Raw genomic sequence first — 230,686 nt, 5'->3', positions numbered from 1 at the left:
TGCTTGAAGAAGTACAGCAAAAATATCCGGATGCTCAGGTTTTCTTCCTTCACGGTTCCTTAAGTGCCGAACAGCGCCAGAAAATGATCGATAAATTTCAGAATCCCGATCATAAGAAGACACTTTTTATCCTTTCACTCAAGGCTGGCGGAGTAGGAATTAATTTGACAGAAGCAGGATATGTGATCCACTATGATCGTTGGTGGAATCCGGCTGTTGAAGAACAGGCTACCGACAGAGCCTACCGGATTGGTCAAGAACGCAATGTCTATGTCTATAAACTAATTTGTGAAGGAACGCTTGAAGAACGAATTGATCAGTTGATCGAGCGAAAGAAGAGCTTGCAAAAACAGATTCTCAGCGGCGGGGAGTCCTGGCTGACTGAAATGAGCGATCAGGAACTGTTAAATCTGATTCAATTACATGAAGGAGTGGTGTAATCATGGCACGCAGACTTACGTTTCGTAATGCCAGACTGGCCGGATGGCTGGCTGATTATGCAGCAAGAGCACAGCAAAGCGCATTCGAACGCGGTCTGATGTTGTATGACAAGCATCGGGTATGGGATTATCATGCGTCGGATCAAGGATTGCACGCAAGTGTTGAAGATGTTCACAGCACTTTTTTTCAGGTCAATATTCACTGGAATAGCAAACAATCTAAGACGCCACTTCCCCCAAAAATCAGCACAATGACTGCCGATTGCGGCTGCACGTCAACCGCTCCCTTTTGCGAACACATAACGGCGGCCATTATTTATTGGGTCATGCGCCTTGATAAAACAAATGAAGTCGATAAGGCTGAATCGGCGGTCGACCAGGGAGATAGTCCTGCCTACCGTGCGCTCGTTGCGCGTTTAAAGAAACGAGTGGCAAAGGAAACGCCAAGCTATAAGCATTTCGACACAAGCAAACTAATCATGCGTCCGGATCTTCAAAACAACGCCGAGGAAATTGTTAAAACGGTTATGGCCCAAGCGGCAAAAAAAAGAAAATAAGTACATCGATCAGCAGCCGGATCTGATCACACGCGCCAAAGCTTTGTAGTTCTCATGCTGCTCATTCTTTAAGGACATAGGAGCATCAATATCTTGTTCAATGACTGTTCTGGACATTGCTGTCATTCCATAAGGGAGCAGTTCACAAATCAATGCATCAACTTGTTTCGCGGATGCATCAGCCGTCGCGGTGTAGGTTAAGTCTCTGTTGTCAATGATTGTACCTCTATACTTTGAGATCAAATGGTTAACATGGCAAAACTCTTTTTCCGATAGGAGCGGCAAACATATTGTCACCAGCTCTCTCTCGCCAATCTGCGGACCGTTTTGTACCCATTCATGACCAATGCCTGATGCTTTTGTCTCCGCAAATTCGTAAGTCACAGCCTTTTCCTCTCCGTGACGCGTCACGGAGACGTTTTTTGCGCGTGATCTCTTGCCTCCCAACACATTCGAGAGACAGTCATACAGCTGTTCCTGATCCATTAATTCAACGTTCATGCTCTGTTTCATTCGTTCAGACACCCATTTCGTATATGCATCGCACAGATTTGAAGTTCAATAACTATTAACTCTGAAACAAAAAACCTTTCCGCCCCGCACAAATAAATGTGCAGGGGCGAAAAGGTTTGGCTTTTCACGTTCCACCCAGCTTCCCGATGTTTTCACAAACACCGGCTTAGCAACTGTAAACTCAATCTTGAGATCAGTCATTTTTGTAACAAGTGACCGGCACTCGTTCTGTCCTACTCTCTTCAGACAGACATTCAAGGGCGGTATGTTCATGTGCCGGTTACCGGGTTTTCACCATTCCCGATTCTCTGAAAACCATTTCCCACATGACAAGTCCCCATCATCACTTTAATTCATTAAACTATTGACGATTGGCATTTATACTAACGTATTTTTCACGGATGGTCAACCCCCATAGCTTCATTCTCATCTGATTTACATGATAATCTTTTTTTCGCTGCTCAAGAGAATTAAATCTATTCAAAACACCATGGCGTTTTCTCTTTCCACTCATACGCATTTGTCAAGAAAAATTGTCTTGTTGTTGCTCAATCTTCGGGTTATAATGCAAGATACATAACGTCGTTCGTTATTTGACTGAAAAATAGAAAAGTGCGGACAGTTGCGTTAACATACTGCCTGCGCCTTAATCTGTGATCACGTATACTTTTAGTAGCGTGTGCATACGAGGAGTGGTGAGAATTGAAGAAGGTGTCCATAGGCTTGCTTGGTTTCGGAACGGTCGGAACTGGCGTCGTCAGGCTGCTTACAAAAGACAGAGAACGACTTGAGGAACGTACCGGTTGTGAAATCCACCTGGAAAAAGTGCTCGTCCGCAACAAAAACAGACCGAGAAAAGTACTCATTGATAACCGAAATTTAACCACAGATGTCTATGAAATTCTTGACAATCCCGAAATAAATGTAATTATTGAATTGATCGGCGGCGTGGATCAAGCGTATCGTTATATTCTGCGAGCGCTTAAAAATAAGAAAAACGTAATCACTGCCAATAAAGACCTCATGGCTTCCTACGGCGAAGAATTACTTTTAGAAGCAAGAACCAATCATTGCGATCTCTATTACGAAGCGAGTGTTGCCGGCGGAATTCCTATTCTCAGGACACTTACCGACAGTCTGGCAGCTGATCGGATTCAGAAAATGATCGGTATTGTGAATGGAACGACCAACTATATTTTGAGCAAGATGAGTGGCGAAGGCTTGTCGTATGAAAAAGCACTCGCTTCTGCCCAAAAGTTGGGGTTTGCCGAAGCCGATCCTACATCGGATGTCGAGGGACTTGATGCCGCGCGAAAAATGGTCATTTTAAGTCATCTTGCCTATTCTATTCCTGTGAAACTGGACGATGTAAAAATTAAGGGTATCACTGATGTGACGCGTGAAGATATCGTTTTTGCTAAGAAGCTTGGATACACGATCAAACTGGTTGGCATCTCGGAGGTCAACAATGGCGACATTGATGTACGCGTCGAACCGACACTGCTTCCTAACGGCCATCCGCTCGCTTCGGTGGAAAATGAAAACAACGCCATCTATGTTTATAGTTCTGCATTAGGAGAAACCATGTATTATGGTGCAGGCGCCGGAGAAGGCCCGACTGCGGTATCCGTCGTTTCCGACCTTCTCTCAGTTGTCCGCAATATCTCGCTTGGCGTAACCGGCAATCATATTTTTCTACCAAAAAAAGAATTGCATGCCCGCAAGGATAATCTTGTCGAGAGCCAGTTCTTTGTTCGGATGCATATGAAGGATGAACCCGGCTCATTCTCAAAACTGACCGATCTCTTTAGGGAGCAGCAGATTAACCTCGGAAAACTATATCAGGAACCGATTCCGGGACGCGATGTTGCCGAAGTTGCCATTGTCACTCACGTCACGAACAAAGTACTTTTTGAAAAATCATTTGAAATGCTGAAACAGTTGGATGCCATTGTGAATGCTAAATACTTCCGTGTTGAAAGGGGCTAAAATCATGGCTTGGAAAGGTTTAATGGAACAATATAAGGATGTCTTGCCGGTTACGGATAAAACACCGCGATTGACGCTGCTTGAAGGAAACACACCGCTCATTCCCCTTGAAAAGCTGTCTGAAAAATTAGGCTGCGAGATTTATGGAAAATTCGAAGGTCTGAATCCAACAGGTAGTTTTAAAGACCGCGGCATGTTTCTCGCCGTTGCTAAGGCAAAGGAAAGCGGAAGCACAGGTGTAATCTGCGCTTCCACCGGCAACACGTCAGCATCGGCAGCTGCTTACAGCGCACGTGCAGGTATGGATTGCATCATCGTCATTCCGAAAGGAAAAATTGCATTGGGCAAATTAGCTCAGTCCGTCATGTACGGAGCAAAGATCTTTGAAGTCAACGGAAACTTTGACCAAGCTTTGGATATTGTTCGCTATACAGGAGCACATTCAGATTTTACCATTGTCAACTCAATCAATCCGTTCAGACTTGAAGGACAGAAAACAGGTGCTTACGAAATCGTTGATCAGCTCGGCAGCGCGCCGGACGTGCTTTGTATCCCCGTCGGCAACGCCGGAAATATCTCTGCCTATTGGAAAGGGTTCAAAGAACTCCGCGACAACAAGCAGATCGCTCCGCCGGAAATTCACGGATTCGAGGCAGAAGGATCCGCGGCCATTGTCAAAAATAAAGTTATTGAAAATCCCGAAACGATTGCTACCGCGATTCGAATCGGCAACCCCGCCAGCTGGAAGCTTGCGGTCGCTGCTGAAAAGGAATCAGGCGGAGAAATTGATTCCGTAACCGATGAAGAAATTATTGCTGCTTACAAGCTGATCGCTCGAACAGAAGGCGTCTTTGCTGAACCTGCTTCCTGCGCATCCGTTGCGGGCCTGATGAAACATGTGGCTGCAGGCAAAATCAAAAAAGGTTCGAAGATCGTGTGTATTCTGACTGGAAACGGTCTGAAGGATCCAACCACAGCAATGGATACGTTGACGATTGAACCGACAATTATCGGTGCCGAAGCTTCTGCTGTTGTCGATCATCTTCAACAGGTGACCAAATGAGCAAGCCGCTGGCATTTCAAATAAAAGTGCCGGGAAGCACGGCTAATCTTGGGCCAGGATTCGATTCTATTGGTTTGGCAGTCGGCCGTTATCTGCGTTTAGAAGCAGTCAAAGCAGACTCATGGTCCTTCCACTATGTGAATCAGCCTGCATTTCGCCCTGCTCTTGAAAACAATCTGATTTATGTTACAGCCAGGAAAATTGCCGATGAACATGGGAAAACACTGCCTGCCTACTCTGTGGATGTGTTTAACGATATTCCGCTCTCACGCGGTCTGGGCAGCAGCGGATCCGCCATTATTGCAGGTATTGAACTTGCCAATGTTCTGCTCGATCTTAATCTCTCCCTGGAGGATAAATCATGGATGGCTTGCCGTACCGAAGGCCATCCTGATAATGTCACGGCTTCGCTCTACGGAGGACTGGTTATCTCTACACAATCGAAAACGAGGGTAACAAGTGTACGGTTGCCCGCACCGAAATTTGATTTGGTGACAACCATTCCCAACTTTGAACTAAAGACAAGTGAAGCGCGCAAAGCCTTGCCTACAACAATGCCCTTCAAGCAAGCCATTGAAGCAAGCAGTATTGGCAATGTGCTCGTCGCGGCTCTGCTGAGTGAGGACGGCGTGTCTGCGGGCAAAATGATGGAGAGCGACAAATTTCACCAGCCGTACCGCGCAAAGCTGATCCCTGATATGGATGAGATCACTCACATAGCGCGTGAAAATGGAGCATTTGGTACCTTTTTAAGCGGTGCAGGTCCAACAGTCATGTCACTGGTCAGCAAGGATAAAAGTGCGAATTTGTGCAGTCTCCTGCAAAAGCGTTTCAAAGACTACGAATGTATCGTGCTGGAGCCGGTGAACGTTGGTGTGCAAACACGCATCGCATCCGCCAAATAATTTCCAAGTATAGGCATCTGACACTCAGTTTTCTTTTTAATAGAAACCTCCTGATCTGCTCAAACTAAGAGCAAATGAGGAGGTTTTTTGATGAAAGTTAAGATTGCCTGGGGCTTTATATTTTTATTTGCCGCAATTCTTGGCGGTTTATATATTTTATTTCTTGTCCTGCGTTCCCAATGATCGATAATCAAATGTCGTCTATTGTTTGCAGCGCCAACTCTGTAATCGTTTGCAATACAATTCAGAATCATCCCTGTAAAAGCGCATCCTGCTCGTGATTGTCAATTAACTGCAGCTTTTGGCGTTGCTCCATGACACTCACAAAAAGCGCGTCAATTAAAGTCACCTGGGCGGCACGTGCCACATAGGATTCTGATCTGAAATCAGTCGGAACAGAAACTGTGTGCAGTGAGACATCCATCAGTTCCGCAAGCAGCGATTTCATAAATCCTGTGATCCCAATCGCCGGACAGCGTTTCTGCTTCACCGTTTTAGCAACTTGAACTAGATGCTTATCTGAAGCCGAGTATGAAATAAATACCGAGGCATCACGCTCAGTCAATTGTGAAGCCGACAGCATTTGAAACTCACCATCACTCGGCGCGTAGGTCATGATTCCCGCGCGTACAAACTTTCGATGTGCTTCCTGAGCAATCAAGGCAGAACCACTGCTTCCGAAAAATGCAATGCGCTCTGAGTGTGCCAAAATAGAAACAGCTTTTTTAAAACCTTCGCTATTTAAAATCTGATACGTGTTTTCCAATGTGCGGATGTTGTCTTGAAACACTTGTTCCGCTAGACTTAAGACATCGTCTTCACTTGTCTTCGTCGTTTCTCCAAAGCGTTTATTTCGCGCAATGTCAGAAGCAAGTACTATTTTCATTTCTTGAAATCCTTTAAAATCTAATCGGCGGCAGAAACGAAAAACAGTTGCATCCGCCACCTTGATCCTCGCGGAGACTTGGTTAATACTGCTGTGAATTGTTTCCTTCGGATTATTTAAAATATAATCAGCAATTCTGCGTTCTTTTTCACTCAAGTGCGGATAGGCTGACTGAATACGAACAATACATTGACTCTCTGCCATTCATAGTCCCTCCTTCATTTATAATTCCATTGTACATCAAACGCTTACATTTGAAAATAATTTTCTGCAAACGTTTTCTATTTTTGCTTTTTGTTCAATTTTCACGTGTATTCATGCAAATTTTTAATAAAATGACGCATGACACTATTCTAGTCATCAAGTCATTTATCTTATTTTACCGCCTATTTTTCAGCTGTTAACTCTATTGACATTCTCTTTACATTTATACTTTTCCATGATTAAATGTAATGGATAAAGAGACCCCAGTATCTGCCGCATTTAAAATTTCTTGAAAATGAGACCGGACATACCTAGGTGGCAAAAGCCCTGTGTCCGAATAATGTGGTAGGAGAAATAATTCAAACTGGAACAGAAGGAGTGATCACAATGTTTAAAAAAACACTTGAAAATTTAAGAGCTTATGATCCCGGCCCATCCGTGGATGAAATAAAAGACATGTACGGCTTGAAGCGCATGATAAAGTTAGACTCCAATGAAAATGTATACGGTGCATCGCCAAATGTACGTAATGCAATCATAGAGGATGCTCTGCTTCCTGAGCTTTATCCGGACTGCCAGAATTCTGATCTGAGGCGTGAACTTTCGCGACGATTAGGTATCAGGGAGGATCGTTTTCTCTTTGGCGCTGGTTTGGATGAAATTATTGTTTTAATCAGCCGCGCATTTCTTGAACCGGGCACAAGCATGGTCATGGCCTGGCCGACTTTTTATGAATATTATTGTCATGCTCAAATTGAAGGTGCAGCAACAAAGAAAATACCTTGTGACCAAAATGGAAAACATGACTGGAAAGCGATGCTTGAGGCTATCGATGAAACAACTAAGGTCGTTTGGATTTGCAATCCGAACAATCCGACTGGGACCTATTTAACGAAAACCGAACTGGATCAATTTGTTCAAGCAGTCCCTGAAAATGTGCTAATTGTCATTGACGAAGCTTATATTGATTTTGTTACAGCAAAGGATTTTCCAAATGGATTAAACTACCTTGAGAGCAAGGAAAATGTCCTTGTGCTCCGGACGTTCTCCAAATCGTATGGACTTGCCTCTTTCCGAATCGGTTATGCCATTGGAAGTCTGCCCGTCATTGAAGAAATTGGAAAGGTCCGTCCCCCTTTCAACAACCCGAGATTGAGTCAAGTTGCCGCTCTTGCCGGTCTCAAGGATGATACGTTTAAAGAAGCATGTGTGCTCAAAAATCGCGAGGTCCTTTCAATGACCACTGCTTTTCTTGATAAAAAGGGCATTTCCTACTTTGATACTCAAGCAAATTTCATTTACATTAAAGTTGCCGAGCCGAAACAGGTGGCGTTGTATTGCAAACAAAAAGGATTCTTAATAAACCCCTTTCAAGATGGCGTGCGAGTCACCATTGGCACCATGGAAGATATGAAACTCTTTCTTCAGATTCTTGAACAGGCGATTCTCGAAACTTCGGCGGAACCGAGTAAATAATTAGGTCTTCCGATATTTCTGAAGAAATCAAAATATTTTTCTTTACAAACAATCAGATAGCTGTTACAATTTGGACACAATAAGTTAAGCATTTAAATCATGACAATTGTGATGATGGAGACAGCATTGATTGCGGGATTTGTTCACAGAGAGCCGGTATTACGCTGGAAGCCGGTACAATTCACAATTAGTTGAGCACTCCGAAACAGATCGGCAGAAAATTGCTGTTGTGAAATCATGTGCAGCAATGTGTATGCGGGTCCGGCTTAAAGCCGTTATCGATTCAATGAAGACCGACATTTATATTTTATTGTCGGTAAATGAGGGTGGCACCACGAATATCAACGTCCCTCGCAGCATGAAACCATGCTGCGAGGGACGTTTTTATTTTTTCAGGGAGCAAAAGCCGCTTCCGCAAATCAAAGAGAAACAGGAAGGATGAGTTCATTGTTTTTAGATCAGACGTATTTGTTTACACCCGGCCCGACCCCTATTCCAAATCAAGTCAATGCCGCAATGGCACGCCCGATGATCGGGCATCGGAGTCCAGATTTTTCCGTACTGATTGAAGATGTCGCAACACGGCTCCAGCCTGTTTTCGGAACTAAGCATCCTGTCATGATTTTAACCAGCAGCGGTACATCGGCACTTGAGGCAGCAGTTGTGAATACAATTCACGAAGGCGACCACGCAGTCGTGATCGTTGCCGGATCGTTCGGCGACCGCCTGGCTTCGATTGCGGAAAATTATGGAGCAACCGTTCACCGCTTAAATATCGAGTGGGGCAAATCTTGTTCTCCTGAACAGCTTGAGGCATTTATCGATACCCTTGAAGGAACACCCATTAAGGCGGTGTTTGGAACATTCAATGAAACCTCAACCGGGGTTCTGAATCCGATCCACGCACTTGGAAAAGTTGTCAAAGAAAAAACCGATGCTCTATTTATCGTAGACGGTGTCAGCTGCATCGGCGCCGTCCCTGTTGACATGGAGAGCGATCATATTGATATTCTCGTCACCAGTTCACAAAAAGCACTGATGCTTCCTCCGGGTCTTGCATTTGCCGCATTCAGCGATCGAGGATTGAAAGCAATTCGCGAATGTCCGGAAAAGCGTTTTTATCTCGACCTGAAACGCTACGTCGACACTTATGAAAAACAAAAATCAACGCCGTTTACTCCGGCTGTCTCACTCATTCAGGGTGCGCAGGCTGTTTGCGACATGATCGAAGAAGAAGGCTGGGAAAACGTGATCAAGCGTCATGTGCTCCTGCGCGATATGATGCGAGCCGGGCTCCGTGAACTGGGGCTGCCGCTGCTGACAACCGAAGAAGACGCTTCGCCAACCGTTACAGCCGTTAAGCCGGAAGGTATCGCTGCTCCGGATATTCAAAAAGCATTGAAAAAAGATTTCTCAATTACTATTGCCGGCGGTCAAAAAGATCTTAAAGGAAAAATATTCCGTATCGGACATATGGGTTATTGCACGCCATTCGATATTCTTAAAGTATTGAGCGCACTCGAATTGACACTTGCAAAATTCGGACAGGCGCCTCGTTTCGGCGCAGCAGTTAAAAAGGCTGAGGAGGTCTACGCAAAAAATGTATAAGGTTATTGTTACCGATCCAATCAGCGAGAGCGGTTTGAAAGCTTTAACAAGCAATCAAGAATTTCAAGTTGATCAACACACCGGCCTTGAACCGACAGTTCTCACAGAAATGATTAAGGATTACGACGCACTGATCGTGCGCAGTCAAACACAAGTAACTCGCGACATTATACAAGCTGCGGACCGGCTGAAGGTGATCGCCCGCGCCGGTGTCGGCGTCGATAATATTGACATTGAGGCAGCTACTGAAAAAGGCATTATTGTCATTAACGCGCCGGCCGGCAATACGATCGCTGCAACGGAACACACGATGGCAATGATGTTGTCACTCGCCCGCAGCATTCCTCAGGCATACGGTTCGCTTACCTCCGGAAAATGGGAACGCAAACTTTTCAAAGGCGTCGAGCTCTATCAAAAGACCTTAGGCATTGTCGGCATGGGCAGAATCGGCACCGAAGTTGCCAAACGGGCGAAAGGTTTCCAAATGAACATTCTCGGCTATGATCCGTTTCTAACCGAAGATCGTGCGAAGAAATTGGGAATTATTAAAGCAAGCTTGGATGAAATTGCGGAACAAGCCGATTTCATCACGGTTCATACCCCGTTGACTGCTGAAACACGCGGATTAATCAACGCAGACTATTTTGCCAAAACCAAAAAGGGCGTTCGTATCATTAATTGTGCGCGTGGCGGCATTATTGATGAGCAAGCACTTGTCGACGCTGTAAACAGCGGTCAAGTCGCCGGAGCAGCGATTGACGTATTCGAACACGAACCCCCTGAAAACACCGGACTGACTCAGAATCCGCACATTATTGTTACACCGCATCTCGGTGCATCAACTGCCGAAGCACAGGAAAAGGTTGCTGAATCGGTCAGTGAAGAAATTGTCGGTATCTTTACATCGGGAAGTGTGCAGCACGCCATTAACCTGCCGCATATTTCGGCATCGGTACAGCAGAAGATCCGTCCATATCTCACATTAAGCGAACAAATGGCCGAATTTTTAATGCAAGTCTTCAAAAAAGCACCGAAAAAAATAAATATTAATTATTATGGTGAACTCTTTTTAGAAGACACAGGGCTGCTCACACGGCAAATGATTAAGGCACTGCTTTCCTATTACTTGGATTCTTCGATCAATATCGTAAACGTCATGCAAGTACTTAAGGCACACAGTCTCTCATACAGTGTACAAAAAAATGCAGCTCATAAAGGATTCACCAATTTTATCGAACTGGAAATCGTGAATGGCGACGACAAAGCGACGATTGCCTGCACCTATTTAACCGGGTTTGGCGGCCGTATTGTTTCAATTAACGGCTATCGCCTTGATATGGAACCAGAAAAATACTTGCTCTATATTGATCACATGGACGTTCCCGGCATGATCGGAAACGTCGGATCAATTCTTGGAAAAGGCAGCATCAACATTGGCAGTATGTACGTCGGACGCCAAACAATCGGCGGTAAAGCGGTCATGGTCCTCACTGTTGACAAACCTGTACCGGACAGCGTTCGTGATGAATTACTCAGTATTGAAGATCTTAATGATGTTCAGTTTGTTGAAATCAACATCCCGGAAGATGAAAATTAATCATAGCCAAAGTAAAGCAGCCGCCAATTCCGCTTTTCAGCGATTGGCGGCTGTTTTATTTTGTAAGAGCTGCACCTACAGCTCCGCAAAAGGATCCATACTGCGGAATAATTGGAACGAACCCCCATTGCCCACTGTAGCGAGTAACAATTTTTCGCAGCAAGGAATTATTGACGAAGGAGCTCCCGATATAAACGATCGTCTTTACGTCGGCTTTCTGCGCTGCCAAGACACTAAGCGAGGTGACCGTCTCTGCGACAAGTCCAATTACTGACGCAATCTGATCTGCCGAAGATGGCGATGCCGCTTCATCTGACACAGCGCCAAAATTACTTGCGGTCAAATCACCGGGAATCGGCGGTTTCTCACCTTCATAGATACGTGCAACTGTCAGATCGATCAAATCTCTTTTTCCATGCTCAGCGTACTGAATCAATGTCGAATAATTATAAACGCCTGTAAGCAGTCCGGACAGACCTAATATCGTACCTCCTCCAACTCCCGTTCCACCCATCCATTCCTGTGTCATTCCTTTAACATGATTTATCGACGTTCCGGTTCCGACATTAGTAAGGATAAAATCTGAGAGATCTGCATGTCCTTCTGCGGCGAGCAGCTCTCGGGCACCGGCGCATGATGCAGAGAACTCAGGTATGAGCGTATAATCAGACCGTTTCAGTTTTTCCCGAATCATGCTCGCTTTGCCGCCGGTAATGCAAAGGCAGCGGTGTGCACAATACGTATCCAGCCATGAAATACACTTCTGGATCTGCTTTGTGGGAAATGATTGATATACCCATCCCTTTTCAGTCTGCATAGCAATCTTGCATAGCGTTCCACCTGCGTCTATGCCTGCCGTTACACCATTCACCATCAATTCTCCTTCTTCCCTCATTAAGTCCGGATAAAAAAGAGGCAGGCCCGCATCGCCCGCCTAAAAAAATTTATTTTTTTTATTCTCCCAGAAGATGAAGCACCAAGTCCTTTACATCTGCAATGGAATCGAGAATAAAATCAGCACCATGTTCCTCTAATTCACTTCGAGCTTTCTGACCGGAAAGGCCGGTGAGGACCCCGGCAAATCGGCAGCCCAATTGCTTTGCGCAGAGCAGGTCAGCGAGTGAGTCACCGACAATCAAGGTTTGTTCTCCATCAGGCAGCTGCTCAGGGCGACGAGCGCTCCAGCGTTTTAGATCACTGTCCTTACCATGAAAGGAAGCGAGATACGTAAAAGGATGCGGCTTAGCAAGCGGTGCCGCATCGTATTTCTTTTCTGCGGCAAGTACATCGTCTGCGGTTACAATATGATTCGGATCAAGCTCGCCGATCCAGTTTAAATAGGTAAATGGTTTGAATGTCTCCAATCGCGGTCTGCCTGTAGCAATACCCACGCGCACACCATAATCATGAAATGCGTGAAACATTCCACGAATATACTCCGGATCAGCCAAAGTTACTTCTTCGTTCATAAAACCTTTCTTACCTGTTTGAACCGAGGGCAAGCCTGTTGCTGCCAGAACATTTTCATCACCAATATACCATTCCTGGGATGCGTGCTCGCCAATATGCCAAAAAGCACTTTTCGGCTGGAATGCTGAGGTTTCAATGCCAAGCCGCTTCAAAGCAATCTCATTAAGATAAACGATTAATTCCTGTTTTACTGCTTTGGTATCTTTATAATCATCCATAAAGCGCTTGAAATCAGGTTTTATCTGGTAATTCTTAAACAATGAGCGAAACGTATTCAATGTGGTTTGATCAATCGGTTTCTTCAGCAATTCTGCTGCCTGCGTCTTCACATCTTCAGGAAGCTGAGTCGTTAAATGAATCAGCTGTTCGGAAATCGTTATATAAATCATGTCCCAATTGGCATTCATTCCACGGGATTTTAAGAAGTTCAGTACATCATCATTAAGAAATATGTCTGATCGGATTTCAGCAATCTCTCCGTCTCTGTATTCCGTTTGGAAAGGTTTGCCGTTTCCGAGCCCTAAATAGTTCTCGCTGTACAGTAATTCGCGCACAGTAAGTGCCGAGGCGTCAAAATAGCGTTCTTCGCTAAGAAATACACCATCGACATCAAATAAAACCGTTTGAATCATCTCTTCACCGACCTTCACGTTATTTATATCAGTTTATCATAGGAAACCCTTTGTCCGCATTTAATTTCCATTTAATCCGCGACCTTTTTTCGCAATGATTGTCCAGTTTTGTCCGCTGTTCTCCGTTCGATACAAGTCACCGTGCTTAGTCATCATGACAGCTTCTCCGGAATTCGCCGGATTTTGAAGGATTTGAGTCACTGTGTCATTTTCCACTGTACCCATATCAAGATTTATTGATTTTTCTTGTTGAGGAATGATTTGGTAAAGTGCAGTTTCTTTTCCCGCAACAGCAACGAGCAGTGCATTTTGTTTGCTAAAACCGAATGCAGCGCTCGTAACCGAGTAGCCCTTCAAGTATCGATGAAAATGAGCGCCCAGATCCGTGCTGACATATAGACCTCTTGTAGTCCCAATCGCTAGTACACGTTTATCGACCGGTGAAGCTTCAAGAATCTGGGCATTCGCATCCAGATGTTTTATCTTCACGACTTTCCATGTAGCGCCGCCGTCATCCGAATAACGTAATGCAGATCCTTCACCTGCTATTGTTTGAAGGTGATACATACGTCCTGTCTTATAGCCGAAGGCCCACAGCCCTCCAAGAGGTTCATTCAGCTTTCGGTGGCCCAGCGGCTCTTGTTTCAATGTCTTCCACTGCAGATAGCCCGTCTCATTCATCTGAATAAAACCGGAACTGATGGCTAGAAACATGTCGTCATGCGCGCGGTTCTTAAGCTTTTCGGAGTGCCAAATACCCTTTTTATAGGTAAGCAGCCGCTTGTTCGTCCCAAGCCAAAGCGTCTTACCATCCTTGCTGTATCCCGCACCGAGCACGTGAGTAAATCGAACGCCTCCTGTTGAATTCGACGCATGAACCGCATAGATAATCCATACCGTCAGCCCCGCCAGCAAGAGAATAAAAATAATTTTGGCAATGAGCAGCCAAAAAACCCACGACACACTTTTCGTACCGGATGCTTCATTTTTTTTCTTCACTTCGTACCACTCCGTTATCTATCATTGCCTATAGTTTAAAGAATTTCTTGCCGAAAACCTAGAAAAATGCCCACAGATGAATCAAAACAGCGCTGTCGCCCACTTGAGCGCCAGCGCTGTCCAAAAAACTCATTTGCATTTAGTCGCCATTGAACAAGTTAAAAAGCCCTCCGGTGATGCTGCCTTCATCTTTGCTGCGGCCGGCAGGATTGCCTGGCATTGCACTGAATACGCGACTTGCAAGTCTGCTGAACGGAAGCGATTGTACGAGCACCTTTCCAGGGCCCCGCAAAGTCGCAAAAAAGAGACCTTCGCCGCCGAACAAAGCGGTTTTCACACCTCTGACAAACTCAATGTCATAATCAACACTGCTCGTCATGGCCACGAGGCAACCCGTATCGACCTTCAGGGTTTCACCCGGAGCAAGCTCAAGCTCTTTAATCATTCCGCCTGCATGGACAAACGCAAGTCCGTCGCCTTCAAGCTTCTGCATGATAAAGCCTTCGCCGCCGAAAAATCCGGCTCCTAACTTCTTTTGAAAAGCGATACCAACTGAAACCCCTTTTGCAGCACACAGGAAGGAATCCTTCTGACAAATCATCTGCCCGCCATACAGACTCAGATCAAGAGGAATGATCTTCCCTGGATAAGGCGAAGCAAAGGATACATGCCTCTTTCCTGCTCCTTCATTGGTAAATGCGGTCATGAACAGACTTTCGCCGGTCAGCAGACGTTTCCCCGCGCCGAACAGTTTCCCCATCACACCGCCGTTTTGACCGCTTCCATCGCCGAAAATCGTCTCCATACCGATGCCGTCTTCCATCATCATAAAACTTCCCGCTTCAGCAATCACCGTTTCGCGAGGATCTAATTCAATTTCCACGTATTGCATTTCCTGACCTTCGATTTTGTAGTCAATATCATGGTTGTTCACGTGTTCGTTCCTCCCGTTCATGGCTGCAAATGACTATTAAAAATACATTTTCTATTTCACTACAAAAATAGCCTGCCTGTTTTATTTAAACGCAATGATATAGTAATCCGTAACGGGTTCTTTAAAAGTCCCGGACGAGTCGATTGATTTGAGTTCATCATACAATTCTTTTTCAAAATTTGCTGCATCTTTGCCAAGCGTTGTTTTGCGGCAGGTGGATGTGGAATAAAGGTAGCCGATAATTGATGGAATATCACGCTCACGTTCAGAGTGTATCTGTCCTGTAAGCAGGGAATGAAACGAAGATTGAGCCACGAGCTGCTCATGTCGAACACTATGTTTCAAACGTTTGCTGTTAGGAAACCATTTATCGACAATGCGCTGAACAGCCTTCTGCCAATCAAGAGAGCGATCGCCGAGCATATGCCCCTGTCCGACAAGCGCAAGTGCACCGCCCGGTTCAAGTCGATCATAACTGAGCTTCAGTACAAGCTCGCGATCCATCCAATGAAATGCATCCCCGGCTGTAATCATCCGAAAGGAACCGAGTTCCGGATTCATTTGTTCAGAAGCCATCTTTAACCATTTCATCGTATGAATATCGAGTAATTCACATTGACTGCGGGCAGATTGGAGCATATCCGTACTGACATCAATGCCAATCGTTTCATCAAAATAGTTAGCCATCGGAAAAGTCAGTTTACCCGTTCCACAGCCCAAATCGAGCAGCCGTCCCTTTCCATCAAGTCCGCACTTCAAAGCTAAGGTCTGAATCAGTCGATCGCTATACTGACCGCGGTACTTCAGATAATAGTAAGCAGCGCCGTCATAAAGTCCATGAGTTTGTATCATCTGTTTCACTTGATCACCTGTTTCTCATCCTATTCGTTTCTTACATTCCGTTATCACACGAAAACTGATGATAGTTCGGTTAAAAAGATAGGGTATTCGTCTTTTAGCAATGAACACCTTTTCTATTTTAACATACTATACCTTCCGACCGAGTATTTTTAAAGCACAACAATTGAATTGCCGGTCTCAATTTTTTGATAGGTAAGGGGATGAGAAGATGCATTGGTTCATGATACTCCTAATCGGCATTGCGGCTAGCATCGATAATTTTGCGGTGGGCATGTCCTTTGGAATCAAGGGGAAGAAAATTACGTGGATCGCCAATTTGTTTATGGCTGTCGTTGCTTTGGCAACCTCACTTATTACAATCATTGCCGGTTCGCTTCTCGGCTTCACAATTCCAGAGTTTCTTGCAAATCTGATGAGCGGTGCAATCATACTTGGTATCGGTCTATGGTCGCTTGTCAGCACTTGTACACACCGAATGACGCCTTCAAAGACAATTCCTCAGGCAGACCAAATTGACCGCGACCAGAATAACCTGATTTCCTTTAATGAAACGTTCTGGCTGAGCTTCGCACTCTCGTTCAACGCAATGGGTACTGCATTCGGTGCAGGCATTGGCGGATTAAATCCGGTCGGTGTGGCACTGACCGTCGGCATTCTTTCGTTCTTCTCAATAGATGCAGGGCAGCGATTAGGATTAAAGAAGCTTCGTTCGCGAATGGGCACATTATCCGAATATGCGGCTTCAATTCTGCTGATCTGTATCGGCATCTATACAATTTTCACATCAATGTAACCCTCTCTTAAGCAAATGATTGTCTCCTGTCTTGGTGGTCACGTAACGCCTGCACATGGAACATCTTGTCCGAGACCATTCGATTTAATCCATGGTTCGGACTAGCGGGCATTCTGATCTTGGACGAGTCCTTTGATGAGCAAATTGATAGCAAGAAATGATTTATAACGTGTTTCTCATCAATTTCTTAATGGAACGGTCCATCCTTAGAGTGACGGTACAGTTTAGACAGTTTCTTTACAAGCATGTATAAACCATACGCAGCAAGTGCATATATGGCCCCTATAATCGCGCCTTCAAGGAGTTCTGTTCGTCTTTCAATAAAGGCGGTATAAAACAATCCGAAAGCAAAAGCAGCCGGGAACAGCATCACATCATGGGCATGAAAAAAAAGCTTTACGAATACCAGCAGCAGCATGATCGCTCCAAACGCTGCAAATGCTTGGATAATGATCATTTGAACCATCAGTTTCACCTGCTTTCATTGTTTCTGAAACGCTACCTACTCATTTTTATGCAGAAGCCTGTTTTGAAATTCATTGGAGCATTGCTCTATGTGAAACTGCTCATGAATGATGCGCAGTACCGCTGATTAAAAGAAAAAATAATGCGGAGAAACGAAAAAAAATCCAAAGGGATGGCTCCTTCAGATTTTTTCTCTTATTTTTTATATTAATCAGCCTTCAGTAACCTTGATCTCTTTTTCAAGGTCCTTACGGGATAGATTTGCGTTCAGAAAACCTGCCGTTTCAGGAGTGTACAGGCTCATGTGCGATTTTTTATCAACAAGAACCGTTCCATGATCCAACGTATAATCAAAGACATGGCCGCCTCCCTTGCGCTCTTCATCAATAAAGTGAAGATGGAAACCGGAAACCGCAATGCCTTGTGTAAATGCCGGCGACCAGAAGCCTACGATCGTTCCTTTTACATTCTTAAAGTGGAAGATCGGCTGTGTTTTAACTGCCTCAGTCATCGGGATCGGCTTTTCTTGATAAGCAACGGTTCGTGTGCTTACTTCTTTAAACACCCCGTCAATTCGAAAGGCGTAAAATAAGTTCTCACTTTTCATTATTTTCTTCAGTTCATTTTCAAAAGCTGCCTTGTCGAGCGGCTGATCAAATTCTTTTTTGATCGTCGGCTGGAAATAAGTCAGCGAGCAAAATGGAGTCCTGTCTTCGCTTTTGAGCGGTGTAGCCGTACCGTCACCACGCAAACGATAGAATGCATCATCAAAAGCAATCATTTCTCCATCCAGATGTTCGAACGTGCCAATACCGAAATCTCCATAATTCTTGAATTCATCGTAGTTCATTGCCCCTTCAAAGACACCGTCAAGCAATGACGACATCGTTGAAAGCTGAAACAACTGACCGCTATTTTTTTCACTTGCCATAGTGGAAAAACCTTCTTTCCTGAATAAATAAGTTCACTGCGCCATTTTAAAAGTATGCATTACTGTATTGATTAGTTTAATTGGTTTGGAATCAGACTCTTGCCAAGAGCGATATTATCACTGTAATCAACCGGCACATCAATGATCACCGGTCCTTCGTTGTAGGCGAGGCCTTCTTTCAGAACGCTTTCGAGTTCTTCAGGTTTATTCACTCGCAGTCCCTTCGCACCAAACGCCTCAGCATATTTGACAATGTCAATTTTCCCGAAATCTATACCGGATGTCCGATCATATTTCATTTTTTGCTGAAAGGCAACCATGTCATACGTACCATCGCGCCACACGATATGAACAATCGGCAGCTTCAAGCGCACTGCTGTTTCCAATTCCATTGCCGAGAAAAGGAAACCTCCATCTCCAGACATAGAAATCGTCTTTGCGTGATTATTGACCAAGGATGCGGCCATTGCCCATGGAAGTGCAACACCGAGCGTCTGCATGCCATTGCTGAACAACAGGGTCTTTGGCTCATAGGAACGGAAGTGACGTGCCATCCAAATATAGTGCGAACCCACATCGCAAGTAACCGTGGTATCATCGCTGATCAAATGACGCAGTGTATGAATCAGGCTCAATGGATGTACAAGATTACCATTTGCTTTCTTTGGCGGTTCATCGCGTGCATCGAGCTTGTGCCGCATGCCTTCTAGATAAGAAATACTTTCTTGTGTCATATTTAGGTTTGTCAATTTATCCTTAATTCGCTGAACGGTCGATGGAATATCTCCTACGAGTTCAATCGAAGGCTGGTAGTAATGATCAATATCCGCGCGCACTTCATCCAAATGAATGATTGTACGTGCACCGACGTTGTTCCAGAATTTCGGATCGTATTCAACAGAATCGTAACCGATCGTTACCACAACATCCGCCTTTTCAAGCACCAAGTCGCCGGGCTGGTTGCGGAACAAACCGATACGTCCGAAGAAGTGTTCCTCCATGTCGCGTGGAATCAGACCGGCCGCTTGGAACGTTTCCACAACAGGAAAGGCAATTTTCCCAAGCAATGAGCGTACAGCAGAAACTACTGAAAAACGATTCGCACGCATACCCGCAAGTATAACCGGCATCTTCGCATTCTTGATTGCTTCTACTGCCTTGTCGATCGCTTCTTCAGAAGCAGTTCCCAGTTTTGGGCTTTCGAGCGGTCCCAGTGCATTCACAGTTGTTTTTGAAACGAGAACATCCTGTGGAAAACTGACAACACTGGCACCTGCCGATGTTGATTCAGCAGCACGAAAAGCATTGGTGACGACTTCCGGTACGTTCTTTGGATCAACAACTTCAGCGCTGTATTTGGAAATTGGTTGAAACAGAGCGGCGTTGTCCATCGATTGATGGGTACGTTTCAGTCGATCTGCTCTCGGAACCGCACCAACCAATGCGACAATGGGATCGTTTTCGACATTGGCTGTAACAATGCCGGTCGCAAGGTTAGATGCACCTGGTCCGGAGGTGACCAGACAAACGCCAGGTTTGCAGGTGATTCGTCCGATCGCCGCAGCCATAAATGCAGCATTCTGTTCATGACGACATACAATCAATTCCGGTCCGCGATCCTTTAGAACATCGTACACCGCATCAATTTTTGCTCCCGGTATCCCGAATACGTATTTCACGCCTTGTTTGATCAGACAGTCAACGACAAGCTCAGCACCGGTCGCCAGTTTCTGTTCTTCTTTTTCCTTTTTTAAATCGCTCACGATTTTTTTCCTCCCTAGTTATGTGTGAGTGTTCTTCTATCTGCTGGCACTTTTTTTGAATGGTGCAACAGCAAATAGTCCGCGCTTTTTTTCATGTTTTCTGTGACTAATATCATTTTACCGCGTCTATTAACCAATGTGAAATATATTATTGAACGTCATGTAATACATAGTGTATATTAATCAAAAGATCATTTTTAGATCATTATTATTGAAAACTGTACGTCGAGGAGTGTTATGAACATTATGGAACTTCGCCATTTTATTTATTTCATCACGGTTGCAGAAGAACTTCATTTTGGACGAGCCGCCGCACGGCTGCAAATGACACAGCCTCCATTAAGTAAACAGATTCAGCAATTCGAAGAAGAGATCGGTGTCGCTCTTTTTAAACGAAATAAGCGCCATGTTGAACTGACAACCGCAGGAGAACTCTTCCTACCTGAAGCACGTGAAGTTGTTGCACAGGTGAATCAAGCCGTAGATACGGCTCAGCGTGCGCATCGCGGCGAATTCGGACGCTTAGTGATTGGATTCGTCGGATCGGCAACCTATGACATACTTCCGCAGATCATCAGAGAATACAGGAGTATTTTCCCACATGTCTCGATACGTCTTCACGAATTTTCCACACCGGATCAAGTGAACGCACTAATCGGTGATCGAATTGATGTCGGGTTACTGCACCCTCCGGTGAGCAGTTCTTTGATTGATACCATTCCGATCAAGCGTGGATTTGCCGCACTCTCACTTCCGAAGAATCATCCACTGGCGAAAAAAGAACGAATTCGGATTGAGGATCTGAAAGATGTTCCATTTATCTTAGTTTCACGTGACATTTGGCCCGGTCTGTACGATGAATTTCTATCTCTATTTCAACATGTCGATTTCACACCGAAAATTGTTCAAGAAGCAACGGAATATCAGATGGTCGTCGGTCTCGTCTCCGCCGGAATTGGAATTGGTGTCGTACCGGCTTCTGCAGAAAAGCTGTTCAATTTGGAGGTCGTGTATCGTAAAATCGATGATTATCCGCTTAAGGCCGTGCTCTCACTTGCCTATTTGAAAAAAAATACGAATCCGGCCCTGAAGCAGTTTGTCTCACTGACCAGGCGGATCCGTATTGAAGAATCATAATCATTTTATCAAACTGTCATCCTTGCTTTTGCGGCGCAATCGCACCAGACGAATCATGTGCGCAATAAATGTCTTGATCATTGCATAAGTCGGCACGGCAAGAATCATACCGATCGGGCCGATCCATTTGCCGGAGACAAGCAACAGTACGATGATTGTCAGCGGATGAGTGTTCAGTCGTTTGCCCATAACAAGCGGTGAAATCAGATGGCCGTCAAGCTGCTGAACAATGACGATGACAGCGAGAACGAGCAGCGCTTTCGCTGGTGAATCCATCAATGCGATGACCAGTGCCGGAGTTGCACCTAAGATCGGTCCAAGATACGGAATGATGTTGGTTACGCCCACAATCAATCCGAGAAGCAGGCTGTACGGCAATCCGATCACGGCAAACCCGATACTTGATGTAATGCCGACAAATGACGCGACAATAATCAATCCATGAATATACGAAGATAATGTATCATTCAGATCACTGAGAATGCGATTAACCTCTTCGTGATATTTGTGCGGAAAAAAACGAGTGACCGCACTAGGCAGACGGTTACCATCCTTAAGCATGTAGAAGAGAATAAACGGCACCGTTACCACGGTCAGCGTCACATTAACTAATACATTAAAAAACGTTGACAGCCCTGAACCTGCATTGTCCGTAAACGCTTTAAGCATCTTCTCAAGGCTGCTCTGAATTTTATCAATAGAATAATAATCTTGGTGGATCAGCCATTTAAATCCTTGAGAATCAGCCAAGTGTTCGATGCTTTTTCTCCAGCTTGTCATATAATCCGGAAGCTGACTAAATAACGATTTGACCTGCGACGTCAGCGGCGGACCGACAATCACCACAAGTAAAGCGATCAAGCCGGTCAATATAATGTAAATAATTAAAATGCTGAGCGTTCTTGGAATCTTCATTCGCTGGAAGATATCCACGAAGGGACTAATCAAAAAGAAAAGGAATCCGGCCACAATAATTGGGAAAAACAGCGTTGTGATCAGAGTGACAACCGGAACAAAAATAAACGATATTTTTGTCAGTATGAAAATAAGCAGAGCTATTCCCAAGAGTTCGATCGTCCAGAAAATCAAGTTCGAATGTTTTTTTAGCACAGTTTCACACCTTTTCACAAGTCCGTGAAGGACCTATCTTCCACAAGTTATTATTCTAATTATAGCTTGATAATAAGAGACGAAGCAATGAAAATCATGCGAGGACAACTTTTGATACTGATTTTCAAAACACTGCAACGGCCAAACTCTAGCATGATTGGATTGTTTAGGGGTATAATCAACTATCATGTACTCGGCAGGAAAAAGGATGTGGCATAATGAGCATCACTTCAATCTTACTGACGATTTTACTTGGAACCAATATTCTGCTCGGTGCGACCGTCGTCTTTCTTGAACGCAAAAGCATCAGCTCTACTTGGGCGTGGTTGATGATTCTCAACTTTCTCCCAATCGTCGGATTCATTTTATATATTATCTTCGGACAAAATTTGAGCAGGCGCAAGATCTTTAAGTGGGATCATACGGTTCATCAACGAACAAAAGAAACGGTTGGCCGACAAATGCTCAAGATTGTCAATCATGAGCCCCCCTTCTCGGAACCGATTCTTCGTGATTATCACGGTCTTATTTATATGAATCTCAATAATGATGAGGCACCGCTTACCTTGAATAATAAGCTGTCTATTTTCACAAGCGGAGAATCCAAGTTTCAAAGTCTCCTGCAGGATATCCGTTCTGCAACACATCACATTCATATTGAGTACTATATTTTTCGTGGCGATTTTTTAGGAAATGAATTAATCGATACACTCATCCAAAAGGCTGAACAAGGTGTGATTGTCCGCCTGCTTGTCGATGATGAAGGTTCAAGACGACTGCCCAAGAAGCTTGTCCGTCGCCTGATTCATGCTGGCGGCAAGTTTTACACATTTTTTCCCGGTCGTCTGCCGCTTTTAAATTTACGTATTAATTATCGCAATCATCGTAAACTTGTTATTATTGACAGTTCAATCGGTTATATCGGCGGATTCAATGTTGGCGATGAATATCTTGGTCTCAGCAAAAAATTCGGCTTTTGGCGTGACACGCATTTGCGTATTGTCGGTGAAGCCGTGAACAGCATCCAATCGCGATTCTTTCTCGACTGGAACCAGGCGTCAGGAGAACAAGTACCCTTTCAATCCTATTATTCAATGAATGATCAGACGCAGTATGGGGAAGTTGGCATTCAAGTCGTCTCAAGCGGTCCTGATCAGAAATGGGAACAAATTAAAAATGCATTTATAAAAATGATCCTGTCGGCAAAAGAAACGGTTTATATCCAAACACCCTATTTAATCCCGGACGAAAGTCTGATGAACGCTATATTCATTGCATCACTCTCACATGTCGATGTTCGTATCATGATTCCAAACAAACCGGATCATCCATTTGTTTATTGGGCCACCTATTCCAATGTCGGACTGCTGCTTGAAGCGGGAGCACGTGTCTATCTTTATCAGAACGGATTTTTGCATGCGAAAACGATCATCGTTGACGATCGCATTGCAACCGTTGGTACATCGAATCTTGATTTTCGTAGTTTCAGTCTAAATTTTGAAGTCAATGCATTTATCTACCATCAAGAAACTGCTAAAGAGCTGTCTCAGATCTTTAAGCAGGATATCCGATTGTCAAAAGAACTGACTATGTCCGATTACCGCAATCGTTCCTTTATTATCAAGTTCAAAGAAAGTATTTCACGCCTGCTGTCCCCTGTTTTGTAATCAATGAAAGAGCCGAGCGGAAAATCCATCGCTCGGCTCTTTTTATTTTATTGCATTTCATTTATTCTTTCGTCTATTCGTTAATACGAATCTGTCTTAACGCAGGAACACCTTCAGGAGCATCTTGATGCTGCTTCAGAATTCCCTTGATCGCCTCGGTCAGCGGGACAACTTGCTTGGTTTTATAATCATAACCGATGAGCGTTACGCGGCCTCGTGCGTGCCAATTACCGCTTGGTCCCGCAATTGCATGTTCCACATCAAAACTAGATCGGGAAATCGTGCTGATCCATGTGTAAACGGTTATTTCTTCGTCATAGTTGATTTCTTGAATGTAATCACAGTGTGTCGAAGCAACAATCACGCGCCAGTCACTCAAATCCATGCTCGGCGTAAACCAGCGGAAGATTTCACGTTTCCCCTCTTCAAAGTAAGTATAGTAGACTGCATTGTTAACATGACCCATAGCGTCGCAGTCGACAAAACGTACCGGAAGTTTTGTAGTAATCATTCATAAGCCCCCATGATTTCCGATTAATCATTCTCTGGGAACTAGTGTACCACAACTGAGCTTGCCTGAGCGTCCGATCCGTCTTTCCAAATCTCGATTTGGCCTTAAGAAAGCTTCTCCGCACGATACTCCGAAGGAGAGCACCGTTCATATTTTTTAAACATTTTAGTAAACGAAGCATTGTATTCATAGCCTAATTGATAGGAGATCGTCAGTACACTCAATTTTGAATTGCCAAGCAGTTCCTTCGCACGATGAATACGAAGAAAATGGATATATTCAAGTGGAGTCATCTTCATTTTGCGCTTAAACCAATCGCAATAATAAGATGGTGTATAATGCTCCATCTCCGCAAGCGACTTCACGTCAATCTTTTCTGAATAATGCTGATGAATGAACCTTATGGATACACTTGCAGGCTTTTCCGCTATTTTATGAAACCAGTAATTGAGCAATAAAACAGCCTCATCATGATTTTCCTGCATTACTTCGTGAATGAGCAAATCCTTAATTGATTGCCAGATGATGCTCAAATCCCAAATTAATTCATTTTGTTCATCTAATTGATTGCGCAAATTTTCACGGATGTAACGTCCGGGAATTTCAATCACAAGACTTTCATTTGACTCAGCTGAACAGAGAGAATAAGAAAAACCGACAGGCAGCAAACAAAATTGAGAACTATTAATTCTCCTTTCGCCGGATTGAGTTACGATAGCCGTATATCCATAAATTGGAATCACAATTTTACAATGTGTAGTGCTGCAGTAGTGTTGTTCTTGGCTGAATGACATAAAGTAAAAATAGATGTCTTCCAATGAGCTGAACCTCCTGTCATCGTTTTGTCTGTTCCGGTTGACGAATGGCCGTCTTTCATACCTTTATATCAATTGATTCATTTAAAAAACCTGTCATTTGGTAGTATATCAGATAATGTATGTTTACGCGTTAGAAGCAAGTTATTTTCTTGATAAATGTCAACCCAAATTCTAGAAGTCAACAAATTTGCATTTTGTAAACGTATACAATGAAAAACGGAAAAAATTAATCCGAAAAATGGAAAAGAAATAGACTTGCATTCCTTTTATACTCTTCCTGTTAAAACAAATTGCAGGGGGAAAATGAATCAATGCATCAGTTAATTGCGGAATTTTTGGGAACGGCGTTAATGATTATTTTTGGTGTCGGTGTACACTGCTGTGAGGTGCTGAAGACATCAAAATATCAGAACTCCGGTCACATTTTCGCCATTACAACATGGGGTTTCGGTATTACCATCTCGTTATTTATCTTCGGAGATGTATGCATCAATCCTGCGATGGTTGTCGCACAGGCAATATTAGGCAATATCCCATGGGCAAACGTTATCCCATTAAGTATTGCAGAAGTACTCGGCGGTATCTTCGGTTCCATTGTTGTTTTTATCGCTTATTACGATCAATTCAATGCATCCAAAGACCTCGACCGTGTAAAGATTCGCAACATCTTTTCAACAAACCCAAATGTGCGCAATTTACCGCGCAACTTCTTTGTCGAATTTATTGATACGTTTATCTTTATTACCGCAATCTTAGCAATCGCTTCGATTAAAACTCCGGGCATCGTGCCGATCGGCGTCGGTCTTCTTGTATGGGCAATCGGCATGGGTATGGGCGGTCCTACCGGATTTGCCATGAACCTCGCTCGAGATATGGGCCCACGTATTGCTCATGCTATTCTGCCGATTCCAGGTGGAAAAGCGAACAACGACTGGCAATACGGCGTTATTGTCCCAGGTATCGCACCATTCCTCGGAGCAGCATGTGCCGCATTATTTGCTCGCGGATTCCTCGGACTGTAAAATTTATAATCAATAAAAAAATCGCAAGGCTGGAAGAGTCCTCTATTATGCTCTTCCAGTCTTTTTATTTATCCGGATTATTTCAATGTCATCGGTTTAAATAACATAATGTTTGTTACAAGTAATCTCTGAATTTAAAAACTCATCTTGCGATCTTTTTACTAACGTCAGAAATAGATACTTACTATGTGTGGCATACTGATATCTGCAAGGATTCAAAAAAAAAATAATAGATATGCTATTTAAAATGTACATTTTCCTTATTAATTAATTCACAATATTGTGCTTTAATTGTAACAATTAGCCGAGTTTCTACTTATATTTAGTTCTTTTCGAATCACATTTCATTTCACAATTTTGGAATGTCACTACTTCCGAAATACCTTTACAAACAAATTATCTTCAGCGTACACTTATTCGAGTGAACGGAAACGAAACTGTTCAGTTGATTTAAAACTATTCATGTATCGCAATAATTCCAAACAGATTAGAGGTGTAAAAATATGGTGGACATGCCAAGCATTACAGAACTTGAGGATTTTCTGATATACGGTCGATTTAAAAATTTTTCTCTAGCAGCTAAAGAGGCTAAAGTGACTCAATCAGCGTTCAGCTTTCAAATGAAAAAGCTAGAACAAATCATAGGCGTTAAGTTGATTGAACGCTCTAATCGAGGCAGTAAACTCACTCCGGAAGGAGAATTCTTTTATCGAAAAATAAATGAAATTCTTCCGAATTTAAAATCGGCCATTTACGACGTGCAACAGGTAACCGGCAAAAAACCACTTGAACTGAAAGTTGGCGTTCTGACCTCATTGGGTGACGTGCTCATGAATCAGCATGCTGCCTATTTCCATCAAAAATATTCTAATATTTTCATTACCGTTTACAGTATGGAAAAAAGTAATTTGATTCATTCTTTGGAAAATGGACGCATTGATATTGCCTCAACATTTCTCTCGCCAGATATGCAGTTAGGTGCCTATGATAAAGCCTTTTTCAGATTGGATCGAATTGTCTATTACGCACCAAATCTATCTTTTTCCGGGAAAAAAATTACTGCCAAAACGATTTTACAATACCCGTTTGTCAAATACCCGACACATTATTTGATGAGCAGCCTTACTGACAACTATCTAATCGACAATGCCCATGCCGAACCTAAAGCAACAGTTCAGTTATCCACGCCTTATGCCATTGTGAATTATTGCAAAGAGAATAATTCGGGTGCTCTGCTTCCTGAACGCTTGCTTACAGCTCTGCAAGAAAATAAGGAACCGGGAATGCAATATGCAATCGACCCGATTCTTGATTTGAAAACCTATCTCTTATACAAAAAAGAGAACCCCAAATATGAAGTAATGAAGCTGTTTATTGATTACGTTATTAAACTCAATAAAGCCTTTCGGATGGAATGACAATTCTGTCTCATTATCAAGACCTCACTTTTTGATTCTTCGCAGCGATCATTGCAAGTTTCCCCCATCGAAAAACTCTCTCATTTTCTTTTCTAATACACTCATTTTCACCCTCCTTCACAGCTTGTCATCATTTTTTCTTATAACTGTCATCTTTTATATTTGTTATACAAAACCTAAAAGTCTGTGTATGCTTCTTTATGAGCTCTTAAGTCAAGCAAAACTACGGAATGCGCATTCCATAGCGAACTCTAAAGAGGGATGAACGTAATGCCAACGATAAAATTACCTTATGACAAAAAACAACTCAATTTATCAATTGATGAAAATCATTTAGCCGGCATTCTCAAATCAGATACCGAAAAAAATCAAGGCAATCAATCAGAATCAGAAATTGTTGAAGCTTCACTTGATCATCCGATTGGTTCTCCAAAACTGGAAAATTTGGTAAAAGGCAAGAAAAAGATTGTTGTGATCAGCTCTGATCACACGCGACCAGTTCCATCAAGAATTACAATGCCAATCCTTTTGCGCCGCATCCGTTCAGTTGAACCGCACGCAGAGATCAAAATACTTGTTGCAACCGGATTTCATCGGCCTTCCACTCACGAAGAACTTGTCAATAAATATGGAGAACGTATTGTTGCGGAAGAACAAATCATGATGCACGTGTCCACCGATGACGAATCAATGATTAAAATTGGTACCCTTCCTTCCGGCGGCCCTTGTATCGTGAACAAAGCAGCAATCGAAGCTGATTTACTGATTGCTGAAGGTTTCATTGAATCGCATTTCTTTGCAGGATTCTCCGGCGGACGCAAGTCGGTGCTTCCCGGCATTGCATCGTACAAAACGATCATGGCCAACCACTGCGGTGAATTCATTGATTCAGACAAGGCGCGTACAGGCAATCTTCATCATAATCCGATTCATAAGGATATGCTCTATGCGGCAAGAACGGCTGGTCTAAAATTCATTCTTAACGTCGTTCTAAATGAGAATAAACAGGTGATCAAAAGCTTCGCTGGGGATCTGGAAGAAGCACACAAAACGGGCTGTCAGTTCGTTGAACAGATGGCCGAAGTGAAAAAGATTCCAAGTGATATTGCCGTAGTCACAAATGGCGGCTATCCTCTCGATCAGAATATTTACCAAGCAGTCAAAGGAATGACCGCAGCAGAAGCTACAAACAACGAAGGCGGAATCATTATTATGGTTGCGGGCTGTGCTGACGGACATGGCGGTGAAGGATTCTATCACAATATCGCAGATGTCGATGATCCGGCAGAATTTCTTGAAAAAGCCACGCATACGGCTCGTCAGGAAACCGTTCCAGATCAATGGACTTCGCAAATTTTAGCACGAATTCTCTCCAGACACCATGTTATTATTGTATCTGATCTCGTTGATCCGAACCTGATTACGTCGATGCATATGGAACTTGCCCTTACTCTGGACGAAGCAATGAAAAAAGCATTTGCTCTTAAGGGAAAAGATGCGAAAGTAACCGTTATACCAGATGGTCTTGGGGTTATTGTGAAATAAACGGTGGATGTTTCAGAAACGGACATTCATTGATCCATTAAAGGAGCTGAACTTATGCTGCCCTCGCAAGCTTCTAAACTAGATAAATTGAAAACACTGCTGCACGGATACAAGAAAATAGCGATTGCATTCTCCGGCGGTGTCGACAGTACCTTTTTATTAAAAGTAGCTCAAGAAGAATTGCAGGATGGTGCCTTGGCACTAACCATTCAATCACCGACAGTCACCGAAGACGATTTAAAAGATGTTAAATCGTTTCTAAAAAACAATACTGTCAATTACAAAATTATTCAGATGAATCAACTTGAAAGAGCTGACTTTCGGCACAACTCAGCAAATCGCTGCTATTACTGCAAGGCGATGGAATTCAGCAGTATGTCCAAAGAAGCGCAAAAACAAGGCATCCATTGGCTGGCCGCCGGAATTAATCTTGACGACAAAGGTGATTTTCGACCCGGCATGCGTGCACTAAAAGAGATCGGTGTCGTCAGTCCGCTCAAGGAAGCGGGTATGACAAAAGAGGATATCCGCTTCTTCTCAAAGATGTATCATTTGCCGACATGGAACAAGCCGGCCAGCGCATGTCTTGCTTCACGTGTTCAATATGGAGAACACATTACTGAGGAAAAATTAAAGAAAATCAGCGCAGCGGAACGGGTTTTGAAAGAAATGAATATTTGTAATCTGCGTGTGCGTTATCATCACGGAAATATTGCAAGAATTGAAGTTGCACCGGAGGAACGCCAGATCTTCTTTAATACCGAAGTGATGGACCACGTGGCCGAACAGTTTCGCAAAATTGGATTTGCTTATACAACACTCGACCTGCAAGGTTATCGACGAGGCAGTTTAAATGAAACCTTAGATAATAAAACAAAAATCAAAGTGAGAATGAGTAGTCATGTATGAAGACAACTTAAGAGCCTTGTTGTCTCAAGTTAAAGACGGAACCATGGATCTTGACGAAGCAGCCGGACATTTAAAAACATTACCGTTCGAAGATCTCGGCTTTGCCAAAATTGACCATCATCGCAAGCTTCGCAACGGATTTCCTGAGGTCATCTATTGTGAAGGAAAAACAGTGAAACAAACACAGAAGATTGCCGATGTGCTTGCCCGAACAGGAAACACCGTTCTTGCAACACGCGCTTCGGAACAAGACTATCAAGGAGTATTGGAAGTTGTTCCTGAAGCCGTATATTACCCTGAGGCGCGCTGCATCGTCATTCATCCGTCGAAAACAAACACGTCAAACACGCATTATCTTGCCGTTGTCACCGCCGGGACTTCGGACATCGGGGTGGCTGAAGAAGCAGCAATAACTGCTGAAGCATTCGGCAACTCGGTAGAACGTATCTATGACGTCGGAGTTGCCGGCATTCATCGGTTATTCGCTCAGCTCGATAAAATCAGAAAAGCGGATGTCATTATCGTCATCGCAGGTATGGAAGGTGCATTAGCCAGCGTCGTCGGAGGTTTGGTTGACCATCCGGTCATTGCCGTTCCAACAAGTGTCGGATACGGTTCCAGTTTCAACGGTCTTGCTGCCCTGCTGTCCATGCTGAACAGTTGTTCCAGCGGCGTGAGCGTTGTCAATATCGATAATGGTTTTGGTGCCGCATATAGCGCCAACTTGATTATAAAAGAAATAAAGAATGGGTGTCAATCATGAAGGTTTTATACTTAGACTGTTTCTCCGGAATCAGCGGAGATATGCTTTTGGGCATGTTCATTGACTTAGGACTTGAAGAAACCTATCTGACCGAAGAATTAAAAAAAATGAATATGAGCGACTACACGATTCACTATTCAAAAAAACGAACAGGAGCCATTTGCGGCAGTGATGTAGATGTCGTACTTGCTCATGATGCCCATGATATGAAGCATCACCATGCTCATCATCGTAATTTGTCAGACTGCTGTGAAATCATCAATGAAAGTTCTCTATCCAAATGGGTCAAGACGATGTCAGTACGTGTGTTTGAAGAAGTTGCTCAAGCAGAAGCCCACGTTCACGGCAAATCAATTGATGACGTGCATTTCCATGAGGTTGGCGCAGTCGACAGTATTATTGACATAGTCGGCACATTTATCGGTTTAGAAAAACTGGGTATTAAGAAGACTTATGCCTCGCCACTGCACGATGGTCATGGTTTCATTACCTGCGCCCATGGTCAATTGCCCGTTCCGGTTCCTGCCGTAGCGCAAATGCTCGCGTCAAGCAACCGAACGATTCCCTATATTCAAGACAATGTGGCAACTGAACTGATCACACCGACCGGAATGGCCATTATTAAAACCATCGCCAGCAATTTTGGAACCATTCCTGTGATGGATATTCAACGAATCGGATACGGAACAGGCAAACGAGATACAGGTCAAATAAATGCTCTGCGGGGTATCCTCGGTGAACAATTAAGAGCAGAGAAAAATACACAGGATGAAGTCGTTCTACTTGAAGCAAATATTGATAACCAAACAGGTGAAATGCTTGGCTACGCGATGAACCACTTACTGTGTAAAGGGGCTTTGGACGTCTATTATACACCAATATATATGAAAAAAAACCGGCCGGCATTTAAACTCTCTGTACTTGCGAAACCTGAAGATGAAGAAAAATTCTCAGAAATTATTTTCAAGGAAACGACTACCCTTGGCGTGCGCGTTTCTCATTGTCCGCGCTATAAGATGCAGCGAGAATTTATTCGGTTATCAACACCCTATGGCCAAATTCATGTCAAACATGCCACTCGAAATGCCGTTGAGAAATGGGCACCGGAATTTGATGATTGCGCTTATCTTGCTGAAGAAAAACAGGTTCCACTGTCTGCTATTTATGATGCAGCCAGGCAAAGCATTCTTCAATTACAGAAAAGTTAAACCATGAGCACGATGTCCAAAAATTGACTCGTGCAAATAAAACTTAAAGAATATTGCAACGGAAGGAAAGATAACAAGATGACTTACTCATTAGCCGTTCGCTGTATTAGTGAACTCATCGGCACTGCAATTATGATCATTTTAGGAAATGGTGCCGTTGCAAACGTTGAATTAAAAGGGACCAAAGGCTATCACAACGGTTGGATGATTATTGCCGTTGGTTACGGTTTCGGTGTCATGATTCCCGTCATGATGTTCGGCCCGATCAGCGGCTGCCAGATTAATCCGGCAATCACATTGGGAACAGCTGTCGGAGGACTTTTACCATGGTCCGACGTGCTTCCCTATATTGTTGCCCAAATGATCGGGGCAATGCTCGGACAGATCTTATTAATTTTTGCTTATAAACCCTTTTATGATCAAACGGATAATTTTCAAGCAATCTTAGGAACTTGCTCAACAATTTCAGCATCAGGAAGCCATTGGGATGGCTTTATTAATGAATTCCTTGGTACATTTATTCTTGTTTTTGGCGCGATGCTGATCAGTCATTCACCTGCATTGATTCACGAAGCAGGAGTCGCTCAACTTGGGGTAGGGTTCCTTGTATGGGCACTTGTTGCATCACTTGGAGGTCCAACCGGTCCTGGACTAAATCCAGCACGTGATCTCGGGCCGCGTATTGTACATGCCCTTTTCCCCTTGCGGCAGAAAGGTACTTCTGATTGGAACTATTCATGGATTCCTGTCGTTTCGCCGATCATTGCTGCTATCTGTGCTGTTCTACTTTTTAAAGGAGTCTATTAATTTCCATCTATACTATGTTCTATTTTTTGTCATGAAATGAGGCTTTTCCAATGAAACCAACTATTCAAATTCATCGGCACAGTGTCGTTTACATTATGACATGTATTCTATTCAATGTAATGAGTTTCGTTCTTTTCTTCATTGTATCAGGCTTTCATCCGGCAATGATGGGAGCAGGTTTCATTGCCTATCTACTTGGCTTGCGTCATGCATTTGATGCGGATCATATTGCAGCGATCGACAATACCGTACGCAAACTCGTTGAGCAGAAACAGAATTCTTCCGGGGTCGGTTTTTTCTTTTCGTTCGGTCATTCAACCGTGGTCATCATTATGTCCTTACTTATGAGCCTGTTTGTTCACTGGTCTCAAAAACAATTTGGTATCATCAGTCAAATTGGCGGCTTTTTCGGTCCATTTATTTCAGGGGTGTTTCTACTTTTGATTGCTACATTAAATTTAATGACGCTCTCAAATTTAATTAGAGCATTTAGAAAAAGAGACACAAATATGGTCAATGAAGAAATGACAGACGCACCCTATGGATTTTTAACTCGGGTTTTCCATCGTCTCTTTCATTTTGTAAACCGTAGTTACCACATTTATCCAATAGGCTTTTTGTTTGGATTGGGCTTTGATACAACTACTGAGGTTGCTGTACTTGCTATATCAGCTGAAATGACAAAGGGATTCTTTTCAGTTCCGGCAATTCTTTCAATCCCTTTATTATTTGCGTCAGGCATGATTATTGTCGATACGCTGGATTCTGTCATGATGTCACGTGCCTACAAAATGGCGCTACTGAATCCCGCTAGAAAGATTATTTATAATTTAATCATTACAAGTTTGTCTGTCTTTGCAGCCGTGTCTATAGGCTTTATAGAATTGGGGCAAACATTCTCCAGCCTTTTTCAATGGAAGGGTTGGTTTTGGCATTTGATACGTTCGTTAACTTTGAATTCAATCGGCTATTTACTTGTTTCGTTACTACTCACATCATGGTTGATCGCATTTATCCTTTGGCGGAAAGATAAAGCAATACTAAGACAACTGGAGAGTGAAAAGTTCTGTGTAAATAAAACAAAAGGATAACCCTTAAATGGGATTTTATGGTATCCTCTAATTCACCACAAATAGAGAGGAAAAATCGCCAAGGGTTATCGTTCTTCTAGTTTATCCTGTTCCTTCGCGATTGACTAGTGCCATGTTAAAATTTATCGATTCTATACTTCTGTTATTCCGTTCTTGTTTCCATAGATTCGCCGCATTCAAATGGTTTGTTGTGATCATTACCGGTTTGATGATTCGCTCCGATTCTCTTGGGGTCACTTCCGTGATTCGTGACTTGACCCTCAATCCTAGAGGTTATGAATCGATGATTCATTTTTTTCGCTCCTCTGCTTGGTCACTGGATGATTTACGTCAGAAATGGCTGCACATTGTGCTCCAGTTTGCGCCACTTAAGCGTGAAGGAGAAGCCGTGATTCTCGTTGGCGATGGGGTCAAACAGGCGAAAGAAGCGCGACACATGCCGGGCGTAAAGAAGCTTTATCAAGAGTCCGAGGATGTGTCCAAATCTGCTTTCATCTTTGGTCATCTCTGGGGCGCCGTCGGCGTCCTGATGGGAACCACAGGCAAAGTCCTTTGCCTACCTTTATTCCTTAACCTTCAAGACGGGGTCAAAAGCATCTTTAGCTGGGAGGACGGTCACAAAGCGTGTGACGATTCGCATGTGGTTCAGATGATCGATCAAGGCTATGCCGCAGCTAAAGTTCTGGGGCATGCGCTGTTTCTCCTTGATCGTTATTTTTTATCGGTGCCGGCGCTTCAACGACTCGATCTGCGGAATCAGGAAGGGACGGTGAAACTGGATCTGGTAACCCGAGCCAAAGCTTCCGCAGCGGCCTATGAGTATCCCGTTCAAACGGGGCGAAGGGGGCGGCCAAGAAAGAAAGGGGCGAAGGTCAAGCTGAACACCCTGTTTGCTTCCCGAAGCGACGCGTTTCAGGCGGTCACACTTCCGTTGTATGGTAAAGAAGAACCCGTGTCGTATCTCTGTCGGGATCTGCTTTGGGGTACGGGGATGTATCACGAACTGCGCTTTGTACTGGTTAAGATGTGCGGGCGGCAGGACATTCTGGTAAGCACGGATCTGACCTTGTCTCCCGAAGCGATCATACGTCTCTATGCTCGGCGTTTTACCATCGAAACCACCTTTCGGACAATGAAACAGTCGTTGGGAGCCTTCACGTATCATTTTTGGAGTCGATCCATGCCGAAACTGAAACGTTACCTTAAAAAGGATGAATCTCAGCCGGTGGATCAGGTGGTCGACCGGAACGCCCGGAAACAAATCCTACAAGCGGTGAACGCCATGGAAGGATACATGATGTGCAGTTGTATCGCGCTGGGACTTCTTCAGATGGTGGCCTTACGCTACTCAAAGAGAGTGCCACAACTGTTTTTTCGTTATTTGCGCACGCCATCGAAAGGTATTGTCTCTGAAGCGACCGTTATGGTCTATTTGCGCCGTTCGATTTTTTGCCTGTTTGCCCGAAACCCACGTTTAACCATAACGCAAATAATTCGAGAAAAGCAGGAAACACCTGAAGTACAGGACGAATTACGAATTTCTTAGCAGCTTAGAACTTTTGACTGTCGAGTAAGACAATAGTCAGAAACAAATTGCTTTGCCTATACTGACGAGTATTTTTGTACCAAACTAAAAAAAATACAATACATTTCTTTATCGTACATACCATTGTGTATCCGGTAATTCATTTTAGACAAAACAAACATACACCCCTACTCAAAAGACTCATCTTTTAAGTAGGGGCGTAATGCTTTAAATAGCTGAAATTAAATTCAAGCATGCAAATAAATCGGTGCTAATGATTCGAAAAATCAACAAAACAATTAATCAAAACGTTTTCCCTTGAACATATTTTTAATCATGACAAGCAGCATTGGCAAGAGCGACACAAATACGATCAACAGCATCATTAAAGAGAAATTGTCCTTAATGAACGGGATTTGTCCGAAGAAGAAACCGGCCATTAGGCCAGCCAATGTCCAAACGACACCGCCTAATATATTGTATAAAAGAAAAAATGGGTAATGCATGCGGCTTGCTCCTGCAATGAACGGGATAAACGTGCGGATGAATGGTGCAAAGCGGCCGAGAAATACAGCAAAGCCTCCATATTTATTGAAAAAGTGCTGCGCTTTCTCCATTTTTTCTCTATTGATCAGTTTGTGAAAACGATTATGACTTTCCAGCGATTGGCCAATCTCACGACCAATCCAATAATTAATGGTATCGCCAAGTACCGCAGCAATAGCAATTAAAATCACGAGCAGCCAAATGTTGAGTTCTGTGCCGCTGTGGGCAGCGATTGCGCCGGCAGCAAACAGCAGCGAGTCACCCGGAAGAAACGGACAAATGACCAGCCCCGTTTCAATGAAAATTACAATAAATAAGATTGCATACGTCCATGCACCATATTGATTCACAATTTGGGTAAGAAATTGATCAATATGCAGAAAGACATCAATAAACCACGATACAGAATTCATCAACACGTCTCCTTAGATTTTTCTGTTTCAAACAAAAATAAAAAATGTCTGTCGGCAAAGCTTGAACCTAACTTTCATCGTAACTTATTTTCTGTCATTAGAAAACCCCAATTTTCATTCTCACAATACTAATCAATGACTCTTAAAAATTTCTTAACAAAACCTGTGTTAAAAGATTATGTTGTTCATCACTTTTTTGGGCTCATTGAACAAAAAAAGCCCGAGATTAGAATCTCGGGTATCCAAACAAAATCAGCCGATTGCTTCTTTCATGAAGGCCGTGATCGTTTGTTCTTGTGAATCACTCAACGTTTTTCCGGTTTTCTTATCGATGAATGTCGGAACAGTCATAAATTGATACTTTTCTTTCAGCTGCGCAAACCGTTCTTCATCATCTTCACGCACGAACATTTCAATTTGATCATTGTATTTTCCGTCGAGCGCATGGTTCAGCACCATCTTTGCCCGATCACAATATGGACATACTTTTTTTGTTATCATCAATACTTTTTTTGCAGCCATTATGTTCACTCCCTTTTTTCTATTGTAACCAATGATCACTGATTCTGTCATGCAACCTGTTTCCTGACCATTGAACTGATCGCATATAAGAAAAATTGATGTATACTTAAGGCACAGCATTAATAATGGAGGGATTTTTAGATGAATCTGTTTGATGTAGATCAACCGGAAATGCTCAGTATCTCACCTGATCTCCGTCTCCGCAAATTCGACACGATCGTCCCCCAAGCTTCATCTTGGTACCAAGATGAAGAAACATTACGGCTTGTCTGCAGAAACAAAGCCGTACCATTTGATAAAGAACGTTTAAAACGGATGTATGATTACCTTGAGCAGCATGGCGAATTATACTACATTGAATGTGCAGAAAACGGATTGTTTCATGCCATAGGGGACGTTACACTATGTCCTCATGATCTGCCAATCGTCATTGGCGATCCAGTGTATCGCGGCAAAGGAATCGGAAGTCAGGTCATCCGCACATTAATAATGAGAGCAGTGAAACATGGAATGAAGGAACTCTATGTAGAAGACATCTATGACGATAATATCGGATCAAGGCGTGCATTCCAAAAATGTGGTTTCTCCGCATATAAAAAAACGCATTTCGGTCATTCATATCGGCTTTCCACAGCTTCGTTAACCATTTGCTGAATTCTATTGACAGTTCATGAGGCAAATAGTAAAATCATTCTTAATCCCCTGTAGATCAGTGGGTTTTATGGGCCTAATAAAATTATTCATCATTATTTTAAAGGAGAATCGAACAATGAGCAATCAAAAGAAATCATTTGGTGTTCGTGACATTGTACTCGTCGCACTGTTTGCCGCAGTAACGTACCTTGGCATCTCTGCTCTGAGAATCCCGCTTCCGGCAGCAGTCGGTGCACCATTCATTCATTTCGGAAATTCGCTTCTCGTACTCGCCGTCCTGCTTCTCGGAGGATTTCGCGGCGGTCTTGCAGGCGCAATCGGTCTCGGACTTTTCGATCTGCTCAGCGGCTATGCGTCAACAGCACCGGTAACCGTCATCCTCGCTTTTCTAGTCGCAGGCATCGTAAGCTTTGCCTTCCGCCTTCTGAAGCATGTTGACAAACCAGTGAATATCTTCGTTCTCGCGCTGGTTGCAGGTGCATCAAAAATTGTACTTGAGTTCCTGCACGGCTTGATTGAAAAACTGCTTCTCGGAAGTGCATTTGGACCCTCAGTGGTTGCTGCATTTACTAGTCTGCCGGCAACGGCGATTAATGCAGTCTCAACCGTGATTATCGTTACCGCTCTCTATTTCCCATTAAAGAAAGGATTGTCGGTTTTCGACTCAAACAAAGGAGTTTCCAAAATTTAATTAAACCGTGTATGATTAAGTTCGGACAGTTAATTGGTCCGAACTTTTTTATATCTGCACCTATTCTTACATTTAGGGAGAGTTCACATGAGCGCTCTGATTGAAACGAAGAACCTTCATTTTCAATATTTACATCATCAATCCCAAAACGAATGGATATTAAACGGGATTGATTTGACTATTCGAAACGGAGAATTCATTGCTATTCTCGGATCAAACGGATGCGGAAAATCAACGCTTGCCAAGCATTTCAACGCATTGCTGACGCCTTCAGATGGTACGGTACTTGTAAACGGCAGGGATACAAATGACGAGAAAAACCAATTCGAGATCAGAAAAACGATCGGAATGGTATTCCAAAATCCCGATAATCAATTAATTTCAACAATTGTTGAAGAAGATGTAGCCTTTGCGCCGGAGAATCTTGGTATAGCGCCTTCAGAAATTCGCAGTCGCGTAAATTGGGCACTTGATGCTGTTGATATGCTTGATTACAAAAGGCATACCCCTTTTAAATTATCAGGAGGTCAGAAACAGCGCGTTGCAATCGCAGGAATTCTTGCGATGCGACCACAGTGCATTGTCCTTGACGAACCGACATCAATGCTGGATCCAAAAGGCCGCTCCGATGTGATGAAGACCATTTGCCGACTTAATCGTGAATTGGGTATCACAATTGTGCTGATCACACATCACATGGAGGAAGCTGCACGAGCGAAACGAGTGATTCTGATGGATCAGGGACAAATTGCATCGGATGATACGCCTGAAAATACATTCGAGCAAATCGAACTCTTAAAGAAGCTGAAGCTGGATGTCCCGCAAATTACCGAATTAACCCATCGCATGCGACAGCATGGCATCCTTATTCCCAAACGAATGGTTCAAATCGACCAATGCGTGGACGCCTTGGCTGCTGCTTTGGAGGAACGTTATGGCCATTATTGAGCTTAGGACAATCAGTTTCCGTTATGGCGCCGGCACTCCATTTGAGAAGCAGGCGCTCCAAAACATTTCTTTATCTGTTGACCGTGGTGATTTTATTGGCATCATTGGTCATACCGGTTCTGGAAAATCAACGTTAATTCGTCACTTTAACGGATTACTCCGCCCCGATTCCGGACAAGTCCTCGTAAACAACGAGGATATTTGGAAAAATCCAAGACAAATTCGCTCCGTTCGTTTTCAGATCGGACTTGTCTTTCAATATCCGGAAACTCAAATCTTTGAAGATACTGTCGCTCAAGATATTGCATACGGACCAAAGAATATGGGGCTTGATCAAGAAACGATCAATCAGCGCGTTCTTGAAGCTCTGCATTTTGTCGGTCTAGACGATTCGTATTTGGATCGAAATCCGTTTCGAATGTCGGGCGGAGAGATGCGGCGTGTCGCAATTGCCGGCGTCATGGCGATGAAACCGGCGGTGCTAGTGCTGGATGAACCGACGGCCGGGCTGGACCCTGAAGGACGCCGCAACCTGCTTAAACACATAGAACAGTATCGTCGGAAAACAAATACGGCCATTATTATGGTTTCTCATAGTATGGAAGATATTGCTGAACATGTGCAGCGAGTGCTTGTCCTTGATAAAGGAAAGACCGCTTTTGAAGGATCGGTGCCCTCAGTTTTTGCTCATGCAGATGAACTGATGCAGCTCGGTCTTGACGTCCCGCAAATGACTAAAGTTCTGCTTGGTTTGAAAGCGAAGGGATACTCTGTCGACACCTCTGCTGTTACGATGGATCAAGCGGAGCATGAGCTTTTGAGACTATTTGAAAGGAAGGATCATGAATGACGCGCGATATTACTGTTGGCCAATTTCTTCCCGGCCACTCACTCTTGCACCGACTTGATCCGCGGACAAAAATTGTCCTAACCTTTGTTTTTATTATTCAAGTTTTCATATCCAGAAGTGCGCTGAGCCTATGCTTTCTTATTTTCGTGCTCGGATTTCTGATTACCTGTTCTCATGTACCGGCAAGGAAAGTGTTTCGAGCCGTACGACCAATGATTCCAGTCATTGTCTTCACGGCTTTGATTAATATTTTCTACGTCGACGGTGATCCTGTATTTCACTATTCATTTATTCGGATTACCGACAAAGGTTTATTTGTGGGGTTTACATTACTTGTCCGCTTAACCGCGCTCATTGCCGGATGCTCTCTGATTACATACACAACCTCGCTGAACGCGCTCGCTGCAGGGCTTGAACAGCTTCTAGCTCCGCTTAAACGATTCCATTTTCCGGTTAATGAGCTTTCAATGACTCTATCGATCACGCTCCGTTTTCTGCCGACGATCGCGGAAGAATTTGATCGAATTATTGATGCTCAAAAAGCACGCGGTGCTGATTTCAGCAACGGAAACCTGATAAAAAAAATCCATGCCTATTTTCCAATCATACTCCCTTTGTTCATGTCCTCCTTCAGACGTGCATTCGAATTGACTAATGCAATTGAATGTCGCTGTTATCAAGGCGGGAACGGACGAACAAAGATGAATGTACTCAGGCTGTCTCGATTGGACGTTCAAGCGATTGTCTTTTTTTGTGCTGCTTTTGGCCTCTCCATCGCTTTCAATCTGTTTTTTCCGTCATTCTTCTAAGCATTCGTGATAGGACATTGAAATCGATAATTGGTACATTCGCCCTCCCAAAACCGGAACTGCATACATATAATGCAGTATCCGATTGATGAGGGGGTGTTTTCATGGGCTGTCCAGATAAAGGCGGTGCCAGCTGCGGTAGCGGAATCGGCAACGGCTTTGCTTTGCTCGTTGTACTGTTCATTTTGTTAGTTATCGTTGGTGCTGCATTCTGTTACTGATCCGTTTGAGTTCTGAAGCGACTCATCCATCCGGCACCTGTTGATGCCGCAGTCTCTAGTTAAATGCATAGCCTCCTGAAAAAGAGCGTCCGTACTGTGGACGTTCTTTTTTTGCACAATCACAATCAGAATGTATGTATCAAACAGCCCAACTTCAGATATCTTCATACGCCGTTCGCTGCACATCTGCATTTCATGTCTTCAAAAAAGTGAAGCAAGGATCCCCACGTATTCCTTCAATGCCGTGAACGCAACACCGCCGTTAGATGGAACAAACTGCCCGGGATACAGGAAAACCTTTCTGCTTTCCAAGTAATCAGTCGGGTAAGCTGTGACGTGCATGCCCTGCTTATTAAAAATCAAAACGGCGCGCGGCATATGGAAAGCAGAGGTAACTAAAATAGGTCTGCGAAAATGAAAACGTTCAAGCAATTGTTTCGTCTTCTTGGCATTCGTTTTCGTCGTGATGCTTTTCTTTTCCACGATGATCTTGTCCTTCGGCACACCAAGCGCAATCAGCTGTCGTTTGCCGATCTCCGCTTCAACCCCACTATCCGGATAAACCTTCCCTCCTGATAAAATAATCGGCAGTTTTGTTTGCCTGTACAGTCTGTATGTAGTAAGCAGCCGATTCGCTGCGTTTCCGGAAAGCTGCCCGCTTCCATTCATGTCGGGGGTGTCGAGCGTTGCCCCGCCTCCTAGCATGACAATCACATCTCCCCCTGGCACAGTCGGCGGATGATAACGTTCTTCAAGAGGATGCACAAGCAGGATCCCGGTTAGCGGAATAAAGGAAAGATACATAAAGAGCGTTAAACCGCCTGTGAGATATGCAGATTTTCGCTTTTTTCGAAACAATTGAAAACTAAATGCAGCAAGCAATGTTACAAATAAACCTGGCGGCAGCAAAAAACCGTAAATAAATTTAATGACATACTCCATGCTTCACCTCTCCGATCAGATAATCTGGATTCATTCTTCTCTATAGTAATTGATGATAACTTCTTGAAAAAAGAGCATACTGAAAAAATTGAACGAAGCCTTAATTTAATCGTTTACTTGATGAGTACGTCTCACCCGCATTGGATTCCCTTTGTATTCAGCTCTCGGCTGCTATATTGCGCGTTGTTTTCTTCATATCGTCGGTGAAAACGCTGATTGTTCCTTTGTAGTACTCTGCACAAAAGACATCATCAACAGAGTCAATCCCCTGTTCCAGAAGCAGGTCTTTAAGCCACTGTTCATCTTTTTCCAGCAAATCCAGCATATCATAATCAATCGATCCTTCTGCAACAAGGATAATCCCAAGCCGGTCGCTATCTTTTTTTAAAACCGTTAAATGACCGTTTTGCTCCACTTGAGCCCTTCGTACTTCCTGTATGGTGTAAACATCTTGCATACGCAGCATTGTTGAAAAATCAGAGACAGACAGATTTGCTTTTTTAAAATTTTCCGGGATCATCTTGCCCTTATTTATAACGATGATTGGATCTCCGTCAATCCACTTACGTACCTCGCTGTTTTTCGATTTGAGAATCCGTGTTGTGATAATCAGTCCGGACCAAATCAGAAGTACAATCAAAAATTGCAATATCGTGATATCGGGATTATAAATCACACCACCGATAATCCCGCCTAATACATAATTTTGAATTTGATCCGCTGCCGACATCGGAGCTAAGTTTCCTTTACCCGACATATTTATGAAAATAATCAAGCATATGAATCCGATGACAAGCTTTACTGCTACATCCATGTATGAAAACATGTCTTTTCCTCCTTTATTTATCGACCATTTTAATAGCCGTACCATTTAGAACATGAATTTGCTCCAGCACATAATGAGCCGGATCATCCTCGTTATGCTCTAATCGAAAAAAGTTTTTGCCCACTTTGTATAACATAATCTCTTCAGGAGTCATATGATTGGTATAAATCTGATTTACAGGAACGTCCAGGTCTTTTGCCAGCTGTTTCATTTCGTTCAGTACTCCGCGGTATTCAGACTGTGTATGCTCCTTATTTACCCAATCATTGACTTGGATGCCGCCAAGCAGGATTAAGAGTACAAGAAGGAGAACACTGATCTCTTTATACTTATAAGGCATACGCTTTATTCTGAATCTTAATATCAAGAAGAGCAGGGCAAGAAAAATTGCTGCCATAAAGGCAATTTGCACATAAACAGCTGTGTCCGTCTGACTTTCTATGTAGTGGTAGCTGTAAAAATTCAAGAATATCATCCCTTTATGTTATAGAAGAATACAATCAAATTCTCTTTTCATTATAACGGAACAGATGAAATCTAATCGACTTGTACAAAAAACGTTTTGGTTCAGTGTCATGATGGGACAGTAAAGATTGGCATCGAAGTATGAACGACACAATCGTGCCCGTTAAAGCGAAACCGCGAAATTCATGAGCACATGGTCGCATAAAGGAATGCAAGCGCAAAAAAAGCATGCATTTGTGCATGCCCCAGATTTGTTTCTAAATTAAAACAGCACGTTCCATGTCTTCGGACCAACGATGCCATCCACCGTCAACCCGTGACGTTTTTGATATGCCTTAACAGCTGACTCCGTCTTCGTACCAAAGATACCGTCAACAGTCAGTGACAACGCACGTTGAATCCGTTCCACATTTTTTCCTTGACTGCCTCGTTTGATCGCTGTTCCAGGATAAGTCACTACCGACGTTCCTGTTGATCCTGTCGCCTTCGCTTTCTGACTCACCGCTTTTGACAATGCCGCCCGAGTATCTGGTCCGACAACACCATCGACCGCAATTTTATAATCGCTTTGCAGAGTACGAACCGCTCGTTCAGTAGCCGTTCCGAAAATACCGTCAGCTCCCGCTTTGCCTATAGAATAACCGGCTTTAATCAATTCCTGCTGCAGTTCCTTGACAGCAGAACCCGTTGATTTATTTTGTAATAATGGGCTTTTCTTAGATGACGCAGTCTGTGTCGCAGATGCAGGTTTTGCTGATTGATTCGCTGAATTGTCTGCAGTGATCGTCTTATTAACAATTCCTTCAGCAATTGCTTTTCCGATTGCATCGGTTTTAGATGAAACAATCTCTGCATCCGTTTTTGTATCCACAAACCCGCACTCAACGAGAATTGCCGGCGATTTGGTATTCCTAAGCACATAAAGGCTTGTATTTTTCTTAATGCCACGGCTTCTCAGTCCGGTTACCGCGCAAATATTATTTAAAACGCGTGTGGCCGCTGCATCGGTTTTACTGTCATACTGATAAACCTCTATTCCGGTTCCACCACCGGCATTCAAATGAATGGATACGGCTAAAGCGAGACCGGTATGGGCATTCACATGCTGCACGATTGCAGACAAATTTTCATTTTGCGTTTTGCCCTCGTTGTCTGTATCATCATAAACGGTTTGACCGTCAGCCCTCAGATATGTGATGACTGCATCTTTAATTTTACGATCCACGACTTCTTCCTTAATATATCCATGCGCACCGGGTACAAATGTATTATGTCCGGCATGAATACTGTATTTTGCCATGTTTCGACAGCTCCTTTTCTATATTCTTATGTCCGTCCATCTTTTTTTGAAAAAGACAGATCACTAGTATATAGAAAAAAGCACGTTTGCCTGGTGAACAAAAAAACAGCCGTTCATGAGATGAAAGCCTCACAAGCGGCTGTTTCATAATGTTATGCAAAAATTTGTTCAATGGCCGTATAGTCAGAATCACTCAACTGGAGACTTTCGCTTTGCAGGTTTGCCAGCAGCTGTTCAGGAGTTCTCGCGCCAGGAATAACCGGCCCAATCACCGGATTCTTTAAGTACCATGCAAGAACGAGCTGAGCCACGGTCGCATCATATTTTGATGCAATTGGTTTCAATTTTTCAACCTTTGTAACATTTGCTTTCAATTGATCCGGTTTGTAGAGATCAATGTTCAAGCGATGATCTCCCTCCTCGAAGTGCGGCAGATTTTCCGGAGAATAGCGACCGGTCAGCAATGCGGCAGCAAAAGGTTCATAAGGCACAAAAGAGATGTGCTGCTCATTCAAATAGGGAACCAATTCCTTGACAGCATCTTGTTGCAGCAAGTTGTATTGATTTTCCACAAGATCGACATAACCATCTGCATCGGCTTCTTTAACCTGATCCAAGTTGAAATTGGAAACACCGATTGCTCGAAGCTTTCCCGCTTCTCTTAATCGTTGCAATGCGCCGACCGCTTCTGCTTTCGGTGTATCCTGATCCGGAAAATGAATATAAAAAATATCCAAATAGTCCGTTTGCAGCCGTTTCAGACTCTCATCCACAGATTTAGTCAAGAATTCCGGAGTATTATTCAAAGTGACGGAGCCATCGGGTGCCACTTGCTGTGCACCTTTGGTAGCTACAATAACCTTATGCCGATCATTTTTCTGCAGCACCTCGCCGATCAGCTCTTCTGAATGCCCAAGCCCGTACATAAAAGCTGTGTCAATCATCTCAATGCCCTGATCAATCGCAGTCTGAACAACTTTTTTGCCTGTTTCATCATTAAGATTCGGAAAAAGATTGTATCCACCAATTTTATTTGTTCCCAGTCCGAGCGGATTAACTGTTAATTCTGTCCGTCCAATTTGAATCTTTTCCATCAGATCGCCAGCTTTCCTACAGATTACTTTTATCGTAAAAAAGAAGTGACAGCGTTGTCAAAAGTTATGCCTGTCAACTCAAAAGTACGAAATCTGTTCGTCCTGCATGCAGAGCATAGAAAACAATTGTAAACAGTTGTCTACTTAATGCTGTTTCGATTGGGTATAAGTAATAAGAAGCGAAGCCAATCGATCATTGTTGTTTGTTTCTCATCATTTTTTAATGCTTTTTTCAGCTGTCTTTCATCCAGAAATGAGATAATGGTATACAAACATTCGTGTACAAAAAGCTTCATGACGATACTTGGCACAGACTGCAGGCTTCCAAATATTTGGCAACCTACATCCAAAGAAAGGATTGTATCAATGAGTGAAAAGATTTTAGTTGTCGAAGATGAGCAAAAAATCGCTCGTGTCATTGAGCTTGAACTCGAACATGAAGGATATATCGTTGATAAGGCCGCGACCGGGCATCAAGCACTGGACAAGGCACAATCTGAAAAATGGGATCTTATTTTGCTCGATGTGATGATCCCGCAACTGAACGGAATGGAAGTATTGCGTCGGATTCGCTCCGCCGGCAGTTCTACCCCGATTATTATGGTCACGGCCCGTGACTCTGTGATTGACAAGGTCAGCGGTCTCGATCAAGGGGCAAATGACTACATCACAAAGCCGTTTGAAATTGAAGAACTTCTGGCGAGAATCCGCGCTTGTCTGCGAAACTCACGACATTCGGAAGACATTCAAGAAAACCAAAAACTACAGATTCTTGATTTGTCGCTTCAAACCGGGTCCCGGGAGGTTAAGCGCGACAAGCAGACCATACAGCTTACCGCTCGTGAATTTGATCTGCTCCTGTTTCTGATGCAGAATCAAAAACATGTGCTCACGCGCGAACAGATACTTTCAACGGTTTGGGGATATGATTACTATGGTGATACGAACGTCGTCGACGTCTACATTCGTTACCTGCGAAAAAAGGTCGATGCCCCCTTCGCCCATCCGTTAATCCGTACCGTACGAGGTGTGGGTTATGTCTTAAAGGAGTAAACCAATGAAACTGCAGACCCGAATTCAGCTTCTGTCTACCGCGCTGCTTGTAGCCCTGCTTCTTCTGACCAACAGTGCCGTCTATCTGTTTTTCAAACAAATGACTCTCAATAACGAGCTTCATCGTACCTCTCAGCAGGCATCGACGATGATGGCGGCATTAAATGCAGAAAATGCGACTCAAGTCAGTCCAGAGCATATGATTCGCGGTTATTTGCCGGCCGAAGGTATGATCCGCATCATTGATCAGCGTGGAAAAACGAAGCTGGCCGCAGCAACAGACGCGCGCTTTCGCCGGTACGAAAATCATTTTTATCAAGGGGAACTGGAGCAAATGATTGATATTAACAATCAGCTTCATGCATTTGTCACAGTACCTATGATTTGGCGAGACGGAACCATTGTCAATCTTCAAATAATTCAAGCAAATGATACGGTCTATCAAACACTGAACCTGCTTAAAGTAATTCTTGTTCTCGCTTCACTTTTGATCGTGATTCCAACTTTTTTCGCAGCGAAGCTTTTGAGCCGTCTGATCTTGAACCCGATCGTTGCCATGATTCATACTATGAAAAGGATTCAGCAGAGCAATCATTTTCAAAAGATCGAACTGAAGCATGACTCGAAGGATGAACTTCACCAAATGGCACGCACGTTCAACACCATGATTGACCAGCTTCAGGAGAACTTTGATAAACAGCAGCAATTTGTCTCCGATGCGTCTCACGAACTGAAAACGCCGCTTACCGTCATTGAAAGCTATGTGCAGCTTTTAAAGCGCTGGGGCAAGGAAAAAGAAGACGTGCTTGATGAATCGATCGAAGCCATTCACTCCGAATCCTTACGTATGAAGGAACTGACGCGCCAGATGCTTCTTCTCGCACGTGGCGAGGAAAAACTTGTGATGAAACGTGAAGATCTCGTAGAATTGTGTCGAAGTACGGCACATAAGTTAGAGAAAGCATATGGACGAAAAATCACCGTTGAATCCGACTTGCCGCAAACCATCTTCAATATGGATGCATCAAAAATCAAGCAATTAGTAATTATCTTACTCGATAATGCACTTAAATACAGTCAAAAAGAGATTAAGGTCCATGTGCGACGGGACAAACAAACTGCTTGCATTGATTTTGAGGATCGAGGCATCGGTATTCCTGAAAAGGAACAGGAAAAGGTATTTCATCGCTTTTTTCGCGTCGACAAGGCACGAAGCCGAGAAACTGGCGGATCAGGGCTCGGATTAGCGATCGCCAGGCAAATCGTCGCTGCACATCACGGTGAAATTAAACTGAAAAGCATTGAACACATGGGTACCGTTGTCACGGTCGTACTCCCCATTTCATTGGAGGTGAGCCAATGAATCGTCGAAAAAAGATGCTGCTCCTTTTTTCAATGATCGCACTTATTCTGCTGACCGTTGCACTCATCCAATTCCTTCAACGCGAGCAGCTGCTCCCAAAAAATAAAATCAGAACATTGGCCGTGCATCAATTAGGTGGAAAGGTAAGCTCAGCAGTTCTTGAGGAGAAACGCTATGTCATCACACTCGATAGAAACAATGGCCGCTACCGCGTCATTATGGATGCCGAATCAGGTAAAATTGTTCAGCTATCGATCATTAAAGCACCGTCGTCATCTGACCGCTATACTATTTCTGAAGAGGATGCGAAAACGATTGCCGTAAAGCAGGTTCCCGGAAACGTTCAATCCATTGAAAAGGTTTCTGAAAATGGTAAAGCTGCGTATTCTGTAGCCATTCAGACGGCAAGCGGAACTGTGCATACCATTATTGATGCCGCTAATGGTTCAGTGCTGAACACTCAGCAGCCAAGCAAAGACGGTTTAGAAACAGTGATCAGTGAACAGGAAGCGCGTTCTATCGCTCTTAAGCAGGTTGACGGAGAAATTGTTCATTCAGAATTAGAAGAAAATGAGGATCAGTATGAATACAAAGTGACCATTAAAACAAAGCAGGACACAGCCGAAGTATACGTGAATGCGTACAGCGGAAAAGCGACGGTAAGCTGGGATTCTGAGAACGAGGACGAAGATGAAGAGGATGAGGATGAGCCTGATGAAGATGAATAAAAGTATCTTAGCCTTTCTTTCCACGTTCTCATCAAATTTTAATCTGACACTTTTTTTAGCTTAATCTCCCCTGGATAAGATAAATAGGTAAACAAAAGATCATCTATTTTAGGAGGAGATTTTCATATGAAACGAATTCTTTCCATTGCAGCCATTGTCGGTGCCATTGTTTTAATAGGAACCGCCTATGGAATGATTGCCGGATCACCCAATCAGGCTTCGGCAGACGAAGCTACGGTTACAGTCGAACAGCCTGAGGCAGCAGAAGAGAACCAGCCGAACGAGCAAACTCAATCAAGCAGCGCATCCAGTCAAACTTCCGGAGGGTTGACACCGACAAATATCTCAGCTTCAGAAGCCATCAATATTGCCGAAAAAGCTTACTCCGGCACTGCCACTGAAATGGACCGCGATGTGGATGACGGACAAATCCACTATGACATTGAAATCGTAATCAACCAGGACCAGTCAAGGGATGTCATTGTCGATGCCAATACCGGAAAAATAACCGTTGATCAAGATGATGATGATTACGATGACGATCATGATGATTTTGACGACGAAGATGATGAGGACTAATTCACTCGATAGGTGACCGAATCGAATAAGTATGTCCTATGAACCAGCTAAATTAGGCTGGCTTTTTTTTGAAATTAATGGATGAACACTTCCATGGTAAGGAAGGGGTCATTTCATACGATTTTCAGATTAAAACTCTTCAACAGACTTATAAAAAGTCTTGAATTTTATCTCATTTTGTCGTAAACTACAAATCAATCAAATAATTTAACGATAATTTCTTATCTAGAGAAGTTGAGGGACTGGCCCGATGACACTTCAGCAACCGTCGTTTCACGACAAGGTGCTAATCCCAGCTGGCAAGATGTGCCGGAGGGATAAGAAGAGACTTGAACGCGCAGCCTTCTTCTCCCTGAAGAAGGCTTTTTTGCATAAAAAAAGCTGAGTCAAAGCAATCTCTCCGGACGATACCACCGATCAGGCAGTTGCAACAGAATGATTAAACCAGGAAACTATTTTGAGGAGGAAACAGAAGTGACCGTAACCACTGCAAAACAAGCACCATTCAGATTTGATCAGGTAGGAAGTTTTTTACGACCGGCCGAATTGAAAATCGCCCGGGAAAAATTTGACTCAGGAGAAATTGACAAGGCAGCATTAACTCAAGTAGAGAACGAAGAAATAAAGAAAATCGTTGAGAAGCAAATCCAATTGGGATTGAAGGCTGTCACAGATGGTGAATTCCGCCGCAGCTGGTGGCATCTCGATTTTCTTGCCGCATTAAATGGTGTTGAAAGCTATGCCCAAAATGCAAGTTATAAATTCAAAGGGGCAAAAACACGCGATACAAACGTGCGCTTCGTTGACAAGGTTTCCTATAATCCGGAACATCCTTTTTTTGAAGCATTTAAATTTATGCAGAGCATCGTACCGGAAGGCATTCTAGTCAAGCAAACGATCCCCAGCCCGACTCTCTATTTCCGTGACCATCGCAGTGACGAAGCCGTTCATTTTTACGACTCACATGAAGAATTCTTGACAGATTTGGGTCTTGCTTATCATCAAACGATTCAGCGATTCTATGATCTTGGCTGTCGTTATCTTCAACTTGACGATACAACCTGGGCATTTCTAATCGATCAGATTATTAATGCCAAGAATGCTGAGGAGAAGGCAAAATATGAACAAATTGCCGAAGACAGTGTAACCGTAATTAACAAGGCTTTAGCGGGACTTCCTGAAGATCTGACCGTGACGACCCATATTTGCCGCGGAAATTTCCAGTCTACATTCCTGTTCTCCGGCGGTTATGGACCGGTTGCAAAATACCTTGCTCAACTTAATCTCGACGGTTATTTTCTCGAATACGACAACGAGCGTTCCGGCGACTTTGCTCCGCTCGGAGAGATTTTCAAAGAAGGCTCCAGTAAAAAAGTCGTCCTTGGTCTTGTAACCTCTAAATTTCCCGAACTGGAATCTGTTGACGGCCTTCAGAAACGAATTGAAGAAGCAACAGCGTATGTTCCATTAAAAAATCTCTGTTTGTCCACACAATGCGGCTTCGCATCGACCGAAGAAGGAAATAAGCTCACGGAAGCACAGCAATGGGCAAAAATAGATCTCGTCGTCACTACCGCAAAAAAGATCTGGAACAACGTCGATTAACACCATTATCAAAACCGACTTATTTACAAACATGTCTTTATTAAATCACAAACCGTTCAGTCCTATTCCGACTGAGCGGTTTGTTTATCTCAGAATTCTTTAACACGTTTTCCTGTGTTTTTTTCAGTTTATCGTTATCTTGAATTATAGACTCAGGTAACTTCTTTTACGGCAAAAGGTTCAACAAAGTCTAGACGCAGAAAAATTACGTATCCAAATGCATCCGCTGCCGAAACTCCTTCACTTTGCTTCTGCTGACTGGAATTTCAGCCTTAAGATCGTTCAAACGGACCATATAGGTCTGGTTGAACCATGGAACAATTTCACGGATTTTAGAAAGATTGACTGAAAAAGAACGATGACAGCGAAAGAACAACTTCTGAGGCAGCATGGCCTGAAATTCGGACAGGCTCATTGGCATCGTATACTGCTGATCATTAGTGTACACCATCGTCACCTTTTCGCTTGCTTCAGCATAATAGATGTCATCAACATCTTTGACAATGATTTTTTCATCATGACGCAGATTGATCCGCCGCGGACGGACCGTTTCGTCTTGAGCTACTGCTTGCTCGCGCTGATCAGCCGCTTCGCCTGTCACTCCATGATCACGCTGAAAGGCAGCCTCTAGCTTGGCAAGCATCGGCGCAATCCGTTTTTCATCATAGGGTTTTAAAATATAATCGAAAGCCTCCAGTTCAAACGCCTTTGCCGCGTGCTCTTTATAGGCCGTGGTGAAGATAATATACGGCTTCCGTTTGAACTTGCTGATATTGCTCGCCAAAAGCATACCGTCAAGAGACGGAATATTGATATCTAAAAAGATCGCATCGGTCTCGTTTTCTTGCAAAAATTTCAACACGTCAAGACCGTCTTCAAAGCAGTTTGTAATTTCTATAGAGCTGTACGTTTTGATTAAAAATTCAAGTTCATCACGTGCTAATTGTTCATCTTCAACGATAATTGCTTTCATTAGCCCACCTTCTTAATGTCGAAGTAAACGTCAGTGCCTGGTGACAAATGATGAATAATCAGACCGTTCCCATAAATTAATTTTACGCGCTGATGAACATTTAGCAAACCGATTTTCTTTGCCGGCATTTGGTCTTGATACAAGCGATCAATCGTTGCCTGATCAATGCCCGGCCCGTTATCCCTCACATGGATACGAACACAATGGCTCAATGCCTCGACGCTTATCGTGACCTTGCCTTGACCCCCTGCTTTCAGTGCCCCATGCTTAATCGCATTTTCCACGAGCGGTTGTATCAGAAGGCTGGGAATTTTTAAATCGACCGGATCAAGATCATAGGCTACTTCCAATCGATGGCCGAATCTTGCACGCTCAATTTCGACATAGTCCTTCACCTGCTGAATTGCCTCATCCATCTCAATCAATTCGTCCGTGCGTTCAATATTCGAACGCATATATCCGGATAGATGAATAATCAGTTCACGCGCCTTTCCTGGATCTCTGCGTGTCAGAGACGCAATGGTATTGAGTGCATTGAAGAGAAAATGCGGATTAATCTTTGATTGAAGCGCACGTAGCTCCGCCTTGCTCGCTGCCTCTTTTATTTGTTCCATTCGGGAGATCTCCAATAAAGTAGAGATCATCTGCGAGAGGCCGATCGCCAGCGTCTGCTGAGAGTAAGTCATTTTTGTCGCCTTGCGATAGTACGTCTTGAGCGTTCCTGTAACTTCATCCTTTTCCTTTAACGGAATAATCAGTACCGATTGAATTTGCGGCAGATGATGCTCTGACGAATGATTGGAGAAGGTAATATGCCCCTGACTGATCACCTTTTTCGTCAAATCGCTGACGATGTTTTTACCAACCGTGTACCGTTCCTCTCCGAAACCAACGTAGGCCAGTACCGATTCCGTATCCGTCATGGCCACAGCATCTGCATGAATTTCTTCTCTGATGATGCTGCAGATTTTTGCCAGGGAATCCTTATTAACGGAACGAAAATAAGGAAGTGTCTTATTAGCAATGTCCAAGGAAAGCTTCGCCTGCATCGCAGCAATTTTTTCCTTTTCTCCTTCGACACTCATGACCAGCAGGACGATAAAACCGATATTGACCTCCCCCAAAATCATGGGCAGAGCAATTTGCGAAACAATACTCCAGCCGAGTTGAAACGAACCGGCCATCAAAAGGATCAGCACCATCGTTAACAGCTCGCAGAACATCCCGCCGGCGATACCATATATCCAACGCTGCGATTTTTTTACCTTTTTATGGATCCATACCGAAACCACTCCGGCAAACGAACTGGTAATAAAACACGGAAGTGCTGAAACGCCTCCGATATCAATCAAATAGCGGTGTGTACCGGAAACGATACCGGTAATCAAACCGACAATCGGACCAAATAAAATTCCGCTCGACACAATTGTTGCAATACGGACATTCACCAGTGATCCTTCCACATGAATTCCTGAATAGGTACTTAAAATGGCAAACAAACAAAAAATGGATGTCAGAATCGCAAGCTCGGATGCCGAGTGCTTTTCACGCTGCAATATCTCTTTAAAACGCGGAATTCTCGTAATTAAAAAAAGAAACACAATCAGCAATGCTGCCCGCTCAAATAATTGAAACAGCATGGTCACAAACGATGTCATAATGAATTTCACCTGCTCTCAGTTCGTCCTGGTAACGATTTCATTACCATTTTAACAGACTTTTCTGGACCTGTATCGCTGCTTCTTATAAACAACAAAAAGTTCTGCCTCAAACATCGACCGTTGATGCCTGAAGCAGAAGCCTTTGCGAAAATCTCACGAGCCATCTATTTATTTGACCCATTTTTCATCCTCAAAAATCTATTATCTTCTCTCTTCCTGTATTTTACGTGCGGCGAACAAAGGAGCACGTTTCGTACCTGGGACATGGAGCAGCAGCGCAACAACAGAGGCAGCAGCGCAAAGCAGCGCAATGAAGTTGAACGTTGGCGCAAATCCCCCCAGAAATCCTGAGATGAAGGATACGCTTAAACCACCAATCCCGAACCCTTGATAAATGATTCCATAGTTCCGACTTTGATTTTTCAATCCGAAGAATTCAGAAACAATGGTTGGGAAGATGGTGATATTCCCGCCGAAGCAGAATGCGACACTAGAGACACAGATAAAGAACAAGGCAAAATTCAGTTTCAATTCACTGAGGACAAGTGCAGCTGCCGCAGTAATGAAGAGCGATACAGCAATCACCTTCAGCCGCTCAAAATGATCGGATGCGGTGCCCAGTACAATGCGTCCGGTTGTGTTGAAAATCGCGACAAGCGCAACCGCATTTGCGGCTGTTGCCATATTCAGCCCGGCAAGACTGACACCGATATTTGCCACGCTGCCAATCAGATACAAGCCGCTCATGCATGCCGTGAACAGGACAAAGAACAAGAGATACGCTTCCTTCGTGTGAAGCATTTCCTTTAAGGTATAATCATTTTGAACCTTGACACTGCTTCTTTGCGGCTTTACTGCGACCTTCGCCTCTTTGACTAAGAACGCACCCGCAATGAGCAAGAGCATAATGATAATGCCCCAATAGAGGAACGCTTGCACAACGCCGACAGAGTTGATAAAGAATCCGAGCACGTATTTAAACAACAGACTCCCGGTTCCGTATGCGCCGACTGCGATTCCCGAAATCAAACCCTTCTTCTCAGGGAAATACTGAATTGCATTTGAGAGTGTTGTCATGTACCCGATACCGTTCGATGCACCGACAAGAATCCCGGCAAAGCTATACAGCATCCACAGCGATGAGGAAATCGATGTAATCATAAGTCCAGCACCCATACCTACTCCACTGAGAATGAGCAGACCGCGAATCCCCAATTTCTTCTGAATGCTGCTGGCCGATAAAGTCGAGAAAGACAAAGCAAAACTCATAATCGAGAACGTCGTTGCGACTGCACCGACACTCCAGCCGTACGTATCGGCAAGCGGCTGATTAAACAAACTCCATGTATAGATGGTACCTAAACCAATCATTGCAATAACCGTTCCAATCAGCACGGACAGACGGGATTGTTTTGAGCTCTTCATTTCATTTGTCATGTTAATGACCTCTTTTCGCTCCAATTAGTTATATAAACTGTAAAATCAGCTTTTCTGAAGGATTATTTCCTTTCCACACACTAATTGTAGCAACAAAAAGGATTGTGAAAGCGTTAACAGAATGAGATGACGAAAACAAGGAATGAATAGCATTGATTGCGGATTCAAGTTCGGATGATGCTGATATCAGCAATTCAGGAGCATAAAAAAATGGCGTGTCCATTTACGGGCCACCATCATGTATTGAAACAAATAGAAGAATTGCTTTTATAAATGAAACTTTCTTAACCCGTATGAATGGGAAGATGATTCTCCTTGCTTTTAACGGAGGAATTCGGGAGAAGGTCCCACTGGTATGCCTGAGCGGATCGTTCTGTGTCTGCGGCTATGTTAAAAATTTCGGCAAAATGTTTGACCGCACGGATGCCTTGATCATGTCCTGCCAATTCTTTAATGTTATGAATTGGATCATGCAGAAGCTGATTAATCATGCTCTGTGTCTGCTGGCTGATGATCTTACGTTCTTGTTCCGTCATCCCAGGTAGTTTATTTTCAATACGCTTCATTGCCTCAGCATGCAAAGAGAGTGCTTTCTTACGCAAACCGGAGATGACCGGCACAACGCCAAGCGTCTGCAGCCATTCTGTATAGTTCACCAGTTGATGATCGACAAATCGCTCAATCTGCCTTGCAGCACTTCTTCGTGCTTCTAGGCTGTCGTCGACGATTCGATCCAAATCATCAATATCGAACAGACGCACTCCATTCAGCTGCGCAATCTGCGGATCAATATTTCGCGGAACCCCAACATCCACCAGAATTAAAGGACGCCCTCCCCGTCTTGCAAGAAGCGGAAGAATAGTCTCCTTTGTAATCAGAAATTCGGGAGTTGATGTGGATGCAAAAACAACATCATTTTGCTCCATCCGAACAATTAATTCACTCAGATTCGCGGCCTGACCATGAAACTCTGCTGCTAATTGAACTGCTCGTTCTCTCGTTCGATTCATCACCGTCAAATGCCTGATGCCGACACTGGTCAGATGCTTTAACGCCAGCTTGCTCATCTCGCCCGCGCCAATCATCAGCACCGATTTGTTTCCAAGGGAATCAACCGTATTCTGAAGCATTTTAACCGCCGCATAGCTTACCGAAACCGGATGATCATTGATTTGTGTCTCATCTTGGGCACGTTTTGCCACATTCAATGCCTGCTTGAATAGTTCATTGAATAAAGTGCCGGTTGTCCCGATTTGCTGAGCTGTCAAAAAACTGTTTCTTACTTGACCGATAATCTGCGTCTCGCCCAACACCATGGACTCCAATCCGCAAGTCACACGGAAAAGATGGCGAACAGCTTCCTGATCTTCCTTAATGATCAAATAGGGAGCAATACGTTCAGGCTCAATCCCAAACCATTCAATAAAAAATTTTTCGCTATAATAACGACCTGCATGCAGCTGATCGCAGACAACATAGAGTTCCGTCCGGTTGCATGTAGATAAAATCACATCTTCAACAATAGTGTTTGCTTCTCTTAATTTAAGGAGTGCCTGCTCTAAATCCGACGTTTGAAACGTCAATTTTTCTCTCATGTTCACCGGAGTGTTTCGATGGTTGACTCCAATTGTCAGAATATGCATGAACCAGCTTCCTCCGATCTTTTTGTTCAAAGATGGACTTTGGACATCATGAACTTCTTTTTTATTACAACCAATAAATCAATGCAGAACAAAGCAGTGACTTTTATCACTTTAAAGTCACTGTTCATTGTATCATTTTTCCAAACAGGAAGCATCTCTTAGTGGATAAGACAGGAATCCAAGCTAGAATAATTAAATGATACATTTATCTTGCTATGACTCATGGTCTCAGACGAAAAAAGCTGCACAACCTTTCAATCAAGGCTTGCAGCTTTTTTTACTCCATATGGAGATGGTGGGAATATAACCTAACTCAAAAAAGCGCACCATAATAGCAAACAATTGCCATATCCACTTGATATTGCCCTCTCTTTGCCCTCACTAACAATGATTGAAGAATATAACTGCAAACTTATTGTCCTAAAAAAATACGAAAACGAACACCGTTACGATCTAACTTCTGATTCCACATACTGGACTGTCGTCGATGAGATTGAGAATTTAGAAAAAGAAAATAGTTAGCTCGCTGATTGAAATGTCACACAAACTCTCTTTAGTGTTATTTAACATTTTATTGTGATTTGTTTTTGCCTATCGCATGCTTGGAAAGCCTGTAGGGCTTAAACACACCATCTTTCGCATCATTGACGACCACGTGTTAATACTTATTATCGTGTTAAAGATGGTATCATGACGCTACACGCAGAGGCTGTAGGCTGGGACGACATCAGTTGGGCACAGTCAAAAGCCAAACATAATGGAATGAGAAAAATCAATAAATTGTATGCCGCTGTGATTGATGAAACCATCCCGTTAAGAAGATTAATGTGACGGTTACGTATTATGGTAAGAAAGGAATTGAGCGAACACTGTTTATAAAAAAATAATTATACGAAACTTGAGACAATTTATATATTTTTTATTGTGTGAGATGCTCTTTTTTTGCTTATGTTTCAATTTTATGTGCGGGATCATGCGGGGCCAATGCGGGATCGTGCGGTGTTCCGCATGCATAAATGTGTTGTCATAATTTTTGGAGAAATGTTATTATTTATATATACCATTAATAATTTACTAAGGAGGCTTAATTAATTGCTACTCTGTTTAGATGGTTGACAAGCTAATTTTTTGTTCTTTTTCTTTATATCAATAGAACCTAATGTGCTTAACTCTCACTTCATAAGATATCTCCCCTTCTATGTAAACAAGCACACAGTTTATTACCTCGTATCAACAAATTCGAATATCCACAGGAGGTCTATTAATGTCAAAAAGAACTAAATTTTACTCAATTATTTGTCTTTTATCAACTCTACTTTTTTCCTTAATTCCTTTAAGTTCAACGTATGCAAGTACTAATGATAACAATCAACTTAAATTTGTAAATAACCACAAAATTAAAATTACTAATTCAGATTATTTGCGATTAATTAATCTGGGGTTTTCTGACGAAGAAATTAAAAATATTGATAGTGAAGAATATAACCTCAATAAAGACCTGAACGGTCAAAAAATTTCGAGCGATACTAAATATTATAAAACAGTAGAAGTACCTTCTACTGAAACTTTGAAAGCTACCACCAATAAACAATTAACTCCAACTCAAACTACAGAAGAAAACACCGAGACCCTCGAACTTACAAAAGATGAATATTATAGCGAAGTTGCGTCGCAAAAATCAGCACTTCCATCAACAAAAAATTTAGCGAATGGTATAACTCCAATGTCAAACCCTGACTCAGGAACTACTTCATATAAAACTATGACTACCTCTATAAGTTCTAGTTGAGGCCGTATAATTGTGTAAAAAGGGGGGTCTAAATGAGAGAAAAATGACGAGTGGGTGTTCTGTTTTCCCGGAGGGGGGCCGGCCCCCCTCCGGGAAAACAGCGAGATCCTTCTTCCTCGCTTCTCTCTCTCATTTTTTTCATAGAAAATGAGCCGGAGCCCATCATCTCAGTTAGAATAGAGTTGTCGAAAACCAAATTCTAAAGGAGAGACTCAGGGATGGCTCAAGTACAGATTACTCTAAATGAACAACTTCTGCATCAATTATTTCTTGGTGATGCGAAAAAATCAGGAATGAACGCCCTTTTGGAGGCGATCTTAAATCAAGTGTTAAAAGCTCAGGCCAGTGAACAGCTTAAAGCAGAAAAATATGAACGCAGCGATGCCCGAACCGATTACCGAAATGGTTCTTATCCGCGTCAATTGAAGACACGTGTAGGAACGCTCACACTGGATGTACCCAGACTGCGTAATGGTCATTTCTCAACGGATCTTTTCAATCGCTATCAGCGCAGTGAACAGGCACTGGTCCTCTCCTTGATGGAAATGGTCATCAACGGTGTTTCAACACGCAAGGTGAGTCAGATTACGGAAGAACTTTGCGGCACGGAGTTTTCGAAAACGACCGTTTCAGATCTTTGCGGACATCTGGATCCGATGGTCTCGGGCTGGAACAATCGTCCACTGAAGGGAAACTACCCTTTTCTCATTGTTGACGCGGTTTATACCAAAGTGCGTGAAGATGGGCGCGTTCGCTCCCGAGGTGTCCTGATCAGCTATGGAATCAATGATCTGGGCTATCGAACCATTCTTGGTTTGAAAATCGATGACAGCGAAAGCACGGACGCTTGGAAAAACTATTTTGACTGGCTGAAAGCTCGTGGCTTGAAAGGCGTTGATGTCGTGGTGAGTGATGATCATGGCGGTCTCGTCAAGGCGGTCCAAAAAGCCTTTCAGGGAGCCACTTGGCAACGGTGTCAGGCTCATTTTCTACGCAACGTGCACGATCGGCTCCCGAAGTCCCTCAAGCGCGAGGGCACCGAGCAGGTGAAAGCGATCCTTCAGGCACCCAATGTCCAAACGTCTCAGACCTTACTCCAATCGTTTCTAGAGACGTATCAAGAAAAGGTCCCTCGAGTAACCGAGCTTGTCGAAGCTGCTTTTGATGATGTGACCGCCGTGCTCACCCTACCAGAACCTTATCGTCGCCGTCTACGCACAACAAACGGTATGGAGCGCCTCAACGAAGAATTCCGTCGTCGCGAACGGGTGATTCGCATCTTTCCCAATCGTGAATCAATCCTCCGAATCATGGGTTCGCTGCTCATGGAGCAGAATGAGAAGTGGTCGAGTCGCTGCTATCTGAAAATGAATGAGTATTTTAGTTGGAAAGCCAAGCAACATCAATCGGAAAAATCGAGTAAAGTGACGACGATTTATCCCAGTTAATGATCTGTTCTAACCGAGATGAATTTACACAAGAAAAAAGACTTGACCTAAGTTCTTTGGGCGGACGAAAATATAGAATTAAAAACAGCGTTAAATGGGATGTACTTCCTGCTACTCGAAGTATTGATGGAATAGGGGCGGCAATAAATTCTAGCCACTTTAATCCAAATAATGATAGTACTAAATATGCCAAACAAAGTTGGGGTTATGTTAACTACACAACTGGTAAATCCGGAACTGATTCAGCCACATATTCCTCCAGTAGTGATAAATGGCAACTTGGTTCTAGTGGTTACGGAGTAAAAATGAATCTAAAAAATGATGAAGGTACCAAAACTGGTGGAAATTGGTTTGGGATGTTTGTTACCTCATTATCAATGTATGCATACTATTCTGTAGATGAAAATAGTTATGGTAAAGAAACAAGAATTGATGCGTACGGAAGATATAGCCACGCCAAAATAAATGTATCCACTAGTATGGGTTTCAGCATATCATTAGGAGGTATTGGATTTAGTTTCTCTGGTGCTTCTTCAACTTCCTTCGATATTCAGAAGAACACACAAGCAACAATGTATATATAATTATAAAAAGAAGGGAGATCTGTTTCTCTTTGAAGAAGTTTATTATGCCTTCACTAACAGTAATTACTTGTATTGTTGTTTTATTAATTGTCACTTGGATGTATCCTTTTTCTTTTCTTAATCTCTCTAAGGAACTGTCATACAAATCAGACCCTGTTGTTGTTAAGGAATATGCTAATGATTTAGCCCTATTTAAAAAGAAATACTCCTTTAACGAAAAGGATTCAACCGAGTTTACAACAAAACAAACAATAAGACTATTATCGCAAAAATGGCTGACAACAAATAAAGTTAATATGAGCAAAGATAAGTTAAACAAACAGGTAACCAACATTCAGAATACGAAAAAAGCTTTACAATCATTATTAAACAAAAATACCAATTACACCTCACAGACAAAAGATTTTCTAAAGTTATTAATAAGTAATCTTGGTTCAATGGAAAAACAAAGCATCAGATTAGTAAACATCAATTTTGAAACAAGACAATCAATAAAAACTCGTATCTATAATCTACGTGGTACTTATATCGGATGTCTTCAATCTCTAAGCTCTTTTTATGAATCGTATGCTTCTAGTAAGAACTAATTAGTAAATCAAGTTATATAGTTACCACCCCGGCCAAAGCTGGGGCTTTTTTATATATTCCGACAATAGCCGGGATTAAATCATTATATTATTTCTTCGATTCTGTGCATGTCTGTAAGTGTCAAATAGAGGAAGATATCAATATTGTTCAATACTGTGATTATTGCAGTGTGAAAGAGCCACTTATGCGGAGTTTAAAACCAATCATTGCGGAAGAAAGAGCCACCATTTGCGGAATGGAGAGCCATTATTGATAGAATCATGAAAGCCTCTTGTATAATTATGTTGCATGCATTCAAGCATGACACTAATATACAGGAGGTTTTTATTATGCTTAATTGTCGCAAGATTCTGGAACTGTATTTTGAAGGAGTCAGTCAGAGAACCATTAGTTCTAGCACTGGACATTCAAGGAATACTGTTTCTGATGTCGTTCAACGTGCCAAGAAACTTGATGTGGAATGCTTGAACGATACAATGACCAATCCATGGCTAGAAGCGTTTCTTTTTCCAGAGAAACAAGCTATAGAGAAAGGTTACTTTCCGGTTGATTGGTGTTATTGATACTCATTTATGTCCAGAAAATGACGGTGGCTATTGACCGCAGTTTGACGAGGACGCTGTCCAATGATCGCCAAAAAATAAGACCATCTTAAAGAAGACAGTCAGTTAACCGGATATTTATAGAATAACCTGATATCTTTCTTTTTCGTTTAGGTTGAAGCGAACACCTTCGGTGATAATATACCAACAATTGCAGAATTCTAGGGTGCAGTTTAGGTAGTAGTAACCCAGAATCAGATTAAATCCTTCCCCACAGTGCAGTCCGTAGGACTGACCTTCAAATAGTACAGCCCAACGATCCTGTTCACGATCATAGAACATTTCATAGGGTGGGTTCATGAAAGTTCCCCCTCAATCACTCGCTTAACCATCCGATCATCAATGATGGGATGACCATTTTGAGCACCATATATTAGGCAATGCGTGCACACCTTATTGATCAGCCGCGGTGTACCACTAGAGAATCGGTAGATTTCTTCAATGGCATCCTCTGTAAATACCGGACGGTCGCAACCAGAAAACTTGAGTTGACACTCAATATAGGCACTGGTTTCTGAGCGATCATAATGACCGATCTTGCACTGAAGATCGATGCGCTGACGAATAGCGGCGAAACTTTGAAGTTTCAGACGGTCCCAAAGCTCACTTTGACCGACCATGATGAGAGCCATTGGACTTTGTGAATCCATTTTAAAGTTCAAAAGGAACCGAACTTCCTCCAACATTTCACGACTGAGCAGATGAGCTTCATCGACAACGCAGACAGGCTGGATACCATGAATCCCACGCATGAGTTCGATTTCATGATGCAGTTGTCTTTTCGCATCCCCCCGATAAAATTTAGCCTCACAGCCCAACTGTTCCAGGAGTCCCTTGTAGAAATGACGTGGCGTTAGCTTTGAATCGGACAAATAGAGAACACTATAATGACTTGGATCTAATTCTTGTGTAAAGCGTCGGACAATTGTCGTTTTACCTGTGCCACAGTCACCTGTTAAGACAGCGAAGAGCTGACGTTCCGCTGCGTGTATCAGGCGCCCCAAAATCTCATCCATAGATTGTGAGTGATAGAGATTGCTTGAAGGAATTGATCGGGAGAAGGGTGCCTGCTTCATCTGGTAAAATGGCTCAAACAAGGTGCTCACCTTCTCTCATCACCTTGCTGTAAGAAACCGCCGGTTTCTGCACGTCTTGCCGTTCCTCGTGCTTTTGAGTTGCTGCACGCAAGAGCCGTGACGCATCCGTTTGTTTGGGTTGAAGGTTTTCAGGTAATTCTGGTCGTTTTCCGACATGTGTGCCAATCTCAAGTTTCTTAGCTTGCCAGGGAGTATAACCTTCTTTTTCAATAGTAATTTGTGACAGATCTGATGGATCATAGATAACATCCACGGTAGTGCCGATAAATGGAGTACCCACTTCATACAGTTGGTTCTGAAAACTGATACATCCGGATTTATCTACCTTTCTTTTTTCCGCATGAAGAAAAGCCAAGCGGATGGTTTCCGCATCCAGAAAGTGTAAGACCTTTTTATCGCTCCGGTAAGCCATCTCCGGTGTGACATGCTCGCCCAGGGCCGAGTGAGGCTTGTTCAGATAACATTCACTGAGCCAGACTTTGAAGAGGTCATTCAGTTGATCAAGTGACTTGGGCTTTTCTAATGCGATTTCTCCCAAAAAAGCATCCACAACACGGTTTAGACGTTCTACCTTGCCTTTTGAGCTAGGCGAGTACGGTCGGGCATAGAGGAGCTTTGTCCCCAGTTTGGAACAGGTCCGAGCCATCCATTTCGTGCGATACTGCTTCCCGTTATCAAAAAATACAGCTTCCGGTCTCCCATACTTCTGAACAGATTGGCGGAAAGCATCTTCAACGATCCGCTGATCTAGAGTGGGATAAAAAGCACCATGAAGGACAAAACGAGTGGCGTCATCGATGAATAAAACAAGATAGGCTTGTTTCTTGATACCGCCTTGACCAATGGGGAGGAATGGTCCAAATTTGATATCCGACTGCCAGAGCTTATTTCGATGAGATTGTTGGAAGCGTCGAGCGGCTCCTGCTGTTGACTGGTAGAGCCGCATTTGCCGTGAGCTATAACCTCGTTCCGTAAGTCTTTCCTGCAGTGTTGATCGCTTAATTTCACCCGGTTTTGCTCGTCCCTCCCACTCCAATATTTGGATAATCTGCCGGACACTTCGTTGGGGTGCTTCTCTTCTGAGCAGGATTGCTTCTTCCAATAATTCATTTCTTAACGCGCCTTTTATCAAGCCTGCCTGTTTACGCATGGGCTTGAGCCCCTCGAGTCCGAGCTCTCGATAGCTGCCCAGATAACGTCGGATCGTTCTTTCTGAGAGTCCACTTGTTTCACAGATCTGTTTTTTCACTTCAGTCGCTCTGGCGGTGTCCAAATCGCCAGATAACAATGGGGCGATCAGTTGAAAACGTTGAGACGCAATTTCTTCCAGCTTTTTAGAATTTCTCATCACACATCTCTCCTCGTTTTAGCCTTCATCATGAAGTTTAAACGGGAGTCAGCCGGACAAAAATGCAGAACGGGTCTGTACCCAAAGATGAACATTAACAATCGGTCTGGCCATTCTAGCCAGCCAACCTGGTGCATCGCCAAATAGCCGTCCAATTTTTTCGAGTGCGGTCAGTGATTCCACGGACGAAGGATCCACTGGGGCTAAATTGATTTGTTGAAAGCGGAGAACGATCGAATGAAGACAGGCCAGCCAGTAATCGATATACTCAAGGAACCAACGGTTCCAACGATATAGAGTCGAATTGTCCGCAGCGACATCATTTTTGTGAGGCTGGGAAACAACTTTTTCAAAGCAACGTGACTCATAACGTTTATAAGGAATAAGCAGATCAGGGAGTTCATGATGAACTTTTGAACACGTGCCACAACACAAACGACGAATGCGCAGTGAAACGCACGTTCCTGAATCCTTTATGTATTTTCTCAAACGGCTTCCAATGACTTTAAGTTCTCCTCCACAACAAGGACAAGGCACCTTTTCCGCACCCTTAACAGAAAACACCTGTGGATGGGTTATCAACAAGCCGATAGTCTGATATAATAACCATATTGTTGGTTTTAAGGGTATCCCTCGTGTAAGTAGGATTACACGGTAAAGGGATACCTTTTTCCTTTCGTAAAATAAGTGCCAGCTATAAAGTCCTATGGACATTATAGCTGGCACCTACTGGACAGGCAATCCCGTCAACTTTCGGCTATTTTCAGGCAGCAATAACAATTGGGAAAAAGTCCATAAAGAGTTACAAAAAAAGAATGTCACCTTGACTTTATTGCATCACGAGTATGCGACAGAAGCACGTGATGGTGGGAAAATTCCTTATGCCTATCGTACTTACTGTGAAAACTATGGGAAATATGCGAAGAAGTATAAGTTAACCATGCCTATTCGAAGAAAACCAGGTGAAGTTATGGAGGTAGATTGGGCTGGATCTACGCTGCAAATAATTGATCGTTCAACAGGAGAAACGATTCCAGCCTATGTTTTTATTGCGACCTTGCCTTATAGTCAATTCAGCTACGTTGAAGCATTTTTAGATATGAAATCAGCTCATTGGCTGATTGCTCACATTCATGCATTGGAGTATTTCGAGGGAGTTCCTGAAACGTTGGTTCCCGATAATTTGAAAACGGGGGTGACAAAAGCACATCGAGAAGAGCCTCTTCTGAATGAAGCCTATCGTGAACTTGCAGACTATTACCATACTGTCATTGTTCCGAGCCGTGTTCGCAGGCCGAGAGATAAAGCAAGCGTTGAAGGGACTGCTGGATATATTTCTCGGCAGATGATCGCTCCACTAAGAAACTATCATTGTTTTCGTATCGAAGATTTAAATCAACAAATCTTTGAAAGTCTAGAGGAAATTAACACCATTGACTTTCAAAAGCGACCTGGTTCACGTAAAAAGGTGTTTGAGGAAGAAGAGAAATCCTACCTTCAATCGCTTCCTCAAACACGGTACAAACTTGCGGAATGGAAAACAGCAAAAGTTCAACTGAACTACCACATCCAAGTTGAACGAATGTATTATTCCGTTCCATATGATTATGTCCGAGAGAATGTCGACATTCGACTAACCACGGACTTAATTGAAGTTTACTTCAAAGAAGTCCGTATTGCATCCCATAAACGATTAAAAGGTGAAATGGGTCAGTTTTCTACGAACGCGGACCATATGCCTGATCATCACCGATTATATCTAGAACATAATCCTGATAATAATCGGAAGTGGGCAGAAACGATTGGACCGTCCGTGACTCAGTTGGTTTCTTATATCTTAGAAAAAAATGTGGAGAAAAAGGCATTAAATATCCTTAGTACACTCAGGAATCTATCAACAAAATACACAAAGGCAGACATGGAAAAAGCAACAGAAACATTACTTGAAATAGCAACAAACCCAACGGTTTCTGTTTTAAAAAGTGTATTGGAAAGAATGAAGAAAAGAAAAGAAAAGAAAACAAAAACAAAATACAGATAGTAGCACCACCTCTGATGATTATGGATTTATCCGTGGGGCTAAATACTTTGGGAGAGATAATAAATGATGAATCAAGAGACGTTACGTAAATTAATAGAAATGAAAATGGGTGCGATGGCTGAACTCTATAAGCAACAAGGACAGAATAACGATTACAAGAGTATGGATTTTGATGATCGATTCAATCTGTTAGTCGATTACGAGTATGATAGACGGAAATCTAATCGACTAGAAAGATTAATTAAACAGGCAACATTTAATGATCCAACAGCCGCTATTGAAGATATTGAATATCATCCTGATCGTCACCTAGACAAGAAACAAATACTAGAGTTAGCAACAGGAAATTACATTCAAAACCACCATAACATTATTTTAATGGGAGCCTCTGGGAACGGGAAAACATGGATATCAAACGCCTTTGGTGTTCATGCATGCCGCCAATATTACAAAGTTAAATATATTCGATTACCAGAATTACTGGATGAATTAGCTGTAGCAAAGTATGAAGCAGATGGAAGTTTCCGTAAGTTGATTCAAAAATATAAAAAGATTGATTTATTGATCGTAGATGAGTGGTTATTAACAGAGTTGTCAGAAGATAATGTACTCCATGTGTTGGAAATTATTGAAGCAAGGTTAAAGAAAGCATCCACCATTTTCTGTTCTCAGTTTTCTCCGGAAGGATGGCACTCGAAACTAGGACAGGCACAGATAGCAGATGCGATTCTTGACCGAATCGTTCACGATTCCTATAAGATTCTAGTTGATGGCGACGTTTCGATGAGAGAACGTCATGGATTGAGGGTATCTATATGATTCCCTCGGAAGTTGAAAATCGTATAGCACGGTATTTTATGCATATGTATTTACCGGATAAAGTGAGGGTGGCAGTTGAGGAAAGACTATTACCCTCCTGCATATGGAATGAGGAAGAGAATTTAGATCAGGATGAACTGGTTCGTTGGGCAATAGAGATTATTGATAAGCAATTAGGAGATAAACGATTCAGATAGTACAAACAGCCGTTGGAACGAACCTGATTCCAATGGCTTTTAATATTACTTTGGTAATTTTAATAACGGTGGCTCTTCCTCCCGCACTTACTGGCTCAGATATCCGCCAACAGTGGCTCAAAACTCCGCACTGCTGGTGAAGGCGGCCATCATAATAGGCCACTCGTGCCAAAAAATAGGCCAGGCTCTGCCACAAAAGAAGCCACCTTCTGCAAGAAAATAGGCCAAAAGGTAGACGGTGGCCACGTCAGTTTCTGACGCTGCTCCCCCTTCCCTATCTCGAGAGAGTATCCATTTTCTCTGAGAACCTGGCAAGGGTAAAGGCTTCGCCCTCCCTACGGTCGCCCTTGTCAGAACCTCAAAGAAAATGGTCGCAGTAGTTGGATAGGGAAGGGGCAGAAATGGCCATCTATTGATGAATATCAGTCGGACTTTTTTCTGCTTTTCCATTACCAATAATCATGACCGAAATCTTTGCAATGGCGACATTGCCACCGGCTGCGGACAGAAGGCATTATTAAATGCCTGTGGATCAAATTATGGCAGAAGGTGGCCTATTCCTTGTCATTGAGTGGACTATTTTTTGGCAAAAGGGGGCCGCTGACGTGGCCGCCGTCAGCTGGCTCAATCCATCCGCAATACTCAATTAAGTCCAATTGTAGTCCCAAACAAGAACATGATACTAATCACATGGATGTATTACTGGATAACACAATGAACAACCTTTAAAGCACCAAAACGATGCAAAATTAGCGCAAAATGATTTGATTTTCGTTGATTATCTTTGACGATTGCCGAAAAACAAAAAGAGCCTTGAACCGCGTCATATCAACGATTCAAAGCTCTTTTACTTGGTTTATTCAACCATCTCTGATACTCCATTAATGGAGACGGTGTCCGTATAACCACGTGCAACTATGACTGGTACAAAGGCATTCATAAAGCCACTATTTTACTTGTGCCAGTTTTTTGCCAGCATCGGACAAATCCAATCCGAAGGTGTGGGTATCTCATGAAAAATAAAGTAAAACGCGATCGTACTTATTACGAAAAATCAATTATTGAAATTGAAGACGTATCTGAATGGACGTTCATATCTTCCGCGCTTGAATTAAGCTTAAAAGAAACGAACGAAGATCTTGCCCATTACGTGAATGACAACGAAGAATCTGAAATGCTAAAGTATTTATCAAAAAAGAAACTTACACTCGAAAATATGATCACTGCACTTGATCCCAAAAATGAATTGCCCTTGATCTAATCATCATTTCCCCATAAATCCTCAACAGTCGTCCCAAGCACTTTGGCCAGTTTTATGGCCACGTGTAGGGACGGCTCTTTTGTTTTTCCTGAAACAATATTGGATAAGGATCCTTTCGAGATACCCACTTGCTGAGCTACGAACGTCTTCTTTAGTCCCTTTTGTTCAATCAACCTTGCAATTTTATTCATGGCTGCGATCACCTCTGTTAAAGTATTCTGCACCACACGGTCTTGTCCTTCTTTACATTTGTTCAGGTGGACAGGCAACAGACAAGCCTAATCTACCATAGTATCTAGTGTAGCAGCTGCTCACCTATCCACTTGAGTAGACGTACTCAAGTTTTCAGCTCGTCCCTGCCTGATACTATGGGATTCTGAAATTTTGTAAATAAGGATGTGTGAGTGATGGAGTATTACGAACTAGATTGGCGGAAAGCATTCGAACCGAAACCGATGGGAATTGTCTACGGAGTGACAGCAAAATCATTGTTAACATTATCGCCCATGATGGCGACTGGTGTGGCCATTATCGTAGGTGTGGGCGCATTCGCCATTGTTATGGCAAGAGTTGAAAAGCAGCTTGCACAGAAAGATGATCCATTTGCCGAGAAAATACCCTGGATTGCTAAAGGCGCGCTAATGATTGGATTTGCCGCAGGCTTTATCTACTTTGTTTTGAAAAATCCACTTTGGGGGTTATGATCATGTCCTTTTTCATTCGTTTTGATCCGTATTACCGAAAGCTGCAACAATGTTTTCGTGTAGCCGGGCTTTGCCGAAAAAATACAATAGGTGGCACTGTTTATGAAGTACAGCCGTTCATTCATAGCGTTCAGCACAAACTGTCAGAAGTGATTTTAACATTCACGTTGCCTAATGGTATGGATCCAAAATCAGTAAAAAAAGTTGACTATGCATTTAAGCAAATGTTCGGCAGTAATACAGCTGTAGATGGCGAGTTGAAAAAGTTTACCGTCCATATTTACAAAAAACAAATGCCGAAATCGCTTAAGTATAGTCGTTCTTTAGTTGAGCCTGCAATTGAAGGCATGAACCTGCCTATCGTGACCGGTGTCGATGCAACAGGAACATTTCAAGCCTTTGATTTAAAAAATCACCCGCATGTGCTTGTTGCTGGAGCTACCGGCTATGGGAAGTCCAGTGCATTGAGAGCGATCCTTACAACGCTAATGCTCTATAAGTCGCCGGAAGAATTGCGGTTCGTTCTTGGTGATCTAAAGTATTCTGAAATGACTTTATTCCGGGGATACAGTCATGTAGAGTCGGTCAGCACATCTGCAGCTACTTTGGCGCTTGAATTAGCAAAGGTGAGACACGAGCTCGAACGGCGAGGAAAGATGCTTGAAAAAGCGCGTGCCCTTTCCACTGTAGAAATCGGCGGGATTGCAGATATTGTGGTGTGTATCGATGAGGTTGCATTATTGAAAAAGGAAAAAGAAGTGATGGCTCTGATTGAGGACATTTCAGCGATCGGGCGTGCCATGGGTGTCTATTTGATCTTGTCGATGCAGCGACCAGATGCCGATGTCCTGGATGGAAAGTTAAAAAATAATCTGAATGTGCGGATCTCGTTTAAGCAAGCAGATAAAATCAATTCTAAAATCATACTTGATCAGGCAGGCGCTGAGAAACTGCCCTGCCCCGGCAGAGCAATTGTGAAAACAATTGATACTCAAGTCGTTCAGGCGCCGTTTATTACTGCTGCTCAAGTAGAGAAATTGCTTGAACCATTCTTTACTCAAGCACCTTCCATCCTGCAGAAAGATCTGCTTGAGCAGGAACAAGGACAACAATTCGGACTGCTTGAGGATGATGACGATGACTGAACGTGATGACGCAATTATGCGCGACATTGAACGGTTTCATTGCTTGAGTAGGGATAACATTATTGACATGTATTTTTCAGACATACGAACACCTGTGACCTGTGCGAATAAAGTACTCAGACGCTTGTCTGACCGAAAGAAAATAAAAGCTGACCGAACCGTCCAGCCTTATATGTACTTCCCGATCGATTCTAAAATGAGCACGAACAGCCAGAAGGTTGACCACTTTCAAGCAATCTTTAAAATATATTTAGCCATGAGGCGGCTAGGTGGCTTACGACATTTTTTTGTTGAACCTAAAATTGGCGGCAAGGGTACGGTTGAACCGGATATATTTGCAATTTGGCATGGAACACCGTTTTACATCGAAGCTCAGCTAAGTAACTACAGCTCGGACATCATGTTGAAAAAAATTGCCCGTTATGAGCAATATCGAATTAGCCGTACCTGGGAACAATTATCTTGGCAGCGAAAAAACAAGAATGTATTTCCAATTATTTGGATCATTGGCCAACGCCAATATGATGGATTGCAAGGCATTATGCAGACAAAAAGCGTGCAGGAGATGTACGATAGAATGAAAAGAGCGGTTACTCAATGAGATCAAGCTAAATCGTTCACAAAACAGACTAATCCAATAATTGTCAGAAATAAATAATTATAGAATAATTGAGTTATGCTTTACTGTGTACCTTGAGGAGGGTTCACATAGATCATTTTCTCATTCAGATGCAAGCTGGGTGAGTTTTTTTAATTTGTTCTGAATCTAATTAAGACAATACATTATGTACTACTTTAATATAAAATTATTAATCTAAAAAAAATGTTAGAAAAGAAGGAATTAGGTCTAATTACATAGAAACTATTTTTGAAACTAAAAAAAGACGGTGAAAATATGACAGCAGAAATTTTAATCATGAATAAAGAAGGCATTGCACTAGCAGCGGATAGTGCAGTAACATCAGGCGGTGGTAGGAAAATATACAATAGTGCCAACAAGTTATTTGCACTATCAAAACCTAATCCCGTTGGGATAATGATTTTTGGCAATGCCGAACTGATGGGAGTACCTTGGGAAATAATTATCAAAGAATTCAGAAAGTCAAACAACAATCAAAAATACCCAAATCTAAGAGACTATGCGCAACATTTTTTGGATTATGTTTTATCTGATCCAAGATACAGATCGACCGCTGTTGAGAACGATGCAATTATTCAAAAGTTAGCGTTAGCAATGAAGGTTATATCAAAACATGTCGATGATAATTTAGGTAAAAAATTCACAGAAAATATGCCTACTTACGAACAAAAAGTCGATGAACTTCAAATAGTCATACATGACTTCATTGATATTTTATACAAGTATGATGACCTTGAATGTTTTTCTAATGTATCAATTGAAGAGTTTATTCAAGAGTATTCAACAGTTATTTATCAAGTTATTGATGAGCAACTGCAAACAGATTATTTGAAGTCTGAAATATCAAATATGATTTTTGAACTAACGGAATTATTGATTGCCAAAGACCTGTTTAACACACCTTTTGATGTCAACTGCTCTGGGATTGTTATTGCCGGTTTTGGAGAAACAGAAATCTTTCCGACTTACATTGCATATAATGTTGATGGGATTTACAACGGAATTTTAAGACATTCAATCGACGGAACAGCATCAATTGGGCCGACCGTTACTGATGATACAACTACAGCCGTAATTAAACCTTTTGCACAACAAGAAATGGTACATTCATTCATCACAGGAATTGATCCAAACATTATTGATAAAATTTTTGCATCAATTGATGATATTTTTCAAGAGTTTCCCACTTTACTGCGCCAAGAATTAGATGATAATATATATTTGGACAGCAAAATTAGCAATAAAATTACTGAAGTCGGTAACGCTCTTTCAGAACAATTCAAAAGCACTCTCAATGAAAGTATACAAAGTGGATATATAAATCCTTTAATGTATGTTGTTCAGATACTTCCAAAAGATGAGTTAGCCTCAATGGCACAAGCACTAGTCAATCTAACTTCGCTTAAAAGAAAAGTATCAGATCAGCAGGAAACTGTTGGTGGGCCAATTGATGTTGCTATTATATCTAAAGGTGACGGTTTAGTCTGGATACAACGAAAACATTATTTCGATAAAGATAAAAACTTTGAATATTTCGAAAACCTATCGAGGAGTGAACCCTAATGGAAATGTATTTAAAGGAATCAAATAATTTAAAGGGATCTTTTTATCTAAAGTCAAATAAAAATAATTATTTATTACATGACTCCACTTCTTTAGCTTTGCACATCATCAAAGCTACAAAGAAACAACTTGCAGAAAAGAAAAAAAATAATTAATCAGTTTTTCTATTTTTGCCACTTATGTGGCTTTTTTTATGTCCATTTATGTATCCCGGGATTAGCCGGGTAAGATATATGTGGTCTTTCTGTTATGTCAAAACAAGGTGTTCCAGGTATGAATGCCGACAATTCCATCAACAGCTAGGCCATGTCGCTTCTGATACGCCTTAACCGCAGCTTCGGTTTGCTTACCAAAAATGCCGTCAACATTAATTCCTAGCGCACGCTGGATCCGCTCGACATCCTTTCCGGTACTGCCTTTTTTAATGAGGTGTCCAGGATACGGAACAACTGCCGGCCCGCTCTTGGTTGACTCGCTCTTAACAGTAGCAACCTTTTTCATTTTCAGCTTCTGACCAGGAAAGATCAAATCTGATTTAAGATCATTCCAGCGTTTAATGTCATGATAATCAATGCCATAAGCAGCGCCGATTTCAGACAATGTATCACCTGATTTAACGACATATGTGTCCGGAACAGATTGTTTCTTGTTTTTTACACTTGGCTTCGGTTGGTCTGCAGCTCCCCACTCGCCGACATTGCCTTTAATATCGTTATAATCAACGGTGACGTCGGCAATCGTTTGACCATTTTTATATTGGTGCAGATCTGCATGACTGCTGACCTTCCCGCCGCTCCATGCATACGTTTGAAAATAATGATTCGTATAGGTTGTGGCACTCAAAGACTCAACCACGCCGTAAGATCCATACACGCCGACTTTATATCTTTTAAGCGTATCAGCAACGCCTTTGAAAAATTCTTTGACTGCATCTAAGGCAGATCCACGCGCATCAAAATCCACAGCAAAATAGATTACTGTTCCTTCTGGTTGGTTGATGCTACGTGCCCATTTATCTGCTTCCTGTGCTTCAGAAACGCCTTTTGCATAATTAAAAAAAGACGCCCTATTATTGGTAGTCTGTCGGATCGAATAAATTTTGATTCCCGCTGCCTTTAATGCATTAACCTCTGCGCCTTCAAGTGTCTTCCAACTGTCGGGACTGCCGATGTATCGCCCCACCAATCGGATACCCGCTTGATAAAGTTCCTTTGCCTTTTCTGCAGTTAGCTTTGTTGCCAAATCTATAACTTGTACACCCATTATTTTTTCCCACCTTTCAATATTTCTACGAGTTTAGTAATCTGATCCGGTACCGGCAAACCAGTCTTTCCGGCGTTCTCCAAGATTGAGAGCAGCTCATTGGCCAGATAAAAAAAGATAACTGCGTCACGCGCGATATGTTCTGTTCCCATCGCTTGATCAGCAAGATGCGCCGCCGCAACAACAATAATAATCATGACCTTTTTTGCAATACCATGAAATCCAACACTTGATGATAACTTGCCAAGATAAGCCGCAGCCACAACCCCTGAAACATAGTCAATAACGATGAAAGCAACCAAAATACTGATCAGCATGGACCAACCTCCAAATAGATAGCCGACAGCTGCCCCAAGCAGAACTGCAGCAGAACGATAGATAAATTCCAATGAATTCATGATGATGCCTCCTTTAAATTTGGACATAAAAAATAGACCCGGTATGGGTCTGAAATAAAGGGATCAACTCCTTTATTGGTATATAAAAAAGAGCCCGAGGGCTCTTATAAAAAATCTTATATCAATTAAAATTTCCAATTGTGAAACCATCAATCTCGGCAATTTTCCCTCGCCAAAGAAGCTTTTGATCTGAAATCGGGTCGTTTGAGTTATAAATTCGGCACTGTCTCAAATGTATATAATTTGACTCAAATATATCATCAGTCGACTTATCTTCCTGAACTTTTAGATCTTCAGCATTTTTCTTTAAATGTTTAATCAAAGCTTCTTTAATACCACTGTCAACTTGTGCAGATGAAAAACTCTCAGCTAGTTCAGAAAAGTAAACTGACCCAGATGTTAGAATTCCTGAAATAACTAACCCCTTAACATTAAGAGTTATTCCTATTTCTAGTCCTCTGTCTGACAAATATATCAGACTTTCTAAGAACCAATCATTTTTAGCATTCGGATCTTTTCTATCGGTTTTTTCAATTAAAACGTTATTTAATTTGCTTTCTTTCAAAGGAAAACTTTTACCATATTTTTCATTAACCGCGTTAACAATTAAGCTGTTTGATTCTGAAATCGGCATTGCGTTGTCATCAATGCTGTCATAAGGTAGATCCACATCAAAATTTAATACGTCAGCTCCGTACAATATTATGCCCTTAACATTTACCATAATGACCCCATCTCCTTATACTAAATTTCTAATTTAATATTACTCTATCAGTAAAACTTTTGGGAAGTGCATTTTAAATTGATAAAGTTAAGTTGTTGCGCAGTAGCGTCCTACTTTGTGTCAATACGTTTTCTTAAATAAAAAGCCTCATGATCTGAGATTACGCCTGCCAATCTTAATTTCTCAATTGCTTTTAATGCTTTAATTTTATCAATTGGATGGATATTAACGATTTTTTGTGTTGACATTAAATATCACTTACCTAAAAAAATTAGCTGGACTATCAATCATTTTCTGATTATAAGACCATTATTTAACAATTCAACAATATCCATATATTTTTTATAAACTTCCCATTCGTTTTCTACATACTTTTTATTGCCAAATTCTTTAAGGCAAACGGTGCTTTCATATGGATAGTCATGAGCGGTAAAACAAACTTTATTTCTGAAATTAAGTGTATCAAACTCTGCAATTAATTCAGGAGTGCATAGATCTCTATCACAGAATTTAACTAATAAATTGTCCCAGTTTAATCTTTTTAATCTTCTTGTCCACTTTTCACGTGCTTCTTCTTTATTTTTGTAATGCAAAAAATGAATTTCTACATCATTTAATATTCCTATCGGATATACTGCTGAATTTTGATCAAGTTCTTTTTTGTATTTTGATTGCTCATTACTAATAAACTCCAAATCAGTGTCTAGATACTCTTTAATATTTCTTAGCATTTTAATATAATCCGGCGCAAAAATAAAGAGCCCTATAAAAGGTGTGTTGTATTGAAGACCTAGGTCTTGATATAAAAAACCGCCCCAGCAATTATTGGATATAATAGAGAAATCCTTATTTTTTAGCTTTTTTCTTAAAGAGTAATTTCTGATTACTCTTTCCAAATTTTTTATATCTTTTTTTATTGCGGTGAGCATTGTTCTTCCCCCATACTATTCAATATATTTTCTTATTGAATTTTCCCAAATTATATAACCTTGGGCTTTTAAATGAACGCCATCGGTTGTTAAAGATGGGTTCATTTGTCCGCCCTTTTCAAACAGTGGATATAAATTGATAAAAGAAACATGATCAGTTTTAGCAATGGATTTTATACTATTATTCAGATTGACAATATCTCCATTAGTTACATCGGGAAGAGCTGTATTTTTTTTGCTATTTACCGGTAATACGCTTTGCACATAGAGCTGTGTCTTTGGCGATTCACTTTTTATTGTATTAATGATTTTTTCATAATTAGAAGATATTTCTTGAATACTTTCTTTATTCGCGAGATCATTGATGCCAATCAATAGAAATACTTTTTTGGGTTGCCCTTTAGTAACTTCAGATAATCGGCCCAATATTCCAGTAGTTCGATCTCCGCCAATGCCTCTATTCTTAATATTTTGGTTATCAAATGCCTCTGACCATTCATTATAGTCACTGAGGCTGTCACCTAAAAAGACAATGCTTTTATTATCGATTTTTAAGTGACTGAACAAGTCCTTACGATCATAGTAGTAAGGGAAAAATTTGTCTGGTTGTTTTTTACCCATAAGTTTGTTTATCTTTTGATTAATATAATTCATGCCCCCCTTATTTTTTAGGACATTAATCCCACCAGCAATAAAGACAAGATTAAGCACAATTGAGATTATCAAAAAAAATTTTAACTTTTTCATTTATACCCCGCCCAATCAAAAACTTTTTATAATCTCTATAATAATATCATTTAAAGGCATAACAGGATAACCATCAATTTACGAATTTATCATATCTTCAATTGCTGGCATCCAACTTACTGGTGCATCACCAACAGTTAAAATCGGTTCTGTAATTCCAGCATTTCCACTCGTTATGCCACTTACAAAAACGTAACCAGAAATACTTGATATTGATTTACTCGGTAATTTAAATATTTTGTTTAATTGTCCTGTAAAATTTCCATTTTTAAAATCATTTTGCATGCCATATCCCTGTTTCAATCCAAAAGAGTTTCTATTAATGCTCAATTCCATTGTTGTATTGTCTGAGAAAATAATATCTAACTTAATACCATAATCAGCACCATCTGGAATTGATGGTAAAGAAATTGAAGTATTAATTCCAAGCGTGACTGTTCTTCCTTGGATAAAAAACTTCGTATTGTCTGAAACAGAAAAATTTGTTGATGGCGTGCTTGGATTTGCCCATACGTTTCCAGAGTTTAATATTAAATTGCGCATTCCTATTTGTGAGAAAGACGTTTTTTCATATCGCTCAATTTCATACTTTGATGTAGTTGACATCCCTAAGCTATTGGCGACATATTCAGCAATCATTTGATGCAATTTAGGAGTCGGATGGGTACCATCGACTGTTAATCCCATATCTATAGATTCTTGCGCTGATTGAAATGGAACAATGTCAGGAAACGGAATATAGAAAGAATTTTTTATACTGTCGCTCAAACGTTTTAACTGGGTTCGCCGGTAATTTGTGGGCGGTTGATTCCAAATAAAATCTAAAACTACCACTAGTGGATTCTTTGATGATAAGTAACCAATAATTGATCCGATCTTGTCTCCGAATGGTGTATTAGTATCTGAGTCATTATACCCTAGTGCAAAAAACAAAACATTGCAATCACACATATTTTGCATAATCGTATCATTTACTTCAGCCAAACTCAGTCCTGATTTAGCGTAATTTTCAAAGGTTAGTGCATTATTGTCGTCAATCAACTCAATACCGCTGAACCCTGTCCATAAATTATCTTTTTTTTCAATTTCCAAATCATAGCCAGCAGGATATTGCGAAACGTCAAAATCTTGACTGAGGACACTCGGATAGTCAACACCATCTGCCGATACCGTCCCTAGTAATGTCCCATTTGCTTTTACATCAAATGAGCCTTGCCCTGGTTTCTGCTGATAATAAATTCTAACAATCTGGCTATCTTTTTTTACTTTTATTTTTAAAGTATCACCTTGTGTAGTGCTACCAATCCAATACCCTCCGATAAAGCTACCATTAACTGCATTTTCTTCCCAATTGCCAACAGTAGAAACTTCAATGGCATCTTCATCAAAAACACCGGATGATGCTTCAGGAGGCCTAAGGCCAACAAATCCATAATTACCTCCAGTATGTTGTCTTAAAAATTTCCGCATAATTCCTGCCCATGAATTTTCAAAGGCGACTTGCGAACCTGCTCCATGGCTAATACTATCTCCCCAAACAATCTGTCTCTTCAATTTATACCATATCCCTTCATTTTCAGATTTAAGCAAGAGCATTTTCGATTGCAATTGTTTTTTTTGTACAATATCCGCCAACTGCGCAGCAACTTGATCATTATTCTGTCCAAATTGCCCCTGGGTAACGTAGTTTGCTGGGTTCAAAGTTACATAATCATTCTTTAATTGATTGATCTGCTGCAGCATTGATTCAATATCTGAAAAATAGTTCTCGGCTGGGATGTTGCCGGTCATGGCGTCTGCATCAACTCGAAATACAAAGTTTCCGGTTGTCATGCGGTGGACTTTGCCATCAACTGTCTGCTCGAACGCAAAATAAGCGAGATCAATCACACCGAGACTTGCGAATAGTTTATCTGTCAGTGTATATTCGATCTTTCCTTGTGCAGCGTCCACGATGGCCATGGTTCCGTTTTCGGATCCGTCATCGCGGATTGCATTTCTTGCTGGCGTAACACATTCGAAGGCGGCCGTGCATCCGGTCAGATCGACTGGGACTCCGTTTTGCAGGATCTGGGCGGCAAAGATGTTAGATTCATAGTCGTTGCGACGGACTACAATTCTTGGATTATGGGATTGACCGTTCAAGTCTAGTTTCAGATTAAATGTTTTTCTCGCCATGGATTTCACCTTCCAACTGTTCTACTTTTCCGGATACTTTGTCCAGTTTCTCAGATAGTTCTTGTATGCCCTTCATCAACAAGTGAATCTCATTGTAGTAATCGACTCCGGATTGATCGTCTGCCAGGAGCTCTTTTGGTGTTTTCCGCCCCACACCAATCACAACACCATATCGTTTTAAATCATGGCCACGCTTCAACTCATCTTTTAACCGGAATGTATAAATATCCGCAGCATTGATTATGTCGAGTGCACTATCTTTCATCAACTCGATATCTTGTTTCAGCGATTCTAGTGATCCGGATTGAATGTTCGCATTTTTGATTGTCCAGCCATTCATGTTTAAATCTGTCCACAGATCGGTTTCACCATTCGTTACTTGCGCGAGCGTTTTATAATTCGCACTGTCTCCTGACCCATCACGGTTCATGAGCTTTATTTTATGCTGCGCGATAATGGCAAGATTCATTTCACCGGAATCGTTCCATTCGCGAATCATGTTCCTGCGCGTTTCATCTGTCGATAAAATCAGCTCGTTATTGCAAAACAGTGGTGTATTTCTAATATGCGTGCCGGATCCATCTATTGTCACTCTGGGCAAGTAGGTGTTGCCCGTATCCGCATGGATCACAAGCAATAGCCCTCTGGTAGACGACAACCCGAGCCACTTTTCTGACGTCCCTCCGCCCGAATCATACTCCCATTCAGAGATGTAATTGCGCATTGATGAATTTCCGGACAAATCAAATTCTCCTGGCGCGTGAAATATTGCACCCTCAATATCCGCTCCTTGAATCTTTCCTCCGTAGGTATTGAGATTACCGTTAGCATCAACTTTAAACTTGTCCTGACCGTTCTTAGCGACTCTCAAGCCGTCTTGATTAATCCATATATCAAAGTCGCCTCGTTGCAGGTGAAAGCCATTGCCATCAAGCCATATATTAGCGTCTCCATTCTGTACATGCAGATTAGATCCGTCGATTGACCCGCCATGAAGGGCAGCGCCATAAGTGTTTACGCTGCCGTCTGTTCCAATATGGAAAACCGGGTTGCCGTCTTTTACAAAGTTAAGTCCATTACCGTCAAGCCATCCCTGAAGGCCACTATTTTGAATATAAAAACTTGAACCCTCGATCGACCCACCATGGATCGATGCGCCATAGGTATCCAGGTTCCCATCTGCATCTACCTTAAATTTCGTCTGTCCATTTTTTAAGATATTTAATCCGTCCGAATTGAGCCACGCATCAAACGACTTGTCCGAATTCAATGCATGAATATTGGTACCTTCGATCAATATCCCGCGAAGCACGCCTGCCGTAATAAAGTTGGCCACAATCTCGCCGTCCATCGTCATGGCCAATTCATACGGTCCGTTATAGCCGTGCTTACTGTATCCGAGTCCGCCCAGGTTCCAGCGCCATACCTTCGTTGCTGTAGCAATGTCAGGCGTGTTCATGATCAATATCTCCTGCGGATTGAGTGCAGGATTCAAGCGGACGTAGCCGCCAGATTGACCGGTAATGGCTTGGGTCGCCTTGTTGATTGCTTGCTGAAGAAAGCCGGTCGGGCTGATTACTTTCTTTGTTTCTTTCTGCGCATCTTGAAAATCAGTAACAAAGTTGCTGACCGGATCGCCGAGATCGATGCTGATGTACTGCTCTTTGAGCACATCATAGTCAACCTCAATGATCTCTGCTTTTTCAGATACGCCATATCGAGCGAAACGAACAATCAAGAAATCACACAAGCCGCATTGCTCTAAAGCGGCAATATGCTTGTAATCCTCCGTTTTTCTGAGGTCCTGAAACTTAATTGCCCAGCTGACGGACGGCCGATCGATCTTATTATTTTGCGCGTATTTTTGCGCAGCGGCCCGTAATGAATCAGTATCGGTCACCGATTCATCCTGCGACAGATCGAGCATTAACGTCCGTTTAACCGGATACTGATTTTCTGATGCTAAGTGAATGATCTTTTCCGGTAATGTGATCAGCTGCTGACCGCCGTCATCCGTTTGCTTGTTTGCGTATGGATAAACAGATGTAAATACGCTTTCAAGCGCTTTCTCTTGGCTGTAATCCGTTAAGTTTTTTCCATACTCAATGGTTACCCCGATATCCCGCCCCCGCTGCTTCATGTTCTCAACCATGAAGTTGTCAAAGTGATACTCGCCGCCCCAATTGTCCAAGATTGAGCCATCGGTACCGCCAAGGGCTTCCCTCGCATGACAAGGACCGATCTCAGATGTAGACTCGGCCATATTGTCCGAAAAAACATTAAACGGATGAGGATTGAGTGCTCCTTCTTTGACCTGGTTTAACGCATGCAGTGTATTGCCAGAAAGCGTCATTTTCTCAATCGGATTGTACATCAAGTCATAACTGATGTGATGCGCTTGAAAAGTCACCTTGAAATCGATCGGTGCGGAATGAAAATGGATCCGGAACAGCTGATCATCATCAATATCATTTGCTTTCGCCTTAACGATCATATCGTCCTTGATCTCATCAAAATGCCGGCCGGTTGTTGGATAGACAAATTCAAGATCATATTTACCATTACGCTGCTCAATGACATGGGCCGATAGGCAATCGACCAAATCACCAAGCCCGTGGTGACCAAAGTCGGTTTCATCTTTTTTATATAGAATCGGTATCATGATGCTAGAGTCACCCACCTAGGAATAAATTCAATATGATCAACGGTTCCAGTCCAGCTTATGTTGTTTTCTCCAGGTTCAAGGTATGGCCAATCGGAGCGCAGCTTGTCATTTTGCCCATTACCTGCACCCTTGTAGGCTTCCTTCATTTCACTGTCAATCTCGATAAATTCCGATACACCTTGCAAGACAACGGAACGGTTATTTATAAAAATGGTGATGTCACCGCTGCCCACCACTTTTAGATAAGGAGTGGATCCGTAAGCCTCCGGATTGAACAACATGCCCGGAGAAGACAATTCAACTGGATCAAGACCAATAAGCGATTTTTTCAATGGCTTGCAATTAAAAACGATGACAGCATAGCCTAGCTGTTCGAGTGCTCGCTGGACATCAATCTTACTGGTACAGGTCGCTTCCCTGTAATAGTCCGGATCACGCCAATCTCTTAGGAATCCATAAGCACGAGATGACTGAAGCCAAGCCTTTACCTGCCGCGCCTGGTCCTCAACATTTGAATTAGCAAATAAGGCACAATTGTACGTGTCATCATAATTTTTAAACGTCCCATCGTCCAAGATAAGAGCACCGTTTCGCCCAGGGATATCGATAAATTCAGCATTGCTTTCTGGACTTCCAAGTGAATGTCCATCACGTAAGATTAATCCATAATCGGTCGATCGCTCGCCTCGGAACTCAAACCAGTTCTCATCCTTCATACTTCAGTCCACCTGCTTTCTCCGCCTGCATGTATGCCGCAATCTCCTGCACCAATTGTTTAATGTCTTCAGCACGGTAGTTATAAAAATTAGTGATGTACAGGGCGAGGGCGAATCCCTCACCCTGGATCACGCCAGCTGGTGCTTGATCTTGACCATTCGAAGAAGGAAAATTGGACGTATTGCCGGATGGCTGTTGTGTCGTCGAATCAGGACTGGTTATGGTAGGTATTGCTGCTTGAGACATCTTGAGCGCCGCTTGTCCAATTCCCTTGAGTGAATCAAGCATTCCGACACGCATGCCTTCACCGACATTGAATCCGATTTCATCGCGCATTAAATGGGACGGCGAATGAATTTTGAACAGCTTTTTGAATGCGCCGGTGACGCCGTCAGCAATGCCTTTAACCGTATCCCATACCTGGCCCGCCATACCTTTAATACCGTTTATTAATCCAGCAATAATCTGCTTACCAATCTCAAAAAGCTTTATGCCTTGTAATGGTTTTGTGATAAAGTCTACTACCGCGCGAAATGCTGAACTTGTTGCGCCCTTTATTGCACCCCAAGCTGCCTGCAGCGCAGACAATGCACCGCGTCCAAAGATTTTAAAGACGCCAAGAATTTTGCTGACAAACCATAGATTGATCAATCCCCAAAGGGCTTGAACCGCCCCGGATAGGATGCCTTTAATTGCATCCCATACGCCTTTCCAGTCACCGGTGAACAGCGCGGCAAAAAGCTTAATGACGTTCAATATAATGGTCAAGGCACCGTTAATCACGTTCTTGATGGCGTTCCATGTATCCACGATTAAAGACTTAATAAGTGGCCAAACAAGCCACATGATGCCTTTAATGATGGTCAAGGCAACCTGAATGACCGTACTAATAACTGTCCAAACATTCTTGGCCGCCGCCATGATTTGATCACCGTTTTGTTTCCAAAAAGTTGTGATCCGACTGACGATACTACTAACAAATGACCACACGGCACTCATCACCGTCGTGACTACGCTCATTACAACAGACATAACCGATTGAATGACTGTAGAAATACTCTGCCAAATGGCTTGTACATTATCACGGAATGCAGCATTCGTGTTATACAAATTTGTAAGCCATAGGATTAGACCACTTATCGCCGCAACGATTGCGATAATTAATGCAACGATTGCACCAGCCGGAGTAAAAATCATTGCAATACCTGCCGCAATTTGTGGCAGAAAACCGATTAAAAGTAATAGCGGCCCCACGATTAGTGCGAGCGCGGCAATTAATGCAACGATCACCGCAATGGTTGTCTGCATACCTGGTGATAGATTGTTGAAACCATCTGCCAGCTGCTGCAGGAAGGCAACGATCGGTGTGATGATTGGCATTAGTGCATTGCCCATTGCCTGCAGGATTTGTGTAATGCTGTCCTGCAGAGCGGATAATTGACCTTGTAATGTTTGGGATTGCCGAGCCATCCCGCCCTTGAAACGTTCCTCCATCAATGCAAAAAGCGCATCATTAAAAGCCTTTATATCGGTAATTTGACCTTGTGCATTCACAATCTCTTTTTTGCCCATTGATGCGGCTTGATTGATCAGCATCTGCTTGGTGATTCCGAATTCTTTTAAACGCTCAACCTCGCCGGTTTGCGCATCGGCAACAGCTTCAATCGCTTGGTCCAACGGCTTCCCCATGCCGGCTGCCATATTGCCAATATCCGTAAGCGTTTCTTTGGCATTAATGCCGTATGATTTAAGCTTGATTGTCGCATCGACCACATCAGCTGTTTCGAACGGCGTCTCTTTGCCATATTGCTGCGCCCATTTGTAATACTCTTGTGCAGCTTTCTTGTTACCGCGAAAAGCTGTTTCAAGGGCAGCCATCTGTTGCTGTTGATCTGCTGCAGCCTTAACACCTATTCCGAATGCTCCGGCCAGTAAAGCACCAAATCCCGTGATAACCGTTCCCGAACGTTTCAACTGATCAAAAGTATTTCCTGCTGACCGCTTTGCCTCATCAAAAGATTCTTTGAAATCTTTTCCCAGTTGGCTTGCGGATCTGCCCGTTGCTTTTAACGCTTGGTTAACCTCTGAGAGCTGAGCTTCAAAATGGCCCATCTTCCCTTCAGTCGCCACAATCTCGCGTTGAAATGCTTGATATTGTTTCTCGCTGATTTTACCTTCAGCAAATTGCTGCTGAACTTGCGATTCAGCTTGCTTTAATTGATTTAGTTTTTGTCTGGTCGCTTCCACTTGGTCGGTGAGAAGTTTTTGCTTTTGAGCAAGCAATGTGGCGTTTCCGGGATTGAACTTCAAAAGCCGATTGACGTCATTGAGCTGTCCCTGAAGGTCCCGAGACTGCTTGTTGACACTTTGTAAGGCTTTATCTAGTCCGGTTGTATTACCGTCAATTTCAATCGTGATGCCCTTAATCCTGCTTCCCGCCATTGCTTCTCACCTCCCTGACGAAACAAAATAAAAAAGCCCCAAAATCGGAGCTTAATAGTTATCAAAATCTTTTTGTGTGGCCATCCGGACGTTGTCTTTCTTTTTGTCCGGATTCGCGTTCTTTACGTACTCGTCAATGTAATCTAAGATCTGTCCAATGTCCATGTCATCAACATCGGCACGAGTCAGGCCAGTTTTGTATGCCATAAAAAGCAGGGAATCAGTCGTTAAAGGTTCGCCGGCCGAATCCCCGCTCGTGAGTTTTTTTCCGTACTAATCATGGCCACAAGCATATCCTGCATCTGAGGAATCACTTCGATAATCGGGAACGTCTCAAAGCTGTCAAGCCAGGTCATTGGTTCTGGTATATTCGGATCCGCAGTCTTGGCCATTGTCCAGACAATCTGATAGAAAATATCGAAGTCAACCAAATCCAGATTATTAATAAATCCTTGCAATTCGGCTGCTTCTAAGTTTTCCTTGGTTTCCTCTTTCGGTGCATCTGCGTTAGTCTCCGATTTCACTTTCTCATTGACTTTCAACAGCGGCATAAGCCGAAAGAGTTCTTTGAAATAATCCTTGTGAAATTGCGCTTTGTAGCGCAAAGGAAAAGCGCCTGAGGTTTTCAGACGCACCGATTGACCACTAATTTGAATTGTCTTTTCCAATAAAAGCCCCTCCTTATGCCACCGTCAGTGTGCAGGTATCAACAGAACCGCCGCCAACCGGTGTCGCTGTGATGGTCGCGGTTCCCGCCACAACTGCCGTTACTTTTCCGAGTGCATCAACCGTAGCAATTGCTTCATCGCTTGATCCGTACGTTACAGATTTAATTGACGCATTTGCAGGAGCGACAACAGCACTCAACTGCATCGTTTCACCAACTCCAAGTGTCGCTGCAGAAGGTGCCACTGTGACGCCTGTCGCCGGAACTTCTGCCGGCTTTTCATGGACATAATCAAACCAAGAATCATAGATTTCTTGAGGTGCGGCAGTCGTGCATCGCGCTTTAACCATTTTCGTGTCTGGGCGCTTCTTAGATGTAATCGTCGCCGTTGTCGTCTGTGGTTCAGTGGTATCTGTAGTCGTTCCGGATTCATCCGTAGGACGTGATACCGTGCAATAATAATTCACATGGCGCGTTGCTCGAACGTCCCCTTCAAATTGATAGAACAAGGCGAACTTTTTCAGGTGCTCCGGCTTTGGCTCTCCGCTTTCGAATGATACCCCGTTAATCATTTCTTCACCGAGACACTCTGTACGGAATTCATCAGGCATTTCAGCCATTTCAAGATCGCCGCTGTAGCCGTCATTAACTGCATAGCCCCAATAAACGCCGTTGTCTGCTCGAAACTCGACAGGATCGCCCTGCGCTTCGAGTGACAGGTTTACTGCTCCTGGCCATGGTTTTACCTGCCCATAGACAATAGCTGCAGGAAAGTCCTGAATGACCGGTGCCCAACGGACATTAGAAAGGCCATACTTCACTTTATTGCCCATTTCAGATCATCCCCAAATCATATATTTTTTCATATAGCTGTTCATCTTCAATCCATACTTCAGCATCCTGATACGGAATGCTGTTATCATCAAGTAGCTGTTCGATCGCCGCCTCTGCCGCTAAATCTTTTTTATCTGTGTAAAGTTCAACAGATACACTAGGCACCTTCTGATAAACCTTATCGTCCGCGATAAAATGATTTGATTCACCAGATAAGTAGCAAATGAAAGGCGGTGGCGGACATTCAGGATATTGAGTTGATTTTTTCCAATGGTGGTAAAAGACCGGATACCCAGTCTGCAGGAGCATCTGTCTCAGTTCCGCTAGTGTCATCCGCGCACCGCCTTTTCCGCCGCTTTGGTGAAGTTGTCAATAACCTTGTCCTCTACCGGCTTGATATGCACGCGTGGTGAAGTCCGACTACCATCACGGTTCATGTGACCGCGCTCCAAAAGGTGCGTCAGTTGATAATCCGTCCGATTGTGGACGACATAACCTTGTGCCGATTTCTTTCGCGCCCAGCCTTTTGCATAATCGCCAGTTTCCCTTGGGCTCGTAGCTTTTAATTCGGATACCGCTTCATTTGAGATATCATCCTTGGCTTTATCCAGCTTATCAGTGACATCATCACTGTACTCGGCAAGCGCTTTAGCAATCTCATTGGCCAGTCCATTAATTTTTATGGGCACCGGACTTCACCTCACAGTACAATTCAGTAAATCCATCCGTCCTCATGAAATCACGATAAACAGAATATCGCTTTTCAGAGTAATCAATTTTTAGTTCGCCATCGTACTCGTCCGAATCTACAACGAGGATCAGCTGCGGTTTCAACCCGATCTGTCCTGCAGCCGCAAATTCTGCGCGGGAAACGCTGATTCGTGAGCAAAATATTTGCCGCGGCTTTTCAAACTCAATGGGTTGTCCAAGTTCATCCTCTGTCGTGACTACATCAATGAGCTTACATGCATCATCCAGCGATATATGCTTACTGTTGCCAATACTAGCTTTCAGACTCGGCATCTGCAGCACCTGCCTTTTGAATCAAACGGTTGTGGATGCGGAACTGAATACTGCGAGCAAGCGGCACGTTCTCCAACCGCTTTCGATAAGACCACGCCGCATAATCGACAAGCAGAATCTGATCGTCTGCTTTCGCTAAATCTAGCGAAGCCCCCATTCGGGTAATCTCGCTTTCTGATGTATCAAGTAATCCATTAAAATAGGCATCTCGCAATTCGTGCGTGATGCCTAAATCAAGCTTCAGTAAGCTTAATAGAGTCGTCTTTACTTCTTCATCCATCACTGATCACCCGCTTTCGCGGCGGGTGGTGTGCCGGCCAGGAAACCTGCCTTCTGCAATTCTTCGGCGCGTTTCTTACTGGTCGTCTCGTAGGTTGATCCGTGATGATAGATTTTCTTGCTTGTCTTATCAGCAAATTGACGTGCGACTGCATACTTCATCAATCATCAGCTCCTTATGCTTGTGGTGTGATGGTTAAAAGAGCAAAAGCTTCTGGTTTTACTGGCTTGCCGTCAAAACGCCCTTTGCCACGGAATGCCGTCTGATCTTCGACAAACTTAACTTCTTTCGAGCTGTCGATTGTAATGCTTTCACGCTCAACCAGCGTGTACTTCGAGAAGTCTCCAAAGAGAACCGTGTCCTCGTCCAGGTTGTTGTTGAATACAACTCGTAAACCAACGAGATCTGGGTTGCGAAGGTTTGGCAGTTTGCCAACTACATTACCGGAAGAGTCTACGTTAATGCTGAATTCAACGAGACGGTTGTAATAGGTACTGCGTTTAACGACAGCAACGATTTCGCCAACTGCATCCAGTCCTGTATCAATTAAGCCGATTTTCTTAACCAGGTTGATAAGCAGTTTTTCATCTGCGACAACGTCTGCTTTATTACCGGCCGGAATCTGCGGAATGATACCAACCGGTTGTTTGCCAGCTGCGCCGGTACCTTTAACGATCGCAAGATCAAGCGCCAAAGCGATTGCACGTGCAATTTTTTTCGTAACATAGGTATCCAAGTTGATGATGCTGTCTTGCAGCAGGTAGTTGTCAACGAATGTTACTTTACCGACCTTCCAGCCGTCGAAGTCAACTTCACCGATCGTGCCAACGTCGCCAGTCGGAATCGCGCCAGGCATTTCAATCCAAGATGCTGCAGTTGTATCCGTGTCAATCAGAATTCGCGTTGTACCTTTGACTTGGATACGATCAACCAACGGATACAGGGTTGTAAAATCGCCCATGATATCCATAATGCGATTGACGACAACTTCAGGGATGGTCAGTTCTCCGCCCGATACTGCACGTAGATTTTTGAATTTCTCATAAAACTCGCGAACTTCTTCTCGCTTGTAATATTCACCGGTCTTCAATAGTTCCCTAACCTGATATCTGTTCATCTGTTCTGATGCCCCCTCCTGGCTTCTTTTGCTCGAGCGCGTTTGCTTTGGCGGCTCTTTGCTGTTTAGTTCTTCAAGTTCTGTTTCAAGTTGCGTGATCTCGCCTTCGAGCTTGCTTTTTTTCTCGTCAAATGCCGCTTTGTCGGTATCCAGCTTATTGACTTCTTCTTCAACAGCTGCGGTTTCCTCTTCGGTTTGTGCTTCCTCAATCGCTTGCTCGACTTCTGCCGATCGTGTCTTGAGTGTTGTTTCTTCTGCTGTCAGAGTTTCAAGTGCCGCTTTGCGCTGCTGAATTTTCTTAGCCAGCATAATTTGTTTTAGTGCCATTTTTTCAGCCTCTCTTTCAAATTGTGTTTTTTCAATTCAAGTTGCTTTGTGCGGTGCTGTTCGATTTCTGCCTTTCGGGCTTGAATCGCCGTGTCTTCGTAGGCAGGGAACGTGCAGATGGATACTTCTTGCAGATCAATATCCCGAAGCGTCCATTTAACAGTTCCGTCATCGCCAAAGTCAACGTCTTCTTTATTGATGTTGAAACCGAATGAACATTGCGATACGTCGCCACGCTTGACGCGCTCATAAACATTCATTGCATCCGAATCGTTTGAATTAATCTTGATACTTCCCCATAAGCCATGTGCATCGGCTCTCAGTTCAAGCGTGCCGGCCTTATTGCGACCAAGCACCAAAGTTGTGTCATGGTTAATTAATGCGCGAATGTCATTGCCAAGCGTATTGTCAAAAGCGCCGGCAGCCACTTCTTCAAATCCACCTGGAAACAGTTCTGTCTGTTGACCGAATACAGCAAAATATCCTTCGATCACTGGATCCTGCCCTTCAGCTTCTCTGGTTTTAAAGCCAAGATTTGCTGTGCGCACCTGCTTTTTATTCCGATCCGCCACTTCCTCCACCTCCTTGTCCAGGATTCAATTTCTTTTGATCACCAATCATGCTCGCCGGTATAAAGTTCTCAAGTATCTTCAACTCATCCAATCCAGGAAGCGGCGTCTGGCCAAGCCAATCACGAACCTCATTGCCTGTCATAACGCCCCGCACATACATGTCACCGCCGACTGTTGCCAGTTGCTGAATGTCATAGGCATAGAGCGAGCGCGGATTAAAGCGGAAATAAAGATCAGGTGAATATAGCAGTTTCCGCGTCAGCTCCTGTACGATGCCTTGTGCGATTGGAAGAATACGAGAATTAATAAAAGCGTTATACTCGTCCTTCTTAAAATCACCTACACCAACGAAAAAAGCTGGCACCCCAAAGATGCCCGCTACCGTTCGTTTATCCAATTGCACCGCGTCATTAATGGCAAGGTCATTAAGAGACAGCGGCTTGACTTGATCAACTTTTATAAGTTCGGATGGTACAATCCAAGGCTTCCCGCCTCCGGTATCGTCAATATACCGCTGCAGTACCTTCTCGCGTCCTTCTTTGCTTGAAAGTTCATCAGTCATCGCATCAACTGAAATGATTACCGATGGCTTCCATTTATCCGACATGAAGCCGTTTTTTGTTTTGCTTGCCTGTTTCAGATTGTCAACAATATCCGTCAGGACTACCCGGAATCCTTGGCCAATCCATGGGCGTTCCGGATCCGGATTGATCACAAAATGCAGCACCTCATCATGGTCGTATCGATTGCCGCCATAAAGCACTTGATAACCATCCGGAGTGTCCCAGAAGCTGACCTGCGACGGAGGAAGTGGCTGAAGATCTGCGATATAACCGCCGCTATCCACTTTAGGATAGACAACGCTGTTTCCCTTTCCGTCCAGCAAGAGATTGTAAACAATGCTGTACATCCAGTTCTTTCGCGTCATGAGCCCATATGGATTAATGTCAATTTTGCGCGACAGTTCATTCTTTACACGGACATCGCCATCTTCTGTATTCTGCATGAGCTGAATCGTCATACTGCTGATCAGATCAGCAATGCGGTTCACACACATCCGTACTTCCGGATTGTCGGATAATCGCGTGTATCCGGTCACTGCGAGCGAGGACAAATCCTCACCTGCAAGCCATTGCACAAGTGCAGTTGGTTGTGTTGTCGGTTCCGACCGAATGCGCTGTCTGCCACGATTACGCCTGCTTCCTCGTTTACTCAACGCGCGTCATCCTCCCTTCTGTTATCAATTTTTCAAGATAGCGAGCACTGCAGTTTGTATCCTTCAAGTTCCCAAATCTTGTCTTCAATCCGTTTCTTGGCCAACTCCTCGCCGATCTGTTCATCATAATTTTTAGGATCGACGCAAGCCGATTCACCGACAATCGTAAAGCCATTCGGAAGCTTTGCCACAACGAGGCATTGCTTCCCAAAGATACGGTGAAATACTTTATATTCAGACTCATTCATGATTTTATTGATCTGTTCTTGAGTTACTTTATTTGCCAACCTGATCACCCTTCCAACCATTTTGATGCTTCTGTTTTCTTTTCCATATTTTCAAGCATTCTAATTGCAGCAAAAACCGACGCGTCGAATAAATCGATTCGCTGCGTCGGTAGAACTTTCTCGTATTGGACCATATCATCCGTCTTTTCAATGGCGGCCACATTCTGCACGCAATATTCATAAGCCTGCGAATGCAGATAATAGAGTTTTCCGTCTTTCGCTTTCTTTTCAATATGCCGGAAGCCTTCAGACTTCTTGTAAAAATATTGCGGCTGATCAATAATCTTAAAGCCCTTCGATTTCATGGCCAAATAGAATTCGCGGCTGAACTTGCGGTCAAAACCAACTTGCTTGATCTTGAATCCGGCATGCTTCATCTTGACAAACCAATTCACAATGTCGGAATGGTTGACCGTTGGTGTATTGCACATGTCCAGCCACCCATCATCCTTCCAACCAAACAGGGGAATGTTGTCTTCCTCAGCTTTGGCTTTGGCAGCAACGATCGGAAACCAAGCATGAGTAATGGCAATGTCTACACCTTTATATACGCCATACAATGCGCCTGCGGTTAAGTCATGCATCTTCGATAAATCCGCACCGCCATACCATTGAATCGGCGCTTTGGCCAGCTGGCTTAGTGCCCATTCATATTGCCGATCGCTCGCTCTAAACTCGTCAATATTAAAATAAGCTTTGACGGCGGCTGTATACACATTCAGTGACTTGGCGAAAAAGTCTTTCCGCTGTTGCGGATCGTTCTGCGCCTGCAGTGCGTCATTGATCATATCTTCCGGTCGAATGGTTACGCCATAATTCGGATTGGCCTTTTCATGCTGCTCCGTATTCGTATAATCGACATCGCCGTTCTTTGCTTCCTCCGCCTTCGTGATAAATACGAAATAGGCATCATCGGTGATCGTGCCAGCAAGTATTTTTAGACAATACTGCAACCGCTGATAGCAGAAACTCGTCATGTCATCTCCGGCAGTTGTGATTCCAATCATCAACTTGTTACTGTACGCCTTCATCGCTTCCTTGATAATGTTGTACTGTTTCGGTGTTTTGTAGGCATGCATTTCATCTGCAATCCCGATATTACAATTGAGCGAATCTTGCTTATCCGGGTTGGCGGCCAGCGCCTTGACGTATAGTGATCCATCTCCAAGTTCGCCGGTAATACTGTGCTCCTGGTTGTTGTCGAGCACTCTAAAGTTGTCCTCTTCACCCATGTTCTTGAGGTTAAACAAAATGAAATTGAAACTCTGCAACGACTGATCAAGGACAGCTGATGTGATATAGATCTTTGAACCTGAGCGGCGGTTCAACAGAGACAAGGCCCAGGACAGCGCGCCGACAAATCGCGTCTTCCCGTTTTTTCTGGGTATAAAAATAAACGCCTCTTTGAAGCGTCTGAGTTTTGTTCCTGTCTGATAAAATCCGAGCAGATTATAAACAATAAATTTTTGCCAAGGTTCAAGTAAGAATGGCTTACCGCGCAGGGGCGTACCATCCAGCTTTTCGCCTTGGTCATGAACAAACGTTTTCTCAATAATGCCAATGACAAACTCGGCATCCTTCGGCTTGAACTCCCACTTTTTATTTTCCAGGTCTTTTAAAAATCGTTCGCAAGCTTGAACGAGTTCAGTGCACGCGACTTTCTTTCCGGCTGCAACACTTTTGGCATATTCGATGACCGCATCATAATTAGGGAATTTCTTCATGAAAGATTTTTAAGTGCTTCAGCGAGTACCGACTTCTTGCCAGTCTCCGCTGTCACGTTTTCAAATGCTTTCGGTGAGAGACACAACCGGTCCGAATATGCCAAAATGTCTTTTCTTATGTTCTCTAGGGTTGCAACTATAGGTGATTTTTTCGCGCCGCCTTGATCGGTCTCAACCTGGAATTGATAGCCGCCTTCTTCAAACTGAATTGTTAATTCAAGATACTGATGAACGAGTTCCGAATAGATGTCAATCAAGCGATTATACTGGGTTTTGTGGACACCGAGCTTTTTCATATCCTCGATCGTTCGCCGCTTAATTGTCTCTTTTGATGCTGCCTTCGTCATGCCTCTCACCTCCCGGAAAAAAGTTTTTGGAAACCCGCTCTATTGGAAAGAGTTCCACTCACCGGTCTCCACGCCGCCGGTCATCACTGCTCAGGGTGGGGGGGATCGTTCTCTGCCAAGAAAGTTGTCAGTTCATTGCTTTGTTCTTTTAGAGATTTCAAACGCGATTCATTGCCTTGTAGTTCTTCAAGTATGCCAAGTCTGCTCCGCTCTTCATACTCAATATCGTTGTTCACTCGATTAAGTTGGTTCTGAATTGTTTTAATTACTGTACTCACGTTGATCACTCCTCGCTCATCTTGTACAAACAAACTTACGAAACACTTGCTTCTTCTCAATCAATTGCTCTTGCCGATCAGTCAACGTTGGTTGTCTGATTGCTTCATCAATTTCCTCTTTAATTCGTTTATTCATCCGTCCACTTACTCTGGCTGCCATCATACTTAATGCTGTATCATACACGTCTTGCATCTTGTGCCCTCCTCTTTGTCGCACGCTCTTTCCAGTACACTCCCAATGGTGTAAGTTTGCCTGTCTTACGGTCGTGCATTGCATCACCATGACCATTGCACATGCTGATTAAGTTCCAATCATCCAGCTTATATTGCGGATAATCTTCATACGGATAACAGTGGTGAACCATCTGTGCTTCACGTGACTTACCATATCGCTTGCACTCTTGGCAGAGATAACCGTCACGCCTCAACACTCGCTTACGCTTGTGCTTCCAACATGACCTGGTATAGAAGTTAACGGTCATGGCTATTCAACCATCTTTCAGCTTCTTCACACGTTTCAATACTTGAAGGCACAGTATAGACCTTTGCATGTTCCCCAACACCTTTGATGAAAGTTAATACTAATTTATCAAACTGTGATTCTGCAAATAGCGCTTGCCATTCAGTTTCGTGTACGACATCTTCATTCGTGTGCCAATGCATTCGGAAATCAATTAATCCATGTCGGCCATCATGTAGTGTCTGACCGCCTAATAGAATATCAGGAATACTAGAAACAGAATCGATGCGAATGTCATGCAATTTGCCCTGATCTGCCATAGCTGCACAACCTCCTTAAATTTGGGCATAATAAAAGCACTCCGAAGAGCGCTACATTACTGATTCTTTTTCTTCCTTTTTTCTTCCATGTTTCTAATCAAGTCCAGAAATTTAATTATGTCCAATCCATTTTCGCTAAACATATCTTCTGTAAATACATTGCCTTCATCCACAGTTGCTTTCGACACTTCAATAAGTCCATCAACTGGAACATCAAACATTTCGCATTTAGGATCATCAATTTGTTTCTTTGCGAAAATAACTTGTTCATGGAAGGAAAATCCCGACATCAGATCAGCTCCTTTTTGATTATCATACCAAAAAGAGAACATTAGTTCTACATGCATTGCATAAAAATAAAGCGCCGGTTAAGCGCTCATGAATTTCCCCTCACTATAGTGACAAGTCGTACGGCAAAAACTCATTTTTTTATTGATATTCTCATATCTTGCACACGAGTGAATATTCGTTGATCCTCTCTGTTGAGATCATTAAAAACCTTCCATATACTTTTTGATATTCGCTGTCTTGTTGCCTCGTCAGTATCTTCTTTAACCATTCTATCGACCTGTTCTATTAACACCGAAAGAGAATATTCTATATTTCTTAATGATTCATAAACTGTCGTATCAGCTGAATAAGCTAAACTAATTAATTTTTTAACATTTATTAATACCCTAGAACTTAATTCGCTTAGGCTCATCAAATCGTTGTTTCGACTATGTTCATGAATAGATTTGAATGATGTGTTAATATTGCCAAGTTCAGGCAGGATTTCGTTTGATATAAAATATATGGTTGTATATTTTTGCTCTCTGATCCTTTTATCTTGCTCCATGAATGTCATTTTCACGCCTAACAAGGTAAATAACCCACCGATGATTGAGCCAAAAAATCCAATAAAGGCAATAAATATCTGCTTGTCAAATATATGTAAAACCTGCATTATCCCTACTGAAGATATCATAATTACAATAAATATTAATAATGCAAAAGCGTAATCTATCACATTTAGTTTTTTCACTCTTTATTCACCCAAACAGCAAAATATGCTTCCGCTTTTTCCTTTTTTCAATTTTAGCCTTTGATCTTTCGATGTAGGACTGTACACTTGTTTTTCCAATTCCCAATAAATCGCTTATTTTATTATAGGACATTAGCTCTACGGTGGACAGTATGTACACTTCTTTCTCTCGCCTCGTCAATTCGCACAGTGCATCATCAATCCGTTCCCTGCCTGCTTGACTTATTTCTCTATACTCTGCTTTCTCTAGTACATCATATTGAACAGCGTCAATCAAAGCAGGATCAGTCAGATAAATCCGAGTACGATCAGCGTCCATATGATTACGCTCCGGATCCCGCCCCGACTCCATCCACTTCACGGCATATTCCATGTCCCTGATCATCCCGCCAATGATCTTCTTATCTTCCGGATCCGCGGCTTCATGAGTTGCTTTCATCTTCCGTATTGATTGCTTGTATTCATAAACCAACTTGCGCATGCTCATCCCGCCGCATCTCCTTTACTTTTGCTTCCATGCCCCGCCCTTGGTTCTGTGATAAATGGGTGTATCGGTATTCATCAGCCGCTTGATGTCTTCCTCAGTCAGCGGCTTGCCATATCTCGTTTTCTTGTTGCGCTTTTTGCCTTTGTAATGAACAGTCATTGTCGATCGCTCCCTTTTCAGAAAATAAAAAAGAGGCACTTACTCAGCGCATATGCGTTAAGTAAGTGCCTCCGTTCTCTCCGGTTAGGCTAGGCTTATTTATTTTTCGGCAAAAACATGATATAGTGGATGATCCGCTTTGCCTGCATGACTTTTAATTTCAACAGTTCCGTATTCCGGCAGCGGATACATGACAATCTTCCCGCCGCTCACAATGTAAAGTCCATCATCTTTCAATTCGGCTTTGCCGTTGATGATCGGAACCTCGATTTTATTAATCCGCAAGGATTTTTCCAATTTATCCCTACCCCCATTTTATCAGTATTATCAGTGCTTGTCCTCCAGCATCTTCGCAAATCGAATCAGCTTTTCCCTAGATATCATTGAAGGATGCTGTTCGCCATCCTCATCCCATTGCACATAGAAAATATCATCGTCCTTGCCTTCCATGAACATATTCTGATCACCAAATTGATCATTCCACTTGAGATACAATTTTGCTTCAATCTCCTGCATCCTGGATCCTCCTTCGCCATAGTGTCGTACTGCGAATTAATGCTGTTTCCAAATGCCAACCTCTCTAAACTTACCATCGTGAGAAAAATCAAAATCAGTCTGTATATTTTCTATTCCATCAACATTTAAACTGTCTGGAATTAATCGTATGGTACGAATTACCCCATCCGATAAATCTTCATACTCAATTTTTAAAACATCAAAAAGACTTTTAACTTTGTCAATGTCCGTATTCTCTACTTCAATATTTCTTGGTGAAAACTCAACACCAAACAGTGAAAATCCTGTATTGATAAAGTGATTGATGGATTTTCTAGCTTCTATCTCGCTGCTCTCGTGAGATAGTGTGCGTTGTGCCTTCTTTTTATTGTCAAATACCACAACTTTGAAATGAGACATATCTCGATAAAATCCAAACTCCATACCATCTATTACAATGACTTTGGTGTATTCCATAGTCTTTTTCACTCCTTCGCATTAGCTGTCTACTGTGAATTACTCGGTCTCCCAACTTGGCTTGTATATTTCGCTGGTCTTAATGTTTTGAAGTCTACGATAACCATCACCTGCGTCGATCAATCTCAGTCCGTATGGCTTGAGCATTTCCGTATTCGTCTCATTGTCTTCGTTACCGCTAAAAATCAAATGCTTTTCGCCGTCTGTGGCCGCGTAAACATCAAATTCATAGTTCCAAGCAGTATGAATTGCTTCAACTGGTTCATCCGAATTGATCTTCCTAAATGCACCCATGTCCCAATCCCATGCATAAAATTTATTGGCCAACTCATGTCACCTCATTCTTTATTTCATACCAATTCAATCCGCAACTTCTTCCGCCGCTCGTCAAATAGTTTTGCTCGAGCTTCTTTGCGGCTGATTGGGAAGATCGGTTTAACAAAGAAACTGACTTCTATATCCGTACCGTCAATTTCGATGTCCGAGTATTCAATTGCCTTAACCCAGCTGCCTTCAAGTTGGAATACACGTCCAAGAGTTGTTAATTCTTTTAACTGAGCATCATCATACTTACATCGCACGAAAACTTCTTTCCAGTATTCAACCGGTGTCCAAATTCGTTCGCTGTCTGCATAATTCATTTGATTTAAGTCCTGGCAGGTGAACCAAATAGTCAGGTGTTGTCCATACATAACGTAGTTGTTAATGCCAATAATCAAATAAGTATGTCCTTCATAATCTAGGGTATCTCCGACTCTCCGCGGATGCTTGAATAGCTTTGTGGTGCATTTGAACACTGTTATTGGGCTCTTCAATTCATCAGGCATCTCATTCACCTTTTCGGCGTTCACCAATTTTCATCTTTAAATCAGCAATAATAACGCCCGTTTTCGTCAATCCTGCATCTTTTTTAATCAGATTAGTTTTATTCATTACAGCGAGTTGTTTTCTCGATACAAGCACTAGATTTTCAGGATTGAAATTATGTTTATCCCCATCTCCAAAGATCACTACGTGTCCGTTTGGAATCGGGCCATTAAACATTTCCCAAATGACGACATGCTTCATCCGCCACTTGTCGGGATCTGCCACTTTTATAGAAACATATCCACGAGGATCAATCCTTTCTGAACCAACAGATTTGAGCGTTATTGGCTGCTCGCCTTTTTTAAACCGTGTGGACGACCATCCGTTGACTCCGCTTTTCCCTTTATTGAATGGAACGTGGCCCTTTCCGAACTGTCCATCAAGGCCGCTGCTTAAATGGTGATTGGCCTTATACCCCATGATTTGTGACAATTTAATGTTTATCCCGAATTTTTCGTTCAGAAAATCGCACAGTTCCGAATTACCTAATCCGAAAACGTTATCTTTTATAAATGCTTCTTGTTCTGGGGTAAACAGTGGTCTCACGTTTATCCCTCCAACATTTTAGGCAACTTGGAGTCTGCTCTAAAGCTATCTTCAACAGCTTTCTTCGCCTCCAACACGAGCGATCCATTTGCGATAATTTGCGATGCGACTCCTGTTATTGACTTTGCTCTTCTCATTTCTTCTTCAAGCGCTTCCCCGGTCAACTTTTCATTGTTTAGTCGTTTCAATTCTGAAAAAAGAAGATCGTTGAGACTACCTAATGAATTTTCCATGTGATCACCCCATTAGTCCTTTTATTTCCATTGTCTCGCGTTCTTCTCGTCCTTTGAGTAGGTGCCCATAAACGCGATGAATCATGTCTAAACTTGAGTGCCCGACTTGCTTAGCAATGACGGACTCACTGATTCCACGGTCGATCAAAACCGACACATAGGTGTGACGCAATTTGTGGATTGAAATTTTTGGAAGCTTAAGTTTTTTCTCAAGCGCATAAAGCTTATCGTTAATTGTCGAATTGTACATTGCCGCATTGTTTTCGATTAAAAGAGGATTTCCATCCGCATGTAGCCCATTTTTTTGTTTAAATGCCCAGTAGCGGTTTATCAGAGCCCGCATCGTATCGTCGATAATAATCGTACGGATGGAGCTTTCATTTTTAGTTAGATCGTACGATTCATTGCCAGTTTCTTTATAATTCCAAGTCTTGTTAATAAGCAGGCCTTTGTCAGAAACGTCTTTATATTCAAAGCCAATGACTTCCGAAAACCGTGCGCCCGTGTGGATGGCGACCATGAAGATCATAAAATAAGCTTGATCGCTGATGCGCGCTTCTATCTTTCTATATTTTTGATACAGCGGTTCTTCATCCAGCATTTCGTCTAGCTTAAAATCAAGGTAGGACTTAAATTTTCTAAATTGCGTTAGGTCAAAGGTCATAACTTTGTTCTTTTTCTCCGACCGTTGTTCAATCGTCCAAGTCTTTTCGATTGAGTTAAGCTCAATTCCATGCTTGGCAAAGCCTTTAATATACCCATCGTCGACCGCAAAATTGAGAGATTGCATAATAACCCACTTAAATCCAAGCACAGTCTTTTTTTGACGTGTTGCTCCATACTGATCTAGAAGCCACTGCATGTTCATTCGATTTTCTTCAAGATCAACAAGCAACATTTCTGGTGCAACTTCTTTGAGGTATTTGAGGGCCCGATCATATTTTCCAAGCGTTACCGGTCGAACTTTTCCTACTTTTTCATTCTGGGTAAAGAATAGAAAGTATTCCCAAAACCGCATTTTGCGTACTTTAGCACGCAGCTCGTCGCGATTAATTCGTTTAAAAGTACCTACTTGGTTAGTCGCTTGCAATTCCTGCATCGCCATCTAAATTCCTCCTTTTAAAAAAGTTTCAGCTGTTCCGGTCCTTCGCTTCGTTTATCTGTCAAAAGCTCGTACTCCTTCGAGCAAGCTATATGGTGCGGTATTTCAACGCTCTCAACGTGCTTTGGATAACGAAAGCTTGTCCATTTCACCGATAACTCTCTGGCCGCAAAGTCTGTATAAGGCATCACGTTAAAACTGCTAAAATGCAGATAGTCATCCTTGTCGTTTTGAATAAAGAATGCGCCCTTTGCCTCACGCGTCAGCACGTCGCAGTGGACAACACAAGCGTTCATTCCTCTGATCAAAAGATTAAATAATAGGAATGGTATAGCTCGATCTGATAAATCCTCGCATGTATAAAAGTGTTCTGAAGGCTTGTACGTAAACGGCGTTTCCTGTATTCGGTCGTGCTGCCATTTCTGTATGGTCAGCCCTCCCGTACCCGCAGCGCAATCGTAATTTCTTCCGCGTTCATTGTCCGTAAGTTCTGAAAGCAGTTGACCAATGCTAATCGGGGTGAAGTCTTGCTTTAATTTTTTTCGATCCGCTGCTTCGTCTTGAAAATACATATAAAACCAGTCATAGCTGACGTCCGTTTCAATTTCCAAAAATTCACGGAACATATTTTCCCGCCGCTTACGGTCGAATAAGATTTTCATGAGTGCGTCCGGCGCTTTCCATGGATCATTGATGCCAAACAATTTGTTGATAGTTTCAGTGTTCAGCTTCATATCCTTTTCCCCTCACCATTTCTTATCATTCACAGGCTTCCAACCGTCCCGCCGCCGTGCATTCAGATCATGTTTCTGCAATGGCTCATAGCACCAAACCTTTTGCCGATCTTCCATTCGAAAGAGCAATACCCAGCGGCGCCGACTCATATGAATTCCTCTTTGGCATTTCGTTTCATTCGAAAATACCGGAGTCTACCTTCTTTTTTAGTCTCACACCAATCCTTGTTCCACTCGGCCTGCAGCGTGGCCATCACACTTGGCTTCGGTCTTGAATAATGGGTTTCGCATACTTCAAGTATCTGATCTACAGTCACCCAATTTTTATGGCTCATGAACCCTTTGATAATCCTGATCATTTCACTGTAATCAGTGGTTGCCTCGCCGCCTTTGACACCGCCGATCTGCTTTGATGAATAGTACCTGATTGATTTACGAATGGAATAAACCTTTCGCATTTTTTTGAAGTGGTGATTGAATTTTGCATTTTGAAAAACACAAATGCGATGATGATCTGCCTGCACATCCACATAGAGCAAACCTATTTTGTTTTGATCTATGAACTCACGAATTGCCCTCGCCGGCCATTTCCTGCCCTTAGGCATAGGTACTGCCATGTAGACGTACGGAGCATAATTTAAACGGTCCCGCGCTTGGTCAAGCAGTTTGAATGACAATCTTGTTTTGGTCTCAACGATGATGTCCATTGATCCATTCAATCCGAGAATGTCGCAAAGCCCTACTTCTCCGTATACCTCGCTGCATCCGATGTCTTTAATCAGCCAATTTTTGATAGGGAAGAATAGATTCGACTCTTTCACGTCGTCACCGTCCCGCCTAGAAAAGGTCTCAAATAGTCGATTGCGATTCCGTTCCTGCTTTTTACCTGTTCGCAATTTTCAATAAACCATGTGTAAGGAATGCTTTTGCGTCCGCCATATGCCATGTTCTTCCACCACTGGGCCAGCTGCATGGAGGTTAGAATGAATGTTTTTTGATGCGCAACGAACCTCACCAATACAAAGGCTATCCCGCCGGTTACACTAAAGTTCTGCAGGAAGAGTTGCTGATGCTCTTTGACGTTGTTGAGCGGGAAGTTTGTTGGGTTTGTCGTTTCCTTTGCATCAAACGCAATTCCCCGTCCTCTTAGGATCCCGAGAAAATCAATTGTGCTCTTTTCGGAATAAACCGCCTTGTCATTGATCTTTTTCATCGGCGTAGCAATCTTCTGAATCACAGCTGTTTTGGTAAACCGATAGGATATATTGCTAGACTCAATTTCCCGCTCGAGCTGCATTCCTCGGTTTCTGTAATTGGTCATGGCTTTATCGCCTCGCTTAATGAACCCCACGGCTCCATTTTTAAATCCTCATTAAGCATTTCAGCTTCATCAAGAGCATCTTCAATCAGTGTTTTTAGATGTTCATTTTCTGCATCTAGTCGTGTCACTTCGTTCACAACCCACTCCGCATCCGAACGTCTCATCACGACTGCAGGACGATTCTTCTGCTTATCCAATGTCTGCTTGAGGTATTTCAAACGATCTTCTGTCATCAATGCCACGTCCCTTTAAGCGCAATTGGCTGCTTGTTATCTCCGTACTCCTTGCAAAATTGCCCGGGCTTTCCATACTTCTTGTGCAATTCTTTGAGTTGAGTTTCTGAGAGAACATAACTTTTTACTGGACCGTTGGCGGGATTGACCAACACCTTGCGTTTTGTTTTCCTTGGTGGACGCTTCTCGCCTTTCTTAACGCTCACCGCTTCCTCAGGTGTCCATTTTTGATAGTGAACCCGCCGCTGTATATTGATTTTGCTTAGCCCATTCTTCTCCATCTTTTCAAGCAATTCGCCGTCAAAATGATGGCCATCTACGATAAACGGTTTAATCATTGGAATCACCGCTTTCAATCCATTTGCCAACATCCGGATGCTCTTTGGCAATAATCTGCACGACCTTACGAATGGTTGCTCTTGTATCAATGGACCATGCGCTACATGTCTTGTTCGGTTCCCCATTTCTAAAAACGTTCAAACCATTGCTGAAATTGTCAGGATAAATTTTGTAATGCGGTGATTTCTTGTATAGTTCGGTCAATTCCTCTTCTGCCGACAGCGGATTAGCAATCTTCTTGCCACTTTTCAGCGCTATGATCCAGTTCTCAATCTGGTCAATATCAGGCCAATAAAAATTAGCGCCTATAGCATTACTCAATACTTCTGCGTCGATTTTATCCTCTAATCGATTGCTATTTAGTATCTCAAGTGTCGGTTGGTCAATTGCTTTGTTTAGTACAAACACATCCTCACTCATTACTTTCGCTCCTCTCTCCGCCATGCAATGCACTCGCGTTTGACCTGGTATTCCAATCGCTCCAAGCTGCAGAATGGATAGTTTGTCTGTTGCAGGATTTGCCGACAATCGGCGTCAGATGCTTCAGGCAGTTCCTTCCGCACAAGATTGTATATGGCTTTCACCCCGCCACCTCCGGCCACCACAGGGTTAGCGCAAACGTCAGTCCCGCCGCGAATGCGATTGCTGAAAATCCCATTCGGACATCCGGATCTTCGTTCTGATTCCAATCCCCCATGATGCCAACGAAAAATATTAAAGCTAATAGAACCCGTGTAAGAATCATGCAATTGTCACCTCTCTCGCACACTGACTGCTGTATGTATCTTGGTGACTTGATTTTCTGTCAATGTGCCTATTCAAATCGATTCCAGGTACTTTTCTAACTTCTCAGCGCGCTTTCTGACCTCTTCGGGATCCTCGGGCGTTTTATCTTGTTGCGGCTTGTCCATCCATTCAGGAACAATCTCTTGGTGAGTTTGAGGCGGTCCATGTCTGCCCCGCTGACTCTGATGTGAGCGGCGGGACGTTTCTCCGCCTTCCAGTCGCTCTGCATCGGCAACCGTGCGAATGCCTTGCTTTCGCCAATATTCCAAACGGTTATAGATAAACTTCCACGTGCGACCATTCCCACGTACCGCAACCTTTATGCCGTAAAAAATGATTGCCTTAGGATCATCAAATCCAAAGTTGCTGCATATATCATCAATATCCTCACGAAGTGTTTCTGTGATAAACGCTGGTGAGATGATATTGTTTTTCAAGAGTTTGTCCACAACGGAATCATCCTTCGTTGCTTCTTCCTCTTTTCTTTTAAATACTTTACTTTCCTTTACTTTACTTTGGGGATTAATGTCTACATTGTGTTTACCATTACTATCATTAATGTTTACATTTACTCGCTTTCCGTCCTCGCTAATGATGAATACCTTGATTTTGCTGTTACCGATGTACTCAAGCGGGTCAACAAGCAAATATTTCTTTAACAAAGTAACCTCTTTACGTCTTGTAACAGCGTCTATATAGCGCTTTTGAATGCCCTCAGACGTTAGTATTCTTTCAGATTCATAGATTGATTGATCAAATAGTCCCCATTTAATGCAGTCATTAACTATCTCTGAAACGGTATTAATGTCAACATTTACTCGGCTGGAGAAAAGTAAGTGCTCTTTTTCTCCCCATTTATAAAAGTAACCTTCTTTGTAGATTTTCATGAAAAGCTTAACTACAACAGCAAATCCAGCTGCGCCATACTTTGCTTCAACTAATGCAATTTTGTCATCCTGATCAATGTCTACATCCAGAGGGAAATAGTCTAATCCTTCTTTTTTAGGACGGGCCACATGGTATCCCTCCTTTCCTTACATGATGTTATCCGTCTAGAACGGCAGATCATCATCCGATATGTCGATCGGTTGGCTTCCCGTAAACGGATCATCCGGCTGTGGCTTTCGAGATTGCCCCTTGCCAGCGTTTTGGCTACCGTCGCCAGTATTGCTTGCACTCGCTGATTGATTGCTAGAATGCAAGTTCTTAGGCTCCAAAAATTGGACACTCTCAGCAATTACTTCAGTTACGTACACCCGCCGCCCTTCGTTATTCTCATAGCTGCGCGTCTGGACGCGTCCATCAACACCGGCTAAACTTCCCTTATGCAAAAAGTTTGCCGCGTTTTCCGCCGCTTTTCGCCATACAACGACCTGAATAAAATCCGCTTCACGTTCCCCATTTTGATTGGAAAATGGTCTGTTTACAGCCAATGTAAAAGTCGTCACCGCTACACCGTTCGGGGTATAGCGAAGCTCCGGATTCTTCGTCAACCGTCCAACCAGGACCACCCGATTAATCATTGATTATCACCATCTTTTTCATGCGTCTTTGCCATTTTCTTGCGGAGCGATTCATACGCCCGTGCGTGTTCCGCTGTCGGAAATCTCATGACCAAACGTTTTCTCCCGCCAGGGCAATGCCAATAGCCGCCAGTTGCCGTCATTGCGATCTGATCGATCGGATCAGGACTAAACTCCTTGTCAACAACCAATGGATTAACCCCCTTTCAGATTCTCTTTGGCGGTACGGACAAACGCTTTCATGTCCCGCCCCTTCATTAGTGGCGTGCAAAGCCACACAAACGGCTTTGTCTGTGGTTTACGGCTTGCCAGCTTTTCCAGTGTTTCCGCTGCGATTGCTCTCATTTTGTTTTCACCTTCTCCCCACTTCATTCATCTTGCACGGTCGGTCATAGTTCCACAAAAATTCTTGATACTGCAACCGATCCATAATCCATGACAGATCGTCGATGAGGTCTTGCGCCTTCTCTCGATCGGTCATTATGCTTGTCCCTCCTCGCGAAACAAATCCTTGAAGTTATCCTCCAAAAATCGTCTCATTGGTTCAGCAATGAATTTCCACCGTTGCCCTTGTCGGCGCGGATAGAAAACTGGGCCGCCATTATCCGCATCAAGTTTTTGACGCCATTCCTTCCGATAAAGAATATTGCGAGTAAGCCACAGATATTTGAACCCGGTGTAATGCTCCAGGTCTTTGAAAGACCAGAACAATTTATCGTCATCCAATAAAATCACCCGCCTTTCGAAATGAGTTCAAAAGAATTCCTATCTATTTCAGCTCACCTCTTCATCTTGCACGTTATGCAAGTTGCGATTAAAAAAAATAGATGTTGCTTCTTGGGGATTAAGTTTCAGAACTTCATAGATTGAAATCATCGCTCGATAAGATGGGTTTTGTTGTCCGCTGATTATTGCACCAATCGTGTTTCTACTTAGTCCTGTCGCTTCAGAAAGGCTTTTACGATTAAAACCTTTCAGAACCATTTTTGCTTCCAGCCTCTTACCATTTACACATGCGCTCACAATGATCACCTCCTAACTTGCATCTTACGTAAGTTATTCTAGCATCCTTGTTTCTGTCGGTCAAGCATATTATGCAAGTTTCGTTATTTTATGCACAATTAATCTTGCATTAAATGCAACATTGCGATAATATTAATCTATCAAATAGGGAGAAGGAATTTCAAAGATGAAGATGACTATTTCCGAAAGAATAAAGGAGATGCGATTGAAACGTGATCTGACCCAAAAGCAACTTGGTGATTTGATCAAAAAATCAGAAGCAACCGTCAATCGTTATGAATCAGGTAACATTAAAAATTTAAAAAATGATACAATTCTAGAAATTGCTCAAGCACTTCATTGTTCCCCTGCTTATTTAATGGGCTGGTCTGATATTCAGGATTCTCAAATGGATATTAACATTGCAGATCAGTTGGTTTCATTTCCGATTGTCGGAACTGTTAAGGCCGGTGCGGATGGTCTTGCCTATCAACACATTGATGGTTATGAATTATTTGATGGTAGTTACGATCGTTCAGATCATTTTGTCCTTCGTGTAAGTGGCGATTCGATGACAGGAGATGGAATTTTCGAGGGAGATTTAGTTATGGTTAAAGAAACCTGTGATGTTGATTATAATGGTCAAATTGCCGTTGCGATCGTAAATGGTGAGGAAGGTACATTAAAACACGTTTATAAGACAGATGAAAGTATCACGCTTCAATCTTCCAACTCCAATTATGCTCCTCGTACCTTCGTTGGTGCTGATATGAATATTGTACGCATTGCTGGTACTGTTGTTGAAATGAAAAGAAAGTTTTTATAACATAATGAGCCAATCATCCTTGGCTCTTTGCAACCCTTACATAGAACATACATTCTCAATGAAAGGAGGTGATAGCAAATGGCATCGTTTCGTAAGCTAAAATCGGGTTGGAAATACCGCATCACTTATTATGACTCCGAGGGAAAACAGCACGAGATTGGAGATAAAGGGTTTAGAACAAAAGCAGAAGCACGCATGGCCGCGCAAGAAGCTGAGCTCCAATTTAAACACGGGGATAAAATCGACAAAAGCAATATTGCCTTCCCTGTTTACATGCGGAGCTGGTACGAGACATTTCGCAAGGGCAAGAAATCGCTGCGGAATGATGAGGACATTGATCGGGCTGTGCGTTTTGCTGAAGAGCATTTTGCGGGAATTGAATTGAAGAACCTAGACCGCAAGATGTATCAGAAAGCCTTAAATAGTTACGGGAATGGGCACTCCACGAATTCCGTAAGCAAACGGCATATTTATATGAAATCCTGCCTAGAAGAAGCGATACAGGAAGGAATCATTCATCGGGATCCGACATTTCGTGTGACTGTAAAAGGCACAGTAGAAGAAAAGGACGAGGACCTCAAATACATTAGTTTTGATGGTGCCCAAAAGATCAGCAATTATTTCATAGAACGCTTAGACAACTTTGATTATATATCCAGGTATATGATTATCTTTTGTCTAGCTACCGGCTGCCGCTTTGGAGAAGTGCTGGCAGTTACTTGGGATAATGTTATGATCGATCGGAACGAGGACGGAGAGCCCACGGGCGGGACTGTAAACGTTAAGCGCTCATGGGACTATCATAAGAACCCGCGCTTTATACCGACAAAAAATGAAGCGTCTCGGCGCGTCCTGCCGATCGATAAAACAACATGTATCTGGCTGGACAAGCTGCATGCGCAGCAGAGTGAATACTTCTTAAAACATAAGACGCTTTTAAATGCCTGGCGAAAAACGCCCTTCGTATTCATTAACCATCAGCTGAAGCATATTTCGAACAATGCGGTAAACAAGGCGCTCAAGCGCGCCTGTACGAAGTTTGACTGTACAGAGATCACGTTTCACGGTCTGCGTCATACCTTCGCGTCAATTCTGTTGTATAAAAAGGTTAGCATTCATTATGTGAGCCGCCGACTTGGCCACGCGGATATTGGCACGACTTTAAGAATCTATGCACACGTCCTAGATGAAATGGAACAAAGGGATTCTCAGGCAACAATGGCTGTCATGGATGAACTATTTACTAAACCAAAGAGTTCGGTTGTCCCGCTCAAACAGAAGGCTTAAATAAAATAGCCAGTTTTTAGCCAGCAAAGTTCTAAAAAACTGTAAAAAGTTATAAAATAGTAAGTAACGAAAAAACCCCGAAAACCGCATCAGATTAACGATTTTCGAGGATTCGCAAAAAGCTATAAAATTCTCCGAATGGAGACGGTGGGAGTCGAACCCACGTCCAGAAGCATCGTGATTTAAGTTTCTACGAGCGTAGTCGGCATATTAGCATTTCGCCCCAGCGTCGGCCTGCCGACAGGCTTTTGCGAGGCTATCCCGATTGTTCTCTTCCTTAGCCCTCAGGATGCGGGCGTCCAGCGTATCCCACTAGAGTGAGTCCCTGATCCTACCACATGGGCGATGGAGGGAGGGACCGCAAAAGCTACTTAGGCAGCTAAAGCGAGGTTGTTATTAGTTTTGCCAGTTATGGCTTTGGCGTTTTTACGAGGCCGACCCCCTCGGCTCGCCGCTTAAACCCGACCTACCCCTGTCGAATCCGTAACGTCCCCGTTTAAAAAGCAACGGGACTTGCGGTGAAAGTGAATCATCCATAACTGTAACTGTTACTAACACAGTAAGGTCATTATAGCAAAAGAAAGCAAGCTTTTCAACTTACATTTTCTGGTGATCGCGAAACGCGCGGGCCATTTCACGTTGAGCGGTTTGCTTTTTCATTGACTCCCGCTTATCGAACATCTTTTTGCCTCGCCCGAGACCGACAAGAACCTTGGCAAATCCGTTCTTAATATAAACTTTGAGCGGAATCAGTGCATAGCCGGTCTTATCGGCCTCCGGACCAAGTTTATTGATCTCTTTCTGATGCATCAGCAGCTTCCGAGTGCGGAGCGGATCGTGATTGTAGCGGTTGCCCTGCTCATATTGACTGATGTGCATATTATAAACAAATGCTTCGCCGTTCTCCACACGGGCAAACGCATCCTGAATACTGACTTTGCCGCGACGGATCGATTTAATCTCCGTGCCCTGCAGCACAATTCCCGCTTCCACTGTTTCTTCAATAAAGTAATCATGATGTGCCTTGCGATTTTGTGCAAGCACACGTCTTTCGCCTTTTCCCATATCAAACACCTGCCAGACTTTCATTCATTGTTTCATTATAGGTCATGCAGACATAGTGGGGCAAGCGCTTCACTAATTGATCCGTTTACCTCCGTCTTTTTACCGAAACATAATCAAGAAGAATGACAATAACGATAAATACGAATGAAGCCAGCAGCATGTCGAGCGGTGTTTTATTCGACTTTGTCATAATTTGCGTGTACCAAAACCATTGAATCGCAAAGCAGGCTGCGAATAGCCCGGCATAATAGAGAATCTTTTTCATGATTTTATGCCCTCTCTCCGTCCGGATAGCCGATTTCTTCGTAGATTGCATGTGCGACACCATCTTCATCGTAATTCTTGGTCACGCGGTCGCAAACCGCTTTAATATCGTCATGAGCATTGCCCATGGCGACGGACACACCGGCGACCTCAAACATCGACAAATCGTTGTAATTATCACCAATCGCCATTACCTGATCGATCGGAATGTTTAAATAATGTGCTAGATGATCAAGCGCATTTCCTTTCGATACGTTAGGGGGCATGATTTCAAAGTTACCCGTTCCGCTTGAAACAATGCTGTATTTATGTTTGGCTTCGTACACATCGCGAGCCTTTTTCAACTTTTCGTCATCATAGGAAAAAATAATAATCTTGGAAAATTCTGTACTTCGATTTTTAAAAATGTCCCAATCTTCAACAAAGCGATAAAAGTCAGCACGTGTCGCCTCTTGAAAACCAACGGATCGGTCCTCGTGAATACCCAGCCTTTTCAGTTCTTCACGAAGCCATGTTGTTCCTTCTTCAGGAACATAAATATGATGTTCTGAATAGACACCAAAATAATAGTGCTGCTCCGCAAGCTCTTTTACAATTTCCAGTGCTTCATCTCGGTTCAGAAAATCCGCGCCAAGCAGTTTGCCGTCAGAGGAATGAATGGTTGCTCCATTCGCTCCAATCAGATGCGTTTCCATATCGAATTCCGTCATTTTGCTTTCAATATCAAAGAAGGCACGTCCTGAAGCAATCGCCAGCGTCACACCCTTGGAACGTGCATAACGCAGCGCTCTTAAGTTTCCCCAGCTGATCCCGCGATGCTTGTTTAACAACGTCCCATCCATATCCATTGCTATTAATTTTATCATTAGATCCTCCTGTTTATTATTGATGTTCTCGCCGTGCAAAATCGACAAAGCGGAATTTATCAGCCCGATGCCGCGATTCGGTGAATTGAAACAGTTCAGCATTTTCTAAGTAGACCAGACTGCGCACCACCACAACATGGGTATCCTGACTCATCGTCAAATAACGTTTATCCTCAACGCCTGCACGTTCGACTGTAATTTCCTTTTTGGCAAAGCCGATTTTTAACCCAAGTTCATTCTCAATATAATCATACATGGAACGTTCGCAAATATCTGCAGTGAGCATGGGCACGATCCCTTGAAGTAAATAATCCTTATCCAAAATGACTGCTTCCCCATTTACCGTGCGCGATCGGATCACTTTCCAGACCGTCTGATCGTCACGAATATTCATCATCATTTTTAAATGATCATCAGGTTTCATTAATACAAGCTGATGTACTTGCGTTGTCCATTTGTTCTTTGAATGATTGGCAAGCTCGCGAAAGCTTGTTAATCCTGAGATTGGGAAGTTCTGCCTGCTTACATCCAGAACAATGGAACCTTTCCCCTGAATCTTTTGAATGTACCCGTTGCGCGACAGCATTGCAAGCGCCTTCCGAATGGTTTCACGCGATGCTTTGAACTGCTCACCGAGCTCATTCTCAGTAGGCAGCAGCGAACCGGCCGCAATTTCTTGTTTGTGTATTTTTTCACTGAGATCGTTATAAATTGAAATGAATTTGCTCCTGCCCATAATTACCTTTCCCCTTCAGTTGCCGAACGACTGCCCATTTCTATTTTATCAAAAAAACTTTTTTAGACAGTAAAAATAAAAGGGCAAAGCTGCCCTCTTATCCATAATCCCAATATCAGTATATCAAAGTTTCGGTATGAAAGCCTTCACATATCAGGCAAATTAATGAACTTCCTCATTTACCTTCAAGATGGTAAACCACTGATTCATAAGGACGAAGCTTCAGATCCTGCAGCTGTTCCGAGGTATCAGAATAATTACTGATCAGCACTTCACTTTGAGCACCTGCTAATTCTTGAGGTACAGAGAATTTTGCGTTGGCATTGGCAAAATTGCTGACGACAAGCAACCGATCACTTACCCCGTTACGAAGATAGGCGAAAATTTGCGGATCCTCGGGAAGCAGCAGCTGGAAATCACCGTTAACGATCACATCGAACCTTTTGCGAAGAGCGATCAGCTTCTGATAGTGATAATAGACAGAATTCAGATCGTTCAGTGCCGCTTCGGCATTTATGACTTTATAATTATTTGCGGCATCAATCCATGGCTTGCCTAGGGTAAACCCGCCATGCTCGCTCGCATTCCATTGCACCGGCGTCCGACCATTGTCTCTCGATTTTTGCCGGAGAATCGCCAAAATTTCCTTTTCAGACTTGCCCTCTTCCCGAAGAAGTTTATAGGCGTTGAGCGATTCCACATCCCGATAGTCATCAATACGCTTGAAGTTCGGGTTGGTCATTCCAATTTCTTCGCCTTGATAGATATACGGTGTACCTTGCAGCATATGCAAGGTAGTGGCGAGCATTTTCGCAGATTCAATTCGGTATTCACCCTCATCGCCGAATCGAGATACAATCCGCGGCTGATCGTGATTGCACCAGAAGAGCGCATTCCAGCCCCCGCCGTCATGCATGCCTTTTTGCCACTCTTCCAGAACCTTTTTCAAATCAACAAGTCTTAATTTCCCGAGCGCCCACTTCTGGCCATTGGGATAGTCGACCTTCAAATGGTGAAAATTGAAGGCCATACTAAGCTCTTCATACTTCGGATTCGTGTAATGGATACAATTGTCAACCGTTGTTGAGGACATCTCGCCAACGGTAACGGTTCCCGCACGTCTGCTGAATACCCGTTGATTCATCTCATGCAGAAACTCATGAATTCGCGGTCCGTCCGTATAAAACGGCCGACCGTCTCCAGGCGATTTCGGATCATGATCATCCGGAAAACGCTGATCCTTTGAAATGACATTGATCACGTCGAGGCGGAAACCATCCACACCCTGATCAACCCAGAAATTCATCATCTTGTAAACATCATCACGGACGGCTTTGTTTTCCCAATTCAAATCCGCTTGGCTGACGTCATACAGATGCAGATAATACTGCCCGCTTTTTTCATCCAGCTCCCAAGCCGGTCCTCCGAATTTCGACTGCCAATTGTTTGGCATTCCGCCATCTTTGGATGGATCGCGCCAAATATAATAATCACGATACGGACTGTCGGCATCACCCAACGCCGCCTTGAACCAAGGATGCTCTGTTGATGTATGATTGACAACAATATCCATAACGATTTTCAGTGCTCTCCGGTGAGCCTCAGAGAATAAGCGTTTCAAATCCTCCATCGTTCCGTACTCTGGCTGCAGGCTGTAGTAGTCGCTGATATCATAGCCATTATCGTTTTGCGGTGATCGATACATTGGCGTCAGCCAAAGGACATCGACGCCCAGCTTTTTTAAATAATCCATTTTCTCGATAATTCCATTAATGTCGCCGATACCGTCTCCATTTGTATCCATGAAACTCTTCGGATAGATTTGATAAACGGTTGCCTTTTTCCACCAATCTTCATTCATATGGTCACACCCTGTCTCTTTTTTACTTTGCACCCTGGTCTATCTAGCGTTACCCTTCGTCAATAGACTTCTTGCTGAACTTAGAAAAAATGTATGTCAGAATAAATGGCAGGATCAATACAATCAGCATGCCGATGAAAAACGGTCCCCAATATTTCGGAATGATCGACATGAAACCAGGAATACCGCCAATGCCGACGGATATCGCCTTAACGTTGCACACGGTGATGAATGCACCGGCAATACCCGAACTGATGATTGCCGCAAGGAAAGGATAGCGAAATCTCAGGTTAACCCCGAACATCGCTGGTTCAGTAATGCCAAGCCATGCAGAAATCGAAGAGGTCATCGCGAGTCCCTTCAATTTAGCGTCACGAGCCATGAGGAAAATGGCAAAAGCCGCCGCGCCTTGCGCAATGTTCGACAATGCAAGCATCGGCCATAGGAATGTCGAACCGGTGCTTCCGATCAACTGGAGGTCGACTGCAAGGAAAATCTGGTGCATGCCCGTGATAACCAGAACGCCGTAGAAGAAGCCGTAAACCAAACCGCCGAGAATCGGAACGTAATGGAACAAACCAACGATGCCGGCTGTGATCCAGTTCGCCAGCTGCAGAGTCACAGGTCCGATAATCGTGAAGGAAAGCAAACCGGTGACAAGCAAAGCAACCGGTGCAACGACAAGCAGTTGAATGGAATCCGTGACATGTTTTTTCAAGTAAACTTCAATTTTTGCAAGCACATAAGAAGCAACGAGTACCGGCAGCACTTGCCCTTGATAACCGACTTTATCAATGTGCAATCCGAACAGATTCCAAATTGGAACGGTTCCCTTTGTTTGCGCCTCTGCCAAGCTGTAGGCATTCAACAGTGATGGATGAACGAGTACAAGACCGAGTACGATGCCAAGCAACGGGTTGCCGCCGAATTTTTTCACTGCGGACCAGCCGATCAGTGCAGGCAGAAAAACGAAGGATGTATTTGCGATGACAAGGATAATGTCAGCAAAATCCTTCCACTGAGGATAAGCTTGCACTACAGATTCCTTAAAGAAAATTCCCGGATTTGCAAGCACGTTGTTAATCCCCATCAGCAAGCCGGCAGTTACGATTGCGGGAAGAATAGGAATGAAAATATCTGCCAGGGTTTTAATCCCCTTCTGCAAAGGATTCATTTTTTCAGCTGCCGCATCTTTTACCTCTTGTTTTGATGATTCACCGATGCCCGTTAAACGAACAAATATATCGTATACCTTATCAACGGTACCATTTCCAATCACGATCTGAAATTGACCATTTGCTGAGAAACAGCCTTTGACCAGGTCAATTTTATCAAGTTCTTCTTTGTTTACTTTATTTTCGTCCTTTAAAATTAATCGCAGCCGGGTAACGCAATGCGTCGCGGCACTGATATTTTCACGACCGCCGACCGTATCAATGATCTGATTAACTGATTCTTCATTAATGACTGCCATACGAATCACTCCTGTTTTATGATTCTGCAAATTAGTGCGAGATTATTTTATTAAACGTTTTCATTTATTTCCCTATAAATTGAGCTGTATTTCAGCATTACACGGCCGTTGCAACACCTAGATTACCACTCAGGTATTTCCTACATTTTGTAGTATAACGCTTTCATTTTAATTTGTATAGTCAAGTGTTTAATATATTACAATTTGTATAGATAAATACTTGTCCATTCACAGACAGTCCGTTCGCTTTTCTCAGATACTTAAAAAAACTCTTTAAGAAAGCAAAAAGCCCCGACCTCCGAATTCAAAAATCCGGATGCCGAGGCACCTATTATCCCTTATTTACTTTTGCTGTTATTGTTTGAGTAGGAATTTCCTTGACCTGATCCACGACTGTTTCCGCCTCGGCCTCCGCGGCTTCCTCCTCGCGAATCAGAGCGTCTACCGCCATTTTTGTCGCCGAAACGTTTCTTGCCTGGACCATTGCTCGGTCCGGTTTTACCTTGAATAATTGTCGGACGCGATTTTTTCTGACGCGGCTTCTGCGGTTTCATGCCGACCACTTCGAAATCAACCGCGTGTTCATCCAAATTAACAGCTAGAACACGTACTTCAATTTCGTCGCCGATCCGGTACATGTGGCCGGTACGCTCACCCATCAGCGCCATGTTTTCTTCACTATAGTGATAATAATCATCGGTCAGATAACTGATATGGACAAGTCCTTCGATCGTGTTCGGTAATTCAACAAACAGTCCGAAGTTGGTGACACCACTGACCACACCATTAAATGTCTCTCCAACCTTGTCCTGCATATACTCAGCTTTCTTCAAGTCATCTGTATCACGTTCCGCTTCAACCGCATGCTGTTCGCATTCGGAGGTATGCTTCGCAATTTCCGGCATTTCACCTTTCCAGTAGGCCAATGTCTTCGGATCCGTTTTCTTCTCAAACAGATATTTGCGCAGAAGACGGTGAACCGTCAAATCCGGATAACGACGGATTGGCGATGTAAAGTGTGTGTAATATTCCGTTGACAAACCGAAGTGTCCCAAACATTTGTCATCATATTTTGCCTTGGCCATCGAGCGCAGCATCACGGTACTGATAACCGCTTCTTCCGGCTGCCCTTTTGCTTTTTCAAGCAAGGACTGCAGCGTACGCGGATGTACTTTATCCGGCGAACCGTGCAGCACATAGCCGAAGTTAACAACGAAATCAAAGAACTTTTCCAAACGTTCCGGGTTTGGTTCTTCGTGAACACGATAAATGAACGGTAGATGTAGCTTGTCTACATGCTCAGCAACCGTTTCGTTAGCCGCCAGCATGAAAGACTCGATTAAGCGCTCAGCAATCGTTCGTTCACGAACGACAACATCCACCGGCTTGCCTTGTTCATCGACAATAATCTTTGCTTCTGTGAAATCGAAGTCAATCGCGCCGCGATCTTGGCGATGCTTTTCAAGAATACCGGCTAGTTCTGCCATGAGATCAAAGAATGGAATCATGTCTTTATAACGTTCCAGCACTTCGTCGTCTTCGCGTTTCAAAATCTTACGGACATTGTTGTACGTCATGCGTTCTGTCGAACGAATGACACTCGGGAAAATATCATGGCCGACAACAATACCCTGCGGATTGATCTCCATCTCGCAGCTGATCGTTAAACGGTCAACATGCGGATTCAAACTGCAGATTCCGTTCGACAGACGGTGCGGAATCATCGGAATCACGCGGTCAACAAGATACACACTCGTTCCGCGTTCGTATGCTTCCGCATCCAGCGCTGATCCCTCTGTCACATAGTAGCTGACGTCCGCAATATGTACGCCTAACTTATAGTTGCCATTGTCCAAACGAGAAACCGTTACCGCATCATCCAAATCCTTGGAATCCTCGCCGTCGATCGTCACGATCGTTTCTTCACGTAAATCGCGGCGTCCAATATAATCCTTCTCCGACAGTTCATCCGGAATGGCTTCTGCTTCGGACAGAACTTCCGGCGGATATTCGAGCGGCAGATCATGCTTGTAAATTATGGACAGAATATCGACACCGGGATCATTCTTATGGCCGAGAATCTGAGTGACCATACCCTCAGCGTTCTTGCGGCCTTCCGGATATTTCGTGATTTCAGCAACGACTTTATGGCCTTCCATTGCGCCGTGTTCCGCATTTTCCGGAATAAAAATGTCTCCGGTAATTTTGTTGTCGTCCGGAATGACAAAGCCGAAATGCTTCCCGGCATTGAAGGTTCCGACGACCTTGGTGATTGCTCGCTCAAGAATTCGGATGACGGTACCTTCAGGACGTTCACCTGATGTTTTGTGAGACACGCGAATAACAACGGTGTCCCCGTTCATTGCACCGGCGAGGTCATTCGGGCTGACAAATACATCATCGAATTTTTCGTCTTCCGGAATAATAAATGCAAAGCCCTTAGCGTGTGCTTGTACACGGCCGGTCATTAAGCTCATTTTTTCAGGCAGACCGTAGCGATCCGAACGTGTACGGATCACAAGTCCCTGCTCTTCCATTTCATTCATTTCTTTCACAAAATTAGTGAAGTCCTCCGGCTGTTCTGCTCCGAAAGCAGCTTCCAGTTCTTTTAATGTCATCGGCCGGTAAGTTTCTTCTCGCATATAATTCAGGATTTTCTGAATGCGTTCTTCCGCCATGTCGTTAACCTCCCTATACTTAGGAAACAGACCAATCTAGGCTTTCAAGAAACGCATAGATATCCTTGTGCAGTTGCACTTTCTCTGTTCCTAACGTAATCACGTGTGTTGAATTTTCGTACCACTTTAATTGCTTGTTTGTAGAATGAATGGAATCATAATAATAGTGTGCGCTTTCCGGGTTAATCATTTCATCCTTTTGCGCCTGAATAATCAGAGCAGGAGCCGTAATTTTATGGCTTTCTTCCCTGACATTGTCAATCAGAGCGGATAATTGATCCAGAACAACCGGGATTCGACGTCTGAATGCTTGCAATTCGACGGTTATTTCTTCACCGCTTTTTCCTTGATACTGCTTGTACGTACGTGCGTATGCCGTCGTACCGGCAACCAAGCGGTCACGCATTGCGGAATAAGCCGGAGCGCACATTGGAATAAGACCCTTCACTGAAAAAGTGTATCCACATTTGAGTGAAAATACCCCGCCTAATGAAAGACCGCAAACCGCAAATTCAGTATGCCCAGTTTGCTGCAAGTGTTCGACAGCACGGCAAACGTCCTGCCACCACTCCTTAGGTCCTGTTTTGAGTAATTCCTCCGGTGGTCCGCCATGACCGGAATAAATCGGTCCGCAGCATGTGTACCCGCGCTGATTCAAGTAGCGTCCGAGCTGCCGGACATCAATCGAATTGCCTGTAAATCCATGCAGCAACAGTACAGCACGCGGTCCGGATTCAAGGAAAAATGGCTTTGGACGTTTTAATTCCATCCTTCCCTCATCCCCTAAACAAAAGATCCGCTTTTGCCTTATTCCACACGTTCTCTATCCCTGTTTCACGCGAACTTTGCTTCTATAAAGAGTTGAATCGCGATCAGCATGAATGAACGGCATATTGAAATGAAATAGGCATCTTCTTCCAAAATATATTATACGCTATATCTTCTGCCAGGTCTAAAGGAAACCGGAAGTTTTAGCCGGACAAGTCCGCATGGACGGTTCCCTTGTCAAGTTCGAATTAAAATAAAAACCGGAGTATCCGCTCCGGTTTTACTTACTGGCATTATTTAAAATAGTAGCCAATTAAAAACGCGCAGGCAAAAAAGACAATTGAGAAGAAAATCGTCAGCCTTTTAATGCCGACTTCAATGCCTCTCGCTTTTTGCTTGCTGAATAATTGTTCAGCTCCACCAGTAATTGCTTCGGACAACCCGTCGCCCTGACTTCTTTGAATCAAAACGAGTGCAATGACCACAACAGCTGAAATAATCATAACCGTTAATAAAAATGTATGCATCGATGTGTACCCCTTATCTTCGAATCAACGTTCATTCAGTCATTAGTTTTAATGTACCATACCGAAGTGCCAAGAGCAACCGGCCACGGATGATTTTTAACCGCGCAGATCAATCGTTCATTTGATCTGCAACCCCGTCCATTCTTCGCTGCTTCCGTTTATAAGTAATAGTCGCAACCGTCACGCAAATCTCATAGAGGAGTAAAAGTGGAATCGACATGACCGTATCGGAAACAAAATCCGGCGGCGACAACACGACGCCAATGACGATCAGCACAAAATAGGCAATTCTGCGCATTTTTTTCATAAGTATCGGCGTCAAGATACCTAAATTGGTCAAAAACACCACGATCACCGGCATTTCAAACAAAACTCCGAACGGTAAAACAACGTTAATCATAAATCGAAAATAGCGATCCGTTGTAAAAAGCACTTGGAACATATCGTCGTTCATGCCAAGAAGAAAATGAAGGATGTTCGGAAAAACAATTTCGTAGCCAAAGACGATTCCTCCTATAAAGAGCAAGAAAATCGCCGGTATGTAAGAAAGCGTCAATTTACGTTCGTTCTTACTTAAAGCCGGGGCTACAAACAGCCAAAGCTGCCACGCCGCAAACGGAATGGTTACAGCGATTGCAACAACGCCGGCGATCAAAAAATAGACGCTGACAATATCCGTCGGTCCGAGCACAGCCAACTTATTAGAGACACCCAGATCACTAACGAGCCAAAGATAGAAGTTTTTTGTAAAAAAAAGCATAGCGGCGGCGCTTAAGACAAAGACAACGAAAACAGAAATGATTCGTTTTCGCAGCTCATTGAAATGTTCAATGAGCGACATATTTTTTTCAGTCATCTGTTACCAGTTCCTTAACCCTTTTTTTCGTTGCTTGTCTTCTCCGCTTCGGTAATTATCGTTTTATTACGCTGATCCGATTGATCATCGCCAAGTCCTTGCGTTGCTTTTTTAAACTCCTTCAGCGTCTTTCCGAAAGATTTTCCAATCTCAGGAAGCTTTGACGGTCCGAAAATGACAAGCGCAATCACCAGAATGAGAATAAGACCGGGAATACCAATGTTTTGAAGCATGACACACACCTCTTTAGTTCATCTTTCGTTTAACCTAATAAGAATTCACTGCATAGTATTCGTTCTGATCATCGCACGATTGCTGTCGATTGGTCAATTTTTTTGTTTCTTTATCAATGCGACTTATGTTCAGAACCAACACATGAGGATTTATTTAACAAAAAAAGAACAGGATCCATGAATGATGGATCCTGTTCTTTGACTTAAGATTCTTTAATTAGAATCGATCTTACTTAATGTTGTAGAATGAAGCATCGCCAAGGTATTCAGCAGAAGAAGCGAGATCGTCTTCGATTCTGATCAACTGGTTGTACTTAGCGATACGGTCAGTTCTTGCAAGAGAACCAGTCTTAATTTCGCCTGCATTCGTTGCAACAACGATGTCAGCGATTGACGTATCTTCAGTTTCACCGGAACGGTGAGAAACAACTGCAGTGTAGCCAGCCTTTTGAGCCATTTGGATCGCGTTCAACGTTTCCGTCAGCGTACCAATTTGGTTAACCTTGATAAGGATCGAGTTGGCAACGCCAAGGTCGATACCTTTCTTCAGGTAGTCAGTGTTCGTTACAAACAGGTCGTCGCCGACGAGTTGAACTTTGTCACCAATTGCCTTGGTAAGTTTTTGCCAGCCTTCCCAATCGTTTTCATCGAGGCCGTCTTCGATCGAGATGATCGGATATTTTTCAACCAATTTGGTGTAGTATTCGATCATTTCGTCGGTCGTTCTTACAACGCCTTCGCCTTTGAAGTTGTACTTGCCGTCTTCGAACAATTCAGAAGAAGCTGGGTCGATTGCGAGCTTAACGTCAACGCCCGGTTTGTAACCTGCTTTTTCGATTGCTTCAAGAATCGTGTCAAGAACTTCTTCGTTGTTCTTAAGGTTAGGAGCAAAACCGCCTTCGTCGCCGACAGCTGTCAGGTGACCCTTAGCAGAAAGAACCGATTTCAAAGCGTGATATACTTCAGCACCGATGCGAACAGCTTCCTTGATGGAATCTGCGCCTACAGGCATGATCATGAATTCCTGGAAGTCTACGCTGTTGTCAGCGTGCTTGCCGCCATTAAGGATGTTCATCATTGGTGTAGGAAGAACTTTAGAGTTTACGCCGCCGAGGTAACGGTAAAGCGGAACACCAAGTTCGTCTGCAGCAGCGTTAGCAGCAGCAAGAGATACACCAAGAATAGCGTTAGCGCCTAATTTGCCTTTGTTTTCCGTTCCGTCAAGATCGATCATTGCTTGGTCAAGCGCTACTTGGTCTTGAACTTCCATGCCGATTACTTCAGGAGCGATTAATTCGTTAACGTTCTTTACAGCTTTCAGAACGCCTTTGCCGCCGAAACGGCTCTTGTCGCCGTCACGCAATTCAACGGCTTCGTGTTCGCCGGTAGAAGCACCACTTGGAACAAGTGCGCGGCCTTTGCCGCCGTCTTCTGTATAAACTTCAACTTCAACAGTTGGGTTGCCGCGTGAGTCAAGAACTTCGCGACCGTAAACTTCAACGATTTGAGACATTCATATCTCTCCTTATCCTCATATAAATTTATACAGTACTTTGGTTATCGATCGTTATGTCCGGACGATAACGAACGACTTCAAACATCATTTTCAATAAAACTGATTTTGAATCAGCCTTTTACTGCATTAAGCAGTGCAAGGAATGATTCAGGCTGCAAGCTGGCACCGCCGACAAGTGCGCCGTCGATATCAGACTGAGCGAGCAATCCGGCGATTGTTGCCGGTTTTACGCTGCCGCCGTATTGAATTCTAACTTTTGCAGCGGTTGCTTCGTCATAAAGAGCTGCGATTGTTGTGCGGATATAAGCGCAAACTTCGTTAGCATCTTCATCCGAAGCAGATTTGCCTGTGCCGATCGCCCAGATTGGTTCATAAGCGACAACAACGTCAGAAGCCTGATCGCTTGGAACACCTGCAAATGCTTTTGTTACTTGGTTCTTGACAACGGATTGCCATTTGCCGCCTTCGCGTTCGTCTAGTGTTTCACCAACACAGACAATCGGAACGAGGTGATGTGCAAAGGATGCAAGCACCTTTTTGTTAACTGTTTCGTCCGTTTCAGCGAACATCGCTCTTCTTTCAGAGTGGCCGATGATCGTGTATTGAACACCTAGATCTTCAAGCATAACCGGGCTGACTTCACCGGTAAATGCACCGGATTCTTCAAAGTGAACATTCTCAGCACTGATTTTCAGATCTGAGCCCTTTGCGTCCGCAACAATGCGGTCCAAAGCGAGAAAAGGAGCGGCAACAACAGAATCAACGAGTTCAGCAGAAGGAACCTTGTCCTTAACTGCCTCAACAAATTCGTGTGCTTCCTTAACTGTTTTGTTCATCTTCCAGTTTCCGGCAATAATCGGTTTACGGGACATGTTGGAACACCTACCCTTTCTTGCGGTTATTTCTTAGTTATCTTGTCCTGATTATTCAGCGTCATCAAGGGCTGCAACGCCTGGAAGTACTTTGCCTTCCATGAGTTCAAGAGAAGCGCCGCCGCCGGTTGAAATGTGCGTCATTTTGTCTGCAAGATGGAATTTCTCAACAGCTGCTGCAGAATCGCCGCCGCCGATGATCGTTGTTGCATCAGTTGCTTCAGCAAGTGCTTTAGCAACTGCTTCAGTACCCTTAGCATAAGGTTCCATTTCGAAAATACCCATTGGTCCGTTCCAAACAACAAGTTTGGACTTTTTGATTGCGTCTGCATACAGAGCAACCGTCTTCGGTCCGATGTCTACGCCGAGCCAGCCTGCAGGCATTTTGTCGATATCGACAACGTCTTTGTTAGCTGTTTCGGAGAATTCATCAGCAATGACCGTATCAACAGGAGTCAAGAAATTAACACCTTTTTCTTTTGCAAGTGCAAGGAATTTCTTAGCGAGATCAAGTTTGTCTTTGTCGAGCAGAGACTTGCCGATTTCGTAGCCCTGTGCCTTAACAAACGTATAAGAAAGTCCGCCGCCGACGATTAAAGTATCTACTTTGTCAAGCAGATTTTCGATAACGCCGATTTTGTCGGTTACTTTCGCACCGCCAATGATGGCAGTGAACGGATGTTTCGGATTTTCGAGAGAAGCACCAAGAATCTTCAATTCCTTTTCGAGAAGGAAGCCTGCGACTGCAGGAAGATATTCAGCGATGCCTGCTGTTGATGCATGCGCACGGTGTGCAGAACCGAATGCGTCGTTGACGTAAACGTCTGCAAGCGCAGCGAATGCTTTTGCAAGTTCAGGATCGTTCTTCTTTTCGCCTTTTTCAAAACGAACGTTTTCAAGAAGAAGAACATCGCCTTCGTTTAATTTTGCAACAGCTGCATCAACTTCCGGTCCGACTACTTGGTCCGTTTTAGCAACTGGTTTGCCGAGCAATTCGCTCAAGCGTTTTGCGACAGGATCCATTTTGAAGGAATCCTTGTCTTCAGCCGTAGGACGGCCGAGGTGAGAAGCAAGAATAACTTTTGCACCGTTTTCGATCAAATAGTTGATGGTAGGGAGCGCCGCACGAATACGTGTGTCGTCCGTAACCGTCGTACCGCTAAGCGGAACATTGAAGTCGCAACGGCAGAAAACTTTCTTGCCTTTAACGTCAATGTCTTTAATGGTTTTCTTTGCCATGCCTAGACCCTCTTTCGCTATATTTCATCGGACACTGGGGCAAGGCTGCAGTCCGTGCCCACCGCCGATAAGAACAGTATTCATCAAAAAAGCGGAAACAACTAAGGTTTCCGCTATTCAAGTTCTATTCAAAAAGTTAGGCAATACTTATTTTGCAAGCTTTGCGAAGTATTCGAGCGTACGAACAAGTTGTGAAGTATAAGACATTTCGTTGTCATACCATGCAACAACCTGAACGAGTTGCTTGCCGTCTACGTCAAGAATCTTTGTTTGAGTTGCGTCAAACAGAGAGCCGTAAGTAATACCGATGACGTCAGAAGAAACGATTGGATCTTCGTTGTAGCCAAGAGTTTCGTTAGATGCAGCTTTGATCGATTCGTTGATTTCTTCTACAGTTGTGTTCTTAGCAAGCGTTGCGTAAAGCAGCGTTACAGAACCTGATTTAACTGGAACACGTTGAGCAGATCCGTCGAATTTGCCTTTCAATTCAGGGATAACAAGAGCAACGGCTGCAGCAGCACCTGAAGAAGCAGGTACGATGTTTTCAGCAGCGGCACGTGCACGACGAAGGTCGCCGCCTCTGTGCGGGCCGTCAAGAGTCATTTGGTCGCCTGTGTAAGCGTGAACCGTAGTCATCAAGCCTTTTTCGATGCCGAATTTGTCATTCAATACTTTAGCAACAGGAGCCAAAGAGTTCGTTGTGCAAGATGCACCGGAAATAACTGTTTCTGAGCCATCGAGTGAATCGTTGTTTACGTTGAATACGATTGTCTTCAGATCGCCCTTTGCAGGAGCAGAGATAACGACTTTCTTAGCGCCGCCCTTGATGTGTGCTTCAGCTTTTTCTTTCGAAGTGAAGAAGCCTGTGCATTCAAGAACGATGTCAACGCCGAGTTCGCCCCATGGCAATTCAGCAGGGTCACGTTGTGAGAGAACTTTTACTTTCTTGCCGTTAACTACGAAGTAGCCATCTTCTACTTTAACTTCGCCATTGAAACGGCCTTGAGTTGTATCATATTTCAGCAGGTTAGCGAGCATTGCTGGATCTGTAAGGTCGTTAACTGCAACAACTTCCAATTCTGGAACATCCTGAATTCTTCTGAAAGCAAGACGACCGATACGTCCGAAACCGTTAATACCAACTTTAACTGTCATGTTAATAATGACCTCCTAAATGGTTTGGAAATTTTTTAAAATCTCTTGTGCTGCCCCTTCATCCGTGATAAGCACGGAATCGGGACCTTTCTTAAAGTAAGCCTGAATTGCCTCAGCCTTAGACTTGCCCCCGGCCACGGCAATCACTGCGTGCGCGCCAAACAGATCTTCCCACTGCAATCCAATGGTCTGAACTTTGTGAATGACGCGACCCGTCTGATCAAAGAAATAGCCAAAAGCCTCGGCCACAGCATGTTCCGTGTCGACTCTTTTGAGAATTTCTTCACCGGAATGACGGCGGATTGCCATCGTTTTTGCATCACCAATGCCGTGCACGATGATGGTTGCACGACGGACGTGCTGCAGGACCCGATGAATACTGGGCTCTTCCATCAAGCTGTGATAGGACTCGTCACTGAGCTGATCGGGAACGTGGAGCAGATGATAGCGCCCTTCAGCTTTTTCCGCCATTTTAGCGCAGATCGTGTTCGCTTGATTTTCGACCTTCTCGCCAAGACCGCCTCTCGCCGATACAAACAGGAGATCCTGGTGCGCTCTTCTAAGCGGGTGCATCATTTCAGCAGCGGCTGCGAGCGTTGAGCCCCCGGTCACCGCAACAATGTTGACTTCACCTAGTGCGCGTTCGATTTCCTTGACGCAGGCCAGCCCCATCTCATTCTTGACAGTCGCGTACTGATCACTGTCGCCAGAGACAATGACAACTTTGGAAACGCCGAGAACTTCTTCCAGTTGCTTCTCCATGTTCTTCAATCCGGAAATATTCTTCATCACAGTGCCAAGAGCCTTAACAATGGCTTCTCCGTTTTCCGTCAGATACATGCCGCTTGACGCCATTTGGATAAGCCCTTGCTGGCTCAGGAACGTGACTTCGCCGCGCAGAACCCGCTCAGTCATGCCTAAATGAGATGACAAACTCCGTCTGCCGATCGGCTGAAGAAAATGAAGAGATTGAAGAATACGGTAGCGACTGGACATTATGTCTAAGACATCGGGGATCAGCCTTTTTTGAAGATCAAGCAAATGTTCCACAGCGTCCCCCTCGATCGACCTGTTCAGGTCTCAAAATGTCCCACACAGTCAATTTATGTCCCATCTGCTCCATGTTTCATGATAGCAACTTTCGCCATTGTTTACAAGCATAATCATGTAAATGTTTTGTATAGGCATTTCAATGACGCAGAATCGTCACATTATAAAAAATGTTGATTTAATGCGGCTTGTTAAATCGAAACTATCTGCAAATTTTGAAAAATGTCACATCTGCACGATTGATTGCATGCTTGTCCGGATCTTCTCTTGCGGCTTTTTTGTCCATGTGAAGTATACCCTGTTTCGACAAAAGGAAACAAAGAAAGCGTTGTAAAATTTTACAACGCCAATCAAATTGGGACTCAACCAGTCCCAACATTTTTTAATTGTAGGCTGCTCTGCGTTCAATTGTCGATCCAATTCCACAGCTTGCCCTGTACTTCGCAACGACTCGTCTGGAACAGCGAATCCCTGATTTTTCAAGAAGCCGGGTAATATTCTGATCAGACAGCGGTTTTCTGCGATCTTCCATTTTTACCAGCTGCTTAATCTCATTTTGAATTTGGAAAGCAGAAACCGTCCCGTGTTCCGCACGCACAGCACGGACAAAGAAATTTTTCATCGGAAGAACGCCGAAATTCGTTTGAACATATTTTCCGGCAGCTGCCCGACTGATTGTTGACTCATGGACCGAAAGCTGTTCGGCAGCTTGTTTCATGGTAAATGGAAGCAAACAATCCTGATCTCCACTCAAAAAGTAATTTTTTTGACGCTCCATCACCATCTGCGCAAGTTTCATCAGCGTCTGCCGGCGCCGGGATACACCAGAAAGAAGCCAGTCAGCTTCATCAAACTTTTCGCGAAGATAACGTTTCGTTTCCGCATCCGCTGCCTCCATATAGCGCGTATAATCGTTCATATTTACAGAAATCGTCGGGAGATATTGATCCTCCAATTCGCAAACAAGTCCGCCGTCCCTTTTCGAAATGACGACATCAGGAACAATATATTGCGGCGGATCATCCTGAATCGTTGCCACAGGATTCGGATTCAGTTTACGAATTTGTTCAACAGCCGCATCAATATCGGCTTGTGCCACATCGAGTAAAGAAGCAAGTTCTGCCCAGTCCCCGGTCATAAAGCAGTCCCGATACTCAGTCAAGATTGTTTCCGCAAGTGTGCAGCGCCGATCGAGTCGGCGAAGCTGCAGACACAGGCATTCGATGAGCGAGCGGGCACCGACACCGGCAGGGTCCAAGGCTTGAACGGCCTCCAACGCTTCTTCCGGATCCGCATCAAACTTCCCGAACCGATCAAGAATGGCTTGCGGATCTTCATCAATGAATCCATTGTCATTCAATGAATCAATAAGGATATCGGCAGCATCCATGAGCATGTGATCAAGCCGTGTTTGATGCAGGTCTTGATGCAGCAGTTCACGAAAATCAACACGATTCGCCGCAGTTTCCTCGATCACGTCGGACGTGCTCTTCGCAGCACCGTCTATAGAATAGGACGAATAATCTCTGCGATCCTCGCGATCCTCGACATGCAGCAATGGATTTTCCAAAGCTTTTTCATGGAGCATCCGCGAAAGCTCTTCATTATTACATTGGAGCACGGTCATCGACTGGAATAGAGCCGGCGTCATTTTCAGTTTTAACGATTGCGTTTGAACGAGTGCCAATCCCATCTCGCTCACCTCCTTTACTATTATTATAGCAATTCATCAATAAAATGACTACGCTTTCATTGACGGAATTTGTCACATTTAATGATCATTTAGCGAACAATAGACCGCTCTAGACCAATCCACATAAATATAATGCACTATTTATGGGCTGCTTTTCATGATTCTGCAGTGCATCATTTCAGTCACGTAAACAGAAGGAAACCGAAAAAAAGGATACAGCGCTGTTCCGGCCGTATCCCTTCATCAATATTTTTGTTTAAAAATATTTCTTTTTCCAGAAGAATAATGCCGTAATCCCGGCAAGTCCCAGAGCAAGACTGATCGGAATCCAAAAAGCATGCGGTGCATGTTCCCATGGAATTGAGCCGACATTCATGCCCCAGAAACTCGCCACCATCGTAGGGATCGAAAGCACAATCGTAACCGTGGTCAAAAATTTCATAACCACATTCACATTATTTGAAATCACGGAAGCGTACGCGTCCATCATGCCGCTTAAAATATTGCTGTGCACTTCCGACATTTCAATCGCCTGCTTAATCTCAATAATAACGTCTTCCAATAGATCCTGATCATCTTCATACATACGTAAGAAGCGTTGTTTGGTCATTTTTTCCATAACAATATTGTTTGATTTCAATGATGTTGTGAAATAAACCAGCGTTTTTTCAAGACTAAGCAAATCAAAAAGTTCTTTATTTCTCATTGATTCATGCAGTTCACGTTCGATCAGCGACGTTCTGCGATCAATGGTTTTCAAGTATTTGAGATAATAGCGTGCAATCGCATAGAGTATTTGCAGGGTAAAGCGTGTTTTCTTATAAGTAAAAAAGTTCCGGATACGATTATTAATAAAATCATCAATGATCGGATTACTCTGCAAACAAACGGTCACAAAATAATAAGGCGTAACAATAATGCCAAGCGGAATCGTATCATAAGGAGCTGAGTCGGATTCATCTTGGATCAGCACTGGAAAGTCAACGATGATCAGAACCGAATCGTCTTCCTTTTCAATACGAGAGCGTTCGTCATCATCCAGTGAGTCTCGGATAAAGTCCGATGGAATGCCGGTACCGTCCACAACCTTCTGCACTTCAAATTCGGATGGACGTGTCAAATTTATCCAGCATCCTTTAACCAGCTCTTCTTTTTTCACCAATTTGTCTTGCTCATCAGTTAAATAAATATCAATCATGATGCACCTCCTCTTAATTTAGAGGAAGCCTACACAGATATCTGTCCGCTGCCGTGATTTTGCCCAAGAGCGTCTGATGCCATATAAGCTTCCCCTGCCGATGACTGGGACCAGGCTTTGGACTCGAACTATCAGAACTCATCGAACAATCACTTCCTTCAGCGGAATTGTGTATTTGGCGCGCATCGGATTACGTGCGCGGTCGAATACCGCCACGTTCTATAATACATGGTGTGCCAAAAGAACACAAACTGATCGCAAACGTTACACAAAATATTTTTTCATCTTTTTAAGCGGACTAGAAAGAACGCGCAAAAGCGCCCGGTCCATACGTCCGCAGGATGCGGAGAATTTCCTTCGATTTCAGATTGGGCGATCAGCATCTTATGACGTCTATCGTCTAACCAACAAGGCAAAACGCTAAACGGTTTATACATAAATAGAAGCATCTTATATTTACATGTCCATTGGTGTCCAGCGCCCCTCAAACGAGTCATGATGTTTCTTTACTTGGTAAAGAAAAAGAGCCCTTTGACAGGCTCTTCTTCATTAATAGTGCGGTAAATACCTTACTTCAGCAGTGCGGCTTTGGAAAACATGGTTTGCCGCATTGTACGTCATAGTGGCACTCATCACAAGTCTCCGACATCGTGTGTGGGTAGTAGTGCTGATGTTCGTAGATGTAATGAGTTTTTCTGATCGTGTGCAGTTGATGAATATGTTTCACAATGACTGGCTTGTAAATATGCTGAACATTGACGGTCTGCGGATCATAGACTGTACCGCCTTGTGTTGGCGGACAATGCAGCGTATTTTCAGTCGTTTTTCCTGCGGCAGCTCCCGGGGCTGTGCCAGCTCCGGCAACATTTCCATAGGGTGCATAACCACCTTTACCTTTCCCTTTACTTGGGAAGCCCATTGGTGCTGTTGAGCATTTGGAAGCCGGTTTAAATTCAGGTTTGTAAGCCGGCTTGTTTTCCGACTTATATTCATGTGTCGGACTTGGCAATGGACTGACTGGGCCGGCATTGCCCCAATTTCCGATATTCCCCGTGTTGCTTACATTTCCGACGTTTCCCATATTGCCTGAAACAGGCTGATTTGAATAAGGTGAAACCTCCATAATTTTGCTCCTCCTCGTCAATTAAAGTACACTAATAACCTATGAGTCGAGGAAAGCCATTGCACTAATGAGAACACCTAATTTTAGTCGTTCCGCCTAAATTTGGGCAGATAACATGAGAAACTGTTGGTGTTGATCATCCTAAATTACCTCATTGATTTTTGAAAAACGCTTGCAAAAGCGAAGTAAATCACTTAGAATAGACAAATGTCAGCGAGAATTTTCTTACCTATGCGCTCGTAGCTCAGTGGATAGAGCAATGGTTTCCGGTACCATGTGTCGGGGGTTCGACTCCCTTCGAGCGCATCAAATGGTGCAGCAATCCGAACGCATCATACAGTAATTGTATTGACGGCACTTCTGAGAAACGCTCGGAAGTGCCCTTTTTATTCCATGAATGTGCTTGTACCGTATTGTCTATGAAATTTGTATCAAATTATAGGCAAAACTTTAGAAATAATTAAGACGAATATCTATAATTTGCTTTATGATTAACCAATAAAGTACAAATTGGTGTTTTCATTTTTCTTTGAATCATTAAAGAAAATTATGTTCCGCTTAAACGGGAATGAAAACAAATACTCAGAATAAAAAGGAGTCGTACACATTGACAAAAGTAACAGTAGGCGTTCTATTTGGAGGTCACTCGGCAGAATATAAAATCTCTCTGAAGTCTGCATACTCCATTATCACCAGCCTGGATACTGAAAAATACGAGTTGGTACTGATTGGCATAACGCAGGACGGTTCATGGAAAAGATATACAGGCCAGGTAGATGCCATTCCTTCGGATACTTGGAGTGAACAAAATTGTGTGCCTGCATGGATTTTACCGGATAAAAAATTGCATGGATTGATTGAACAGCATCATGATCAGCTTATTCGCACACATCTTGATGTCGTTTTCCCCGTTTTGCATGGTAAAAACGGAGAAGACGGAACCATTCAGGGCCTCCTTGAACTATCTGGAATTCCCTATGTCGGTTGTAATGTGCTGAGTTCTTCAATGGGCATGGATAAGGATATTTCACACCGTATCGTGAAGGACGCAGGCTTCCGTGTTCCTGAAACAGTTTCCATCACCGGGAAGTCCTCAAAGGAACAGTTAGAGAAAATTAGTGTCGGCTTGAGTTACCCGGTTTTCGTCAAACCGGCAAACGGCGGTTCTTCGTTCGGCGTCACTAAGGTTGCTGATTCTGCCGGTCTTTTAGCGGCAGTTGTTGATGCTCAGAACTACGACAGCAAAATCTGTATTGAAGAAGGAATCGACGGCTGTGAAGTGGGTTGCTCCATATTAGGAAACGGGGACGACTTGACAGTCGGCGAAGTTGATCAGATTGTTCTGTCTCACGGTTTCTTCCGCATTCATCAGGAATCACATCCGGAAACAGATTCCGAGAATTCAACGATTCGCGTCCCAGCCGATGTTTCATCAGACGTTGAGGCACGTATCAAGCAAACCGCTAAAGCAATTTATAGTGCGCTGGGATGTACAGGATTAACACGTGTCGACATGTTCCTTACACCTGATCATGAAGTTGTCTTTAATGAAATAAATACAATGCCCGGATTCACCAGCTACAGCCGCTATCCGCGAATGATGAAAGCTGCCGGCATCAGCCTGACCCAAGTTACGGATACGGCCATTCAATTAGCACTCCAAAGCAAATAATTGAAACCTTGAAAGCTGATAACTATTATTGGCTCTGAAGTTTGCGCTTTCTGCACTCAGTTTGTCATTATAGGAGAGATCCACTGCCTCAACTTCATGAAAAGCTGAGCAGTGGATCGTTAAATTTGACCTATATTGACCTTTAATGTATCATGGATGTTGGTAATGGGAAAAATAACTTTCTTCAATGGAAAAAGGGGGTTCGTTCAATGCCTTTAATACCAACAGTCATTGAGCAGACAAACCGCGGCGAACGCGCGTATGACATCTACTCACGCTTATTGAAAGACCGTATCATTATGCTTGGAACAGCAATTGACGACAATGTAGCTAATGCGGTTGTCGCACAGCTGCTTTTCCTGGCAGCAGAAGATTCGGAGAAAGATATTTCGCTTTACATCAATAGCCCCGGCGGATCAATTACCGCAGGAATGGCCATTTTTGATACAATGCAGTTTATTAAACCAAAGGTATCAACCATTTGCATTGGTATGGCCGCTTCAATGGGCAGCTTCCTCTTAACTGCAGGCGAAATCGGTAAGCGTTACGCACTGCCGAATAGCGAAATTATGATTCACCAGCCGCTTGGCGGCATGCAGGGTCAGGCGTCAGATATGGAAATTCACGCAAAGCGGATCATTTCTATTCGTGAAAAGTTGAATCATATCTATGCTGAACGTACCGGTCAGCCTTACGAAGTGATTGCTCGTGATACGGATCGTGACAATTTCATGTCCGCAGAAGAAGCGAAGAAGTATGGTTTGATTGACGATATTATGGTTTCAGCAAAATAATTGACCATAAAGAAAAGCCGGAGCATCTGCTCCGGCTTTTCTTATTGTCTTTTAGTAAGCGTTATCATTTGTTTTCAATAAAAGAAGCCAGCGTCTCAAGCGCCATACGTTCATCCTCACCCTCAGCGGTCAGAATGAGCTGCTCACCGCGAGCCGGTGCCATGCTCATGACACCCATGATGCTCTTCACATTTGCTACGTGCCCGTCTTTTTCAAGCGTTATAGCTGCCTGATAAAGGTTGGCATTCTGCACAAATAGAGCGGCTGGCCGCGCCTGAAGGCCATTTTCCAGCCCGATGATCACTTTCTTAGTCAGCATGTTGTCCATTCCTCCTTTCATAAAAATGAAGGCGCACAACCATTTATTGGCCCTGTCGAATCCGATTGGCAATCGCGTCGATTTTTCGGAAGCGATGGTTAATCCCAGATTTGCTGATTGGCTCACCATTAACCATTTCTCCAAGCTCTTTCAGCGTAATGTCCGGATTTTGCAACCGAATCTCAGCAATTTCCCGCAATTTATCCGGCAATTCTTCCAACCCGATACTCTTCTCAATCAACCGGATATTTTCCATCTGTCTCATCGCAGCGGAGACCGTTTTATTCAAGTTCGCCGTCTCACAATTGACAAGCCGGTTCACTGAATTACGCATGTCCTTGACAATACGGATATCCTCAAAATAAAACAGAGCCTTGTTTGCGCCGATAATGCTCAGAAAATCGGTGATCTTTTCGCCCTCTTTCATATAAATGATGTATCCGTTCTTTCTCGGCAAGATCTTAACATTAAGATTGAACGTATTCATCAGTTTAGCCAAAGAATACGTATGTTCTTCATAATTCGAAAAAATTTCTAAGTGATATGAGGATTCCGGATGGTTCAGTGAACCACCTGCCAAGAATGATCCGCGCAGATAAGAACGTTTGCAGCAGTCGCTCTCAATTAATTCTGGGGCAATTTCACGGGTAAACTGTCCTCCGTCATCAATGATTCTCAAATCTTCCAGGAACGGACGCGCCGTTTCTTTCAGGCGAACAATATAAACATTATTTTTCTTCAGCCGCATCTTTCTCCGTACCAGGATCTCGATTTGATAATGGTATGCTTGTTTAATCAGTCGGAAAATCCGTCGAGAAATTGCTGCATTCTCTGTTGCGATATCCAATTCAATTCTCTTGTTACGAATTGAGATGAAGCCATTCATTCGTGTCAGCGCAGCAAGCTCCGCACGCGCGCAGCAGTCATCTACCTCGAGCATCGTCAATTCTTTTTTGGTTTCGGCGGCAAATGACATGCCAATCCCTCCAAACCTTACACTTTTTTCTCCGTAAATAAAGACATCAGCATACGGCCGACGACTTCTTCATCATGGCGTACAACGCCTCCGGCAGTCTTGATCAGTGGTGCATGAATGACATCAATGCCTAGATCATTCAGTTGCTCCCAATCAATCTGCACCGGCTCTGATTCTTCAGCTGCGTAACGCTTCAGCAAGTCGACTTTAATGGGCCGGCTGTTCACAATAATTGTATCGATAAAAGGATGTGCGACATGGCGATGAATAGCCTTAATATGTTCAGATGCCGTAAAATGGTCGGTTTCCCCTTTTTGCGTCATGACATTACACACATACACTTTTCTGGCCTTCGAACGCGCAATTTCATCGGCGAGTTCCGGTACAAGCAAATTAGGGATTACGCTCGTATAAAGACTGCCGGGTCCGAACGTAATTAAATCCGCGTCACGAATCGCTCGGACGCTTTCAGGGAGCGGCTGAATAACTGCCGGCTTTAAGAAAACACGTTCAATCCGTTTGTTCACTTCGGGAATATGCGATTCTCCTTCCACGATACTGCCGTCGCTCATCACTGCACCGAGTGCAATCATTTGATCCGCCGCAGGCAGCACCTGGCCGTGAACATTGAGAATTCGGCTTAATTCGCGTACACCTTTGACAAAATCACCGGTTATCGATGTCAGCGCGGCAATCAGCAGGTTTCCTAAGGAATGGCCGTTTAATCCACTGTCTGTTTTGAACCGATGCTGAAGCAATTGTTCGAACATCGGTTCAATATCTGATAGCGAAACAAGTACATTGCGGATATCGCCAGGCGGAGGAATCTGCAGCTCATTTCTCAGCTTTCCGCTGCTGCCGCCGTCGTCCGCAACAGTCACAATCGCAGTGATATCCACCGGGTACTTCTTCAAACCGCGAAGCACCGCCGGAAGCCCTGTGCCCCCGCCGATCGCAACGACTTTTTTTCGATCTGTCATTCGATTATTTTCCTCTCTCAATATCCCGGTGCGACACATTCGTCGGGAAATCTCCGGAAAGTTTTTTGGCAATCCACTCGGTCAAGGCGACTGATCGATGTTTGCCGCCTGTGCAGCCGATCGCAATAACCAGCTGCCCTTTGCCTTCACGTTTGTACTGTGGAATCATGAATTGAAGCAGATCCATCAGCTTCTTCAAAAATTGCTTCGTCTCCGACCATTTCAGCACGTACTCAGAAATATCAGTATCAAGTCCAGTCCGCTCACGCATATGCTTCACGTAGTAAGGATTGGGCAGAAAACGTACATCAAAAACGAGATCAGCATCGATGGGAAGCCCGTATTTAAAACCAAAGGACAGCAAATTAACGCGGAATGTCTCCGTTTCGCTGGCAAATTCCTGAACGATGCGATCGCGTAATTCTCTTGGTTTCATGTCTGTTGTGTTTATATAATATTGGGCGAGTCCTTTAACTTCTTCAAGTTTTTTTCGTTCGGCGCGAATACCGTCAATCGGCCGGCTTTTCGGAGACAGCGGATGTGAGCGGCGTGTCTCCTTGTAGCGATGAACTAGTGCATCATCCTTCGCATCGAGAAAAAGAATCTTCGGCCTGACTTTCTCGGATTTGCTGAATGCATCCAGTGATGCGAAAAGCGAATCGAAAAAAGTTCTGCCGCGAAGATCCATGACTAATGCTAGTTTATTCAGTTTTTCCGAATCTGAATCTTCAATTAAGTCAATGAACTTTGGAAGCAAAGTCGGCGGCAAATTATCGATGCAGAAGTAACCCAAGTCCTCAAAAATACGGGTCGCAACTGTCTTTCCCGCGCCCGACATTCCGGTTATGATCACTACTTGAATATCTTTCATCCTGCATCCGTCCCCACCGATCAATTTTTCACCTGTGACGCAACACCTGCATCAAGGCATTCTTTCATCTTTAGTATACTCGAAAAAGAAGCATTCAGAAAGATAAACGATAATCAGCAGACGTGCGTTTATGAAAAATGCGATGCGTATTGGCAACTATTTTCCTTGCCCGGAAGCGACAAAGCGCAGAGAAATAAGGCAAAAAAAGCAGCACCGCCATATTGCGATGCCACTAAATGTTTATATAAAAAGGGGGGTCAATTTCATACTTTAATCATATCGTGTTTTCATTTCATAATGATTACATGATGATTAAACACTTATGAAATTACGCCCAATGATTCATCTAAAGAATCATGACTAAAGACGCACAGGCCTTATTTGACTGCCGAAGCATCCTTCAGCTTCTCAACATATTTCTGTGCATTTTCTGCCGCAATGCTGCCGTCTCCGGTCGCTGTCACAATTTGGCGCAGCTCCTTTTGGCGCACGTCGCCTGCCGCGAAAATACCTGGAATACTGGTCTCCATCTTTTCGTTCGTCACGATATAACCCTCATCGTCAAGAATGCCTAAATCGCTCACAGCACCAGTCAGCGGATTCATACCGACATAAATAAACACACCGTCTACTGGAAAATCGGTTTCTTCTCCGGTTTTCTTATTCTTCAGCGTCAGGCTGGCTACCTTGCCGTCCGCACCATTGATCTTCGTGCAAATGGTATCCCAAATAAAGTCAACTTTTTCATTATTGAATGCACGGTTCTGAAGAATCTTCTGTGCGCGCAGCTGGTCGCGCCTGTGAACGATTGTTACCTTGGATGCAAAACGTGTCAGATAAGTTCCCTCTTCAACCGCAGAATCACCGCCGCCAATCACCGCCAGTTTCTTCTCCTTGAAGAATGCGCCATCGCACACCGCGCAATAGGACACGCCGCGGCCAGCGAATTCTTTTTCGCCGGGAACGCCAAGCTTGCGATATTCAGCACCCGTCGTTACGATGACCGTCCGCGCCTTGTATTGCTTGCTTCCGCAATCAATAGTTTTGACATCCGAACCATCCTCGATTTTCTTAATATCGCCATACGCATACTCTGCTCCAAATTTTTTCGCATGCTCAAACATCTTGTTTGACAGATCCGGTCCGAGAATCGATTCAAAACCGGGATAGTTCTCGACTGCTTCCGTATTCGCCATCTGACCACCTGGAATTCCGCGTTCAATCATCAACACTGACATATTCGCTCTCGCCGCATACACGGCGGCCGTCATTCCGGCCGGCCCTGCCCCCGCAATAATGACATCATAAATTTTCTGTTCTTCAGCCAACGTCAATCCATTCCTTCCATAGCAAATTTGCTAGTCTTCTTTATAATTATTATTATCTACTGATCTGATAATTCTATGCTAAAGAATGGCGCGACCAAAGTCCAGAAAATTGCTCATACGTAAAAACACTTGATTCGTATCAATCATCATCCCACTGTTTTTCAAGCGCAATTGATAATTCCTGAATATGTTTTCGCAATCGATACAGTGTCGTACCTGCTTCCATCGCAATGTCCTTCTGAGCAGCCGGTTTGCCGAACTCCTTCTTCCACAAATAAATCAAAGCAGCAGCCCAGCCCTTGATGTCCTCCTCACGGATATGCGCGAACGAATCGACAACGGCCCAGAAACTGTAAAGCTCCGGATGCTTTAACGTCTCTTTGCAGCCTCCTGCTAACCGCTCAACCTCGCGCATGACTTGCATACTTAGGTCGCGCACGCCGCTGTCCATTTCTTCAACCAGCCTGCGTGCATGACCCATGATTTCCGGATCTGTGCCTTTCTTCGCCACATCCAGAAGCAGAGAACGATCATGACACCGCGCAGCATAGAAAAGAGAAAAAATTTGAAACGATTTTACGTCTTCCCATGCTTCTTTTCGAATGAGCTCCCGAACCATGAAGTTCTTTTCCGCCCCTGGTTCGAACATCATGTCCTGAATCTTGCTGTACTTAAACGGGTGGAAGGGCTTATCACTGAAAAAGTCAACACGTCTCCAGTTCTGCTTAGCCGCCTCTTCATCGCCGCAATGATAAGCAGAAAGTGCCATCCAGAAGTAAAAAACCTGATCACGCCGTGCGCCTCGCTTTTCCGCAATGCGCAACCAGTAGTAAGCCCGCTTGTAATTGCCGATAAAAAGATAGGTTGAGCCGAGTTTTCCGCAATGCTCCGGGTAAAGCGGATAGATCAAATCAAGACGTGCAACCACTTTCTCCAGCCCGGATTTATCGTGCAATTGATAGTAAAAAGTCGCTAAATTACACAAAGCATGAATATTTCCCGGATCCTTTTCCAAAACGCGGCATGCAGTGGCAAGCGCATTTTCCTGATCATCCATAGAAAAATAGGCGATTGAAAGATTATTCTGTGCCGCAAGAAAATCCGGCTCGTCCTCAATCACTTGTTTAAAGTAATGGATTGCTTCGTCAAAATGGCCGTGTTCCAGTGCCAGACGACCGCGTTCATGAACCGTAACATAGGCAGATTCATCTTCATCCAATTCTTTCATTTCTGAGTTCAGCATTTGAAACAATTCCTGAGCCTCATGCTTAAATGTTCCGTTCGGTTCCAAAGTCAAATAGATTTGAACTTCATCTAGTGCCTCTTGAAATTCCCCAAGATAGGCATAATTATTTGCTATAAAAAAATAACAATCGGTCATTTTCGAATCAAGTTCATAAACCACTTTTTTTAGTAAGCGAATTGATGATTCATAGTTTTCCAGCTCAGCAAGAATCTCAGCTTGCTGGCAAAGGTATTCGACATCATTCGGTTTGAATTTGATTGCGCGCTCCATATATTTGCTGGCGCGTTCAAGATCGCCTTTTTCAAAACAAGCGATCCCTTTCTGATAAAAAAAGTCACCGTCACAATGAAAATCGATGACGCGTGCTTTTTTCGTGCAGTTTCTCTCCTCCATAAAATCCTTTTGCCCCCGTGCCTCTTTTTCCAATCCCAAATAATTATAGCATAACTGCTCTCGCCATTTTTGAAAAGCCTTTGCCAATTACAGTTTACCTGCCGACATGTAAAAACAACCGTCTCTTGGCGGTTGTTCTAGAAACTCTTAATTCAGATTGTTACTTCTGTACTCCGTACGATACTGAGCAAATCCTTCATGTTATTCAATAAATAATCCGGGTTCAATCGTTCCAGCATCGTCCGCCCTTTGAGTGACCAACCGACTGCCGCGGTGCGAACATGTGCATTTTCTCCTGCCAGGATATCGGCCGGGCTGTCACCAACCATAATAGTTGTTTCCTTCTGTGCGGCCAAGTCGTTCATCGCGCGTACTACAGGTTCAGGATCTGGCTTGAGCCGCGTAACATCATTGCTCGTAATTACCGTTTCGAAGAAATCAGCCATTCGGGTCAAATGGAGACCGCGCTCCACCATATCTCGCGTTTTGGTTGAAACAACGCCGAGTTTGCAGCCATCTTCTTTCAACACGGTCAAGGTTTCGCGCACGTAGGGAAACTCCTTGACAAGCCTGTCATGGAATCGGCTGTTATGATCGCGGTACATGGAAATCATTTCATTTGTCAGCTTCGGACTAATCCGGTTAAAGCTTGTCTCCAAGGATTCACCGATAAACGGGATCAGATCTTTCCGTGTAAATTTTCCTGGATAATAGTGGTCCAGTGTATATTGAAAAGAAGTCAGGATTAAATTATTTGTATCAATCAGTGTTCCGTCCAAATCAAATAAAACCGTCTTTATCAAATTGCCCATCTCCCCAAAAGAAAACTCAACTAAGTGTTAATGAATTCGCATCAAATCTCTCTATACAGAAAAAAATCACCGCAATTGTTTCTTGAATTGCGATGATCAATTAAATTTATGTCTACTCACTATAGAGCGGTCTGTTTTTCTGTGCCGTTCGCCAATAGATGATCAGTCCTACGCCAACAATAACCAAAACAACGGACAGCCATTGCGATACGCGAAGCGGCCCGAGCATCAAACTGTCTGTGCGCAACCCTTCAATATAGCAGCGGCCTAAGGCATACCAAGTTACATAAATCATAAAAAGTTCGCCGCGTTTCAATCGAACGACACGCCGGATAACCAGCAGAATAACAAAACCGACGATATTCCAAACCGATTCATACAAGAAAGTCGGAATGTAATAGGTCCCATCAATATACATCTGGTTGATGATGAAATGAGGCAGATGCAAATGTTCCAGTGCCGCCCGTGTTGTTGGACCGCCGTGCGCTTCCTGATTCATAAAATTGCCCCATCGTCCGATCGCTTGACCGAGGATAACGCTCGGTGCGCAGACATCGGCAACCTTCCAAAAAGGCAGATGACGGAGCCGGCAATAGACAACTGCGGTCAGCACTGCACCGATCAAGGCACCATAAATTGCGATGCCTCCGTTCCAAATAGCAATGATCTCTCCGGGATGCTTGGAGTAGTAACCCCATTCAAAGGCCACATAATAGATACGTGCGCAGATCACCGCGATTGGCGCTGCATAGAGAATTAAATCGGTAAATGTATCTGGCGGGAGGTCAAGACGTTTGCCCTCGCGCATCGCAATAAGCAGTCCAATTAAAGCGCCTGCCGCGATAATGATGCCGTACCAATAAATATGGAGCGGTCCTAATTCAAAAGCCACTCGATTGAGCGGTTCAATTGCTTCGTTCATAAAGATGGACACCTCAACTTAAATAAAATGGATTATCGATCATTCAAACTGTCATTCAGTCGATCAGCAAATTGCTGCGCGGCATGGTAACCCATGTTTTTCAACCGATAATTCATCGCCGCTACTTCAATAATGACAGCAAGGTTGCGCCCCGGTCGTACAGGAAGAACAAGCCTTGGAATCTCCGTATCAATCAATTTAATCTTTTCTTCATCCAGTCCGAGCCGATCATATACTTTGCTCTGATCCCACAGTTCCAGATGAATGACCAATGAAACGGTCTTATAATTGCGGACTGCCCCGGCGCCAAACAAGGTCATTACATTAATAATCCCGAGTCCACGAATTTCAAGAAGATGCTGAATCAATTCCGGCGCGCTGCCGACGAGCTCAGCCTCGCCTTCCTGACGAATTTCAACCGAATCATCCGCCACAAGGCGATGACCGCGCTTCACGAGTTCGAGTGCTGTTTCGCTTTTCCCCACGCCGCTGTCCCCGGTAATCAGAACTCCGACACCATAGACATCAACGAGCACGCCGTGCACGGCTGTCATCGGTGCGAGTCGCGATTCCAAATAGTTTGTGATCATACTGCTCAGTCTTGTCGTCTGCATCTTCGACTGAAGCACAGGGACATGGCGTTTATTTGATGAAATGATGAATTCCTCAGGCACTTCAATTCCACGAGAGATCACAATGCACGGCGTCTGTGCGGTGCACAGCTGAGAGGTTCGTTTATACCGCTCATCCTGGCTCAATTCATTAAAAAAAGAAAGCTCGGTACGCCCAAGCAGCTGCAGACGTCTCCTGGGATAATAAGTAAAATAGCCAGCAATTTCCAAGCCGGGTCTCGAAATGTCGCTGACAATAATTTCACGATCCAACCCTTCCTTGCCGCTTACCAGCTTCAAATCAAAATGCTCAATAAGTTCACGCACACGCACTCTGCTCATGTTTTCATTTGCCGCCGGAACCTGTCCGTTTTCTTCCGTCATCACGCACCTCATGTTAGGGCTGACAGGCGTTCGGGAAGCATAAAATCCGCCGGGCAAGGCGTACACGCCTGAGAGAGAGAATCAGCCTCCATTTCTTTCTATTAGTGCACCGGGGTGTCGGTCCGGTGCTCTCTCAGGTTCATTTAATAAATCGGGGTACTGCCCGATGATTAGTCACATTTTCTTTATTTTACCATAGATTCGCCGCGCGCCAAAAAATGAATCCCATGATTTTAAATGATCGGGCAAATCCTTAGGAAACAGCAGAAAAAACGGCGCAATTACTCGCGCCGCAAGGGTTTGATTATAAAGTTTTGGATGATCATCTGGCAAATAGCCATAATGATCGCAACGATCAACGCGCTTCCAAAGCCGTCCAGTTCAAATGCCGGGCCCATGATCGATGCCGTCAGCATCAGCATCAAGGCATTGATGACAAAAATGAAGAATCCGAGCGTTAGGACGGTTGCCGGTAAGGAGAATAATAACAGAACCGGCCGGATAAAGAGATTGAGAAATGACAAGATCAGGCTGGCAGCAAAAGCCGCGCCAATGCCGGAAAGATGCACCATCGTATGAAGATAGCCGGCAAGTGTCATTAAAATCACCATATTTATGATGACATTAAGCAAGGTTTTGGCAAACCAGTTTTTAAACAAAAGCGTCACACTCTTTCAGGAATAATTAGATAAGCAATAAAATAACCAATCAAGCATGGAAAAAAGGCGGTTACGATTGTCAAAACCACAAAGGCAAGCCTGACAACTACGGGGTCAATATTAAAATAGTCGCCGATTCCGCCGAGTACACCGCCAAGTACCCTGTTTTCTCTTGATCGGAATAATTGTTTGTACACGAAAAAACCTCCCGCCTCATTCATCTTATTCCACTATACCCTTTCATCATGCAAGGTAACAAGAACATTTTCCCGTTTTATGGGGAAAATCTGGTTTACACGCGCAACTGATCGCTCGATTCAGCTACCTGCTGCTGGTTATGAAGATGCTCCTCCATGCGCACACGGTCACGTTCCAGCACCGGCTTCAGATACTTGCCGGTATAGGATTCCTTGGTATCCGCTACTTTTTCCGGAGTCCCTGTAACCACAATCGTGCCGCCGCCGTTTCCGCCTTCCGGACCAAGATCGATCAAGTAGTCCGCACATTTAATTACATCAAGATTATGCTCGATGATTAACACACTGTCACCGCTGTCTACGAGTGCCTGAAGCACAACAAGCAGCCGGGAGATGTCATCCATATGCAGACCGGTCGTCGGTTCGTCCAGGATATAAAGTGCACGGCCTTTCGTACGACGATAAAGCTGGGACGCGAGCTTGACACGCTGAGCTTCGCCGCCGGAGAGCGTCGTGGCCGGTTGGCCGAGCCGAATATAGCCTAAGCCGACATCATAGAGCGGTTCCAGTCTGCGTTTGATCCGCGGTACATTTTTGAAAAATTCCAGACCTTCCTCTACAGTCATGTCCAGAACATCGGCAATCGTTTTCCCTTTATAGGTCACATCGAGCGTTTCACGATTATAACGTTTGCCATGGCATACTTCGCACGGCACATAAACATCCGGAAGGAAGTGCATTTCTATTTTAATAATACCGTCGCCGCTGCACGCTTCGCAGCGTCCGCCTTTAACATTGAAGCTGAAACGACCTTTTTTATAGCCGCGCACCTTTGCCTCATTTGTCGCCGCAAACACGTCGCGAATCATGTCAAAGACTCCGGTATAAGTTGCCGGGTTGGAACGCGGCGTGCGTCCGATCGGTGCCTGGTCGATTTGAATGACCCGATCCAATTCTTTTATGCCCTTGATCTGCTTATACTCACCGGGAGCATCGCGCCGCCCGTGCAATTTCTGAGCAAGTGCCTTGAACAGCACCTCATTGACCAAGGTACTTTTCCCCGAGCCGGAAACGCCGGTAACCACCGTCATCACACCGAGCGGGAAACTAACCGTCACATTCTTCAAATTGTTCGCCTTCGCGCCGATCACTTTGATCTCGCGCTTGGTTGCTTTTCTCCGTTTCGCAGGAATCGGAATGAATTTGCGGCCCGACAGGTACTGCCCGGTGAGTGAATTTTCATTGTGCATGATTTCCTCAGGAGTACCCTGTGCCGTGATTTGTCCGCCATGCTCGCCGGCACCCGGACCGACGTCGATAATGTAATCGGAAGCAAGCATGGTATCCTCATCATGTTCCACAACGATCAGTGTATTTCCCAGATCGCGCATGCCGAGCAGCGAATGAATCAAGCGGTCATTATCGCGCTGATGCAAGCCGATTGACGGTTCGTCCAAAATGTAGAGCACACCCATGAGCTGCGATCCGATCTGCGTTGCCAGCCGGATTCGCTGTGCTTCCCCTCCTGACAAGGTACCCGCCGCACGGCCTAAGGTTAGATAGTCCAGTCCTACATCAATGAGGAACTGAGTCCGCTGTGTAATTTCACGAAGAATCAAACGAGCAATCGTCTGTTCCTTTTCGGTGAGTTCCAGCCCGTTAAAGAACGAAAGCATTTCCCGAATCGGCATTTCGGTCACTTCACTGATGTGCTTGCCGCCGATTTTCACCGCCAACGCTTCCGGACGAAGCCGGTGACCGTGACAGGTCGGGCACGGCTTTTGCATCATATACTCGGACATTTGTTCACGAATAAAGTCAGAGCTTGTCTCACGGTATCTACGTCCGATATTGTTCATGACGCCTTCGTAGTACATGTCTTTATCCCGAACATCGCCGAATTCATTTTCATAGTGAAAATGGATGCGTTCAGTCCCTGAGCCGTAGAGAAGGAGTTTCATCTTCTCTTTCGGCAGCTCTGAGACCGGACAATTCATATCAATGCCAAAGTGAGCACAAGCCGCCTTAAGCAGCTGTGGATAATATTGTGAACTCGTCGGTTCCCAGGCGATAATTGCACCTTCGGCTAACGATTTGGTCTGATCAGGGATGACCAAATCAGGGTCAACTTCCATGCGTGAGCCCAGTCCGTCACAATCTGGGCAGGCTCCGAACGGACTGTTAAACGAAAAGAGTCGAGGTTCAAGTTCACCGATTGAGAAGCCGCAATAAGGACATGAATGTTGTTCGGAAAAAAGCAGTTCTTCACCACCGATAATATCCACAACGACACGACCGTCAGTCAGTTTAGTTGCTGCTTCAAGTGAATCGGCAAGCCGTCCCTCTATATTCGGTTTCACAACAATTCGATCAATCACAACATCGATGTTATGCTTCTTGTTCTTTTCAAGCTTGATTTCTTCCGACACCTCACGCATCTCACCGTCAACACGTACCCGGACATAGCCCTTTTTCTTAATATCTTCCAAGGTCTTGACATGTGTTCCTTTTCTTCCGGAGACCAGCGGTGCCAGAATCTGCAGTTTTGTCCGCTCCGGATAAACCATGATTCTGTCAACCATCTGTTCAATAGTCTGCGATGTGATTTCAACACCGTGCGTCGGGCAAAAAGGGTGCCCGATTCTGGCAAAAAGAAGACGCATGTAATCATAAATTTCCGTTACGGTTCCCACGGTTGAACGCGGGTTATGACTCGTCGTCTTCTGGTCAATCGAAATCGCCGGCGACAAGCCTTCAATCGCGTCCACATCCGGTTTGTTGGATTGGCCGAGAAATTGGCGGGCATATGCCGACAGCGATTCAACATAGCGGCGCTGCCCCTCGGCGTAGATTGTGTCGAACGCCAGCGATGACTTGCCTGAGCCCGACAATCCGGTAACAACAACCATTTTGTCACGTGGTATTGTTACGCTGACATTTTTTAAATTATGTTCCCTTGCTCCTTTGACAACAATATTTTCAAGTACCATCTGCGTGTTATCCCTCCGCCTTCAGTTCATAGAGTGCGTCCCGCAGTTCCGCTGCACGCTCGAAGTCAAGCGACTTTGCCGCCTGCTTCATTTCTTTTTCAATACCGATAATTGCCTTGTTGCGCTCGCTCTTTGTCATTTTCTTCTTTTTCTTCTTGCCGGAGCCATCCTGTTTTTCCACTTCGTATGTCGCTTTAATCAGCTCAGGAATGGCCTTTTGAATCGTCGTCGGTGTAATATGATGCACTTCATTGAATTTCTTTTGAATTTTGCGGCGGCGTGCGGTTTCATCCATCGCCAACCGCATCGAATCGGTAACTCGGTCGGCATACAGAATGACTCGCCCTTCCGCATTTCTCGCCGCTCGTCCGATCGTCTGAATCAGCGACCGTTCCGAGCGAAGGAAGCCTTCCTTATCGGCGTCAAGGATAGCGACAAGTGAGACTTCAGGAATATCCAGTCCTTCACGGAGCAGGTTGATCCCGACCAGCACATCGAATTCGCCACGTCGCAAATTGCGAATGATCTCAATCCGGTCGAGCGTCTTAACTTCCGAATGAAGATAATTGACTTTAATGCCCATGCCCTTTAGATAGTCGGTCAAATTCTCTGCCATCTTCTTCGTCAGCGTCGTGACGAGGACACGTTCATGCTTCTTAATCCTAATATTAATCTCGTCGTAGAGATCATCAATCTGTCCCTTGATCGGACGGACTTCGATTTCCGGATCCAGCAATCCGGTCGGTCGAATAATCTGCTCGACCGGCTTATTGGAATGCTCCAATTCATAATCCGCCGGAGTCGCCGAAACGTACACGATCTGATTGACACGTTCCTCAAATTCTTCAAATTTAAGCGGCCGGTTGTCTTTTGCAGAAGGAAGACGGAAACCATGATCAACCAGGACGTTTTTTCGCGCCTGGTCGCCGTTGTACATGGCCCGAATCTGTGGCAGTGTCGCATGGGATTCATCGACCATAATGAGAAAGTCCTTTGGAAAATAGTCCATGAGCGTATACGGCGATTCACCCGGTTTTCGAAAGGTCAGATGCCTTGAATAGTTCTCAATTCCGGAGCAAAAGCCGACTTCCTCCATCATTTCCAAATCGTAACGCGTACGCTGCTCAAGCCGTTGTGCCTCAAGTAGTTTACCGTTCTCATTAAGCACTTTCAGCCGATCCTCGAGTTCCTTCTGTATGTTCACAATTGCTCGCTTCATTTTCTCCTGTCCGGTAACGAAGTGGGAAGCCGGGTAGATGGCGACATGATCACGCTCGCCGACAATCTCTCCGGTCATCGGATCCATCTCGGTCAGCCGTTCAATTTCATCACCGAAGAATTCGACGCGAATGCAGTGATCATCGCGTGAAGCCGGGAAAATCTCCACCACATCGCCGCGCACACGAAAAGTTCCGCGTGTAAAATTAATATCGTTACGCGAGTACTGGATGTCGACAAGCTGACGCAGCATCGCATCCCGCTCCTTCTCCATACCCGGCCGCAATGAGAGTACAAGTGAGCTGTATTCTTCCGGAGAACCTAAACCGTAAATACACGAAACACTGGCAACAATAATGACATCGCGACGCTCAAACAATGAGCTGGTTGCCGAGTGACGCAGCTTGTCAATCTCGTCATTGATGCTCGAATCTTTTTCAATATACGTATCCGTCTGCGGAATATAGGCTTCCGGCTGGTAATAATCGTAGTAGCTGACAAAATATTCGACCGCATTATTCGGGAAAAATTCCTTAAACTCGTTATAAAGCTGCCCTGCAAGCGTTTTATTATGTGCAATGACCAGCGTCGGCTTCTGCACTTGAGCAATCACATTCGACATCGTGAATGTTTTACCGGTACCGGTCGCGCCGAGCAACGTCTGATGCTTTTGACCGTTCCTGATCCCATCGACCAATGTATGAATCGCTTCCGGCTGGTCGCCTTGCGGTTGAAAATGGGACGCGAGTTGAAAATCCATAGCGCCCTCCTCCAATCTTTACTGTTTTTCTATGAAAAAAGCATGATTTGTCATTAATAGTAAAAAATCTTTCTTAAAAAAAGTATAGCATACCTTTATAGCAAAATAACAGCAAAATGCGAACGGATATTCCCAATGTTTTTCAGTCATTTATTCTAAACTCGGCTCATCTCACACAGGATAACCGGAGAAGTCATTTACTAGTACTTAATGAAACTAAAAAACTTCCATGGCACTCGGCCACAGAAGTCTTTTTTGAGAACATGAATTACGATTTAATATCTTCACCCATGTATTTTTCAATTTCTTCTAGAATTCCTTTTGCTGCTTTGCGGCTCAGGATCAGCTTGCCGTTTGCCAGAACAAGGTTATCCGGCGACACTTCATTCGTGATCTGGCACGCCATATTCGGCACATATTTCTTGAAGATAATCCGTTCATCCTCCGTGAAGATTTCGAGCGGATCACCCTCTTTAATATTCATGGTCCTTCTGAGTTCAATCGGAATCACAACACGTCCTAATTCATCAACTTTACGCACAATACCTGTCGATTTCATTTTTGCGCTCCTCCTCTCGCCTTTTCTATACTACGATCTGCATAACTTTTAACTTGATTATAGCACCAATATGCACCACAATTCGTGCAGGGGTTAAAAAATTCCAATTGCTCACATAACTACACCCAGTTTCAAAATCAGTCACATTTTAACAGTTGGGATTATTGTAAATTTTGACGGAACAAACAGCCAAGGGGACCAGCAAGCTTGCTCACCTTTTAGGTCTGCGGGCAGCGCGTCACCTTAAGCATCTTCCTTTCTTCCCATAAAAAGGAAAGAAAAGGAATCTCGCTGTCCCTCCTGCGGATTTTTGTTCCTGTTAGATTATTCGAATTAAGGCTTAACTATTTGTCTTTTGTTTCAAATTCCATTGATCGCCTTCAAGAAAAAGTAGCCCGATCTTATAATTGTCATCTTCATGAATTGGCCCCTTTTCAAAGCGCTGCTCGCCGAAACGATCGATCACTTCCAGCTTGCAGTAAGCCGCATGCTTTTGAAGTGCTTCATAGAATTCATCCACGCTGCTGACCTCTAAATCATTCACCCGCAAAATTTCTTCTCCAGGAATAATGCCCATACGCGCACCAAGCGAGTGAGGGATCGCTCCAATAACGCGCAGTCCTCTGTTCGGCATAAGATAATAGAACGGCTGCGTCTCACGCAGATGATGGTGGTACCAGGTGAGCAGCAATCGACTGATGAGTGCCGCAACGCCGCCGAGCATGACAAAAAGCGGCGTATGCAGCAGATAGCCCGCACCGATGAAGATCGCAGTTATGCCAGCCGACGCCATTAACCAGCTTGCCGTTTGACGAACAGCAGGTTTCGGTAATGCGTGCGTGATCAATTGTGCGATTCCTATGCCCAATGGGAAAATCGCAAAGCTAAATGAAGCGCCGCCGGAAACAAACGGCCAGGGACCAATGGACGAAATCGCACCCGGAACCGGCATAAGGAAGAGCAGCGGCGCGATCCAAAGCTGGCAAGCTTCATGAGCTCCGACCAAACTGCCCCGCTTGCTGCTGATGAGGCGCGGCGAAGTCTGCTGTGCACCCCAAAAATAGACCAGTGCTGTCTCAGCCAGCATAGCGACAACTAGGAATATGCCGAATGATACATAATCAATGGCTCGGATGTCCCCAATCCAACCGTTGATGAGCGAATACGGGGTCTGCAGTGCCGGCATAAAATAAGCGGCAATCAATGCCAAGCCACCTGCCACCGCCGGCGACAAAAAGCTTTGCCGGAACGTGAACAGTGTCATGATATATGCCAGTGAAAGCAAAGCAATGACTCCCGGCGTCAGACTGATTCCGGCGGCGAGCAACACAAGAGACGCTGCAAGTCCGACAAGCAGACTCGGCGCAATACTGGAAAAAATTGTATTAAACATTCCGTATGCCTTGACGCGAAATGACCGTCGCTCCCGGCGCACGCGCTGCGCTCCATAAAGAAAAAGCGCGATCAAAAGTAAATAGAGTAATGGATTGATAAAAAAAGTGGCAATGCCTGAAAAAATAAACCCAATGATGTCCGCCATCTGCAATTCCCCCACCTGGTACCCCGATTAAACAGCTATATTTTATAACCGTTTAATCCGATCTTCTTTGGTATTTCGACAAGATGCGCAGCATTTCCTGCCCATCGCTTCTGATTTAATTATACATGACGAACGTATCCGTTGCCGATTTCTTAGGAAAATTTTTACTGCACATGCAACTCTCATTACACAAAAAAGAACTTTTCCATCACGATCAGTGAAAAGTTCTTCAGATAATAAAATGATTTACATGTTATCGAGCGATTCATCAAGTTTATCGTGCACTTTGTTCACTGATACGCAAAGCCCTCTGCATTTCCTTTTCCCTTCAAAAAAGTTGACGGCCAAGGGACCGTCAACTTTCCAAGTTTATCGCTTAACTCTAGATGCACGAATGACTTTTGCTCCATCCGGATTTCGGTGTCTGAAAAGAGTTCTTGGTCTTCTTTTGACAATCACTTCTTCGTTGTCCTGAACCACAACAATCCTCGCTCCAAGACCTCTCGTGATTTTGGCCATCGTTCCAATCGTAAGATTATGATCACCATTTTCAGCTCTGGATATGCTACTTTGCTGCGTTTCAACACGTTTAGCCAACTGTTTTTGCGTTAATCCCCGTTGTTTTCTCAAGTCAATAAGTTGCCTTGCTAATTGATAGCTTGCTTCACTTTCATCCCAAGCCTTCTTAAATTCCGGATCTTTCAATTGATCGTTAATGTAATCGTCAAGAAAACTCATCTCTGATCACCCTTTCTTTTTAAAAAGTCATCGCGGTAATCCTTTGCTTTTTTAATTTCTCGTGGAGGTGTCTTCTCAGTTTTTTTTGTGAATCCATTGGTCAAGATAAGATTCTTATCAACCAAATGAAAATAAAGGATTCGGAAAATGTTGTTAGAGAATTGTGTACGGAGCTCAAAAATTCCGTTACCTAATGGCTTGATTTTTTCCCTCATTTCCTTAGTCGGACCAAATTCCTCTAACAGTTGAAGGTTACGGAGAACTTTTACTCGATGCTTGGTGTCGAGTGAATTTAAATATACAGTTACTGGTTTTTCACCATTTTGTTTCTCATAAGGTATCAGGTTCCATTTCATTGTATTCGAATTATATCATATATGCGATATTATGTGGTTGAGTCAAGCAATTGTAGGCAGAAATTTTTATGACTAGGTAAGTAAGCGTATTCACTGTTTTAGGGGTTGTCCTTGTTGAATCTTTGTTGTCTTTTAAAAACCTTTCATCGCCTTCAGTGCCCGGTGCATCGGAATGCCCGACTTACCTTGCAGATACTGTAGGTTGCCTCGTGCCCATTCACCCACGGTATGCGTGACTTTCTCCACGTAGTGTTTCGGCGGTTTTGTCTCGTCCTGCTTGACTTCATTCCAACGGTCCATTCGACCAAACAGCGTTTGGAGACCCATGTGATCCATCTGGGCAGCCAGGCCGTTCATCATCGCCTGTTTCCCTTTCTCGACCCAACTGCGCCCATTTTTCATGCGTTTGGCCAATTGGCTCATCGTCGCTTCCGCACTGCCCATCGTCCGCATCCCGTCCGTGTTAATCGCGAATGTTTCCAGCCATTTTCGATAATCGCCTAATGCTTCCGGATAGTTCTCAAGTTGCTGGATGAGTGCCTCCAGCCGTTCTTCCTGTGTTTCGCTTTCAAGAGTGCCAACCGCACTATTGAGTTCAGTCACCACCGCTGTGCCATCCCAGGCGCGCAAGGCTTTTCGAATGTTTTTGTACCGAGGATGTCCGAAAAACAGACGGCGAATGTCCCGAATCACGTGGAAGCGGTCGATACAAAAGAAGGCGCGATCTCGGAAATAGTCGCGACAAGCCGTTATCCAACTGGCTCCGTCTCCGTTAATGACTAGCTTGTGCACGGTGGGGTCGTAATCATAGGTCTCTGTCAAGAAATCCTCGAGCGCTTCCCAAAATGGCTGCTTCCCTCGGTGGATAAAATGACGCTTCTCTTTCAGTTGGATCCGCTTCCCGTTTTTTTCCCATCCTTGATGGATCTTGGCCACGCGTTCCTCCTTGCCTCGCACGCCTTTTCCCTGATGCTTGACAAACAAACCGTCGACCTCAATAAAAAGAACTTGATGATGGATCGTTTCCTGTGGTTTCGGGATCGGTTTCGTCTCAAGTAGATGTCGCCTAATCGCTTCATGACTGATGACCGAGTAGCCAAGAAACGTCTCCAGAGCCCGGGCTGCCTTGCGATAGGATGGGCCCTGAATCGCCAATTCAATCGCTGCTTCTTCAACCATCGGGCTGAGATGGCCGGGATTTTCAAAGTCCAAATATCGATCCAAGAGATAGACATATTCATTCTTGGTTCGGTCGCGATAGTACGCGCGTTCGACCGTGAGTTCACCGAAAAGGCTGGTGATTTGAAGCCGACGTCTACTCACAAACCGGTACTGTTTTTTATCCCGTTCGTCGGCAATCTGTTGATCCATTTCCTCCAAGAGTTTTTTCATCACTTGAGCAAAGGTTTCCTGTACCTGTCGCCAGATAAGTTGTTCCAGTTGTTTTAAATTCATGTACGCTGTGGTATTCTGTTTCATGAGGGTGCTCCTTCCGAATCGTTGTTGTCAACTTTGATTCTACCAAGGAGTCACCCTCTTTTCCATAGAAATCGCTTCTACTCCCTACCGCGCTACCGCTTGGTGTCCTTGATTTCCAGTTAACGGCGATTGCCATAAACTGGAAATCAAGGCTATTTTTCTGCCTACAAATATTTTACTCCTACATATTATGTTCTAAAATAAATAAATTATCCCAATGTACATTTTTCACGCAGAAATTTTTGGAACGATTTTTTTTAAAACCGGCTAATTTATCGAGCGTTCCAGATTCAGCGCCTCTTACGACAGAAAACAGGCACTGCCGGAGCTGCGCCTGTTTTCCTTTTTATTTTTTGATTTCTTTTTCGATTTCCGAAAGCGCCGTGTTTAACTGGCGATCGTTTTGCTGTTTTTTGATGGCCGTCAGCGTTGCTTGCTGCAGTGCGTCGGCTGTTTTCTGATCAATTTCACCGGTAACCGGCAGTTTCTTTTGTTTTTGGAACGCTTTTACTGCCTGTGCGGTCTGATCGCTGAAGTAGCCGTCAACGCGTCCAGGATTCTGGCCCGCGGCTTTCAGCATCTTCTGTGCGTCTGCAATGACTGTACTCGTCTCATCTGCTTTCAAGGTCTTACCCTTTTTCACAGTGATCGGAGCGACATAGAAGTAATCCGGCTGCTTAACCGCAATCGTTGGCTTAATTCCTTTTTTATGAATCCAATTGCCATCCGGAGTCAGCCATTTGTCCGTCGTCAGTTTCAGTTCGCTCTTGTCTGACAGCTCAATTCCTTGCTGAACCGTACCCTTGCCGAACGATTTTACACCGATCAGCGGGTATCCGCCTGCTTCATGAAGCGCACCAGCTAGAATTTCAGAGGCCGAAGCAGAACCGCCATCAATCAATGCTGTGATCGGATAGTTCTTCTTCTTTTTCAGTGTAGAATAGAACGGCTGCTTTTTGCCGGCTCGATCTTCAATTTGAACGATCGGTTTCTTCGATGGAATCAGCAGATTGCCTATTTTCTCAACTGCCTGCAGATATCCGCCCGGATTACCGCGCACATCGATAATCAAGCCTTTCATTTGATCGCCTTCAAGCTTGCTGAGTGCTTTGCTGAATTCTTGATCCGTGTTTTCGTTAAACTGCGTAATCGCGATGTAGCCGATCGATTGACCATCTTGTTTCAGCATTTTGCTTTCAACCGTGCGGATCGGAATCGTATCGCGCTTAATATTAAAGGTCAAGTTGCCGCTCGTACCTGGACGGCTAACCACGAGGCGGACAACCGTTCCCTTTTTCCCGCGAATTTTGTTGACCGCTTGATTAATATCAAGACCTTCCGTCGATTTTCCGTTAATTTTCACGATCACATCTTTCGGCTTCAGTCCCGCTTTTTCAGCCGGTGTTCCTTTAATTGGGGAGACGATGGTGACCTGCTTGCCGACCATCTGCACTTCGGCGCCGATTCCCTCAAAAGAAGAGGACAGCGATTGGTTGAAGTCCGAAGCTGTCTTTGTACTCATATAGCTTGAGAATGGGTCATTAAGCGCCTCGATCATACCTTTTATGGCGCCGTCATACAGATCGGTGCTGCTGATTTTCCGGAAATATTCCTTTTCAATCAGATCATGAATTGCCTTCACTTTTGCAGTTTCCGTATCCGACGACGCCGAACCTGCAGATGCTGATGCCGTTGATTCCTGATTGCGATTCTGGACAAAGCCAAACACCGCGTAAGAGCCTGCCGCCCCCACGATCAGTGAGATCGCCATAAGCAAAGCGACCACTTTGCCGCTGAACTTTTTCATAAAGAATTGCCTCCTCAATTACACAGTTTACCCGCAACGAATCGTTCGCTGGGCAAAATGAACTTAGCTCCTATCATACAACAATGGCACGCGATTGTCTCGAACCATGGAGACAGCTTCGCACCAAGGCTGCCTGATGTAAAAAAAACCACCTGACATAGCGGGTGGCTTCAGACTTTCAAGAATTTTCGCACTGAACTCATACTGCCCCAAACACCGATCAACGCGCCGATACCCACTAAGAGCAGGCTCAGGTTCGTTGTCATGGTGTGATAAGGGATCAGTCGGATGAACATCTGCTGCAGGTTGCCCCCAAGATTATAATAGGCAAATCGGTAAACAACCATAACTAAAACAACAGGAACAATTGATCCGAGCACGCCCATAACCAAGCCTTCGATGAAATACGGCCATCGAACAAAGGCGTTGGTTGCACCGACAAGCTTCATGATCTCGATCTCCCGCCTGCGGGCTACGATCGTCAGCTTAATCGTATTTGCGATCAAGAATACAGAAGTAAACAGCAAACCGATAATCAGGACGATACCGACGTTTCTCGCAATGTTGATGAATCGGAACAGCCTTTCAACCGTCCCTTTTCCATAACGCACATCCGTGACATTCGGAAGACTCTTCACCGTTTTTGCGACCGCGATCGTCTGCTCCGGTTTATTCGTTTTTAAGATATATGCGTTCGGCAGCGGATTTTCTTTTTTTAGATCCGAAAAGCTCTGCTTATCGTTACCGAGGCTCTCCATTAAGCTGTCTAATCCTTCTTTTTTCGATTGGAAACGAACGGATTGAACATTCTTGACTTCCTTCAGATCTTTTTGCAAAGCGTCCTGCTCTGCCTGCGTCATCGATTGATCCAGATAGACACGCACTTCGACGTCGCTTTCAATATCTCCGGCAATTTTATTCAAGTTGAACATCACCATCAGGAAAAGTCCGACGAGAACCAGCGACACCGTAACTGCGCTCACCGAAGCGAAGGTCATCCACCCGTTTCGACCGAGACTCTTAAAGCTTTCATTCACGTGTCTTCGCAATGTTCTAATCTTCATAGCCATAGTCACCTTCCTGCTGATCGCGCACAATCATGCCGCCTTCAAGCGCCAATACTCTGTGCCTGATCTTGTTGACGATGTCTCTGTTGTGGGTCGCCATAACGATCGTTGTCCCTTGCTCATTGATCCGCCGGAACACATCCATGATCTGCCACGACGTTTCGGGATCAAGGTTTCCTGTCGGTTCGTCGGCGATCAGTACAGGCGGACGGTTACAAATCGAACGTGCGATGGACACACGCTGCTGCTCACCGCCGGACAGCTGATCTGGGAATGAGCGCAGCTTGTGCTTCAGACCGACGAGATCAAGCACTTCCATCACACGACGTTTAATTTGCCGCGGGTGCTCTTCAATAACCTCAAGCGCAAAAGCCACGTTTTCATAAACGGTCAGCTTCGGAAGCAGCCGGAAGTCCTGGAACACAACGCCGATCTTGCGGCGGAAATAAGGCACCTGCCGTTCTCTCAAATTCGCAATGTTTTTATTGTTAATGAAAATTTTGCCCCGTGTAGGCTTCAATTCTCTGAAAATCATTTTTATAAACGTCGACTTCCCTGCGCCGCTTGGCCCGACGATGTAAACAAATTCACCTTGTTTGACAGACAGATCAATGCCGTTCAGCGCCATAACCCCGTTCGGGTAGGCCTTCCAGACATTTTGCATCAAAATAACGTCATCCATAAAGTTCCTTCCCCCAAAATCCTTTTTCACTTTTTTTGTCACATTCTCTAAAAATCTGTCTGATTATGCATTTCTATGTAAACCATTCGCACGAAACACAAGAATGGGAGGGTTGCCCGCATCGAAAACATGTTCGGATGCATTCCCATTGCACCAACCTATGTAACCTATGAAACAATCATCATTATACCATCCGAACCCTTCAAATGGCCGATGAAAATTATTACATTTCAATTTCAAATGAGATATCGAAATGAAACGAATGCTGTCGAATGACCGCCGGTAAGAAAAACTGGGCAAAAGTGCGAGATCCTTACTTCCGCAGGATGCAGCGGCCTTTTGTATTGCGTACAGAGCCTGTGCATATAGCGAAAGATCCTTCACTAAGTAACAAGTGAAAATAAGCGGAGATATTCCTGTTATTTGCATCATGGCACTTGTTTCGCCGGTCAATAAGGGCAATTTTTCCGCTTATGCAAAGCAGAACCCTCCATTTTCACATTTTTCGATTCGATAAGCGGAATTTCTCCGTCTATTTAAGCTCTATTTTCGTTCATTTTCTAAATAAGGGTAATCTTTTCCTCTATTTATCAGATTGCGCACCTACCTGATCTCCTAATCGATAAGCGCAGATTGGGAATCAGCATCTATGACCATATCGTCGGATCAGCAAGGAAAAACGCTAAACTTTCCTTTTCCTGTAAAAAACACGCGAGGGTCGTCTCCCCGCGTGTTAAAATAAGCTGTCTTATGTCCTTTGATAAAATCCTTTCCCGAAAACCTCAGTTGCGTTCGTAATGATGAAAAAAGATTCGGGATCAATCGAACGGACAAGCTGCTTCAAATGCGTCAGTTCGCCTTGTGAAACGACGGTCATCAACATCGGACGATCATCGCCGGTGTAGCCGCCTTGACTGGTGATGCGTGTCACGCCTCGATCAATCTCATCCAGAATCGCCTGACGCATTTCAACCTCTTTATCCGAAATGATCAGGGCCATCTTCTCTGTATTGAAACCAAGCTGAACCACGTCAATCATTTTCGCCGTTAAGTAGATGCTGATAAGTGCATAGAGAGCAGCTTCAAGCGACAAGAAAAATGCCGAAGTTAAAACAATCAGTCCATCCAAAATGGAAACGCACACGCCAAGCGACAAACCGCTGAACTTTTGAATGATTTGACCGGCAAGTGCTGTACCGCCGGTTGACCCGCGGCCGCGGAACACAATACCGAGCCCAATCCCGGTACCGACTCCTCCAAACAATGCTCCGAGCAACGGACTCTCAGTCGCCGCCGGCATACCGGCCGTAACAAACACAGCGAACGGAAGCGCGACCGTCCCCAGCAAGGTTTTCATTGCATAATCCAGATACCCGAAGCTGCGTCCAAGGATAAGCAACCCGATCACGAAAATCGGTACATTCAAGCCCCAGAGCACGTAGGACGGCGCCCAGCCCAACGTCCAGTGAAAGACGATGCTAATCCCGGCCACGCCGCCGGACGCAATATGCGTCGGCAGCATAAACACATTGAACGTGATCCCCACAATAAACGAGCCAATAATTACGAGTATATAATCCATGAACAATGCTGTTTTTCCCCGATTAGGGATCACATGCTTGTCCCTTTTTTTAAAAAATTTCATGCAAAAGCTCCTTTTCCCGATGCAAAATTAGTCGAATGCTTTTATTCTAATGCATTCGCCACAAAACGGTCAATGCACGCAAAAAACCGCTATTGTGATCGGTAAAAAAATATCACGTCCAATTTCGCGGGTCACTTCGCTTCGAAAACAAAAAGAAGGAACCGGATCTACCGGTTCCTTCTAATATTCATGGCTCACAAATGCAAGCGCAGGTATGCATCAATAAACGGATCGATGTCGCCGTCCATGACGCGGTCCACGTTGCCGATTTCGACGTTGGTGCGGTGATCCTTAACCATAGAGTATGGGTGGAACACATAGGAGCGGATCTGGCTGCCCCAGCCGATTTCCTTCTGTTCGCCGTGGAGTGCAGCCATTTCGGCTTCCTTTTTCTCCTCTTCCAATTGAAACAGGCGCGATTTCAACATTTTCATCGCTTGATCACGGTTTTGGAACTGTGACCGTTCCGACTGGCAGCTGACAACAATTCCGGTTGGAAGGTGCGTCATACGGACCGCAGACGATGTTTTGTTGATATGCTGTCCACCGGCACCGCTGGAACGGAAGACATCGACGCGCAAATCTTCCGGTCGGATGTCAATCTCAATATCATCATCGATTTCCGGCACCACTTCACATGACACGAACGAGGTGTGACGGCGTCCGGCTGCGTCGAACGGTGAGATACGCACGAGACGATGAATACCTTTTTCCGCTTTCAAGTAACCGAAAGCGTCCGGTCCCTTGATCAGCAAGGTAACACTCTTAACCCCGGCCTCATCACCCGGCAGATAGTCGAGTGTTTCGACAGCGAAGCCTTTGCTTTCTGCCCAACGCGTATACATACGCAGCAGCATCGACGCCCAATCCTGGGCTTCGGTACCGCCTGCGCCCGGATGCAGCTCCAGAATCGCATTGTTGCGGTCATGCGGGCCGCTGAGGAGCAGCCGTGTTTCATATTTGTTGAACGCTTCCCGTGCCTCGCCGAGTGATTCCTCGAGCTCAGCTTTGAGATCCGCGTCATCCTCTTCTTTGACCAGTTCATAGGCAACCTGAAGATCCTCGAATTTCGATTCAAGGTCGGTCAGACTGTCGACCTTGCCTTTTAATTCATTGGATTCATCAATGACCTTCTGGGCTTTTTCGTTATCGTCCCAGAATCCAGGCATCGACATTTTTTCATCCAATTCGGCGATCTTTGCCCTCTTGTTATCTAAGTCAAAGAGACCCCCTAAACTCTTTGAGACGCGTTTCCATCTCATCAATTTCGTGTTTCATTTCAGGTAAATCCATGTTCATCCTACTTTCCAATTTCCACAGATCATTTTCCGTGGCAGTTTTTATATTTTTTACCGCTGCCGCACGGGCACGGATCATTACGGCCGACATGCACCTTGCGCTTGATCGGCTGCTTTTTCACCGGTTCATCGTCCTGACCGCCGGAGATCACGCGCAGTCCGTGAGTCACACGCTCACGCTGGATCGGCTGTTCCTCGCGGATTTCCGCCTTCATCAGGAAGTTGACGATTTCTTCGTCAATGCTTGCTACCATTTCTTCAAACATCTTGAAGCCTTCGATATTATATGCGCGGTACGGGTCAACCTGACCATATGCCCGCAGATAGATACCCTCGCGAAGCTGTTCCATCGCGTCGATGTGATCCATCCACTTCGTATCCACCGTACGCAGCGTGATCACGCGCTCAAATTCGCGCATACGTTCTGACGTGAATTGTTCCTCTTTCTCGTCATAACGAGCAAGCGCCTTCGCATACAAGTCTTCAATCATTTCTTCCGGATCCTTGCCGTCAAGGTCCTTCAGAGTCAGCACGCCTTCGTTGAAAATCTTCGCATTCAGATAGTCAATGACCGATTGAAGATCCCATTCTTCCGGTACTTCTTTTTCCGGAGTATGTGCATGCACAATATTTTCAATGACAAGCTTGATCATGCCTTCAATATCTTCACGCAAATTCTTGGATTCAAGAACTTCCATACGCTGCTTGTAAATGATTTCACGCTGTTGACGCATGACATCATCAAATTTAAGCAATTGTTTACGGGCATCAAAGTTGTTACCTTCAACACGTTTCTGAGCAGCTTCCACCGACCTGCTGACAAGCTTGCTTTCGATCGGGGATGTATCGTCCATACCGATTTTTTCCATCCAGCTCTTCATTTTATCCGAGCCGAACCGTTTCATCAAGTCGTCTTCAAGAGACAGGTAGAAACGCGATTCACCGGGATCGCCTTGACGACCGGAACGACCACGCAACTGGTTGTCAATACGACGGGATTCATGACGTTCCGTACCAAGAATGAACAGACCGCCGAGATCAGCCACACCCTCGCCGAGCTTGATATCGGTACCACGACCGGCCATGTTGGTAGCAATCGTTACAGAACCTGCTTGCCCTGCATTCTCAATGATCTCTGCTTCACGCGCATGGTTTTTCGCGTTCAAGACATTATGCGGAATGCCGCGCCTTTTCAGGAGCTTCGAAATCAATTCCGATGTTTCAACGGCAACCGTACCGACAAGCACCGGTTGACCACGATGGTACAGCGTCGCAATTTCTTCCACAACCGCATGGAACTTGCCCTTTTGCGATTTATAGATTAGATCCGGATTATCAATACGAATCATCGGTTTATTCGTTGGGATTTCAATAACATCCATGTTGTAGATACTCTGGAATTCTTCTTCTTCCGTCTTCGCCGTGCCGGTCATACCGGAAAGCTTGTGATACATACGGAAGAAATTCTGCAGGGTGATCGTCGCCAGCGTCTTGCTTTCACTCTGGATCTCGAGACCTTCCTTAGCCTCAATCGCCTGATGCAAGCCTTCACTGTAGCGGCGCCCCTGCATCAAGCGGCCGGTAAATGGATCGACGATGATAATCTCACCGTCTTTAACCACATAATCCTGGTCGCGGTGCATAATCGCATGTGCCTTCATCGCTTCGCTGACGTAGTGGTTTGTGGTCACGTTTGAATAATCATACAGATTTTTGATTCCAAAGAAGTTTTCCGCCTTGGTCATGCCTTCTTCAGTCAGCTGCACCGACTTCGTCTTCAGATCAACCGTGTAGTCCTGTTTTTCCGTCAAAAGACGTGCAAACTGATTGGCACGAACATACAGATCCGTTGATTTCTCCGCATTACCGGAAATGATCAGCGGCGTACGCGCTTCATCTACCAAAATGGAGTCCACTTCATCGACGATCGCAAAGCTGAGCGGACGCTGAACCATTTCTTCTTTATAAAGCACCATGTTGTCACGCAGATAGTCAAAACCGAACTCACTGTTCGTACCATACGTAATATCAGCAGCATAGGCTTCTTTCTTTTCCTCAGGATTCAAGCCGTTAATATTCAAGCCAACAGACAGACCGAGAAAATTATACAGCAACCCCATTTGCTCTGCGTCACGTTTAGCCAAATAATCATTGACCGTAACCAAGTGTGCACCCTCGCCGGCAAGGGCATTCAGATACAGCGGCATCGTCGCAACGAGCGTTTTACCTTCACCGGTTTTCATTTCGGCAATGTTCCCTTGATGCAGTGCGATCGCACCGATCAACTGAACATAATAAGGCGTCATACCAAGAATACGTGTTGATGCTTCACGAACAACCGCAAAAGCTTCCGGAAGCAGGTCGTCCAGCGTCTCGCCATTCTCCAACCGCTGTTTAAATTCCGGCGTCTTCGCCTGCAGCTCATCATCACTCAGCGCCTTCATTTGGTCGGCATAGGTCTCAACCACATGCGCTAACTTTTCCATCTTGCTGAGCTTGCGGAGACTGGTATCTCCTAAAACTCGTTTGAGCATTCCTATCATGCCTGCATACACCTCATTTAAGATTTCTGATTGAGCGCCACATGCCCGCGCCATCAGTAACAATCACTTGTATCATGCGTTCACGTATGAACCCGTTCAAAAAAAACACTTCTTCAATATGCTCTCTATTTTAACAATATTCGCCTACGGTGACAATTACCCACGACAAGAATCACTGAACCCTCCGCATCAATGCGGAATCATTCACAAAACTATTCGCCGTGTGCCCCGCTTTTCAGGGCGAGCATCAGTCGATAGGCAGATCACAACATCTTCCATTATACGGCAAAATGTATGCCAAGAAAATAGAAGAACATTTCGAAAAAAGCAGCTTAGAGCAAATAGGCTGCGCGAGATCCCGTATTCAGCGTACCGGCTTACGTATGTGCACATCCGAAAATCCGAAAGGGAGAGATTCGCGTGCGCGAATCTCTCCCCAGTTGTATATAAACACACTTATTCGTTATACCTGATCGATCAAACCAAATCGCCCGTCTTTACGGCGGTAAACCACTGCGGTCGTATTGTCCTCCGCGTTATTGAAAATATAGAAGGAATGGCCGAGCATATCCATCTGAAGGATCGCTTCGTCAACCGTCATCGGTTTGAACACAAAATGCTTCTTGCGGACAACGTCAAGTGCTTCCTCATCCTCAACTGTCTTCGTCGCCGTACTGTTTGCATTTTGAAACGCTTGTTTCACACCTTGACGACTCTTACGATTGAGCTTCGTTTTATGTTTCTTGATCTGACGCTCAAGCTTGGAAACAGCCAAATCAATCGCTGTATAAAGATCTTCCTCGCCTACCTCAGCTCTCAGGAGAAGGCCTTGAAGCGGAATCGTAACCTCGACCACTTGTTCTTTGTTGTGGACGCGCAAATTCACACGTGCGCTTGTATCAAGCGGTGTGTTGAAGTACTTTTCCAGTTTGCCGATTCTTTTCTCTGCATAATCCTGCAAAGATGATGTCACTGTGATGTTTTCCCCGCGAATAATAATATCCATGAGAAAGCCTCCCTTCAATACTATATACATTCGCTATTCCCGTCCCAATTCCTTCCCAAACATCAAAATATTTTTACAAAAAGCATCTTGCTTTTTATATTTTCGACAAAAGCAGCTTATTTAAACACGCAAACGCATTCATGCATAATAGGTATTAATAACATGCAATATTCCAATTGAAACACAGCATACAAAAGAGCCAAATTGTATTGACGCTGCCTGTTCCAGCACATATAATGATTACGCAAACAAGAAATAACACAGCGTATTCACGCGGTGTTGTCCAACATTTTCCTTAATAAACTCAAGAAATTCGTGTTAGACTATCTAACACCTTTACACGTATATGATTCATAACGCAAAGGCTATAAGCGCGACGGTGACCATATCTCATAAAAGGGGTTTTGACCATGTCAGTCAAAAAAGAAGAAATCATCGAATTGTTCGAAAAGCTCAATGAAGATGAAAAAGAATCCACCTACAACTACTTGCAATTTCTCGCAAGTCTAAACGAACCCGAAGAAGCTGCCGTAGTTGCCGAATAAATAAATCCAGTTTCTCGATCGCCCATCCGTTAATCCTAACGGGTGGGCGATTTGTTTATCGAAAAGGAAAATCAAAAATGAATCAATGATCTTAGTATATGAAAAAATGGGCGGTTGGTGAAAAATAAAAAATCACCGCGTCTGCAGTGATCTTACTCCCTCTTATCCAAAAACATACCGTCTTTGGTTGGGCCACCATATGGATTGCGATAACGATTGACCGTTTTTTTTCTGTGCCGGAATTTGCTCATGTCATTCGTGATTTCTTGCTTAATCGACTGTAGTGATTGATTGATCCGTTGATTCATCTCATCAATTTTTCGTTCTATTTGACGATCCGAGTCACTGCAATGATCCGGCAATTTCTTCAGAAGTGTTTCTCGCGAATTAAGCAACTGCTGCAGTTTCTCGATAAACGCATCGCGATCCTCACGCTCATAACCCTTGATCAATTCATCCAACTCAACCGTCTGCTCATAAATCTCCTGAAGCACCATCTTAAGCTCGATCCCGCTTTGGTTGATTCTTCTGCGTGATTTCAATAACCTGCTTCCATGTATCACGAAACTCAGCCACAAACCCTTCGACTTCATCAAGAATCGCTGCATCATTCTTGATATTTGCTTCAATCAGGCGGCGATTCATGTAGTCATACATCTGCATCATACTCTTAGCTACTGACTGTTTTTGATCAAGCGTGACCATGAGTTCACAAATTATGTTCTGGGCTTTCTGAAGATATGTGTTTTTGTTCTCCAAGTTATTATCAGCCATAGCGAGCTTTGCCTGTCTGATAAACTTGATACATCCATTATAGAGCATCAAGGTCAACTCACCCGGTGTAGCTGTGAGCACAGAATTTTTTTGGTAGCTTTTATATGCGCTTGCCTGCATTTTTTGAACCTCCTAAAAAAGGCTAATCTCATGAACTCGTGAACTGTGACAGATACGAGGCTTGACTATTAGCCTGCTGAATCGCCGCTTCCATCGCATCGAACTGAGTATAATATCGGGTTTGGATATCCTGAAGCCGTAACTTGAACGCATCAATTCGGTCATTCATATCGTCAATCGATTTACCCATCGAATACTGAGTATAGACCATATTCGTGTTTCCAGCTTTATCCTCAATCTGATCCATTGTATTTTTCAAGGTTGTATTCAAGCGCTGCATAATACCCTGTGATGAGGACGTAGTCCCAGTATTAGAGAACATTTCCATCACTGCTTGTGGATCGGTACTGATCGCTTCTTTTAGTTTATCTTCATCAATAACCAGTTTCCCTTTATCAAGGTAATCCGTACTCGTTGTAATGCCAATCTCAGATAATTGGTTCATTTTTGTATTACTTGTGCCATTAACTGATGTATACAGATCCATACGCAATTGACTCAAAGCGCCACTCAAAATGCTGTCATTGGCAAGCATTCCGGATTTCGCTTTATCTGTCCAGTTTGTGATATCTGAGTCCTTCATCGTTGATTTCTGAGCATCCGTTAAAGGCGCATAAGAGCGATTTCTCGTTTCAGATATTTTATCATTTATTTGTTTGATCGTGTCATTGTATTGAGTGACAAAGTCAGAAATAGATTTAAATACAGCATCCGTATCTGTCCCGATGTTAATTGATGCAGATCCTTCAAAAGAGCTTTGTAAATTAAAGGTTACCCCGCTAACAGTAAAGGTGTTCGAATGACGAGATGTAGTAAGCCCATTTAAAGTAAACTTAGCATCTGTACCGTCCTGCTCATTTTCCGATTTCAAATTTAATGTATCAGTCAGAAAACCCTCGCTGAATTCAATTTCCGCGCCTGTGTTAGCAATTGGTTGGTCATGTTCATCTACTTTCTGTGGATTGTTATCTCCAGTCGCTGTCCTAGTCATTGAAACTTGTCCCGTTGCCGAGTCATAAAATGCGTTTACACCAATATCCGAGCTTGTAATATCTGCCATGATCTTATCAAGCGATGTTTTAGACGAATCATATGAAAAATCATGATTTTTTGGTACTCCATCATTATAAGTTGTAATCGTAAAAGTAATCGTACTACTTAAGTTGCCGATGAAGTCTGACTGTGTCGATAAATTGGCAGACGAATCAAATTTAGTTTTGTCCGTCACAATTGAACCATCACTTTGGTTATGTGCTGCTGTCGCCATTGTCACATTTGACAGAGTATAAGCTACATTACCAGAATTCGCTCCACCAGTAGCTGTCACTTTAGACGGGTCACTCGATGTAGCAGTTTTCGCTAAATAAGGTCCTTGCATTTTCAACTTTTGTGTCGTTGCTTGCAGGTTGCTTAGCAACGTATTCATCGAACGATAATCATCACGTTGCCACTCTGTCAACTGTAAATTCTGCTGCATCTGCACAAGCGGTTGGCTCTCCGCAGTCATAAGTTTTGCGACAATACTATCTACATCAATGCCGCTAGCAAGACCACTAACCCGGCTTGTATTTGTTGCACCAATCATACTATTAATTGAGTCGATTGATACACTGTTTGAACTTGAATCTGCCATGCTGCTCACCTCTTTATCAAACTCTTTTATTTACAATTAATCCTAACTTCTCAGCAATGGCCGCGTACATGTCCATAAATTTCTTCGGGGGGATTTCCCGGATCACTTGATGTGTTCTGACATCCTCAACCTGCACATAATACTTGTTTAATTTATCATGGAGTACATAGTGCATTTCTGTCAAATCCGGATTTAACAGTTTATTTGCTTCCGAAACCAAGTCTTCCAGCTGTTCTTTATTAAAAGAAGGATAGGTTCTCTCCTCTTTTATATTCTGATTTTCTTTTGGTAGATTATGTGCTTGATTTGTTTGTATATTCCTTTGTGATGTGGATACTCCATTACCATGATTCTGCAAAGCTACATCAAGTGAAACATCACCGTTCATGTCCAGCCCTCCCAAAGCTGCAACTTTTTCTTCTACTTTAAATATCGGTATCGTTTATAAAAAGTTTAGACGACTTATTTTTTCGTTTCAACAGTTCTTAAGTTTTGCAAAAATCCTTACCAAAATAAAAACGAACCTCCAATGATTCAGAGATTCGTCTTTACATTTGCTATCACTTTAATTGTTACTTCAATCCATCATCAATTATCTTAGGAGTTGGAGAACACCCTGAGGGAGCTGATTTGCTTGAGCCAGCATAGCCTGAGCTGCTTGGTTCAGAATATTGTTCTTCGTGAAGTTTGCCATTTCTTTGGCCATGTCAACATCACGAATACGCGATTCAGCAGCCGTCAAGTTTTCCGATGACGTGCTCAAGTTGTTAATCGTGTGTTCAAGTCGGTTCTGATAAGCACCAAGCGCAGAACGTTGTGTTGATACGGCATTGATTGCCTTGTCGATCGTTGTAATAGCACTATTTGCTGCTGATTGTGTTGAAATGTCAGTACCGCCAACAGAGATGCTCATATTTGCTGTTGCAGCAGCATCAAGAGCTAGCACAGTGGTACCATCAATCGTTTTAAAGTTTTGATCATCATCTGATGTAGCAACAACCTTACCATTGGAATCCGTAATAGTAGATGCTCCAGAAACAAAATTAATGGTGTAATTTCCAGCCTGTATGCCACTGTTTGTAAATTCCGATGTTCCCGTTGCTTTGCCATTTTCAATGGTGATTGTGCCAGAGTCCACTTCTTGAGTAAATACGAATTTATCATCAGCTTCGCCAATTGCTGCCGTCCACGTTAAATTATCCGATGTAGATGCAACAACATTTCCGTCTGCATCCTTTAAATCTGTGCCATCAACAGTGTAAGTTCCATCAGCAATATCTTGGGCACCAGTTTTAGTATAGGTAACTGACGAAGAGTATTGAACAGTACCGGCAACTCCAAGTGCAAAAGAACGCATGTCACTTACAGAAATGCTAAGATTTTGATCCTGATTCGCTCCAATTTGGAATGTTCCAGAAAAACTACCATCAAGTAATTTTTGTGTATTAAATTCAGTATCCTTACCAATACGTGAGATTTCCTGTGCTAATTGATCGACTTCTTTTTGCAGTTCCGAACGATCTGATGTTGTATTTGTATCGTTGGCCGATTGTACAGACAGTTCACGCATACGTTGCAAAATGTCATGCGTTTCATTTAATGCACCTTCAGCTGTTTGGATCAGTGATACACCATCTTGTGAGTTCTTTGTTGCCATATCTAATCCACGAATCTGACCGCGCATTTTTTCAGAGATTGCAAGACCAGCAGCATCGTCACCAGCACGGTTAATACGAAGACCTGAAGACAGTTTTTCAAGAGACTTCTGAGTTGCTGCGGTGTTTTTGCTCAAGTTGTTGAGTGTGTTCAACGCAGCAATATTGTGATTAATAATCATAAATTGTTTCCTCCCTGAATTATGAATTCCCACGTCCATGTGGAATAGTATTTAGGCAATCGGAAAGGCGCCTTTCCAACCGCCTTACAATCTATATATCGTCATTAGGAAAAAGATGTTTAGCAGACTAGGGTATTTTTTCATATTTTTTAACAGTATACTTATCTGCTTGAATTACCATTTTCTAAGCATCTCTTCCACTTTTCCTTTATCCGCTTGTTCATTTTTCAAAAACACATTGAGAGATCGTCCTACAGATGTTCATTCATGAATGCCTAAGACTTATAGTCGACATTCAAGACTGAAGTCTTTTGAAAGATTTTGTGCTCAAAGCACCCTGAACTCTGGCTGAACTCATTTATCAATCTTGAAAATATCCTTCTTGATTTTATTTGATTGGTAGGCATTATAAGTACGGATGATTTCATCAGTCAGCGTTCCGACCGTTGCACAAAAATAGCCTATGAACCATAAGTGCTGACTCCAATACCATTTTTTCAGTTCTGAAAACTCATCCTTCAATAGTACAGTACTTTGTGCAAGACTCGGCTTAAAGGAGATCAGCAGATGAATATGCTCTCTTTCCCTACATTCTCTTGAAAAATGATAACTCTACGAGCTTCGCATCCCTGTCGGAACAGTCCACGTATTCAAATAGAAATTTGACCTTACGGCAGCTAAAATCGATATTTGACCATGCTCATTCCCTTTTTACTTATCGTTTTCTAAATAACGACTTCTTTTAATAAATGCTTTTCTCTCTTCTATTTTTATTTTTTCACATTCGCTAACAACAGTTGAGGCCGTATAATTGTGTAAAAAGGGGGGTCTAAATGAGAGAAAAATGACGAGTGGGTGTTCTGTTTTCCCGGAGGGGGGCCGGCCCCCCTCCGGGAAAACAGCGAGATCCTTCTTCCTCGCTTCTCTCTCTCATTTTTTTCATAGAAAATGAGCCGGAGCCCATCATCTCAGTTAGAATAGAGTTGTCGAAAACCAAATTCTAAAGGAGAGACTCAGGGATGGCTCAAGTACAGATTACTCTAAATGAACAACTTCTGCATCAATTATTTCTTGGTGATGCGAAAAAATCAGGAATGAACGCCCTTTTGGAGGCGATCTTAAATCAAGTGTTAAAAGCTCAGGCCAGTGAACAGCTTAAAGCAGAAAAATATGAACGCAGCGATGCCCGAACCGATTACCGAAATGGTTCTTATCCGCGTCAATTGAAGACACGTGTAGGAACGCTCACACTGGATGTACCCAGACTGCGTAATGGTCATTTCTCAACGGATCTTTTCAATCGCTATCAGCGCAGTGAACAGGCACTGGTCCTCTCCTTGATGGAAATGGTCATCAACGGTGTTTCAACACGCAAGGTGAGTCAGATTACGGAAGAACTTTGCGGCACGGAGTTTTCGAAAACGACCGTTTCAGATCTTTGCGGACATCTGGATCCGATGGTCTCGGGCTGGAACAATCGTCCACTGAAGGGAAACTACCCTTTTCTCATTGTTGACGCGGTTTATACCAAAGTGCGTGAAGATGGGCGCGTTCGCTCCCGAGGTGTCCTGATCAGCTATGGAATCAATGATCTGGGCTATCGAACCATTCTTGGTTTGAAAATCGATGACAGCGAAAGCACGGACGCTTGGAAAAACTATTTTGACTGGCTGAAAGCTCGTGGCTTGAAAGGCGTTGATGTCGTGGTGAGTGATGATCATGGCGGTCTCGTCAAGGCGGTCCAAAAAGCCTTTCAGGGAGCCACTTGGCAACGGTGTCAGGCTCATTTTCTACGCAACGTGCACGATCGGCTCCCGAAGTCCCTCAAGCGCGAGGGCACCGAGCAGGTGAAAGCGATCCTTCAGGCACCCAATGTCCAAACGTCTCAGACCTTACTCCAATCGTTTCTAGAGACGTATCAAGAAAAGGTCCCTCGAGTAACCGAGCTTGTCGAAGCTGCTTTTGATGATGTGACCGCCGTGCTCACCCTACCAGAACCTTATCGTCGCCGTCTACGCACAACAAACGGTATGGAGCGCCTCAACGAAGAATTCCGTCGTCGCGAACGGGTGATTCGCATCTTTCCCAATCGTGAATCAATCCTCCGAATCATGGGTTCGCTGCTCATGGAGCAGAATGAGAAGTGGTCGAGTCGCTGCTATCTGAAAATGAATGAGTATTTTAGTTGGAAAGCCAAGCAACATCAATCGGAAAAATCGAGTAAAGTGACGACGATTTATCCCAGTTAATGATCTGTTCTAACCGAGATGAATTTACACAAGAAAAAAGACTTGACCCTAACAACCGATGATTCCAACTTTTTATTAATAGTCAGAACTAAAAATATTATAAGAATCATTAAGCAAACTATGGAAATTAATACCCAACCACTATTAATAATCCATTGCCAGCCAAAAATTTTCATTAAAACTAACACGATTAATAGAATTGAAATGACACCCCATAAAAGTTCAATAAATAGTGATAGTGCTAAATTAATTTTTGAAACGGAGTATGGATGCTCCGATAGCCAGTTTCGCTTGATGACAGGGTTGGGATTAATCGCCATTTTATAAAGTGGTCCTATAAAATCATCTTCTAACATTTCGACATGACGCTCCCAATTATTTTGCCAATATTTACTTCCTTTATTAACCAAAGTCCAGCAATGTGATACTACAAAACCGAGTATGGCAACCAAACAAAGAGAAAAAAGCTTTGTTTTAGAATGAAGTATTGAATGATCATTGTTTGTGAGAATAGCAAAAAATCCAGCGAATAACACAGCAATGATTGTCCAAAAATAAGTTGCACGTTTCCAATAAAGATCAATCTCAAATTTGCGAATTTCGATTGCTGCAAACAATGCTTTTTCTTTTTTATCCTTCTTTTGTGAGCCGTTTTGACATCTTGAATAATCATCATTAAACTGCTCATTATATTTTTTTTTACAATCTACGATTCTATCATCATTACACGATATTTTATCCTTATTTTGAGTCATGATCAGAATCCTCCTACGACTGAATAATAGCTGGTGTTAACTTGACCATTAGTCGATAGTTCTTATAGTCAATTTCTTTACTGTCTGCGTATTCCCATATCTTAAACGACTGCTCCACGAGCATCTTCTATTCATCCTCCACATTTAAGATCCCATCCAACACAGTAAGAAATAGTTGTTAACCATTAGTTTGAATTTCAAATAAAAGGTTTGATAAAATTTCTGTGTTTCAGCGTTTAACAAATAAGAATATTTTCCCACTTGAAGGATAATTATGCCGTTGAAGTTATCTAGTGGCTTACCATCTTTCCTTTCCGTAACTAAACAAGTCAGGATTAGAAGAGTAATCTAATGATGTTCGTCTGATCAATTTAAAGACTGTTGAATACGAATGCAACAACTTTACTACTCGGTATTGAACCGAAAAGATAGTGCTAAAAGTGAATGCTACCTAATCGCTGTGAATTTGGCCATCGCTTTTGGAAATTGAGTCTCCTTGCAGACTAGTTGACAATTAGTGCTTACACAAATATCTTCTTCGCGGTTCTTCCAATTATATTAGTACTCACACCATCCATAGTACCGCCTATTACTCCACCAAGAAGCGGTACAGCCTTTCCTAAATTAACAATTCCCTTTTCACCAAACTTAGTGATCAATCGAAATCCTACTGCCTTATTTATCGCTTTAATGATCTCAATCGGAACCTTTCTTATTGCTTGTTTTCCTAGCTGTGTGGCAGTCTTTATACCCACATTTTTTAGTATATCTGAAACAGAATTACCAGTAAGGGCAAGATAAACAAAAGTTTTCACTTGATCGTCCTTAATGTCATAGTTTCTCATAATAGCGATTGCCGCTACCATTCTGATTTGTACATAGGTTACAGAGGCTACATCAGCAGGAATTGCCACAGGCAAAGTGATCAATCCTCCCAATCCCGTTAGGAAACCAGCTGTAGCCGATTTTGTATTTTGCCATTGTATTAGTTTATCAATAGCTTTATCAACTGAGCCGTGTTTCGACAAGTAATTCTGCGCTAAATCATAAGCTGTATCCGTTCCAGGCAAACCATTAATAGATTTTTCATATGCCCAATCCAACAGTTTTCCAACTTTACTCTCAGTCAGAGTATTTTCCATGCTATGATCCACCTCATATAATTTTTACTAGGAATCCTTTGGAAATAAATGATGATTCTCTTTTACAGGGGCAATTCATTATTGTTATTTCATTCCGGCAGATCTCTCAAATACCCGCCGCCTTGTGATACGTTTCTGTCAAATGATGTATCTCCATCCCCATCACGCCAGTATCCATGAACTGGTGTCCCATCTTGGCGTAAATAGTCATGGACATCATGCGGATGGACAAATGTTTTTCCTAGTTCTAATGGTTCCATATGCATCGTATGTACCAGTTTTAGTGGGTCATTTTGCTGCATGATGTCTTGGTAGCTATGCGTGTGTTCGTTTCCCGCTGTAAAATGCGGGCTTGGATCAAAGCCATGATTTACAGTGTCGTTTCCGAAAAGATGGGCTGAGGAATGGATTGCTTCACTCCCGGTTGAATGTTGGGCATCATTTGAATCCGTCGTGCTTCCGTCAAATAAACTCATTAGTTTTTCTCTCCTTTTGGTTCACTTTTAAAAATCAGCATTTGCAGCTGGGCATCAAGTTTCTCCAGATCTCTTTGTGCAGCCAGCAAAACCTGTTCCCGTTTTGCCAGTTCCTCTGCTTCTCGTGCATTCTCTTGCTGTGTGTTTTCAATAATTTGCCGACGAACCGCCGCTTTCTGATTAAAGATTTTCTGTGTATTGGTAACGGTATTTTGAATGAGTTGATCCACTTGGTCACAAATAGATTCATAGAATCTGTCGATGGACTCGGGTATAATACGTGCCCACTCTTTCCTGATCTCTGGCTTTAATTTTCCTAGTTTGTTCTTCTTCATAATATCTCTCAAAATAGGAAAACCACCCATTGCGAGCAATGGAATAAACAGTGGCAATGAAATGACAGCTAATCCGGTGGCAATGCCGCCAGCAATCAATCCTGAAGTAATCATTGTATCTATTCCAGAATCAATATTCACATTCACTTTTTCGTCAGAGGATAGTTTTTGCCCGTTGACATTCCCAAGTTGAATCGTGCTGTTAAAATATTCATTTAATCCTGTTTCAATGGATAGCTTGAGTTTGTTCAAAAGTTCAAGAATGTATGGGGAATATTCTTCAAGCCAGCCTTTAATAAAGCGTTCTGAAAGCTGAGGCAGAATTTTTTCCGTTAGTTGACTCACATCTGAGCTGTCAAAATTATTGATTGCCTGATTTCCTTCATCTAAAATACGCTCTTTCAAGTTGCTGATTGATTTTTCAATTAAGTGATGTATTTCCGTTTCTCTTAATTGAACATAATCATGAACCGATTGAAGGGTCTCATCCTTTTTTTGTTCCCATGAATTTAGATTTTCCAGAATAGCAGTTAATTCCTTAGTTGATTGTTTTCCTGTCACAAGACGCGTCATAATTTCATTGCTTATTTGTCTGAGAATGTGAATGGCACGATAAACATAAGCAGATTGTTTTTCTTGTGCTCGAGTTCCGCTCTTCGTCAGTTCCATGATTTTTTTCTCGATCGGGAGAATTCCTGAAAAAGATATGAGTTCATCATTTTGTTCCACCCGTCCCTGCAAAGCGCTTAGCGATGATAAGAGATACAGTGATGGCTGAGGTAAACCAAGAGAATGTGTAATTCGATGTTTGAATTCTTCAGCTAATTCATCAAGATCCGTTTCTTCCTCATCCAAACGGTCGATAAAATTAGCGATAAAAACAATCTTATTTAAATCTTGGTTTAAAAGCTTTTCCTTGATAAATTCCTCTTCCGTTCTTTTTAGAAAAGCACCGGAGTCAAGGATAAACAAAACAGCGTCTGAACGCGGAATAAAATCGTAGGCAACCTCTGCTCTTTGCTGATTGAGATCGTTCACTCCAGGTGTATCGACGATGACAATGTTCTGATCAAAAGGAACTTTAGAAAGGGACAAGTCAATATACTTAACTTGATCCGATGTCTGATCGTGCTCTGCTGTAAAACGCTGCATCACATCTTTATCAAAGCCAAAATTTTCTATCTCACCCTTTTGGTTATGGACAATGAGCTCATCCTTGTCCCCTTTAAAGATCCGATGAATAACGGCAGTTGTTGGTAATATATCCGTTGGAAGTAAATCTTGCCCGAGCAGACTGTTAATAAAAGTTGATTTTCCGTGTTTAAATTCACCGACCACGACGATAGTGTATTGGTTCGTCTTCATATCCGAGCTGAGTGTCATCAGCTTTTCACGAATCGTTTCACTCAATTTGCATGTTATTGCCTGCTGTTTTAATTCATTAATAATGGTTGTCAGAGCCTGTTCCTGCGTAATCATTTTGTGCTCCCTCCAGTTGTTCCGATAATGGGTTTATTTCCATACATGCTCTTAATTCGTCCTGTTGCTCTTTTAATTTATTGATTTCTTTATTGGCTCGGCTGTGGCTTATTTCAGCATTCCTAAGCATTTTCAAAAACAGCTCTTGCATTTTTTTGAGTTCTTTTTCCATATTCAGTGCAATCTTATCTAATAATTGTTTTTGCATGTTCTGAAAATTTTTCTCTAGCTGCTCCACTTTTTTTGGAATTGATTTAACAAATTGATCCTTTATGCGTTCCCGCAGAATTTCTCGATCATCAACGCCTTTTGCCTTTCCTACAATAAATCCAATAAATTTAACAGCTGCTTTGCCAGTGTTTGCTAGCATAGAAACCCACTGCAAACCTTTCTGAGGTGCAAGATCCATAATTTTTTTATAGACCACATCAGCAAGTGAATCAAACGTATCCGTTAGCTTAATTTCATAATTCGATTCGATTCGAACATTGAATGAACTTGCTAGTGAGCGATAGTTTTGCGAAAGCTCGTCACTCATATGTGCGGCACATTTTTGAGTCACATCGTTTGCCCACGATTCTTTCCATTTCAAAAGATCCTCAGCAAGTATCCCTTCTAATGGAGACACCTTATTTTCAATTGCTTGTGCCATTTCTTTGTAAGTGCCTGCTTGTTTCTTAAATTCTTTTTGAGCAGCGTGCGAGATTGCTTCAAGCCCTTGTTGATAAGCTTTTTTTATCTCAGCCAAGTCCTTCTTGCTATTGGATTTTATCGATTTCATCAATCGTTCTCTTTCGGCTCGAGCATGATCCAATTTAAGCTTAAGCTCTTTCTGCTTTTGATCTGCATCAGCAATATGTTGGTGAAAACTTAGTATTTCTAATGGAATATCTTGATTAATCATCCTGTCAATCCAATGATTCAATTGAAGATCTGCTCGAAAAATTTTGACGTACCCTCTTTCCTCCTCCAGAAATTGACCAAGTGCTTGTTCGAGTGCCGGTATGCCCGTTTCTTCGAGATTTCTTACAATAGCAGAGTTTCTCATTTTCCACTGAGCGCTTTTTATGACTTCTCCATTCTGCTCTCTACGGAAATTCAACGCATATTTGGCAGAGATAAAAAATAGTTTAGGTTGTTCAATTTTGGACGGCAGATGACTCAATATCTCCTGACGAACTCTTTCCACATCAGCTTCTGAGTCCAACTGATCCTTAAAATTAATCACGAAAAACAATTTGCCAAGATCTTGATTGAGTACTCGGTTTTCGAGAAAACTGCGTTCTGATTGCGAAAGTTGACGGCGTGCATTCAGCATAAAGATCACTGCGTCTGATTGAGGAATAATTGTATTGGTCAGTTGGCTCCTATTTTCATCAAGATCATTAAAGCCGGGAGTATCATAGATACAGATGCCGTTGCTTAAAAAAGGAAGCGGATAGCCAATTGTGACTTGATCTATTTGATTGAGTGTTTCAATTTGTTGTTGATAAGCAACAAATGCCTCACGATCATCGCTATTCGGTTCTTTTGGCGCAATCAGCTTTTTGAACGTTTCTTCTGGAATAACGTGTTCTTGACCATTGACCGAAACAATAATACTTTGTTGTTCTTTGTAGATAATTTTATTTAGCAATGCTGTTGTCGGGGTAACTTTTGATGGAAGCAGGCGTTTGCCAAACAAACTGTTTAAAAAGGTAGACTTCCCCTTTGAAAATTCCCCAATGACTGTAAGGACGAACTTTCCATTCTCAACATCACCTAACAAGTCATTGATCTGTTGAATGGTTTCTTCATCCTTTTTTGTAATGAGGATTTTAATTACTTTTTCCGCCTTTGCAAAGAATTGTCTCTTCCTTTCAGCATAGTGTTCTAATGAAAAGACCATAGATCATATCTCCCCTGTCATTTAAATAGGTAAAAAAGGATGGTGATTCCAATACAACTAAACAACAAAACACGCATTTTTATTATGTTGACTCTTATTTGATTCAAAGGAGACAAAGGTAATGTTTGAATGGCGTTAAGAGGAGAACGCTCCCAAGCATCAATCATAGAAAGTTCTGAAGTTGAATAGTCAATTGAAATATGACGATCTGTAAGTAATGGTTCATCGATCAATGCTTCAAAATTTTTTTGTTGCGTCATTAGTTTTCCATTCATCTTGAACGGCTCAAAACAATGAATTAGTTCTTCTAAATTTTCCCCTTCTATCTCTCCAAGTTTCTCGCTGGTTAATACACTATTATTCAGTGATACAATGGCGTTGCTAATCATAGAGAGCTGGTTGATGTTTTGAAAAAATGAAAGGCCAATTTTTTGAAGGTAATCCTTTTTATTCTTTTTTAGGAATTGATTAAGTGCATTTATTTTATTATGGAGAACTTGTCGATTGTTATAATTAATGAAATGGATCGTAGTGCGAAGCTGGTCAACAAAAGCATCCTGCTTGATGTTTTCTTCTTCAAGACATTTTCTATACTCATTGACCTGGACGTTATATATTCTTATTTCATTTTCAAATTGATCGAGTTGAGTGTTCTCAAAAAGAGGGTAGGTTTGATAGACTCCTGAACTTCTGAATTTATCTATGTCATTTAGAAGTTGTTGGTACGTTTGGAGCAATTTCTCTTTTTTCGAATTTATGCGTTGTATCTTATTTGAAAGCTGTTTTTTTAACTCTTTTATTTTTACTAATACGACCGGAGACTGCCTAGCACCAATGGTATCCAACCAAAGCTGTGCATGATCTTCATCCGATACAAGAGATAAAAAAGATTTATTTGCCGCAATGTACTCAGCTAATTCCTGAGTTTTTGCTCGATGGTACTCAATAAAGTGTTGTATTTCATTTTTCTTATCAAGGATCATTTTCCATGACTGAGACAATTCTTCAAAAGATAAATACGTTTGATCAATATGTAGCTTATTTGTCAGCATCTTTACTCTTGCTAAAATACAACGTTGTAGATAAACAAAATAACGCCACTTACTTCTCTCTTTCAGATTTGCGGCCTCTATTTCTAGTTTATTGAAAATGTTAGAAACGCTTTGCAAACGACCAATTTCCAGAAGCTGAATATCCTTTTCAATCTTTCCCTTGAGTATGTACGCTGCTGAAATACCAATCACATCAACTAAGTGGTATTGATCGATAAAGGAATTTCGCTCATCAGCAAGCCATTCTTCTAATTCTTGTTCCTCTTCTTCTTCATCGTAATTATCTATTTGATTGATGACCATAATTGCTGGAAGATGATTATGCATCAATTTTTCTAAGTATTGATGTGCCACTTGCGTCTGTATGGTACGACAATCAGCAACCCACAAGACTACATCTACGCGATTGAAAAAACGTTCCGTGTTCTCCGTATGATAGGCATATTGAGAGTTCAGACCTGGCGAATCGATAATGGTTATTTTTTCAAGAAAACCCAACGGCCAATACATTTCTACCCAGTCAATTTCTTTATCAATTGATTCGTCGCTTAAATCAGCAAATTGATTATTTTCATATGTTGCGATGCGTCCATCCAAGAAATAAATAACCATCTTCTTTTGAGCGGCATACTTAAACATCGTAACAATGGATGTCTTTGGCAATATATCACTTGCCACCAGTTGTTCCCCAAAAATCGAATTCACAAATGTGGACTTTCCTGACTTCGCCTCACCCATAATCATCACATTAAGCGGTCGTTCCGTTTGCCCATTTTGCCAATCAGCTACTTCTCTCCCCATTTCTTGCATATCAGGAATAGCATTTAAATGATTGTTCAGGCTCTGTATATATTTGGCCCAATCTTTAACCTCTGAGATCTGCATTCTGTCACCCGTCTTTCAAAACAAAAGCTATTCATAGTAATTGCGCTTCAATAGGTAATCGGACCTATTACATTATATTTATCGGTCGCTCTGTAAGAAATTGTAAGCAATTTTCAACATTTCTCCTAAATAAGAATCTCAAATTACCCCTGTCCCTGTCGTCCGTATTTTCAAGTTTAATTGGTGCTTCATTCAATACTTGGACAAAACGTTTTATTGTGTACTCAATTCGTCAAGCAGGTTGATCTCTTCTTCAAGCATGGTGTATACTGCCTCAAACTTCCCTTCATACATCTGAATCAGCGGTTCAACAATTAACTCTCTTACCTTTGCTTCACATGAGATCTTGTCCAATGGTAAGAGATAATTGGTAATCGTTATATCCGTATAATCTGTTTGATACAGTTTCGGATAATCATTACTCAACGGATGCGAATCTTTTTTCCACCCTGCCCATGTGATTGGGTTACACTTGCCCAATGAAAGTGAATCCGTTCGCTCAGCAACTGCACCTGAAATAATGGGATAAGCGATTTGATGATCTTCGTCCAGTCCATCGAAGAGGATGTTAATTGCCACTCCTTTTTTAACATTGTCCTTTGTGTAGACGCGTTGCATGAAATAGGGGAGCCAAAAATTTGGATACTCATAACTTTTGGAAGTATCCCATGTAATTCCATGATCACCAACTGCTGTCCAGCCTTTTTTGGCGAATTCGCCTTCGATCACTGCAATCAGACGGCCAGTTTCTGTGTACACCATCACCATCTCGTCGTAGACTTTTTTCATTTCTTCTCCAATGCTCATTGTTCTTCCCTCCAAAAGTAGTGTTTCGGTTGAAGTAGCTTGGCTGGCAGATGAAAGCCTTGAAAGGATGTAAGTCCCTTTCGAAGCAACAAATCTCTTAGATCTTCAAGAATGAAGCGCTGTTCATCCGGAAGTATTTGTGTCGCGAGCGCCTCGTTTGCGACATCAAAAGCCGCCTGCCAGTTGATCCAGTAAAGATGATCCCCCTTATAGTTTTGCTTCGTTAATTTGTTGATTGAATCATCGGTAATTTTTCTTGGTAGGACATCGTGCGCGGTGACAAACAGGAGAAAACGATGGTCGGCCTCTTGCAGCATCTGCTTTTGCTGCTTGTTGAGGTCTATCTCATTTTTCATCAGATCGACGTATTGCTCGGCTAACTGGTCGCCTTGTAACGCTTGAAGCTCCTTTTCAGCCTGCTCTCGGTTCACGTCATGCCGGCCGCTATAATATTTTGCTTCTATTATTATGGCGATCGGCGGCTTCGTCTTGCATGTGATTAAGAGAATCAAATCCGGTTCGCGTTTGTAATAGGTAGTCTTAGGCCAGAATATGTAATCAACTGCTAGACAATCCTCGAAAAGATTGTAAATTGGTTTTGCAGTCTGAGCATGGATTGCCTTTCTGAGAAATGGAATGGGTGCTAGATTTACAGGTAAGTAACGAAATGCGGAAAAAACATCAGAGGTCAGCAGGTCCTCCCGTCCTTCGAGCGTTGGGATTTTGCCATGGAGTTCTGCCACTGTCATCGAATCACAACTTTCGCAGTAGATTTTTATGCCTATTATTCGTCAGTATATGACTTATTTCCTTCTTTTTGGTAAAAAAATTAATCATTGATTTTCGAATGCCAGATTTTCGCTGTATGGTAAACTTAATCTTATTGAAGATGCGAATTGGTGGTACCTTTTTTACTATGAAAATCTTTCTTTATATCATCGTACTCTCAGCCTTAATGACGATTCTTCCACAGTTATGGCACGCGCCTGTTCATTCTGAATGGGATGATCATTTATCTCTTCATGATCAAACAAGTGAAGAATAAAAGAAAAGCCGTCTGGCTGCCATTGCTGCTGACGGTGATTGTCGTTCTTACTACTTATCCCGGATTGACTCGGTATTGGGGTAAGTAGCGTTGCATTTTAGAATGCAATGAACTTCTTTATTGATCTTTGAAGACCTCTGATCACCTACTGCTAATCAGGACCATTGTGTCCTCCGTTCGTTTTAATTAAAAAATTGTTTGTCCCATTCTGGACGCCTCTTTTCATTCGTTAGATGTCGAATGATTCATCGTCTCCAGCCTGAATCATTGTTATCTCATGACAGCTCAGATATGGTTAAATCATTTCGAATCGTTTATACTATAATAAAAGGTGCATATAATAAAGCCGCCGATGGTCGAACATCGGCGGCAAGGTGACAACAAACTGCTTCAAAGGCAGCTACCGCACCGAACGTTAATTATGAAAATAATCCGCTTGGCTTGGGGAAGTCATGGGCGGATTATTTTCTGTTTTTTGACGACACGATAATCAGCACGAGCATTGCAAATTGGATCATTAGTGAACATGCTTCATATGTCGTCATTGGCCTCACCTCCCTCCATCAAAAGAGAGGCACGGCACCCGCCCATGAGCTTTTGCTGTCTTAATTAGTGTACCATGAAATCCGCAATAACAAGAACAAATATTCTCTTTTTTGAACGTTTACTCTGAATGGACTAGTAAACCTATTGCTGTCACCCCTTCCCCGCTGATTGATCACTTAATTGCACAGACAGAAGAAGAACGTTTATTAAATGCAAGAAAGTTTATGGAGAAAAGAAGACATGCCCGATAAACTAGAGACAAAGATCATGAGTGATCGACACTAGTTGAATCAAGTTCAGAGGAGGAGGTAAATCAATCACTCTTCCCTTTCTTGCGAGAAAATCCGCACGTACAAAATTACGTACACTCAAAAGATGGTGATCATCATTGATCTATCAATTAAAAATTGTTTTAAAAAACCAGAGTCCTTTAATATGGATGCGTCTGCAATTGGATGGGGAAACAACCTTGGCGACCTTGCAAGATGATCTTGATGAAGCGTTTGATCTGTCAAAAAAAGGGTTGCACCATTTTAAGCTTTTCACGAGTAGCCGGGACAATCCGGTTGCTTTTTCAGATACATCTGCGTTTCACAAAAGGGCAACATTAACCCAATGCTTTTCCAATTGTGGATATATGGGAAATGACACCTACCAAGATGATGTCCGTACAATGATGTTTAATCTTTTTATTGAACAAATCATTCAACCTGAGAAGGGGATTGATTATCCCAGATGCACCACTGTTTGCAAGTATTTAGGTGAATTCATTGCCCAAAATAAACCCTGGTTCATCGATCCGTTGGAAGGAGACTTCGTTCAGGTATACGTCCCAACTCAGACACGTGAGGAACTTGTAGCTCACATCAATGCATTCTTAAAAAAAGAGGATCTGAATCCGTTTGATGCTTTTTGAGCATTCGTCCGCTTTAACAGGAACGAACATTTTTCTTTTTTATATCACGTACGAGCCGATTGCGAAATCCATCATCTATCTTCTTGACCGCTCATCCCATAGTTCTTCAGCAATCTCTTCGCAGCTTCCACTCCTTTTTCCGAGAGATAAACAGATTTAGATTTGTTACTGCCGCTTATCAATTTCTCATCACCCAACTCATTTAAAAGATCAAAATCGTAGCCCTTCCAGCTGCGCCGATATGTTTCGCCGTATTCTTTTTCTTCCCATGAGGTCAAATACAGCAACATCAAGGTTAAGTCTTTTTCTAAGTGATTTTCGGAATCATGACTCATGATTCAACACCTCCATCGATTGTTACGTTCAAACCATCACATTGTAATATTTGATCGATCTATTTATGGTATACCTAAATTATGCGTCGAATCTATAGAAAAGTGAGTACTCGTGCCTATTTATGAGAAATCAGTAGGAAATGAGGAAAACGGAAGGTTCCGCAAGTAAGTATGACCTGCACTTGTCCAAACTCGCCTATTTTCATTATAATTGGGTTAAGGCGATGAGGACTTGGACTGTGCAGCAAAAAGGGTGCAACTTAACAAAGTCATCCTATCACTTTCTGTTTTGGAGGACACACTGATGAACATTCAATTGAAAATCTCGATAAAAGGCAGTAAGCCTCCTGTTTGGGCAAGGATCCAAGCGGACAGTATGATTACCGTTTCGGATCTGCATAATTATATCAACGAACTGTTTGGTTTTGACTATAATGAGTCGTCTATTAAATTACCAAAACATCTCGGGTATTCGCTCCGCTCTGCAACAACCGATGTGGTATTCGGAGTCTTTGATGAGGAGTATGGGCAAATGACCGAATTTGGTCCGGATGCTCTGAATGACACTCATTATTTGGTTTCTGATTTTCTCATTGAACCTGGTGACAAAGGCCACTGTTCCACTCCGGATCATAGCCGACGGCTGGAAATCCTCCTTGAACCGATTAAGGATGAGTATGAGCAGCCCGTGCCTCGCTGTGTTGGGTGTAGTCGGGCAATGGTTCCCTATTTGAACGACTTATTAATGGATGAAGATGGGACATATTTTGATGATCCTTTAAGAAATCAGGCAGAGGCTGTTGAGGATCTTACTGAATGCTTGAGCATCTATCAGCTCGATGACGATGAGGAAGACCTATCTCCATTTAATGTTGATCCTTCAGACGAAGAGAATTGGTTCGATCTCTTGCGTGCTTCGGAAAGGTTTGCGGATCTTGAGCCTTGGCAATGGCTGGATTCCGATCAGGTTATTGTACTTGACCTTCGCAACCGTCCGGAATGCGTGTACTGCTGCGTCCTTGGTCAAATGGGTAATGAATTCGGTCTTGTTGCCTATGTCGGAGATGAGGGATTGGCAATGATTCATCGCCTCTTCGCACAATCGGATGCTTCTCTTAACACAACACTAACTGCCAAAGTGTTCCATCTCTCGCTGTGCAGGCGCGGAACGTTTCCGGAAGATGATCGGGCACTGTTCAGTCTATTGGGTTTGGATCTAGAACATGCGGATCATTGGCCGATGCTGCGTGTTCAAACACCCGGCTATATGAACTGGATACCGCGCGGCGAAGAGATCCTTCTATTCGCTGAGATCATTGAGAAGCTTTCAGATCTTGCACTTGATTATCGGGATCGTGCTGCGCGGTTTCCTTTTTACCAAGATCATGAATGGTTTCTTAGAAAATATGTTTTGGATGATCATGACAATGAGAAATCGGTCGATGCTACCATTGAGCCGGCGAGCAAGCAACGTGAATGGCATCATGCCGAACCACTGACCAATGCCATTGATCTTCAGCGAATCAAGAAAACGGCTCGCCAAAATAAATCATGGGTGGAACTTGGAGGCAGCTTCGCACCGTTTCCTGTTGCACAAGAAAGTGACGAGCGGCCGATTTTCCCTTGGATTGAATTCGCTGTCGATCACACGAACGAACAAGTGCTGCTTCATGCCTCAGTGATGCCTGATCAAGTAAATGAACAGTCCGTTTATGTGCGCACAGCCCAAAAATTCCTTTTAAATATGATTCAAGAAACGGCGCAGCGTCCAAGTGGCATACTTGTAGCCGATGATCACCTCTATCATGCGTTATTCTTATTATGTAAAAAGCTCGGGATCATCTGCAACCTTTCTCATGACTTGCCAAAATGGAACCAAGCATGGGAATCCTTAGTTGAATTTGTTGAAAACCAGCCTTGATTGTCCCTTTTTAAACAATGAAATCCATTAATCCGCTCAAGAACGACACGTGGGCGGATTTTTTGAATGCTGCGAAACGAATTAAGCTCTTTCTCACTGGATAAATATAACGTTCGTGTTTTTGCGTTGATGCTGTATAATGAAAGTTCGATGCAATCACATTTTTTCGACAACGGTATTTGGTCGTTCAGATTTTGGCGAAACGTTCTCCGGTCAGTTCGTTTTACTTAAGAATCATGTCTGAATGACGCTCTAGGTTCTTGCTCGTTTCTTTCATATAGAGAAATAAAGATAGAGAAAACAGTAAAGGTGGTTTCTTGAATTGAAGAGATTTGGTATGGCAACCCAAATTTTTACTGGGCTTGTTCTTGGTATTCTGGTTGGTGCGCTTTTCTATGGAAATGAAACGGTGATGGCGATTCTCCAACCGTTTGGCGATATTTTTATTCATCTGATCAAGATGATCGTGATCCCGATTATCGTATCGGCGCTGATTGTTTCAATTGCCAGTGTCGGCGATGTGAAACAGCTGGGAAAGCTTGGCGGGAAAACAATCCTGTATTTTGAAATTGTAACAACGCTGGCGCTCGGAATCGGCTTGATTGCAGCCAATGTGTTTCACCCTGGCGGTGGCATCAATTTATCAAATTTGGCGAAAAGCGATATATCGACGTATGAACAGACGGCCAAGACAGCTGAACATTCAAGTATTGTCAGTCATTTTGTGGATATTATTCCAAGCAACGTCTTTCAGTCGCTTGCCAATGGCGATTTATTGCCGGTGATCTTTTTCTCCGTATTGTTCGGAATCGGGCTGGCTACAATTGGTGAAAGAGGCAAGCCGGTGCTGAACTTCTTCGGCGGTGTCTTGGAAGCGATGTACTGGGTGACGAACCTGGTCATGAAATTTGCCGCATTCGGCGTATTCGGACTGATCGGGGTGAACGTCGCTCAGTTCGGAATTGCTTCGCTGATTCCACTAGGAAAACTGGTCTTTGTCATTTATGGCACGATGATCTTTTTTGTCGTAGTCATTTTAGGTCTGATTGCAAAATTTGCCGGAATAAATATCTTCTCGCTGTTCCGTATCTTAAAGGACGAACTGTTTCTGGCGTTTACAACCGCAAGCTCCGAAGCGGTTCTACCGAAACTGATGGATAAAATGGTGAAATTCGGCTGTCCGAAACCGATCACATCGTTTGTGATTCCAACCGGTTATACATTTAACCTAGACGGGTCGGCCATCTACCAATCCATTGCCGCGCTGTTCATCGCCCAAGTATACGGCGTCCACCTTTCACTTGGACATCAGCTGACGATGCTCGTTGTACTGATGCTGACATCTAAGGGGATGGCAGGTGTAACCGGCGCGTCGTTTGTTGTGCTGCTGACTACACTGGGAACAATGGGGCTTCCGCTCGAAGGTGTTGCTTTCATTGCCGGCATTGATCGCATTCTGGACATGCTTCGTACGGTTGTCAATGTTGTCGGCAACGGCCTGGCTGCTGTGGTTATGTCCAAATCAGAAGGAAAGTTTGACCAGGAAAAAGCTGATGCCTTTCTGAAATCGCTTCAGCAATCGTCCTGATTTTAAATACAAATTATTTATACAAAAAACTAAGTTTAGACTCCGGTTCCCGCCGGAGTTTTTCATTTAAAAAAATAGTTGACGTGCTCAATGGAAATGCGCAAGGATAGGGTAAGGTGATTACATGACTGATCAGCAAAAAATAATCGGTGGTTTCTTTTCGCTTGAACTACCCATGCGAAGCGAGTACCACAGCCAGGCACTGCGCCTGAACAGTGCGCGCTACGCGCTCGAATACGTACTGCGCGTGCGTCACTACAAAAAAATCTATCTGCCGGCCTATATCTGTGACAGTGTGCTTCAGCCGATTAAGCGGCTGAACATTGATTATACATTCTACTCTATTGATGAGCATTTTTCTCCAATTTTTGATCAAATGCCGGAGGACAATGCCTGCTTTCTTTATGTCAATTACTTCGGCATGAACAACAAGAATGTCCAAAATGTCTGCAGCAAACTAGCAAATGTTATCATTGACAATACGCAGGCGTTTTTTGAACGACCGCAGCTGCATGTGGATACCCTGTATTCGCCACGCAAGTTTTTTGGCGTTCCGGATGGCGGCTACTTGTATACCAATGCTGAAGAGCGGCTTGAGCTGGATCAGGATTCGTCCTACTACCGTTACGATGCGCTGTTGAAGCAAATTGATCTAGGGAGTGTTTCCGCCGAGCCGCTTTTTGAACAAAATGAGGCCTATTTAGATACATGCGGGATGCACGCGATGTCACGAACGACTCAACGACTGTTGATGAGTGTTGATTATGAGCAGGTGCGCACCATTCGAAATGAGAACTTCCGATTTCTTCATCAACAAATCGGCACCTACAATCTGCTGCGTGCAGACTTCACCAATGTGAACGGACCGATGTGCTACCCTTTTCTTATTGAACACGGGGAAAAATTAAAAGATTGTTTGTTGGAGCGCCACATCTATGCCAATGATTATTGGCAGGAAGTGTTGTCGCGCGTTCCCCCTGCACGTTTCGATTATAAGCTGGCGAAAAATCTGATCGCGCTGCCCATTGATCAGCGCTACACTGAGACGGACATGCGCTTCATTGCACAAATTGTTGGTAGTTTTCTGGTTTGATCGATAGGCCGATCCTTTCATCGGTTCGTTTTCCCGGAATAGAAACGCGATGACATAGCTATTTAAATCACGTAAATTCCTTACTGGATATAAACCGCATTTTAAAATCCGGGCTCCCCTTTCCAAACATTCCACAGAACAGACGATTCATGCATTGGTTATGCCTCGATTGTTATTTGCCAATAGTGTCCAAAGCTGTAATCGCATCTTCACGAATTTCTTCATTCATTGATTGCTTCCAGTTCAGTGATCTCTTTGGCACTTAATCCTGTCCACTCACTGATTTTCCCATGACTTATTCCATTTTGCAGCAGCTTTAGGGCAACCTGTTTTTTGGCGTTTAATTCACCTTTTTCAATTCCTTTTTTAATTCCTCTTTTAATTCCTCTTTCCATGCCGTCCTCCACTCCACGATCATAAGTCGAATTCGGCCATTTGAGCACTTCTTCACGGATTTCCTCCGGGAGTTTGTTCGCTTGGTCCATCAATTGATCCACCTCTTTCTTATTTAATTGAAGATAGGTCTCGAAAAATCCATTGATTATGCTTTCACGTGCTTCTCCAAGATGCATGCCGATCATCTGTCTGATAAAGGCGAGTCGAACCTGAACACGTTCCTTTTTTGAGTAGTTCATCCTGCTCATGAGCGCGGCAGCGGCCGGATTATTACTGTGAATAAATGTTCGCCAATTCATTTGGGCAAGCTCAAGCTTCAAAAAATGGAATTCGCTGATCATCATAAAATGAGGTATTTCTACCACAAATTTATCCGGTTCATCTCTTACACCATCATAACTGAAAATGGCAATGGGTAAAACAGGTTTTCGAAATTTCAGATAGATCATGATGTAGTAAAGATACATCCGTTCGGAAAAATCATCTTGATAATAGTTTTGTGCCTCAAGATGGACAATCAGAATTACAGCTTTTTTAGATTTCAGCTTCGTTTCCGCAATGATGTCCGCCCTCTTCTTGTCGCCTTCGATTAGATCCGGAAACAGTTCCTCTGAAAGGAACGTTTTTCCAGACAGATCAAGCATGTGATAAATTTTTGGGAAAAAGGCTTCGAGAAACTCATCAAAAAACTCGTGAAGCAGCACTTTGAAACGCCGATCGTGGTCAGTAGGCATGAGAGGCCTCCTTACGAGGTATGATTTATTGTTGTGAGGAATTGGGAAAGCAGGGAGTTAAAGGCGAACGTATGATCTTTCACAGTAAAAGTATAACCGAATTCCAAACAAAATGTCTAGAAAAAAATCCATGGTAAAAGGTTAATTTCTGACATATGCGGAATCGGATCTTTTGCTTCCACCCCGTTTCAATAATTATGCTATTCTTTGTACAGAGCACGAGTAACTGGAGGCTGCAGATTTATGAATACCTCAAAACCCTTAACTTATCAGGATGACCCAACCGTCCAGAAGAGACGTTGGATGATCCTGATCAGTATTAATATGTTCACATTTATGTCGACGCTTGATGCGAGTATTGTCAATGTGGCACTGCCGCAGATTTCACGTGATTTGCATTTGCCGATCGCCAGCAGTCAGTGGATTGTCACGATTTATTTAATGACGATCTGTGTTTTTATCCTGCTTTTCGGGCGGCTTGGCGACATGCTGGGCAAACTTCGCATTTTTAAGATCGGCACCGCTCTTTTTGTTCTTGGGTCGCTGCTGTGCGGATTCGGTCTAAACCTGAATTTTCTACTTGTCGGCCGCGTGGTTCAGGCCATAGGCGCTTCGATGACGATGGCTAATAATTTTGGCATCGCAACGGATATTTTCCCGAGATCCGAACGCGGGCGGGCGCTTGGTTTAATCGGCACGTTCGTGTCCTTGGGCTCGATCACTGGTCCGGGGATCGGCGGGTTGGTTGTCTCCACGTTGAGCTGGAATTATATTTTCTGGATTAACGTACCGATTGGTCTGGTGGTAATGATTCTTGGCTGGCGCGTTCTGCCTAAAGATTTGTTTGCATCAAGAGGCCGCTTGGATTGGGCGGGTACATCAGTTTTCGGCTTATTCATCATAGCCTTGTTCAGCGGACTGCTGCTTGGACAGCATTTAGGATTCAACGACGGACGTATTCTGGGATCACTTTTTCTCTCTGCTGTGCTTCTGATCGTGTTTATCATTATGGAGTGGCATATCGATCAGCCGATGCTTCAGCTGCGGTTGTTCAAAAATCTTATGTTTTCAGTCAGCATTTTCTGTGGCTATTTGGTCTTTCTCTCCAACTTTTGCTTCAACATTATTGCGCCATTCTATACCCAGGATATTTTGCATCTGTCAGCAGGCCATTCCGGACTGCTGCTGATGCTGTTTCCCATCATGATGGCTGTCATTGCCCCGTTCAGCGGCGCACTGACAAAATCGGTTCGGAAATCCTAACGTTTATCGGATTGCTTGTCCTCGTGGCGGCACAAATTGGTCTCGGTTTTCTGAATGGGGAAAGCTCAATCATCTATGCGGGTGTGTTGATTGCTCTGCTCGGTGCCGGTAGCGGATTCTTTATGTCGCCGAATAATTCCCTTGTCATGTCGACGGTCCCGAAAAATCAGCTTGGAAGCGCGGGGAGTGTCAACGCACTAATCCGAAATTTGGGCATGATCAGTGGAATCACTTTTGCGACAACGCTTCTGTTTGCCAGCATGTCGCAAGCTGCCGGTTATCAAGTAACCGGAATGATCCCGGGTCAGCCGTCCATCTTTTTACATGGCATGCACATCGTTTTTCTGGCATCTGCCGGAATATGCGCGTTCTGTGCCGTGATTACAGGCATCCGGCTCCTAAACGCACGACATCAGATGCACAGCAAGGCTGTATCCTAACGCAGTCTGTCCGTTAAAGCCAAACCTTGCAAATGAAACCTGCTCCTATGGGAAACAGTAGTATAGGAAGATACTCATTGAACGCAGGCCATACACAAGGAGCAAACGATGCAGACAACGAAGCTTACGCATACCATTCTAGACGTAATTTTGAAGATGCCGGGATTGAAGATTAATCGTGAAGAATTCTTCAGACGGTCGTTCCCAAAAGAGGATACGGAACGGCTGATTGAGATCGGACCTGCAAGCTATTTTGGACAAGCTGAACTTGAGAAACGAGCAGCACAGCTGATTCAAAATGCGACGTTGCGAAGCTCAGCGATGTCGTTTGCCGCGGGCATTCCAGGCGGTTTGGCTATCGCGGCAACGATTCCCGCCGATACGACGCAGTTCTATGCGATGGCATTGCGTCTCGCGCAGGAGCTCGGCTATCTCTACGGACGAGAAGAATTATGGAGCAATCAAGAGATCGCAACAAAAAAAGGACGTGAAACATTGATTCTCTATCTTGGTGCGATGCTCGGAGTCAGCGGTACGGGTGCATTGCTGCGTGTGCTGTCGTCCAAGCTTTCTGCTCGCGCACTCGAACGCATCCCACAGAAAGCACTGGAACAAACAATTTATTATCCGCTGATTCGCAAAGTTGCTACCTTCTTCGGTGCGAAGATAACAAAAGGAACATTCGCTCGCGGTGTATCGAAAATCGTTCCGGTCTTAGGAGGCGCACTAGCCGGCGGAATCACCTATGCCACAATGAAACCGATGGCGCGTCGTTTGCAGAAGGAACTTGCGGCAGGTTTGACCGACAATCCTGATCTGTTCGAGCAGGATTTAATTGAGCTGAAACAAATCGGCAGTGCAGAGCATTCACAGGATCATCGAAAATAATGCCTCAGTACAGGTGACTTTGGTCACCTGTTTTTTCACACTCCTATATCTCTGGGATTTACACTGTTGTCAGAATAAACTAAACTAATAATAGATTTTCTTTTAAACAGTTCTCACGATAATAATACGAGCAAGAATCGCTCAATTTTGACAGCAGGAGTTGGATCATCATGTCTAGCAAATGGAATGTGTATTTGGATGAAAATCAAGACCGTTTTCTTGAAGAATTTTTTGAGTTGCTTCGTATTCCGAGTATTTCGGCGGAGCCTGCCTATGCGAAAGATGTGCGCGCAGCAGCCGAATGGGTCGGCAGGCGTTTGAAAAAAGCGGGCATTGAGCATGTACAGACATTGGAAACCGGCGGACACCCAGTAGTTTATGGTGACTGGCTGCATGCTGACGGAAAGCCGACGGTACTGGTTTACGGACATTTCGATGTTCAGCCGGCGGAGCCGCTGGAATTATGGGATTCCGATCCGTTTGAACCAATTATTGAGGATGACAAGGTATTTGCCCGAGCTGCCACTGATATGAAGGGTAATCTGCTCTTGCCGATTGTCGCATGCGAAGCTTTGCTGCAAACAGACGGCGTGCTTCCGGTTAACATTAAATTTTTATTTGAAGGCGAGGAAGAGATCGGCAGTCGTTCGTTCAGTGGTTTCCTTGATACACATAAGGATTTGCTCGCCTGTGATCTTGTGGTCAGTGCCGACAGCGGTGTCGGAACAGAGGAACAACCAACCGTCGGAACAGGCGTACGCGGCGTATTTTCGGCACAAATCAACGTGAAGACGGCTGCCATGGACATGCATTCGGGATTCGGCGGCGGTATTGCACCCAATGCGATCCATGAATTGGTTCGGATTCTTGATTCGATGCGTGATGAGGATGGACGCATTTTGATCGATGGATTTTATGATCAGGTGCGTCCGCTTACGGATGATGAAAAGAAGCAGATCGCCAATTTCAATGCTTTTCCGGATGCGATGCGTGAAAGTGTCGGCTTCAAAGAATTCTATGGTGAACCGGAATTCACGCCAATGGAACGCGGAGTTGCGCGCCCTACATTGGAAGTCAACGGTATTTGGGGCGGTTACCAGGGCGCCGGTGGCAAAACGGTTATTCCATGTGAAGCACATGCTAAGATCACCGCGCGGCTCGTGCCGGATCAGGATCCGAAAAAAATTCAAGCGTTGTTTGAGCAGCATATCAAGGCACACACGTTTCGCTCAGTAGAAGTTACAGTTGAGGACAAGCACGGAACGCCTCCATACCGCGTTCCTGGCAATGATCCTGCGCTAAAAAAACTCGAACACGTATTGGAAGAAATGACGGGTCACCCGGTCAAGCGCCAATGGGCCGGCGGATCGGTCCCGGTGACCAGCCTGTTCAAAGAAGTACTCGGAGCAGAAACGTTATCGCTTGGCGGTTCGCAGGATGATGAACGTCCGCATGCACCGAATGAATTTTACCGTTTAAGCAGTTTCACACGTATTCAAAAAGCATACTGCCTGCTCTTGCAGGAATTGGCTAAAGAATAAAAAAATTATAGGAACAAAGCTGCTGAGTTTGTTGGCTCAGCGGCTTTTTGATTTTTTAACAATCTTTTTTGTTATTTTTTTCACGCAATTAATGTAAGCGTATTAAAAGTTTGATAGAGTAGTTATGTAGGACGGCAGAGTTTTCCAGTCGTTCATAAAACAATAAATCGAGGGATCGACATGTATCAGATTAAAGAATTTGATCAGCAAGGCTTGCATTTCTTTCGACTAACAGATGGGACTTCTTACGTTGATATCTGTCCGGAACGCGGCGGTATGGTGACCGCTTTCCATACGAATGGCGAAGACGTCCTGTTCATGAACGAAGCCACGCTTTTTGACACGAGCAAAAATGTACGCGGCGGCATCCCAGTTCTCTTCCCGATCGCCGGTCAATTAACCAATAAATCCTATGAATGGAAAGGCGTTCCTTATTCCATGGACAACCATGGACTGGCGCGTACCAGAGCTTGGGAAGTCACAGGTCAATCCGCTGATCATGACCACTCAGCGCTGAAAATCACGTTCCACAGTTCAGAGGATACGCGCAAATCCTATCCATTTGACTTCGAAGCTGTGCTCACATACACATTGGCAAACGGTGAATTGACGATCAGTCAAACCATCAGCAACCTTTCAAGTGAAGCAATGCCGGTCTACCCAGGCTATCATCCATATTTTAAAATGACAGATCAACAGCTTCGTCTAAACAGCAGAGCAGTCAGCTATTTGGATTACAATGATCATGAAACCAAGCCGTTCAACGGTGAAATCAATATGAAGGGATTAAAAGAGTCTGTCGTGCTGCTGGACAGTGGTGACCCGCAACTGGTCTTTGATTTCAACGCGACGAAAAAAATCGTGATCAGCCAGGATCCACGCTATCGCTACACCGTATTATGGGTTGAAGGCAATCAGCCATTCGTGTGTGTCGAGCCATGGACTGCACTCACCAACACACTTAATGAAAATAAAGATGAATTGCTCATGGTAACGCCTGAAGAACCATTGGAACTGAGCATCAAAATCCGTCTTAGTGAACGATAAGTTGAAAAATTAAAAAAGGCCGCTCCATTTTGGGGCGGCCTTTTTAATCGGTAGTTCATTTAGCTGATGCGGCGCTTTTGCTCTCTAATCTGGCTAAGCTCCGCTTCCAATTCCAGTCTGCGCTGCTTTAGCGCGTACAGCTCATTGGTTATTCCTTCGGTAAGCTCGACATTGCGTTTACGCAATTGTTGATACAGGCCGAGAATTCTGCGATTGACATAACCGAGCTGGACACGCAAGTCACTTGCTCTCTGGCGATCACGGTCAGCTGTTGCCTTTACAAAAGCTGCCAAACTATTTTTTATTTCCTTTTGCCATTCATGATCCTTGATTTTCGCAGCGAAGAGATACAGGTCCAGATAGTCATCGACTTTGGCGTCATTCGGATGATTCATCACGTGTTGCATCCTCCTTTTTATAACAGCCCACTTGTTTCCATTTTTCATCCTGTTGCATGGCTTATGCAACAATGGATCTTAAATGTGACGATGGACTGTTCATTCCTTCCGAAAAAAGTGTGTTTTGTCCATTTTATTAAAAAAGTCGCTTTTTTGTTACACTTTACAATTGTTTGAAAAATAAGCAGGCGCTTTGCCCCATTATGTCGGGGCACGACACATTGTATTTGTGCATCAATTAATTTTTCTTATTTTAACGTGAACTGCTCAATCTGTCAAAGATTTATTTCATATAGGATGCATCGTGCATATTTTTGCAAGCTCGGCTCTCGCTTCATGACACAGTCGAGTAATGCCTTCTGCGTACGGTAAAAGTATTTTTCCATTCTCATACAAACTAATTGTGCGGTCGGTGTGAATGAACAGAGGCACATTTAATTCCTTTTCGAAGTTTTTAATTCGTGTACGAACAGAAGGTTGGGTTAAAAAGAGTGCACACGAAGCATGACGGAATCCATTATGTCTGACAACTGCGAGGAATGTTTCGATTTGATCAATGGTCAATGGTCATCACTTTCCTTTCTCTCACGCCACAGCGTCTGAATAAAGACCATGGCAGTTGTTCATTGACGCAAACATCATCATTGCACTGATATTTCGGATAATTTAGTTTTTTGATAAAAAGAATCCTCTAAAAATCAATTGGAGGCTTCTCAAATTATTACCAATCCTTTGTCATCCGTAAATCAGCGGCTGATTGCAGAGTTCAAAAGCTTTTTTGACAATTCTTTTTGATTCATATAAGATTGAATTTCCGTCTCTTCCTTGGCACTTGGATTCACAAACTGAATACCATAATTTACTGTTGGACATCCATGTTTTGTTTCCTTTCTCATCACTTCGCCTCTAACATGAATGATCGTGCCATCGTCTTTGGCAAAGGACAGAAATACATGAACCTCTTCCTTAATGGGAAAATCAATTCCGCATTTAATTTTCATTCCGCTTACACTAAGATCAAGCATTTCCACGTCAATTGATTTATTATTCAAACCTTGCAGAGTCTGTTCGCCAAAATCAAGGACACGTACCGTACACTTTTCTCCGTTCAGTTCAATGCGGTAGTGACGGCGGCGTTCTTTTGGTTCCTTTTCACGATCAAATTCGCTTTTTTTGTAAATCTTTTTCCTAAGATCCGTAATGAGCAAGCGATCTCTCTTCAAAATATTGTTGTAGTACATAATGAATGCAAAGAGAACAGCGAGCAGGAAAATACCTTCAATTCCGGCACCAAGGACTATAATTGCGTTTTCTGACATAGGTACATCACCTTATATAGATTGAGAAATAGGCTGCGGCTTACCAATAGCGAAACCCTGTGCATACGAAACGCCAAGCACTTGCGCACAATCAATGTCGCTTTCGGTCTCCAACCCTTCAAAAATCAGCTTTACATCGAACCGATTACAGTAATGAACAAGAAATTCGACGTAGGCCTGTTTCTTATTTGACTTGCTTAAACCAATTGAGAAATAGCGATCTAATTTTATATAATCAGCATTAATTTCGATTGTTCGATTAATGTTGTCAATCCCTTTACCAAAATCGTCGACCGCAATTAAGATTCCCGTTTTTCTCAAAGCTTTCAAAGCTTGTGTAAGTTTGATAAAATCTGTTATCATCTCATGTTCGACGATTTCCAACACAATCTGGCTAGCAGGAATGGAGCACTGATCAATGAGCCGAAGAATAAACGTAGCAAAATTCGGATGAAGAATCGTTGATGGGTAAACATTAATAAACAGTTTTCTGCCTTTTTGAGCAGGTCCATCCTTGACGAAGGTACACAGTGCCTTTCTTATTGAATGTGCATCAAATTCAAAGAGCTTTTTTCCTGATTGCCAGTCGGTATGCTCGTTCCGAGTTTAGAAAAACCTTTGAGCGAAAAAGTGCTTCATACCCTTCAATTTCTTTTGTTTGCAGATTGACAATCGGTTGATAATGATGAAAAAAATTTTCTTTCCTGAGATAATAAAAAAGCCACATGATTCACTCGCCCCTTTTTGACTTCAAAACGGCGCACCGAAATAAATGTGGGAGTAGAACGATCATTGCTTCCCTTTCGGTAACCCGGCTGCCATAGCATGAACCGTAGGCCCGTGGCTTTGCGACCCTATTTTTCAATAGGTGTGCCATTTCGATTGAAAATAGTTTTTTTAATGTATGAACATTTTTGCACAGTGGGGATAAAGATTCAAGACTTTTGACCTTTTTTCACCTTTATATAAAATTTTTCAATCATTAAGGTACATGTAATCGTTATTATGCTGTTTTTCAAATTGAATTTTATCACTTTACATACGATTTTCTCATTAAAGAAATCCAAATAAAAAACACGGTTGCCCGCGTCTGTTTAATGATCCTTCTTCTTCATTGATTTCATTGTATTCAGAATGTCCGCGGGGAGTTTGCTGGTTGCCGCGGAATTATTTTCTTTGCGAATTGCTTCGTAGATCTCGCCGCGATTCACATCAACTTCGCGTGGTGCCGTGATTCCCAATTTTATTTGATCACCGGATACCGCTACGATTTTCACTTCAATATCATCACCGATACGTATCGACTCGCCAAGTTTTCGGGTCAAGATGAGCATCGGTTACACCCTCTTTTCCTGGAGCTGCGCGGTAAGCGGCATTCGAAGAGAGTAATCGGATTGCTCGGGTATATACTGCTTGCCAACTTTTTTATTTACATTAATGATGACCGGTGCATTTAAATTAACCGTGGAGTCAGAAAAAGGATTACGTACGCTGACAATTACCCAAACGGCCACATCCTCCTGCGAACGAATCTCGAGCTGTTTCACAAAATGGTCGGGTAGATCAACGCTGTAATTCTCAAAATAGTAAAAAGGTGAGGTAACAATGAATGCGACCTCTGCATCGTCTACCGACTGAAGGATGGAGAAGGTTTCGCCAAATGGCTGAATAATGAACCGATGGTCGTGTGCAAATCCGGGAAGCCCAGACGAAAACGCTATAATATCTGTTTCTTTGATTTCCTGTTCGCCAAAATACTTTGTTTGGATGATCATAACCATTCGTTATCCTTTCTCGTCAATAAAAATGCCGACCGCCTGAATATCAAGTGATGGATAATGCTCCATGGAAATGTTAACCTGTCCGGGCTGATCACTATACTCCGGCGCATTAACGGTCGCTTGAATCAATGGTGAATGAGTTTGCCAATTCACCTGCAAAGTTGCGGGGGTCACATCATAAGTGACCGCTTGAGACGCAGGTGTGTTACCCGTACTGTAATGGGTACCAATAACCGCCGCATTCACATTATCGGCGGCCTGCTTCGCAAACAGATTTCTTCCTTTACTGCGCTCGATATGCAGAAGCTCGTCTCCTTCTTGAGAATGACGGGCAATTCCTTCAAGTACCGCTTGCTTGCCGGCATCTGCTGCCTCGGCAATACGTACTCTTGCCGATTTCAGATCAAGATTATGCCATCCTGCTGACTGGTCAATCTGCACATGTGCCGGTTCTCGGTCAATCGTCATGTCTGCTTTTGGCTGTTGTATAGATTGTTCTGCCTTTGGTTGACGGATTGTTTGCGTCGCATTTTGTGTACTTATTGATATTCTGCCGAAAACTTGTCTCATTTCTACATGCGGAAGAATTTTAGCCATCTCATCGTCCTACCTGCATCTGTTGAATTTATTAATTTAAAAAGTCGACAAGGGACGTTTGGATAATTTTCGCACCGACGGAAAGCGATGCATTGTAAACGTTTTGCTGTTGATTTAATTTCACAATGGTTTCTGCATAATCTGCATCTTCATTATTGGACATGATTTTCGTTGCAACTGTCTTTTGATCAGCAAGACGATTTTGCACCATATCAATTCGGTTGGTTTTCGCTCCCAGATCAGCCTGGGCACTGGCAACTTCATCCAAATGTGTATCCAGCTTTCCAAGATATTCACTGATTTGGCTGCCTGTCGCTGTGCCTTCATTCAAATCCGTTTTCAGTTGATTTAAATCTTTAAATAGCTGGTCATTGAAAACCGAGTCCGGACTCACATTAATCGTCATTTGAATGCCGTCGTTCACTGCAACATTGAAATTAGGATTTTGCTGTGCCAAATTGTTAATCGTTACTGTTCCGTCAGATGCTTGAGTGAGTAATGGGTTCGCGGAATCACTTCCACTGAAAATATACTGGCCGCCAACCTGTGTATTCCCCAAAGTAACCAGCTGCTGTGTCAATTGGCCCACTTCCACGCCTGCAGCCGCACGTTGATCGGCTGTATAGGTGTCCGTGCTCGCTTCAACTGTCAGCTCGCGAATACGGTTGAGTACATCATTGACCTGTTGCAGTGCGTCGTCGGAACTGTCCAGCCACTTATAGGCATTCGTAACATTTTTCTGGTATTGCTCTACATGACTGACATCCGTACGGTAAGATATACCCATCGTGGCAACCACCGGATCTTGGGATGCACGCGTGATTTTTTTCCCGGTCGACAATTGATTCTGATAATCGGCCAGTTGGCTGTAGCCACTGGAGATATTTTTCAGTAAACTATTGGACATCATACTTTGTGTTACCCGCATCCAATATCACCCCATTTTATTGATTAATGTATCCAACATTGTATCCAGTGTCGTTACGACTTTTGCAGCTGCAGCATACGAATGTTGAAATTGGATTAAATTTGTGAGTTCTTCGTCAATGGATACCCCGCTGATGGATGATCGTCGATTTGTTGCTGCATCAAGTATCGTTTGCGAACTGCTCGTGAATTGATCCGCTGATTGAGCGTTCACTCCGATTTGACCAACCAAACCTTGCAAATAATTTTTCAGGGTCATTTCTTCACCATTGGGATCAATTGCGAACTTATTGGATGCGATCACATCAGCCATCGCAGTTGCTCCGCTGTTGTCGCCGCTTGGCATACCTGAATTTGCCGATGTAATGTCACTTCCGCTTAACTTGCTGTTTACATGAAGGTTTAATGCTGTCACCGTACCCGCATCGTTGTCCGTTCCGCTACCGAGAAAAAAGACGCCTTTCGTGTCTGCTTTATATCCCGCTGTATCCTTATAGGCGTTGTTAAACTCCGTTGCCAACGTATTCGCCATATTGTCCAAACTTTTTAATACACTCGGATAATCGTTAGTGTAGGCATCAATTTGGCCTTGTAGTTTTCCGGAAAAATTAGTCAGTGTGCCTGTGGATACCGGAGTCGTGTCATCCGATTGCATCATGGATATCGTAACTTTTGGGTTCGATGTATCCGTTGTATCGATATCTGCTTTCAGATGATTATTCGTCAGTGCCGCGCCATCGACCAAAGTTGCCTTTGGCTCATAAGAGTTGCCATTTGCATCAACAATTTCAATGGTATACTTTCCTTCGGCGAGCGGTGACGGATTGCCGCCGCTTGGGTCTTTGCTGACTTTTATATTAACCAGCTGAGCGATTTTATCTGTCAATGCGTCTCGCTCATCATATAAGTCATTCGCTAGAAAGCCGTTCGCTTCCTGCTTGTTAATTTCCTGATTGAGCGCGTTGATTTGATCAGCATAATTATTAACAAGATCCGTGTTCGCTGTAATTTGCTGATTTAAATTATTTTGAACCTTTCCTAATGACACAGCGATGTAATTAAAGGTATCAGCCAATGCCGCACCATCCTCTAAAACAACCGTTCCTGTCCCGCTTGTCGAGGAATTGTTGGCTAAATCCTGCAAAGACTGCCAAAAGCTGTCTAGCTCAGATGAAATACCAGTATCGGTCGGCTCATTCACGATATCTTCCATTTGGCTGTACGCATCGTTCAGCGCACTCCAATAGCCGTTCTGGTTGGAACTATCCCTGACTTGAAGATCTACAAATTGATCACGGATACGAACAACTGCTTCGTCATTCACTCCGGTCCCCAATTGACCTGCACTTCGATCGGCGTTAATGCCGATACCCGGATAAGAGAGCCATGTTGCCAGATTGACGCGTTGACGCGAATAGCCGTCTGTATTCGAATTCGATATATTATTTCCTGTTGTTTGAATGGCTGACTGTGTGACCTGCAGCGCTCGCTGCATCATGTTTAAGCTGGAAAAAATCGGGATCACCGGTTAGCACCTCCGTCTTAAATTATGTCCGAGAATCAATACGTCCGCTGAAGACGGATGACGGAGATTGTCCGCCTCTTGGATTCTGATAGTTATTCAATGTGCGCGTTTTTGGCTTCAGCAAGCCGATATTCAGCTTAACCCACAGCAAAGAATCACGAAGAAGTTCCTGATTTAACGTATTTGCCTGTTTAAGCGTGTACACGCTCTTTGCCAAATCCAGGTAAAGGTGTTGCCACTTTTCCTGCTCATCCTCAGGAATAATCGCTTGTTCCCATTCTGAAAATGTTGCTTCAGAGCGTGAGTCGCCTAAATCAGATTGAATCGCAGCAATACGTTCCTTCTCAAGCCTGCTCAGTTCATCGACGAATGGAGTTTCTTCTTTTGTGATCGTGCTCACCGTCTGAGCGTCTCCATTCTTAATCGCTTCGCATTTGCGTTCAGCAAGTTTGCAAAGCGCATCATGCTGACTGATCATTGTTTTGACTATTCGTTCCATGCACTCAGCAGACAATCTTCTTCACTCCTCGTTACCAAATTCCCTTACTGCCTGTTCCAGAATCCGTACATTTTTTCCGCAATACTTTTTGCCGGAACATGGTAAGTTCCGTTCTCAATTTGCGATTTTAATTGCTCAATTTTATCCTGCCTGGCTTCGTCCAGCTTCTGTGTGCCTTGCAAACGTTTCGCCGCACTGGAAATTTCTACTTTATCATTTGTCTTGGATGCAGCCGCTTGCTGTTCGCCGAGCTTCGCTGTCTGATAATTATTCGTGTATGATTGTACCGGTTGGTAACCATTTATTTTCAATGAATTCACCTCATCTCAGAGGAATTTGCCGTATCATTATCATTTTTATTTACATTGTCTCTTTCTATGTCTGTTCATACTTTATATCGGCAATACAGAGAAATTCTTTAACTTCTATTCCTTTCCCTTCACGTATGATAGGTCTTGCCTTTGAAATTGGTCTGCGAATCATCAATTTGTTCCTGCTGCATATCGCGTTCCAGCTTTTTCCGGCAATGCTCGCATAAGGTACCGTTTTGTATCGTTCGCCCGCATGATCGGCATGGATAGCCAAGGTTGGGAAAAACAGCCGTTTTTAGTCTGCCCTCACGAATCCATTGATAAATCCAATCAAGATCAACATCTGTTGCTTCATGAACTTGTGTCACCGTGGACATTCTGTTTTCTTGTTTGCGTATATAGCTGTAGACTGTGTCAAACTGCTTTTCCTGTTCATTTAAGCAGTCCCGACAATAGGGTGAAGATACGCGTACAAAAAGTTTTCCGCATCCTTTACAATTTTCGAGTTCCGGCAATTCAATTCCTCCTTGCATAACAACTAAGAGCCGTAAGAACGCTGCTTGTTTCGTCTGCTCTTATTATCGGCATGAAGTCGGTAAATTTTAGCGGAACTGTTACAAATTAAGCCGAAAAGGCTACGGATATGGTGGTACACTAACAAAGCACTGCCATTACCTCATGCTATAAGACAATGCAAAAATGCGTTCACAAATCAAATAAGCTAAATGCAGCACAACCGATACGATGCGGCAAACAATCTTGAATCGAAAGGAGATCGCATATTGCGCTTTAAAAAGCATTGGTTAAGCTGGTTTCTTGCTTTTGACATCGTGCTTGCAGCACTGCTCTTTGTGCTTTATTCACCTGGAAACCGATCAATCGGGAAAAGGTGGATATCCGATGTTTCCTATGAAGCAGAACAGATTAAAAACGAGACAACCGGACAACCGAGGAAACATTCCGTTCGCATCGATGCCCCATTTATTCTTCAAAAACCGGAATTGCCACGGGGCTGTGAGGTTACTTCATTGGCGATGCTGCTGCAGAAAGCAGGCATCCAAGTAGGAAAAATGGAACTGGCTCATGAAATCAAACGTGTGCCCTATTATCAAAATCAGCAATTCGGAGATCCGGACGTGGGCTTTGTCGGCAGCATGGAAGATGCCACAAAACGAGGATACGGCGTGTATCATGAACCGCTCGCACTACTTGGACGCCGTTACCTTCCCAGCCGTATTATTGACTTAAGCGGCAAATCATTCGACTCAGTACTTTCACAATTAAATGATGGTATTCCAGTAGTCGTAATCACGAATGTTACCTTTAAGCCGCTCTCGAAGAATTATTTTCATTATTGGCACACAAGAGGAGGTACAGTTAAAGTAACGAATCAGGAACATGCAGTGCTGGTTACGGGCTACGATCAGAATAAAATTATTATTAATGATCCGCTCAGAAAAAAAGATACGATTGCGAACCGCGCATCATTCATAAATGCTTGGGAACAGATGGGCAGTCAGGCAATCAGCTATCGAAAATCATCTCTATTCTGAATCATACTTCGCAGTGCTTCGATGCGAAGTTTTTTATCCGTGGATCAGTGTAAGAGAATCCACTCTCGATGGATTTCCTTCTGACAACGCGCGAGCAGCTAAGCGCATCGTTGCTCCGGTCGTGTAGATGTCGTCAATCAACAAGACCTTTTTCCCAAAGATGAGTGATGTATATTCTTTTTCCAGACGAAAAGGTGTCTCGCGCATCATCAATCGTTCATGGCGCGTTTTCTTACTTTGTTTTGGTTCATGTTTTACCCGAGTGAGTGCGTTTAGGATCGGCATATCAAGTGTCTCGGCCAGCACTTCTGCCTGATTAAATCCCCGCTCCGCAAGCCGTTTCATGCTGAGCGGTATGGGCACAAGAACGTACTCTTCATCATGTGGACGAAATAAACTGAAGGAATTCTTCAATCGTTGTTCCTTCTTTATCCTCCGAAAGATTTTCTTCATTTCATCCGCAAACCCATCTGCTAATACTGAATCCCCGCGAAACTTGAATTGATTCAAAATATCTTTGATGAATGCATTGTAGTGATAAGCTGCATAATTTTTTTCGTATAAACCGTTTCTGCCGCTCTTTTTCCATTGCGTGCAGTCATAACAGATATGTTCATGCACCAATTTCGGATCAAGTATCGAAAGATCTCTGCCGCATAATTGGCAGCTGTTTTGAACAGCAATTGGTGCCAGTTGTTCTCTGCACGAACGACAAAACCCGGTTTTGTCCTCTGCTAAAAGCAGTGTGCGAAAAGTCAACACCTCAGGCTGATCCGCACCGCAAAACAGACAGCGCATCAATGAAAGCCCCCGATCTGATTCATATGCTCAATTTGTTTGCGTGCGCGAATCATCGCCAGTGTCTTGCCATTATGAAAAAAAAGAACATCACCGGTTGGAGATTCAGCCGATCTTCCGACACGTCCTGAAATCTGAACAAGCGCGCGGTCATCAAATACAGGATCATCAGCTCCAACCACGCAAACCTCGACACCCGGAACAGTCACACCGCGCTCAAGAATAGTTGTCGTAACCAAAATATTGATTTTTCCTTCGCGAAAATCGCTGACCTTGTTATGGCGATGCGGATCTTCAGCATGAACACCTGCTGTCCTTTCAAAACCGCATCGCTGCAAAAGCTCTGTTAAATCGCGAGCTAACGTAACAGAGGGAACGAACACAAATACTTGTCGTTTTTGATTTATTTTTTCGCTCAACCATTCGCAAAGCAATGAAGGCATCTGCCCTTTGCGAATCATCTGCATCCAGTTGCCGATCCATTGAAAGCGCGGCTCGGGCAGCGGATGCCCGTGATAGCGTCTAGCGAGCATGACACCTCGCAATTTTCCTGATGCGTAATCATTCGTCAAATCAGCAGGCGGTGTTGCTGATAAATAGGCGATCGGAGCACCCGGCTTAGCTGCCTTTCGAACGGCGAATTCCAGCATCGGATCAAAATGATAAGGAAATGCATCGACTTCATCGATAAAGATGCAATCAAAGCAATTAGAATAACGGATCAATTGATGGGCAGTCGACACAACGAGCGGTGCATTCGGGTTTGATTCTTCGCTGCCTGCGTAGAGCCCGCTGATCGGAACATCCGGGAAAGCCGCACGCATTCGCGGCAGAAGCTCACGGACGACGTCAGTTCTCGGCGTTGCCAGCACAACACGCCGGCCATTCAGCAGCTGATGTTCAATGGCCGGATAAATCATTTCCGTCTTGCCGGACCCGGCGACAGCCCAGACAAGAAATGATTTGCCAATCTGAAGTGTCTGATTCAGTGCTTCGGCAGCCCTACTCTGTTCATCAGACAATGTACCGTTCCACGCACATAGGTGGGTATTCTGATGAATAAACCGATGATTTAATGCAGGTTCAGGACCGCACCAAGTCACCAGTTTAGTACATGACCGCACGATTCCCATCGTCAAACAGTGACGGCAGTAGACGCACTTTTTCTGACAGCGGCCGCACGTGCACGTTGCAAACGTTTCTTGATCACGATTGCCGCAACGAGCGCACAACCATTTTTTTCGGCCAGTCAGCAAATCAAAGATACTTTCATTAAGCGGTACAATCCCCGGACGGACAGTAACATGGCCGCTCTTCACATAGTCTTTAATCACTTTTTCAGGAAACGGGAGTTCTTCAGCACGAAACTCTCTACCGTGCAATGCATGCTGAACATCGGAATAATCATTCGGGAGCAAACCTTTACTGCGTGAAAGCAAGAGCATAGACAAACCTTCTTTCGGAGAGTAAATGAGGGATGACAAATGACCGAGTGACGAAGCAGCTAAAAACAGATGTTTTGTTAGTGGAAAAAAATAAATTTGAAATGCATAGTGGAAAAGATGCTGTGTTGATGAGGTACTTTGGGTACAGATAGAATGAAAGGCGGCAGTAAATCTTATTTGGAAAATTAAATCGCTAGATAACTATTTCGACAGCAGCTGCCCATATATCCTTCAAGATCATAAAATTTTTTAAACACCTACATCGCCTTTATTAAAAAAACGAGAACCGCGAACGGCTCTCGTTTTTCTTCTTAATATATTTTTACCCAACCGTTCTTAATCGCTTCGACAACGGCCTGCGTACGATCCTCTACACTCATCTTTTGAAGAATGTTGCTTACGTGATTCTTCACCGTTTTTTCACTGATGTAGAGATGTTCACCGATCGCTCGGTTACTCTTGCCGTCTGCCATCAGCTGCAATACCTCGCATTCACGATGAGTCAAGATATGTAGCGGCGGCCGGTATTCAAGATCGCGGAAGCCGGAAAGCTCTGTGGAATAGCCCTGAGTTGCGAGCCTTCTGAATTCGTTAACAAGGTTATGGGTTACCTTCGGATGAATGTAAGCACCGCCTTGTGCAACAATCCGAACGGCCTCAATCATCGAATCTGCATCCATTTCCTTCAGTAAATAGCCAAGTGCACCGGATTTCAACACATGGGTAACATAGCTTTCATCATCATGAATCGAAAGAATGATGACTTTAAGACCAGGATGATTTTTAATCAGCTGTCTCGTTGCTTCAACACCATTCAATTTCGGCATATTAATATCCATCAACACAACATCGGGATCCGATTCCTCAATCAGTTTTTCAGCGGTACTGCCGTCATCACCTTCGGCTACCACTTCAAAATCGCTTTCCATATCCAAAATTCTTTTGACGCCTTCACGAAAAAGGCGGTGATCGTCAATCAAAGCAATCGTTGTCACTTTCGGTCGCACATTTGTCACGATTATCTCTGTTGCTAAGCAAACGATTTCATTCATGCTCATCTTTAGGTGCACGTCTCTCGTTATAATAAAGGCTGCCAGATAATAAGAAAAAATGCTAGATTCACAACCCTAAAGAGAACAGTCGTTATTCGCATATCCCGTGCCGCAACAGTTTTTCACCTCTCTTTTTTCACTGTAGCCATGCGGATAGGGTTTGGGACTCGCCCTATCCGCCACTTCTGCTGTGTTACTCGCTAAGCATGTCTTCCTGCTGAATCGGTATGTTGATGAGCACTTTGGTTCCCTGCCCGATTTCTGAGTGAATAATCAATTCACCATCCAATAATTCGGCGCGTTCCTTCATGCCGATCAGCCCGTAACTTCCTTCTTTCTTCACTGACTGATCAAATCCTGTGCCATTATCCGTAATTAGAATGAGTACTTTATTTTCTCTATATTCAATTCTAATACTGATGTGCGATGGATCCGCATGAATACAGGCATTCTGAACCGCTTCCTGAATTAACCTGAATAAAGCGGCTTCAATTCTAGATTGCAGTCTTTTCTCCTTCCCTATACTATCAAAATGGATACTTAGAGAAGGATAATCGCTGTTCACTCGGTGAAGGTATTTCTGCAGTGTCGGCACAAGCCCAAGGTCGTCAAGGCTCATTGGACGAAGATCATAAATGATCCTACGAACCTCGGCCAAGGCGCCTTGTACCATGACCCTGTACTTTTGCAATTCCTCGTGCGATGCCGCCATTCCTTCTTTTTGCCCGACACGTTCGACCACATCGAGACCAAGCAGCACCTGTGCAAGTGTCTGGGCGGGTCCGTCATGAATTTCACGAGAAAGTCTTTTTCTTTCTTCTTCTAGTGCTTCAATGACTTTCAGCCCAAATGCGCGCTGCTCCCTTGCGCTGGCGATGACGTCGCCCACTTGCTTCAGATCGCTCGTCAAGTAATTCAATACAACCGTAACTTGCCCGACCAAGCTTTCCGCTTTGTGAATGGTCGCCTTTAATTGAATCAAGCGTCGTTCAAGCTCGTCACGTCTTTTCTTCATCTGCCGTTCCATCTCACGAACAATTGACAGATCGTTTTGAATGGAATTCGCCGTTTCATAGGCGTGGCGGATGTCTTCCTCCCCGTACTGATTAAAAGCTCTGCTGATCTCGGCTAAATGACCTCTCGATTTTCGTGCTTCAATCTCGAGTGTGTCGCTTCGATCAATGATTCCTCTTAACTCTTGCTTTACAAGTTGGAGTTCTTTAACCAGCGCGTCATGCTCTTTTCGCGATTCCTCGCCGATCTCGAAAATCTGAGATTTGCTGTCGCTCACATTATCAATCATGCTATTGATAATTTTATCAAGATGCTTGACATCAAGCTCTGTCTTGATTGGTCTGCTGGTTGACATAATTTCCCTCCATAACAAATGTAGCCGAACCACTACGAACGTGCTAGCCACCTTGTACCTATCTGCATATAGGTATTATGCACTAATTCACGACTCAATCTTCTTTGTCCCATATAATTAATTTCATAATATAGGAAACAGTAAAGCACAATCAATCAATTTCATATATAATTTCTTTTAAAAGTGTCTATACCCATTCTTTCTTACTGATAAACAAATGACAAGTGCAAATATTACCATATCTCTATGTACCTTTTCTCGATTTTCATGGCATTTCTTTAATGACGGACGCAACCGTGTCGTTGTTTGTCGAATGTAAAAGTGTATCATTATATGCTCCTGGTTCACTTTGATTGAGTGAATGACATAGTCCGTCTCCTTAACCAGCAGCAAAATCTTAAACAGATGAAAAGACAGCTACGGCATCGATTCAAAGGATTAAATGAAAGGAGCCGAAAATGACATTAACAGCTTATGTTACAGTCGGGAAAGCCGCTCTGATTGAAACTGAGATCAAGCGTTCTCGATTTATTTGTGCCGTTCATCCGGTAGAAAGCGAGACCGATGCGGAACAATTGATTCAAAACGTGCGCAAGGAACATTGGAAAGCCAATCATAATTGTTTTGCTTATATCATAGGAAAGAAGCAAGAAATTCAAAAGGCAAGCGACGACGGTGAACCGAGCGGAACTGCAGGTGTTCCGATTCTTGATGTATTAAAGCGACGCGGCATTTGTAATGTGCTGGTTGTGGTCACTCGTTATTTCGGTGGCATTAAACTCGGTGCCGGCGGATTAATCCGGGCATATGCCCATGCAACAAGTGCCGGGCTCAATGCTGCGGAGGTTGTAAAACAGGTCCCTTCCTATCAGTGGATTGTGACTGTTGATTATCACTTGAGCGGCACATTGGAAAATAAATTACGCGAATCCGCATACATCATTAAGAATATACGCTATAGTGACAAGGTCAGTTTCGATTTGTACACAAATCAGGATGACGGTCCAGCATTTTTGAATTGGGTGACCGATTTGACAAACGGCCAGGCAGAAACCGATAAATCACATGAATTGTACTTACAGGAGAAACTTCCAAACCCAGGTGAGCTTTCAAATAATGATTAAGTTCTGCTTCATCCTGTTGTTAGCGAACAGAAAACAGGCATTCAGCCTTCTTTAGTTCCGATTTGCGAATTTTGCCGAAAAAACGCGGATTTAACATTGATGGAACAGAAAGACTTAGGTAAAATAAAGCTATTGTAAAAAAACATGACAATTGGCCTATACAATGAGAATTGCGTAGAAAAAAATGAATGAAACGTGCACCTATCTGTGAAAGACTGAAAACCTGAAGGAGAATACGTCGAAGATGGCATTGAGCAGATCAGAAAACTACAAGAAGAAAAAACATGGAAAACGCAAAACAATAATTATAATCATATCAGCTGTTCTTCTCATTCTAGTCGGAAGCGGCGTAGCATATGGCTATTACTTAACGAAAAAACTTGAAAATGTAACAAGCCATGCACAAAATAAACTTACACGAGGCAATAAATCTGATCTTCGCGCAGAAAAAGTTGACCCCGTAAAGGATGATTTTTCCATATTATTTATGGGAATTGATAAACGAAAGAATGAGCCAAGCCGCTCCGATGCCCTTGTTTTAGCCACCTTCAATCACTCAACGAATGAGGTGCATATGGTGAGCATTCCGCGTGATTCGAAAGTTCAGATCATAGATCCGACGCACACGCGCGATTACGGCATTTCTAAAATTACACATGCACATGCTTATGGCGACGCCAATAACAACCAAGGCGCGGATTACACGATTGCTACCGTTGAGAATTTATTCCAGGTTCCGGTTGACTATTATGTCCAAGTGGACTTCGCTGCGTTCGTTAAGATCATTAATGCCCTTGGCGGTGTTGAAATGAATGTCCCAGTCGCGCTTCGCACGCAGAACAGCGAAGATAAAACCGGTAAAGACGCCATCGTCCTGAAGCCTGGGAAACAGCTGCTTAACGGCGAACAGGCCCTGTCTCTCGTTCGTAACCGCAAGTCGCCGGGGGCAGGAGGAGACTTCGGCCGCGGCAGACGTCAGATGGCGATGATTGAAGCAATCGTGAAGAAAAGTGCAAAGCTTTCTTCTGTAACTAAATACAGTAAAGTCATTGATTCACTCGATAAGAATTTTGAAACAAACTTGACGTTCGGACAATTGCTCAGCCTACGTCAATATGCGGGCTCTCTTTCTGAAATCAAATCCCTTCAGCTGAAGGGTACAGACGATATGAGCTCCGGAGTATACTATTTTGCCTTAGATGATGACTATTTAAATAAAGTTCGCTCTGATCTTAAACAGCAATTAAATTATGAATCAACAGCGGAAAGCAGCGACAGCAGCAGTGATTCCGGAAGCAGCGGATCAGCAACGTCCGGTACATCAAGCAGCAGTGGTGCCTCCGATAGCTCCGGATTGGTCGATGAATCATCCGATGGTACGAGCAGTAATCAATAATAAAATAAAGACCACTTATTAAAGAGGCTGTCATAGTCAAGAAGTTGACTATGACAGCCTCTTTAAATTGAATGATGCATAGTTCCAATTTCTACCCTACCACTTTCCTTAGACTCATTTATTGGGCTCATTTTGACACATTCTCGAACTGCCCTGTCCCTTTGGAGCACTACATTCAAAATTAATGATCCATCTTTTAATTCTGAAACTTGACTATTTATGAAGCAACTTCATTTTTATTTGATCATTGATGAGTAACATGTAATGACGCATTAGAGTGATCAATTATCAATAATACCTTCATTGCTTTCAACTTCACTGTAAGAAATAACGTAACGGCTACTGACCCAACCTGAAGGTACTTGGATATATTGAGATTTTTTATTAATCCGAACTCCTGACGGAGTAAGAAATGGAAAATTTGGAGGTGCTGGGCTATTTTGAGGTTCAAGGTAGTAGTAAATATCTTGTTCACGAGTCCGTTTTACAGCCTTAATGACTTTAAATTTAGCCAGACTTGGAATGGTCCAGTTTACTTTACCTAATCTCTTAGTCTTGTATTGCGTGTAGGGAGGATAATTCCAAACAGTACCTGGAATGACAACCCCGACGTAATCCTTAAAGTTAGCAGGAATTGTTGTGGCTTGGGTAGTCGCTGCTCTTTTAACTCCGCCAGCAAATGAACCGACTTTTTTGCCCCCATAGACGTACCCCCGATATTTACCATTCATCGTCACGACACGATAATAAACGGAACCGGTGTGGGTTACCTTATAACCGTAGGCACGGAAATAATAAGTTGAACCCTTATAAGCCGGGTTCTTCCGACGAAACTCGTGATAGTCAGCATCTGCACGAGTATAAGAAGCAAATTTTTCCATTTGGTTCTTGGAAGCCACTAGTTTAGCCCCTTTTACCGTGCCGGGTTTCGTATAAAGGGCGTATTTACCTGTAGCAACCACGTTACGAGTGGATTCGGCAGTCTTTAAAGGCGTGTAACCCACTTTAATTGTTGCTGTATTGCATGATGTTATAGTCAATAAGCTCGCTACGGCAAGGACTGAAACCATGAATAATTTGATCCATTTGTTCATATCTATATCCTCTTCGTCTAATAAGTTTTGAACCTAATCTAACTCCCGGTTCAGCTCGGGGACTGTGCGATATTCTCTTATTTTGACTCATTATAACGCATGAACCAAACTTCTTTGCGGTTTTCCGTTGTTTTCAGTTATTTCTCGCAAACCCTATTTTACAGAGAAGACTCAGCAATGAGTCCTTTAATTTTCTAAGTGTTGCACTTAAAAATACAAGCTTTTAAAAAAATGGAGCGGCTCATATGAACCGCTCCATTTTTTAATCTATTTTTCTTATTTTACTTTAGCCATGCTGAGCAGACGCTTATATGTGTTCAACAGCGGCTTGTAATTCGCACTCACGAGGCCAACACCTTCAACAACCAGCTCAATCACGAGCATGACACTGACGATTATAAGCAACGAACCGAGCAAAGTTGATGTCGAGAACAGGATTGCCGCTAAAGCAAACATCGCGCTCATCCCGTAAATAAGAACCACAGTCTGGCTTTGGGTAAACCCGTAGCGAAGCAGACAGTGATGAAGGTGTGACTTGTCCGGTGCTGTTAACGGCTTTCTATTTACCAATCGACGGATGATTGCGAATAACGTATCGGAAATCGGAACCGCTAAGAGAATGATTGGTACAACGAGTGAAAACAAAGTCACATTTTTAAATCCGAGCAACGCAAGAACGGAAATAATATATCCAAGAAAATAGCTGCCGGTGTCTCCCATGAAAATCTTCGCCGGATGAAAATTATAAGGCAAGAAGCCCAGCGTACTTCCAAGCAGGATCGCGCTCACCGTAAAAACGAAAAAGTTTCCTTCTGTCAGTGATAGTCCGGCGATCGTTAAAAGCACAATGCTCGATACGCCGACAGCCAAACCATCAAGACCGTCAATTAGGTTGATCGCGTTCGTAATGCCCATGATCCATAGCAAGGTCAGTGGAATACTGAGCCAGTACAAATGCAGCACGCCGTTAAACGGAAGATTAATAAATGTGACACTGATCCCGCTGTTGACAATTACTAAAGCAGCAAAAAAGTGGGCCACAATCTTTACCCTTGGCGACAGCGAATACATGTCATCAAGTACGCCTGTAATAATGATAATCACACTGCCGATAATCAGCGGCAATGTAAAACTGCTGTCCGGCCACATGATCAGCATACCGATAATAAAAGCTAAATAAATAGCCAAGCCGCCCATTCGCGGCATTATTTTTTTGTGTACTTTGCGGGCGTTCGGAAGATCGGTCGCGCCAATGCGAATCGCCAGTTTCCTAACAAGAGGTGTTACAGCAACCGCAGCAAGAAAACAAATCAAGAACGTCACATAGACCATCGTTTCAGCCCCGCCCTTATCAATAAATTCGGATTCGTGTCCAACAAGATAGCAATCTTTTAAGCTTTCTTATACGGAATTATACCACATTGTAAAGACAATACCACTGGTAACTTTACGATATCTAAACAAACAACACAATCCGTTAAAATTAGTTTACAATATTAGAAGCCCTACGCATCAAATTCGGTATTTTTTTGATGATTCAAAGTAACAGTTGGAATCTCTAATAGGATTAAAAAAATAGCAAAAAAGGCAAAATGAATATGATTGCTTCACTTATTTTAAGGATGGGATCAATTTATGAATGAAAAAAAGCAAGTTGGTACGATTTGTATGAATGAATTTCACACAAAAAAGGAATTTACGGATGTATTTACTGACCGCATTATGGATCGTAAACCCATGAACTTATATTTTCTAAATGACCACGGCTATAATATTGCTCAAAAAGACCGCAATTATAACGAGGTTCTTAATCGTGCAGATTACTTGCTTAACGATGGCATCGGAATCAAATTAGGAGCAAAGCTTTGGGGCGTCTCCCTTGAAGAAAATTTAAATGGAACGGATCTTATTCCCCTGCTGCTGCAAAAATGCGCTGAGAACCATTGGTCGGTGTATTTGCTCGGGTCTTCGCAGCATATCGCTCAGACTGCTGCTCAAAAGCTTACTGAACAGTTGCCGAATTTAGTCATTGCCGGTACTCATGACGGCTATTTTTCATCAGAATCAGAGATGGTTGCAACGATTAATCAATCGGATGCGGATATTTTACTTGTTGGTATGGGCATGCCTCTGCAGGAAAAATTTATTGACCGCAACTCCGAATCTCTTGAACCGTTAGCTCGAATCGCCGTTGGCGGTTTTATTGATTTCGCATCCGGAGTAAAGCCGAGGGCGCCGAAAATCATGCGGAAGCTGAATCTTGAATGGCTGTTCCGCATGGCACTGGAACCGCGAAGAATGTGGAAGCGCAATGTGGTCGGACATGCCCAATTTTTTTCGAAAATCATTTGGCTTAAATGGAAGCATAATCACTAAAATGATACCGTTTAACCAAGAAATCATGCGGACGACATCTTGGCGTTCTACAAAAAGAAAGTATAAAATCGTAAAAGATTAGCGGAAGTTAGAATAAGCGGTCCGCCAATAAGGGAACGTTCGCTAACTAAGGTACGTCCTTGTACACAACGCGAAAGCCATCGCATCCTGCGAAAGTGCGTCCTGCGGCTCACCGGACACTAGGCCGTCGATGGCCGTTGCAACTAAGTCTTCGCCTTCGACTAAGGTTCGGTGAAGACTAGCTAATAATGATAGAATAATAATGGAAAAACTTTTAATGAAAGAAGGATCCACATGGAGAAGAGCTTTTTTATTCGGAACCGTAGGAAGCTTTATGAAACCTTGGAAGATCAATCGCTGACTGTTCTTTTTGCCGGTGAAGCGGCACATCAGTCTGCAGATGAGAGCTATCCTTTCTATCCCAACCGCAATTTTTACTATATGACCGGCATCGCCGAGCCAAAAGTAATATTCGTTGCAGCAAAATTCGGCGGTGAAATTGAAGAGACACTATTTATTGAGCGTGCTGATCCGTGGATGGCCAGATGGGTTGGCGAAACCATTACGCCTAATGAAGCACAAGAAGCCTCCGGTGTTCAGAACATTGAACTTCTAGACAAATTTGACACGTACATCCGGTCATTTATGGACAGTCGTGTGTGCAACCATTTGTACGCGGATCTTGAGACAAAATCATGGGAATTTCCAGCAAAGCCGTCAAACAAATTTGCTGCTGAATCCGCTGTCACCTATCCATACCTGACTATTCACAACCTATATCCGGTCATCTGCAAATTCCGCATTGTTAAAACGTCTGAGGAAATTGAACTAACGAAAAAAGCAGGTAAAATTACTGCAGACGGAATCAAAAATGTGCTTGCGAATGCCAAACCCGGCATGAAAGAATTTGAGCTGGAGGCTTATTTTAATTTCGTATTAAAGAGCAGCGGCTGCACCGAATTTGCTTTTCCAACCATTCTCGCCAGTGGGTTTAACGGTACCGTTCTTCACTATTCGGCAAACACGGGCACTGCCGCTGATGGAAATCTTGTGCTACTCGATCTTGGCGCTCAGTACAACTATTATAATGGCGACATCAGCTATACTTTCCCTGTAAACGGACGGTTTACGCCTCGCCAAAAAATAATCTATGACATTGTCTTACGTTGTAACCAAGAAATAACGAAAATGGCAAAGCCAGGCGTTGCCTTCATGGACTTGAACCGATTTACAATCGAGTTTTACACTGAGGAACTCATGAAAATCGGATTGATTAAAACACCTGAGGAATTGCGCAAGTATTACTTCCACGGAGTCAGCCATTCACTTGGACTAGACACGCATGACGTCGGTCCTTATCGCGAAATGGAGCTGGTTCCGGGTGAAATCATCACCAATGAACCCGGACTCTATATTCCCGAAGAAAGCATTGGCATCCGCATTGAAGATGATTTGCTGATTACAGAGGATGGTTCTGAAGTGCTTACCACCGGCCTTCCGCGCACGACCGATGAAATTGAAGCGTTTATGGCAGAGAATAATAGTAACTCAACTTTCGCAGAGTAAAAATCTGAAATAACCCTTGATATAACGTACTTTGTGGCCTATTCATTATGTTTCTTGACAAAATAGAAAGACACCTCAACTTTTGGTATAGTGATTTTGACGAAATACACTACCAAACAGAAGAGGTGCCCTCTATATGATAGCGAAAAAAGGTCAAAATAATCAACTACCATTAGAAATAAAAGCAAAATTCGATGAGTTGAAGATTCTAAAACATTTACGTCAGGCAGGAATTCAAAAAGCCTTCGGCTTTTCCAGTGGTTATCTTTTTCAGCTTATTTTTCGTCTGATCTTTACCCAAAGAAATTGGTATCGTTTACTGGAGAGTAATAAAGCAGATGACTTACCAGGCAAGGATGCTGTTTATCGTTTTTTAAACTACCCGAAGTTTGCCTGGCGCCGCTTCCTGACGGCACTAAGCGTATTCACGATTATGAAAGTCAGCCGTTTGACGAGCACCTGCCACACTAAAGTACTCATTCTGGATGATTCATCTTTTTATCGCGACCGCAGTAAGCGCGTCGAACTTTTGGCTCATTGTTTTGACCATGCCAAGAGAAGACACTACAAAGGATTTCGTATGCTGACATTAGGATGGTCAGACGGATCAACGTTCCTGCCCATTGATTTTTCACTCCTTAGTTCAAGCAAAGAAAAGGCAAAAATTAATGATATCGATTCGACGCTTGATAAGCGTTGTTCCGGCTATAAAAGACGAATTGAAGCTTTACAAACAGCTCCTGAACAAATCCCTGGGATGGTTAAACGAGCCTTGTCGAACGGAATTGATGCGTCCTATGTTCTTATGGACAGCTGGTTTACTCAACAACCTTTGATCAAGGATTTGACCGATCAAGGTATCGATGTTATTGGTATGGTGAAACCAACGAATCAGCGTTATCGAGTAGGCTCTCAATGGGTTGGATTAAGAACGCTGTATCGACTGTCGAAGTCCGTAACCGGTCACAAAGAAATTTTGCGCTCTATTCGTACCACAATGGCTAATGGAGTCCCAGTCAAAGTGGTGTTCGTTCAAAACCGCAATAAACAAAGTGAATGGTTAGCCATCTTAAGTACCGACTGCACACTTACAGAACGGGAAATCATTCGTACGTACGGCATGAGATGGGATATTGAATTATTTTTTAAAGCAACGAAGTCTTTTCTTAAGCTTCAAAAAGAGTTCCAAGGCAGATCGTACGATCTGCTGATTAGCCACACAACCATTGTCTTTACAAGGTTTATTCTCCTGTCTTGGCAAAACCGTTGCAGTACAGATAATCGAACCCTTGGTGGTATGTTTTATGAACTCTGTGACGAAATGAATGAACTGGATTGGGCTGTAGCACTGACGCAGCTCATGGATATTCTTCATGACGCCATAACAAAAACAAAAAAGTCAATAAAAAAATGGGTTACTCGTCAACTGACACAATGGATTGAGAGCTTACCCAACTATATCAAGGTTTATCTGCCCAAATTAGGGTGCGAAAGTTGAGTAGTAATCTAAAATAATCTTTAAAGAAATTAGGAGATTCCGATGATTTTGCGGAATCTCTTTTTCATGGAATAGATGTCTTATTTTGTCATTTCCCCGGAAATAGTGTTCTAAGCTATGGTAATCACTAAATCTGCTACAATGAAGAAAAAAGGTAGACAAAGGAAGGATCGAGATGAAACAGAAAAAGATAGTCATCGCACCGGACTCATTTAAAGAAAGTTTATCCGCACTTGAGGTTGCACAATCCATACGAGAAGGCCTCAAAAAAGTGTGGCGATTGTTCCCGGTACCGTTTCCCTTGATCAGGCATTAAAAGACGCACGCATCAATCTAGTCCGTACGATTTCTAATGTTGCTCGCGTTTGGCAAGTGGCTAAAAAAAGTAATCGTTAATAAACGGCCGATCTACGTTGTGCCTCTCTTATTACAAGTCAACATTATTAATGAAACGAAAAATCACCAGTGAAAGCCATTCACTGGTGATTTATTTGATTTCATTATTTTAGCTGCCATTGTTTCGTTATATAGTCAATCCATATTTCTCGTCCGGTTACATTCATCGTGTGTCCGTCATCGCCAACAGCATTCGCACGTTTTGATCCTTTCGGCCATTCAGATAAATAGTTAAGCACCGCTATCTTCTGTTTCTGAATATATGTTTTCATCTGGTCGATTCGATCATTCATATAAGGCTGCTTTGATGAATAGTTTGGCGGATTGACCAAAAATGCAGCTTTGGGATACTTATTTTTTACTTTTTCAGCCAGCAGAGTGGCCACTGTCTCCGTATCATCTGTACTTACTTGACGATCGTCATTATAGATAAGCGGAGTATACATCACAAGGTCCGGGCTTCCATTCACATTTTTCATCAAATCCCCAAGCTTCGCTTGATTCAGCACAAGCGAGTTCGACTTTCCCAGATCCTGAACGGTTACTCGGAAAAAGCCTTCTCCAAACGTATCATCGAGCTGCTTTTGCAGCAATAGTGCCAGAGCTTGTTCATTGCTGCTGCCGATCATCACAATCCGAACTTGTCCGTTTTTCTTATAAGCATTCTCGGCAGCATTCCGCAGCTCTTTTGGTAATTTTGCAATGTTCTTCTCGATCAATGTTTCCGATTGATCAGCACTCAGTCCCTCGATACTAGCTGTATCGTTTTTAGCCTGCAATGTTATTCGATCCAATTTATGGTTCCAATACCATTTACCTCCCACCACACTCACGAGGCACAGCACACAAACCAAAATCAGCCAAATTTTTTTCACTTCCGCCCACCCTCAACTCTATACCATTATGTATATTGAAAAATTCCCCATGCATATAATATATCGGTTGGCAGACCATGTTGCAATCATTTACCAGATAAATCAATGTTTTTCAATACTTTTAATCGGAATCTTGCTGCTCTTCCCGGACGATAACAATGTTCACACGTCGATTCATCGCCTTGTGCGCCGCCGTATCATTCTTTACGATCGGTCGGTATTCACCATATCCGACAAAATGCATGCGCTGCGGTGCGAGACCGTCTTTAGTGATCAGATAATTCATGACTGTCTGCGCCCGCAGACCGGATAATTCCCAATTCGAACGAATGGGCCTGCCTTGATCCCGAAAAGGAGTATTATCCGTATGCCCTTCGATACTGACCTCGTTCGGTACACTATTAAGAATGTTGCCAATCCGTGCCAATACTGATTTAGCATCTTTCTTCAAGTTAGCTTTTCCAAGATCAAACAGAATCTTTTCACGAAAAGTGAGCTGCACACCTCGCTGCGTTTCCGTAAGCGACACGTCCGGGCTTAAGTGATTGTTCTTGATGTACTGATCCAATTGAACGTACAACGCATCCAGCTTTTTTTTGTCCTTTTGTTTTTCCGAATCGCTAATGGACTGTGACTTTTTGACCAGCGGCACACTCGGCTTTGTTTGGCCTTTATCCGCACTCGGATAGCCGATGCCCTGAAGAATTGAATCCCCTTGAAATGATGATTTCAGAGATGAGACAAGCGCATTAAATTTCTGGTTTTCAATACTGCTCATCGAAAACATGACAATGAAAAAGACTAATAACAAAGTGATCAAATCCGAGTAAGTGATCAGCCAACGCTCCGAATTATGACTTGATTCTTCCGGCCGAGTATACCGCTTTTTTTTTGGCTTGCTCATGGCTGACCCGCTTCTTGGAATTCCCGATCTGCGGTTGTGCTGCCAGATCCGCTCGTCAGTTTCTGTTCAACCTTTCGGGATTCTTCTTCTGTTAGGAAAGCATAAAGTTTTTTCTTCAAAATCATCGTGCTTTCTCCATACTGAATAGACAATATTCCTTCAGTCTTCAATTGGCGGATTAAAATGTCACTGGCTAAATTATTTTTGATCTTCGTGTAAATAGGCAAATAAATCACGTTCGCACTGCCCACGCCATAAAGTGTTGCAATAAATGCGACAGCAATTGCCGGGCCAAGTGCGGAGGCATCTTCCAAGCTTCCGAGAACGTGTACAAGCCCCATAACAGTTCCAATGATGCCCATTGTCGGCGCATAACCGCCGGCAGATTCGAATATGCGGGCAATGGAGAGTATTTTTTGTTCATAAAGTTCAATGTCCCGATTCAATATGTCGTCAATAACATCGGAGTCTACACCGTCGACGACCATCTGAATACCATTCGACATAAACGCATCTGTTTCAAACTTCTGCTGCTCACCTTCCAAAGCAAGTAAACCTTCACGTCTGGATATATTGGCAAGATTAATCAGTTCAATGATCGTATCATCCTGGCGTTCTTTAGGTTTTGTAAATGCATATTTTAAAATAAACGGCGTTTTTGCCAAAATCTTTCCCGGAAAGCTAACAACCACCGCTCCGATTGTGCCTCCGACTACAATCAGAAAAGCGGTGACTTTTAATAACGCAACTAACTCTCCGCCTTCAAGTAAAAATCCAACAAGTAAAGATAGCAATCCGACCAGCAAGCCGATGACTGTTGCCACATCCATGTAAGTCAACCCTTTCCGCTGCTCTAATACCATTCTCATTCTTTATCGGCTATTTTCGCGCTGAATTAAAGTAGTTTCTTAAATTCGGTGCGGCAAACCTATGAACGACTCCATGCTAATAGGCATTATTACCTAATCCAACAGATTACAAGTGAATGCATTGTCAGACTCCTATCTTACTATTGAAAAGTTCAATCGTATATGAGTATCAAATAATTTTCACTTCCGTTTTTTGACATCACTTGTTAAAATATTATTTGTAACTTATTGTCGAAAAAAACACTAATATAGTCAGTCTCTTTAATTCTTACATTAGGTACCGCCTCTTGTAATGACTATCGCGTTAGTCTGTCTACCGCGGAACGTATCCTGATTTTTCCTAGGAGCTATTGAACGGGAGTGAACGGCACTTATGCCAAAAGTCGTAAAGCTTGAGAACTTGAAGGACGGAAGCATTCTCGCCAAGGATATTTACATAAATTCCTCTGTTCTCTTTAGAACGGGAATGTTGATCACTTCTGAGCTTATTAATTATCTTAAAAGAAAAAAAGTGAGTGCCGTAGCCATTTTCGATGGCCCTTCGATCGCACCGTTTCGAAATACATTTACACCAAAGTCGCGAATGACTGCTCATGAACGGAAAGAGCTTACTGAACGGTTTCAAAATGAAATGGCTCAAATTGCTGATGAATTACGTTACGGAAGAATTTTGCATTCGGAAACTTCATACCTATGGCTCCAATCACTTTATCTGAAATTCTACTCAAATCCGACTGTTCGTTTTCTACTGGACTGTCTGAAACAGTGGGATCCGATTTGCTATATCCATTCACTTGACGTCTTTGTATTAACAAGCCTCTACTTTAAGCATGTTCATTGGCGGGTAAGTCAGGAATTTCTTCTCGGTTCCCTGTTGCATGATATTGGCAAACTCTATACGCCAATTGAAATCTTATTGAAAACCGGAAAACTTACTCAACGTGAGTATGAAAAAATAACGCAGCATACCGTGGATGGCTGTGAATTACTCGATCGAATGAATTTTCCTGAAGAAACGTGCCGAGTTGCACGTTCTCATCATGAACGGTTAAACGGCAGCGGTTATCCGGATCACCTGCATGTGAAACCATCTGACCGTGATCTTAAATTGATGATGATTGTTGACGTATATTCAGCATTGACGTTGAGCCGATCCTATAGAAAACCGATGCACACAACAAAAGCAATGCAGATCATCCTAAATGACAGCTATAACAATGATTTGTTTGATTTAAAAATTTGTTATTTATTTATTAATTTCATACACATTTTCCCTCCTGCGACCCATGTTTTATTGACAAGCGGTGAGAAGGGCTTTATTCTTGCTAATTCATCAGGTTCTGACATCTTACCGCATGTTAAGCTTGAAAACAGCGGCAAGGTCATCCAACTCCCAAGCGACCTGTCTCTTACTGTCGAAACGATCACCAGCTGGGATAGCAGTGAGATGGTGTTGCAGGCAAGGCAGACATGGAACGATTACGTTAAGTATTTAATTGAGGGCGACAGTGTCAGGGCAGTTGATTGCCTCGATGCACTGTCTGACGGAATGCGTATTGAGGATGTATTTGTGAAGCTTTTTGAGCGTTCATTGGATGAAGTGCAAAAAGGATTTTTACTGAATCGCTTTTTGCAAGCAGATTATATGGTCGCTGCTTTCACGATCTTAAGATTGCTCAGCTGGAAAATGTTGAAAATAACGCACCAGCTTCCGAACACCGATATGGGCGAGATTGTTATCGCAAATTTGGAATCCTTTAGCGGCTTGACACGAGCAAAATTGATGGATGATCTTTTCACAATCAGCGGTTGGAAAACCGATTTCCTTCCTGAAATTAATGAAATAGGCATAATACAAGATCAAATTCAAAGAAAACAGGCACATTATCTTGCCATCTTATGTACAAATAAGCACGCGACCAACCTCTTTAGTTTACTAAAGCATTTGAGAAATGAGTTTCCCAAGTTAACGATCTTTGTCCTTGGAAACCAAGAAGAACTCGCAAAAGAATCCAAAAGAAATAAATTACTGTTCAGCACAAACCTGAGTGAACTAATCGCCAATATGAAGCGCTTATTTGCTAAGAAGATGGGAGCATGATTCTTCTACATAAAAAAACGGGAAGTCAGAGCATAGCATGGCTCAAGGCTTCCCGTTTTCACTATTGTTTCACTTTGAATTTCAGTTATTCAGTTGATCATTAATCATATCATGAACGCGTTGCTTTTCAGCAGAACCAACAACAAGATAATAGATTCCGTTAATTTTCTGTCCTTGTCCTTTTACTTCATAATCAATCGAATGCTTGCGCGCATCACGATAATTAAACGCGAGATTCTTCATATCATTAAAGGTCAAGTTCGTCTTCACATTGCTGCCAAGCGCATCGAGAATCTGTGAGTAGCGAGATACCGATGACACATTAGCCATTTTATTGACAATGGCCATGATCACATCACGTTGTCTCTGATTCCGTCCGAAATCTCCTTGTGGATCCAGATGACGCATCCGTACATAGCCCATCGCTTTTGCCCCTGTGTCCAGAGTAATGTTGCCGCGCGCGTAGTGATAACCCTTTTTATAGTAGCCCTCATCATGCCAATCCAATTTATTATTTACGGTAACCCCGCCGACCGCATCAACAAGGTCGCTCATGCCTTCCATATTGATCTTTATGTAGAAATCGAATGGAATATCGCCTATAAACTTTTGAACCGTATCTTCCGCCATCTTTGTATCGCCGTACGCGTACGCAGCGTTAATTTTATCAATTGTGCCGCGACCGACAATTTCGGTTCGTGTATCACGCGGAATAGAAATCATCTGCATCGTTTTTGTTGTCGGATTTAACGTTGTTGCGATAATAGTGTCCGAACGCCCGCGGTCTCCCTTACGTTCATCGACGCCTAATAGAAGCAGACTTATCGGTTTTTTCTGAGTGATCGCATCGTGGTTGCCCTTGCCGCCGGCTGTCTCATACATATCGCCAGCTGTTGACGCAACCGAGTGATACATCCACCAAACATAACCTGCCCCTGCAGCAAAAAGCACAACAATAATGCTGCCGATCGTCAGTAAAATTTTCTTTTTCATGATCTCTTCCCTTTTCCTCGTAGATTCATCTTAGTTATTGAGCACAGCTTGAACTGGCCACCTCGAACAGGTCATCTTTTTTTCTTAGTCGGGATGCTTGCATCACTGAACTTATAGAGAAATCATAACATGCCCTTTCGTTGATGTGAACAATTTCCTAGTCCACCCAATTCTTACTGAAAGATATCTTTCGTTGCTTATTTTAAAAATGAGGGGTCAACAGTGATTTTCTTTGTAATCATAGAAACTCCCAGAGTCTTTTTAATCACAAAGCATATGATCGTTGTTCCCACTGCATCATCTAGGTTTCATTTGCATTGAAACCCAGTCAATCAGTCTCAACTTATATTGCCCTAATTCTATCTTTTGCTGACTCTATTTTGATACCAAGAAAAACTACTGGGCACTGCCTGGTGCTGAATCGTCGCTTCGATTACTCACTTGCCGCTGGCGCACTGCGAACCTCCTCAGACAGGCAGGAATCTGCGGGGCCTCGTGCGATCAACAGAGCCGCACCCGCAAGCGTCTCACACCTGCGCGTTTCGTTCACAACCTTTTGTTTTATCAAAAATCAGTCGAGTAGGACAGCGATTCACATCTTCTGTCCCCTCACGGAACCGTGCGTGCGCTATTTACGCACACGGCTCTTCTTGTTCATGGTTCACAGAATGTAGCTCAGCTCCGACCGAAGTTGATAAATATTGACCTTGATTCGCGGTTGCGGCAGAGGGAAGCGTTTGAGAAATTGATTAAATTTTTCCCATGTGAACGATCGTTTCTGGCTCCTTCTGTTTAACCATTTATACAACAACCGAATCACCTGCAATCGAAAAGCGCTCACGCTTAGACTGTTATCGGTGATACAATAGTAGTTGTAATAGCCGGTCAATGACCTCTTGAGCCGATCCATGATGAAGTCAATCTCTTGGGTCCGATGGCCTTTCAGCCACTGCGAATAGGCTTTGAGTTTGGCACCCACTTTCTTTCGGCTGCTTTTCCTCTTGACTCGAAAATGTCCGCTTTTACTTTGCCCACAATAGTGGGTGAATCCCAGGAAGTCAAAAGTCTTTGGCTTCCTGTTTCCATTTCTCTTGGCATTTTCCTGAGCGAATCGTCCGAAAGGGATGATCCTCGCTTTCTCCTCCGCAAGCGCCAAGTTAAATTTTTCTAGGCGCCGCTTCAGATCGCAATAGAATCGTTGGGCTTCCTGTTTATACTGAAAACAACAGACAAAGTCATCGGCATAGCGCACCAGATAAGCCTGTCCCTGGCACTGTTTCTTCACCGCTTTCGTAAACCATAGGTCAATCACATAGTGCAGATAGACGTTAGCTAGGATCGGCGAGATCAGTCCGCCTTGCGGCGTCCCTTGTTCGCTTGCGTGCCAAGTTTCCTTCTCCATGTAACCCGCTTTTAGAAAACGGGCAATGAGCCTCAGAAAGCTTGGATCCTTGATCCGTAGCTTGAGAAAACGCATCATCCATTGATGGTCGACATGATCGAAAAAGCCCCTGATGTCCACATCAACAATGTAGTTCGTGTACTTCTTTTCAATGAAGACATTCAGGACTTTAAGTGCATCATGGCAGTTCCTATTTGGGCGGAAACCGAAGGAACAGTTAAGAAAGTCTTGCTCATAGATGGCATTAAGGATCTTCGCCAGACCCCGCTGAACAATTTTATCCTCATAGGCAGGGATGCCCAGTGGGCGTTTCTTCTTTGTTCCCGGTTTATCAATATATGTCCGCCGGACAGGGAGCGGCCGATAGCTTTTCTGCTTCAGGCGCTTATCCAGATCGGCAAGGTGTTCATCAAGATGTTCTTGATAGCTTGCCTTCGTCATCTGATCGATGCCCGCTGCTTTGTTTCCCTGCAGTTCCCGGTGACAGACCCTCAATTCCTCTACGCTCAATAAATGAGCCAGAGAGGTGAAGGCCATCTTCGGATTTTCCTTCGCTAGCTCTGCTATTCTTACCTGTTTTGTAGTCATCTCTACTGTCACCTCTGTGTGTGCCGATGTGTCCCAGATAAGATTCATAAACAAGGGAAAACACCTTCCCTCAACCGGCATTACCCGATATCATGGGTACTATGTGCTTCCTCCGACTTCCCAGCAGACATTTAACGTCCTTACATTTGATTGCTTGGTTCGCTATACTTTCTTTCGAAAGACCCGCTGGGATCTCCCGAGTTGCCGTACCTTATTGATGCTCAGCGTGCCATGGTCTCTGACCCCGGGGAACCCCCAGACCTCTTGCCTTAACGATGTCTGGCGTGTTGCCTTCTGGAAGTATAACGCCATCGGCATTCCCATTTCATAAGTTTTCGAGGCTCAATCCCTTCAACCACTTGGCTTACGGCCCACTGGCTCGCTGTCTACGCTTAAAAACCAAAGTTGCCTTTCGTTCTCCAAGACTCGCTACGGATGAGTGGCTAGCTCTTTTTCCGACGGGCTTCCCACCCGCTATAAGGCACGACCTTGCTCGGTCGCTCTATACTTTACTTATAAAAAAAAGCGCAACGGAATAATTCCGCCGCGCTTTCTTTAATTGAGCAATAAATTAGTCAACGACTTCGATCTTGTCTTTGCCGCCGAATTTTTCATACCAAGGAGTTGCATTTTCAGCAAGGATTGCGTTGAGTTCTTCAACGTTTGCCTTACCTTGAGAACGAAGCCATTTAATAGCGCCTTCTTCTCCACCCTTGCCGTAAGCTTCAACGCCGTCACGCCATGTAGCACGGCCACAAAGTACACCATTGTATTTTGCACCTGCATCGTGAGCGAACACGAGTGTTTTCTGGAAGAGTTCAGTTGAAACGCCTGCACTCAGCCAGATGTAAGGGATCGTTGTCAGTTTGTCAACTTCGAGGAAGTAGTTCTTAGCTTCTTCAGCAGTGTAAACAGGAGCGTTTTCGCCAACGCCTTCTACACGGCTCATATCAACAGGAACTTCCAGTTTCAGAACGTCAATACCATAACGTTCTTGTGTGAAGACCTTGATTGAGTCAAGAACCTTTTGAGGTTTAACTTTAGCATATTCTTCTTTGTCCGTAATTTTTTCATCGTAAGTTACGATTTCGAAGAACAGCGGAATATCTTCTGCTTTACATTCAGAGCCGATGCGTTCTACGAATGCTTTCTTAACATCGTTGATTTCATCGGGTTCATCCGGATCAAAGTATACGAGCAGTTTAACAGCAGTACCGCCGTTTTCTTTGATGCGTTTTACAGACCAGTTAGGAAGAAGGTCAGGAATACGGCCAGGTTCCGTAGCGTCATAGCCTGTTTTTTCATATGATGTCAACAGACCGCAAGAAGCTGCGCGTGCTTTGCCGGCAGGAATACCATATTCAGGGTCAAGCAGAATGGCGCTTGCATATGGTGTCAATTCTTTAGATACGAGCGTTTTGAAATCTGCCAGTTCTTCAACCGTAGCATCTTTACCTTGTGCTGCTCCGATCATTCTCTTCAAAGAACCGCGTTGGTCAATTGCCAATGCTGCAATCACACCGTTTTTGTCAGACAATTTTTCGAGAAATTCAAACTTGCCTTTGGAAATTTTAACCATTACCGATAACCTCCAAGAATTTATTGGACAACTTACATGTCCGATACATTATAAACAAACGACAAACAACCGTCGCACCTTCATCAGGTGGCCTATCGCTTTTATCTCACAATCTTCATTTTACGTCATTTTCCGTCATAAAGTCAATTTCACAAATTCAATAATCCTGTGAACAAAATTTTTACTGCTTTACACCTGTTTTCTCACAGTGCAAAAGCATTGAATAAATCCTACCCAAAGAATGTTTGATAAAGTAGAAAGACATTCAGACAGATCACGACAGCCGCAATACACCAAGCAGTGACAGTTGTCAGCTTATGGTTCACGAGCTTGCCCATAAGCTTCTTATTGCTGGTAAACACAATAAGCGGGATGATCGCCAGTGCAATGCCGAAGGACAAGACGACCTGACTCATGACAAGTGCTTTTGTCGCGTTAGCCCCTGATATAATCAATATGAGCGGCGGCAGCATCGAGCAGACACGGCGCAGGAGGACCGGAATACGTTTATGAATAAAACCCTGCATCATAATATCACCCGCAAGTGTACCGACGGATGAACTCGACAAGCCTGCAGAAAGCAAGCCGACACCGAACAGAATACCGGCAATCGGTGCAATATAAGTGCTGAATCCGTGAAAAGCAACGGTTAAATCATCGATGACTTCCTTGCCGTAGAAAGTGGATCCTGCGACGGCAAGCATAATAGCATTAATCACACCTGCGATAATCATCGCAATCAGAATATCAATCAGTTCAAAGCGGAAAATTTTCTTACGTTCTTCCGAGTTCCGACCAATAACACGCCGGCAGGTCAGCCCCGAATGCATGTAAATCGCATGCGGCATAACCGTAGCCCCGAGAATTCCTGCCGCAAGCAGCACACTCTCGGTTCCTTGAAATTGAGGAACAAAGCCTTGAACAAATGGTTTAAATTCCGGTAAAGCAAAAAGTATTTCAAAGCTGAATGCAATGACAACAATAAAAACCATCAGGGCGATAACCATTTCAAGAGGTCTGAATCCTCTGATTTGAAACATGAGAATCAACAGTGCACAAATCGCCGTCAAGATCGCAGATGGGATCATCGGCAGACCAAAAACAAGATGAAAGCCAAGTGCCGCACCAATAAATTCGGCGAGATCCGTTGCCATGATCATGATTTCACCCTGAAGCCAATAAAAGATCGAAACTTTTCTCGGCCAGCGATCACGGATAATTTCCGGAAGATTGTGTGAGGTTGCGATTCCAATTTTGGCAGATAACATTTGGATAAGAATTGCCATTAAGTTGGAGATGACCACCACCCAGAGCAGCAAATAGCCAAATTGCGAGCCTGCCTGAATATTCGTTGCATAATTGCCTGGATCGATATAGGCGACTGCCGCGATGAAAGCAGGGCCAATGAATGGAAGCATTTGTCTCCATCCCCTTGCCCCGCCAACAGCTTGTTCAAATGATTGCGGGTGCGGTTCAGAACCGACCGCATCGGAAGATTGTCTTTTGTTCATAGTCTTTTGTTCGAATTGGTTCAGTCCGGTCTTCTGCTGTTCTTGATCGGACATAACACTCCTCCTTTTTTCGCTCTGCGAACATAAGTTTCTCTAGAGAAACTTATGTGCCTATAAATAACCTACTTTATTCTTTTACATAATGCAACTAGTTTTTACTCAAAAATGTCTAATGTAAAAAATTTATTTCAATAAAAGAACATAATTTTTACAAAATCAGTGTTTTTTTTCAGGAAGGCGCACGAAGCACATATAGATAAAAACCACGGCACACAGTGCGCCATAGAGAGGATAAAGCGTGGAGATTAACGATGCGTAGCCGAATTGTCCAATAAAAAAGGTACAGATGATCAGACTCAGCATGGCAAAGCGAATTGTGAACAGTGTTGGAAATACGCTGTGCAGCTGGCGAGTCAAGCCGAAAATATTGCCGACAAAGGTGGTCAGTATTTCTCCGAAAATAACACAGATAAATGCAGCATGCATTAATGTTCCGAGCGGGCGCACCATCTCTGCCATCGGCAATTCAAACAAACCGATATCGGACCTACCAAGCATCATGAGATGAGACATAAGCAGAATCATCGCAAGCCCGCATCCTCCGAGAATGCCGCCAAGACGAATCACCTGTTCATCTTTAAACTCTTTCGCCATCGGTACAAGCACAATAAGTGCGGTGGACAAATTAAATGCTGAGTAATTGAACGCAGAAAACAGCCAGTGGATATGGCTGGTTTCAGGAAAAAATTGGGCCCCGGCTTTGTTTATCCAAAAAGTAACCAGGACAAAACCGACCAAAAGAGGCACAACCAGCATGTTGACAAACAACAAGCCTCGAACACCCCTAATCAGAAATAGAACGCCTAGTATAAGAGCAAGCACAATGCCGAATTGCCTGCCCCATCCAAGCTGCTCGCCAAAGACTGCTCCTGCTCCGGCAAGCATCACACCGGTCATGCCCAATATGATAAAGAACAGCAACGCTTGAATGACAGTCCCAATTCGTTCGCCAAATAAAGCGGCAAGAAGCTCATTAAAAGAGTAAGCATCTAACCGTTTTGCATACACCATCATTTTCGTCCCAATCCAAGTCATGAACACGCCGCTTAGGATTGCACCAATCGTACCGAACGAATGATATTGGGTAAAAAATTGAATGATCTCGCGACCAGAGGCAAAGCCGGCACCAACAACGGTCCCGATGAACGTCGCCGCAACCTGCAAAATGCCAATTACTTTGTTCTTCATCTGATCGTCCCTTTCTGATTCCGTCATGCCCGGTTTTCTTAATTCATCCTATGCGCGGCTTGTCCCATCCATACCTCTATCTAATGGCCTTTACAAAGGCTATGAGACACTTTATACTTGGGTAGTAAATCATATGATTGAGAAAGGGGACATGTTTTATGGCGAATAGCATACGTACTGCCGCATACAATCTCATTGTCGCGTGCCACCGGTCCCCTATTTTCAGCATGATCTGAAGTTGAACTGACTATTAGGGACCGGAGGCTTTTCACAGGGCAACTCCCTTTTTCGAGAAGACCGTGTGAACGGTCTTTTTTTAATACCTAATTTTAAGACAACCGGAGGATTTACATGAACTTAAAAATGTATGGCTGGAATCAGCACTTAGACGAAACACCTTTAGATTTAGAACAAGGTCAAACCATCGGCCGGGTCACGTCCGAATATAAAGGACAGTATAAACTCGTAACAGAGCAAGGCGACTATTTAGCTGAGGTTACCGGAAAACTGCGTCATCAGGCAGAAGAACGTGAAGACTTTCCTGCAGTCGGCGACTGGGTGGTTGTCCGTGAACGTCCGTCAGAGTGCAAGGCAACCATAGATCGCATTCTTCCCAGATACAGTAAATTTTCACGAAAAGCAGCAGGCGTAACTACTGTGGAACAAATTGTCGCCGCCAATATTGATACCGTCTTCCTTGTCATGGCGCTGAATCATGACTTTAATATCCGCAGATTGGAACGCTATTTGACCATGGCCTGGGAAAGCGGTGCGAACCCCGTCATCCTGCTGAGCAAAGCGGATCTGTGTACTGATTTGGAAACGAAGATCGCCGCAGTAGAAGAAATTGCATTCGGCGTTCCCCTCATTACGGTCAGCGCACTGAGAGATGCCGGCAAGCAGCAAATCACTGACTATCTGGGTCAGGGAAAAACAGCCGTTTTTCTCGGGTCATCCGGTGCCGGAAAATCAACATTAACAAACTGGCTTTGCGGCAAAGACATTCAGGTTGTGCATTCAGTCCGCGAAGATGATGACCGGGGCAGACACACCACAACAACACGTGAACTGATTGTTCTTCCCGGCGGCGGGGTCATTATTGACACGCCGGGCATGCGCGAACTGCAGCTTTGGACGGCTTCTGATGATTCGCTGGAACAAAGCTTCTCAGATATTGAAACTTTCGCCTCTGAATGCCGTTTTAGAGATTGCACCCATCAAAAAGAGCCAGGGTGCGCGGTGCAACGCGCTCTGCAGGATGGCAGTTTGAGCGAAAATCGTTATCAAAGCTATCTCAAGCTGCAGCGCGAGCTTGCTTTTATTCGGCGCAAGTCCGATGTCCAAGAGCGGCTTAAAGAAAAAGCACGCTGGAAACAGATTCATATGTCCATGAGACGCCATCGCTGAAACGTACGAACAAAATAAAAGTCAAAGGCATTCGTTCCCGAGTGCCTTTGACTTTTATGCTAGAATAGAAAACACTGATCGTTTAAGACAAGCAGCATCATTTATATGGAGGTCATTAAATGGATCAAAAATTAACACCGCTGAAGACTATAGATTTTGATCTGTTTTATCGTTTAATGAAATGTTCATTCCCAGTAGCAGAATTTCGCCCGCGCAGTAAAGAGCGCCAGCTATTAAACCAAGCGAATTTTACCGTTTTAACACGCTATGATTTATCTGGGAAAAAAATTGACGGATTTATCGCCGAATGGTCGTTCAGTGATTTTCTCTTTCTGGAGCATTTCGCCGTGGATCCAAATCTGCGCGGACGCGGGATCGGATCGACACTGCTCAGCAATTATCTCGAGCAAGCCAAAAAAACGGTTTTAATTGAGGTCGAATCACCAACGACCGATCTTGCTGTTCGCCGTATTCACTTCTATGAGCGGTTGGGATTCTCCCTCAGTACGTTCGGTTATGTTCAGCCTGATTTAGGTCAGACCGGCGATCACATTGACTTGTTCATGATGCAATATCCGAATCCCTTGACCGAACAAGACTTTAAGAAGCGAAAAAAAGAAATTTTCCAAACCGTCTATGGAGTGGAAAACTGAAGATTATATGTACAAAAGATCGGCCCGGGGACACAGCCGGCCCGATTTTTTGTTTTAATAAGCCCACGACGCGCCAATAATAATTAAGAGAATAAACAACACAACCACCAACGCGAAGCCTGAGTTCTGTCCGAATCCTTCTGAAGCACCCATGATCCTCATCACCTCCACTTGATTTTCCCTACTATCTTATGCGAATGACCCAAATCGTTTCGCCCGTTTTTTTACATCTGCATTTTGCTTTGTTTCAGATCCGCATGCCGAACGAAAATGACTGTGCTAAAATGACAGTAATTACTGCCGTGCTATTCGTTATTTTGCCATCGGTATGAATGGATCTTACAGGAGGCTTGCTACATGAAAAATTTTGAAACATTGTTGGAACACTATGCCGATATCACAGTTAAAATCGGACTTAATGTGCAAAAAAATCAAGATGTCATGATCTTCGCACCCATTGAATCGCCGGAATTTGTACGGAAAATTGTACGAAAAGCTTATGAAGTAGGCGCTCGTCATGTCTTTGTCGACTGGACTGATGAAGAATTAACTCGATTGAGACTCGATCTTGCGTCTGAGAAATCACTCAGCCAGTTTCCCGAATGGCGTGCACGCTCATTTCAGGAACTCTCTAATCAAAATGCGGCGTTTCTCTATATCTATTCGCCGAATCCGGAACTGCTTTCAGGGATAGATCCGTTGCGCGTTGCTGCAGCACAGAAAGCAGCAGCTGCCGCAAACAAACAATTTTCTAATGATAAAAGCAGTGCCAAGGTAAGCTGGACCATTGTCTCGGTTCCGACCACTGCTTGGTCAGCCAAAGTTTTTCCCGGCATGGAAGAATCTGAACGAATCGATGCGCTTTGGCAGCAAATTTTCAAAATCACGCGAGCAGACAAGGATGATCCCGAAGCCGCGTGGAAACAGCATATCCAATCACTGACAGACAAGCTGAACTATTTCAACGAAAAACGATTTAAGACACTGCACTATGCAGGACCAGGCACCAACCTAACCATTGAGCTTCCGGCAGAACATCTTTGGATCGGCGGCGGAATGTCCAATGATCAAGGTATTCCTTTTCAGCCGAATATGCCAACTGAAGAGGTCTTTACGATGCCGCTCAAAACCGGAGTTAACGGTACCGTCTCCAGCACAAAGCCGTTGAATTATGGCGGAAATCTGATTAACAACTTCTCTGTTACATTTAAAAACGGTCGAATTGTGGATTATAAAGCAGAGCAAGGATTGGAAACACTGAAACAAATCATTGAGACTGATGAAGGCTCGCATTATCTTGGTGAAGTTTCTCTCGTTCCGCACCAATCGCCTATTTCAGAAACCAATCTTATCTTCTACAACACCTTGTATGATGAAAATGCATCCTGCCATTTAGCGATCGGCCACGGATTTCCATTTAACTATCGCGGTGGACGCAAAATGTCAGAAGAGGCACTCGCAGCGGCAGGGATGAATCAAAGCCTTACCCATGTTGATTTCATGGTCGGTTCTGGTGAACTGGATATTGACGGTGAAACAACAGATGGTGAAAGGACTCCGATTTTCCGTAACGGTAATTGGGCAATCTGAAAATCAGTATAAAAAGAGGCTGTCCCAAAAGGTGGCTTCAAATGAAAAACTCGAGAGGATTATTCTTCTCGAGTTTTTCATTTTGAGTTGTTTTGATCACAGAAAAAAACCGCCTTTTTCTTTATAATGAAATTCCCCAATCTCATTAAAAAGAGGCGATTTTTTTGAAAACAATTATCTTCAAAGAGTATAACATGAGCCAACTTATTCTTCCAATGGATTTTAGCGATAGTATTCCCAAAAATCACATGGCACGAGCAGTGAATGCTTTTGTTGATGGAATCGACCGAAAGGTCTTTCTTGAAGCTTATAAAGGTGGAGGCCGCCCGGCCTACCATCCTCAAATGATGACGAAAATTCTGCTCTACGCTTATACGCAAAAATGGTATTCTTGTCGGCAAATTGCACGTGCTCTACGTGAAAACCTTCCCATGATGTGGCTGGCCAATCAACAAACGCCCGACTTCCGAACCATCAATCGATTTCGTGTGCAACAAATGGAAACTTGTCTCCAAGCTGTTTTTGAAGACTTTATTGCTCAGATATTGGAACAGGGATACATTAGCGGTAACGATTATTATTTGGACGGAACAAAAATCGAAGCCGATGCCAATCGTTATACATTCGTCTGGAAAAAAGCAACACAACGTTATCAAGCAGCACTACAGGAAAAGGTCAGGACCGTTTTCAAAGAAATCAACGATCAGATCAAGCTGGACCATCAGGAAATTCAGGAGTTCATCCAGAACACGAAGAAGGCCGCGTCTGCTCAAGAAGTTGAAGATTGGACAAAGGGTGTAGAAGAACAGGCTGGTGAGCGATTAAAGAAGCCCGCTCGCCGATCTCCCGATCGCACACTGAGAAAACAGGTCAAAGCTCTGAAGAACGACTTCATTCCAAGAGCTAAAAAATACGAAAAACAGATGGAAACGTTTGGCGAGCGTAATAGTTATTCGAAAACGGATACCGATGCCACCTTCATGAGAATGAAAGAAGATCACATGAAAAACGGTCAGCTCAAGCCAGGATACAATGTACAGATGGGTACGGAAAATCAGATGATTCTGTTCTATACACTTCATCAAAACCCAACGGACACGCGCACACTGATTCCCCATTTAAAACAGCTGGCTCACTCTCCCATTGCGCATCCGGAACACGTCATTGCCGATGCAGGCTATGGAAGTGAAGCAAATTACCTTTACTTAATGGAAGAACATTACCAAGGGCTCATTCCCTATAACCAGTTACGTCAAGAAGAACAAAGGCGATTTAAAAAAGATCTTAGTAAGATTCAGAACTGGGAATACCATGAATTAGAAGATGTTTTTATTTGCCCGAACCACCGTAAAGTAGTGTTTAAAAAATATATGACGCGGACCGATCATTACGGATATAAAAGAGACTTTAAGATCTATGAATGTGAAGACTGTACCGAATGCC

General features: G+C 43.5%; 239 protein-coding genes, 1 tRNA gene, 1 other RNA gene, 4 pseudogenes and 2 riboswitches (2 of these 247 running past the window's edge). Of the genes and pseudogenes, 73 read left to right on the top strand and 172 right to left on the bottom strand.

Annotation, left to right across the window (positions count from 1 at the left end):
• Both AC6F33_RS05815 and AC6F33_RS05810 read left to right on the top strand, forming a co-directional pair.
• Positions 1-440, top strand: the end of a protein-coding gene (locus tag AC6F33_RS05815; RefSeq protein ID WP_500777975.1) for a DEAD/DEAH box helicase. The gene continues 2,635 nt to the left of window position 1, outside the view; the window shows 440 of its 3,075 coding nt (coding positions 2,636-3,075); its start codon lies off the left edge, out of view; it ends in the stop codon at positions 438-440.
• Between the two features lie 2 nt (positions 441-442).
• A complete protein-coding gene (locus AC6F33_RS05810) occupies positions 443-997 on the top strand; it encodes a hypothetical protein (RefSeq protein WP_500777974.1) in 555 nt (184 codons plus the stop codon).
• Between the two features lie 9 nt (positions 998-1,006).
• Here AC6F33_RS05810 and AC6F33_RS05805 read toward each other — a convergent pair whose 3' ends face one another.
• Entirely contained in the window at positions 1,007-1,510 is a 504-nt protein-coding gene (locus tag AC6F33_RS05805) for a hypothetical protein (RefSeq protein ID WP_500777973.1), read from the bottom strand.
• 702 nt (positions 1,511-2,212) lie between these two features.
• Here AC6F33_RS05805 and AC6F33_RS05800 point away from each other — a divergent pair.
• From AC6F33_RS05800 to thrB, 3 genes are read left to right on the top strand one after another with little or no spacing between them, the layout of a single operon-like run.
• On the top strand, positions 2,213-3,499 hold the full coding sequence (locus AC6F33_RS05800) for a homoserine dehydrogenase (protein ID WP_304654774.1): 1,287 nt from the start codon (positions 2,213-2,215) through the stop codon (positions 3,497-3,499).
• Positions 3,500-3,503: 4 nt separating this feature from the next.
• Positions 3,504-4,562, top strand: a complete 1,059-nt coding sequence (thrC, locus tag AC6F33_RS05795) for a threonine synthase (RefSeq protein ID WP_255746896.1) — start codon at positions 3,504-3,506, stop codon at positions 4,560-4,562.
• Positions 4,559-5,467 (top strand): homoserine kinase, encoded by a 909-nt coding sequence (thrB, locus tag AC6F33_RS05790; protein WP_255746895.1) that lies wholly within the window; start codon positions 4,559-4,561, stop codon positions 5,465-5,467. The genes thrC and thrB overlap by 4 nt, the downstream gene beginning before the upstream one ends.
• 250 nt (positions 5,468-5,717) lie before the next feature.
• On the opposite strand, the gene AC6F33_RS05785 is transcribed toward thrB, so the two are convergent.
• Positions 5,718-6,557, bottom strand: a complete 840-nt coding sequence (locus AC6F33_RS05785) for a MurR/RpiR family transcriptional regulator (RefSeq protein WP_255746894.1) — start codon at positions 6,555-6,557, stop codon at positions 5,718-5,720.
• A gap of 387 nt (positions 6,558-6,944) precedes the next feature.
• Between AC6F33_RS05785 and hisC the strand changes: the two genes are divergently transcribed.
• The 3 genes from hisC (at position 6,945) to serA (ending at position 11,238) form a co-directional block, all read left to right on the top strand.
• Positions 6,945-8,033 carry a histidinol-phosphate transaminase gene (gene hisC / locus AC6F33_RS05780; RefSeq protein ID WP_480947532.1) on the top strand — a complete coding sequence of 363 codons (1,089 nt, stop codon included), beginning with the start codon at positions 6,945-6,947 and terminating at the stop codon, positions 8,031-8,033.
• Positions 8,034-8,471: 438 nt separating this feature from the next.
• A complete protein-coding gene (locus AC6F33_RS05775) occupies positions 8,472-9,641 on the top strand; it encodes a pyridoxal-phosphate-dependent aminotransferase family protein (protein ID WP_255746892.1) in 1,170 nt (389 codons plus the stop codon).
• A complete protein-coding gene (serA, locus tag AC6F33_RS05770) occupies positions 9,634-11,238 on the top strand; it encodes a phosphoglycerate dehydrogenase (RefSeq protein WP_255746891.1) in 1,605 nt (534 codons plus the stop codon). Before AC6F33_RS05775 ends, serA begins: the two co-directional genes overlap by 8 nt.
• A gap of 55 nt (positions 11,239-11,293) precedes the next feature.
• Here the strand turns inward: serA and coaW are convergent, their stop codons facing one another.
• From coaW to AC6F33_RS05745, 5 genes are all read right to left on the bottom strand, one after another.
• A complete protein-coding gene (gene coaW / locus AC6F33_RS05765) occupies positions 11,294-12,112 on the bottom strand; it encodes a type II pantothenate kinase (protein WP_255746890.1) in 819 nt (272 codons plus the stop codon).
• A gap of 79 nt (positions 12,113-12,191) precedes the next feature.
• Positions 12,192-13,340 carry an HAD family hydrolase gene (locus tag AC6F33_RS05760; protein ID WP_255746889.1) on the bottom strand — a complete coding sequence of 383 codons (1,149 nt, stop codon included), beginning with the start codon at positions 13,338-13,340 and terminating at the stop codon, positions 12,192-12,194.
• A 60-nt stretch (positions 13,341-13,400) separates the two neighbouring features.
• On the bottom strand, positions 13,401-14,339 hold the full coding sequence (locus AC6F33_RS05755) for a beta propeller repeat protein (RefSeq protein WP_255746888.1): 939 nt from the start codon (positions 14,337-14,339) through the stop codon (positions 13,401-13,403).
• Between the two features lie 139 nt (positions 14,340-14,478).
• Positions 14,479-15,273, bottom strand: coding sequence for a TIGR00266 family protein (locus AC6F33_RS05750; RefSeq protein WP_255746887.1), 795 nt, complete (start codon positions 15,271-15,273; stop codon positions 14,479-14,481).
• A gap of 81 nt (positions 15,274-15,354) precedes the next feature.
• Positions 15,355-16,125 (bottom strand): class I SAM-dependent methyltransferase, encoded by a 771-nt coding sequence (locus tag AC6F33_RS05745; protein WP_255747084.1) that lies wholly within the window; start codon positions 16,123-16,125, stop codon positions 15,355-15,357.
• A 217-nt stretch (positions 16,126-16,342) separates the two neighbouring features.
• On the opposite strand from AC6F33_RS05745, the gene AC6F33_RS05740 reads away from it, so the two are divergent.
• Positions 16,343-16,927 (top strand): manganese efflux pump MntP, encoded by a 585-nt coding sequence (locus AC6F33_RS05740; protein WP_480947538.1) that lies wholly within the window; start codon positions 16,343-16,345, stop codon positions 16,925-16,927.
• Positions 16,928-17,114: 187 nt separating this feature from the next.
• Here the strand turns inward: AC6F33_RS05740 and AC6F33_RS05735 are convergent, their stop codons facing one another.
• The 3 genes from AC6F33_RS05735 to alsS form a co-directional block, all read right to left on the bottom strand.
• On the bottom strand, positions 17,115-17,393 hold the full coding sequence (locus AC6F33_RS05735; protein ID WP_480952839.1) for a hypothetical protein: 279 nt from the start codon (positions 17,391-17,393) through the stop codon (positions 17,115-17,117).
• Positions 17,394-17,603: 210 nt separating this feature from the next.
• Positions 17,604-18,323 carry an acetolactate decarboxylase gene (gene budA / locus AC6F33_RS05730; protein ID WP_255746883.1) on the bottom strand — a complete coding sequence of 240 codons (720 nt, stop codon included), beginning with the start codon at positions 18,321-18,323 and terminating at the stop codon, positions 17,604-17,606.
• A gap of 71 nt (positions 18,324-18,394) precedes the next feature.
• Positions 18,395-20,086 carry an acetolactate synthase AlsS gene (alsS, locus tag AC6F33_RS05725; protein ID WP_255746881.1) on the bottom strand — a complete coding sequence of 564 codons (1,692 nt, stop codon included), beginning with the start codon at positions 20,084-20,086 and terminating at the stop codon, positions 18,395-18,397.
• A gap of 246 nt (positions 20,087-20,332) precedes the next feature.
• Here alsS and alsR point away from each other — a divergent pair, with 246 nt between their 5' ends.
• Positions 20,333-21,223, top strand: a complete 891-nt coding sequence (alsR, locus tag AC6F33_RS05720; RefSeq protein ID WP_255747082.1) for an acetoin biosynthesis transcriptional regulator AlsR — start codon at positions 20,333-20,335, stop codon at positions 21,221-21,223.
• Here the strand turns inward: alsR and AC6F33_RS05715 are convergent, their stop codons facing one another.
• The gene (locus tag AC6F33_RS05715; protein ID WP_500777972.1) at positions 21,224-22,333 is read right to left on the bottom strand and encodes an AI-2E family transporter; all 1,110 of its coding nucleotides are present in this window, start codon (positions 22,331-22,333) and stop codon (positions 21,224-21,226) included.
• A 218-nt stretch (positions 22,334-22,551) separates the two neighbouring features.
• On the opposite strand from AC6F33_RS05715, the gene cls reads away from it, so the two are divergent.
• Positions 22,552-24,000, top strand: coding sequence for a cardiolipin synthase (cls, locus tag AC6F33_RS05710; RefSeq protein WP_255746877.1), 1,449 nt, complete (start codon positions 22,552-22,554; stop codon positions 23,998-24,000).
• A gap of 73 nt (positions 24,001-24,073) precedes the next feature.
• On the opposite strand, the gene AC6F33_RS05705 is transcribed toward cls, so the two are convergent.
• Together AC6F33_RS05705 and AC6F33_RS05700 are read right to left on the bottom strand one after the other, a co-directional pair.
• Positions 24,074-24,511, bottom strand: coding sequence for an acyl-CoA thioesterase (locus tag AC6F33_RS05705; protein WP_255746875.1), 438 nt, complete (start codon positions 24,509-24,511; stop codon positions 24,074-24,076).
• 104 nt (positions 24,512-24,615) lie between these two features.
• A complete protein-coding gene (locus tag AC6F33_RS05700) occupies positions 24,616-25,329 on the bottom strand; it encodes a helix-turn-helix domain-containing protein (RefSeq protein WP_255746873.1) in 714 nt (237 codons plus the stop codon).
• Between the two features lie 311 nt (positions 25,330-25,640).
• Here AC6F33_RS05700 and larD point away from each other — a divergent pair, with 311 nt between their 5' ends.
• From larD to AC6F33_RS05655, 9 genes are all read left to right on the top strand, one after another.
• A complete protein-coding gene (larD, locus tag AC6F33_RS05695) occupies positions 25,641-26,351 on the top strand; it encodes a D/L-lactic acid transporter LarD (protein WP_500777971.1) in 711 nt (236 codons plus the stop codon).
• Between the two features lie 512 nt (positions 26,352-26,863).
• On the top strand, positions 26,864-27,769 hold the full coding sequence (locus AC6F33_RS05690) for a LysR family transcriptional regulator (protein WP_255746869.1): 906 nt from the start codon (positions 26,864-26,866) through the stop codon (positions 27,767-27,769).
• A gap of 270 nt (positions 27,770-28,039) precedes the next feature.
• Positions 28,040-29,314, top strand: coding sequence for a nickel-dependent lactate racemase (larA, locus tag AC6F33_RS05685; protein ID WP_500777970.1), 1,275 nt, complete (start codon positions 28,040-28,042; stop codon positions 29,312-29,314).
• Between the two features lie 54 nt (positions 29,315-29,368).
• Positions 29,369-30,223 carry an ATP-dependent sacrificial sulfur transferase LarE gene (gene larE / locus AC6F33_RS05680; protein WP_500777969.1) on the top strand — a complete coding sequence of 285 codons (855 nt, stop codon included), beginning with the start codon at positions 29,369-29,371 and terminating at the stop codon, positions 30,221-30,223.
• A complete protein-coding gene (larB, locus tag AC6F33_RS05675; RefSeq protein ID WP_500777968.1) occupies positions 30,216-30,986 on the top strand; it encodes a nickel pincer cofactor biosynthesis protein LarB in 771 nt (256 codons plus the stop codon). The genes larE and larB overlap by 8 nt, the downstream gene beginning before the upstream one ends.
• Complete coding sequence (gene larC / locus AC6F33_RS05670; protein WP_500777967.1) at positions 30,983-32,194, top strand: nickel pincer cofactor biosynthesis protein LarC; 1,212 nt, start codon at positions 30,983-30,985, stop codon at positions 32,192-32,194. Before larB ends, larC begins: the two co-directional genes overlap by 4 nt.
• Positions 32,195-32,272: 78 nt before the next feature.
• The gene (locus AC6F33_RS05665) at positions 32,273-33,001 is read left to right on the top strand and encodes an MIP/aquaporin family protein (RefSeq protein ID WP_255746861.1); all 729 of its coding nucleotides are present in this window, start codon (positions 32,273-32,275) and stop codon (positions 32,999-33,001) included.
• Positions 33,002-33,051: 50 nt separating this feature from the next.
• A complete protein-coding gene (locus AC6F33_RS05660) occupies positions 33,052-34,092 on the top strand; it encodes a HoxN/HupN/NixA family nickel/cobalt transporter (protein WP_500777966.1) in 1,041 nt (346 codons plus the stop codon).
• A gap of 112 nt (positions 34,093-34,204) precedes the next feature.
• Complete coding sequence (locus AC6F33_RS05655) at positions 34,205-35,638, top strand: transposase (RefSeq protein WP_255749378.1); 1,434 nt, start codon at positions 34,205-34,207, stop codon at positions 35,636-35,638.
• Positions 35,639-35,916: 278 nt separating this feature from the next.
• Here the strand turns inward: AC6F33_RS05655 and AC6F33_RS05650 are convergent, their stop codons facing one another.
• Positions 35,917-36,576 (bottom strand): VTT domain-containing protein, encoded by a 660-nt coding sequence (locus tag AC6F33_RS05650; protein WP_255746859.1) that lies wholly within the window; start codon positions 36,574-36,576, stop codon positions 35,917-35,919.
• Positions 36,577-36,828: 252 nt separating this feature from the next.
• Positions 36,829-37,098, bottom strand: coding sequence for a glutaredoxin family protein (locus AC6F33_RS05645; protein WP_255746858.1), 270 nt, complete (start codon positions 37,096-37,098; stop codon positions 36,829-36,831).
• Positions 37,099-37,239: 141 nt separating this feature from the next.
• On the opposite strand from AC6F33_RS05645, the gene AC6F33_RS05640 reads away from it, so the two are divergent.
• The 6 genes from AC6F33_RS05640 to AC6F33_RS05615 all read left to right on the top strand — a co-directional run bounded on the left by AC6F33_RS05640 (position 37,240) and on the right by AC6F33_RS05615 (position 41,271).
• Entirely contained in the window at positions 37,240-37,752 is a 513-nt protein-coding gene (locus tag AC6F33_RS05640; protein WP_500777965.1) for a GNAT family N-acetyltransferase, read from the top strand.
• 115 nt (positions 37,753-37,867) lie between these two features.
• Entirely contained in the window at positions 37,868-38,443 is a 576-nt protein-coding gene (locus AC6F33_RS05635) for an ECF transporter S component (protein ID WP_255746856.1), read from the top strand.
• An 87-nt stretch (positions 38,444-38,530) separates the two neighbouring features.
• Complete coding sequence (locus AC6F33_RS05630; protein ID WP_255746855.1) at positions 38,531-39,391, top strand: energy-coupling factor transporter ATPase; 861 nt, start codon at positions 38,531-38,533, stop codon at positions 39,389-39,391.
• Positions 39,378-40,241: an energy-coupling factor transporter ATPase gene (locus tag AC6F33_RS05625; protein ID WP_255746853.1), complete on the top strand. Its 864-nt coding sequence runs from the start codon at positions 39,378-39,380 to the stop codon at positions 40,239-40,241. The genes AC6F33_RS05630 and AC6F33_RS05625 overlap by 14 nt, the downstream gene beginning before the upstream one ends.
• Positions 40,238-41,050, top strand: coding sequence for an energy-coupling factor transporter transmembrane component T family protein (locus AC6F33_RS05620; protein ID WP_480947550.1), 813 nt, complete (start codon positions 40,238-40,240; stop codon positions 41,048-41,050). The genes AC6F33_RS05625 and AC6F33_RS05620 overlap by 4 nt, the downstream gene beginning before the upstream one ends.
• A 104-nt stretch (positions 41,051-41,154) precedes the next feature.
• Positions 41,155-41,271, top strand: a complete 117-nt coding sequence (locus AC6F33_RS05615; RefSeq protein ID WP_255746849.1) for a YjcZ family sporulation protein — start codon at positions 41,155-41,157, stop codon at positions 41,269-41,271.
• A gap of 201 nt (positions 41,272-41,472) precedes the next feature.
• Here AC6F33_RS05615 and AC6F33_RS05610 read toward each other — a convergent pair whose 3' ends face one another.
• From AC6F33_RS05610 to AC6F33_RS05590, 5 genes are all read right to left on the bottom strand, one after another.
• Positions 41,473-42,213, bottom strand: a complete 741-nt coding sequence (locus AC6F33_RS05610; RefSeq protein WP_500777964.1) for a YdcF family protein — start codon at positions 42,211-42,213, stop codon at positions 41,473-41,475.
• A 157-nt stretch (positions 42,214-42,370) separates the two neighbouring features.
• Complete coding sequence (locus tag AC6F33_RS05605; protein WP_500777963.1) at positions 42,371-43,039, bottom strand: DUF421 domain-containing protein; 669 nt, start codon at positions 43,037-43,039, stop codon at positions 42,371-42,373.
• A 13-nt stretch (positions 43,040-43,052) separates the two neighbouring features.
• Positions 43,053-43,505, bottom strand: a complete 453-nt coding sequence (locus AC6F33_RS05600; RefSeq protein WP_255746846.1) for a DUF3290 family protein — start codon at positions 43,503-43,505, stop codon at positions 43,053-43,055.
• Positions 43,506-43,766: 261 nt separating this feature from the next.
• Entirely contained in the window at positions 43,767-44,804 is a 1,038-nt protein-coding gene (locus AC6F33_RS05595; protein ID WP_500777962.1) for an N-acetylmuramoyl-L-alanine amidase, read from the bottom strand.
• Between the two features lie 152 nt (positions 44,805-44,956).
• Entirely contained in the window at positions 44,957-45,898 is a 942-nt protein-coding gene (locus AC6F33_RS05590; RefSeq protein WP_255746843.1) for an aldo/keto reductase, read from the bottom strand.
• A gap of 366 nt (positions 45,899-46,264) precedes the next feature.
• On the opposite strand from AC6F33_RS05590, the gene AC6F33_RS05585 reads away from it, so the two are divergent.
• The 5 genes from AC6F33_RS05585 to AC6F33_RS05565 all read left to right on the top strand — a co-directional run bounded on the left by AC6F33_RS05585 (position 46,265) and on the right by AC6F33_RS05565 (position 51,226).
• Positions 46,265-46,951: a response regulator transcription factor gene (locus AC6F33_RS05585; RefSeq protein WP_500777961.1), complete on the top strand. Its 687-nt coding sequence runs from the start codon at positions 46,265-46,267 to the stop codon at positions 46,949-46,951.
• Positions 46,952-46,955: 4 nt separating this feature from the next.
• Entirely contained in the window at positions 46,956-48,314 is a 1,359-nt protein-coding gene (locus AC6F33_RS05580) for a sensor histidine kinase (protein ID WP_500777960.1), read from the top strand.
• The gene (locus tag AC6F33_RS05575; RefSeq protein WP_500777959.1) at positions 48,311-49,042 is read left to right on the top strand and encodes a PepSY domain-containing protein; all 732 of its coding nucleotides are present in this window, start codon (positions 48,311-48,313) and stop codon (positions 49,040-49,042) included. The genes AC6F33_RS05580 and AC6F33_RS05575 overlap by 4 nt, the downstream gene beginning before the upstream one ends.
• Before the next feature lie 126 nt (positions 49,043-49,168).
• The gene (locus tag AC6F33_RS05570; RefSeq protein ID WP_500777958.1) at positions 49,169-49,621 is read left to right on the top strand and encodes a PepSY domain-containing protein; all 453 of its coding nucleotides are present in this window, start codon (positions 49,169-49,171) and stop codon (positions 49,619-49,621) included.
• A 218-nt stretch (positions 49,622-49,839) separates the two neighbouring features.
• A riboswitch (SAM riboswitch) is annotated at positions 49,840-49,945 on the top strand.
• Between the two features lie 150 nt (positions 49,946-50,095).
• A complete protein-coding gene (locus AC6F33_RS05565) occupies positions 50,096-51,226 on the top strand; it encodes a vitamin B12 independent methionine synthase (protein ID WP_500777957.1) in 1,131 nt (376 codons plus the stop codon).
• 205 nt (positions 51,227-51,431) lie between these two features.
• On the opposite strand, the gene AC6F33_RS05560 is transcribed toward AC6F33_RS05565, so the two are convergent.
• The 4 genes from AC6F33_RS05560 to hemA all read right to left on the bottom strand — a co-directional run bounded on the left by AC6F33_RS05560 (position 51,432) and on the right by hemA (position 56,940).
• Positions 51,432-52,199, bottom strand: a complete 768-nt coding sequence (locus AC6F33_RS05560; protein WP_500777956.1) for a LytR/AlgR family response regulator transcription factor — start codon at positions 52,197-52,199, stop codon at positions 51,432-51,434.
• Entirely contained in the window at positions 52,199-53,857 is a 1,659-nt protein-coding gene (locus tag AC6F33_RS05555) for a LytS/YhcK type 5TM receptor domain-containing protein (protein WP_500777955.1), read from the bottom strand. Before AC6F33_RS05555 ends, AC6F33_RS05560 begins: the two co-directional genes overlap by 1 nt.
• A 204-nt stretch (positions 53,858-54,061) precedes the next feature.
• Complete coding sequence (locus tag AC6F33_RS05550; RefSeq protein WP_480948254.1) at positions 54,062-55,285, bottom strand: L-lactate MFS transporter; 1,224 nt, start codon at positions 55,283-55,285, stop codon at positions 54,062-54,064.
• A gap of 296 nt (positions 55,286-55,581) precedes the next feature.
• Positions 55,582-56,940, bottom strand: a complete 1,359-nt coding sequence (hemA, locus tag AC6F33_RS05545; protein WP_500777954.1) for a glutamyl-tRNA reductase — start codon at positions 56,938-56,940, stop codon at positions 55,582-55,584.
• Positions 56,941-57,630: 690 nt separating this feature from the next.
• On the opposite strand from hemA, the gene AC6F33_RS05540 reads away from it, so the two are divergent.
• From AC6F33_RS05540 to AC6F33_RS05515, 6 genes are all read left to right on the top strand, one after another.
• Positions 57,631-57,771 (top strand): hypothetical protein, encoded by a 141-nt coding sequence (locus AC6F33_RS05540; protein WP_480947561.1) that lies wholly within the window; start codon positions 57,631-57,633, stop codon positions 57,769-57,771.
• Between the two features lie 433 nt (positions 57,772-58,204).
• Positions 58,205-58,729, top strand: coding sequence for a hypothetical protein (locus AC6F33_RS05535; RefSeq protein WP_500777953.1), 525 nt, complete (start codon positions 58,205-58,207; stop codon positions 58,727-58,729).
• Positions 58,730-58,947: 218 nt separating this feature from the next.
• Complete coding sequence (locus AC6F33_RS05530) at positions 58,948-60,177, top strand: IS256 family transposase (RefSeq protein WP_155217839.1); 1,230 nt, start codon at positions 58,948-58,950, stop codon at positions 60,175-60,177.
• On the top strand, positions 60,177-60,761 hold the full coding sequence (locus tag AC6F33_RS05525; protein ID WP_500777952.1) for a hypothetical protein: 585 nt from the start codon (positions 60,177-60,179) through the stop codon (positions 60,759-60,761). Before AC6F33_RS05530 ends, AC6F33_RS05525 begins: the two co-directional genes overlap by 1 nt.
• Positions 60,762-60,790: 29 nt before the next feature.
• Positions 60,791-61,348 carry a hypothetical protein gene (locus AC6F33_RS05520; protein ID WP_480947563.1) on the top strand — a complete coding sequence of 186 codons (558 nt, stop codon included), beginning with the start codon at positions 60,791-60,793 and terminating at the stop codon, positions 61,346-61,348.
• Positions 61,349-61,678: 330 nt separating this feature from the next.
• On the top strand, positions 61,679-61,912 hold the full coding sequence (locus tag AC6F33_RS05515) for a hypothetical protein (RefSeq protein WP_480947564.1): 234 nt from the start codon (positions 61,679-61,681) through the stop codon (positions 61,910-61,912).
• A gap of 117 nt (positions 61,913-62,029) precedes the next feature.
• Here AC6F33_RS05515 and AC6F33_RS05510 read toward each other — a convergent pair whose 3' ends face one another.
• The 4 genes from AC6F33_RS05510 to AC6F33_RS05495 are packed head-to-tail and all read right to left on the bottom strand — an operon-like array spanning position 62,030 to position 65,110.
• Positions 62,030-62,251, bottom strand: a complete 222-nt coding sequence (locus AC6F33_RS05510) for a DUF5348 domain-containing protein (protein ID WP_480947565.1) — start codon at positions 62,249-62,251, stop codon at positions 62,030-62,032.
• Positions 62,248-63,048, bottom strand: a complete 801-nt coding sequence (locus AC6F33_RS05505) for an ExeA family protein (protein ID WP_480947566.1) — start codon at positions 63,046-63,048, stop codon at positions 62,248-62,250. The genes AC6F33_RS05510 and AC6F33_RS05505 overlap by 4 nt, the downstream gene beginning before the upstream one ends.
• On the bottom strand, positions 63,041-64,396 hold the full coding sequence (locus AC6F33_RS05500; protein ID WP_255747206.1) for a DDE-type integrase/transposase/recombinase: 1,356 nt from the start codon (positions 64,394-64,396) through the stop codon (positions 63,041-63,043). The genes AC6F33_RS05505 and AC6F33_RS05500 overlap by 8 nt, the downstream gene beginning before the upstream one ends.
• A gap of 48 nt (positions 64,397-64,444) precedes the next feature.
• Positions 64,445-65,110 carry a DUF6431 domain-containing protein gene (locus AC6F33_RS05495; protein WP_304654789.1) on the bottom strand — a complete coding sequence of 222 codons (666 nt, stop codon included), beginning with the start codon at positions 65,108-65,110 and terminating at the stop codon, positions 64,445-64,447.
• A gap of 109 nt (positions 65,111-65,219) precedes the next feature.
• Here AC6F33_RS05495 and istA point away from each other — a divergent pair, with 109 nt between their 5' ends.
• The 4 genes from istA to AC6F33_RS05475 all read left to right on the top strand — a co-directional run bounded on the left by istA (position 65,220) and on the right by AC6F33_RS05475 (position 68,714).
• On the top strand, positions 65,220-66,437 hold the full coding sequence (istA, locus tag AC6F33_RS05490) for an IS21 family transposase (RefSeq protein ID WP_500777951.1): 1,218 nt from the start codon (positions 65,220-65,222) through the stop codon (positions 66,435-66,437).
• Positions 66,438-66,500: 63 nt separating this feature from the next.
• On the top strand, positions 66,501-67,256 hold the full coding sequence (istB, locus tag AC6F33_RS05485; RefSeq protein ID WP_480947571.1) for an IS21-like element helper ATPase IstB: 756 nt from the start codon (positions 66,501-66,503) through the stop codon (positions 67,254-67,256).
• A gap of 718 nt (positions 67,257-67,974) precedes the next feature.
• Positions 67,975-68,103: a hypothetical protein gene (locus AC6F33_RS05480; RefSeq protein ID WP_480947572.1), complete on the top strand. Its 129-nt coding sequence runs from the start codon at positions 67,975-67,977 to the stop codon at positions 68,101-68,103.
• A gap of 362 nt (positions 68,104-68,465) precedes the next feature.
• On the top strand, positions 68,466-68,714 hold the full coding sequence (locus AC6F33_RS05475; RefSeq protein WP_500777950.1) for a hypothetical protein: 249 nt from the start codon (positions 68,466-68,468) through the stop codon (positions 68,712-68,714).
• On the opposite strand, the gene AC6F33_RS05470 is transcribed toward AC6F33_RS05475, so the two are convergent.
• Positions 68,711-68,941: a helix-turn-helix transcriptional regulator gene (locus tag AC6F33_RS05470; RefSeq protein WP_500777949.1), complete on the bottom strand. Its 231-nt coding sequence runs from the start codon at positions 68,939-68,941 to the stop codon at positions 68,711-68,713. The two genes, AC6F33_RS05475 and AC6F33_RS05470, sit on opposite strands and share 4 nt — an antisense overlap.
• A 180-nt stretch (positions 68,942-69,121) precedes the next feature.
• Here AC6F33_RS05470 and AC6F33_RS05465 point away from each other — a divergent pair, with 180 nt between their 5' ends.
• The 5 genes from AC6F33_RS05465 to AC6F33_RS05445 all read left to right on the top strand — a co-directional run bounded on the left by AC6F33_RS05465 (position 69,122) and on the right by AC6F33_RS05445 (position 72,921).
• Entirely contained in the window at positions 69,122-69,418 is a 297-nt protein-coding gene (locus AC6F33_RS05465) for a hypothetical protein (protein WP_500777948.1), read from the top strand.
• A 2-nt stretch (positions 69,419-69,420) separates the two neighbouring features.
• The gene (locus tag AC6F33_RS05460) at positions 69,421-70,563 is read left to right on the top strand and encodes an FtsK/SpoIIIE domain-containing protein (protein ID WP_500777947.1); all 1,143 of its coding nucleotides are present in this window, start codon (positions 69,421-69,423) and stop codon (positions 70,561-70,563) included.
• Positions 70,556-71,164, top strand: coding sequence for a hypothetical protein (locus AC6F33_RS05455; RefSeq protein WP_500777946.1), 609 nt, complete (start codon positions 70,556-70,558; stop codon positions 71,162-71,164). The genes AC6F33_RS05460 and AC6F33_RS05455 overlap by 8 nt, the downstream gene beginning before the upstream one ends.
• Positions 71,165-71,458: 294 nt before the next feature.
• The gene (locus tag AC6F33_RS05450) at positions 71,459-72,766 is read left to right on the top strand and encodes a hypothetical protein (protein ID WP_500777945.1); all 1,308 of its coding nucleotides are present in this window, start codon (positions 71,459-71,461) and stop codon (positions 72,764-72,766) included.
• A complete protein-coding gene (locus AC6F33_RS05445; protein WP_500777944.1) occupies positions 72,766-72,921 on the top strand; it encodes a hypothetical protein in 156 nt (51 codons plus the stop codon). Before AC6F33_RS05450 ends, AC6F33_RS05445 begins: the two co-directional genes overlap by 1 nt.
• A gap of 97 nt (positions 72,922-73,018) precedes the next feature.
• Here the strand turns inward: AC6F33_RS05445 and AC6F33_RS05440 are convergent, their stop codons facing one another.
• From AC6F33_RS05440 to AC6F33_RS05175, 54 genes are all read right to left on the bottom strand, one after another.
• Complete coding sequence (locus AC6F33_RS05440; RefSeq protein WP_500777943.1) at positions 73,019-74,029, bottom strand: glycoside hydrolase domain-containing protein; 1,011 nt, start codon at positions 74,027-74,029, stop codon at positions 73,019-73,021.
• Positions 74,029-74,427: a phage holin family protein gene (locus tag AC6F33_RS05435; RefSeq protein WP_500777942.1), complete on the bottom strand. Its 399-nt coding sequence runs from the start codon at positions 74,425-74,427 to the stop codon at positions 74,029-74,031. The genes AC6F33_RS05440 and AC6F33_RS05435 overlap by 1 nt, the downstream gene beginning before the upstream one ends.
• 121 nt (positions 74,428-74,548) lie before the next feature.
• Positions 74,549-75,151: a gas vesicle accessory protein GvpU gene (gene gvpU, locus AC6F33_RS05430; protein ID WP_500777941.1), complete on the bottom strand. Its 603-nt coding sequence runs from the start codon at positions 75,149-75,151 to the stop codon at positions 74,549-74,551.
• 287 nt (positions 75,152-75,438) lie between these two features.
• Positions 75,439-76,080, bottom strand: a complete 642-nt coding sequence (locus tag AC6F33_RS05425; RefSeq protein ID WP_500777940.1) for a DUF1919 domain-containing protein — start codon at positions 76,078-76,080, stop codon at positions 75,439-75,441.
• Between the two features lie 15 nt (positions 76,081-76,095).
• Positions 76,096-76,827: a GDSL-type esterase/lipase family protein gene (locus AC6F33_RS05420; protein ID WP_500777939.1), complete on the bottom strand. Its 732-nt coding sequence runs from the start codon at positions 76,825-76,827 to the stop codon at positions 76,096-76,098.
• Between the two features lie 78 nt (positions 76,828-76,905).
• Complete coding sequence (locus AC6F33_RS05415; protein ID WP_500777938.1) at positions 76,906-79,005, bottom strand: SGNH/GDSL hydrolase family protein; 2,100 nt, start codon at positions 79,003-79,005, stop codon at positions 76,906-76,908.
• Positions 78,986-81,667 (bottom strand): phage tail spike protein, encoded by a 2,682-nt coding sequence (locus AC6F33_RS05410; protein WP_500777937.1) that lies wholly within the window; start codon positions 81,665-81,667, stop codon positions 78,986-78,988. The genes AC6F33_RS05415 and AC6F33_RS05410 overlap by 20 nt, the downstream gene beginning before the upstream one ends.
• On the bottom strand, positions 81,664-82,386 hold the full coding sequence (locus AC6F33_RS05405) for a hypothetical protein (RefSeq protein WP_500777936.1): 723 nt from the start codon (positions 82,384-82,386) through the stop codon (positions 81,664-81,666). The genes AC6F33_RS05410 and AC6F33_RS05405 overlap by 4 nt, the downstream gene beginning before the upstream one ends.
• Positions 82,376-84,829, bottom strand: a complete 2,454-nt coding sequence (locus AC6F33_RS05400; RefSeq protein ID WP_500777935.1) for a phage tail tape measure protein — start codon at positions 84,827-84,829, stop codon at positions 82,376-82,378. Before AC6F33_RS05400 ends, AC6F33_RS05405 begins: the two co-directional genes overlap by 11 nt.
• A 51-nt stretch (positions 84,830-84,880) precedes the next feature.
• Positions 84,881-85,036: a hypothetical protein gene (locus tag AC6F33_RS05395; protein WP_500777934.1), complete on the bottom strand. Its 156-nt coding sequence runs from the start codon at positions 85,034-85,036 to the stop codon at positions 84,881-84,883.
• Between the two features lie 20 nt (positions 85,037-85,056).
• Positions 85,057-85,497, bottom strand: a complete 441-nt coding sequence (locus tag AC6F33_RS05390) for a hypothetical protein (RefSeq protein ID WP_500777933.1) — start codon at positions 85,495-85,497, stop codon at positions 85,057-85,059.
• 13 nt (positions 85,498-85,510) lie between these two features.
• Entirely contained in the window at positions 85,511-86,329 is an 819-nt protein-coding gene (locus tag AC6F33_RS05385) for a major tail protein (protein ID WP_500777932.1), read from the bottom strand.
• A 1-nt stretch (position 86,330) separates the two neighbouring features.
• Complete coding sequence (locus AC6F33_RS05380) at positions 86,331-86,663, bottom strand: hypothetical protein (RefSeq protein WP_500777931.1); 333 nt, start codon at positions 86,661-86,663, stop codon at positions 86,331-86,333.
• On the bottom strand, positions 86,660-87,019 hold the full coding sequence (locus tag AC6F33_RS05375) for an HK97 gp10 family phage protein (RefSeq protein ID WP_500777930.1): 360 nt from the start codon (positions 87,017-87,019) through the stop codon (positions 86,660-86,662). Before AC6F33_RS05375 ends, AC6F33_RS05380 begins: the two co-directional genes overlap by 4 nt.
• Positions 87,003-87,353 (bottom strand): phage head closure protein, encoded by a 351-nt coding sequence (locus AC6F33_RS05370; protein WP_500777929.1) that lies wholly within the window; start codon positions 87,351-87,353, stop codon positions 87,003-87,005. The genes AC6F33_RS05375 and AC6F33_RS05370 overlap by 17 nt, the downstream gene beginning before the upstream one ends.
• Positions 87,334-87,633, bottom strand: a complete 300-nt coding sequence (locus AC6F33_RS05365; RefSeq protein ID WP_500777928.1) for a hypothetical protein — start codon at positions 87,631-87,633, stop codon at positions 87,334-87,336. Before AC6F33_RS05365 ends, AC6F33_RS05370 begins: the two co-directional genes overlap by 20 nt.
• Positions 87,633-87,794, bottom strand: coding sequence for a hypothetical protein (locus tag AC6F33_RS05360; RefSeq protein ID WP_500777927.1), 162 nt, complete (start codon positions 87,792-87,794; stop codon positions 87,633-87,635). Before AC6F33_RS05360 ends, AC6F33_RS05365 begins: the two co-directional genes overlap by 1 nt.
• 14 nt (positions 87,795-87,808) lie before the next feature.
• Positions 87,809-89,077: a phage major capsid protein gene (locus AC6F33_RS05355; protein ID WP_500777926.1), complete on the bottom strand. Its 1,269-nt coding sequence runs from the start codon at positions 89,075-89,077 to the stop codon at positions 87,809-87,811.
• Entirely contained in the window at positions 89,068-89,649 is a 582-nt protein-coding gene (locus AC6F33_RS05350) for an HK97 family phage prohead protease (RefSeq protein WP_500777925.1), read from the bottom strand. The genes AC6F33_RS05355 and AC6F33_RS05350 overlap by 10 nt, the downstream gene beginning before the upstream one ends.
• Positions 89,633-90,865, bottom strand: a complete 1,233-nt coding sequence (locus AC6F33_RS05345; protein ID WP_500777924.1) for a phage portal protein — start codon at positions 90,863-90,865, stop codon at positions 89,633-89,635. Before AC6F33_RS05345 ends, AC6F33_RS05350 begins: the two co-directional genes overlap by 17 nt.
• Positions 90,866-90,897: 32 nt before the next feature.
• A complete protein-coding gene (locus AC6F33_RS05340) occupies positions 90,898-91,152 on the bottom strand; it encodes a Gp49 family protein (RefSeq protein WP_500777923.1) in 255 nt (84 codons plus the stop codon).
• 5 nt (positions 91,153-91,157) lie between these two features.
• Positions 91,158-92,876 carry a terminase large subunit gene (locus AC6F33_RS05335; protein WP_500777922.1) on the bottom strand — a complete coding sequence of 573 codons (1,719 nt, stop codon included), beginning with the start codon at positions 92,874-92,876 and terminating at the stop codon, positions 91,158-91,160.
• Complete coding sequence (locus tag AC6F33_RS05330; protein WP_500777921.1) at positions 92,873-93,223, bottom strand: P27 family phage terminase small subunit; 351 nt, start codon at positions 93,221-93,223, stop codon at positions 92,873-92,875. Before AC6F33_RS05330 ends, AC6F33_RS05335 begins: the two co-directional genes overlap by 4 nt.
• 83 nt (positions 93,224-93,306) lie before the next feature.
• On the bottom strand, positions 93,307-93,501 hold the full coding sequence (locus tag AC6F33_RS05325; protein ID WP_500777920.1) for a hypothetical protein: 195 nt from the start codon (positions 93,499-93,501) through the stop codon (positions 93,307-93,309).
• A 16-nt stretch (positions 93,502-93,517) separates the two neighbouring features.
• Positions 93,518-93,694 (bottom strand): hypothetical protein, encoded by a 177-nt coding sequence (locus AC6F33_RS05320; protein WP_500777919.1) that lies wholly within the window; start codon positions 93,692-93,694, stop codon positions 93,518-93,520.
• Between the two features lie 278 nt (positions 93,695-93,972).
• Positions 93,973-94,281, bottom strand: a complete 309-nt coding sequence (locus AC6F33_RS05315; protein WP_500777918.1) for a hypothetical protein — start codon at positions 94,279-94,281, stop codon at positions 93,973-93,975.
• A 56-nt stretch (positions 94,282-94,337) separates the two neighbouring features.
• The gene (locus tag AC6F33_RS05310) at positions 94,338-94,571 is read right to left on the bottom strand and encodes a hypothetical protein (protein WP_500777917.1); all 234 of its coding nucleotides are present in this window, start codon (positions 94,569-94,571) and stop codon (positions 94,338-94,340) included.
• 131 nt (positions 94,572-94,702) lie between these two features.
• The gene (locus tag AC6F33_RS05305) at positions 94,703-95,305 is read right to left on the bottom strand and encodes a hypothetical protein (RefSeq protein WP_500777916.1); all 603 of its coding nucleotides are present in this window, start codon (positions 95,303-95,305) and stop codon (positions 94,703-94,705) included.
• A gap of 7 nt (positions 95,306-95,312) precedes the next feature.
• A complete protein-coding gene (locus AC6F33_RS05300) occupies positions 95,313-95,792 on the bottom strand; it encodes a sigma factor-like helix-turn-helix DNA-binding protein (protein WP_500777915.1) in 480 nt (159 codons plus the stop codon).
• Positions 95,793-95,807: 15 nt separating this feature from the next.
• Entirely contained in the window at positions 95,808-95,951 is a 144-nt protein-coding gene (locus AC6F33_RS05295; RefSeq protein WP_500777914.1) for a hypothetical protein, read from the bottom strand.
• A gap of 99 nt (positions 95,952-96,050) precedes the next feature.
• Positions 96,051-96,248 carry a hypothetical protein gene (locus AC6F33_RS05290; protein WP_500777913.1) on the bottom strand — a complete coding sequence of 66 codons (198 nt, stop codon included), beginning with the start codon at positions 96,246-96,248 and terminating at the stop codon, positions 96,051-96,053.
• 30 nt (positions 96,249-96,278) lie between these two features.
• Positions 96,279-96,467: a hypothetical protein gene (locus AC6F33_RS05285; RefSeq protein WP_500777912.1), complete on the bottom strand. Its 189-nt coding sequence runs from the start codon at positions 96,465-96,467 to the stop codon at positions 96,279-96,281.
• Positions 96,468-96,503: 36 nt separating this feature from the next.
• Positions 96,504-96,923: a hypothetical protein gene (locus AC6F33_RS05280; protein WP_500777911.1), complete on the bottom strand. Its 420-nt coding sequence runs from the start codon at positions 96,921-96,923 to the stop codon at positions 96,504-96,506.
• Between the two features lie 39 nt (positions 96,924-96,962).
• Complete coding sequence (locus AC6F33_RS05275) at positions 96,963-97,250, bottom strand: hypothetical protein (protein WP_500777910.1); 288 nt, start codon at positions 97,248-97,250, stop codon at positions 96,963-96,965.
• 23 nt (positions 97,251-97,273) lie between these two features.
• Positions 97,274-97,750, bottom strand: coding sequence for a hypothetical protein (locus tag AC6F33_RS05270; RefSeq protein ID WP_500777909.1), 477 nt, complete (start codon positions 97,748-97,750; stop codon positions 97,274-97,276).
• 1 nt (position 97,751) lies between these two features.
• Entirely contained in the window at positions 97,752-98,336 is a 585-nt protein-coding gene (locus AC6F33_RS05265) for an HNH endonuclease signature motif containing protein (RefSeq protein WP_500777908.1), read from the bottom strand.
• A gap of 2 nt (positions 98,337-98,338) precedes the next feature.
• Positions 98,339-98,569, bottom strand: a complete 231-nt coding sequence (locus AC6F33_RS05260) for a hypothetical protein (protein WP_500777907.1) — start codon at positions 98,567-98,569, stop codon at positions 98,339-98,341.
• A 4-nt stretch (positions 98,570-98,573) separates the two neighbouring features.
• A complete protein-coding gene (locus tag AC6F33_RS05255) occupies positions 98,574-99,674 on the bottom strand; it encodes a site-specific integrase (RefSeq protein ID WP_500777906.1) in 1,101 nt (366 codons plus the stop codon).
• 14 nt (positions 99,675-99,688) lie between these two features.
• A complete protein-coding gene (locus tag AC6F33_RS05250; protein ID WP_500777905.1) occupies positions 99,689-100,405 on the bottom strand; it encodes an N-6 DNA methylase in 717 nt (238 codons plus the stop codon).
• Positions 100,406-100,417: 12 nt separating this feature from the next.
• Positions 100,418-100,555: a hypothetical protein gene (locus tag AC6F33_RS05245; protein WP_500777904.1), complete on the bottom strand. Its 138-nt coding sequence runs from the start codon at positions 100,553-100,555 to the stop codon at positions 100,418-100,420.
• Positions 100,552-101,226 carry a hypothetical protein gene (locus tag AC6F33_RS05240; RefSeq protein WP_500777903.1) on the bottom strand — a complete coding sequence of 225 codons (675 nt, stop codon included), beginning with the start codon at positions 101,224-101,226 and terminating at the stop codon, positions 100,552-100,554. Before AC6F33_RS05240 ends, AC6F33_RS05245 begins: the two co-directional genes overlap by 4 nt.
• The gene (locus AC6F33_RS05235; protein WP_500777902.1) at positions 101,223-101,726 is read right to left on the bottom strand and encodes a Holliday junction resolvase RecU; all 504 of its coding nucleotides are present in this window, start codon (positions 101,724-101,726) and stop codon (positions 101,223-101,225) included. The genes AC6F33_RS05240 and AC6F33_RS05235 overlap by 4 nt, the downstream gene beginning before the upstream one ends.
• Positions 101,723-101,959, bottom strand: a complete 237-nt coding sequence (locus tag AC6F33_RS05230) for a hypothetical protein (protein WP_500777901.1) — start codon at positions 101,957-101,959, stop codon at positions 101,723-101,725. The genes AC6F33_RS05235 and AC6F33_RS05230 overlap by 4 nt, the downstream gene beginning before the upstream one ends.
• Positions 101,959-102,297 (bottom strand): hypothetical protein, encoded by a 339-nt coding sequence (locus AC6F33_RS05225; protein ID WP_500777900.1) that lies wholly within the window; start codon positions 102,295-102,297, stop codon positions 101,959-101,961. The genes AC6F33_RS05230 and AC6F33_RS05225 overlap by 1 nt, the downstream gene beginning before the upstream one ends.
• Entirely contained in the window at positions 102,290-102,718 is a 429-nt protein-coding gene (locus AC6F33_RS05220; RefSeq protein ID WP_500777899.1) for a hypothetical protein, read from the bottom strand. Before AC6F33_RS05220 ends, AC6F33_RS05225 begins: the two co-directional genes overlap by 8 nt.
• Complete coding sequence (locus AC6F33_RS05215) at positions 102,718-102,882, bottom strand: hypothetical protein (protein WP_500777898.1); 165 nt, start codon at positions 102,880-102,882, stop codon at positions 102,718-102,720. The genes AC6F33_RS05220 and AC6F33_RS05215 overlap by 1 nt, the downstream gene beginning before the upstream one ends.
• The gene (locus AC6F33_RS05210) at positions 102,879-103,043 is read right to left on the bottom strand and encodes a hypothetical protein (protein ID WP_500777897.1); all 165 of its coding nucleotides are present in this window, start codon (positions 103,041-103,043) and stop codon (positions 102,879-102,881) included. Before AC6F33_RS05210 ends, AC6F33_RS05215 begins: the two co-directional genes overlap by 4 nt.
• Positions 103,044-103,116: 73 nt before the next feature.
• Positions 103,117-104,100 carry a Lin1244/Lin1753 domain-containing protein gene (locus AC6F33_RS05205; protein WP_500777896.1) on the bottom strand — a complete coding sequence of 328 codons (984 nt, stop codon included), beginning with the start codon at positions 104,098-104,100 and terminating at the stop codon, positions 103,117-103,119.
• 36 nt (positions 104,101-104,136) lie between these two features.
• Complete coding sequence (ssb, locus tag AC6F33_RS05200; protein ID WP_500777895.1) at positions 104,137-104,607, bottom strand: single-stranded DNA-binding protein; 471 nt, start codon at positions 104,605-104,607, stop codon at positions 104,137-104,139.
• Positions 104,604-104,798 carry a hypothetical protein gene (locus tag AC6F33_RS05195; protein ID WP_500777894.1) on the bottom strand — a complete coding sequence of 65 codons (195 nt, stop codon included), beginning with the start codon at positions 104,796-104,798 and terminating at the stop codon, positions 104,604-104,606. Before AC6F33_RS05195 ends, ssb begins: the two co-directional genes overlap by 4 nt.
• Before the next feature lie 4 nt (positions 104,799-104,802).
• Entirely contained in the window at positions 104,803-104,952 is a 150-nt protein-coding gene (locus tag AC6F33_RS05190; RefSeq protein ID WP_500777893.1) for a hypothetical protein, read from the bottom strand.
• A 7-nt stretch (positions 104,953-104,959) separates the two neighbouring features.
• Positions 104,960-105,088: a hypothetical protein gene (locus tag AC6F33_RS05185; protein WP_500777892.1), complete on the bottom strand. Its 129-nt coding sequence runs from the start codon at positions 105,086-105,088 to the stop codon at positions 104,960-104,962.
• Positions 105,088-105,333, bottom strand: a complete 246-nt coding sequence (locus AC6F33_RS05180; protein ID WP_500777891.1) for a DUF771 domain-containing protein — start codon at positions 105,331-105,333, stop codon at positions 105,088-105,090. The genes AC6F33_RS05185 and AC6F33_RS05180 overlap by 1 nt, the downstream gene beginning before the upstream one ends.
• 48 nt (positions 105,334-105,381) lie before the next feature.
• Positions 105,382-105,630, bottom strand: coding sequence for a helix-turn-helix domain-containing protein (locus tag AC6F33_RS05175; RefSeq protein ID WP_500777890.1), 249 nt, complete (start codon positions 105,628-105,630; stop codon positions 105,382-105,384).
• 166 nt (positions 105,631-105,796) lie between these two features.
• Between AC6F33_RS05175 and AC6F33_RS05170 the strand changes: the two genes are divergently transcribed.
• Together AC6F33_RS05170 and AC6F33_RS05165 are read left to right on the top strand one after the other, a co-directional pair.
• Positions 105,797-106,435: a LexA family protein gene (locus AC6F33_RS05170; RefSeq protein ID WP_500777889.1), complete on the top strand. Its 639-nt coding sequence runs from the start codon at positions 105,797-105,799 to the stop codon at positions 106,433-106,435.
• A 78-nt stretch (positions 106,436-106,513) separates the two neighbouring features.
• A complete protein-coding gene (locus AC6F33_RS05165) occupies positions 106,514-107,722 on the top strand; it encodes a tyrosine-type recombinase/integrase (RefSeq protein ID WP_500777888.1) in 1,209 nt (402 codons plus the stop codon).
• Between the two features lie 136 nt (positions 107,723-107,858).
• Here the strand turns inward: AC6F33_RS05165 and ssrA are convergent.
• From ssrA to AC6F33_RS05065, 20 genes are all read right to left on the bottom strand, one after another.
• Positions 107,859-108,216: a transfer-messenger RNA gene (gene ssrA, locus AC6F33_RS05160) on the bottom strand.
• Positions 108,217-108,319: 103 nt separating this feature from the next.
• The gene (gene smpB / locus AC6F33_RS05155; RefSeq protein WP_480947573.1) at positions 108,320-108,787 is read right to left on the bottom strand and encodes an SsrA-binding protein SmpB; all 468 of its coding nucleotides are present in this window, start codon (positions 108,785-108,787) and stop codon (positions 108,320-108,322) included.
• A gap of 85 nt (positions 108,788-108,872) precedes the next feature.
• Positions 108,873-109,052, bottom strand: coding sequence for a hypothetical protein (locus tag AC6F33_RS05150; RefSeq protein ID WP_480947574.1), 180 nt, complete (start codon positions 109,050-109,052; stop codon positions 108,873-108,875).
• A 4-nt stretch (positions 109,053-109,056) separates the two neighbouring features.
• Complete coding sequence (locus tag AC6F33_RS05145) at positions 109,057-109,917, bottom strand: Cof-type HAD-IIB family hydrolase (RefSeq protein WP_255746709.1); 861 nt, start codon at positions 109,915-109,917, stop codon at positions 109,057-109,059.
• A 16-nt stretch (positions 109,918-109,933) separates the two neighbouring features.
• Positions 109,934-110,653, bottom strand: coding sequence for a trehalose operon repressor (gene treR, locus AC6F33_RS05140; RefSeq protein ID WP_255746707.1), 720 nt, complete (start codon positions 110,651-110,653; stop codon positions 109,934-109,936).
• A gap of 175 nt (positions 110,654-110,828) precedes the next feature.
• Positions 110,829-112,514 carry an alpha,alpha-phosphotrehalase gene (gene treC / locus AC6F33_RS05135; RefSeq protein WP_500777887.1) on the bottom strand — a complete coding sequence of 562 codons (1,686 nt, stop codon included), beginning with the start codon at positions 112,512-112,514 and terminating at the stop codon, positions 110,829-110,831.
• Between the two features lie 49 nt (positions 112,515-112,563).
• A complete protein-coding gene (gene treP, locus AC6F33_RS05130) occupies positions 112,564-113,988 on the bottom strand; it encodes a PTS system trehalose-specific EIIBC component (protein ID WP_500777886.1) in 1,425 nt (474 codons plus the stop codon).
• A 338-nt stretch (positions 113,989-114,326) separates the two neighbouring features.
• Entirely contained in the window at positions 114,327-116,666 is a 2,340-nt protein-coding gene (gene rnr / locus AC6F33_RS05125) for a ribonuclease R (RefSeq protein ID WP_500777885.1), read from the bottom strand.
• Between the two features lie 19 nt (positions 116,667-116,685).
• On the bottom strand, positions 116,686-117,435 hold the full coding sequence (locus AC6F33_RS05120; protein ID WP_500777884.1) for an alpha/beta hydrolase: 750 nt from the start codon (positions 117,433-117,435) through the stop codon (positions 116,686-116,688).
• Positions 117,436-117,727: 292 nt separating this feature from the next.
• Positions 117,728-117,961, bottom strand: a complete 234-nt coding sequence (gene secG, locus AC6F33_RS05115; RefSeq protein WP_255746698.1) for a preprotein translocase subunit SecG — start codon at positions 117,959-117,961, stop codon at positions 117,728-117,730.
• Between the two features lie 109 nt (positions 117,962-118,070).
• Positions 118,071-118,817, bottom strand: a complete 747-nt coding sequence (gene tatC / locus AC6F33_RS05110) for a twin-arginine translocase subunit TatC (protein ID WP_500777883.1) — start codon at positions 118,815-118,817, stop codon at positions 118,071-118,073.
• Between the two features lie 14 nt (positions 118,818-118,831).
• A complete protein-coding gene (locus tag AC6F33_RS05105; protein WP_500777882.1) occupies positions 118,832-119,050 on the bottom strand; it encodes a twin-arginine translocase TatA/TatE family subunit in 219 nt (72 codons plus the stop codon).
• Between the two features lie 229 nt (positions 119,051-119,279).
• On the bottom strand, positions 119,280-120,563 hold the full coding sequence (gene eno, locus AC6F33_RS05100; protein WP_255746692.1) for a phosphopyruvate hydratase: 1,284 nt from the start codon (positions 120,561-120,563) through the stop codon (positions 119,280-119,282).
• Between the two features lie 113 nt (positions 120,564-120,676).
• Positions 120,677-121,438: a triose-phosphate isomerase gene (gene tpiA, locus AC6F33_RS05095; RefSeq protein ID WP_255746690.1), complete on the bottom strand. Its 762-nt coding sequence runs from the start codon at positions 121,436-121,438 to the stop codon at positions 120,677-120,679.
• A 51-nt stretch (positions 121,439-121,489) separates the two neighbouring features.
• On the bottom strand, positions 121,490-122,677 hold the full coding sequence (locus AC6F33_RS05090) for a phosphoglycerate kinase (protein ID WP_255746688.1): 1,188 nt from the start codon (positions 122,675-122,677) through the stop codon (positions 121,490-121,492).
• A gap of 147 nt (positions 122,678-122,824) precedes the next feature.
• Positions 122,825-123,832: a type I glyceraldehyde-3-phosphate dehydrogenase gene (gene gap / locus AC6F33_RS05085; protein ID WP_255746685.1), complete on the bottom strand. Its 1,008-nt coding sequence runs from the start codon at positions 123,830-123,832 to the stop codon at positions 122,825-122,827.
• 15 nt (positions 123,833-123,847) lie between these two features.
• The gene (locus AC6F33_RS05080) at positions 123,848-124,882 is read right to left on the bottom strand and encodes a sugar-binding transcriptional regulator (protein ID WP_255746683.1); all 1,035 of its coding nucleotides are present in this window, start codon (positions 124,880-124,882) and stop codon (positions 123,848-123,850) included.
• 382 nt (positions 124,883-125,264) lie between these two features.
• A complete protein-coding gene (gene rpoN / locus AC6F33_RS05075; protein WP_500777881.1) occupies positions 125,265-126,575 on the bottom strand; it encodes an RNA polymerase factor sigma-54 in 1,311 nt (436 codons plus the stop codon).
• A gap of 256 nt (positions 126,576-126,831) precedes the next feature.
• On the bottom strand, positions 126,832-127,773 hold the full coding sequence (locus AC6F33_RS05070; RefSeq protein WP_480947579.1) for a magnesium transporter CorA family protein: 942 nt from the start codon (positions 127,771-127,773) through the stop codon (positions 126,832-126,834).
• 574 nt (positions 127,774-128,347) lie between these two features.
• Positions 128,348-128,896 (bottom strand): CotD family spore coat protein, encoded by a 549-nt coding sequence (locus tag AC6F33_RS05065; protein ID WP_255746677.1) that lies wholly within the window; start codon positions 128,894-128,896, stop codon positions 128,348-128,350.
• Positions 128,897-129,129: 233 nt separating this feature from the next.
• Between AC6F33_RS05065 and AC6F33_RS05060 the strand changes: the two genes are divergently transcribed.
• The 3 genes from AC6F33_RS05060 (at position 129,130) to clpP (ending at position 131,362) form a co-directional block, all read left to right on the top strand.
• Positions 129,130-129,202: transfer RNA gene (locus AC6F33_RS05060), tRNA-Arg, on the top strand.
• 301 nt (positions 129,203-129,503) lie between these two features.
• On the top strand, positions 129,504-130,568 hold the full coding sequence (locus AC6F33_RS05055) for a D-alanine--D-alanine ligase family protein (protein WP_255746675.1): 1,065 nt from the start codon (positions 129,504-129,506) through the stop codon (positions 130,566-130,568).
• Positions 130,569-130,777: 209 nt separating this feature from the next.
• Positions 130,778-131,362 (top strand): ATP-dependent Clp endopeptidase proteolytic subunit ClpP, encoded by a 585-nt coding sequence (gene clpP, locus AC6F33_RS05050; protein ID WP_255746674.1) that lies wholly within the window; start codon positions 130,778-130,780, stop codon positions 131,360-131,362.
• A 64-nt stretch (positions 131,363-131,426) separates the two neighbouring features.
• Here the strand turns inward: clpP and AC6F33_RS05045 are convergent, their stop codons facing one another.
• The 25 genes from AC6F33_RS05045 to hpf all read right to left on the bottom strand — a co-directional run bounded on the left by AC6F33_RS05045 (position 131,427) and on the right by hpf (position 160,748).
• Complete coding sequence (locus AC6F33_RS05045) at positions 131,427-131,681, bottom strand: HPr family phosphocarrier protein (protein ID WP_255746672.1); 255 nt, start codon at positions 131,679-131,681, stop codon at positions 131,427-131,429.
• A gap of 43 nt (positions 131,682-131,724) precedes the next feature.
• Positions 131,725-132,657, bottom strand: coding sequence for a DNA-binding protein WhiA (gene whiA, locus AC6F33_RS05040; protein WP_500777880.1), 933 nt, complete (start codon positions 132,655-132,657; stop codon positions 131,725-131,727).
• Positions 132,658-132,674: 17 nt separating this feature from the next.
• Positions 132,675-133,637 carry a gluconeogenesis morphogenetic factor MgfK gene (mgfK, locus tag AC6F33_RS05035; RefSeq protein WP_500777879.1) on the bottom strand — a complete coding sequence of 321 codons (963 nt, stop codon included), beginning with the start codon at positions 133,635-133,637 and terminating at the stop codon, positions 132,675-132,677.
• A 4-nt stretch (positions 133,638-133,641) separates the two neighbouring features.
• The gene (rapZ, locus tag AC6F33_RS05030; protein ID WP_255746668.1) at positions 133,642-134,508 is read right to left on the bottom strand and encodes an RNase adapter RapZ; all 867 of its coding nucleotides are present in this window, start codon (positions 134,506-134,508) and stop codon (positions 133,642-133,644) included.
• A gap of 377 nt (positions 134,509-134,885) precedes the next feature.
• The gene (gene trxB, locus AC6F33_RS05025; protein WP_255746667.1) at positions 134,886-135,836 is read right to left on the bottom strand and encodes a thioredoxin-disulfide reductase; all 951 of its coding nucleotides are present in this window, start codon (positions 135,834-135,836) and stop codon (positions 134,886-134,888) included.
• A 139-nt stretch (positions 135,837-135,975) separates the two neighbouring features.
• Positions 135,976-137,562, bottom strand: coding sequence for a tetratricopeptide repeat protein (locus tag AC6F33_RS05020; protein WP_255746665.1), 1,587 nt, complete (start codon positions 137,560-137,562; stop codon positions 135,976-135,978).
• A gap of 65 nt (positions 137,563-137,627) precedes the next feature.
• Positions 137,628-138,287, bottom strand: coding sequence for a pyrophosphatase PpaX (gene ppaX, locus AC6F33_RS05015; RefSeq protein WP_255746664.1), 660 nt, complete (start codon positions 138,285-138,287; stop codon positions 137,628-137,630).
• A 112-nt stretch (positions 138,288-138,399) separates the two neighbouring features.
• Complete coding sequence (lgt, locus tag AC6F33_RS05010; RefSeq protein WP_500777878.1) at positions 138,400-139,209, bottom strand: prolipoprotein diacylglyceryl transferase; 810 nt, start codon at positions 139,207-139,209, stop codon at positions 138,400-138,402.
• A 32-nt stretch (positions 139,210-139,241) separates the two neighbouring features.
• Positions 139,242-140,162 (bottom strand): HPr(Ser) kinase/phosphatase, encoded by a 921-nt coding sequence (hprK, locus tag AC6F33_RS05005; protein WP_255747076.1) that lies wholly within the window; start codon positions 140,160-140,162, stop codon positions 139,242-139,244.
• 323 nt (positions 140,163-140,485) lie between these two features.
• The gene (locus AC6F33_RS05000; RefSeq protein WP_255746662.1) at positions 140,486-140,863 is read right to left on the bottom strand and encodes a phage holin family protein; all 378 of its coding nucleotides are present in this window, start codon (positions 140,861-140,863) and stop codon (positions 140,486-140,488) included.
• Between the two features lie 5 nt (positions 140,864-140,868).
• Positions 140,869-141,060: a PspC domain-containing protein gene (locus AC6F33_RS04995; RefSeq protein WP_255746661.1), complete on the bottom strand. Its 192-nt coding sequence runs from the start codon at positions 141,058-141,060 to the stop codon at positions 140,869-140,871.
• A gap of 95 nt (positions 141,061-141,155) precedes the next feature.
• Positions 141,156-144,050: an excinuclease ABC subunit UvrA gene (uvrA, locus tag AC6F33_RS04990; protein WP_255746659.1), complete on the bottom strand. Its 2,895-nt coding sequence runs from the start codon at positions 144,048-144,050 to the stop codon at positions 141,156-141,158.
• A gap of 7 nt (positions 144,051-144,057) precedes the next feature.
• Positions 144,058-146,028 carry an excinuclease ABC subunit UvrB gene (gene uvrB / locus AC6F33_RS04985; RefSeq protein WP_500777877.1) on the bottom strand — a complete coding sequence of 657 codons (1,971 nt, stop codon included), beginning with the start codon at positions 146,026-146,028 and terminating at the stop codon, positions 144,058-144,060.
• A 268-nt stretch (positions 146,029-146,296) separates the two neighbouring features.
• Positions 146,297-146,587 carry an AbrB/MazE/SpoVT family DNA-binding domain-containing protein gene (locus AC6F33_RS04980; protein ID WP_255746655.1) on the bottom strand — a complete coding sequence of 97 codons (291 nt, stop codon included), beginning with the start codon at positions 146,585-146,587 and terminating at the stop codon, positions 146,297-146,299.
• 340 nt (positions 146,588-146,927) lie between these two features.
• Positions 146,928-148,127, bottom strand: a complete 1,200-nt coding sequence (locus AC6F33_RS04975; RefSeq protein ID WP_500777876.1) for a cell division protein — start codon at positions 148,125-148,127, stop codon at positions 146,928-146,930.
• 369 nt (positions 148,128-148,496) lie between these two features.
• A complete protein-coding gene (locus tag AC6F33_RS04970) occupies positions 148,497-148,865 on the bottom strand; it encodes a helix-turn-helix transcriptional regulator (protein ID WP_500777875.1) in 369 nt (122 codons plus the stop codon).
• Positions 148,862-149,221: a type II toxin-antitoxin system RelE/ParE family toxin gene (locus AC6F33_RS04965; RefSeq protein ID WP_255746650.1), complete on the bottom strand. Its 360-nt coding sequence runs from the start codon at positions 149,219-149,221 to the stop codon at positions 148,862-148,864. Before AC6F33_RS04965 ends, AC6F33_RS04970 begins: the two co-directional genes overlap by 4 nt.
• A gap of 132 nt (positions 149,222-149,353) precedes the next feature.
• On the bottom strand, positions 149,354-150,700 hold the full coding sequence (locus AC6F33_RS04960) for an ISLre2 family transposase (RefSeq protein ID WP_255749778.1): 1,347 nt from the start codon (positions 150,698-150,700) through the stop codon (positions 149,354-149,356).
• A gap of 346 nt (positions 150,701-151,046) precedes the next feature.
• Positions 151,047-152,507 carry a S41 family peptidase gene (locus AC6F33_RS04955; protein WP_500777874.1) on the bottom strand — a complete coding sequence of 487 codons (1,461 nt, stop codon included), beginning with the start codon at positions 152,505-152,507 and terminating at the stop codon, positions 151,047-151,049.
• A 170-nt stretch (positions 152,508-152,677) separates the two neighbouring features.
• Positions 152,678-153,571, bottom strand: a complete 894-nt coding sequence (gene ftsX / locus AC6F33_RS04950) for a permease-like cell division protein FtsX (RefSeq protein WP_500777873.1) — start codon at positions 153,569-153,571, stop codon at positions 152,678-152,680.
• A complete protein-coding gene (ftsE, locus tag AC6F33_RS04945; RefSeq protein WP_255746647.1) occupies positions 153,561-154,256 on the bottom strand; it encodes a cell division ATP-binding protein FtsE in 696 nt (231 codons plus the stop codon). Before ftsE ends, ftsX begins: the two co-directional genes overlap by 11 nt.
• Positions 154,257-155,004: 748 nt before the next feature.
• Positions 155,005-155,901 carry a YitT family protein gene (locus tag AC6F33_RS04940; protein WP_500777872.1) on the bottom strand — a complete coding sequence of 299 codons (897 nt, stop codon included), beginning with the start codon at positions 155,899-155,901 and terminating at the stop codon, positions 155,005-155,007.
• Between the two features lie 194 nt (positions 155,902-156,095).
• A protein-coding gene (prfB, locus tag AC6F33_RS04935; protein WP_500777871.1) for a peptide chain release factor 2 occupies positions 156,096-157,194 on the bottom strand; the annotation gives its coding sequence in 2 pieces (ribosomal slippage) (positions 156,096-157,130 and positions 157,132-157,194; 1,098 coding nt in all).
• A 28-nt stretch (positions 157,195-157,222) separates the two neighbouring features.
• On the bottom strand, positions 157,223-159,742 hold the full coding sequence (gene secA, locus AC6F33_RS04930; RefSeq protein WP_500777870.1) for a preprotein translocase subunit SecA: 2,520 nt from the start codon (positions 159,740-159,742) through the stop codon (positions 157,223-157,225).
• Between the two features lie 463 nt (positions 159,743-160,205).
• Entirely contained in the window at positions 160,206-160,748 is a 543-nt protein-coding gene (gene hpf / locus AC6F33_RS04925; protein ID WP_255749724.1) for a ribosome hibernation-promoting factor, HPF/YfiA family, read from the bottom strand.
• Between the two features lie 410 nt (positions 160,749-161,158).
• On the opposite strand from hpf, the gene AC6F33_RS04920 reads away from it, so the two are divergent.
• Positions 161,159-161,293 (top strand): hypothetical protein, encoded by a 135-nt coding sequence (locus AC6F33_RS04920; RefSeq protein ID WP_500777869.1) that lies wholly within the window; start codon positions 161,159-161,161, stop codon positions 161,291-161,293.
• A 152-nt stretch (positions 161,294-161,445) separates the two neighbouring features.
• On the opposite strand, the gene fliT is transcribed toward AC6F33_RS04920, so the two are convergent.
• The 6 genes and pseudogenes from fliT to AC6F33_RS04890 all read right to left on the bottom strand — a co-directional run.
• Entirely contained in the window at positions 161,446-161,790 is a 345-nt protein-coding gene (fliT, locus tag AC6F33_RS04915) for a flagellar protein FliT (protein ID WP_500777868.1), read from the bottom strand.
• Between the two features lies 1 nt (position 161,791).
• A complete protein-coding gene (fliS, locus tag AC6F33_RS04910; RefSeq protein ID WP_500777867.1) occupies positions 161,792-162,187 on the bottom strand; it encodes a flagellar export chaperone FliS in 396 nt (131 codons plus the stop codon).
• A 28-nt stretch (positions 162,188-162,215) separates the two neighbouring features.
• Positions 162,216-163,820 (bottom strand): flagellar hook-associated protein 2, encoded by a 1,605-nt coding sequence (locus AC6F33_RS04905; protein WP_500777866.1) that lies wholly within the window; start codon positions 163,818-163,820, stop codon positions 162,216-162,218.
• Positions 163,821-163,836: 16 nt separating this feature from the next.
• The gene (gene flaG / locus AC6F33_RS04900) at positions 163,837-164,208 is read right to left on the bottom strand and encodes a flagellar protein FlaG (protein ID WP_500777865.1); all 372 of its coding nucleotides are present in this window, start codon (positions 164,206-164,208) and stop codon (positions 163,837-163,839) included.
• Positions 164,209-164,412: 204 nt separating this feature from the next.
• Positions 164,413-165,657 carry a flagellin N-terminal helical domain-containing protein gene (locus tag AC6F33_RS04895; RefSeq protein ID WP_500777864.1) on the bottom strand — a complete coding sequence of 415 codons (1,245 nt, stop codon included), beginning with the start codon at positions 165,655-165,657 and terminating at the stop codon, positions 164,413-164,415.
• A 354-nt stretch (positions 165,658-166,011) separates the two neighbouring features.
• Positions 166,012-166,233: pseudogene (locus AC6F33_RS04890) on the bottom strand (transposase); the annotation flags it as partial.
• A 443-nt stretch (positions 166,234-166,676) separates the two neighbouring features.
• Between AC6F33_RS04890 and AC6F33_RS04885 the strand changes: the two are divergent.
• A complete protein-coding gene (locus AC6F33_RS04885; RefSeq protein ID WP_155217839.1) occupies positions 166,677-167,906 on the top strand; it encodes an IS256 family transposase in 1,230 nt (409 codons plus the stop codon).
• Here AC6F33_RS04885 and AC6F33_RS04880 read toward each other — a convergent pair.
• The 9 genes from AC6F33_RS04880 to AC6F33_RS04840 all read right to left on the bottom strand — a co-directional run bounded on the left by AC6F33_RS04880 (position 167,903) and on the right by AC6F33_RS04840 (position 178,315).
• Positions 167,903-168,661 (bottom strand): RipA family octameric membrane protein, encoded by a 759-nt coding sequence (locus tag AC6F33_RS04880; protein WP_500777863.1) that lies wholly within the window; start codon positions 168,659-168,661, stop codon positions 167,903-167,905. The two genes, AC6F33_RS04885 and AC6F33_RS04880, sit on opposite strands and share 4 nt — an antisense overlap.
• 521 nt (positions 168,662-169,182) lie before the next feature.
• Positions 169,183-169,803, bottom strand: a complete 621-nt coding sequence (locus AC6F33_RS04875; RefSeq protein WP_500777862.1) for an EcsC family protein — start codon at positions 169,801-169,803, stop codon at positions 169,183-169,185.
• Positions 169,804-169,892: 89 nt separating this feature from the next.
• Positions 169,893-170,279, bottom strand: a complete 387-nt coding sequence (locus AC6F33_RS04870; RefSeq protein WP_500777861.1) for a hypothetical protein — start codon at positions 170,277-170,279, stop codon at positions 169,893-169,895.
• On the bottom strand, positions 170,279-172,093 hold the full coding sequence (locus AC6F33_RS04865; RefSeq protein ID WP_500777860.1) for a dynamin family protein: 1,815 nt from the start codon (positions 172,091-172,093) through the stop codon (positions 170,279-170,281). The genes AC6F33_RS04870 and AC6F33_RS04865 overlap by 1 nt, the downstream gene beginning before the upstream one ends.
• Positions 172,056-173,981, bottom strand: coding sequence for a dynamin family protein (locus tag AC6F33_RS04860; RefSeq protein WP_500777859.1), 1,926 nt, complete (start codon positions 173,979-173,981; stop codon positions 172,056-172,058). Before AC6F33_RS04860 ends, AC6F33_RS04865 begins: the two co-directional genes overlap by 38 nt.
• A 17-nt stretch (positions 173,982-173,998) precedes the next feature.
• Complete coding sequence (locus AC6F33_RS04855) at positions 173,999-175,918, bottom strand: dynamin family protein (protein WP_500777858.1); 1,920 nt, start codon at positions 175,916-175,918, stop codon at positions 173,999-174,001.
• 213 nt (positions 175,919-176,131) lie between these two features.
• On the bottom strand, positions 176,132-176,725 hold the full coding sequence (locus AC6F33_RS04850; RefSeq protein ID WP_500777857.1) for a hypothetical protein: 594 nt from the start codon (positions 176,723-176,725) through the stop codon (positions 176,132-176,134).
• Entirely contained in the window at positions 176,722-177,474 is a 753-nt protein-coding gene (locus tag AC6F33_RS04845) for a hypothetical protein (RefSeq protein WP_500777856.1), read from the bottom strand. Before AC6F33_RS04845 ends, AC6F33_RS04850 begins: the two co-directional genes overlap by 4 nt.
• Before the next feature lie 757 nt (positions 177,475-178,231).
• Positions 178,232-178,315 (bottom strand): putative holin-like toxin, encoded by an 84-nt coding sequence (locus AC6F33_RS04840; RefSeq protein WP_370645969.1) that lies wholly within the window; start codon positions 178,313-178,315, stop codon positions 178,232-178,234.
• Between the two features lie 389 nt (positions 178,316-178,704).
• On the opposite strand from AC6F33_RS04840, the gene AC6F33_RS04835 reads away from it, so the two are divergent.
• On the top strand, positions 178,705-179,232 hold the full coding sequence (locus tag AC6F33_RS04835; RefSeq protein ID WP_500777855.1) for an IS1096 element passenger TnpR family protein: 528 nt from the start codon (positions 178,705-178,707) through the stop codon (positions 179,230-179,232).
• Between the two features lie 71 nt (positions 179,233-179,303).
• Here AC6F33_RS04835 and AC6F33_RS04830 read toward each other — a convergent pair whose 3' ends face one another.
• Positions 179,304-179,567 (bottom strand): DUF6429 family protein, encoded by a 264-nt coding sequence (locus tag AC6F33_RS04830; protein WP_255747454.1) that lies wholly within the window; start codon positions 179,565-179,567, stop codon positions 179,304-179,306.
• A 304-nt stretch (positions 179,568-179,871) separates the two neighbouring features.
• On the opposite strand from AC6F33_RS04830, the gene AC6F33_RS04825 reads away from it, so the two are divergent.
• From AC6F33_RS04825 to AC6F33_RS04815, 3 genes are all read left to right on the top strand, one after another.
• Entirely contained in the window at positions 179,872-181,488 is a 1,617-nt protein-coding gene (locus AC6F33_RS04825) for a DUF7309 domain-containing protein (RefSeq protein WP_500777854.1), read from the top strand.
• A 322-nt stretch (positions 181,489-181,810) separates the two neighbouring features.
• On the top strand, positions 181,811-183,076 hold the full coding sequence (locus AC6F33_RS04820; protein ID WP_500777853.1) for a cation:dicarboxylate symporter family transporter: 1,266 nt from the start codon (positions 181,811-181,813) through the stop codon (positions 183,074-183,076).
• Positions 183,077-183,200: 124 nt separating this feature from the next.
• On the top strand, positions 183,201-184,169 hold the full coding sequence (locus AC6F33_RS04815) for a hypothetical protein (protein WP_500777852.1): 969 nt from the start codon (positions 183,201-183,203) through the stop codon (positions 184,167-184,169).
• A gap of 221 nt (positions 184,170-184,390) precedes the next feature.
• Here the strand turns inward: AC6F33_RS04815 and AC6F33_RS04810 are convergent, their stop codons facing one another.
• The gene (locus tag AC6F33_RS04810) at positions 184,391-185,299 is read right to left on the bottom strand and encodes an Rpn family recombination-promoting nuclease/putative transposase (protein ID WP_500777851.1); all 909 of its coding nucleotides are present in this window, start codon (positions 185,297-185,299) and stop codon (positions 184,391-184,393) included.
• A 243-nt stretch (positions 185,300-185,542) separates the two neighbouring features.
• Between AC6F33_RS04810 and AC6F33_RS04805 the strand changes: the two are divergent.
• From AC6F33_RS04805 to AC6F33_RS04790, 4 genes and pseudogenes are all read left to right on the top strand, one after another.
• A pseudogene (locus AC6F33_RS04805) lies at positions 185,543-187,002 on the top strand (MFS transporter).
• A 108-nt stretch (positions 187,003-187,110) separates the two neighbouring features.
• Positions 187,111-187,890 carry a hypothetical protein gene (locus AC6F33_RS04800; protein ID WP_500777850.1) on the top strand — a complete coding sequence of 260 codons (780 nt, stop codon included), beginning with the start codon at positions 187,111-187,113 and terminating at the stop codon, positions 187,888-187,890.
• A 170-nt stretch (positions 187,891-188,060) separates the two neighbouring features.
• On the top strand, positions 188,061-189,431 hold the full coding sequence (locus AC6F33_RS04795; RefSeq protein WP_500777849.1) for a dipeptidase: 1,371 nt from the start codon (positions 188,061-188,063) through the stop codon (positions 189,429-189,431).
• A gap of 180 nt (positions 189,432-189,611) precedes the next feature.
• A complete protein-coding gene (locus tag AC6F33_RS04790; RefSeq protein ID WP_500777848.1) occupies positions 189,612-190,478 on the top strand; it encodes an aldose epimerase family protein in 867 nt (288 codons plus the stop codon).
• A gap of 59 nt (positions 190,479-190,537) precedes the next feature.
• Here the strand turns inward: AC6F33_RS04790 and AC6F33_RS04785 are convergent, their stop codons facing one another.
• The 12 genes and pseudogenes from AC6F33_RS04785 to AC6F33_RS04730 all read right to left on the bottom strand — a co-directional run bounded on the left by AC6F33_RS04785 (position 190,538) and on the right by AC6F33_RS04730 (position 198,350).
• Complete coding sequence (locus tag AC6F33_RS04785; protein ID WP_255747478.1) at positions 190,538-190,876, bottom strand: hypothetical protein; 339 nt, start codon at positions 190,874-190,876, stop codon at positions 190,538-190,540.
• A gap of 288 nt (positions 190,877-191,164) precedes the next feature.
• Positions 191,165-191,440, bottom strand: a complete 276-nt coding sequence (locus AC6F33_RS04780; RefSeq protein WP_370645958.1) for a LysR family transcriptional regulator — start codon at positions 191,438-191,440, stop codon at positions 191,165-191,167.
• A gap of 182 nt (positions 191,441-191,622) precedes the next feature.
• A complete protein-coding gene (locus tag AC6F33_RS04775) occupies positions 191,623-192,195 on the bottom strand; it encodes a PilZ domain-containing protein (RefSeq protein ID WP_500777847.1) in 573 nt (190 codons plus the stop codon).
• Between the two features lie 12 nt (positions 192,196-192,207).
• Positions 192,208-192,744, bottom strand: a pseudogene (locus AC6F33_RS04770) (EAL domain-containing protein); the annotation flags it as partial.
• A 253-nt stretch (positions 192,745-192,997) separates the two neighbouring features.
• Positions 192,998-193,080: riboswitch (cyclic di-GMP riboswitch) on the bottom strand.
• 209 nt (positions 193,081-193,289) lie between these two features.
• Complete coding sequence (csrA, locus tag AC6F33_RS04765; protein WP_480947616.1) at positions 193,290-193,529, bottom strand: carbon storage regulator CsrA; 240 nt, start codon at positions 193,527-193,529, stop codon at positions 193,290-193,292.
• 3 nt (positions 193,530-193,532) lie between these two features.
• Positions 193,533-193,976, bottom strand: a complete 444-nt coding sequence (gene fliW, locus AC6F33_RS04760) for a flagellar assembly protein FliW (protein ID WP_500777846.1) — start codon at positions 193,974-193,976, stop codon at positions 193,533-193,535.
• A 3-nt stretch (positions 193,977-193,979) separates the two neighbouring features.
• Positions 193,980-194,573 (bottom strand): DUF6470 family protein, encoded by a 594-nt coding sequence (locus AC6F33_RS04755; RefSeq protein WP_500777845.1) that lies wholly within the window; start codon positions 194,571-194,573, stop codon positions 193,980-193,982.
• 31 nt (positions 194,574-194,604) lie between these two features.
• A complete protein-coding gene (gene flgL, locus AC6F33_RS04750; protein WP_500777844.1) occupies positions 194,605-195,501 on the bottom strand; it encodes a flagellar hook-associated protein FlgL in 897 nt (298 codons plus the stop codon).
• A 6-nt stretch (positions 195,502-195,507) separates the two neighbouring features.
• Complete coding sequence (flgK, locus tag AC6F33_RS04745) at positions 195,508-197,025, bottom strand: flagellar hook-associated protein FlgK (RefSeq protein ID WP_480947619.1); 1,518 nt, start codon at positions 197,023-197,025, stop codon at positions 195,508-195,510.
• Between the two features lie 22 nt (positions 197,026-197,047).
• Complete coding sequence (locus AC6F33_RS04740) at positions 197,048-197,539, bottom strand: flagellar protein FlgN (protein ID WP_500777843.1); 492 nt, start codon at positions 197,537-197,539, stop codon at positions 197,048-197,050.
• Positions 197,540-197,568: 29 nt separating this feature from the next.
• Positions 197,569-197,835, bottom strand: coding sequence for a flagellar biosynthesis anti-sigma factor FlgM (flgM, locus tag AC6F33_RS04735; protein ID WP_500777842.1), 267 nt, complete (start codon positions 197,833-197,835; stop codon positions 197,569-197,571).
• A 128-nt stretch (positions 197,836-197,963) separates the two neighbouring features.
• Positions 197,964-198,350, bottom strand: coding sequence for a TIGR03826 family flagellar region protein (locus AC6F33_RS04730; RefSeq protein WP_500777841.1), 387 nt, complete (start codon positions 198,348-198,350; stop codon positions 197,964-197,966).
• A gap of 267 nt (positions 198,351-198,617) precedes the next feature.
• Here AC6F33_RS04730 and AC6F33_RS04725 point away from each other — a divergent pair, with 267 nt between their 5' ends.
• Positions 198,618-199,388: a C39 family peptidase gene (locus tag AC6F33_RS04725; protein WP_500777840.1), complete on the top strand. Its 771-nt coding sequence runs from the start codon at positions 198,618-198,620 to the stop codon at positions 199,386-199,388.
• 33 nt (positions 199,389-199,421) lie between these two features.
• Here AC6F33_RS04725 and AC6F33_RS04720 read toward each other — a convergent pair whose 3' ends face one another.
• From AC6F33_RS04720 to AC6F33_RS04705, 4 genes are all read right to left on the bottom strand, one after another.
• Complete coding sequence (locus AC6F33_RS04720) at positions 199,422-200,186, bottom strand: ComF family protein (protein ID WP_500777839.1); 765 nt, start codon at positions 200,184-200,186, stop codon at positions 199,422-199,424.
• A complete protein-coding gene (locus tag AC6F33_RS04715) occupies positions 200,186-201,631 on the bottom strand; it encodes an ATP-dependent helicase ComFA (protein WP_500777838.1) in 1,446 nt (481 codons plus the stop codon). Before AC6F33_RS04715 ends, AC6F33_RS04720 begins: the two co-directional genes overlap by 1 nt.
• Positions 201,632-201,942: 311 nt before the next feature.
• Positions 201,943-202,683: a response regulator gene (locus AC6F33_RS04710; protein WP_255747694.1), complete on the bottom strand. Its 741-nt coding sequence runs from the start codon at positions 202,681-202,683 to the stop codon at positions 201,943-201,945.
• Between the two features lie 193 nt (positions 202,684-202,876).
• Positions 202,877-204,052 (bottom strand): sensor histidine kinase, encoded by a 1,176-nt coding sequence (locus AC6F33_RS04705; protein ID WP_500777837.1) that lies wholly within the window; start codon positions 204,050-204,052, stop codon positions 202,877-202,879.
• A gap of 458 nt (positions 204,053-204,510) precedes the next feature.
• On the opposite strand from AC6F33_RS04705, the gene AC6F33_RS04700 reads away from it, so the two are divergent.
• Together AC6F33_RS04700 and AC6F33_RS04695 are read left to right on the top strand one after the other, a co-directional pair.
• A complete protein-coding gene (locus AC6F33_RS04700) occupies positions 204,511-205,176 on the top strand; it encodes a YigZ family protein (RefSeq protein WP_255747502.1) in 666 nt (221 codons plus the stop codon).
• A 244-nt stretch (positions 205,177-205,420) separates the two neighbouring features.
• Complete coding sequence (locus AC6F33_RS04695; RefSeq protein WP_255747503.1) at positions 205,421-206,572, top strand: LCP family protein; 1,152 nt, start codon at positions 205,421-205,423, stop codon at positions 206,570-206,572.
• A 281-nt stretch (positions 206,573-206,853) separates the two neighbouring features.
• On the opposite strand, the gene AC6F33_RS04690 is transcribed toward AC6F33_RS04695, so the two are convergent.
• The gene (locus AC6F33_RS04690) at positions 206,854-207,666 is read right to left on the bottom strand and encodes a hypothetical protein (protein ID WP_480947623.1); all 813 of its coding nucleotides are present in this window, start codon (positions 207,664-207,666) and stop codon (positions 206,854-206,856) included.
• Positions 207,667-207,942: 276 nt separating this feature from the next.
• The gene (locus AC6F33_RS04685; RefSeq protein ID WP_480947624.1) at positions 207,943-208,998 is read right to left on the bottom strand and encodes a glycosyltransferase family 4 protein; all 1,056 of its coding nucleotides are present in this window, start codon (positions 208,996-208,998) and stop codon (positions 207,943-207,945) included.
• A 303-nt stretch (positions 208,999-209,301) separates the two neighbouring features.
• Between AC6F33_RS04685 and AC6F33_RS04680 the strand changes: the two genes are divergently transcribed.
• The 4 genes and pseudogenes from AC6F33_RS04680 to AC6F33_RS04665 form a co-directional block, all read left to right on the top strand.
• Positions 209,302-210,042, top strand: a complete 741-nt coding sequence (locus tag AC6F33_RS04680) for a WecB/TagA/CpsF family glycosyltransferase (protein WP_480947625.1) — start codon at positions 209,302-209,304, stop codon at positions 210,040-210,042.
• Between the two features lie 315 nt (positions 210,043-210,357).
• Entirely contained in the window at positions 210,358-211,629 is a 1,272-nt protein-coding gene (locus AC6F33_RS04675) for an aminopeptidase P family protein (RefSeq protein ID WP_500777836.1), read from the top strand.
• Positions 211,630-211,765: 136 nt separating this feature from the next.
• Entirely contained in the window at positions 211,766-213,127 is a 1,362-nt protein-coding gene (locus tag AC6F33_RS04670; protein ID WP_500777835.1) for an IS4 family transposase, read from the top strand.
• Between the two features lie 175 nt (positions 213,128-213,302).
• A pseudogene (locus tag AC6F33_RS04665) lies at positions 213,303-213,404 on the top strand (glycerate kinase); the annotation flags it as partial.
• A 223-nt stretch (positions 213,405-213,627) separates the two neighbouring features.
• On the opposite strand, the gene AC6F33_RS04660 reads toward AC6F33_RS04665, so the two are convergent.
• From AC6F33_RS04660 to AC6F33_RS04650, 3 genes are all read right to left on the bottom strand, one after another.
• Positions 213,628-214,398, bottom strand: a complete 771-nt coding sequence (locus AC6F33_RS04660) for a hypothetical protein (RefSeq protein ID WP_500777834.1) — start codon at positions 214,396-214,398, stop codon at positions 213,628-213,630.
• Positions 214,399-214,519: 121 nt separating this feature from the next.
• The gene (locus tag AC6F33_RS04655) at positions 214,520-215,302 is read right to left on the bottom strand and encodes a flagellar motor protein MotB (protein ID WP_500777833.1); all 783 of its coding nucleotides are present in this window, start codon (positions 215,300-215,302) and stop codon (positions 214,520-214,522) included.
• Entirely contained in the window at positions 215,299-216,132 is an 834-nt protein-coding gene (locus tag AC6F33_RS04650) for a flagellar motor protein (protein ID WP_255747512.1), read from the bottom strand. The genes AC6F33_RS04655 and AC6F33_RS04650 overlap by 4 nt, the downstream gene beginning before the upstream one ends.
• 412 nt (positions 216,133-216,544) lie before the next feature.
• Between AC6F33_RS04650 and AC6F33_RS04645 the strand changes: the two genes are divergently transcribed.
• Complete coding sequence (locus tag AC6F33_RS04645) at positions 216,545-218,272, top strand: HD-GYP domain-containing protein (RefSeq protein ID WP_480947630.1); 1,728 nt, start codon at positions 216,545-216,547, stop codon at positions 218,270-218,272.
• Between the two features lie 81 nt (positions 218,273-218,353).
• Here AC6F33_RS04645 and AC6F33_RS04640 read toward each other — a convergent pair whose 3' ends face one another.
• The 5 genes from AC6F33_RS04640 to AC6F33_RS04620 all read right to left on the bottom strand — a co-directional run bounded on the left by AC6F33_RS04640 (position 218,354) and on the right by AC6F33_RS04620 (position 225,593).
• Positions 218,354-219,265, bottom strand: a complete 912-nt coding sequence (locus AC6F33_RS04640) for an LCP family glycopolymer transferase (RefSeq protein WP_500777832.1) — start codon at positions 219,263-219,265, stop codon at positions 218,354-218,356.
• Between the two features lie 661 nt (positions 219,266-219,926).
• Positions 219,927-221,303 (bottom strand): group II intron reverse transcriptase/maturase, encoded by a 1,377-nt coding sequence (ltrA, locus tag AC6F33_RS04635; protein WP_480947509.1) that lies wholly within the window; start codon positions 221,301-221,303, stop codon positions 219,927-219,929.
• Between the two features lie 523 nt (positions 221,304-221,826).
• Positions 221,827-222,834 carry a tagatose 1,6-diphosphate aldolase gene (locus AC6F33_RS04630; protein ID WP_500777831.1) on the bottom strand — a complete coding sequence of 336 codons (1,008 nt, stop codon included), beginning with the start codon at positions 222,832-222,834 and terminating at the stop codon, positions 221,827-221,829.
• 230 nt (positions 222,835-223,064) lie between these two features.
• On the bottom strand, positions 223,065-224,345 hold the full coding sequence (locus tag AC6F33_RS04625; RefSeq protein WP_500778138.1) for an Nramp family divalent metal transporter: 1,281 nt from the start codon (positions 224,343-224,345) through the stop codon (positions 223,065-223,067).
• Between the two features lie 216 nt (positions 224,346-224,561).
• Positions 224,562-225,593 carry a YkvI family membrane protein gene (locus AC6F33_RS04620; RefSeq protein WP_500777830.1) on the bottom strand — a complete coding sequence of 344 codons (1,032 nt, stop codon included), beginning with the start codon at positions 225,591-225,593 and terminating at the stop codon, positions 224,562-224,564.
• A 351-nt stretch (positions 225,594-225,944) separates the two neighbouring features.
• On the opposite strand from AC6F33_RS04620, the gene rsgA reads away from it, so the two are divergent.
• Together rsgA and AC6F33_RS04610 are read left to right on the top strand one after the other, a co-directional pair.
• On the top strand, positions 225,945-227,000 hold the full coding sequence (gene rsgA / locus AC6F33_RS04615; RefSeq protein WP_500777829.1) for a ribosome small subunit-dependent GTPase A: 1,056 nt from the start codon (positions 225,945-225,947) through the stop codon (positions 226,998-227,000).
• 119 nt (positions 227,001-227,119) lie between these two features.
• Entirely contained in the window at positions 227,120-227,653 is a 534-nt protein-coding gene (locus tag AC6F33_RS04610) for a GNAT family N-acetyltransferase (RefSeq protein ID WP_500777828.1), read from the top strand.
• A 54-nt stretch (positions 227,654-227,707) separates the two neighbouring features.
• Here the strand turns inward: AC6F33_RS04610 and AC6F33_RS04605 are convergent, their stop codons facing one another.
• Entirely contained in the window at positions 227,708-227,806 is a 99-nt protein-coding gene (locus AC6F33_RS04605; protein WP_255747519.1) for a YjcZ family sporulation protein, read from the bottom strand.
• Positions 227,807-228,010: 204 nt separating this feature from the next.
• Between AC6F33_RS04605 and AC6F33_RS04600 the strand changes: the two genes are divergently transcribed.
• Both AC6F33_RS04600 and AC6F33_RS04595 read left to right on the top strand, forming a co-directional pair.
• The gene (locus AC6F33_RS04600; RefSeq protein WP_500777827.1) at positions 228,011-229,243 is read left to right on the top strand and encodes an aminopeptidase; all 1,233 of its coding nucleotides are present in this window, start codon (positions 228,011-228,013) and stop codon (positions 229,241-229,243) included.
• A 176-nt stretch (positions 229,244-229,419) separates the two neighbouring features.
• A protein-coding gene (locus AC6F33_RS04595; protein ID WP_500778137.1) for an IS1182 family transposase crosses the window boundary here: on the top strand, positions 229,420-230,686 show its 5' portion. The gene runs 287 nt beyond the window's last position; 1,267 of the gene's 1,554 nt are visible here — the first part of the coding sequence; its start codon is at positions 229,420-229,422; its stop codon lies off the right edge, out of view.

It is taken from the genome of Sporolactobacillus sp. BBK16-2 (assembly GCF_059878335.1).
The sequence above is the reverse complement of the archived record's forward strand: the minus strand, read 5'-3'. Positions and strand labels throughout refer to the sequence as shown.

Excerpts from the sequence above, each read along its gene's own strand:
- rsgA (WP_500777829.1), top strand. The coding sequence starts at position 225,945 with ATGAACTTAAAAATGTATGGCTGGAATCAGCACTTAGACGAAACACCT.
- fliS (WP_500777867.1), bottom strand. The coding sequence starts at position 162,187 with ATGCAGGCAAGCGCATATAAAAGCTACCAAAAAAATTCTGTGCTCACA.
- larE (WP_500777969.1), top strand. The coding sequence starts at position 29,369 with ATGCTGCCCTCGCAAGCTTCTAAACTAGATAAATTGAAAACACTGCTG.
- AC6F33_RS04650 (WP_255747512.1), bottom strand. The coding sequence starts at position 216,132 with ATGGATGTGGCAACAGTCATCGGCTTGCTGGTCGGATTGCTATCTTTA.
- AC6F33_RS04980 (WP_255746655.1), bottom strand. The coding sequence starts at position 146,587 with ATGAAATCGACAGGTATTGTGCGTAAAGTTGATGAATTAGGACGTGTT.
- AC6F33_RS04790 (WP_500777848.1), top strand. The coding sequence starts at position 189,612 with ATGTATCAGATTAAAGAATTTGATCAGCAAGGCTTGCATTTCTTTCGA.
- treR (WP_255746707.1), bottom strand. The coding sequence starts at position 110,653 with ATGGGCAGGAGCAAATTCATTTCAATTTATAACGATCTCAGTGAAAAA.
- larD (WP_500777971.1), top strand. The coding sequence starts at position 25,641 with ATGCATCAGTTAATTGCGGAATTTTTGGGAACGGCGTTAATGATTATT.
- thrB (WP_255746895.1), top strand. The coding sequence starts at position 4,559 with ATGAGCAAGCCGCTGGCATTTCAAATAAAAGTGCCGGGAAGCACGGCT.
- AC6F33_RS05145 (WP_255746709.1), bottom strand. The coding sequence starts at position 109,917 with ATGATAAAATTAATAGCAATGGATATGGATGGGACGTTGTTAAACAAG.
- AC6F33_RS04810 (WP_500777851.1), bottom strand. The coding sequence starts at position 185,299 with ATGCCTACTGACCACGATCGGCGTTTCAAAGTGCTGCTTCACGAGTTT.
- AC6F33_RS05455 (WP_500777946.1), top strand. The coding sequence starts at position 70,556 with ATGACTGAACGTGATGACGCAATTATGCGCGACATTGAACGGTTTCAT.
- AC6F33_RS04675 (WP_500777836.1), top strand. The coding sequence starts at position 210,358 with ATGGAGAAGAGCTTTTTTATTCGGAACCGTAGGAAGCTTTATGAAACC.
- treP (WP_500777886.1), bottom strand. The coding sequence starts at position 113,988 with ATGGCAGTCATTAATGAAGAATCAGTTAATCAGATCATTGATACGGTC.
- AC6F33_RS05295 (WP_500777914.1), bottom strand. The coding sequence starts at position 95,951 with ATGACTGTTCATTACAAAGGCAAAAAGCGCAACAAGAAAACGAGATAT.
- AC6F33_RS05550 (WP_480948254.1), bottom strand. The coding sequence starts at position 55,285 with ATGAAGAGCTCAAAACAATCCCGTCTGTCCGTGCTGATTGGAACGGTT.
- AC6F33_RS05610 (WP_500777964.1), bottom strand. The coding sequence starts at position 42,213 with ATGGAGTATGTCATTAAATTTATTTACGGTTTTTTGCTGCCGCCAGGT.
- AC6F33_RS04715 (WP_500777838.1), bottom strand. The coding sequence starts at position 201,631 with ATGCTCTTGCTTTCACGCAGTAAAGGTTTGCTCCCGAATGATTATTCC.
- AC6F33_RS05435 (WP_500777942.1), bottom strand. The coding sequence starts at position 74,427 with ATGAATTCATTGGAATTTATCTATCGTTCTGCTGCAGTTCTGCTTGGG.
- AC6F33_RS04855 (WP_500777858.1), bottom strand. The coding sequence starts at position 175,918 with ATGCAGATCTCAGAGGTTAAAGATTGGGCCAAATATATACAGAGCCTG.
- AC6F33_RS05640 (WP_500777965.1), top strand. The coding sequence starts at position 37,240 with ATGAATCTGTTTGATGTAGATCAACCGGAAATGCTCAGTATCTCACCT.
- AC6F33_RS04610 (WP_500777828.1), top strand. The coding sequence starts at position 227,120 with ATGGATCAAAAATTAACACCGCTGAAGACTATAGATTTTGATCTGTTT.
- AC6F33_RS05760 (WP_255746889.1), bottom strand. The coding sequence starts at position 13,340 with ATGATTCAAACGGTTTTATTTGATGTCGATGGTGTATTTCTTAGCGAA.
- AC6F33_RS05735 (WP_480952839.1), bottom strand. The coding sequence starts at position 17,393 with ATGGTTCAAATGATCATTATCCAAGCATTTGCAGCGTTTGGAGCGATC.
- AC6F33_RS05255 (WP_500777906.1), bottom strand. The coding sequence starts at position 99,674 with ATGGCGATGCAGGAATTGCAAGCGACTAACCAAGTAGGTACTTTTAAA.
- rpoN (WP_500777881.1), bottom strand. The coding sequence starts at position 126,575 with ATGGGATTGGCACTCGTTCAAACGCAATCGTTAAAACTGAAAATGACG.
- hisC (WP_480947532.1), top strand. The coding sequence starts at position 6,945 with ATGTTTAAAAAAACACTTGAAAATTTAAGAGCTTATGATCCCGGCCCA.
- AC6F33_RS05510 (WP_480947565.1), bottom strand. The coding sequence starts at position 62,251 with ATGAACCCACCCTATGAAATGTTCTATGATCGTGAACAGGATCGTTGG.
- AC6F33_RS05785 (WP_255746894.1), bottom strand. The coding sequence starts at position 6,557 with ATGGCAGAGAGTCAATGTATTGTTCGTATTCAGTCAGCCTATCCGCAC.
- AC6F33_RS04940 (WP_500777872.1), bottom strand. The coding sequence starts at position 155,901 with ATGAAATTTTTTAAAAAAAGGGACAAGCATGTGATCCCTAATCGGGGA.
- AC6F33_RS05440 (WP_500777943.1), bottom strand. The coding sequence starts at position 74,029 with ATGGGTGTACAAGTTATAGATTTGGCAACAAAGCTAACTGCAGAAAAG.
- AC6F33_RS05810 (WP_500777974.1), top strand. The coding sequence starts at position 443 with ATGGCACGCAGACTTACGTTTCGTAATGCCAGACTGGCCGGATGGCTG.
- AC6F33_RS04800 (WP_500777850.1), top strand. The coding sequence starts at position 187,111 with ATGCAGACAACGAAGCTTACGCATACCATTCTAGACGTAATTTTGAAG.
- AC6F33_RS05400 (WP_500777935.1), bottom strand. The coding sequence starts at position 84,829 with ATGGCGGGAAGCAGGATTAAGGGCATCACGATTGAAATTGACGGTAAT.
- AC6F33_RS05320 (WP_500777919.1), bottom strand. The coding sequence starts at position 93,694 with ATGCAAGACGTGTATGATACAGCATTAAGTATGATGGCAGCCAGAGTA.
- AC6F33_RS04640 (WP_500777832.1), bottom strand. The coding sequence starts at position 219,265 with ATGAAAAAGAAAATTTTACTGACGATCGGCAGCATTATTGTTGTGCTT.
- AC6F33_RS05740 (WP_480947538.1), top strand. The coding sequence starts at position 16,343 with ATGCATTGGTTCATGATACTCCTAATCGGCATTGCGGCTAGCATCGAT.
- AC6F33_RS04720 (WP_500777839.1), bottom strand. The coding sequence starts at position 200,186 with ATGCGCTGTCTGTTTTGCGGTGCGGATCAGCCTGAGGTGTTGACTTTT.
- AC6F33_RS04755 (WP_500777845.1), bottom strand. The coding sequence starts at position 194,573 with ATGGCTAAAATTCTTCCGCATGTAGAAATGAGACAAGTTTTCGGCAGA.
- ppaX (WP_255746664.1), bottom strand. The coding sequence starts at position 138,287 with ATGGGCAATTTGATAAAGACGGTTTTATTTGATTTGGACGGAACACTG.
- AC6F33_RS05705 (WP_255746875.1), bottom strand. The coding sequence starts at position 24,511 with ATGATTACTACAAAACTTCCGGTACGTTTTGTCGACTGCGACGCTATG.
- AC6F33_RS05225 (WP_500777900.1), bottom strand. The coding sequence starts at position 102,297 with ATGATTAAACCGTTTATCGTAGATGGCCATCATTTTGACGGCGAATTG.
- AC6F33_RS04850 (WP_500777857.1), bottom strand. The coding sequence starts at position 176,725 with ATGAGCATTGGAGAAGAAATGAAAAAAGTCTACGACGAGATGGTGATG.
- AC6F33_RS05185 (WP_500777892.1), bottom strand. The coding sequence starts at position 105,088 with ATGACCGATCGAGAGAAGGCGCAAGACCTCATCGACGATCTGTCATGG.
- AC6F33_RS04680 (WP_480947625.1), top strand. The coding sequence starts at position 209,302 with ATGAATGAAAAAAAGCAAGTTGGTACGATTTGTATGAATGAATTTCAC.
- AC6F33_RS05190 (WP_500777893.1), bottom strand. The coding sequence starts at position 104,952 with ATGAGAGCAATCGCAGCGGAAACACTGGAAAAGCTGGCAAGCCGTAAA.
- AC6F33_RS05310 (WP_500777917.1), bottom strand. The coding sequence starts at position 94,571 with ATGTCGGGATTTTCCTTCCATGAACAAGTTATTTTCGCAAAGAAACAA.
- AC6F33_RS04645 (WP_480947630.1), top strand. The coding sequence starts at position 216,545 with ATGCCAAAAGTCGTAAAGCTTGAGAACTTGAAGGACGGAAGCATTCTC.
- tpiA (WP_255746690.1), bottom strand. The coding sequence starts at position 121,438 with ATGTCCCGTAAACCGATTATTGCCGGAAACTGGAAGATGAACAAAACA.
- AC6F33_RS04655 (WP_500777833.1), bottom strand. The coding sequence starts at position 215,302 with ATGAGCAAGCCAAAAAAAAAGCGGTATACTCGGCCGGAAGAATCAAGT.
- AC6F33_RS04825 (WP_500777854.1), top strand. The coding sequence starts at position 179,872 with ATGAACATTCAATTGAAAATCTCGATAAAAGGCAGTAAGCCTCCTGTT.
- AC6F33_RS04845 (WP_500777856.1), bottom strand. The coding sequence starts at position 177,474 with ATGACAGTGGCAGAACTCCATGGCAAAATCCCAACGCTCGAAGGACGG.
- AC6F33_RS04710 (WP_255747694.1), bottom strand. The coding sequence starts at position 202,683 with ATGAATGAAATCGTTTGCTTAGCAACAGAGATAATCGTGACAAATGTG.
- flgL (WP_500777844.1), bottom strand. The coding sequence starts at position 195,501 with ATGCGGGTAACACAAAGTATGATGTCCAATAGTTTACTGAAAAATATC.
- AC6F33_RS04960 (WP_255749778.1), bottom strand. The coding sequence starts at position 150,700 with ATGAAACAGAATACCACAGCGTACATGAATTTAAAACAACTGGAACAA.
- fliT (WP_500777868.1), bottom strand. The coding sequence starts at position 161,790 with ATGGTGCTTCAGGAGATTTATGAGCAGACGGTTGAGTTGGATGAATTG.
- eno (WP_255746692.1), bottom strand. The coding sequence starts at position 120,563 with ATGTCTCAAATCGTTGAAGTTTACGGTCGCGAAGTTCTTGACTCACGC.
- AC6F33_RS05235 (WP_500777902.1), bottom strand. The coding sequence starts at position 101,726 with ATGACCAATTACAGAAACCGAGGAATGCAGCTCGAGCGGGAAATTGAG.
- AC6F33_RS05515 (WP_480947564.1), top strand. The coding sequence starts at position 61,679 with ATGCTTAATTGTCGCAAGATTCTGGAACTGTATTTTGAAGGAGTCAGT.
- AC6F33_RS05150 (WP_480947574.1), bottom strand. The coding sequence starts at position 109,052 with ATGAAAAAGATTCTCTATTATGCCGGGCTATTCGCAGCCTGCTTTGCG.
- AC6F33_RS04630 (WP_500777831.1), bottom strand. The coding sequence starts at position 222,834 with ATGGTTAAAATTTCCAAAGGCAAGTTTGAATTTCTCGAAAAATTGTCT.
- rnr (WP_500777885.1), bottom strand. The coding sequence starts at position 116,666 with ATGGCGGAAGAACGCATTCAGAAAATCCTGAATTATATGCGAGAAGAA.
- AC6F33_RS05420 (WP_500777939.1), bottom strand. The coding sequence starts at position 76,827 with ATGAAAAAGTTAAAATTTTTTTTGATAATCTCAATTGTGCTTAATCTT.
- AC6F33_RS04870 (WP_500777861.1), bottom strand. The coding sequence starts at position 170,279 with ATGAGTTTATTTGACGGAAGCACGACGGATTCAAATGATGCCCAACAT.
- AC6F33_RS04975 (WP_500777876.1), bottom strand. The coding sequence starts at position 148,127 with ATGGCGGACATCATTGGGTTTATTTTTTCAGGCATTGCCACTTTTTTT.
- AC6F33_RS05555 (WP_500777955.1), bottom strand. The coding sequence starts at position 53,857 with ATGACATCGTTTGTGACCATGCTGTTTCAATTATTTGAGCGGGCAGCA.
- coaW (WP_255746890.1), bottom strand. The coding sequence starts at position 12,112 with ATGGTGAATGGTGTAACGGCAGGCATAGACGCAGGTGGAACGCTATGC.
- treC (WP_500777887.1), bottom strand. The coding sequence starts at position 112,514 with ATGAATGAAGATTGGTGGAAAAAGGCAACCGTTTATCAAATCTATCCG.
- thrC (WP_255746896.1), top strand. The coding sequence starts at position 3,504 with ATGGCTTGGAAAGGTTTAATGGAACAATATAAGGATGTCTTGCCGGTT.
- AC6F33_RS05775 (WP_255746892.1), top strand. The coding sequence starts at position 8,472 with ATGAGTTCATTGTTTTTAGATCAGACGTATTTGTTTACACCCGGCCCG.
- AC6F33_RS05330 (WP_500777921.1), bottom strand. The coding sequence starts at position 93,223 with ATGACGAAGGCAGCATCAAAAGAGACAATTAAGCGGCGAACGATCGAG.
- AC6F33_RS04775 (WP_500777847.1), bottom strand. The coding sequence starts at position 192,195 with ATGTCAGAAAACGCAATTATAGTCCTTGGTGCCGGAATTGAAGGTATT.
- mgfK (WP_500777879.1), bottom strand. The coding sequence starts at position 133,637 with ATGACAGATCGAAAAAAAGTCGTTGCGATCGGCGGGGGCACAGGGCTT.
- AC6F33_RS05580 (WP_500777960.1), top strand. The coding sequence starts at position 46,956 with ATGAAACTGCAGACCCGAATTCAGCTTCTGTCTACCGCGCTGCTTGTA.
- AC6F33_RS05660 (WP_500777966.1), top strand. The coding sequence starts at position 33,052 with ATGAAACCAACTATTCAAATTCATCGGCACAGTGTCGTTTACATTATG.
- AC6F33_RS05335 (WP_500777922.1), bottom strand. The coding sequence starts at position 92,876 with ATGAAGAAATTCCCTAATTATGATGCGGTCATCGAATATGCCAAAAGT.
- AC6F33_RS05605 (WP_500777963.1), bottom strand. The coding sequence starts at position 43,039 with ATGTTTTCATACATGGATGTAGCAGTAAAGCTTGTCATCGGATTCATA.
- whiA (WP_500777880.1), bottom strand. The coding sequence starts at position 132,657 with ATGTCATTTGCCGCCGAAACCAAAAAAGAATTGACGATGCTCGAGGTA.
- AC6F33_RS04895 (WP_500777864.1), bottom strand. The coding sequence starts at position 165,657 with ATGATTATTAATCACAATATTGCTGCGTTGAACACACTCAACAACTTG.
- AC6F33_RS05090 (WP_255746688.1), bottom strand. The coding sequence starts at position 122,677 with ATGGCAAAGAAAACCATTAAAGACATTGACGTTAAAGGCAAGAAAGTT.
- AC6F33_RS05595 (WP_500777962.1), bottom strand. The coding sequence starts at position 44,804 with ATGGCAAAATACAGTATTCATGCCGGACATAATACATTTGTACCCGGT.
- lgt (WP_500777878.1), bottom strand. The coding sequence starts at position 139,209 with ATGAACGAAGCAATTGAACCGCTCAATCGAGTGGCTTTTGAATTAGGA.
- AC6F33_RS05690 (WP_255746869.1), top strand. The coding sequence starts at position 26,864 with ATGCCAAGCATTACAGAACTTGAGGATTTTCTGATATACGGTCGATTT.
- AC6F33_RS05585 (WP_500777961.1), top strand. The coding sequence starts at position 46,265 with ATGAGTGAAAAGATTTTAGTTGTCGAAGATGAGCAAAAAATCGCTCGT.
- AC6F33_RS05105 (WP_500777882.1), bottom strand. The coding sequence starts at position 119,050 with ATGCTTCAAAACATTGGTATTCCCGGTCTTATTCTCATTCTGGTGATT.
- clpP (WP_255746674.1), top strand. The coding sequence starts at position 130,778 with ATGCCTTTAATACCAACAGTCATTGAGCAGACAAACCGCGGCGAACGC.
- AC6F33_RS05410 (WP_500777937.1), bottom strand. The coding sequence starts at position 81,667 with ATGATACCGATTCTATATAAAAAAGATGAAACCGACTTTGGTCACCAC.
- AC6F33_RS05065 (WP_255746677.1), bottom strand. The coding sequence starts at position 128,896 with ATGGAGGTTTCACCTTATTCAAATCAGCCTGTTTCAGGCAATATGGGA.
- AC6F33_RS05385 (WP_500777932.1), bottom strand. The coding sequence starts at position 86,329 with ATGGGCAATAAAGTGAAGTATGGCCTTTCTAATGTCCGTTGGGCACCG.
- AC6F33_RS05395 (WP_500777934.1), bottom strand. The coding sequence starts at position 85,036 with ATGGCATACAAAACTGGCCTGACTCGTGCCGATGTTGATGACATGGAC.
- ftsE (WP_255746647.1), bottom strand. The coding sequence starts at position 154,256 with ATGGATGACGTTATTTTGATGCAAAATGTCTGGAAGGCCTACCCGAAC.
- AC6F33_RS05655 (WP_255749378.1), top strand. The coding sequence starts at position 34,205 with ATGTTAAAATTTATCGATTCTATACTTCTGTTATTCCGTTCTTGTTTC.
- tatC (WP_500777883.1), bottom strand. The coding sequence starts at position 118,817 with ATGACTGAAAAAAATATGTCGCTCATTGAACATTTCAATGAGCTGCGA.
- gap (WP_255746685.1), bottom strand. The coding sequence starts at position 123,832 with ATGACAGTTAAAGTTGGTATTAACGGTTTCGGACGTATCGGTCGTCTT.
- AC6F33_RS04875 (WP_500777862.1), bottom strand. The coding sequence starts at position 169,803 with ATGGAAAATACTCTGACTGAGAGTAAAGTTGGAAAACTGTTGGATTGG.
- AC6F33_RS05560 (WP_500777956.1), bottom strand. The coding sequence starts at position 52,199 with ATGAAAGCAATTATCGTTGAAGATGAACAATTAGCACGTGATGAACTT.
- AC6F33_RS05245 (WP_500777904.1), bottom strand. The coding sequence starts at position 100,555 with ATGAGTCGGCGCCGCTGGGTATTGCTCTTTCGAATGGAAGATCGGCAA.
- AC6F33_RS05365 (WP_500777928.1), bottom strand. The coding sequence starts at position 87,633 with ATGGATGAAGAAGTAAAGACGACTCTATTAAGCTTACTGAAGCTTGAT.
- AC6F33_RS05360 (WP_500777927.1), bottom strand. The coding sequence starts at position 87,794 with ATGAAGTATGCAGTCGCACGTCAATTTGCTGATAAGACAAGCAAGAAA.
- AC6F33_RS05650 (WP_255746859.1), bottom strand. The coding sequence starts at position 36,576 with ATGAATTCTGTATCGTGGTTTATTGATGTCTTTCTGCATATTGATCAA.
- AC6F33_RS04970 (WP_500777875.1), bottom strand. The coding sequence starts at position 148,865 with ATGAGTTTTCTTGACGATTACATTAACGATCAATTGAAAGATCCGGAA.
- gvpU (WP_500777941.1), bottom strand. The coding sequence starts at position 75,151 with ATGGTAAATGTTAAGGGCATAATATTGTACGGAGCTGACGTATTAAAT.
- smpB (WP_480947573.1), bottom strand. The coding sequence starts at position 108,787 with ATGGGAAAAGGCGAAAGACGTGTGCTTGCACAAAATCGCAAGGCACAT.
- flaG (WP_500777865.1), bottom strand. The coding sequence starts at position 164,208 with ATGAACGGTGATGTTTCACTTGATGTAGCTTTGCAGAATCATGGTAAT.
- AC6F33_RS04605 (WP_255747519.1), bottom strand. The coding sequence starts at position 227,806 with ATGGGTGCTTCAGAAGGATTCGGACAGAACTCAGGCTTCGCGTTGGTG.
- AC6F33_RS05220 (WP_500777899.1), bottom strand. The coding sequence starts at position 102,718 with ATGAGTGAGGATGTGTTTGTACTAAACAAAGCAATTGACCAACCGACA.
- hemA (WP_500777954.1), bottom strand. The coding sequence starts at position 56,940 with ATGCATATTCTGACAATTGGAGTCAACCATCGAAACACTCCGGTGAAC.
- AC6F33_RS04965 (WP_255746650.1), bottom strand. The coding sequence starts at position 149,221 with ATGAAATGGAACCTGATACCTTATGAGAAACAAAATGGTGAAAAACCA.
- AC6F33_RS05535 (WP_500777953.1), top strand. The coding sequence starts at position 58,205 with ATGTCAAAAAGAACTAAATTTTACTCAATTATTTGTCTTTTATCAACT.
- AC6F33_RS04685 (WP_480947624.1), bottom strand. The coding sequence starts at position 208,998 with ATGGTCTATGTGACGTTCTTGATTTGTTTTCTTGCTGCGGTTGCTGTA.
- AC6F33_RS05405 (WP_500777936.1), bottom strand. The coding sequence starts at position 82,386 with ATGAAGGATGAGAACTGGTTTGAGTTCCGAGGCGAGCGATCGACCGAT.
- AC6F33_RS05380 (WP_500777931.1), bottom strand. The coding sequence starts at position 86,663 with ATGACACTAGCGGAACTGAGACAGATGCTCCTGCAGACTGGGTATCCG.
- AC6F33_RS04885 (WP_155217839.1), top strand. The coding sequence starts at position 166,677 with ATGGCTCAAGTACAGATTACTCTAAATGAACAACTTCTGCATCAATTA.
- AC6F33_RS05480 (WP_480947572.1), top strand. The coding sequence starts at position 67,975 with ATGCCTGTGGATCAAATTATGGCAGAAGGTGGCCTATTCCTTGTCATT.
- AC6F33_RS04955 (WP_500777874.1), bottom strand. The coding sequence starts at position 152,507 with ATGAAAAAGTTCAGCGGCAAAGTGGTCGCTTTGCTTATGGCGATCTCA.
- AC6F33_RS04840 (WP_370645969.1), bottom strand. The coding sequence starts at position 178,315 with ATGACGACATATGAAGCATGTTCACTAATGATCCAATTTGCAATGCTC.
- ltrA (WP_480947509.1), bottom strand. The coding sequence starts at position 221,303 with ATGAATCTTATCTGGGACACATCGGCACACACAGAGGTGACAGTAGAG.
- AC6F33_RS05620 (WP_480947550.1), top strand. The coding sequence starts at position 40,238 with ATGACGCGCGATATTACTGTTGGCCAATTTCTTCCCGGCCACTCACTC.
- AC6F33_RS04860 (WP_500777859.1), bottom strand. The coding sequence starts at position 173,981 with ATGGTCTTTTCATTAGAACACTATGCTGAAAGGAAGAGACAATTCTTT.
- AC6F33_RS05540 (WP_480947561.1), top strand. The coding sequence starts at position 57,631 with ATGACGCTACACGCAGAGGCTGTAGGCTGGGACGACATCAGTTGGGCA.
- AC6F33_RS05570 (WP_500777958.1), top strand. The coding sequence starts at position 49,169 with ATGAAACGAATTCTTTCCATTGCAGCCATTGTCGGTGCCATTGTTTTA.
- AC6F33_RS05445 (WP_500777944.1), top strand. The coding sequence starts at position 72,766 with ATGGAAATGTATTTAAAGGAATCAAATAATTTAAAGGGATCTTTTTAT.
- AC6F33_RS05465 (WP_500777948.1), top strand. The coding sequence starts at position 69,122 with ATGGAGTATTACGAACTAGATTGGCGGAAAGCATTCGAACCGAAACCG.
- hpf (WP_255749724.1), bottom strand. The coding sequence starts at position 160,748 with ATGGATATTATTATTCGCGGGGAAAACATCACAGTGACATCATCTTTG.
- larC (WP_500777967.1), top strand. The coding sequence starts at position 30,983 with ATGAAGGTTTTATACTTAGACTGTTTCTCCGGAATCAGCGGAGATATG.
- larB (WP_500777968.1), top strand. The coding sequence starts at position 30,216 with ATGTATGAAGACAACTTAAGAGCCTTGTTGTCTCAAGTTAAAGACGGA.
- AC6F33_RS05270 (WP_500777909.1), bottom strand. The coding sequence starts at position 97,750 with ATGCCTGATGAATTGAAGAGCCCAATAACAGTGTTCAAATGCACCACA.
- AC6F33_RS05210 (WP_500777897.1), bottom strand. The coding sequence starts at position 103,043 with ATGATTCTTACACGGGTTCTATTAGCTTTAATATTTTTCGTTGGCATC.
- AC6F33_RS05120 (WP_500777884.1), bottom strand. The coding sequence starts at position 117,435 with ATGGAATTAAAACGTCCAAAGCCATTTTTCCTTGAATCCGGACCGCGT.
- AC6F33_RS05370 (WP_500777929.1), bottom strand. The coding sequence starts at position 87,353 with ATGCCGAGTCTGAAAGCTAGTATTGGCAACAGTAAGCATATATCGCTG.
- AC6F33_RS05250 (WP_500777905.1), bottom strand. The coding sequence starts at position 100,405 with ATGAAGCTGAACACTGAAACTATCAACAAATTGTTTGGCATCAATGAT.
- AC6F33_RS05070 (WP_480947579.1), bottom strand. The coding sequence starts at position 127,773 with ATGATTGATATTTATTTAACTGATGAGCAAGACAAATTGGTGAAAAAA.
- AC6F33_RS05475 (WP_500777950.1), top strand. The coding sequence starts at position 68,466 with ATGAAAAATAAAGTAAAACGCGATCGTACTTATTACGAAAAATCAATT.
- AC6F33_RS05745 (WP_255747084.1), bottom strand. The coding sequence starts at position 16,125 with ATGATACAAACTCATGGACTTTATGACGGCGCTGCTTACTATTATCTG.
- AC6F33_RS05530 (WP_155217839.1), top strand. The coding sequence starts at position 58,948 with ATGGCTCAAGTACAGATTACTCTAAATGAACAACTTCTGCATCAATTA.
- AC6F33_RS04700 (WP_255747502.1), top strand. The coding sequence starts at position 204,511 with ATGACATTAACAGCTTATGTTACAGTCGGGAAAGCCGCTCTGATTGAA.
- AC6F33_RS04880 (WP_500777863.1), bottom strand. The coding sequence starts at position 168,661 with ATGACTCAAAATAAGGATAAAATATCGTGTAATGATGATAGAATCGTA.
- AC6F33_RS04830 (WP_255747454.1), bottom strand. The coding sequence starts at position 179,567 with ATGAGTCATGATTCCGAAAATCACTTAGAAAAAGACTTAACCTTGATG.
- AC6F33_RS04865 (WP_500777860.1), bottom strand. The coding sequence starts at position 172,093 with ATGATTACGCAGGAACAGGCTCTGACAACCATTATTAATGAATTAAAA.
- ftsX (WP_500777873.1), bottom strand. The coding sequence starts at position 153,571 with ATGAAGATTAGAACATTGCGAAGACACGTGAATGAAAGCTTTAAGAGT.
- AC6F33_RS05625 (WP_255746853.1), top strand. The coding sequence starts at position 39,378 with ATGGCCATTATTGAGCTTAGGACAATCAGTTTCCGTTATGGCGCCGGC.
- AC6F33_RS05170 (WP_500777889.1), top strand. The coding sequence starts at position 105,797 with ATGAAGATGACTATTTCCGAAAGAATAAAGGAGATGCGATTGAAACGT.
- AC6F33_RS04695 (WP_255747503.1), top strand. The coding sequence starts at position 205,421 with ATGGCATTGAGCAGATCAGAAAACTACAAGAAGAAAAAACATGGAAAA.
- AC6F33_RS05165 (WP_500777888.1), top strand. The coding sequence starts at position 106,514 with ATGGCATCGTTTCGTAAGCTAAAATCGGGTTGGAAATACCGCATCACT.
- AC6F33_RS05630 (WP_255746855.1), top strand. The coding sequence starts at position 38,531 with ATGAGCGCTCTGATTGAAACGAAGAACCTTCATTTTCAATATTTACAT.
- AC6F33_RS05495 (WP_304654789.1), bottom strand. The coding sequence starts at position 65,110 with ATGTCCATAGGACTTTATAGCTGGCACTTATTTTACGAAAGGAAAAAG.
- AC6F33_RS04815 (WP_500777852.1), top strand. The coding sequence starts at position 183,201 with ATGACTGATCAGCAAAAAATAATCGGTGGTTTCTTTTCGCTTGAACTA.
- AC6F33_RS05285 (WP_500777912.1), bottom strand. The coding sequence starts at position 96,467 with ATGCAGGAGATTGAAGCAAAATTGTATCTCAAGTGGAATGATCAATTT.
- alsR (WP_255747082.1), top strand. The coding sequence starts at position 20,333 with ATGGAACTTCGCCATTTTATTTATTTCATCACGGTTGCAGAAGAACTT.
- hprK (WP_255747076.1), bottom strand. The coding sequence starts at position 140,162 with ATGAGCAGAGTGCGTGTGCGTGAACTTATTGAGCATTTTGATTTGAAG.
- cls (WP_255746877.1), top strand. The coding sequence starts at position 22,552 with ATGAGCATCACTTCAATCTTACTGACGATTTTACTTGGAACCAATATT.
- larA (WP_500777970.1), top strand. The coding sequence starts at position 28,040 with ATGCCAACGATAAAATTACCTTATGACAAAAAACAACTCAATTTATCA.
- AC6F33_RS05615 (WP_255746849.1), top strand. The coding sequence starts at position 41,155 with ATGGGCTGTCCAGATAAAGGCGGTGCCAGCTGCGGTAGCGGAATCGGC.
- AC6F33_RS05300 (WP_500777915.1), bottom strand. The coding sequence starts at position 95,792 with ATGAGCATGCGCAAGTTGGTTTATGAATACAAGCAATCAATACGGAAG.
- rapZ (WP_255746668.1), bottom strand. The coding sequence starts at position 134,508 with ATGAAAGATATTCAAGTAGTGATCATAACCGGAATGTCGGGCGCGGGA.
- ssb (WP_500777895.1), bottom strand. The coding sequence starts at position 104,607 with ATGATTAATCGGGTGGTCCTGGTTGGACGGTTGACGAAGAATCCGGAG.
- uvrA (WP_255746659.1), bottom strand. The coding sequence starts at position 144,050 with ATGGTACTTGAAAATATTGTTGTCAAAGGAGCAAGGGAACATAATTTA.
- AC6F33_RS05805 (WP_500777973.1), bottom strand. The coding sequence starts at position 1,510 with ATGAAACAGAGCATGAACGTTGAATTAATGGATCAGGAACAGCTGTAT.
- fliW (WP_500777846.1), bottom strand. The coding sequence starts at position 193,976 with ATGGTTATGATCATCCAAACAAAGTATTTTGGCGAACAGGAAATCAAA.
- istB (WP_480947571.1), top strand. The coding sequence starts at position 66,501 with ATGATGAATCAAGAGACGTTACGTAAATTAATAGAAATGAAAATGGGT.
- AC6F33_RS04625 (WP_500778138.1), bottom strand. The coding sequence starts at position 224,345 with ATGAACAAAAGACAATCTTCCGATGCGGTCGGTTCTGAACCGCACCCG.
- AC6F33_RS05315 (WP_500777918.1), bottom strand. The coding sequence starts at position 94,281 with ATGGCAGATCAGGGCAAATTGCATGACATTCGCATCGATTCTGTTTCT.
- AC6F33_RS05260 (WP_500777907.1), bottom strand. The coding sequence starts at position 98,569 with ATGGAAAATTCATTAGGTAGTCTCAACGATCTTCTTTTTTCAGAATTG.
- AC6F33_RS05635 (WP_255746856.1), top strand. The coding sequence starts at position 37,868 with ATGAGCAATCAAAAGAAATCATTTGGTGTTCGTGACATTGTACTCGTC.
- AC6F33_RS04905 (WP_500777866.1), bottom strand. The coding sequence starts at position 163,820 with ATGGCAGATTCAAGTTCAAACAGTGTATCAATCGACTCAATTAATAGT.
- AC6F33_RS05415 (WP_500777938.1), bottom strand. The coding sequence starts at position 79,005 with ATGGCGAGAAAAACATTTAATCTGAAACTAGACTTGAACGGTCAATCC.
- budA (WP_255746883.1), bottom strand. The coding sequence starts at position 18,323 with ATGGCAAGTGAAAAAAATAGCGGTCAGTTGTTTCAGCTTTCAACGATG.
- AC6F33_RS04795 (WP_500777849.1), top strand. The coding sequence starts at position 188,061 with ATGTCTAGCAAATGGAATGTGTATTTGGATGAAAATCAAGACCGTTTT.
- AC6F33_RS05045 (WP_255746672.1), bottom strand. The coding sequence starts at position 131,681 with ATGCTGACTAAGAAAGTGATCATCGGGCTGGAAAATGGCCTTCAGGCG.
- AC6F33_RS05500 (WP_255747206.1), bottom strand. The coding sequence starts at position 64,396 with ATGAGAAATTCTAAAAAGCTGGAAGAAATTGCGTCTCAACGTTTTCAA.
- AC6F33_RS05450 (WP_500777945.1), top strand. The coding sequence starts at position 71,459 with ATGACAGCAGAAATTTTAATCATGAATAAAGAAGGCATTGCACTAGCA.
- AC6F33_RS05665 (WP_255746861.1), top strand. The coding sequence starts at position 32,273 with ATGACTTACTCATTAGCCGTTCGCTGTATTAGTGAACTCATCGGCACT.
- AC6F33_RS05280 (WP_500777911.1), bottom strand. The coding sequence starts at position 96,923 with ATGGAATACACCAAAGTCATTGTAATAGATGGTATGGAGTTTGGATTT.
- AC6F33_RS05355 (WP_500777926.1), bottom strand. The coding sequence starts at position 89,077 with ATGGCACTAAAACAAATTATGCTGGCTAAGAAAATTCAGCAGCGCAAA.
- AC6F33_RS04620 (WP_500777830.1), bottom strand. The coding sequence starts at position 225,593 with ATGAAGAACAAAGTAATTGGCATTTTGCAGGTTGCGGCGACGTTCATC.
- uvrB (WP_500777877.1), bottom strand. The coding sequence starts at position 146,028 with ATGGATTTTCAACTCGCGTCCCATTTTCAACCGCAAGGCGACCAGCCG.
- AC6F33_RS04600 (WP_500777827.1), top strand. The coding sequence starts at position 228,011 with ATGAAAAATTTTGAAACATTGTTGGAACACTATGCCGATATCACAGTT.
- AC6F33_RS05525 (WP_500777952.1), top strand. The coding sequence starts at position 60,177 with ATGATCTGTTCTAACCGAGATGAATTTACACAAGAAAAAAGACTTGAC.
- AC6F33_RS04670 (WP_500777835.1), top strand. The coding sequence starts at position 211,766 with ATGATAGCGAAAAAAGGTCAAAATAATCAACTACCATTAGAAATAAAA.
- AC6F33_RS05645 (WP_255746858.1), bottom strand. The coding sequence starts at position 37,098 with ATGGCTGCAAAAAAAGTATTGATGATAACAAAAAAAGTATGTCCATAT.
- csrA (WP_480947616.1), bottom strand. The coding sequence starts at position 193,529 with ATGCTCATCTTGACCCGAAAACTTGGCGAGTCGATACGTATCGGTGAT.
- AC6F33_RS04690 (WP_480947623.1), bottom strand. The coding sequence starts at position 207,666 with ATGAACAAATGGATCAAATTATTCATGGTTTCAGTCCTTGCCGTAGCG.
- secG (WP_255746698.1), bottom strand. The coding sequence starts at position 117,961 with ATGCATACATTTTTATTAACGGTTATGATTATTTCAGCTGTTGTGGTC.
- secA (WP_500777870.1), bottom strand. The coding sequence starts at position 159,742 with ATGATAGGAATGCTCAAACGAGTTTTAGGAGATACCAGTCTCCGCAAG.
- AC6F33_RS05425 (WP_500777940.1), bottom strand. The coding sequence starts at position 76,080 with ATGCTCACCGCAATAAAAAAAGATATAAAAAATTTGGAAAGAGTAATC.
- AC6F33_RS05575 (WP_500777959.1), top strand. The coding sequence starts at position 48,311 with ATGAATCGTCGAAAAAAGATGCTGCTCCTTTTTTCAATGATCGCACTT.
- AC6F33_RS05590 (WP_255746843.1), bottom strand. The coding sequence starts at position 45,898 with ATGGAAAAGATTCAAATTGGACGGACAGAATTAACAGTTAATCCGCTC.
- AC6F33_RS04705 (WP_500777837.1), bottom strand. The coding sequence starts at position 204,052 with ATGTCAACCAGCAGACCAATCAAGACAGAGCTTGATGTCAAGCATCTT.
- AC6F33_RS05460 (WP_500777947.1), top strand. The coding sequence starts at position 69,421 with ATGTCCTTTTTCATTCGTTTTGATCCGTATTACCGAAAGCTGCAACAA.
- AC6F33_RS05230 (WP_500777901.1), bottom strand. The coding sequence starts at position 101,959 with ATGACAGAAGATCGTTTGAAATACCTCAAGCAGACATTGGATAAGCAG.
- AC6F33_RS04920 (WP_500777869.1), top strand. The coding sequence starts at position 161,159 with ATGTCAGTCAAAAAAGAAGAAATCATCGAATTGTTCGAAAAGCTCAAT.
- serA (WP_255746891.1), top strand. The coding sequence starts at position 9,634 with ATGTATAAGGTTATTGTTACCGATCCAATCAGCGAGAGCGGTTTGAAA.